Source organism: Hydrogenophaga sedimenti, from assembly GCF_051857515.1.
GTDB lineage: Bacteria > Pseudomonadota > Gammaproteobacteria > Burkholderiales > Burkholderiaceae_C > Hydrogenophaga.
This window is the reverse complement of sequence record NZ_JBPZHA010000009.1, coordinates 54,983-230,172: the sequence shown is the minus strand read 5'-3', so window position 1 is coordinate 230,172 and position 175,190 is coordinate 54,983. Positions and strand designations below refer to the sequence as shown.

Sequence of the window (175,190 nt, the reverse complement as noted above, 5' to 3'; positions counted from 1 at the left end):
CGCTTTGCGCGTGCGCCGCGTACTCAGATTCAGGCCAAGTTCTCGTTGGGTCATCACGCCATTGTTCCTGTCGTGCCTCGCTCATGCCATTCGGGCTTGACCGGGGGTTTTGAACACCATCCCAAGCACGGCCCCGGACTGATGTTCCACCAGAGCGGGGGCTGCTGCGACAACAGCGCCGCCAACTGCTACCTGCTGGGCGAGATCACCATGGGGCAGGGCGATGTGTTTCTGGGCGTCATCGGCGGCTGCGAGTTCTACATGAGCAAGACGCAGTACGCCACCTGGCGCCACACGCAGCTGATCATCGACGTGATCGAGGGCCACGGCGGCACCTTTTCGCTCGAAGGCCCCGAGGGCAAGGCCTTCCACACCCGCTCGCGGGTGTTCACTCCAGAAGAAATGGCGGAGATCGAGGCGGAAGACGCCCGGGCCGCCGCGTCCTGAGCGCCGGGCGCATCAGGCGGTCGTGTGTTCCATTCCTGAACACTCCGACCCACTGGCGCGTGGCATGGAACTTGTTGGAAGATCGGCATTGCCACAGGCCGGCGATGACCGGCATTTTCCGGAGACAAGACATGACACACCGCCCCACCTTCGCCCTGCGCCGGCTCAACGCCGCGTTGCTCATGGCCCTGGCCGGCACCGCCGGCGCCCAGACCTTGCAGGAGGTCGTGGTCAGCGCTTCCCGCCAGGAACAGAAATCCTTTGACGCCCCGGCCTCGGTGCAGGCCGTCGGTCAGGAGGCCATCGAGGCCGCCGGCCCGCGGGTCAACCTGTCCGAGGTGATGAACCGGGTGCCGGGCATCACGGTGCTCAACCGCCAGAACTACGCGCAGGATCTGCAGCTGTCGATCCGCGGCTCGGGCTCGCGCTCGCCCTTCGGCATCCGCGGCACGCGCCTGATCGTCGACGGCATTCCGGCCACCATGCCCGACGGCCAGGGCCAGGCCTCGACCATCAGCCTGCCGTCGGCCCAGCGCATCGAGGTGCTGCGGGGACCGCTGGCCCAGCTCTATGGCAACTCCGCGGGCGGTGTGGTGCAGGTCTTCACGGCGGACGGTCCCGAGAAGCCGGAAGTGCGCTTCAGTGTCGACGCCGGCTCGGACCGGTTGCGGCGCTACGGCCTGCAGGCCGCCGGGCAGAGCGGCTCGCTGAACTACGTGATCGACCACAGCGACTTTTCCACCGACGGCTGGCGCGTCAACAGCGCCGCCAAGCGCCAGCACACCAACGCCAAGCTGCGCTGGGCCGCGAACGAGCAGACGAAGTTCACCCTGGTCGCCAACGCCTTCGACCAGCCCGAGTCGGGCGACCCGCTGGGCCTGACGCGCGAGCAGTTCCAGGCCAACCCGCGCCAGGCGGTGGCGAACTCGACGCTCTACAAGGCCGGCAAGGACGTGTCGCAGAACCAGCTGGGCCTGGTCGCCGAACACAAGCTCGACGCCCAGAGCGAGCTGAGCGCCCGCGTCTATGCGGGGCAGCGCGACCTGGACAACCGGCTGTCGCTGCCGCTGGCGTCCCAGACCTCGGCGACCTCGGCCGGCGGCGCGGTGCAGCTCGACCGCCACTACGAAGGCACGGGCCTGCGCTACGCGCGCCGCATCCCGGCCGGCGAAGGGCAGGTGAACCTGAGTGCAGGGGTGGACGTCGAGCGCATGGGTGAGCACCGCCTGGGTTTCATCAACAACCTGGGTGTGCTGGGCGCGCTCAAGCGCGATGAAGACGGCAAGGTCAGCAGCACCGGTGTCTACACCCAGGCCGACTGGGCGATCAACGAAGGCTGGAGCGCGGTGGCCGGCCTGCGGGCCAACCGCGTGAAGTTCGAGGTCGATGACCACTTCATCCGCGCCGGCAACCCCGACGACAGCGGCCGCGTGAGCTTCAGCGCGACCAACCCGGTGATCGGCGTGACGCGCCATCTGGGCGACGACACCAATCTCTACGCCAACATCGGCCGCGGCTTCGAGACGCCGACCCTGACCGAGATCGCCTACACCGCCAACGGCAGCGGCCCGAACCTGGGCCTGAAGTCGGCCCGCAGCACACACACCGAAGTCGGCGTGAAGACCAAGCTGTCGGAGAACCAGCGGCTGGATGTCGCGCTGTTCCACATCGGGACCCGCGACGAGATCGTGGTCGCCTCCAGCAGCGGTGGCCGCACGGTCTACACCAATGCCGGCAAGACCCGCCGCACCGGCATCGAGCTCGCGCACAGTGCGCAATGGACGCCGGAATGGCGCAGCCACATCGCGCTGTCGACGCTCAACGCGCGCTTTGCCGAGACCTTCAGCAGCGGCGGCACCCGGGTGGCCTCGGGCAACCGCATCCCGGGCGTGATGGACCGTTCGCTGTTCGGCGAGATCGCGTGGCAGCCGCGCGCGCTGCCGGGCTTCACCGCGGCGCTGGAAGCGGTGCACCGGGGTTCGATGGTGGTGGACGATGTCAACAGCGACCGCACCGCGGCCGCGACGCTGTTCAACCTGCGCCTGGGCTGGGAGCAGAAGATCGGTGCCTGGAAGCTGCGCGAATACCTGCGCGTCGACAACCTGGCCGACAAGGCCTACATCGGCTCGGTGATCGCCAACGAAACCAACAAGCGCTTCTTCGAGCCGGCGCCGGGCCGGCAGTGGGGGCTGGGCGTGACCGTCGCCTACGCGTTCTGAACGAGAACAGGCCTGGGCTCAGAGCCCAGGCTTCTGCAGCGCCTTGAGCACCTCGGTCTGGAAGTCCGGGCCCTCGGCCGCGGCCATGAACGCGTCAATGTGACCGTCAAAACGCACCGTGCCCTGGTGCAGCAGCAGCAGGCGGTCGGCGGTCTTCACTTCCTCGATCAGGTGGGTCGCCCACAGCACCGCGAGGCCCTGATTGCGGCACAGGCCGCGCACAGTGTCGAGCAGTTGCTGGCGCGAGGCCGGGTCCAGGCCCACGGTGGCCTCGTCCATCAGCAGCACGCGCGGTTGGTGCAGCAGCGCGCGCACCAGCTCGACCTTGCGCCGCGTGCCGCCCGAGAGGCTGCGCACGACGGCCCTGGCCTGGTCCTGCAGACCGATGGCGCCGAGCTGCGTGTCGATGCGTTCGCGCGCCGTCTTGCGAGGGATTCCGTGCAGGTCGGTGTGGAACAGCAGGTTGGCCATCACCGACAGGTCCATGTCGAGTGCGCTCTGCTGGAACACCACGCCCAGGCCCGCGAGGGCGCGCGCCGGGTGCTGGCGCATGTCCTGCCCGAGCACCTCGATGCTGCCCTGATCGGGCGTGAACAGGCCGGTGAGCAACTGCAGCAGGGTCGACTTGCCGGCGCCGTTGGGGCCAAGCAGTGCCAGCATTTCGCCGGCCTGGACCTGCAGGCTCACGCCCTTGAGGGCCGGTTTGCCGTTGTAGGCCTTGTGCAGGCCGTCGGCCTTCAGGACGGTGTGGACCACGTTGGTGGTGGCTTGGGCGAGGGGTTCGGTCATGAGGCGGGTCTGGCCAGCAGGTTCATGCGGGCGAGCAGTTTCTTTTCGCGCTCGACGGTGACCAGCACCGACTGGCGGTAGTCGCGCGTGCCCAAGTATTCGAGCGTCTGATCGTAGCGGGCCAGTGCCGAAGTGTGGCGCTCGGCGTTCATCGCGCGGCGGAACACCTCGTGCAGTTTCTGGATCACCGCCTCGGGCGTGCCGGCCGGTGCGGCCAGTCCCCAGGGCGAGGTGTAGACCGCCTGCGGGTAGCCCAGCTCGCGCATGGTCGGTACCTCGGGCCAGCGGGTGTTGCGCGCGGCGTTGAAGGTGGCGAGCAGGCGCATCTGGCCCTTCTCGACCCAGGGCGCGAAGCCCGTGGAGTTGACGCCGGCCATGATCTGGTTGCTGGCGATGGCGAGCATCTGGTCGGCCGTGCCCTTGTACGGGACATGCACGTACTTCACGTTGTTCTGCAGCAGGATCTCTTCCATCGCCAGGTGCGCGGTGGTGCCGACGCCAGTGGAGCCCATGATGAGTTCGCCCGGTCGCTTGAGCGCCCACTCGATCATGTCGGCGACGTTGCGGAACGGGCTGTTGCCCGGCACCAGCAGGCCGAAGCTCACACCCGAAACCTGCAGGATGGGCGCGAGGTCGGTCACCGGGTCCCAGGGCACGTGGTTCATCAGCGCGTGTCGGTACACGGTCAGCGGCACCTGCCCGATCACGTGACCGTCCGGCTCGGCCGCCTTGAGCATCGGTGCCACCATGGTGCCGGCCGCGCCGGGCCTGTTGACCACGACGATGGGCTGCCCGAGCAGCGGCTCGGCTTCCTCGGCCAGGATGCGGATCGTCAGGTCGGTCTGCCCGCCCGCGGGCCAGGGCACGATGAGCTGGACCGGCTTGGACGGGAAGGGTGCCTGGGCCTGCGCCAGCGGGCTGGCGGCGCTCAGCGCGAGCGCACCGGCGGCACCCAGAAAGCCCCGGCGCGAAACGGCGGTGTTCGGGTCGGTGGACGAACTCAGGGTTATCCCTGTGTCATTTTTGAACGCTGTGAGCAGCGGTGTGTGTCTCATGCATGGCCTGATAGTCTCAAGTCCCTCGGAAAACCCCCGGGACGCGGCATGATCAGGCAAATTCCGTTCCTGTACCAGCCGATTTCTGCTGGCACCGATTTTGCAGAAAGATCGCGCGCGTCCGGCGCATCGCGCATCCGACGCGAAGGTTTCGAAAAACAGTAGGAGACCCATCCATGGCCCTGAGTGCCAAGCTTTCTTCGCGTTCCCTGCGCCCCCTGATCGCGGCCCTGTGCGCCGCAGGCGCTTCGTTGGCCCTGAGCCTACCGGCCCAGGCCGAGAGCAAGGTCTATGTGTCCAGCGAGAAGGACAACAAGGTCTACGTGTTCAGCGCCACCGGGGAGCGGCAGGCCGCGATCGAGGTCTGCAAGCGCCCTCGCCACATGATGTTCAGCGCCGACAAGAAATCGATCTACGTCTGCTGCGGCGACAGCAACGAACTGGGCATCGTCGACACCGCCGCCGGCAGGATGACCGGCTCGGTGCCGCTGGGCGACAGCCCGGAGATCTTCGACCTCAGTCCCGACGGCAAGACGGCCTATGTCTCGATCGAGGAAGAGAGCGTGATGGCGGCCTACGACCTGGCGACGAAGAAGGCGCTGTTCCAGGTCAAGACCGGTGGTGAGCCCGAGGGCGTGCTGGTCACGCCCGACGGCAAGACCGCCTACGTGACCTCCGAGGTCGCCAACGTGGTCCACGTGATCGACCTGGGCCAGAAAAAGGTGGTCAAGAACATCAAGGTCGGCAAGCGGCCGCGCCGCTTCGTGCTGGCCGCGGGCGGCGCCGAGCTGTGGGTGACCAACGAGCTGGACGCCAGTGTGTCGATCGTCGACACCAAGACCAACGAAACGAAGCAGTCGATCAAGTTCGCGCTCAAGGGCATGCGCGAGACCGACATCACCCCGGTGGGCATGACCATCAGCCCGGACGGCAAGAGCATGTGGGTCGGCCTGGGCCGCGCCAACCACGTGGCCCAGATCGACGTCGCGACGCGCGCGGTGAAGAACCAGGTGCTGGTCGGCAAGCGCGCCTGGGGCCTGACCTTCAGCCCGGACGGCAAGACCCTGTACGTGGCCAACGGCCTGTCGGACGACATGACGCTGGTCGACGTGGCCGCCGCCAAGGCGGTCAAGTCGGTGCCCGCGGGCCGTGTGCCGCACACCATTCTCGTCACCCCATGAAAGACCGTCTGACGTTTTCCCTCAAGGCGCTGGTGGCTGGTGCGGCTCTCGCCGTCGCTCTGCCGGCGCTGGCCGCCACCAAGGTCACGATTGCCGTGGTCTCGCTCGACGGCGATCCGCGCTTTGCGCCGCGCCGCATGGAGAAGGCCTATCCGGGTCATCCGACCGGGCGTGCGATCGACGGGGTGAAGCTGGCGGCCGAGGACTCGTCGTTCGAGCTCGACGCTGTGGGCATCGAGCTGGTGGTCAAGGACGTGGTGCTGCCCAACGCGGCGGCTCTGCCCAAGGTGCTGGCCGAGCTCAAGGCGGCCAAGGTGCAGCACCTGGTCGCCGACCTGCCGGTGCCGGAGCTGAATGCGCTGGTGCAGGCGGCGCCGGCCGCGCTGGGCGGCGCCATCGTCATCAACAGTGGTCAGGAAGACGATGCGCTGCGCGGTGCGCAATGCGCCGCGCACCTGCTGCACACCTACCCGAGCCGGGCGATGGCCAGCGACGCGCTGGCGCAGTACCTGGCGGCGCGCAACTGGCGCAAGGCGCTGGTGCTGCAGGGTGCCTTGCCCGAGGACGCGCTGGAGCTGGAGGCCTTCAACCGCTCGGCCAAGCGCTACGGCCTCAAGACGACGCAGCTCAAACCGTTCAAGCTGACCGGCGATCCGCGCGAGCGCGACCTGGCCAATGTGCGCCTGCTGACCGGCGAGCGCGAGCACGATGTGGTGGCGGTGCTCGACAGCGACGGTGAATTCGCGCGCACCGTGCCCTACGCGACGCAGTGGCCGCGGCCGGTGGTGGGTTCCAACGGTCTGGTGGCCGCGCCCTGGCACCCGCTGTGGGAGCGCAACGGCGGGCCGCAGCTCTCGCGGCGTTTCGCGAAGAAGGCCGGCCGGCCGATGAGCGGACACGACTGGGCCGCGTGGATGGCGGGGCGCGCCATCGCGACCGTGCTGGCCGAACAGCCCAAGGCCCCGATCGCGGCGCAACTCAAGGCGCTGCGTGGCGGCGCCGTGGGTGTCGACGGTTTCAAGGGGCCGCGCCTGTCGTTCCGCGCCTGGGACGGCCAGCTGCGCCAGCCGATCTTCCTGAGCCATGTCGACGGTGTCGCCGCGGTGGCGCCGGTCGACGGCGTGCTGCACCCCAAGGAAGTGATGGACACGCTGGGCGTGGACGAAGCGGAGAGCACATGCAAGCAACGACCCTGAGCCCCGTCAATCCCGCGCCCGCACTGCTGCCGCACCTGCTGCGCGCGCTGCGGGCGGTGGTGGGCCGCGAGATCGGGCGCTTCCTGCGCCAGCCTTCGCGCCTGGGCTCGGCCCTGGTGCGGCCGCTGCTGTGGTTCGTGGTGTTCTCGGCCGGTTTCCACAACGTGTTCGGCGTGGCCATCGTGCCGCCCTATGAGACCTACATCGAATACAAGGTCTACATGGTGCCGGGCCTGCTGGGCATGGTGGCGCTGTTCAACGGCATGCAGAGTTCGCTCTCGATGGTCTACGACCGCGAGATGGGCGTGATGCGCCTGCTGCTGACGGCGCCGCTGCCGCGCGGCTGGCTGCTGGCGTTCAAGCTGCTGGCGGGCACCAGCCTGTCGGTGCTGCAGATGGTGGTGTTCCTGCTGATCGCCTGGGCCTTCGGGGTCGAGGTGCCGCTGGAGCACCTGCCCTGGCTGGTCCTGTCCATGGTCTGCGCGGCGGTGATGCTGGCCTCGGTCGGCCTGGTGCTGTCGGTCTACGTCAAGCAGCTGGAGAACTTCGCCGGCACGATGAACTTCGTGATCTTCCCGATGTTCTTCATCAGTCCCGCGCTCTATCCGCTGTGGAAGCTCGAGGAGTCGGGCGCCTGGTGGCTGCTCAAGCTGGCCGAGTTCAACCCGTTCACCCACGCGGTCGAGGCCATGCGTTTTGCGATGTATGGCCTGTTCAACGGCACGGCCTGGGCGGTGGTGCTGGGCTGCACGGCCGTGTTCTTCCTGGCGGCGCTCTGGGGCTACGACCCGCAGCGCGGCTGGATCCGCCAGCGCGGCTGAAACTTCCGGAGCGATCCCATGCACCTGCCTGTGACCCGTCGCCATTTTTTTGCCGGTGCGGCCGGGCTGGCGTGCTGGCCGGTCGTCCGTGCGCAGGACGACCAGACCGGCGGCGACCCGCTGGGCTCGATGCAATACCCCAGCCTGCGCGAGCAGACGATTGGCAAGGCGGTCGCGAAGTTCAGCGACGCGGTGATCGTCAAGGGGCCGGACTTTGCCGACGACGCGATGAATGTGCCGCTGCTGGTGGATGCGCGCGGCCTGTCGGGCACGGGCGGCGGCGTGCAGCGCATCCGCGTGGCGGTCGACCGCAACCCGGTGCGCCAGGTGCTGGATTTCGAGCCGATGAAGGCCTTGCCGATGCTGGCGTTTCGCATCCGCATGGAACAGGCCTCGCCGGTGCGGGCCTTCGTGCAGACCAAGGACGGGCAGTGGCATGTGGGCAGCACCTGGGTGCAGGCCTCGGGCGGCGGCTGCACGGTGCCCGGCCTGACGCGGGCCGACGGCTCCTGGAGCAGGACGCTGGGGCAGGTGCAGGCGCGTTTCTTCCACAACGTCATCGAGGGCAGCCGCCGGCTGCGCCTGCGCGTGATGCACCCGATGGACACCGGGCTGGTCGCGGGCGTGCCGTCGTTCCACATCGAGAGCCTGCAGCTCGAAGACAGCGGCGGGCAGGTGTGGTGGCGGCTGGCCTTGCACGAGCCGGTGTCGGAGAACCCCTTGATCACCTTCGAGTTGCCCCCCCAGTTGCCGCCCAGCCTGCGCCTGGTGGGCCGCGACAACAACGGCAACCGCATCGACGCGGCGCTGACGACATGAAGCGCCTGGTCTTGTCCCTGCTGCTGTCCGGCCTGCTGTCGGCGCAGGCCGACACCCTGGCGGTGCCGCCGCCGGTCTCGGCGCCCGACCTGGTCCGGCTCGACTACGACCTCAGGCCGCGCCAGATCGCGGCAGACACCTGGGTGATCGAGGGCGAGGTGGCCGATTTCAGCCGCGCCAACGGCTGCAATATCATCAACACCGCCTTCATCGCCACCAGTGCGGGCGTGCTGGTGATCAACACCGGGCCGTCGCGCCTGTACGGCGAGCAGCAGCGGCGCGCGATCGAGCGGGTGACGAAGGCGCCGGTGCTGCGCGTGTTGCAGCTGAACCTGCACCCCGACTACTTCTTCGGCAACCAGGCCTGGTCGGGCACGCCGACGCAGGCACTGACCGGCAGCATCGCCGGCATGAAGGCCGAAGGCGGTGCCTATGCCGACAACCTGTACCGCCTGTGCGGCGACTGGATGAAAGGCAGCGAGTCGACGCCCTCGCAGCAGGCCATCGACCCCGGGACACTGCCGCGCACCGAGCAGATCGGCAACCACCGGCTGGAACTCTGGCGCCTCAACGGCCACACCGGCGACGACCTGGTGCTGCTGGACCACACGACCGGTGTGCTGTTCACCGGCGGGCTCGTGTTCGCCGAGCGGGTGCCGACCACACCACACGCCGACTTCGCCGCCTGGCAGGCCAGCCTGGACGCGCTGGAGCAGAAGATCGCCAGCGGCGCGGCGCGCACCGTGGTGCCCAGCCACGGCCCGGTGCACGAGGGCGCGGCGGGCCTGCGGCAGACGCGCGACTGGCTGCAGTGGCTGACGTCGACCATGCAGACGGCCGCCGAGCGTGGCCTGGACCTGGGCGAGGTGTTGCGCACGCCGGTGCCCGAGCGATTCGCGCGCTGGGCCGCACAGCCTGCGGAGTTGCACCGCAGCCTCACGCAGTGGTACCCGCACTACGAACAGAAGGTCCTGGCCGCGCCGGCCAAGTGACACATTTTTGAACAGTGTCACAAAGGTGTCCTGTCGCAGGGGCAGGCCTTTGGCGCAGTCGGGGTCGGCAGGAGGCCTTTCGACGGCATTTGGTGCGCTGCAACGTCCGTGTAAACCCTAGGAGTTCCGCTGGCACAGAAGTTGCCAACTTCAGGTTGCGTGCACGTCGAAGACCGGAGGGTCGGAGCCACGAGAGCGGTCAGACGTCACCAACCACCGAAAGCCATCAACCTACGAACGAGCAGGAGACCCACAGTGAAACGCACCCTATTGAGCCTTCTGGTCATGGCCGCCACCGCACAGGTGAGCGCGCAGGTGACCGACGCCATGATCGCGAAAGACGCGGCCAGCCCCGAAAACGTGCTGACCTGGGGCATGGGCACCCAGGGCCAGCGCCATTCGGACCTCAACGACGTCAACGCCAAGACCATCTCCAAGCTGGTTCCGGTGTGGTCGATGTCCTTCGGCGGCGAGAAGCAGCGCGGCCAGGAATCGCAGCCGCTGGTGAACAACGGCAAGATGTTCGTCACCGCCTCCTACTCGCGCATCTTTGCGCTGGACTCCAAGACCGGCAAGAAGCTCTGGAAGTACGAGCACCGTCTGCCCGAAGGCATCATGCCCTGCTGCGACGTGATCAACCGCGGCGCCGCCCTGTACGACAACCTGGTCATCTTCGGCACGCTGGACGCCCAGCTCGTCGCCCTGGACCAGGAAACCGGCAAGGTGGTGTGGCGCGAGAAGATCGACGACTACTCTGCGGGCTACAGCTACAGCGCCGCTCCCCTGATCGCTGACGGCCTGCTGCTGACCGGCGTGTCCGGCGGTGAGTTCGGTGTGGTCGGCCGCGTCGAGGCGCGCGATCCCAAGACCGGCAAGCTGGTCTGGTCGCGCCCGACCGTCGAAGGCCACATGGGCTACAAGGACGGCAAGGAAAACGGCATCTCCGGCACCACCAACGCCTCCTGGCCGGGTGAGACCTGGAAGACCGGCGGCGCAGCCACCTGGCTGGGCGGCACCTACGATCCGAAGACCGGCCTGGCCTACTTCGGCACCGGCAACCCCGGCCCCTGGAACAGCCACGTGCGTCAGGGCGACAACCTGTACTCGGCCTCCACCGTCGCCATCGACGTGAAGACCGGCCAGATCAAGTGGCACTACCAGACCACGCCGAACGACGGCTGGGACTACGACGGTGTGAACGAGTTCGTCACCTTCGACATGAACGGCAAGCGCATGGGCGCCAAGGCGGACCGCAACGGCTTCTTCTATGTGATCGACGCCGAAAACGGCAAGCTGCAGAACGCCTTCCCGTTCGTCAAGAAGGTGACCTGGGCCACCGGCATCGACCTCAAGACCGGCCGTCCGAACTTCGACCCGGCCAACCGTCCTGGCGACCCGACGGCCGCTGGTGGCGACGGTGCCAAGGGCAAGTCCGTGTTCTCCGCACCGGGCTTCCTGGGCGGCAAGAACCAGATGCCGATGGCCTACAGCCCGAAGACCGGCCTGTTCTACGTGCCTTCCAACGAATGGGGCATGGAGATCTGGAACGAACCCATCACCTACAAGAAGGGCGCTGCCTACCTGGGTGCTGGCTTCACCATCAAGCCGCTGAACGAGGACTACATCGGCGCGATGCGCGCGATCGACCCGAAGACCGGCAAGGTGGCCTGGGAAGTCAAGAACAGCGCTCCTCTGTGGGGTGGTGTGCTGACGACCGGCGACCTGGTCTTCTGGGGCACGCCTGAGGGTTACCTGCAGGCCGCCGACGCCAAGACCGGCAAGATCGTCTGGAAGTTCCAGACCGGTTCCGGCATCGTGGCGCCTCCCATCACCTGGAAGGAAGGTGGCGAGCAGTACATCTCCGTCGTCTCCGGCTGGGGTGGTGCCGTTCCGCTGTGGGGTGGTGAAGTGGCCAAGCGCGTGAACATGCTCGAACAGGGCGGTTCCGTCTGGACCTTCAAGCTCGCGAAGTAACTCCCCCCTGCGCCGCGTTGCGGCTTCCCCCCGGAGGGGGACCACACCAGAGGCCCGGCCAAGCCGGTTCCTCGGTGTGTGCTGGACGGGATCTCTTCTGCGGTTGGTGTTGGAGAGGTCCCGTCCTTTTTCTTTTTTCAGACTCTTTTCCCTTGCTGAGCCATGCGTACTTTCCTGATCCTCTCCTCCAGCCTGCTGCTTGCCGCGGGTTCCGCCCACGCCCTGGACGAAGCCGCCGCCCTGGAACTGGCCAAGGCCAACGGCTGCCTGTCCTGTCATTCGGCCAAGGAAAAGATCGTGGGCCCGGCTTACGCGTCGGTCGCTGAAAAATACAAGGACGACAAGGATGGCGTGGCCAACCTGGTTCAGTCGATCCAGTACGGCAGCAAGGGCAAATGGGGCCGCATTCCGATGCCGCCGCACCCCAGCCTGAGCGCCGCAGACCTGAAGACCCTGGCCCAATGGGTACTGTCCACCAAGCCCTGAGCGGGCTGTTTGTTTCCCTGATCGTTGGCGCAGCGGCCGCCCAGCCGGCGCTGCCCGACGGCGAAAAATCGATCATCGCCGTCACCCGCGACGGGCTCCGCACACGCATCGGTGCCGTCACCTTCCGCCCCATGGCTGGTGCCAGGGCCGGCATCCGCGTGCAGATGGATCACGCGGTGATGAAGGACCATTTCCTGTCGATGCGGGAGTTCAAGTGCCTGCCCGCCGCCCAGGAGGTCAGCTGCTTCGTTCCCTATCCCTACGCCAGCCCGGGCACGGTTTCAACCGGTGACTGGTCCTGGCTCGAACACCACCTGCTGTTCTTCTACAAGCTGCCGACCGATTTCGGCGCCCGGCTCTGGAACGGCATCATCTTCAAGTTCGTGCAGACCGAGACGGGGCTGGTCGGCAGGCCGCAGGCGGTGGACCTCAACCGCATCGGCTCACCGCCGGACGACACCAGCGTGCCACCCTACGGGCCGATGGAGCGCGACGACTTCGCGCCTGGTGCTCGCTGGATCCAGGAACTGCGCATCGAGTAATGAAAACGGGGCGCGAAGCCCCGTGCTGCGGGAGATGGGGCCGTGACTCAGTGCTTGCCGCTGGTCCTGTCGTCGTCGCAGTCGTCCGACTTGCTGCCGGTCGTGGAGGGGGTCGTTGCCGTGCAGCGGCTGTCGTCCCCGTCGTCGTCTTTGCCATCGTCCTTGCCGTCGTCGCAGCCGGACTTCGTGGTGGACGCGCAGTTGTGGTCGTCCTTGTCGTCGTCCGAGCCGGAGCCGGACGACCCGCTGCCTTCGGAGTGGCCTTCAATCTTCACGCTGCTGGCGACCATCACGCCGTTGCTCACCGTGCCGTGGATTTCGACATGGGCGCCGACGGTCAGGGTGATCGGCGCAGCACTGGCGTCGACCGGAATGCCGTCGACACTGAAGCTGGTCGGGCTGGTGTAGCTGGTCACGCGGCCATCGAGTTCGCTGGGGTCGGTCCGGCTGTCGTCGGTGGCGCTGTCGTCGTCGAACTCGACGCGGCGGGCCTGGATGGTGCCGTTGACCATCTCGCCCTGGATCTCCACCCGGCTGCCCGTCGTGACACCCTGCGCCGTGGCGCTGGCTCCGCTGGCGTCGACCGGGATGCCGTCCACACTGAAGCTGGACGGTCCGCTGACGCTGGTGACCGTGCCCTTGTAGGACTTGTCGGTGGTCGTCGAGCTGCTGCCGCTGCCGCCACCGCAGGCGGTCAGCGTGGCGATGACGATCGAGGCGGCCAGCAGGCGAAGCTGTGGGAGGGCGAGGGCGTTGCGGGTTTGTCTCATGCCGGTTCCTTGGAGGTGTTGTGAACGTCCGGCAGGTTTGCTTCCGATGCTTACAGTCACATTAAGGCCAAAGTCGGTTCACCGAACATTACCGCTGTGACGTCTGGATACCCGGCGAGACCCCCGGCCCGTTAGCATGAGGCGCCTTTTCATAGCGGAGAACCACCATGATTTCCTTGACCCGACCTCTTCGCCATGGCGCAGCCCTGATCATTGCCACGGGGCTGTCGCTGGGGACGGCGCTGGCCTGGGACGACGTCACCGGCGGCACATCGACTTCCCTGCGCCAGCAGTCCTTTGCGCTGCAACTGGCCAAGGCCGATCTCAAACAGCAGGGCATCACCACACCGACACCGGCCCAGCTCGCGCTGGCGACCAGCTCCGTGCAAGCGATGCGCGACAAAGGCATGGGCTGGGGCGAGATCGCCCACAGCCTCGGACTGCGGCTGGGTGCGGTGGTGAGTGCCGCCAACCGAGCGGACCGCGCCGAGGAAGAAGCCCGGCTGCACACCACGAAACCCCGGGATGTGGCGATCAACACGGCCCGGGATCCTGCCGCGACCGGCACCCCCGGTCTGGCCAAGGGGCGACAGTCCGACAGCAGCGGTGGCCACACCTCCGGCGCCGGCAACGGTTCCGGCGGTCATGGCAACGCCGGAGGGCAGGGCGGCGGCAGCGCCGGTGGCAACCATGGCGGGGGAAATGCCGGCGGCAACGGCGGTGGCAAAGGTGGCGGAAATGCCGGAGGCAATGGCGGCGGTAACGGGGGCGGCAACGGCGGCGGGAATGGTGGTGGCAACGGGGGCGGTCACGGCAAGCGCTGAGGCCTGCGCGCGGTCGGGCCCGGCTACCGGGTCCACTCGGCGGTCAGCTTGCCGCCGGTGATGAAACCGGCCGGCACCTTTTCCTCGCGCTCGAACTTCACCAGCCCTTCGCCCCGGCAATACCACTCCCGGCTGGTCAGCGGCACTTCATTGAACCCGTTGACCGGATCGGTGTAGAGGTTCAGGCGAGCCAGGCCGAGCACCCGCAGACAGGGGCTGTGCACGCTGCCGTCGGCCAGTGTGATGCTGTCGTCCACGGCTTCGATGCGCCAGCTCATCGGCACCTTGTGCGAGTACTTCAGCTCGCGCGGATATTCGTTCTTGCGTTGCAGCAGGTAGGGCACGGTGGGCGTGGTCCACTCGGTGCCGACCTTGTAGGGTGCCCTGAGCACCCACAGTGGTTCGGCATCGGGCGTGGGATCTCGGTCGATGTCGGTGCGCGTGGCCACGCGGCGCACCCCCTGTTCGTCGGCCACCAGGTAGTAGCTCACACCGGCAGAGTGGTGGCGCACGGCGACCGTCTGCTCCTTGAGCGTGGCCGGCGCCATGACATCCATGGTCCACCGCTCGGGCTCGTGCGGCTCGTCCATCGCATAGCGCACGTCCAGCGTCTGCGAAGCCCCTTCGCGCAGCGGAAACCACTCGTTGCCCAGATCGCGGCCGGAGCAGCCCGACAGCAGCGCCAGGGCCAACACGGCAGGCGCGACAGGCCAGTCGCACCGTGGAACCGGCTTTGCCGGGCCACAGGGGCGGTCCCCCCGCGGCACGAGGGGGAGAGGACGCGAAGCGGCGCAGGGGGGGCTCATCATTTCTCGGGCAGCTGCGCGCGCGGCAGGTCGCTGAGCTTGAGTTGCAGCTTGTCGTCGCCCGCTGGTCGCAGCCAGGCCAGGCCACCCTCGCCGCGGCGCGGTTCGGTCTCGCCCATCTGGGTGTTGCCGTCGCGTGCCTTCTTGACGCCGTCGCCGAGGATGCGGTGCAGGTCCTTCTCGTAGGGCAGCTTGAACTGGCGCGGCATCTCCAGCGGCTGGTTGTCCTTCATCGGATTCACCCAGAGATAGATCGCGCCCGGATGGCCGCGCCCGGGGCTGGGCTCGTCGAACACCGCCGACAGCAGGATGAACTTGCGCGGCAGTTCGTCGTCGGCCGGCCAGCCGGACATGCCGCGCAGCGACTGGTAGGAGAACAGGTAGAAGCCGCTGACCACCAGCACCAGCGCGACCTTGAGGCTCCAGCGCCAGCGCGTGCCCAGACACAGCACCAGCAGCAGAAAGGCCAGCAGCGCGTACACGATCGCGAGCAGCAGCAATTGGGAGGGAACGGCGGGAATCATGGCAACGTGTTCTTGGTGTGGTTCATAGTCCGGTGCGTTGCACGATGGTCTTCGGGTTGGTGCTCAGGTCCAGCACGCGCCCGCTGTCGTCGATCGTGAACCGCACCAGGGTGCGCTCGTCGCCCTTGCGCGGGATCTGCTGGGTGCCGGTGTAGATGATCTCGGCCTGCGGGTTCACTTTCACGACCGCGACCGACACGTCGACCGGTTGCTGGTCTTTGCTGTCGTAGTAATGGGCGTTGACCACGTACTCACCCGGCACGATGCCGCGCAGGGTCACGATTTCCTGCCGGATCGGGCTGGTCAGTTCGCGGCCATTGACGATCACGCTGTTGTTCTTGGCGCCGCGGTCGTCGCGGTCCAGATGCAGCAGGCCGGCGTCGCGCTGGCGGAACCAGAGCGTCTTGCCGCCGGGCTCCAGCACCCAAGTGTCGATGTCGTTGGGGTTGTTGTCGGGCCAGGACACGGTGACCATGAACTCGGCCTTGGCCGGCACGTCACCCGCCTTGCGGGCCCGCGGGTTGAAGGCCAGGATCGCGATCACGAAACAGAAGACGAACGCGATCAACATGTTGAACAACATGTCGTAGAACGGATCGGCCTCGGTGTCACGGACCGGCCGGCCGATCGCCATCGCCTGCTCCGTCGGTGCCCGTGGTGGGCGTGTTCGTGTGCCTGAGCGAGAGCGCCAATGCGTCGGCCACCAGCGCGTCGGCGAAGCGGTCCAGCCGCATCAGTTGCAGGCCCAGCAGGATGTTGCCGGTCAGGCCGGTGACGGTGGTCAGCAGGGCGATGCCCAGGCCGCCAGTCAGGCTCTTGAGCAGCTGCGCGCTCTGGCTGGGGTCGAAGCTGTCCATCTGGCCCAGCTGCAGGGCGAGGATGGAAAAGCCGATCACCTTGCCCAGCAGGCCGAGCTTGAGCTGGATGCCGTTGAGCCACCAGGCCATCTCGTGCGGGCCGTGCGCCTGCTCGCCCAGCACCTGCAGCCAGGCCGAGCGGTCGGCGCCGGGCTGCCGCGTGCCTTGCAGGAATTCGCCGCTCCAGCTGCCGTCACCGATGTGCCCTCCATCGAGCCGCTGGCGCTCCAGACCCAGCACCCAGGCACGCTGGCCGGTCCAGAGCGAGCAGCCGATGAACAGCAGCACGATGGCCACGGTGAGGTGGGTCGGATCGGCCGCGACCAGGCGGTGCCATGCGCCCGCTTTCCACAGCAGCCACGAGGCAAACACCAGCAGGCCCATGAAGGCCAGCCAGAGCAGGAACAGTCCCTGGTCGGCACGCTCCAAATTCATCGACGGCCGGTTCGCACCCGGCACACGGCGCGCCAGCAGGGCACCGAACATGCGGTGGCTGGGAGCGCTGCCGGCGTTCATGGGTGCAAGACGCGCGATTCGGCGTCGCTGCGGAACACGATCGGGATGTTCCTGCGTCTGGGCGCGTCGCGCACCACCGCGACCACCTTTTCGTGGTGGGCCGACTTGCTGCACACCGGGTCGGTCTCGGCCGCGTCGCCGGTGATCAGGAAGGCCTGGCAGCGGCAGCCGCCGAAGTCCTTGTGGCGCTCGTCGCAGCTGCGGCAGGTCGGCTTCATCCAGGCGTCGCCGCGGTAGGTGTTGAAGGCGTTGCTGCGCTGCCAGATGTCGGCGATGGACACGTCTTTCACATTGGGCAGTTGCAGCCCCGGCAGGTCGCGCGCGTTGTGGCAGGGCATGGCCAGGCCGTCGGGGGCGATCGAGAGGAACACCGCGCCCCAGCCATTCATGCAGGCCTTGGGCCGCTCCTCGAAGTAGTCGGGCACGACGAACAGCACGCGGGTCTTGGGGCCGGTCTGGCCTTCCTGCTCGGCGCGGAAGGCGTTGACCTCGGCTTCGGCCACCTTCAGTTCGTCCGCCGTGGGCATGAGGTGGTCGCGGTTGACCCAGGCCCAGCCGTAGTACTGCGTGTTGGCCAGTTCGAGGTACTCGGCCTCCAGCGCGACCGCCATGTCGATGATCTTGCGCACATGCGGCAGGTTGTGCCGGTGCAGCACGCAGTTCATCACCATCGGCCAGTCGTGCTCCTTGATCAGCCGCGCCACGCGCTGCTTGAGCTCGAAGGTCTTGGTGTGGCTCAGGAAGTCGTTCAGTTCCCTGGTCGAGTCCTGGAACGAGAGCTGCACATGGTCCAGCCCGGCGTCCTTGAGGCGCTGCGCCCGCGCCGGCGTGAGGCCCACGCCGGAGGTGATGAGGTTGGTGTAGTAGCCCAGCAGGTGGGCTTCCTGCACCAGCTCTTCGAGGTCGTCGCGCAGCAGCGGCTCGCCACCGGAGAAGCCCAGCTGGGCCGCGCCGAGCTTGCGCGCCTGCGCCATCACGTCGACCCACTGCGCGGTGCTCAGCTCCTCGGTGACCTTCGCGTGCTGCGTCGGGTTGTAGCAGAAGACGCAGTGCAGCGGACACTTGTAGGTCAGCTCCGCCAGCAGCCACAGGGGCGGACCGGCGGGGATGGGGGCGGCACTCAGCAACTCACTCGATCCAGCCACGGCGTTGACCTTCCTCCAGCAGCGATTTCACTTCCGGGCCGATGCCCTGTGCGTTGAACGTGGCTTCGAGCTCGCCCACGATGGCATCGACCGAACGCTCGCCATCGCAGCGCTTGAGGATCTCCGCCGCGCTCGGGTTGAGCTGCACCATGCCTTCGGGATAGAGCAGCACCCAGCGGTCCTGTGCCGGTTCGAACTGCAGGCGGAACTTGCGCGAGAGCTTGGGCTGGTCGGGCAGGGTGGTCGAGGTCATTGGCAGGCTTTTTCAATCGCGTCGAGCATGGTCCACAGAATATCCAGCTTGAACTGCAGGATGTCCAGTGCACGGTGCTGCTGCTCGCGGGTCCTGAAATGGTCCAGCGTCACGCGCAGGCCGTGCTCCACGTCGCGGCTGGCCAGCGGGATGCGGCTGCGGAAGTAGGTCAGGCCGTTGGCCTCGATCCAGGGGTAGTGCGTGGGCCAGGTCGCCAGGCGGTCCTTGTGGATCTGCGGGGCGAACATCTCGGTCAGCGAAGAGCACACGGCTTCCTGCCAGGGCGCCGTGGCCGCGAAGTGCACATAGGCGTCGCAGGCAAAGCGCACGGCCGGCACCACATGCTGCAGCGACCACAGCTCCTCGCGCGACATGCCCACCGCTTCGCCCAGGCGCGTCCAGGCCTCGATGCCGCCGGCGGCCGAGCCCTGGTGATCGCCGTGGCCGTCGTGGTCGAGGATGCGCTCGACCCACAGGCGGCGGTGTTCGCGGTCTGGCATGTTGGCCAGGATGGCCGCGTCCTTGCGCGGGATGCAGATCTGGTAGTAGAAGCGGTTGGCCACCCAGCAGCGGATCTCGTCGGGTGTGCATCCACCGGAATTCATGCGCACGTTGAACGGGTGGTGGATGTGGTAACTGCGGCCCTTGTCGCGCAGCTGGGCTTCGAACTCTTCGGGACCCCAGGCCGGCAGGCCGGTGTGGGGGCGGGGGTGGCGGGCGATCTCCATGGCGGGTCAGAAGGTGATGTCCATGCCGTCGTGGGCGACCTCGATGCCGTGCTGCGTCAGCAGGGCACGCTCGGGCGAGTCTTCCACCAGCATGGGGTTGGTGTTGTTGATGTGGATGAGGATCTTGCGCACGCCGGCGGGCAGGCGGTCGAGCTGTTCGACCATGCCGCCGGGGCCGCTCTGCGGCAGGTGGCCCATGTCGAGCGCGGCCTTGGCCGAGAGGCCCAGGCGCTGCATCTCGTCGTGGGTCCAGAAAGTGCCGTCGACCAGCACGACGGCACAGCCGCCCATGAGTTCGATCAGCGCGGGCGTGACTTCGGCCAGGCCGGGCGCGTAGAAGGCCTTGGCGCCGTTGGCCGGGTTGGTGACCAGCAGGCCGATGTTGTCGCCGGGGCGCGGGTTGCCGCGGAACGGCGAGTACGGCGGCGGCTTGGACGACAGCGAGACGGTCTGCAGCTGCAGGCCGGGCAGGGCGGGGATCGCGACCGCGCTGCCGTCGATCGGCAGTTCCTGCTTCGCGGTGCTGCAGTAGTGCGAAAGGATGCCCGTGATCGGGAAGCCGCTGCCGATGTCGGAGAAGACCTCGGGCGTGGCCAGCAGCGGCAGCGGCGTCTTGCGCTCGCGCAGCATCAGCAGGCCGGTCACGTGGTCGATCTGTGCGTCCATCAGCAGCACGGCGGCGATGCCGCTGTCGCGGATGGCGCGCGCGGGTTGCAGTTCCGGCGTCTCGCGGATCTGCTGCAGGATGTCGGGGGATGCGTTGACCAGCAGCCAGTCCTGGCGGTTGTCGCTGATGGCGATCGATGACTGGGTGCGGGCCCGCGCGGTCAGGGTGCCGCGGCGCAGGCCGTCGCAATTGGGGCAGTTGCAGTTCCACTGGGGAAAGCCGCCGCCGGCCGAGGAGCCGAGAACGCGAATGCGCATAGACTGGATTGGCACGCCGCGGGGGTACCGCCCGTGCAGGGGTCAGTGGAAAAGAAAAAGGCGCACGTGTGAAACACCCGTGCGCCTGAGTTCGCTATCGCTGGTGGTCAGCGGTTGGCGATGTACATCGTGATTTCGAAACCGAAGCGCAGGTCGGTGAAGGCGGGCGTGGTCCACTGCATGTTGTGTCTCCAAGATTGAGGTTGGCATGAATCATGACTGCTGACTTGCCTGCACCGTTGCAGTCCAAGCCGCACCCGATGAAAAGCAATATCGATGCCACCAAGTCCGGTCACTGGCGGCGCCAGCGCGACCTGGCGGTCGGTGCGCCGCACCACATGGCCTGGCACCTCGGGGGAAACCCTGAGGGGCCAGCCTGGCTGTTGCTGCACGGCGGGCCAGGCAGCGGTGCCAACCCGGGTCTGATGGCGCCGCTGGATCTGACGCGCCAATGGGCCATCGCGCCCGACCAGCGTGGCAGTGGCGCGAGCCGGCCGCGCGGCGCCACCCGCCGCAACCACACGGCGGCGCTGGTGGCCGACCTCGAGCGTCTGCGCATGCATCTGGGACTGGCGCGCTGGTCGGTGCTGGCCGGGTCGTGGGGCACGGTGCTCGCACTGGCCTATGCGCAGGCGCACCCGCAGCGGGTCGAGCGCCTGGTGTTGCGTGGCGCGTTCGCGGTGTCGCGGCGCGAGGTCGGAGGGCTGCTGCAGGCGCGCAGATTCGGGAAAACACCTAAGGTGCCAGAGTGGCTCTGGCCCTGTTCGCGCAGCCGTTCGCTGCCGGCCTTGCTGGTCCGTCTGCGCCAGGTGCTCCAAAGCGTGACACCCGGTGTTGCAGCGCTGGGCGTGGCGCGGCGCTGGGGACAGCTGGAGGCCCGTGCCGCGGCCCGCGGCATGTGGCGCGCCCTGCTGCACGCGCCGCGGCCGGCGCCCGCGCTGCGGGTCGCCTGGGCCACGCAGCGGCGGCGCGAACGCCGGGCCTGGGCAGACTTCCAGCGCCGGGGCTCGCGCGCCGACCGCAGCGACCGGGCGCTGTGCGCCAAGTTCCGCATCCAGGCGCACTACCTGCTGCACCGCGGCTTCGTGCGGCCCGGCCAGCTGGACCGTGCGGTGATGTCGCTGGCACAGACGGGAGTGCGGGTGGACTGGGTGCATGGCCGGTACGACATGGTCTGCCCGCCGCAGAACAGCCGGCGCTGGAGTGCCATCGGCCAGCGCATCGATGCCCCGCGGGTGTCGCTGACGCTGACCACGGCCGGTCACCTCGGTCACGAACCCGCCACGCTGGTGGCGCTGCGCGCGCGGGTGAGGCGCGCATGAGGCGCGGGTTCCGGTTGTCGTGGAGTCGGGCGGCCCTGTGGCTGACCGCCCTGCTGTGGTGGCCGTCGCTGCAGGCGGCGCAGGAATGCCGGACGCTGGAGCCCGTGCCCTGGCGCGCCGTGGTGCCGGGGGTCTGGGTCTGGCTGCCGCCGGAGCATGGCGATGTGACGCCGGCCAACGGCGGTCACGTCATGCCGGTGAGCGTGCTGATCGCCGGCCGTGCCGCGATGGTGATCGATCCGGGACCGAGCCAGGCGCACGGTCTGCGCCTGCGCCGCTCGCTGGCCTGCCGCTTCGGTGCCCGCGTGCGCTGGATCGTCAACACCCACGCGCACTCGGAGAACACGCTGGCCAATTCGGCCTTCGCCGAGGACATCGCCGCGCACCGGGTCGAGGTGCTGGCCAGCGGGCCGACGCGCGAAGGCATGTCGCTGCGCTGTCCGGACTGTCTCGTGAGCCTGGTCCACCGCGCCGGAGAGCGGGCCATGGCCGGGACTCAGATCGTGTTGCCCACGCGCACGCTGTCCGAAGGCGAGCTGTTGCGGGTGGGGCGCCTGCGGCTGCGGGTGATGCGTGTGGAACACGGCCACACCGAGGGCGATCTGGTGCTGTGGGAGTCGCGGACCAGGGTGCTGTGGGCCGGCGGGCTGGCGTACCAGGACCGTGTGCCCGAGCTGGCGCAGGGGCAGTTGCAGGGCTGGCTGCCCGCGCTGGACCGTCTGCAGGCGCTGGCGCCGCGCCATCTGATTTCCACCGTCTGGTCGAGTTCACCCGGGGACGGTGAACCGCCGCCGGCCCTGCCCGCGACACGCGCCTATCTGCAGGCGCTGCGCGAGGCCACGCTGCGGGCGATGGACGAGGGCGTGCAGCCGCAGGACACCGGGCGTGTGGCGCTGCCGGCCTTCAGCGACTGGGCCGGCTACGGGGCGCGCCACGGTTTCAACGTGCTGCGCGCCTGGCGCGAACTGGAGCCGGAGTGGATGGACCGGCTGCCCTCAACCCAGGACGTCGGGCGGTAGCAGGTTCTTCTTGCGGTAGATCGTGTTGCGCGAGACGCCCAGCGCCTTGGCCGCCGCCGACACATTGCCCTTGTGCTGGCGCAGCATCTGCGCCATCGCGCTCAGGGCCACGTCCTGCAGCTTCTGTCCGTCCACCGCCGGTTCGGGCATCGGCGGCGTGCTGGGAAACTCGGGCAGCGACGAGGGCTCGCTGACCTGGATCGGAGTGCTCAGCCGCTGGGCGATCGGGTGCGGCAGGCCGTGCTCGAGTTCTTCGAGGAAGTCGTCGGGCAGATGGACCATGTCGATCAGGCCGTCGTTGCCCACCATGACCACCGCCGTGCGCAGCAGGTTGTGCAACTGGCGGAAGTTGCCAGGCCAGTGGTAGCGCTTGAAGATGTCCATCACCGGCGGCGCAATGCCGATGTGCTGGCCGGTCTCGGCCAGCGACTTGACGATCTTCTGCACCACCAGGTCGAAGTCGGTGCGCTCGCGCAGCGCCGGCAGGCGCACCACCAGACCGTTGAGGCGGTAGTAGAGGTCTTCGCGGAAGTCGCCGCGCGCGATCATGTCCTTGAGGTTCTTGTGGGTCGCGCTGACGATGGCGACGTCGACATCGACCTCCTTGCCGGCGCCCAGCGGGCTGACCTTGCGTTCCTGCAGCACGCGCAGCAGGCGCGCCTGCAGGTGCTTGGGCATGTCGCCGATTTCGTCGAGGAACAGCGTGCCGCCGTTGGCCTGCAGGATCTTGCCGATCGAGCCCTTCTTGCGGGCGCCGGTGAAGGCACCTTCTTCGTAGCCGAACAGCTCGGACTCGATCAGGTTGTCGGGGATGGAGGCGCAGTTGACCGAGACGAAGGGCTGGCCCGAGCGGTTGGAGTCGCCGTGGATGGCCTGCGCCAGCAGGTCCTTGCCGGTGCCGGTCTCGCCCAGGATCATCACCGGGATGTCCTTGCCCGAGACCATGCGCAGCTTGTGGATCACGGCCGACACCTGCGGGTCCCCGGTGTCCAGGTACTGCAGCGTCGACAGGTGCGATTTGCGCGGCACCGGCCGGACCGCCGGGGCCGGGGTCGGCGCGGCGGCGGCCTGTTCTTCGGCCTGCTGCGGCGTGACCGGCGCGGAGCGATCGGCCGACCAGGGGTTGGCCGCCTTGACCTTGACCCGGCACCAGACCGCCACGCCGTTGTGCAGCACCAGTTGCTTGGGGGTGGGCAGGGTGCCGCTGAACAGGTCGATCAGCGACGAGATCGGGATGCCGAACAGCGACGAGAACGTGTGGGCCTTGAGCGCGGCGAACGGCAGGCCGATCTGGAACTGCGCGCTGCGGTTGGCGGAGATGAAGCGACCTTCGGGCGAGAACACCGCGATGCCCTCGACCAGCGTCCCGAGAAATTCCGAGCGGGTGTGGAAGTGCACCCGGATCGCCTTCGGGAAGATGTCGGCGAACATGTGGTTCTCGATCATCTGCGCCGACATGCGCACCAGCGCCAGCGTGTGCTGGTGGAAGCTGCGCTGGTCACCGGTCACGTCCAGCGCGCCGATCACCTGGCCATAGGGGTCGAAGATCGGCGAGCAGGAGCAGGTGAGGAACTTGTTGGCGTTGAGGTAGTGCTGGTTGCCGTGGACCGTCAGCGCTTCCTCTTCGGTCAGCGCGGTGCCGATCGCGTTGGTGCCCTTGGTGCTTTCGGACCAGTCCATGCCGGGCATCAGGGCCACGCGCGAGGCTTTTTCCAGGAAGTCCGAGTCGCCCAGGGAGTGCAGCACCATGCCCTTGGCCGAGGTCAGCAGCACCATGCTGTGGGTGTTGGCGATCTGGTCGTAGAGCGTTTCCATGACCGGCGCCGCGTGCTGGAACAGGAACCGGTTCTCGTCCAGTGCATTGGTCAGGTCGCCGCGCAGCGGGCTGGAAAAATCCGGTTCCGACTGTTCGGTGATGCCATAGGCGCGCGAACGCTGGTGCGACTGACCGATGGCGTCGCGACCGACCGGGTTTCCGACCGAAGGGGGCATGTCGACACGCTCCCCGCCGGAGGGCGTGTACGTGGCGGCACTCATGTTGTCTCCTGAGTCTGAAGGGAAACCCCCCCAGTAATCCATTGTCCACATCGGCTCTTGCGGGCCGGACTGAATGGGCTGATTGTCGTTGTCGTCTTGGGTCATGTGATTTTCTTCATATCTGTGCCACGAATCAACAGCGGGAATCCCCGAATGAAACAGGTCGTGGCAGATGCCTCCTTTCGGTACAAAGCAATTCCCCGGCCATCACCATCCGGTGGGCTTGTGGGGTGCGGGTGTCACATCCGACCCCTCTGGCACAGACGGGTGATTCAATTTGGAACACTTTTCCGGTGTCACCTGACCGGGGTCTGCGGCCAGACTTGGCTCCTGCGGTGGGTGCGGTCGTGGCCTGCTTATTGCTTTTCAGGGTCTCAGTGACCTTTTTTGATTCCGGAGACAACCCCATGAAGTCGATTTTTTCTTCCCTTTTCCAGCGTCGTGCAGCCCAGGCCCTGGTGCTGTCCGCCGCCGCCCTGGGCGCCGTTTCGGTGATGGCCCACGGTGACGTGACGCCCCAGGCGGTCGACACCCACACCCTGCCCCAGCTGGGCGAGAAGTGGCTCGAAGCCAACCCCTACAACGAACAGAGCCCGGCGCGCGCCGAAGCGCTGCGCATCGGCACCTCGGCGTTCAACCAGAACTGCGCGCGCTGCCATGGCCTGGAGGCCATCTCCGGCGGCATCGCGCCCGACCTGCGCAAGATCGACAGCGAATGCCTGGGTCTGGCCGATGCCGGCAAGAAGGCCGCCTGCTTCAAGGAAATGGACGACTACTTCCTCTCGACCGTGCGCCGTGGCCGCACCCGCGACGGCCGTGTCTACATGCCGCCGTTCGAGGCGACACTCTCGCAGGAAGCGATCTGGACGATCCGCACCTACATCGAGACCCGCCGCGTTCCCTGAACCCGGGATTCGGCCGGGCCGCAGCACCAGAACACACAGAGACAGAGACAAGACCCATGACCGATACCTCCAAGAAAGCACAACGCCAGGGGCTGCGCCGCCGCGAAGCCCTGGCCTTGCTGCCGCTGCTGGCCGCCCCCTGGCCGGCGCTGGCGCAGACCGACCTGACCGATCTGGAGCGCGTGCGCGCCACCGGCACGCTCAAGGTCGCCGTCTACAAGGACAACGCGCCGTTCTCCAGCGGCCCGGTCGCCGACATGAAGGGGCTGGACGTCTCGCTGGCCGAGGCGCTGGCCCGCAAGATGAATCTCAAGCTTTCGCTGCTGCCGTTCGACGCGGGCGAGAACATGGGAGACGACCTGCGCAACATGGTCTGGCGCGGCCACTACCTGGGTTACGGCCCGGCGGACGTGATGCTGCAGGTGCCGGCCGACCGGTACCTGGCCAACGCCAACCCGCAGGTCGCGATCATCTCGCCCTACATGCGCCAGTCCAACGTGCTGCTGCACGACACGCGGCGGCTGGCCGATGCGGCCTCGCCCGAAGACCTCAAGGGCCAGGCCCTGGCGGCCGAGAAGGGCTCCGGTGCCGCCAGCGTCCTGATGGGTTACGGCGGCGGTCTGCTGCGCAACCAGGTTGCGATCTTCAACTCCGGTGTCGAAGCGGCGCAGGCGGTGCTCGATGGCAAGGCCGTGGGCGCTTTCGTTTCGCGCGCGCAGGCCGAGTCGGTGCTGTCGCGCCAGCCGGCGGCCGCGGCCCAGTTCCGCATCAGCAAGATCACCTTCAACAACGGCATCGTCGACAACGGCTGGCCGGTGGGACTGGCGATCAAGTCGTCCAACAAGAACCTGGGCGAAGCGCTGGACACCGCGATGAAGGCGATCCGCGAGAGCGGCGAGATGCTGGCGATCTTCAAGCAGCATGGACTGACGCTGACCGCGCCTTGATCCCTCCGCGCCGCGCTGCGCGCGTCACCCCCCAGGGGGCGATGCCTGCAGCCCGGTGGAGCCGGTTCCGCGGCATCCTGGACCCCAAAAGCCTGATCGAAGCGATCAGGCTTTTTTTCTGGTGAGCTTGCGGTAGACGGTTGCTCGGCTGATGCCCAGGGCGCGGGCGGCTTCCATGACGTTGCCGCGGGCGTCTTCGACGGCGCGGCGGATCAGGGCGGCCTCGACGTCCTTGAGCGGCATGCTGTGGCTGGCCGGGCGGGCGGCGCCGGTGACGCGGCCCGGACCCTGGGCCAGCAGTTGCAGGCGCAGGCCGGACCAGAGCGGTACCTCGAAGGCCTGGCGCTGCGAGCGCGCGGCGTCAAACAGGCTGTCGGTCGGCACCGCAAACACTTCGCTGCAATGCATCGCTCCCTGCTGCGGCATCAGGCCCAGCATGTCGGTGGCGGCCCGGTTGGCGCCGGTGATCCGGCCTTCGTCGTCGACGCAGACCAGTCCGTCGTTGTCGTCGCCCAGCACCCGGCCCGGCCAGTTCAGGCGCAGCAGCAGGCGGTGCGGGCGCGAGGTGGTCAGCGCGTTTTCAATGCTGCGAGCCGACTGCGTCACCAGGTGCTTGAGCGCCGGCTGCTCGGCCACGTCGATGCCGGTCAGGTCGAGCATCCCGACACAGTGGCCATCCGGCCCCCAGATGGGGGCGCCGGCGCAGCTGAACACGCCGGTGTCGTTGAAGAAGTGTTCGCCCCGGTGCAGCCAGACCGGCTCCTGGTCGGTCAGCGTCGTGCCGATGGCGGTGGTGCCGACGGCCGACTCCGACAGGTCGACGCCGACCCGGGCGATCGCGGCCGACCGGGGATTGCTGCGGTCGACCGGTCCGTCGACATCGATCACCGTGCCGCGGGCGTCGGTCAGGATGGCGAAGTAGCGGGTGTGCACCATGGCGCGCGACAGCGAGCGGATCACTGGCGTCGCGGCCTGGATCAATGGCTTGGTGGCTTCCAGCGCCAGCCGCATGTCGCTGGTGTTCACCGGCTCGAACACCACCCGCTGCTGCGGCTGGTGTCCCATCGCCAGGCAGCGCCGCCAGGAGCGTTCGATCGAGGGCGCCAGCCAGGGCGTCGGTCCGTTCTCCCGGGCGTCCAGCACGGCATGCCGGGCGCGCTCGATGAGGGCCAGTCGCTGGTCGGGGGGCGTGGGAGTCTGTGCGTTAGGGGTCACGTCGGCCTCTGCGATCGGGGACAGTAGTGTTGCAGATTGCGACAGGGGTGAACACTTTGTCGACCCCTGCGCCTGCGCAGCACCTGTTCCGCAAATCACGTGCCACGCGTTCCCGTGAAACAGACCGGCGCATCGGGCTGGTCGTCCCGGGGCTGGATGCGGTCCTTGGCCGGACCGACCTGGGTATCGCGGGGCAGGGCGACGCCGTTCTTCACCGCCAGCACCTCGGCCATGATGCTGACCGCGATCTCCGAAGGCATCTTGCTGCCGATGTAGATGCCGATCGGCCCGCGCATCGTGGCCAGGCTCTCGTCGGTCTGGTCGAAGTGTTCGATCATGCGGGCGCGGCGCGCCTCGTTGTTGCGGCGCGAACCGATGGCGCCGACATAGAAGGCTTCGGTGTCCAGGGCTTCGAGCAGGGCGAGGTCGTCGAGCTTGGGATCGTGGGTCAGGGCAATCACACAGGTGCGCCGGTCGACCGCGAATTCGCGCACCACGTCGTCGGGCATGCCGGTGACCAGCTGCGCGGCCGGCACGTTCCAGCCGCCGCGGTATTCCTCGCGCGGGTCGCAGACGGTGACCGAGAAGCCGCAGAAGACCGCCATGGTCGACAGGTACTCGGCCAGCTGGCCGGCGCCGATCAGCAGCATGCGGTACTCGGGGCCGAAGGTGTTGCGCAGGATCTGGCCGTCGTCGCTCAGGGCTTCGGGCCGCTCGCAGGGCGCCACCGTCACCTGGCCGCTCGCCAGGTCGGTGCAGCGCAGCATCAGGCGACCTTCGCCCAGTGCCTGCACCAGCGCGGCCAGCACCGCCGGATCGGGGTTGAATTCGAGCATCAGCTCCAGCGTGCCGCCGCAGGGCAGGCCGAAGCGGTGGGCTTCGTCGGCGCTGACCCCGTACTTCACGCGCTCGGGCGGACCATCGGGAATGTCGTGCGTCGCCGTCGCGGCTTGCGCATCGGCGTGCCGGCGGTAGCGGTAGATCAGGTCGTCCTCGATGCAGCCGCCCGAGACCGAGCCGACGACCGCGCCGGTTTCGCACAGGGCCATGATCGAGCCGACCGGCCGGGGCGACGAGCCCCAGGTGCGGATCACCGTGGCCAGCAGCGCGCGGCGCCCTTGCCGCCGCCATTGCAGCAGCTGGCGCAGGACGGTGATGTCGAGGTTTTCCATGAAAGGTCTCCGGGGCGAGGCGGTCGTCGTCGGGGGGGGAGGCTCAACGATTGAACCACCACAGCGCCAGCAGCACGGCCGCGCCCGCGACCCAGACCCAGGTCGGAATGCCACCGCTCCGGGCCGCCGCAGCAGGCGCCGCCGGGGGAGCTCCAGCGTCGGCGGCAGGGGCCTCGGCCGCCGCCTGCGCCGCGTCGCGCGCCGCATAGGCCTCGGGATGGGCCTTCTGCATCGCCTCGTCGAAGCGCTTGAAGAAGTCCTCGGCCATCGACTTCGCGGTGCCGTCGATCAGTCGCTGGCCCAACTGGGCGACCTTGCCGCCGACGGTGGCGTGCACCTTGTAGTCCAGTTCGCAGCCCGTGCCGGCGGGCGTGAGCCTGACTTCGGCCGTGCCCTTGCCGAAGCCGGCCACGCCGCCCTGGCCCTCGAAGTTGATCTTGTAGGACTCGGGCGGGACGATGTCGGAGAGCAGGATCTTGCCGGCGAACTTGGCCGCGACCGGGCCGATCTTGAGCGCCATGCCGACCGCGTACTGGTGGTCGCCGCTGGCCTCGACCTTGTCGCAGCCAGGGATGCAGGCCTTGAGCACCTCGGGGTCGTTCAGCGCATCCCAGGCCTGTCGCTGGGAGATGGCGAGAGAGCGGTTGCCTTGCATGTCCATGGGATGGTTCCTCTTTGTTGTGGGTATGGGATGAAGGGGTCAGCGGCGCAGCACGGCCGCGATGCTGGCGGCCAGGTCTTCGAGCTTGCTGAGGTTGTGCACGGCCAGCATCCCGTGCGCGTGGGTGTGCAGCGCGGCGGCGCCGCGGGCGAGCGGGGCGTAGCCGTCGAAACGCAGCAGCGGGTTGAGCCAGAGCAGGCGGCCGCAGCGGCGGCGCATCCAGGCCAGCGCGTCGGACAGCACCTCGGGTTCCCCGGTGTCCAGGCCGTCGCTGACGACCAGCACCAGGGTGCGGCGCCCGACCAGGCGCCGGGCGTGATCGTGCCGCAGGGTTTGCAGCGCCGCGCCGAGCTGTGTGCCGCCGGCGAAGTCGGCGATGGCCTCGTTGGCGTGCGCCAGCATCTCGTCGGTGTCGGCCAGCTTGAACGCGGGCGTGAGGTCGGTGAGGTGCGTGCCGAAGGCGAACACGTCGCGCCGCCGGTGGTGCCGCGTCGCCGCGTGCAGGAAGGCCAGCAGCAACCGGGTGTAGCGCTCCATCGAGCCCGACACGTCGACCAGCACCATCAGCGGCAGCGGCTGCTCTCGGCGCGCCAGCCGGGGCAGCTCCATCAGCTCGCCGCCGTGCCGCACCGCGCGGTGCATGGCGCGTTGCCAGTGTGGCCGCGCGCCTTTCTCGCCGGGCTGTGTGCGGCGTGCGTCGTAGGTCGGCAGCGGCAGCCGGATGTCGCGCGCCAGCCGCTCCACCAGCCGGTACTCCTTGCCCGAGAGGGCGTTGAAGTCGGCGTGGCGCAGGCGCTGGATGTCGCTGGCCGTCATGGCCGCGTCGAACTCGACCTTCTGGTCTTCTTCCTTGGGCTTGGCTTGGTGGCCGTAGGCTTTCTGCGGCGATAGGGCTTCGCGCACGCGCGGACGGCGTTTGCTCGGCTCGGCCTTGCCCTCGGCGGAGGGCAGCAGTTGTGACAGCAATTTTTGAGCGATTTCTGGGTTGCGGAAGTAGGTGTCGAACAGTTCGCGGAACACCATGCGGTCCTGCTCGCGCGCGACCAGCACCGCCTCCATCGCGGCGCTCACGTCTTCCTTGCGCTCCAGGCCGACCGCCAGTGCGGCCGAGGCCGCGAGCGCGATGCGCGAGCTGTCGACCCGCACGCCGGCGCGGCGCAGGGCCCGCCCGAAGCCGGCGATGTTGTCGGCCAGCTTGCCGCTCCGTGCGTCACCGAGTTGCATGGCGAATCCGCGGGGCCATCAGGCGGGGGTGTCCGCGGGCCTGAGCAGTTCGGCGGCCATGTCGCGGGTGAGGGCTGCGACGTCTTCGCGCTGCTTGAACAGGATGCCGGCGGTGTCGGCCAGCACCTCGGGGTCGACCGCCAGCGTGTCCAGCGCGACCAGGGCCTTGGCCCATTCGACGCTTTCGGCGATGCCCGGCGAGCGCTGGAAGGCGTTGGCGAACGGCTGGCTGCGCAGCCGGCCAACGACCTCGGCAACCTGCGCCGAGAGTTCGGCCGAGGCCTGCGGCACCTGAGCGCGCACGATCTCCAGTTCGCGCTCGCGCTCGGGGTAGTCGAGCCAGTGGTAGAGGCAGCGGCGCTTGACCGCGTCGTTGAGTTCGCGGGTGCGGTTGCTGGTGAGGATGGTGACCGGCGCGAACGCTGCGCGCACCGTGCCCAGCTCGGGAATGCTGACCTGGTATTCGCCCAGGTATTCGAGCAGGAAGGCCTCGAAGGGTTCGTCGGCGCGGTCGACCTCGTCGATCAGCAGCATCGCGCCGGGAGCCGGTGTCTGCAGCGCTGCCAGCAGCGGACGCTTGATCAGGTAGCGCTCCTGGTAGACCTCGCGTTCGATCTGGGCGACGTCCTCGGCCGGTGCGTGTTCCAGCCGGCTCTGGGCTGCGCGCATGTGCAGCAGCTGGGCCGCGTAGTTCCATTCGTAGAGTGCTTCGCGCTGCTCCAGCCCGTCGTAACACTGCAGGCGCAGCAGCTCACGCTGCAGCGCCACCGCCAGCGCCTTGGCCAGCTCGGTCTTGCCCACGCCAGGTTCGCCTTCGAGCAGCAGCGGGCGCTGCAGCTTCAACGCGAGGAACACGGCGGTGGCCAGGCGCCGGTCCGCGTAGTACCCGGCACCCTGCAGGGCCTGCGTCAGCGCGTCGATGGAAGGGAAGGCGGTCATGGAAGGAGGAAGGTGTGGCGGAAAAAGGGCCCCGGGTCGTTCAACACGGGGCCCTGGCGGTGACAGCCGGAAATCAGGACAGCTGGGCGACGGCGCGCTGGGTCAGCACGTTGATCAGGTTGGCGCGGTAGGCGGCGCTGGCGTGGATGTCGGCGCCGCAGTCGTCGGCACTGACCTTCACGCCGGCGGCGGACTGGGCGGTGAAGCTGGCGTTGAGCGCGGCCTCCAGGCCGGCATGGCGGAACACGCCGTTGCCCGCACCGGTCACGGCCACCCGCACGCCGCTGTCGGTCTGCGCCACGAACACGCCGATCAGCGCGAAGCGCGAGGCCGGCTGGTTGAACTTCACGTAGGCCGCCTTCTTCGGCACCGGGTAGCTGATCGCGGTGATCAGCTCATCCTCTTCGAGGGCCGTGGTGAACATGCCCTGGAAGAAGTCGTCGGCTGCAATCTTGCGTTTCGTGGTGTGCACTGTGGCACCGAGGCCGAGCACGGCGCTGGGGTAGCAGGCCGAGGGGTCGTTGTTGGCGACCGATCCGCCCATGGTGCCCATGGCGCGCACCTGCTTGTCACCGATGTGGCCGGCCAGGTGGGTGAGGGCGGGAATGGTCGCGGCGACGTCGGCGCTGGTGGCCACATCGACGTGGCGCGTCATGGCGCCGATCACGAGCGCGTTGCCTTCCTTGCGGATGCCGGCGAGCTCCTTGACGCCGCCCAGGTCGACCAGGTTGCCCGGGTCGGACAGGCGCAGCTTCATCGAGGCCAGCAGGGTCTGGCCGCCGGCCAGGGGCTTGGCGCCGCCGGCGGCCGCCTTGGTGGCGTCGGCCAGGGTCGCGGGTTTGTCGAGGGTGAATGTGTACATGAGGTCCTCCTGCGGTCGGGCCTTGGCAGACTGGATGGCTTCCCAGACACGGCCGGGCGAAGCGGGCATGTCGAATTCCTTGACGCCCAGCGGATGCAGGGCGTCGAGCACGGCGTTGATCACTGCTGGTGGTGAGCCGATCGCGCCGGCCTCGCCGCAACCTTTGGTGCCCAGCGGGTTGTGGGTGCAGGGGGTGCAGATGGTGCCGATCTTGAACTCGGGGAAGTCGTCGGCGCGCGGCATGGCGTAGTCCATGAACGAGCCGGTGAGCAGCTGGCCGGTCTCCTTGTCGTAGACGCAGTTTTCGAGGATCGCCTGGCCGATGCCCTGCACGATGCCGCCGTGCACCTGGCCCTCGACGATCATCGGATTGATGATGGTGCCGAAGTCGTCGACCGCGGTGAACTTGTCGACGCGGGTCTTGCCGGTCGCCGGGTCGATCTCGACCTCGCAGATGTAGGTGCCGGCCGGGAAAGTGAAGTTGGTCGGGTCGTAGAACGCGGTTTCGTTCAGGCCCGGCTCCAGCTTGTCCAGCGGGTAGTTGTGCGGCACGTAGGCGGTCAGCGCGACCTGGCCGAAAGTGACCTTCTTGTCGGTGCCCTTGACGGTGAACTCGCCGTTGGCGAACTCGACGTCGGCGTCGCTGGCTTCCATCAGGTGGGCCGCGATCTTCTTGGCCTTGGTCTCGATCTTGTCCAGCGCCTTCATGATGGCCGCGCCGCCGACCGAGATCGAGCGCGAGCCGTAGGTGCCCATGCCGAAGGGCACGCGGCCGGTGTCGCCGTGCACCACGTCCACCGCGTCGACCGCGATGCCCAGGCGAGCCGCGACGACCTGCGCGAAGGTGGTTTCGTGGCCCTGGCCGTGACTGTGAGAGCCGGTGAACACGGTCACGCTGCCGGTCGGGTGCACGCGAACTTCGCCGCACTCGAACAGGCCGGCCCGCGCACCGAGCGCGCCCGCGATGTTCGACGGCGCGATGCCGCAGGCCTCGATGTACGAGCTGTAGCCGATGCCGCGCAGCAGTCCCTTGGCGGCGCTGGCGGCCTTGCGTTGCACGAAGCCGGCCACATCGGCCATGTCTTCGGCCTTGGTCAGCGCGCCCAGGTAGTCGCCCACGTCGTACTGCAGGGCGACCGGCGTCTGGTAGGGCCAGCTGCTGATGAAGTTGCGCTTGCGGATCTCGGCCTGCGACAGACCCAGCTCCCAGCCGCAACGGCTGACCAGGCGTTCGAGCAGGTAGGTCGCTTCGGGGCGGCCGGCGCCGCGGTAGGCATCGACCGGCGCGGTGTTGGTGAACCAGGCGTCGACCTCGACGTAGATCTGCGGGCAGGTGTACTGGCCGGCCAGCAGCGTGGCGTAGAGGATGGTCGGCACGGCCGACGCGAAGGTCGACAGGTAGGCGCCCATGTTGGCGTCGGTGTGCACCCGCATCGCGAGGAACTTGCCATTGGCGTCCATTGCCATTTCGGCGTGGCTGATGTGGTCGCGGCCGTGCGCGTCGGTCAGGAAGGACTCGCTGCGTTCGCAGGTCCACTTGATGCTGCGGTTGGTCTGCTTGGCGGCCCAGGTCAGGGCTACGTCTTCGGCGTACAGGAAGATCTTGGAGCCGAAGCCGCCGCCGACGTCGGGCGCGATCACGCGCACCTTGTGTTCGGGCAGGCCGAGCACGAAGGCGGTCATCAGCAGGCGCTCGACGTGCGGATTCTGGTTGGCGACGTAGAGGGTGTATTCCTCGGTCGCGCGGTTGTACATGCCGATGGCCGCGCGCGGCTCCATCGCGTTGGGCACCAGGCGGTTGTTGGTCAGGTCCAGCTTGGTCACGTGCGCTGCGTTGGCGAATGCGGCGTCGACCTGCGACTTGTCGCCGATGGCCCACTTGTAGCAGTGGTTGTCGGGCGCGGCATCGTGCACGGCCGGGCCTTGTGCGGCGGTGCGCATGTCGATCACGGCGGGCAGCACGTCGTAGTCGACCTCCACCGCCTCGGCCGCGTTCTTGGCCTGCTCCAGGGTCTCGGCGATCACCATCGCCACCTGGTCACCGACGTAGCGCGCCTTGCCGATCGCCAGGATCGGGTGCGGCGGCTCCTTCATCGGGGTGCCGTCGGTCGAGGTGATGAGCCAGCCGCAGGGCAGGCCGCCCATCTTGCCGTCGATGTCGGCGCCGGTGAAGATCGCCACGACCCCGGGCATCGCCTTGGCGCGCGCGGTGTCGATGCTCCTGATGCTGGCGTGTGCGTGCGGGCTGCGAACGAACACGGCGTAGCTCTGGGCCGCCTGCGTGATGTCGTCGGTGTACTGACCGGCGCCGGTCAGGAATCGGTAGTCCTCCTTGCGGCGGACAGCGGAGCCGATGTGCGGCAGGTTGCTGAAGTCGGATGCACCCATGTCTTGTCTCCTCAGGCCGAAGCCATGTCGGCCTTGCCCTTGAGCACGGCCTTGACGATGTTCTGGTAACCGGTGCAGCGGCACAGGTTGCCTTCGAGCAGCTCGCGGACTTCCGCTTCGCCGGCCTTGGGGTGGTGCTGGCACAGGTCGACCGCGCTCATGACCATGCCGGGGGTGCAGAAGCCGCATTGCAGGCCATGACACTCCTTGAACGCCGCCTGCATCGGGTGCATGGCGCCGTCGGCGCTGGCCAGGCCCTCGATCGTGGTGATCTCCGAGCCGCTGACCTGGGCGGCCAGCACATTGCACGACTTGATCGCCCGTCCGTCCCTGATCACGGTGCAGGCGCCGCACTGCGAGGTGTCGCAGCCGACGTGCGTGCCGGTGAGCTTGAGGTGCTCGCGCAGCAGCTGGACGAGGAGGGTGTTGGGAGGGACGTCGACGGACTTGGACTGGCCGTTGACCTTGAGCTGAACCTGCATCGTTGTCTCCTGATTTGTGGGGTCCACAAACAGTGAAACATCGAGGCTCGGCTGTCGAATTGCGTGTTAACCCTCAAACCCAAATTCCAGTCGGAAACATTCTCAAATTGAGACATCTTCTGAGAATGGAAAAGTTGTTGATTTGAAAGGAAAAATATGAATTGTTCGGGTGTGGTTTGGTTATGCTTTCTATTTCATAAGACGGGCCTGTGAAATGGATTAAATTGGATGAATTGGCAAATAAATTTCATTGAATTCAACCATCTTCCGAAAGATGGGTGGGATGTCTCAAACTGAGACTTTCTGAATCCAGAGACAGGTGTTCCGGGTTAACCCTGACGATTCCGAGGTGTTTGGCGACAACAATCGTATGAACACATGGTCATACGCCCGTCGGTGTCTGTGTGTGCCCCACCACCGGAGAAAAAATCATGCAGAAAACACTCCACATCAACCCGGACAAGTGCACCGGCTGCCTGCAGTGCGAAATGGCCTGCTCGTTCGAGAACTACGGCACCTACGCCACCTCGAAGTCGCGCATCAAGGTCTTCGACTTCCACCACACCGGCAAGAAAGTGCCCTACACCTGCACGCAGTGCGACGAGGCCTGGTGCCTGCACGCCTGCCCGGTCGAGGCGATCACGGTCGACAAGGACACCGGCGCCAAGGTGGTGAACGAAACCACCTGCGTGGGCTGCAAGGTCTGCACCATCAGCTGCCCCTTCGGCACCATCAACTACGTGCAGGAAACCGGCAAGGTCCAGAAGTGCGACCTCTGCGGTGGCGACCCGGCCTGTGCAGACGCCTGCCCGACCGGTGCAATCACCTTTGTCGACGCCAACTGGACCGGCATGGACAAGATGAAACAGTGGGCCGACAAGCTGGGCAACCAGCCCGCCGCCTGATCACGACGCAACAAGGAGAAGCAACATGTCCTGGGCTGGAAAAATCCTCCGCGTCAATCTGACCGCGGGCACCGTCACCTCCGAACCGCTGAACATGGAGTGGGCGCGTGCCTACCTCGGTTCGCGCGGCCTCGCCTCCAAGTACCTGATCAGCGAAATCGACCCCAAGGTCGACCCGCTGTCGCCAGAGAACAAGATCATCTGGGCCACCGGCCCGCTGACCGGCACCATGGCCTCCACCGGCGGCCGCTACACCGTCGTCACCAAGGGGCCGCTGACCGGCGCCATCGCCTGCTCCAACTCGGGCGGCTACTGGGGCGCCGAGCTCAAGATGGCCGGCTGGGACATGGTCATCTTCGAAGGCAAGTCGGCCAAGCCGGTCTACCTGTACATCAACGACGACGTGGCCGAACTGCGCGACGCTGGCCACCTCTGGGGCCAGAGCGTCTGGAAGACCGAAGAAGCCCTCAAGACCAGCCTGCAGGACCCGCTGCTGCGCGTCTCCAGCATCGGCAAGTCCGGTGAAGTCGGCGTGCTGTACGCGGCCGTGGTGAACGACCTGCACCGTGCGGCCGGCCGCTCGGGCGTGGGCACCGTCATGGGCTCCAAGAACCTCAAGGCCATCGCCGTGCGCGGCACCAAGGGTGTCGGCAACGTGCGCGACCCCAAGGCCTTCATGGCCGCCGCCAAGGCCGCCAAGAAGGTGCTGGCCGACAACGCCGTCACCGGCCAGGGCCTGCCCACCTACGGCACCCAGGTGCTGATGAACGTGATCAACGAAATCGGCGGTCTGCCCACGCGCAACCACCGCGACGTGCAGTTCGAAGGCGCCAAGGACATCTCGGCCGAAGCCATGGCCACGCCGCGCGCCACCGATGGCAAGAAGCACCTGGTGACCAACCAGGCCTGCTTCGGCTGCACCATCGCCTGCGGCCGCATCTCCAAGATCGACGAAGGCCACTTCTCGGTCGCCAACAAGCCCGAGTACTGGGGCGCGTCCGGCGGTCTGGAATACGAAGCGGCCTGGGCCCTGGGCGCCGCCAACGGCGTGAACGACCTCGAAGCGCTGCAGTTCGCCAACCTGATCTGCAACGAAGAGGGCATGGACCCGATCTCCTTCGGCGCCACCATCGGTGCGGTGATGGAGCTGTACGAAATGGGCGTGCTGACCAAGGAACAGATCGGCATCGAAGCGCCGTTCGGCTCGGCCAAGGCGCTGTGCGAACTGGCGGTGATGACCGCCCGCGGCGAAGGCTTTGGCAAAGAGATCGGCATGGGCTCCAAGCGCCTGACCGCCAAGTACGGCCACCCCGACCTGTCCATGAGCGTCAAGGGCCAGGAGTTCCCGGCCTACGACGGTCGCGTGATCCAGGGCATCGGCCTGGCCTACGCCACGTCCAACCGCGGTGCCTGCCACCTGCGCGGCTACACCATCGCCTCCGAAGTGCTGGGCATTCCGGTCAAGACCGAGCCGTCCGAGAGCGAGGGCAAGCCCGAGCTGGTCAAGGCCTTCCAGGACGCGACCGCCGCCTTCGATTCCGCCGGCGTCTGCATCTTCACCAGCTTCGCCTGGACCCTGGCCGACGTGGCACCGCAGGTGCAGGCCGCCTGTGGCGAGGAGTTCACGATGGAACACCTCAACCACATCGGCGAACGCATCTGGAACATGGAGCGCGAGTTCAACAACGCCGCGGGCTTCACCAAGGCCGACGACAACCTGCCCAAGCGCCTGATGACCGAAGCCGCCAAGACCGGCCCGGGCAAGGGCACGGTCAGCAAGCTCGGCGAGATGCTGCCCAAGTACTACACCGCCCGTGGCTGGGACAGCGAAGGCCGTCCGACCGCCGACACCAAGGCACGCCTGGGTCTCTGATCCTTGCGTCTGGGACTGAGTGCATGAAGAAGCGGTCCCCGTGACCGCTTCTTTTTTTTGGAGAACATCAACATGACCCACCACGTCATCCTCGGCGCCGGCCCCGCCGGCGTCATCGCGGCCGAAACCATCCGCAAGCACGCACCGCGCGACACCATCACCGTGATCGGCGACGAGAACGAAGCGCCGTACTCCCGCATGGCCATTCCCTACCTGCTGATCCGCAAGGTCGGCGAAGAGGGCACACACCTGCGCCACACGGCAGGCCACTTCGAGGCGCTGGGCATCACGGTCAAGCGCGGTGTGCGCGCCAAGGTGCTGGACTCCGCCAAGCGGACCATCGAACTGAGCGACGGCAACACCATCGGCTTCGACACGCTGCTGATCGCCACCGGCTCCTCGCCCGCGACGCCGCCGATTCCCGGCATCCAGGGCCCCGGCGTGCACAGCTGCTGGACCCTGGCCGACGCGCGCGCGATCGCCAACCTGGCCAAGCCGGGCGCCAAGGTGCTGCAGATGGGCGCTGGCTTCATCGGCTGCATCATCATGGAAGCGCTGCAGCAGCGCGGCGTGGAACTGTCGGTGGTCGAGATGGGCGACCGCATGGTGCCGCGCATGATGGGCCCGACGGCCGGCGGCATGATCAAGGACTGGTGCGAGACCAAGGGCGTGAAGGTCTACACCGGCGCCCGGGTCGAGGCCATCGAACGCGGTGCACAGGCCGAGCCCGGCCTGCTGGGCAAGATCGCGCAGGTCGTGGGTCTGGGCAGTTCGGCCATGCCCACGGGCAAGATGACGGTGCGTCTGTCCACCGGCCAGCAGCTCGAAGCCGACCTGGTCATCAGCGCCACCGGCGTCAAGCCCAACATCGGCTTCCTGGAAAACTCCGGCGTGCGCTGCCTGGTCGGCGTGCTGACCGACGAGCACCTGCAGACCAATGTGCCCGGCATCTACGCTGCGGGCGACTGCGCCGAGGCCTTCGACAAGGTCAGCGGCAAGACCATCGTCAGCGCGATCCAGCCCAATGCCGCCGAGCAGGCGCGCGTGGCGGCGCTCAACATGGTCGGCCAGAAGGCCGAGCTGATGGGCGTGACGCAGATCAACGTGCTCGACACCCTGGGCCTGATCTCCAGCAGCTTCGGCAACTGGGAAGGCCTGCCGGGCGGTGAGCATGTGGAACTGACCGACAAGGCCAACCACAAGCACCTGAGCCTGCAGTTCAAGGGCGACCAGATGGTTGGTTGCAACAGCGTGGGCTGGACCGAGCATGTGGGCGTGATGCGTGGCCTGGTCGAAGGCCAGGTCCGGCTCGGCGAGTGGAAAGACCGGCTGATCGCCGATCCCACGAAGCTGATGGATGCTTACCTCTCTGCGGCGCAGGGCCAAGGGCACTGGGCGGGCGCGGCCGACGACCGACGCCGGGCATGATCCGGGCATGAAGATCACCTTCAAGCTCTTTGCCACGCTCACCGACTACCTGCCCCCCGACGCCCGGCGCAGCAACCAGGTTGAACTGGAGGTGGCGCCGGATGCCCCGATCAGCCAGATCATCGAGCCCTTCGGCCTGCCGCCGAAGCTGGTGCATCTGGTGCTGGTCAACGGCAGGTACATCGCGCCCGAACTGCGCCTGACGGCCACGCTCGCCGAAGGCGATGTGCTGGCCATCTGGCCGCCGATCGCGGGCGGCTGAGACCGGCGGCGGACCAGAACCATGCAGTCGTCCTATCCGGAGCGCTTCGAGCGCGACATGGGCACCTCCGAGGCCGAATGGCTGGCGGCGCTGCCGCGCGCCATCGGGGCTGGTCACCCGTGGTCCATGGACGGCCACCATTGCGCCGTGGTGCAGATCGGTACCGGTACCCTGCGGATCGCCTGGCACACCTTGCCCGAGCGCCGCATCGCGCTGCTGGTGATGCGGCGGCTGGGCGTGTCGTTCGAGTTCCGCGGGCTGGACGCCGGGCAGCGGCTGGCCTTCATGAAGCCCTTCGATCTGGCGATGCAGCGCGGCGGCGGTTGAACTTTGGTGTTGTGCGCCACGGGCCGTTTAACACTTGGGTGTCCGTTGTAAAGCTTTGTTCGGGCGGTCAATTTCTCCCGTTTCCCGCCGATGTACTTCTCAGACCCCGGCCCTTGATCGGGGGCTGGCCACGAAGTCCAACGCTTGAAAGGGAACGACATGAAGCTCATCGCCACCGTCCTGTCTGCTGGCGCCATCCTGGCGCTGACGGCCTGTTCCACCGCACCGGTGTCCGTGCCCACGGCGGCTGCCAAACCGGTCTTCCAGGCACAGATCACCCAGTTCGGTGACCCCAAGGTCAATGAAGCCGCCAGCGCCTATGTCTCTCCCTACAAGCAGGCGATCGAAGCGAGCCTGCAGTCGGGCAAATACCAGCGCGAGCTGGCCTTCAAGCACCTGAACGCCGAGTCCTGCTTCGACAGCCGGGTCAGCCGCCTGCTGGACAAGTCCCTCACGCCCGAACAGAAAGTGAGCCTGGTGCAGCCGTATGTGGCGCCAGAGAAGCTCAAGGCCTACGAAACCCTGGCCCGCGGCCATCTGCTGCGCCCCAACGGTCTGGAGACCTTCTCCTGCGAAATCGCCGGCCTCTCGGTGGATCGCGCCAACGTCAAGTACTGACGTTCCTTCCGGGTCGATCGCCCGACCCGTCGGCCCGGGCAAAGGCCTGTGCCACGAAGTCGACAAAGCTGCGCACCCGCGCCGCCATCTGGTGGCGCTGCGGGTAGACCGCGTAGATGTCGGCGTCGGGCGTGAAGCACTGCGGCAGCACCTGCACCAGCCGCCCGCTCTTGAGGTAGCGCTCGATGTCCCACTCGGCGCGCATCAGGATGCCGTGCCCGTCGAGCGCCCAGTTCACCGCAATCTCCCCGTCGTTGGTGGTCAGGCTGCCGCGTGTCTTGACCGCTTCGGTCTGTGCCTGCCGGCCCTTGCCGTGCGTGAGGCGCCAGGTGCCGTAGGCCTCTTCCCCCTGCCGGATGCCGATGCAGTTGTGGCGCGTCAGCTCGTGCGGCGTGCGTGGCGTGCCGTGCTTCTTCAGGTAGGCCGGCGAGGCGCAGAGCAGTCGCCGGTTGGGCGCGATGTGGCGTGCGATCACGCGCGCATCCGGCGGTGCGCCAAAACGGATGCAGACATCGAACGCGTCGTCGGTCAGCGGCGGCGGATTGACCGAGAGCTGCAGCTGCACGTCCACGCTCGGGTGCAGCCGCACGAAGCGTGAGATCAGCGGCGCGATGTGGGTGCGGCCGAAGCCCAGCGTGGCGTTGACGCGCAGCAGGCCCTGCGGGCTGGACTTGGACGCGCCCAGCAGTTCGCCCAGGTCCTGGATCTCGCCCAGGATGCGGCGCGCATGTTCCAGGTACAGCTCACCCTCGGGCGTGAGACCCATGCGCCGCGTCGTGCGGTTGACCAGGCCGACGCCCAGCCGCGCCTCCATCTGCGCCAGGTGCCGGCTCACCGCCGGGGTGGTGATGCCCAGCTCGCGCGCCGCCGCGCTCAGGCTGCCGGCGCTCGCCAGCGTGGAGAAAAAGCCGAGATCGGCCGGCTGGATGCCTTCGCCCACTGCGTCTCCTGATTGTTGAGTTCAGGTTAATTATGGATTCAGTTTCCGGGTGATTGATCGGAGGCCCTGAAACCTACAGTCCGCTCCGTCAGACCACATTCCAACCCGACGGAGACAAGACATGACCCCACACCTCCCGCGCCGCGCACTGCTCGGCCTCGCTGGCACCCTGACCCTGGCCGCCACCTTCGGCGCTGGCGGTGCCTGGGCCCAGACCTTCCCGGCCAAGCCCATCAGCCTGATCGTGCCGTTCCCGCCGGGCGGCACCACCGACGTGCTGGCGCGCGCCCTGGGCGAGCGCCTGTCGACCGCGCTGTCGACGCCGGTGGTGGTGGAAAACAAGCCGGGTGCGGGCGCCACCATCGGCGCCGACTACGTGGCCAAGGCCAAGGCCGACGGCCATGTGCTGCTGGTCGGCGCGGTGCACCACACGATTGCCACCAGCGTCTATCCCAAGCTGCCCTACGACTTCCAGAAGGACCTGGCGCCCATCACCACGATCGCGATGGTGCCCAACGTGCTGGTGGTCAATGCCAGCACGCCGGTGAAGAACGTGGCCGAGCTGCAGAGCTTCCTCAAGGCCAAGCCCGACAAGGCCGTGTTCGGCTCCAACGGCAACGGCACGGCGCAGCACCTGATCGGCACGCAGTTCGAGAACCTCACCGCCATCAACCTCACGCACATTCCCTACAAGGGTTCGGGCCCGATGGCGACCGACCTGCTGGGCGGCCAGATCACGATGAGCTTCGACACCGTCACGCCGGTGCTGCCGCACATCAAGGCCGGCAAGCTGCGCGCCCTGGCCGTGACCACCGCCAGGCGCTCGGCCGCGCTGCCCGACGTGCCGACGCTCGAAGAAGCCGGCCTCAAGGGCTTCAACATCGGCACCTGGTTCGGCGTGCTCGCTCCCGCGGCGACGCCCAAGGACGTGGTGGCCCGCCTGAACGCCGAGATGGTCAAGATCATCCACTCGCCCGATTTCGTCAAACGCATGGACGAGATCGGCGCCCAGCCCATCGGCGACAAGCCCGAAGAGATGGCGCGCCAGATCAGGGACGAGACCGCCAAGTTCTCCACCCTCGTCAAGGCCGCCAAGGTCGTCATCGAGTGAACCCCTCCGCCCCCTTCACACCCACCCAGGAGCCCACCGTGGACAAAGCCACCGCCGTCGCCGATCTGACCGATCTGCTGGCGAAATTCACCTCCCACATCGGCAAGCGCCTGCCCACCGACGTGACCCAGAAGCTCGGCGAACTGCGCGAGAAGGAAGTCAACTTCCTCGCCAAAGAGGTCTACGAGTCGATGCGCCAGAACCAGGAAGCGGCCGACAAGCTCGACCGCCCGAGCTGCCAGGACACCGGCGTGATCCAGTACTTCCTGCAGGCCGGTGCGAAGTTCCCGCTGCTCGGCGAGCTGGAGGAAATCCTGCAGGGTGCCACCGCCGGCGCCACCCGCATGGGCCCGCTGCGCCACAACGCGGTGGAGACCTTCGAAGAGAAGAACACCGGCACCAACACCGGCAGCAAGATCCCCTGGCTGGACTGGGAGATCGTGCCCAACGACGACAGCGTGACCATCGACGTCTACATGGCCGGCGGCGGCTGCACGCTGCCGGGCAAGGCCACGGTGCTGATGCCGGGACAGGGCTACGAAGGCGTGGCCGAGTTCGTGTTCGACGTCATTACCTCGCGCGGTGTCAACGCCTGCCCGCCGCTGCTGGTGGGGGTGGGTGTGTCCACCTCGGCCGAGACCGCGGCGCGCCTGTCCAAGAAGGCGATTCTGCGGCCCGTCACCTCGCGCAACCCGAACGACAAAGCGGCGCTGATGGAAGAGCTGCTGGCCGACGGCCTGAACGAACTGGGCCTGGGCCCGCAAGGCCTGACCGGCAACAACAGCGTGATGGGCGTGAACATCGAATCGTCCGCGCGCCACCCGTCCACCATCGGTGTGGCGGTGTCCACCGGCTGCTGGGCGCACCGCCGCGGCCGCATCAAGATCAACGCCGATCTGACGCACGAAGTCATCTCGCACGAAGGCTTTCAAGCATGAAACACATCCCCCCACACTCCGCCGCTGCGCGGGTCGTTGCCCCCCAGGGGGTGCTTTTCATCTTGGGAGCGGCCCGGCGATGAAAAAAATCCTCACCACCCCCATCAGGGACGAAGACCTGGAGTCGCTGAACATCGGCGACGTGGTCTACCTCACCGGCACGCTGGTGACCTGCCGCGACGTGGCGCACCGCCGCCTGATCGAACAGGGCCGCGAACTGCCAGTGCAACTCAAGGGTGGCGCGATCTTCCACGCCGGGCCCATCGTGCGCCAGAAAGACGACGGCGAGTACGAGATGGTCTCCATCGGACCGACCACCAGCATGCGCATGGAGAAGTTTGAGAAGGCCTTCATCGAACAGACCGGCGTCAAGCTGATCGTGGGCAAGGGCGGCATGGGCCCCGAGACGCAGCAGGGCTGCCTGGAGAACAAGGCGGTGCACGCCATCTTCCCCGGCGGCTGCGCGGTGCTGGCCGCCACCCAGGTGGAAAAGATCGAGGCCGCCGAGTGGACCGACCTGGGCATGCCCGAGACCCTCTGGGTCAACCGCGTCAAGGAGTTCGGCCCGCTGATCATCTCGATCGACACCAAGGGCAAGAACCTGATCGAGGAGAACAAGGCGGTCTTCAACGAGAAGAAGAAGCCGATCCTGGAGAAGATCAACCAGCAGGTGCGCTTCATCAAATGATCGGTCGCCAGAGGCCCGGAAAATCGGGGTAGAGTGCAGATGCAGCTACCCCGGGCTGTATCCCGAGCAAGATGGCAATCCGATGCGACTGACCCAGTGGACCGACTACAGCCTGCGCGTCCTGATGTATTGCGCGGCCTGCGAAGGCCGCGCCCTGCCGCCCACCGTCAGCGAGATCGCTGAGGCGCACGGCATCTCGCGCAGCCACCTGACCAAGATCGTGATGATCCTTGCCGGCCACGGCTGGCTGGCCACCACGCGGGGGCGGGGCGGCGGTCTGCGCCTGCTGGCCGATCCACGCTCGCTGACCCTGGGCCAGATCGTCCGCGAGACCGAACCCGACCTGAACCTGGTCGAGTGCTTCGACGGGCAGAGCAACACCTGCCGTCTGGATGGTTACTGTCGGCTCAAGGGTGCGCTGGGCACGGCCATGCAGGCCTTCCTGACGGCGCTCGATGGTGTCACGCTGTCGGATCTGCTGGCGCCCACGGCGGCGTCCGCCGCGGTGGCCGGGCAGCTGCCGCACCTGATCCCGATCCAGATGGTGGCGCTGAGGCGCCCGGCGGCCAAGGTCGCGCCGGTGGCCAGTCCGCGCAGGGCCGTCAAAAGTCGATGAAATCGAACAACGAGAAGTCGATGTCGGGAAACTGCAGCCAGGACAGGTCGACGTCGAACCAGGAGGTGTCGCTGGCGGTGCTCACCGAGCTGAGCATGTCGCTCTTCATCGAAACGTAGTTGCAGGTCTCGCCGATTGACCGGTGGAAGTCATCAAAGTCCTGGTGCGAGTTGAAGCTGGCATGCGACCAGCACACGAAGTCGATGTCGATCTTCTGCCGCTGGTTGGCCCGTTTGACTTCGTCGACCGAGTAGTAGCGTTTCTTTCCGTAGTGTTTGATCAGATCGTTGCCGACGAGACGGACCTGGCGACGGCGGTCGGTGGGCGAGATGGTGCAGGCTGGCATGTGTTCGGCTCAGAAGTATCGGCTCAGGCTTTGAACTCGTTGAAGAACGAGTGCGCAACCTCAAAGGTCTTTACCGGTTTGAGACCGAGCTCCAGTGATTCCAGCATGTCAATGAGTTTCTCTCCATCGATCAGTTCGATAGGAGGTGCTCCGTCCCGCGTGGCCTCTCTCTTGGCTTCTGCAGTGAATGTGCCTGTCGTGATGATGATTCCCTTGTCGGCACGTCCAGACATTGCACCTCGGAAGTCACGCACTTGCGAGGGGGCAACCGACTTTGCGTACCGCTTGCACTGGAACAGCACCTTGAACGAAACCAATGGATTTACCTGAAGAATGCCGAAGCCGTCGATACCGCCGTCGCCACTCTGACCAGTGACCGCGACCTGTGTGAACCCCGCTTCACGTAAAAGGCGCTGTGACAGGCGCTCGAAACCTGCTGGAGGCAGGCTGAGCAATACGTCGAGTACTTCCTCTCGGTAGTCTTTTGACACCGCTCCTGTCCCCTCCGCAACTTGTTCCGCAACGGGCTCGTTCTGTTCCTTTTGCTTTCGCTGTTCCTGGAAAATCTTGACCCACTTCAGAAACAGGTTCCGGGACTGCTCTTGCGTGAGCGAAGACTTGAAGCCTTTTTCTGTAAGGCTCCAGACACCATGTTTGGATGAATCGATCAAACCTTCGCGAACGAGATAAAACCTTGCCCAAGCCACTTGGTTTCGGAACCGTGAGCCGCCCGATGGCAGCGTCTCATTGAGAACATCATCGGACACCTTCAAGTCCTGTGCGACTTGGTCCACCGCCTCGTCGGCTTTGGCAGATCCGCCAAGACTTCTGAGTGCATCCAGAAGCGGTCCGAAGTACCGAACAAACTGGGCGCCTTCATCTTTTTTTTCTTTCGTTGCCATTGATCATCCTCCTGATGTTGTTGTGTTTGAGCTTGCAGGGATCGCACCCGTTTAGGACGTTCCCCACCAGAAGTTCGCCATCTTCATGCCCAGGACCGTCAGCGCGAGCGAGCCCAGCACATGCAGGCCGGCCGTGCCCAGTGCCAGTGCGTAACGCGCGTGCTGCAGCATGGACACCACCTCGGCCGAGAAGGTCGAGAAGGTGGTCAGGCCACCGAGGAAGCCGGTGACGATGGCCAGGCGCCAGGCCGGGTCCAGCTGCGTCTGGCTCTGGAAGAACACCACGGCCACGCCCACCAGCCAGGCCCCGGCCCAGTTGGCCGCCAGCGTGCCCCAGGGCAGCACGGCGTGCCCCTGGTTGAGCCACAGGCTCAGCTGCCAGCGCGAGAGCGCGCCGACGCTGGCGCCCAGGCTGATGGCGATGACTTGCAGCATGGCTCAGGGGCGCGTTGAAGCGTTCAGAACGGCGGGTCGTCGTCGCCGACGGCGGTGACGGCTTCCTGCTTGGGCTTCGCGGGTGCGGTGGCCGGCGCATCCGATGTGCCGGGCAGTGCGGCACCCGGCTCGATCTCGCCGCCCAGCGCGGCGATCACCGCAGGGATCAGCTTGCTCAGCTCGCCCGTGGCCAGCGCGACATCGGTGTCGAAGCCGCTCTCGTCGTCGTTGGCACGGTCGTCGAACACGCCCTCGAGGAAGGCCAGCTTCTTGAGCTGCATGGACTCGGTGAGCGTGAAGCCGATGCGGCCTTCCCAGCTCAGCGCCAGCCGCGTGGGCAGCTTGCCTTCGGTGAGGTGCTTGCGCACCTCGTCGGTCAGCAGGTGGTGGCGCGTGAACTTGATGGACGACTTCTCTTCGTCGGCCGACTTGAGTTCGCACTCGCGTTCGACGTTGAAGCCCTCGGGCCAGTCGTTCTCGGGCTCAGTGGTCGCCAGCCACTGCGTCATCACGGTCTGCGGCGTCATGGCGGTCTGCAGCAGCGTGAGGGCCAGGCCGTCGAACACGCGCACCAGCTCGGTCACGACCTCGTCGTTCTTGCCCTGGCTGCCGGCGTCGGTGACCAGCAGACCGTTTTTCAGATCGAACCAGACCCAGACGCTGCCACGGCGCGGAAAGGCCTGCGGCAGCAGCGACTGCAGCGCGTCTTCGCGCAACTCCTTGGTTTCCTTCTTGCCGGGCTTGCGGCCGGTGGTGGCCTCGATGTGGTCGGCCGCTTCCTGGGCCTTTTCCTTCACCACGCTGCCCGGCACGGCCTTGGTCTCGATCACCAGCTTGAGGATGCGCTGGCCGGCCACGGATTCGACCAGCGGGCCATGTTCCTCGCCCCGCGGCTCGGCCCAGCCGACCGATTTGTCCTGCGAGGCGCTGCAGGGCACGAAACGCACCGCGTCCAGCGCGGCTTCCATCGACTCCAGCGTCGCGTCCCAGCCGGGCGCGATGCGGTAGATCGTCACATTCTTGAACACGGATTTCCTTCGAACGGGTGGTCACGCGGTATCGCGCACCTCGGGTTCGATGATACCCAGCCGGCCTCTCGCATCAGGGCAGGTCGGGCAGCGGCACGAGCCGGTAGCCGGCGCCCTGCAGTGCGATCTGGATCCGCCGCGCCGTCGCCACGGCGGCGGGGCCGTCGCCGTGCACGCAGATGCTGTCGATGGGGGTGTGCAGCAGCCGTCCGTCGGTGGAGACCACGCCGCCGGCTTCGAGCATGCGCAGCACCTGGTCCACGCAATCCTGCGCTTCGTGCAGCACCGAGCCCGGCACCGAACGTGGCGTGAGCTGGCCGTCGCCCTGGTAGGTCCGGTCGGCGAACACCTCGCGGCGCACCCGCAGGCCCGCCACCTCGCCCGCCCGCTCCAGCGCGGAGTGCGCCGGGGCCAGCAGGATCAGTTCGCGGTCCAGCGCCCGAACGGCACGGGCCACCGTGGCGGCCATCGCCTCGTCGGCGCAGGCCATGTTGTTGAGCGCGCCATGCGGCTTGACGTGCGTGACCCGGCCACCTTCGGCGGCGGCCATGGCCTGCAGCGCGCCGACCTGGTAGAGGATGGTGGCTTCCAGCTCCCGGGGCGACATCTGCATCGCGCGCCGGCCAAAGCCGGGCAGGTCGGGGAACGACGGGTGCGCACCCAGGCTCACGCCGTTGGCCAGCGCCAGGCGCACGGTCTCGCGCATCACGACCGGGTCGCCGGCGTGGAAGCCACAGGCGATGTTGGCGCTGCCGATCAGCGGCAGCAGGCTTTCGTCGTTGCCCATGTGCCAGGCGCCGAAGCTTTCGCCGAGGTCGGCGTTGAGGTTGACGGTGAGGGTCATGGGGTGTTTTCTTCGGGGTGAGTGGCCAGCATGCCGGATATCAGGTTCTCACGATACAGCGCAGCTTCGTCAATGTGGCCGGGAGGGAGAAAGGCCTCGATGCCGGTCAGCCAGGCTTGCCAGCGTTCTCGCTGCCCGCGCAGCGCGGCAAGTGCCTGCTCGTGCGTGACTGCTTCGAAACGCACGCCTGTGCCCGGCCGCAGGTGGGCCAGGCGCGGCAGGTCTGCCGTGATCACGGTCGCGATCTTGGGGTAGCCCCCCACGGTCTGTCCGTCGGCCAGCAGCACGATGGGCTGGCCGTTGGCGGGCACCTGGATGGCGCCGGGTGTCACCCCGTCGGAGACGATGTCGGCCGCGTCGGGGCGGATGTGGGTGAGCGCCTCTCCCTGCAGCCGCAGGCCCATGCGGTCCTGGGCGGGGGTGGACGCCCACTCCTGGCCGAAGAAGCGGGCCAAGGCTTCGGCCGTGAAATGGTCGTCCTGCGGCCCCTGGATCACGCGGATCGGACCGCCGTCGTGTTCCCAGGAGGAGCGGCTGCGCCATTCGCGTGGGTTGGCGTCGAGCCATTCGCCGCAGGGCAGGCGGTCGCCGGGCTGGAAGGCCCGGCCCAGCAAGCCAGTCAGGCCGGCGCGCCAGTAACTGGAGCGACTGCCAAACGCGGGCGCGAGATCGATGCCGCCCGAGACCGCGAGGTAGGCGCAGCCGCTGTCGGCGGCGCCGAGTTGCAGCAGATCACCCTCGCGCAGGGTTGCGCTCTGCCAGGCGGGCAGCGAGGCGCGGCCACCGCCCTCGCGCACGCACACCGCGCCGATGCGCCCGGCCAGAGCCACCCGCACCGGCCCTGCCAGCACACGCAGCACCGTACCGACGCCACGCAACTCCAGCACCGCGGCATCCAGTGGGTTGCCCAGCAGCGCATTGGCGGCGCGGGCCAGCGGTGCGTCCAGCCAGCCCGAGACTGGCAGGCCATGCTGGCGGTGGCCGGGCCGCCCGCCGTCCTGTACCGTGCAGCCGATGCCCGGTTGCAGGATGTCGAGCACACCGTTCATGCTGCTGAGGCCTTCAGAAAGGTCGCGCGCGGCAGGCCCCGCGCAATGTCGGCCGCGAGCCGGTCGTGGGTGGCCCGGTCCACCTCGACCCAGGCCACCTCGTCGCCCGCCGCCAGCATGGCTGGCTGTCCGGCCTGGTTCGGGTCGAACAGCACGACCGGCGTGCGTCCCAGCAGGTTCCAGCCGCCCGGGCTTTCCCAGGGGTAGACCGAACACATGTCCAGCGCGATCGCCACCGATTGCGCCGGCACCTTCTGGCGCGGGGAGGGCAGGCGCGGCGTGTTCAGCGCGGGCGGCAGGCCACCCATGTAGGGAAACCCTGGCTGGAAGCCGAGCATGTAGACGCGAAACGTGGCGCCGAGCAATTGCCCGATCAGCTGCGCACGCGACAACTGCCTGAGCTCGCACACGCGCGCCAGGTCGGGGGCGAAGTCTGCGTCGAAGCACACCGGCAGGCGCCACCGGTGGCCCGTGGTGGCCACCCGGGTATCTTGACGGGCCAGGTCGAGCAGCGCCCGGCCCAGCGCACCGGCGTCGGTCGTCCATGGGTCGAAATGCACCGTGAGGGAGCGGAACGTCGGCACCACGTCGGCGATGCAGGACAACCGCTGGTCGGTCTCGCGAGCCTGTGCAAGGCTCGCGGCCAGACCCATGACGCGCGCATTGGTGACCGCGTCGACCCCCTGGCCGAACTCCACGGTCCAGGCGCTGTCGCCCAGCGGCAGCAGACGGGGGGCGCAAGCGATGCTGTTCACAACGACGCCGCAGACCGGGCCGCCTGGTCGTACATGCCCGAGAGCACGCGCAGCAGCCGGGCCAGCTCGCCGATGTCCTTGTTCAGGCCGTCGTCGGCGTGCAGCGCCTGGATCAGGCATTGCTCGCGGATCTCGCGGTAGCGCTGCACCATGGCGCCGCCGGTCTCGGTGGCCGCGTAGGTGACCTCCTTGCCCGACTTGCTGGACACCACCATGCCCAAGCTCACCAGCTTCTTGAGCGAGTAGTTGACCAGGTGGGTGTCCTCGATGTTCATGATGAAGCAGATGTCGGACAGCCGCTTGTCGCGAGCACGGTGGGTGACGTGGTGCAGCACCAGCACGTCCAGCGGCATCAGGTCTTTCAGGCCGGCGGCCGACATGCAATGCACCACCCAGCGGTGGAAGGCGTTGCTGGCCACGATCAGGCCGAACTCGAACTCGCTCATCTCCGCGCTCTGGGGCGAGACCAGGTGCGCCGACGACACGATGTGCGCGCCCTGGCTGGTGGTGGGGACTGGCGTGGTGCTTGCTTTGGGGGATCTGGCCATGGTTGGACTCCGTCGTCGGCGGTCGAGTTTATGGATTTGACGACGATTTGCCAACGATTTGTTGACGATTAGGGAAAACACTGGTCACAATGAATCGCCCTGGCTTCTACAGTCCACGCACCCGTTTCCCGCAGTTCGTCTGCGTTCTGTTCAACCTTGCACCCGGAGCTCTCATGAAACGTCGCGCTTTTCAACTCTCCATGGCCGCTGCCGCCGTCGCGTTCTCGACCTCGGCGTTTGCGCAGGCCAAATGGGACCTGGCCACCGCCTACCCGGCCACCAACTTCCACACGGTGAACATCAGCCAGTTCGCCGCCGACGTGGACAAGGCCAGCGGGGGCAAGCTCAAGATCACGGTGCACGCCAACGCCTCGCTGTTCAAGGCGCCCGAGATCAAGCGCGCCGTGCAGGGCGGTCAGGCGCAGGCCGGCGAGATCCTGCTGGTGAACTACCAGAACGAGTGGCAGGTCTTCGGCGCCGACGGCCTGCCGTTCGTGGCCGACAGCTACGAGGAAGCCGCCAAGCTGTGGAAGGTGCAGCGCCCGGTGCTGGAGAAGAAGCTGGCCGAGCAGGGCATGATGGTCCTGTACGCGGTGCCGTGGCCGCCGCAGGGCGTCTACAGCAAGAAGCCGCTGAACAGCGCGGCCGATCTCAAGGGCATCAAGTGGCGCGCCTACAGTCCGGCCACCGCCCGCATCGCCGAACTGGTGGGTGCGCAGCCGGTGACGGTGCAGGCCGCCGAGGTCAGCCAGGCCTTTGCCACCGGCGTGACCGAAAGCATGATGTCCAGCGGCTCCACCGGTGCCGACGCCAAGCTGTATGAGCACGTGAAGTACTGGTACGACACCCAGGCCTGGTTGCCCAAGAACGCGCTGCTGGTCAACAAGAAGGCCTTTGACGCGCTGGACAAGCCCACGCAAGACGCGGTGATGAAGGCGGCCGCCGAGGCCGAGACGCGCGGCTGGGCGGAGAGCAAGAAAGCCAACACCGAAAGCCTGGACAAGCTCAAGGCCGGCGGCATGCAGATCCTGCCTGCACCGGCGGCGCTCAAGGCCGACATGAAGAAAGTCGGTGACACCATGCTCAAGGAATGGCTGGAGAAGGCCGGACCGGAGGGCCAGGCCCTGGTCGACGCGTTCCGCAAGTGAGCGGCAGCAGCACCATGCGGCGCACGCTGAATGCCCTGTACGACGGCTGCGCCTGGCTCGCGGCGGTGTTCATGATCGGCGTGCTGGTCATGGTGCTGCTGTCGGTACTGGGCCGGCAGTTCCATTTCCACGTGCCGGGCACCGACGCCTATGCGGGTTACACCATGGCGGCGGCCGGCTTCCTGGCGTTGGCGCACACGCTCAAGCGCAACGAGCACATCCGCGTGACGCTGGTGCTGGGCAAGCTCACCGGCGGCGCGCGCCACGGGCTGGAGTTGTGGTCGCTGAGTGCGGCGGTGCTGCTGTCCGGGCTGTTCGCCTGGTTTGCGCTGCGGCTGGTGCTGCAGTCGCACGAGTTCAACGACATCTCGACCGGCAACGACGCCACTCCGCTGTGGATTCCACAGTTGGCGATGGCGCTCGGGACGCTGGTGCTGTTCATCGCGTTTGTGGATGAGTGGGTGCTGGAGCTGCGTGGGCAGCGCCAGCACATCGGCGGATCGGAGACGCGCCATGAATGACATGCTCGTCACGGGCCTGCTGATCGTTTCGCTGTTCCTGCTGCTGGGCAGCGGGGTCTGGATCGGCCTCACGCTGGCCGGCGTGGCCTGGATCGGGATGGAGCTGTTTTCTTCGCGCAGCGCAGGGGATGCGATGGCGGTCACGATCTGGGGCTCCGCCAGCAGCTGGACGCTGACGGCGCTGCCGCTGTTCGTCTGGATGGGCGAGATCCTGTTCCGCACCAAGCTGTCCGAGAACATGTTCAAGGGTCTGGCGCCCTGGGTCAATGCATTGCCGGGCCGGTTGCTGCACACCAACATCCTGGGCAGCACCATCTTTGCCGCGGTGTCGGGCTCGTCGGCCGCCACCTGCGCGACGATTGGCAAGATGACCATCCCCGAGCTGACCGAGCGGGGCTACCCGCCCGAACGCGTGATCGGCTCTCTGGGCGGCGCCAGCACGCTGGGCCTGCTGATCCCGCCCTCGATCGTGATGATCGTCTACGGCGTGGCGGCCGAGGTGTCGATCGCTAAGCTGTTCGTCGCGGGCGTGATCCCGGGGCTGATGCTGGCCGGCCTGTTCAGCGGCTATCTGATGGTCTGGTCGCTGATGAACCCAGACAAGATTCCGAAGGCCGACGCGGGCATGAGCTTTGGCGAGAAGATGCGGGCGTCCAGCGAGCTGATTCCGGTGATCCTGTTGATTGGCGGCGTGATCGGGTCGATCTATGTTGGCGTGGCCACGGCGACCGAAGCCGCTGCCATCGGCGTGGTCGGCTCGCTGATGCTGTCGGCGTACCAGCGATCGCTCTCGTGGCAGAACTTCAGGGACGCGCTGCTGGGGGCGACACGGCTGTACTGCATGATGGCCCTGATCCTGGCGGGCGCCGCTTTCCTCACGCTGTCGATGGGCTACATCGGTCTGCCGCGTCACCTGGCCGAATGGGTGGGTTCGCTCGGACTCTCGCCGGGCCTGCTGCTGATTGCGCTGGCACTGTTCTACATCGTGCTCGGCTGCTTCCTCGACGGCATCTCGATGATCGTGCTGACCATGGGCGTGATCGTGCCAACGGTGCAGGCCGCCGGCATCGACCTGATCTGGTTCGGCATCTTCATCGTGATCGTGGTCGAGATGGCACAGATCACGCCACCGGTCGGCTTCAACCTGTTTGTGCTGCAAGGCATGACGCGGCGCGAGATCAACTGGATCGCGCGGGTCTGTCTGCCGTACTTCCTGCTGATGGTGCTGGCCGTCTGCCTGCTGTTCTGGTTCCCTCAGATCGTGATGTGGCTGCCGGGGAACATGTGACGTGCTGGTTCAGCCGCACAGGAAACGCTGCGGTCTGAACGGGTGCGGGTCGACGGCGGTCGGCTCGCCCAGCATCAGTTGCGCCAGCAGCTCACCGGTTCCCGGACCGGTGGAAAAGCCGATGTGCTGGTGGCCCACGGCCAGCCAGAGGCCGTCGCGACCAGGGCAGGCGCCGATCATCGGTCGGCAGTCGGGCAGGGTGGGGCGGCTGCCCAGCCAGTCTGCCTCTTCCGTGCGTTCACCCAGGGGCATTGCTTCGCGCGCCGCGCGCTCGGCCGCTTCCAGCTGCTCCCGATGGGGCGGCGCGTGCTGCGCGTTGAGTTCGACGCCCGTGGTCAACCGCAGGCCCTGGGCCATCGGCGCCATCACATAGCCACCCGCCGTGTCGTACACCGGCCGGTTCAGGCTCGCGCCATTGGCTGGGCGGAAGTGCCGGTGCTGGCCTCGTTCAAAGCCCATCGGCAGACGAAGATCCAGCTGCTCGCGCAGGAAATCGCGCGACCACGGGCCCAGCGCGATCACCAGATGCTCGGCAGCCAGTGCCATGCCGCTGGCGGTGTGGACGGTCCAGCCTGGGGCGTCGCGGGTCAGCCGTTGTGCCTTGTCGATCCGCAGGGTGCCGCCCAGCGTCTGCAGCCAGGCCGCATAACCGCGCACCACCTCGGCCGGACTGTCCACCGAACTGGCGTCCTGCACCCACAGTGCGCGGCGAAAGACGGGTTTGAGATGGGGCTCCAGCGCATGCAGCGCGTCGGCGTCGAGCGAGCGGGTCCGCACACCGAACCGTGCCAGCGTTTCGCGACCAGCCGCCGCGGCCTCGAACGTTGCCTCGCTGCGGTAGAGGAACAGCCAGCCATCGTCTCGGCGCCGGTGCGCCACGCCCGCTTCGGTCATCCAGCGATGGTGGACGTCGCCCGAGTGGCGGATCAGCGCGTCCAGGGCGGTGGTGGTTTCCAGAAAGACCGAAGACCGGGCATGGCCCAAAAACGACAGGCCCCAGCGCCACTGGTCCAGCATCCAACGCGGGGAGTACCGAAAGCCCGGATTCTTCCCGCGCAGCAGGCCCGGCAGCTGCGTCCACAGGCCGGGGTGATTGAACGGCAGCAGTGAACTGCGTGCGAGCACGCCAGCATTGCCGTGCGAGGTGGCTGCGCCAGGCCCCAACGGGTCGACCACGCTGACTGCCATCCCACGCTGCTGCAACGACAGCGCGCAGGCAATGCCCACCATGCCCGCGCCCAGCACCACCACCTTCTGACCTGGTCTTGCCTGCGTCATGCTTCAATCGCCTTCATGCGGATTCTTCCATCGACCCACAGCTTATCGCCATGACCAGTGTGCACACCGGAGCCGCAGGCTTTCTGGGCGTGATGGTGCTGGACACACGCTTTCCGCGGCCGCCGGGTGACATTGGCAGTCCGCAGACCTATGCCCGCGCCGGCATTCCTGCGCGATTGCTCACTGTGCCTGGCGCATCGGCGCGGCGCGTGGTGCAGCAGCAGGATCCAGCGCTGCTCGGGCCGTTCATCGATGCAGCGCGCACGCTGGAGAGGCAGGGGGCCTGTCTGGTCACCACCAGTTGCGGTTTTCTGGCCGCCTGGCAGACGGAGCTGCAGGCTGCGGTGTCTGTGCCGGTTATCACGTCCAGTCTGTTGCAGTGCGCCAACCTCCCCGGACCGGGCATCGTGACTTTTGATGCCGCCTCGATGCATGAGAGCTTGTTGCTGCGTGCCGGAGTGCCGGGCGGCACGCCCCTCGAAGGCCTCGCGCCAGGCTGCGAGCTGCAGTCGCGCATCCTCGCCGACGACACCGTGCTCGACCTTGCCCGCGCAGAACAGGATGTGGTGGCCGCCGCCGTGCGCCTGGTGTCGCGCCATCCGCAAGTGCAGAACGTGGTGCTGGAGTGCACCAACATGCCGCCCTACCGCGAGGCGGTGACACAGGCCACTGGCCGGCCGGTGCACGACATGGAAACCTTGATGCTGGCGGCCTGGCGCCGCGTTCAGAGTTCTTCGACGCGGCGGGCCGGGTAGCTGTCCCAGCTCTGGCAGCCCGGGCAGTGCCAGAAATGCTGCCGTGCCTCGAAGCCGCAGGCCGCGCAGCGGTAGCGCTTGAGCGGATTGCTGGCCTGTTCCAGCGCAGCCTGCACGCGCTTTTGCGCGACCGGGTCCGAGAAGGTTTCTCCGCTCAGCCACTGTGCGGCAATCACGAGCGAGGGTTCGCGCTCAAGGTGCTGGAGGTAGCGCGCGCGCGCAGCCTGGGGGTTGCCGCTGAGACCGGCCAGGGCTTCGGTGATGTCCAGCGACGGCGCGTGGGCCTGTGCTTCGTTGAGCAGCTCCACCGCCTCGGCCTGGCGACCGGTGGTCACCGACAGGTCGGCGATCGGGCGCGCCGCCAGTGGCAGGCCCTGCGGGGCCTGGCGGGCCAGCATCTTCAGGCTGTCGAACGCGCCCTGGGCATCCCCCTGCTGGGACCGCAGGGCCGACAGCGCCATCCAGCCGCGCGCCTGTTGCGGCGCACGCTCCACGGCCTTCTTGAGCAGGCGCAGCGCTTCGGCGCCGTCGCCCTTGCTCTGGGCCAGCTCGGCCTCTTCGCAAAGATAGTGCGCCAGCCGCGGGGCAAAGCTGCCCTGGTGGGTGTCTTCCAGCCGCTGCGCCAGTCCTTGCGCCTGTGGCCAGTCGCGCGAACGTTCGGCGATCGCCAGCAGGGCCATCAGGGCCTCGGCCTCGTAGGCGGAACCTTCGAGCTTGTGCAGCGCCGATTCGGCGCGGTCGAGTAGCCCGGCCTTGAGAAAGTCCATCGCCAGCGCATGCTGCGCGCGGTCGCGGTCCTTGCGGTCGAGGTCGGCGCGTGCCAGCAGGTGCTCATGCACGCGCACGGCGCGGTCGTAGTCGCCACGGCGGCGGAACAGGTTGCCCAGCGCAAAGTGCAGTTCGGCGGTGTCTGGGTCGCCTTGCACCGCTTCGATGAAGGCGTCGATGGCCTGGTCCTGCTGCTCGTTGAGCAGGTGGTTCAGGCCACGGAAATAGGCCTTGGGTGTCTGGCGGCTTTCCATGCGCCACTGGCGCAGGTCCAGCCGCGAGGCGACCCAGCCCAGCGCAAAGGCCAGCGGCAGGCCCCAGAGGAGCCAGGTCAGGTCAAGATCCATGCGTCAATGTCTGCGGTGGGGTGGCCACGGCGTCGGGCACCTGGGGTGGCAGCACCGGGGGAGCAGGGGAAAAGCGGGTTTTGCGGCGGGCGCGCAGCCACAGCGGCAGCATCACCACGACGCCCAGCACCACACCGAGCAGCAGGGCGCACAGCAGGATCAGCACCAGCGGCGCCTGCCAGCTGGCACCGAAGAACAGGTGCAGCGTCACGGCGTCCTGGTTGTTCAGCGCGAAGGCGAACAACACAAAAAAAATGGCTGCGTTGAGCAGCCACGTCAGGTACTTCAAATCATCCCCTCTGTGGTGGGACGATTGTAGCGATCAGTCCGGTTTTTTCGGCTCGCGTCCGAGGATCTCGGCCGTCTTGGCATCGACCTGCTCGCGCAGGGCTTTGCCCGGCTTGAAATGCGGCACGCGCTTTTCCGGAATCATCACGCTCTCGCCCGAACGCGGGTTGCGCCCGATGCGGGGGGAGCGGCGGTTGACGGAAAAGCTGCCGAAACCGCGGATCTCGATCCGGTGGCCTTTCACCAGGGCGTCGCCCATCGCATCAAGGATGGCCTTGACGGCAAACTCGGCATCGCGGTGGGTGAGCTGGCTGAAACGGCTGGCCAGGGCTTCGACAAGGTCGCTGCGGGTCATGACTGAAATCGGGCGAGGAATGGTCCGTTACAGCGTCTGGCGCCGCCAATGCCCGAAGGCATCGGCGGTGGGCCATCAGGCCGGATCTCAGTTGTTGCTGTCCAGCTTGGCCTTGAGCAGGGCGCCCAGGTTGGTCGTGCCGGCGTTGCCCGTGTTCTGGTTCAGGCTGGCCATGGCTTCGTTCTGGTCGGCCATGTCCTTGGCCTTGATCGACAGCTGGATGTTGCGGGTCTTGCGATCCACGTTCACCACCACGGCGTTGACTTCGTCGCCTTCCTTGAGCACGTTGCGGGCGTCTTCCACGCGGTCGCGGGAGATTTCCGAAGCGCGCAGGTAGCCGATGACGTCTTCGCCCAGGTCGATTTCAGCGCCCTTGGCGTCCACGGTCTTGACCTTGCCGGTCACCACGGAGCCCTTGTCGTTGACCGACACGAAGGTGCTGAACGGGTCGCCGTCGAGCTGCTTGATGCCCAGGGAGATGCGCTCGCGTTCCACGTCGATGGCCAACACGATGGCTTCGACTTCCTGGCCCTTCTTGAAGTTGCGCACGGCGGCTTCGCCGGCTTCGTTCCAGGACAGGTCGGACAGGTGCACCAGGCCGTCGATACCGGCAGCCAGACCCACGAACACGCCGAAGTCGGTGATCGACTTGATCGGGCCCTTGACGCGGTCACCGCGCTTGGTCTGCTCGGCGAACTCGTGCCAGGGGTTGGCGCGGCACTGCTTCATGCCCAGGGAGATGCGACGCTTGTCTTCGTCGATGTCCAGCACCATGACTTCGACTTCGTCACCCAGCGACACCAGCTTGGACGGGGCCACGTTCTTGTTGGTCCAGTCCATTTCGGAGACGTGCACCAGGCCTTCGATGCCGGGTTCGAGTTCCACGAACGCGCCGTAGTCGGCGATGTTGGTGATCTTGCCGAACATGCGGGTGCCTTGCGGGTAGCGGCGGCCAACGCCCATCCAGGGATCGTCGCCCATCTGCTTCAGACCCAGCGAGACGCGGTGCTTCTCGGTGTCGAACTTCAGGATCTTGGCGGTGATTTCCTGACCCGCCGTCACCACTTCGCTCGGGTGACGGACACGGCGCCAGGCCATGTCGGTGATGTGCAGCAGGCCGTCGATGCCGCCCAGGTCCACGAACGCACCGTATTCGGTGATGTTCTTGACCACGCCGTTGACGATGGCACCTTCCTTGAGGTTTTCCATCAGCTTGGCGCGCTCTTCGCCCATGGAGGCTTCCACCACGGCGCGGCGGCTCAGCACCACGTTGTTGCGCTTGCGGTCGAGCTTGATGACCTTGAATTCCAGGGTCTTGTTCTCGTACGGGGTCAGGTCCTTGGTCGGACGGCTGTCGACCAGAGAGCCCGGCAGGAAGGCGCTGATGCCGTTGACCATGACCTTGAGGCCGCCCTTGACCTTGCTGGAGGTCGTGCCGGTGACGAATTCGCCGGATTCCAGGGCCTTTTCCAGGGCCATCCACGACGCCAGGCGCTTGGCCTTGTCGCGCGACAGCAGGGTGTCGCCGAAGCCGTTTTCGACCGAGTCGATGGCGACGGAGACGAAGTCACCGACCTGGACTTCGAGTTCGCCTTGGTCGTTCTTGAATTCGGCCAGCGGAACATAGGCTTCCGACTTCAGGCCGGCGTTGACCACCACGTGGTTGTGCTCGATGCGCACGACCTCGGCGGTGATGACTTCGCCCGAGCGCATTTCAGCGCGTTTCAGGGACTCTTCGAACAGGGCGGCAAAAGATTCAGACATTGAATTTCCTATAGCCAGTTCAGCGTCGGGGCACAGCACCGCTTGCGCGGCTTGCACGGAAATCGACGGATGGACGGCGTTGACATTGCGGTGCGTGACACCGCGGGTTAAGTGAAAGAACCATCAGGCCTGCGGGTTGTGAACACCCGGCGGGGCCGTCTGGGCCATCGCGATGGCGGATCAGTTGCCCGAATCCACCGGTGTGCCTTGCCACCAGTCCAGAACCTGTTGCACCGAGGTTTCGATGCTCAGGTCGGAGTTGTCCAGCAGCTGGGCGTCTTCGGCGGGCTTCAAGGGGGCGTGAGCCCGGGACATGTCCCGGTGATCACGGGCCTTCAGGTCCGCCAAAAGGTCGTCGATGTTAGCAGGAATTCCCTTGGAAATCAATTGTTTATGGCGTCTCTGGGCCCGCTGTTCGGCGCTCGCGGTCAGGAATACCTTCAAGGCCGCACCCGGGAAGATGACGGTGCCCATGTCGCGCCCGTCGGCCACCAGGCCGGGCAGACGCTGGAAGCCCAGCTGGAGCCCATGCAAGGCTTGCCGGACGGACGGGTACTGCGACACGCGCGAGGCCATGCCGCCGGTGGATTCGAGCCGCAATGGGTCGGTGATGTCGCGACCGCCCAGGAACACTCGGTGGTCCTGGAAGCGCACCGGCAGCCGGGCGGCCAGGCGGGCCAGCGCGGCTTCGTCGTCCAGGTCGATGCCGGCGTCCTGTGCGGCCAGCGCGGCGGCCCGGTAGAGCGCACCCGAATCGAGCAGGTGGTAGCCCAGCCGCTTCGCGACTTCCGAGGCCAGCGTGCCCTTGCCGGACGCGGTGGGGCCGTCGATGCAGATCACGGGAATCCGTTCCACGGGTGTGACGCACAGTTCGAACAGCGCCTCGAAGTAGTCCGGGAAGGTCTTGGCGACGCATTTCGGATCTTCGATGCGCACCCGCACGCCAGCCGGGTTGAACGCGGCCAGCGAAAAACACATGGCGACCCGGTGGTCGTCGTAGGTGTGGATGCTCGCGAACGTCCAGCGGGCGGGGGGCGTGATCCGGATGAAGTCCTGGCCCTCTTCGACCGTGGCGCCGAGCTTTCGGCACTCCTTGGCCATGGCGGCGATGCGGTCGGTTTCCTTGACGCGCCAGCTGGCAATGTTGCGCAGCGTGGTCGTGCCGTCGGCGTACAGCGCCATCACGGCCAGCGTCATGGCAGCGTCGGGGATGTGGTTGCAGTCCAGGTCGATGGCCTTGAGCGGCCACCGTCCCCGGCGAATGTGCAGGCGGTTGGCCTCGCCCGAGATCTCGGCGCCCATGGCGCGAGCCGCCTCGACGAAGCGGATGTCGCCCTGGATCGATGCCAGGCCCACGCCTTCGATGGTCACCCCGTCCGTGCCTTCTCGGGCCGGTGCGATGGCACCCAGCGCAATGAAGTAGCTGGCCGAGGAGGCGTCGCCCTCGACATGCACCAGGCCGGGCGACACATAGCGGCTGCCGGCCGGGATGGTGAAGCGCGACCAGCCTTCGCGCTGCACGTGCACGCCAAAGCGCTGCAGCAGGTTGAGCGTGATCTCGATGTAGGGCTTGGAAATCAGTTCGCCGACGACATCGATCACCACGGGCTGCTCGCGCGCCACCAGCGGAAGGGCCAGCAGCAGGGCGGTCAGGAACTGGCTGGAGACGTCACCGCGCACGCGGATCGGCTGGCCGAGCTTCAGGTCGACCGGCGAGCCGTTGCCCAGCTGCAGCGGCGGGAAGCCTTCCTGCCCGAGGCATTCGACCGGGCAGCCCAGCTGGCGCAGCGCATCGACCAGATCGCCGATGGGGCGTTCGTGCATGCGCGGGATGCCGCTGAGTTCAAAACGGCCACCCTGTTCGGCGGCCAGCAGAGCCAGCGCCGCGGTGAGCGGGCGCATGGCCGTGCCGGCGTTGCCCAGGAACAGCTGGGCGTCCTTGACCGGCAGCTGTCCGCCGAGGCCCTGCACACGGATCACGCCGTCCGGGCGGTGTTCGATGCCGCAACCGAGCTTGGCCAGCGCCGCCAGCATGACGCGCGTGTCGTCCGAGTCGAGCAGGTCGGCGATGTCGGTGTGACCGAGGCTGAGGGCGGCTAGCAGCAGGACGCGGTTGGAAATGCTCTTGGAGCCGGGCAGGCGGACTGTGCCGCCCGCGCTCTGCAGAGCCGGGATGTCGAGATGGTCGATGGCGTACATGCGCGGGAAGGTCGTCAGCTCTGGGGCTTGTGGGCGTTCATGCGCCAGTTCGAACGTGCCTGGCTGGCCTTGTCGATCAGGGCTTCGAGGGCGTCGGGGTCGCTGGAGGCGACGGCGGCCTCGAATGCGTGCAGGGCCCGCTGGAACTGGCGCGATTGCGCGATCAGCTCTTCGCGGTTGGATGTGAGGATGTCGCGCCAGATGCTGGGATCGCTGGCCGCGATGCGGGTGAAGTCGCGAAATCCCGGGCCGGCCAGCGACAGGAACTGCTTGCCGTTCTCCTGGCCGGTGATGGCGTTCATCAGGGCAAAGGCGATCATGTGCGGCAGGTGGCTGACGGCGGCGTAGGCCGCGTCGTGCGATTCGGGCGACATGACCTGCACATGGCAACCCAGTGCGGTCCACAGCTGGGTGGCCTTGTCGACCTGGGGCGCGTCGGTGCGCTCGATCGGGGTCAGGATGACCTGGCGGCCGTGGTACAGCTCGGCGTCCGCGTGCTCCACGCCAGCCTGCTCCTTGCCGGCGATCGGGTGCGCAGGCACGAACACACCGACCTGGTCCTTGAGCACCCGGCGAGCGGCATCGATCACCTCGCGCTTGGTCGAGCCGACGTCCATCACCAGCGTGTCCTTGGACAGCAGGTGGCGGATCGCCTTGAAGGTCGCTTCGGTGGCCGAGACCGGCACCGCCAGCAGCACCAGGTCGGCGCCCGAGACGGCCAGCAGTGCCGATGGCGCCTCGATGTCGATCACGCCCATCTGGCGCGCACGCTCGGTGGTGGACGGCGACTTGCTGTAGCCGACCACGCGCTTGACCAGTCCGGCCTTCTTCAGGGCCAGTGCAAACGAGCCGCCCATCAGCCCGCAGCCGATCAGGCCCAGTTGTTCGAATTTCACAGGGGTCGCGGCCATGTCACTCGCTGACCGGGTAGGCACCCAGCACTTTGTAGAACGCGCACAGGCCCTGGAGTTCTTTCAGGGCCGCTGCGACGTGGGGTTGGGTAGGGTGTCCGGCAATGTCGATGTAGAAGTAGTACTCCCACTGGCCGGACTTGGCCGGGCGCGACTCGAACCGCGTCATCGACACGCCGTTGTTCTTCAGCGGCACCAGCAGGTCGTGCACCGCCCCCGGCCGGTTGGGCACCGACACCACCAGGCTGGTGCAGTCCTTGCCCGAGGCTGGCGGCATGGCCAGGGTCTGGGGCAGGGCGATCACGGCGAAACGCGTGCGGTTGTAGGCCTCGTCCTGGATCGCGTGGGCCACGATGTGCAGGCCGAACTGTGCGGCGGCGCGTTCGCTGGCCAGACCGGCCCAGGCCGGGTTGGTGGCGGCCAGCCTGGCACCTTCGGCGTTGCTGGACACCGCGCGGCGTTCGGCATTGGGCAGGTGCTGCGTGAGCCAGCCCTGGCACTGCGCCAGTGCCTGCGGATGGGCCATCACGACCTCGATGCCGTCGAGGTGGTTGACCTGGCGCAGCAGGTTGTGCCGCACCAGCAGGCTGACTTCGCCCACCACATGCACGGGGGAGCGCAGGAACAGGTCCAGCGAACGGGCGACCACACCTTCGGTGGAGTTCTCCATGCCGACCACGCCGTATTGCGCCGTGCCCGCCGCCGTGGCGTGGAACACCTCGTCGAAGTTGGCGCAATAGATCATGTTCGCGGCGCTGCCGAAGAACTCGATCGCCGCCTGTTCGCAGAAGGTGCCTTGCGGACCCAGCACTGCCACGCGCTGCGGCGCTTCCAGCGCCAGGCAGGCCGACATGATCTCGCGCCAGATCGACGCCACATGCTGGTTGAGCAGCGGCCCCTGGTTGGCGCCCTGGATCTTCTCGATCACCTGGGCCACGCGGTCCGGCCGGAAGAAAGGCGATCCTTCCGCGCGCTTGATCTCGCCCACCTTCTCGGCCACGTTGGCGCGCTGGTTGAGCAGCGAGAGCAGTTGCTGGTCGATGCTGTCGATCTGCACCCGCAGGGCGCCCAGCGCCTCGGATTGAACGGGTTTTGGGGTGGTCATGCGCTGGTCTTTTCGAAATCACGCAGATAGTCCACCAGCGCCTGCACGCCAGCCAGGGGCATGGCGTTGTAGATGCTGGCGCGCATGCCGCCGACCGACTTGTGGCCCTTGAGCTGCAGCAGGCCGCGCTCCTTGGCGCCCGCGAGGAAGGCCTCGTTGCGCGACTCGTCGCGCAGGAAGAAGGGCACGTTCATGCGCGAACGGCAATCCCTGGCAACCTTGTTCACGTAGAACTCGGAGCGGTCGATGAAGTTGTAGAGCAGGGTGGCCTTGGCGATGTTGCGCTCTTCCATGGCCGCGATGCCGGTGAAGGCGCCTTCCTTCTGGCGCTTGAGCCACTGGAACACCAGGCCCGCCATGTAGATGCTGTAGGTCGGGGGCGTGTTGTACATGGAGCCGTTGTCGGCCACGGTCTTGTAGTCGAATGCGCTCGGGCAGATCGACAGCGCCTGGCCCAGCAGGTCTTCGCGCACCACCACCAGCGTCACGCCGGCCGGGCCGAGATTCTTCTGCGCGCCACCGAAAGCCAGGCCGACACGGCTCCAGTCCACCGGGCGCGAAGCCACGTGTGACGAAAAATCGATCACCAGCGGGGCCTTGCTGCCCAGCGCCTTGAGGTCGGGCAGTTCGTGGAACTCCACGCCGTGGATGGTCTCGTTGCTGCAGAGGTGCACGTACTGTGCGTCCGCGCCCAGCTTCCAGCTGGCCGGCGCGGGCAGGCTGGTGTGGCCGTCGGCCTCGTTGCTGGCGATCACGGTCGGGGCAGCGTACTTGCGGGCTTCCTTGGCCGATTTCTGGCTCCAGCTGCCGGTGACCACGAAGTCCGCCGCGCCGCCACGCGAGAGGTTCAGCGGCACGATGGCGTTTTCCGCCAGTCCGCCGCCCTGCATGAACAGGATGCGGAAGTTCGCCGGCACCGCCAGCAGTTCACGCAGATCGGCTTCGGCCTGTGCGGCGATGGACATGAACTCCTTGCCGCGGTGGCTCATCTCCATCACGCCCATGCCGCTGCCGTTCCAGTCCAGCATTTCGGCCGCGGCCTGCTGCAGCACCTCTTCGGGCATGGCGGCCGGACCGGCCGAGAAGTTGTACGGGCGCTGCGTCATTCGGCGTCACCTGCCGTGTCGTCTGCGCCCTCGGCCGCATCGCCGGCGTTCGCGTCCACGTTGGCATCGTTCTCAACGATGCGCTGAAGACCGGACAGCTCGGCGCCTTCGTCCAGCGCGATCAGCGTCACGCCCTGCGTGGCGCGGCCCATCTCGCGGATCTCGCTCACACGGGTGCGCACCAGCACGCCCTTGTCGGTGATCAGCATGATCTCGTCTTCGCTGTGCACCAGGGTGGCCGCGACCACCTTGCCGTTGCGTTCGCTCTGCTGGATGGCGATCATGCCCTTGGTACCGCGGCCGTGGCGGGTGTATTCGCCGATCGGCGTGCGCTTGCCGTAGCCGTTGATGGTCGCGGTCAGCACGCTCTGCTGCTCGTCCTCGGCCACCAGCATGGCGATCACGCTCTGGCCGTCTTCGATGGTCATGCCACGCACGCCGCGCGCATTGCGACCGAGCGGTCGCACGTCGTTTTCGTCGAAGCGCACGGCCTTGCCTCCGTCGCTGAACAGCATCACGTCGTGCTGGCCATCGGTCAGCGCGGCGCCGATCAGGAAGTCGCCTTCATCGAGGTTGACCGCGATGATGCCGCCCTTGCGCGGGTTGCTGAATTCGTCCAGCGAGGTCTTCTTCACCGTGCCCATGCTGGTCGCCATGAACACGAAGCGGTTGTCCGGGAAGCTGCGGGCGTCGCCGGTCAGCGGCAGCACCACGTTGATCTTCTCGCCGTCCTGCAGCGGGAACATGTTGACGATGGGGCGGCCACGCGAGCCGCGCGAACCGGCGGGCACTTCCCAGACCTTGAGCCAGTACAGGCGGCCCCGGTTGGAGAAGCACAGGATGTAGTCGTGCGTGTTGGCGATGAAGAGCTGGTCGATCCAGTCGTCTTCCTTGGTCGCCGTGGCCTGCTTGCCGCGGCCGCCGCGCTTCTGGGCGCGGTATTCGGACAGCGGCTGGCTCTTGATGTAGCCACTGTGCGATAGCGTGACCACCATGTCGGTGGGCGTGATCAGGTCTTCGGTGCTCAGATCCTGCGCGCTGTGCTCGATCTCGCTGCGGCGGGCGCCCAGCTTGGTCTGGCCGAACTCGTTCTTCACCGCCACCAGTTCTTCCCCGATGATGGTCGAGACACGTTCCGGCTTGGCCAGGATGTCCAGCAGGTCGTCGATGACCGCCATCACATCTTTGTACTCGGCGACGATCTTGTCCTGCTCCAGGCCGGTCAGGCGCTGCAGGCGCATCTGCAGGATTTCCTGGGCCTGCGTTTCCGAGAGGCGGTACAGGCCATCGGCCTGCATGCCGAACTCGCGCTCCAGACCTTCGGGGCGGTAGTCGTCGGCGCTGACCGTGCCGCCGTCCTGCTTGGCCCGGGTCAGCATCTCGCGCACCAGCTGGCTGTCCCAGCTGCGGGTCATCAGCTCGGCCTTGGCCACCGGCGGGGTGGGGCTCTCGCGGATGATCTTGATGAACTCGTCGATGTTGGCCAGCGCGACCGCCAGACCTTCGAGCACGTGGCCGCGCTCGCGGGCCTTGCGCAGCTCGAACACCGTGCGGCGGGTCACCACCTCGCGGCGGTGCTCCAGGAACACCGTGATCAGGTCCTTGAGGTTGCACAACTTGGGCTGACCGTCGATCAGCGCCACCATGTTGATGCCGAAGGTGTCCTGCAGCTGCGTCTGCTTGTACAGGTTGTTGAGCACCACCTCGGGCACTTCGCCGCGCTTGAGTTCGATCACCAGGCGCATGCCGGACTTGTCGGACTCGTCCTGGATGTGGCTGATGCCTTCGAGCTTCTTCTCGTGCACCAGCTCGGCGATGCGCTCCTGCAGTGTCTTCTTGTTGACCTGGTAGGGGATCTCGTCAACGATGATCGCCTGGCGCTGGCCCTTGTCGATGTCTTCGAAATGGCACTTGGCGCGCATCACCACGCGGCCACGGCCGGTGCGGTAGCCGTCCTTGACGCCGTTGATGCCATAGATGATGCCGCCGGTGGGGAAGTCCGGCGCCGGGATGATTTCCATCAGCTCGTCGATGGAGCAGTCCGGGTTCTTGAGCGAATGCAGGCAGGCGTCCACCACCTCGTTCAGGTTGTGTGGCGGGATGTTGGTCGCCATGCCGACCGCGATGCCACCCGAGCCGTTGACCAGCAGGTTGGGCAGGCGGGTCGGCAGCACCAGCGGCTCTTTTTCCGAACCGTCGTAGTTGGGACCGAAATCCACCGTTTCCTTGTCGATGTCCGCGAGCATCTCGTGCGCGATCTTGGACATGCGGATTTCGGTGTAGCGCATGGCCGCTGCGTTGTCGCCGTCGACCGAGCCGAAGTTGCCCTGGCCGTCGACCAGCATGTGACGCAATGAAAAATCCTGCGCCATCCGAACGATGGTGTCGTACACCGCGCTGTCGCCGTGCGGGTGGTATTTACCGATCACGTCGCCCACGATACGGGCCGACTTCTTGTACGGCCGGTTCCAGTCGTTGTTGAGCTCGTGCATGGCGTACAGCACGCGGCGGTGCACCGGCTTGAGACCGTCGCGGGCATCCGGCAGGGCGCGCCCCACGATCACGCTCATGGCGTAGTCGAGGTAGCTGCGGCGCATTTCCTCTTCAAGGCTGATCGGCAGGGTTTCTTTGGCGAACTGGGTCATGAGCGTTGAAGAGGTCTGAAGTCGTCTGGGGAAAACCGATCAATTTTAGTGGACAGGGGGATGGGCACTTCGGGCGTGTCTGTGTTGTGTGTGGGCAACGAGTGGCCCGGCCAGGCCGTCGTGGTTGTCCCGGGGCCGACCCAGGCAAATTGAATGCTTGTGGCACAATGATTTGAGCGTTTCTGGTGGTGGTCACCTTGAGCGCGCTCATTCGAAATCAGCCGTCTGCGGCTTACTCCAAGAGGAAAACCATGAAAAAACTGAACTCAGTGGCAATGCTGTTCGCAACCGCCGCCATGGCATCGGCCGCTTTCGCTGCTCCCTCCAGCGGTACTGCGACGAACGACAACTGGCGCAGCGGCCATGGCAACCTCCAGTGGAAGAACGGTGACGGCACCCTGTGCTGGCGCGATGCCAACTGGACCCCCGCCACCGCTGCCAAGGGCTGCGACGGCGAAATCATTCCCGCACCGGCGCCTGCTCCCGCACCGGCTCCGGTCGCAGCTCCCGCACCGGCCCCGGCGCCTGCTCCCGCACCGGCTCCCGCTCCCGCCGCTCCGGCCGCCACCAAGGTGACCTACGCCGCTGACGCTTTCTTCGACTTCGACAAGGCTGTGCTCAAGCCCGAAGGCAAGGCCAAGCTGGACGACCTGGCCGACAAGGTCAAGGGCATCAACCTCGAAGTCGTGATCGCCGTGGGCCACACCGACTCCAAGGGCACCGACGCCTACAACCAGAAGCTGTCTGTCCGCCGCGCCGAAGCCGTCAAGGCCTATCTGGTGAGCAAGGGCATCGAAAGCAACCGTGTCTACACCGAAGGCAAGGGCGAAGGCCAGCCGGTGGCCGACAACGCCACCAAGGAAGGCCGCGCCAAGAACCGTCGCGTGGAAGTCGAAGTGGTCGGTACCCGCACCAACAAGTAAGACTTGCCCGGCTCGTCTTGCCAAGAAAACCCCAGGCGTGCAAACGCCCGGGGTTTTTTTTCGCCCTGTCGCATGGGAGGGGTGGTCGCGGCGGTGCTGGTCATCGGGGTGGCCCGTGCAGAGGCCTTGCCGCTGCCGGATGAGTGCCTGCAGGCCATGGAACTGCCGGCGGAACGGAGGGTCCTGCTGGGCGTGCTGTCGCCACGCATGGTCTACAGCATGACGGAGTGGCCGAGGATGCGGGCCACGGCCGAGGCCGAGGGCTTCGAGGTCATCGCCTGGCGTTCACCGCTGGTCCCGGAGGCGGAGTGGCGTTCTGCCGTGAGGCAGGCGGGATGGGCCCGAGATGCTTCGAGGCCGGTTCCCGCTGCCTGCATGGCCTGGCTGGGGCGTCCGAACCATTTCCCATACAGCCGCGTGATCGGAACGGAGGGCATGCATCCCTGGCCGATCTGGGGCGTTCTGCCGGAGGCTGCATGGGTCGAATCGCTGCGATGCCGGCGGGATGCCCTGGCTGCTGCCGGTCGGGGCTGCGCGCCATGAATGGCCGTGTCCTCATTCCAGTCGCCTTGCTGTTCGCGGGGCTGGCCACCTGGTCCAGTGGCGCCACCGGGCGCACAGAGGCGCTGGCGTGCATTCCGGCCGTCAGCTATCTGGCGCTGGATGGCCCCATGGTGGGGCTGGACAGCAATGGCGTGCCGGCTCTAGGGACCTATGAGCGCATCAGTCCGGACGGCCGGTTTGTCCTGCGTTCGTATTCGGGAGCGCTGCTCGGAGAGGTTTCTCTGATCGAACTGCCTGGCGACGGCTCGACGGTGGTCACGCGTGTGTTTCGCACGCCGCTGAGCAATGAGGCGTTTCCGGTGCAGGGGAGCTGGCGTTACCTTGTCGATGTCGATGGGCGGCATTTCCGGTTGCGCGATGTGCTGCGCCAGCAGCAGAAAGCCGTGCCCCTGTTCCAGGGCGGGATGCGGGGGTTCTATGCGGCCGCCTCCGAGCTGGATCTTGCTGCGGCGGCCGATCCCGCGCTGGTCTGGATCCGTTCGATGAGTTGGCCGCAGGGCGATCGCGCCGGCCAGGGGACCGGGCCTTTGCAGGTTCGGACGATCGGGGTGAGGGATACCGGCGACAAGGCGGAGGTGGTGGCCGACACCGGTCCGCAATTCATCTGCGGCTCCCGTCATGCGACCGACGGAGGTGTGTACACGCTGCCCATGATCTCGGTCGACGGCAAGGAGTTCTCGGCCATTCCCATCAACCCGCGGGCGGGCCAGCCCTCGATGCGTGTCTACGGGTTGGCAGCGACGGTCCCGGGCGAGCAGCACGCCTGCGATCTGCGCATGGACCTGAAGGCTTCGCCGGGCAAGGCGGTGTTCGCCTTCGCCGGGAGGGCTTCGGCCATGCTGGCCTACACCCACAACGCCAGCGTCTATTTCGTCGACCGGCGCGCCGAGCTGCAGGACCAGGTGTTCCGCATCGACGATGAACGGACCCAGGTGCTGGCCAGCGCCTTTCCAGGGTTCACGAAGGACGGGCGCATCGTGTTCGGGGCCAGCTGGAAGGATTGTTCCGCCCAGGGCGCCTGCGTGAACCGCTCGGGGTACGTGGTCGCCGACCCCTACCAGAACGCCGACTACCGCCAGCAGCTTCAACGCTTCGGGCTGCGCGCCGACAAGGCGTGTATCACCCAGGCCGATGTCCGCAGCGAGCGTCAGCGATTCGCCGATGCCTGGGGCCTGTCGCGCTGAGGCCATGGGAGAATCGGCGGCATGAGCACCGTCAACGCCGATCCGGCCGAACTGGCCAAATTCTCCGACCTGGCCCACCGCTGGTGGGACCCTGAGAGCGAATTCCGTCCCCTGCACCAGATCAACCCGTTGCGGTTGGGCTGGCTCGACGGTCTGGCGCCACTGGCGGGCCAGCGCGTGCTGGACATCGGTTGCGGTGGCGGCATTCTGTCCGATTCGATGGCCCGCAAGGGGGCTGACGTCACCGGCATCGACCTGTCGACCAAGGCCCTGAAGGTGGCTCAGTTGCATGCTCTGGAAGCCGGCACCACCGGGGTGAACTACCGCGAGATCAGTGCCGAGGCGATGGCGCTGGAGCAACCGGCGTCGTTCGACGTGGTGACCTGCATGGAAATGCTGGAGCACGTGCCCGATCCGTCCTCCGTGGTCCGCGCCTGCGCCTCGCTGGTGAAGCCGGGGGGGTGGGTGTTCTTCTCGACCATCAACCGCAACCCGAAGTCGTTCCTGTTTGCCATCGTCGGGGCGGAGTACCTGCTGCGCATGCTGCCCAAGGGCACGCACGAGTACGCCAAGATGATCCGGCCCAGTGAACTGGCGTCGTACTGCCGTGCGGCCGACCTGTCGCTGCAGCAGACGCGGGGCATGGAATACAACCCGCTGACCCAGCGCTACTGGCTCAGCGACGACACGAGCGTGAACTACCTGGTTGCCACCCGCCGGCCATGACGCCGTTTGCCGGCATCCGCTGTGTGCTGTTCGATCTGGACGGCACGTTGATCGACAGTGCCCCCGACCTGGCCGGTGCCGCGAATGCGATGCGCGAGTGCCGCGGGCTCGCGCCGCTGCCGCTGGAACGGTACCGGTCGCACTCGGGTTCCGGTGCGCGTGGCATGTTGAAGGTGGCCTTCGGGGTTGAACCCGGCCACGCCAGCTTCGATGCGCTCAAGCAAGCGTTCTTCGACGAGTACCAGCAGCGTCTGACGCTGAACACCCGCGCCTTCGATGGTGTGGACCGTTTGATCCGCGCCTTGTCCGGGGCAGGGTTGCCGTGGGGCGTGGTGACCAACAAGGGGCAGCGGTTCACCGTTCCGTTGTTGCAAGCCATGCCGCTGTTCCGCACGGCCGCCACCGTGATCAGCGGCGACACCACCCCGCACGCCAAGCCGCACCCGGCCCCGCTGCTGGAAGCTTCAAGGCAGGTCGGGCTGGCGCCGGCTTCCTGCCTGTATGTGGGCGACGATGTCCGTGATGTGCAAGCCGGACGGGCGGCGGGCATGAGCACCGTGGCGGCGCTGTACGGTTATCTGGGGCCGGACGCCGATGTGGCGGCCTGGGGGGCAGATCGCACGATTTCTGCACCCGAAGAGCTCTTGAAATGGCTGGAACTGCCTTAAACTGACGGGTTCAGGGGCTGCACTGGTTTCGACGTGGGTTCGGACACGCAGCAGGGCATGTCGAGGTTCTGTCACCTCGTTAAACCGCAGAAAAAAACTAACTGCAAACGACGAACGTTTCGCACTCGCCGCTTAATTGCCGGTGAGCTTTGCAACAGCAGGCCTATGGGCTGGGCAAGGGTCCGAACGGCGCAAGCCGCAAGGGTCCAGGCTGCAAAGATAATTTCATAGGCTGGTCGGTCGCCGGGCAACTTGGCGGCCGACGAGATCCAAGGTTGCTGGCGTCCCGCAAAGCGTGCTGCTGCGCGTTGCGGGAAGCGAGATCCAAAACAGACGGCTACACATGTAGAACTGCGCGAAGAAGGCTTGCGGACGGGGGTTCAAATCCCCCCAGCTCCACCACTCAACAGCCCCTCGGTCGACAACGACCGGGGGGCTTTGCTTTTGGCGTCTCATGCTGGCACTGGGCGAAGTATTGTTTTCACAGGGTTTTGGCACCCGGCGCGTCTGCAGCGGTCTGGTGCAGATGGGGCACGTCCAGCTGGGCGAGGAGCGCCTGGCTTGCGAGGATCCTGGTCTGGAGGTGGACACCGACGGCCTGGTGTTCTGGGTGCAGGGCGTGCGCTGGCAATACCAGGAGCGTGCCTATCTGATGCTGCACAAGCCGGCCGGTTACGAGTGCTCGCAGAAACCCAGCACCTATCCCAGCGTCTATACCCTGTTGCCGGGGCCTTTGCGGCAGCGTGGCGGTGGTGCCGCGGCAGGGGTGCAGGCCGTGGGCCGGCTCGATCAGGACACGACCGGTCTGCTGCTGATGACCGACGATGGAAAGTTCATCCATCGCCTGACCTCACCCCGTCACCACGTGCCCAAGGTCTATGAGGTCACGGTCAAACACCCGCTTGATGATCGGCAGGTGTCCAGGCTGCTGGAAGGGGTGGTGCTGGACGACGACCCGGCGCCGGTGCGCGCCGCAGAATGCCGGGCCGTTGGAACGCATGCCTTGGAGCTGACACTGACCGAGGGCAAATACCACCAGGTCAAACGCATGGTGGCGGCGGTGGGCAACCGGGTCGAGGCTCTGCACCGTTCGCGCATCGGTGAGCTCAGCCTGGCGGAGGATCTGCCCGCGGGCCAGTGGCGCTGGCTGACCGGTGACGAAGTGGATGCGCTGACCCGCAAGCGGGCGTAGGGCCGGTTTCAGAGCAGATCGCCCTTGCGGCTGTCCAGCGGGATGATGAACGAGTTGTCCTGCCACTGCGAGCCGAGATCGCTGACGCGGGAGTCGCCAGTCGTGCTGCCCGGCCAGGTCGACAGCGGGCTGAAGTCGCTGTGGCGGTTGTTGCGCTGGCGGGTGATGGCCGAGCGCAGGTTGGCTTGCGCCGCGATGATGGCCCGCTCTTCCTGCTCGCGTTCCCGCAGGGTCTGCGCCGTCGGCGTCTCACCCAGGAACTCGGCACGGATCTCGGAAACGGTCGGCAGGTTGGACGAGCGCACCACCCAGTAGGGCAGACCGCACTGGGTCAGCAGGGAGTGTTTGATCTGCCGGGTGCTTCTCGGAATGCCGGTGCGGCCCGGGACATCGACGCAGCCGACCACGCGGCCGTCGGTCTTGCAGATGGTGAACGTGCTGTAGACGCCGCCCAGCAGGCGGTACCACTCCATGCCTTCCTCCCGGTTGCGCGGCAGCGTGAAGCGCGTGACCGGCAGCTTGATCATCACGTGATGGTCGTAGAACGCGCGTCCCAGCCAGTGCCAGACCTGGAGTTCTTCGGTGTTGGCAATGGCGCGGGTGTCCAGGGGCCATTGCTTGGGAATCCGCCGCCGGGCCTTGGTCTTGCGCGCATCCCAGGCGCGGTACAGCAGCGCGCCGACACCCAGAAGGGCGGGCGCGAGCAGGGCCAGCAGCCAGGGATTGCTCAACAAGTTCATGGAAAAAGTCGGAAAGCCGAGTTACCAAATGTATTGAATCGGCCGGTAAGCAGGGGGTAAGTGTCGCAATCTGACACGGGAAGAACGTGAATTCCTTGGTGATGAAGGCGTACTTTCAGGCTGGCATGGGCCGGCCTGACCGCAGCGGATGTCCAAAACGGGGGATGAGGTTGGCGTACCGGCGGCGGATGTCCGCAGGACGGGGCAGTCACCCTGGAGGGCGAAGCCCTGAAAACCGGCGGCAATTGTGCCCAAACCGGGGCGAATGGCATATCCCGCGAATGTGGGAGGCGCCAGACTCAGGCCAGATCCCGCAAAAAGCCGCTCAGGCTGGTCGTCAGCAGGTCGGGCTGGTCGCGGTGGGGGCTGTGTCCGCAGTCGGGCAGCGCCAGCAGGGTGGCCCCGGGCACCGCGGCCTGGACGGATCTGAGCTGGTCCATGCTGCCGTACTCATCGTCCAGCCCCTGGATGGCCAGCAACGGAGCACGGATCGACTGGCAGTCGCTGCGGATGTCGAAGCTCCGGAAGGCGGGACTGAGCCAGACGTCGTTCCACTGCCAGAACGCGTTGTCGACATCCCGGTGATGGCGGGCCAGACGTTGCCGCAGGCCGCGCTCGCCGGGGTCGGCCAGGTAGGCCTGCCGCGCCTGTTCGATCGACCGGATTGACACCTCCTCGACAAACAGGTGCGGAGCCATCACCACGCAGGCAGAGACGGGATGGCGGCTGGCGTGCAGCAGGGCGATGGTGGCACCGTCCGAATGCCCGACGAGCACGGGTTGGCGGATGTCCAGCCGACACAGCAGTTCCGGCAGCACTTCCAGAGCCTCCCGGTGCATGTAGTCGGGTTCGTGGCGGCCGATGTGCCAGAAGCCGTCCATCCGGGATTCGCCCCGGACATCCCGGACCGGGTCGGATTGCCCATAGCCGCGGCGGGAGAACAGCCAGCCGGCCCGGCCCGTGGCCGCACACACTTCGCGCGGCCAGTCCCGGCCCCGTTGCGCCCACAGGGACACGCTGCCCAGACCTTCGTGCAGGAACAGCAGCGGGGCCACTTCGGGTGAGCCGGGGATGTGTGCCATTTCCAGTCGCACACCGTGAATGTCGACACTGTCCAATCGGTTCTCCTCGGGCGGGGCAGCGCCGGACCACAGCGAAAACCTGTATTCTGACCGGATGACTCAGCTCTTCGATTCGTTCTGGCGCGCGGTGGCCTATTGCATGCATCCGCGGGTCATCGGTCTTTCGTTCCTGCCGCTGGTGTTGATGGTGGCGCTGTCGTTTGGCCTGGGCTATTTCGGCTGGGACTTTGCCGTCCAGGCGGTGTCCGACTGGCTCCAGGCCTGGTCGCTGGTGCAGAGTTTCCTGGGCTGGCTCGATGGTGTCGGCCTGGGGTACCTGCGCACGGTGTTTGCGCCGCTGGTGGTGCTGGTGCTGGCGACGCCGGTGATCGTGCTGCTGAGCCTGCTGCTGGTCGCGTTTTTCATGACGCCGGCGATGGTGGATCTGGTCGGGCAGCGCCGCTTTGCATCACTGGACAAGAAGCGCGGCGGGTCCCTGTGGGTCAGCCTGGCCTGGTCGCTGGGGTCCACCGTGGTGGCGGCGGTGGCGCTGGTGCTGTCGATGCCGTTCTGGCTGGTGCCGCCGCTGGTCCTCATCCTGCCGCCGCTGATCTGGGGCTGGCTGACCTACCGTGTATTCGCCTTCGACGCGCTTTCGTTGCATGCCAGCACCGCCGAGCGCAAGACCATCCTGCGCGAGCACCGTGGCAGCCTGCTGCTGATGGGCGTGATCAGTGGCTACCTGGGCGCGGCGCCCAGTCTGCTGTGGGCGTCGGGTGCGATGTTTGTCGCCCTGGCGCCGTTGCTGGTGCCGGTGGCGATCTGGATCTACACGCTGGTGTTCGCTTTCTCGTCGCTCTGGTTTGCCCACTTCTGCCTTGCGGCCCTGCAGAAGCTGCGGGCACAGACCGCGGTGGAGGTGGTGGACGCCGTTCCCGGTCAGGCCAGTGGTACCGCGGTCCCTTTGCCGCCGTCTCCGGCCGGTGGAGGCGAACTGCTTCCGCCCCAGTCCTGACGCACACCATGGAAAACACACCGGTCTCCACGCCTGTCTTCGGCCTCATCATCGTTGGCGACGAAATCCTGTCGGGCAAGCGCGCCGACAAACACCTGCCCAAGGTGATCGAACTGCTGTCGGCGCGTGGGCTGTCGCTGTCGTGGGCGCGCTGCATTGGCGATGACCGCCAACGCATCACCGGGGCGCTGCGCGACGCGTTCGCCAGCAGCGACATCGTGTTCAGTTGCGGCGGCATTGGGGCGACGCCCGATGACCACACCCGGCAGTGCGCGGCGGCGGCCCTGGGGCTGGAATTGGTGCTGCATCCGCAGGCGCGCGACCTGATCGAGCAGCGGATGAAGGACCTGGCCTCCGAGCGGGGCGAGACCTACGACCCGGACCGGCCCGACAACGTGCACCGTTTCAACATGGGCGTGTTTCCAGACGGCGCGCGGATCATTCCCAACCCCTACAACAAGATCCCGGGCTTCAGCTGCGACGGGTCCGGCGGCGGGACGGTGCATTTCGTGCCCGGGTTTCCGGTCATGGCCTGGCCAATGATCGAATCGCTGCTGGACAGTCAATATGGGCATCTGCACCGGCGCGGCGAGTGGCTGGAGCGTTCGGTTGTGGTCAAGGGGGCGATGGAGGCGACGCTGACACCTCTGATGGAGGCCATTGAACGTGGGCATCCCGTCAAGGTCTTCAGCCTGCCCAGCGTCGATCACCCGGAGCATGGGCGCCACATTGAACTGGGGGTCAAGGGCACGCCCGACGCGGTGGCCGCGGCCTTCCCGGATCTGCTGGCCGGGTTGCGGCAGCATGGTGCCGACCTAGGCCCTGAATTGGTGCGAAATTGATTGCACCAAAATAGATCATCAAAAGACACCAATTTGGTGCGTTTATGACGAGGGGATGCGATGACCCCTCTTCAGAATTCCGGTGAGCCGGTCGCGCTGGTGGGCGCTTTCCGGGCCGGGGTGGCCCACGGACTGCATGGATAATGCGCGTTGGGCAAGCCAGCCGCTGTCGGTCCGGTTCAGATCGGAATCTGGTGGCACAGAAACTGCTTTTTCCCTTCGCGATTCCACCCACACAGCAACAGGAGCTTTTTGATGGCCAAGACCGTCGCAGACGTGATGCAACTGGTGAAAGACAACGAAGTCAAATTCGTCGACTTCCGTTTCACCGACACCCGTGGCAAGCAGCACCACACCACGGTGCCCGTTTCCCACTTTGACGAAGACAAGTTCATTTCCGGCCACGCCTTTGACGGCTCCTCCATCGCTGGCTGGAAGGGCATCGAAGCATCGGACATGCAGCTGATCCCCGATCCGAACACCGCCAACATCGATCCCTTCTTCGAAGAGACCACGCTGATCCTGTCCTGCGACGTGATCGAGCCGGCCGACGGCAAGTCCTACGATCGCGACCCCCGCTCCATCGCCAAGCGCGCTGAAGCCTACCTGAAGGCATCTGGCCTGGGCGACACCGCCTACTTCGGTCCGGAACCCGAATTCTTCCTGTTCGATGGCGTGCGCTGGAGCACCGAGCCGGGCCGCAGCTTCTACGAAATCGAAGAGTACGAAGCTCCCTGGAACACCGGTGCCAAGCTCGAAGGCGGCAACCGTGGCCACCGTCCGTCCGTCAAGGGCGGTTACTTCCCCGTGCCCCCGGTCGACAGCACGCAAGACATGCGCGCCGAGATGGCCCTGATCCTGGAAAGCCTGGGCATTCCCGTCGAAGTGTTCCACCACGAAGTGGCCGGCGCTGGTCAGAACGAAATCGGTACCCGTTTCTCGACCTTGGTCGAGCGCGCCGACTGGACCGTGCTGCAGAAGTACGTGATCCAGAACGTGGCGAACGCCTACGGCAAGACCGCCACCTTCATGCCCAAGCCCTACCACGGTGACAACGGTTCCGGCATGCACGTGCACCAGTCCGTGTGGAAAGACGGCAAGAACCTGTTCGCCGGCGACGGTTACGCCGGCCTGTCCGAGTTCGCGCTGTACTACATCGGCGGCATCATCAAGCACGCCCGTGCCCTGAACGCCATCACCAACCCGGGCACGAACTCGTACAAGCGTCTGGTGCCCCACTTCGAAGCCCCGGTGAAGCTGGCCTACTCGGCCAAGAACCGCTCGGCCTCGATCCGCATCCCGTACGTGGCCAACCCCAAGGGTCGTCGTGTGGAAGCCCGCTTCCCCGATCCCCTGATGAACCCGTACCTGGGCTTCGCGGCCCTGCTGATGGCCGGTCTGGACGGCGTGGAAAACAAGATCCATCCGGGCGAAGCCGCCACCAAGGATCTGTACCACCTGCCGCCGGAAGAGGACAAGCTGGTGCCGACCGTCTGCCACAGCCTGGACCAGGCGCTGGAGTATCTGGACAAGGACCGCGCCTTCCTGACCAAGGGCGGCGTGTTCACCGACTCCATGCTGGACGCCTACATCGACCTGAAGATGACCGAAGTCAACCGCAGCCGCATCGAAGTGGCGCCGGTCGAATTCGACATGTACTTCAGCCTGTGATTGGCCACCCGGGTTTTCCGGGTGTTCCAGGCAAAGAGGACGGCTTCGGCCGTCCTTTTTTTTGTGCCGTCCGCGGGCAAACCAGGGATTCCGGGTCGGGCTCTGGCAATATCGCGCCAATTTTTCGGCCATACTGAAAGATGCCGATGTTTGCGCCCCTGGCGCCAGGAGTGTCCGTGTTGTCCCTATCCGTTGCCGTGGATCCGTTGAAGGTGGTTGCCCTGCTGGCCGTTGCTGCCTGCCTGAGTCCTGTCATGGCGCAGGAGCGCATCTACCGCTGCGGCAACGAGTACACCAACAACGCCACGGTGGCCAAGGCCAAGGGCTGCAAGCCCATGGAGGGCGGCAACATCACGATCATCCAGGGCACGGCGCCCCAGGCGGCACCACGCGCTGCGCAGTCGTCCTCGGCGCCGAAGGCGGCGCCGCGCAACGATTCGTCCGAGCAGCGCGCACGCGACAGCGACGCCCGCCAGATTCTTGAAGCCGAACTGCGCAAGGCCGAGGACCGCCTGGCCCAGGCGCAGAAAGCCTATGCCAACGGACAGCCCGAGAAGGAAGGCATCGAATCGCGCAACCACCAGCGGTACCTCGACCGCGTGGCCGAACTGAAGACGGCGGTGACCCGGGCCGAGGGGGACGTCAATGGCTTGCGGCGCGAGCTCTCGCGCATGGGCGGCACACCGGCGCCGGCCGCACCAGCCGCCGCGGGTTCGCCGGCGGCACCGGAAAGTGCCGCAAAATAGGCCGCTTGATCAAGCACGCCATACCCCCATCCCCGCTTCCCGGCCACGACGCGACAGCGAACGTCCGGGACCCCCTCAGCCCTTCGTCGGCCCTCAGCCGGTTTCATTCGCTGGACCTGCTCGCCACCCTGGTGGCGGTGGTGGGGTCCGACGGTGTGGTGCTGTTTGCCAACGCCGCGCTCGAAGATGCCCTGGGCATTTCCCGCCGCAGCATCAGTGGCGCCCAGCTCCAGGACTGTTTCACAGAACCGCAGCTGCTGGAAAACGCGCTGTCGGGCGCCCGCGTCAACGAGTTCGCGGCCTTGCGTTACGACGCCTGGCTCAAGCGCACGACCCACGATCCGCTGCCGGTGCACGTGGTGGTGGCGCAGACCGAGGTGTCCGGTGAAGTGATTGTCGAGTTGCTGCCGCTGGAGCAGCAGACGCGGCAGGAGCGCGAGGAGCGCCTGATCGACCAGGCGCAGGCCAACAAGGAACTGATCCGCAACCTCGCGCACGAAATCAAGAACCCGCTGGGCGGCATCCGGGGTGCGGCGCAGTTGCTGGAACTCGAGCTCGACAACAAGCAGCTGACCGAATACACCCAGGTCATCATCCACGAGGCCGACCGCCTGCAGTCGCTGGTCGATCGCCTGCTCGCGCCGCACCGCCGACCGCATGTGGTCGGCGACGTCAACATCCACGAAGTCTGCGAGCGTGTGCGTGCGCTGATCGTGGCCGAGTTCCCGCGCGGGCTGAAGGTGATCCGTGACTACGACACCTCGATTCCCGAGTTCCGCGGCGACAAGGAGCAGCTGATCCAGGCGGTGCTCAACATCGCACACAACGCAGCGCAGGCGCTGGCCGAACGCATGGCGGCGGGCGACGCACAGATCACGCTGCGCACCCGCGTGGGCCGGCAGGTGACCTTCGGCAAACAGCGCTATCGGCTGGCACTGGAATTGCATGTGATCGACAACGGGCCGGGCGTGCCCGCGTCGATCAAGGACCGCATCTTTTTCCCGCTGGTGTCGGGGCGTGAAGGTGGTTCCGGGCTGGGGCTGACCCTGGCGCAGACTTTCGTGCAGCAGCACCACGGACTGATCGAATGTGAAAGCGCGCCAGGCCACACGGATTTCAAATTGCTGATTCCGTTGCCATGAAACCGAAACGCCTCGACTGAGGAAGGGAAGACGCACACATGAAGCCGATCTGGATAGTGGATGACGACCAATCGATCCGCTTCGTTCTGGAGAAGGCGCTGTTGCGCGAGAACCTGCCGACCCGCAGCTTCACCAATCCGCAGGAAGTGCTCAAGGCACTGAACGAAACGCCCGAGAGCGAAGGACCGCAGATCCTGGTCAGTGACATCCGCATGCCGGGTGGGTCGGGCCTGGACCTGCTGGAGAAGGTCAAGGAGAAGCTGCCCGGCCTGCCGGTCATCATCATGACCGCGTTCTCCGATCTGGACAGCGCCGTGTCGGCGTTCCAGGGCGGGGCCTTCGAATACCTGCCCAAGCCGTTCGACCTGCCCAAGGCGGTGGAGCTGATCCACCGCGCGGTCGAAGAGAGCCAGCGCGAGGAAGTGGCGCACGAGTCCGTCACCGGTGCGCCGGAAATGCTCGGCCAGGCGCCGGCGATGCAGGACGTGTTCCGTGCCATCGGTCGCCTCTCTCAGAGCCAGGTCACGGTGCTGATCACCGGCGAGTCGGGTTCGGGCAAGGAACTGGTCGCGCGCGCGCTGCACAAGCACTCGCCGCGCGCCGATGGCCCTTTTGTCGCCATCAACACGGCGGCGATTCCGAAAGACCTGCTGGAGTCCGAGCTGTTCGGCCATGAGCGTGGCGCGTTCACCGGTGCGCAGACCATGCGCCGCGGCCGCTTCGAGCAGGCCGAAGGCGGCACGCTGTTCCTCGACGAGATCGGCGACATGCCGTTCGATCTGCAGACGCGCCTGCTGCGCGTGCTGTCCGACGGCCATTTCTACCGCGTCGGCGGCCACAGCGCGGTCAAGGCCAATGTGCGCGTGATCGCTGCGACCCACCAGAACCTGGAGCAGCGGGTCAAGGAAGGTGGCTTCCGCGAAGACCTGTTCCACCGCCTGAACGTGATCCGCCTGCGTCTGCCGGCGCTGCGCGAGCGGCGCGAAGACGTGCCGATGCTCACGCGCTATTTCCTGCAGCAAAGCGCCAAGCAGCTGGGCGTGGAGCCCAAGCGCATCTCCGACCCGGCCCTGCGCCTGCTCAGCGGTTTCGATTTCCCCGGCAACGTGCGCCAGCTCGAAAACGTCTGCCACTGGCTGACCGTGATGGCGCCGGCGCAGGTGATCGAGGTGAAGGACCTGCCGCCGGAGGTGTTGTCCATGGTGGGCTCGGTGGCGGCCGCGCCGGAGCCATCGCTGGTCGGCGCCGAGCCGCAGGTGGTGCCCCCGTTGACGGCCACACCGCCGGCCATGGCGGAATGGGTGCCGGCGGCGGCGCCCGAGCTGGCAATGCCCCTCCAGGGCGGCGTGGTGGCGGCTGCTACGGCTCCGGCCGCAGCCTCTGCCTGGGAAGCCGGCCTGCAGGCCGAAGCGCGCGCACTGCTCGAAGCCGGGCGCACCGATGTCTGGGACGTGCTCACGCGGCGCTTCGAGACCGGCCTGATCCTCACTGCGCTGGCCAACACGCGCGGGCGCCGCATCGAGGCCGCCCACAAGCTGGGCATCGGCCGCAACACCATCACGCGCAAGATCCAGGAACTGGATCTTGAATGACCCCCTGCGGCGCTGACGCGCCTTCCCCCTGAGAGGGGGCAGCATCTGCGGCCCGGCGAAGCCGGTTCCGCGGTGCTTCTGGACGGTTCTCTCGTGGCGGTTCTTCAGTCCAGCGTCAGCACCACGGGTGCGTGGTCGCTGGGCTGCGGGTTCTTGCGCGGTACGCGGTCGACTTCGCAGGCGGTGGTGCGGGCCTTCAGGGCGTCGGTGACCAGGATGTGGTCGATGCGCAGGCCGCGGTTCTTCTGGAAGCCGAGCATGCGGTAGTCCCACCAGCTGAAGGTCTTGGGCGGGTGCTCGAACAGGCGGTGCGCGTCGTGCAGGCCCAGGCCGATCAGACCCTGCAGCTGGTGGCGTTCCTCGGTGGTGCAGTGGATGGTCTCGTGCAGGCCCACCGGGTCCCAGACGTCGGCATCGTCGAAGGTGATGTTGTAGTCGCCCATGAGCACCAGTTGCGGGTGCTGTTGCAGCTCGGCCCGCACCCATTCGCGCATCGCGTCGAGCCAGCGCATCTTGTAGGCGAACTTGTCGCTGCCCGGCTCCTGTCCGTTCGGGAAGTACGCGCCGATCACGCGCACGCCGTCGATGGTGGCGCACAGCACGCGCGACTGCTCGTCTTCAAACCCCGGGATGTTCTTGATGACATCGGCCGCGGGCGTCTTGCTCAGCAGGGCCACGCCGTTGTAGGTCTTCTGCCCGAACCACTGGGCGTGGTAGCCGGCCTCGGTGAAGGCCTGTACCGGGAACTTGTCGTCGGTGAGCTTGAGTTCCTGCAGGGCCAGCACGTCGACCGGGTTGGCGGCCAGCCAGGCCAGCACCTGCGGCAGGCGCACATTGAGGGAGTTGACGTTCCAAGTGGCGAGTTGCATGGGTTTCCTCAGGCGGAGCGGATGTAGGTGACAAAGGCGAAGGGCAGGCCGCTGGCGGCCACGTGCGCCTCGCGCGCGGTTTCGACCCATTCCGGGCCGAGCACCGGGGCGTGGGCGTCGCCCTCGAAGTCCTGCGCGATCTCGGTCACGACGATGCGCCGCGCCAGCGGCAGGGCCAGTGCGTAGACCTGTGCGCCACCGATGACCCAGGCGTCCTGGCCGGCCGGGCACCGCGCGAGTGCATCGGGCAGGCTGTGCACCACTTCGGCGCCTTCGGCGTGCCAGGCATGGTCGTTGGTGAGCACCAGATTCAGGCGCCCCGGCAGCGGCCGGAAGCGTGGCGGCAGCGAGTCCCAGGTCTTGCGGCCCATGATGACCGGGCAACCCATGGTCGTGCGTTTGAAGTGGGCCAGGTCCTCGGGCAGGTGCCAGGGCAGCCGGTTGTCCTTGCCGATCACGCCGTTGGCGGCGCGGGCGTAGATCAGATTGAGGGTGGGGGCGGTGGTCTCAGGCATCGGGCGATTGTGCCGCGCCTGTGCCGCGACGCAGTGCCCCGGTCGGCAGCAGCACGCTGGCGATCGCGACCATCACGAACACCATGGCCAGCCAGTCCTGCCAGTGCGGCATTTCGCCGGTGATGACGGTGGCACTGAGCGTGCCGACCAGCGGGATCGCCATCACGCTCATCGCGCTGGTGGCCGGCGGCAGGTTGCGCGCCAAGCCGAACCAGATCAGCTGCGCGAAGCCGTAGTTGATGAGCACCCCGTAGACCAGGCTGACCCACATGCGGGCGGAGAAGGTCGACGGGCTCGGCAGCGGCTCCAGCGACAGCGCCAGCACCCAGAGCACCGCGCTGCCCAGCAGCAGCATCCAGACCGTGACGACCAGCGGCGAGAGCGTGAGCTGCGCGCGGCGGAACATCAGCGTGCCCAGCGCCCAAGACGCAGCGGCGCCCAGCATCCAGGCCACACCGGCCGGACGGCCCGACAGGCGCTGCAACTCGTGCCACAGCAGCAGGCCGATCGCCAGGCTCACACAGGCCACCGCCAGCCGCACGCGCGGCGTGATGTGCTCGCCGAAGAACGCGGCGCCGAGCAGCACGGTGAAGATGGGCATGGTGAAACCCAGGATGGCGGCGCGGCCCGAGGCCAGTTCCTGCACGCCGAAGATCGACAGCGTGTGCCAGCCCAGCACATTGGGCAGACCCAGCGTGGCGATGGTCAGCCATTCGCGGCCGGCGGGCTTCATGCGTTCGCCCTGGGCCGCGACATAGACGAACAGCCAGCTCGCGCCCAGCAGCATGGTGCTGGCACGGAAGTACAGCGGCGAGAGCTGCTGCAGCGAGAGCTTCATCATGGGCCAGTTGACGCCCCACATGAGCGTGAGGGCCAGCAGCGCCCAGAGCTGGCGGCGGGTGATCAAACCGCCACCGGCGCCTTGATGGCTGGGTGGCATTCGTAGCCGAGCACTTCGAAGTCTTCGTATGCGTAGTCGAAGATCGAGGCCGGCTGGCGTTTGATGTTCAGTGTCGGGTAGGCAAAGGGCTGGCGGGAGAGCTGCAGTTCCACCTGTTCGTGGTGGTTGCTGTAGATGTGGCAGTCGCCGCCGGTCCAGATGAAGTCGCCCACATCGAGGTCGCACTGCTGCGCCAGCATGTGGGTCAGCAGCGCGTAGCTGGCGATGTTGAAGGGCACGCCCAGGAAAATGTCGGCGCTGCGCTGGTAGAGCTGGCAGCTGAGCTTGCCGCGGCCGCCGGGTTCGGTGGCGGGCGCCACGTAGAACTGGAAGAAGGCGTGGCAGGGCATCAGCGCCATCTGGTCCAGGTCGGCCACGTTCCAGGCGCTGACGATGATGCGGCGGCTGTCGGGGGTGCTCTTGAGCTGCTTGATCACCTCGCTGATCTGGTCCACATGCCCACCGCCGGGCTTGGGCCAGTTGCGCCACTGCACGCCGTACACCGGGCCCAGTTCGCCGTCTTCGCGCGCCCATTCGTCCCAGATGGTGCAGCCGCGTTCCTGCAGCCACTTCACATTGGAGTCGCCGCGCAGGAACCACAGCAGCTCGACGATGATGGCCTTCAGAAAGACCTTCTTGGTGGTGACCAGCGGGAAGCCTTCGTTGAGGTCGAAGCGCATCTGGTGGCCGAACACGCTGCGCGTGCCGGTGCCGGTGCGATCGCCCTTCTGCACGCCGTTTTCATAGACGTGGCGCATGAAGTCTTCGTACTGGGAGCGGACGGGGCGGGGGGAGGAAACGGCGGTCATCCCGCCATTTTGCCTGCTCGGTTGTCCCCCTTGCAGCCACCGGCTAGCATCGACCTTTCGCCACCGACCACACCGGAGGAATTCATGAGCGACCTGACCTTCTACACCAACCCCCAGTCCCGCGGCCGCATTGCGCACTGGATGATGGAAGAGCTGGGCCAGCCTTATGAGACCGTCTGGCTGGGATACGGTCCCGAGATGAAGTCGGCCGAATACCGGGCCGTGAACCCCATGGGCAAGGTGCCGGCGGTCCGCCATGGCGCGGTGGTGGTGACCGAGGCCGCCGCGATCTGTGCCTACCTGGCCGATGCGTTTCCGCAGGCCGGTCTGGCGCCGGCGCCGACCTCACCGCAGCGCGCGCCCTACCTGCGCTGGCTGTTTTTTGCCGCCGGTCCGCTGGAGCAGGCGGTGACCGCGAAGGCGATGGGCTGGGTCGTGCCCGAAGGGCGGGCGGCCATGGCCGGCTTCGGCAGCTACGCCGACACCCTGGATGCTCTGGAGACGGCGCTGCGGCCCGGTACCTACATCTGTGGGGAACAGTTCACGGCCGCCGACGTGTATGTCGGCTCCAGCCTGTCCTGGGGCCTGATGTTTGGCACCATCGAGAACCGCCCGGTGTTCGTGGACTACGTCACCCGCCTGAGGGCACGTCCGGCCTTGCAGCGCGCCGGCCAGATCAACGAAGAGCGCATCAAGGCGCAGACCGCCGGCTGAGTCGCCTGCCGACATTCTTTTTCCCCCGCCCATGTCCCGTCCCCCCGTCCCCGCGCCCGCCACCGCCCAGACCCGCTCCCGCGTCACGATCTCGGGCCAGCTGACCCGCACCGGTGCCCAGCCTTCAGCCGCACCCGTGGCACACGCCGCGCCGGCACCCACGCGGCCGGTGCAGACGGTGAGCCTGGCGCCCGGTGCCGATCCGTCGGCGCCGGCACTGGCCCAGGCGCGGCGGCTGGGCGGGCAGGGGCGTTACCACGAGGCCGAGCAGGTCTTGCTGCGCACCATGGCGGCCGACCCCGCTTCGGTGCCGGTTCGGCGCTACCTCGCCACCGTGTTTCTCGCGTTGTCGAAGAACCGCGAAGCCCACGCCATGCTCAAGGGCCTGGTGCAGCAACTGCCCGACGACGAACCGCTGCTGCTGAACTATTCGACCGCGCTGTTTCGGCTGGAGCTGATGCACGAGGCGCACATGGCGCTCGAAGACCTGGTGCGGCGCTTCCCGGCGAACACGCAGGCACGGGTGAACCTGGCCTCGATCCACCTGAACAACCTGCGCGACCCGCAAAAGGCGCTGGAGGTGCTGCAACCGGCCGCCGATGAGGCCCACGCCGGTCTGCAGTTCGCGCTCGGCTGCGTGACCGCCAGGCTGGGTGATTTCGCCGAATCGCTGGCGCACTACGAGCGCGCGCTGTCGATCCAGCCCGGCCACACCGAGACCCTGAGCAACTACCTGTTTTCGCTGCACTACCGCCATCCGGTGGACCTGGACCGGGTGCGCGAGCTGAGCGAGAAGCACGGCCGCGCGGTGCACGTCGAGGCCGTGCGCCGCGGCCTGGTCCTGGCACCCGCGCCGCCGCGCCCGGTCGGCCGGCGCCTGCGGGTCGGCGTCCTCTCGGCCGACCTGCGGCTGCATCCTGTGGGCCACTTCCTGGAGACGGTGCTGGACGCGCTGCGCCAGCGCGAGGTGGACCTGTTTGCCTACGCCAACCAGGCCAGGGGCGCTTTTGTGCCCGAGCGCATTCGCGGCGCCTTCGGCCAGTGGCGCGACATCCTGGACGAGACCGACCAGCGCGTGGCTGACACCATCGCGGCCGACGACCTCGACCTGCTGCTGGATCTCAGCGGCCACACTACCGGCAACCGCATCGGCGTGCTGATGCGCCGGCCGGCACGGCGGCAGGTGTCCTGGCTGGGCTACTTCGGCACCACCGGGCTGCCCTTCATCGACGCGGTGATCGCCGACCCGCATTGCGTGCCTGCGGGCGAGGAGCGCTTCTTCACCGAGCGCCTGCTGCAGATGCCGCACACCCGGCTGTGCCTCACGCCGCCGGCCAAGGCACCCGAGGTGGCGCTGGAGCCGCCGATGGCCACGCTGCCCTGGATCACCTTCGGCTGCTTCCAGAACGCCAGCAAGATCAACGACAGCGTGCTGGCGCTCTGGAAGCGCGTGCTGGACGCGGTGCCGGCCTCGGTGCTGCGGCTGCAGAACGGCCGCTTCGAGGAAGAGCAGCAGGTGTTGCGCATGCGCGCGCGGCTGCGCGCGGCGGGCATCGACCTGCGCCGGGTCTTCATTTCCACCAACCTGCCGCGCGAGCATTACCTCGGCCAGTACGCCGAGATCGACGTGCTGCTCGACACCTTCCCGTACCCCGGCGGCACGACGACCGCCGAAGCGATCTGGATGGGGGTGCCGACGCTGGCGCTGGCGACGCCCGGCATGCTGGGCCGCCAGGGTCAGGCGATGCTGGAGAACGTGGGGCTGGGCGACTGGGTCGCGCACAGCGAGGACGACTACGTGGCCAGGGCGGCCGCGCTGGCCGCAGACCGCCCGGCGGCGGTGGCCCGGCTGAGTCTGCTGCGCCGGACCCTGCGCGAGACCGCGGGCCGCAGCCCGCTGTTCGACGCGGTGACCTTCGCCGCCGATCTGGAGCGGCTGCTGCGTCGGTTCTGTGCGGATTGAAGGGAAGTCCAGTCCAGGATGCCGTGGAACCGGCTTTGCCGGGCCACTGGCATCGTCCCCCTCAGGGGAGTGACGCCGAAGGCGGCGCGGGGGGGAGCACTCTCCCCGGGTTCATCAGGTTTCGGGGATCGAGCGCGCGCTTGATCGACCGCATCAGCGCCAGCGCCACCGGGTCCTTGTAGACCGGCAGCTTGTCGACCTTGAGGCTGCCGACGCCGTGTTCGGCGCTGATCGAGCCGTCGAAGCGCCGGACCTGGTCGAACACCAGGTGGTTGATCCGCGCTTCCATGTCACGCAGGAAAGCCCCGGCGTCGCTGCCTTCGGGCGCCTGCACGTTGTAGTGCAGGTTGCCGTCGCCCAGGTGCCCGAAATTGACCAGGCGCACGCCCGGCACCTCGCGCGCCAGCAGCGCGTCGGTCTCGGCGCAGAAGGCCGGGATCTTCGAGACCGGGATGCTGATGTCGTGCTTGATGTTCAGGCCTTCCTCGGCCTGCGCCAGCGGAATGCTCTCGCGGATGTGCCACAGCGCATGCGCCTGCTGCAGGCTCTCGGCCACCACGGCGTCCTGCACCACGCCCTGTTCGAACGCGGTTTCGAGCAGACCTTCGAACTGGCTGCGCGCGTGCGCCTCCGACTCGCTGTCGCTGTTTTCGAGCAGGACGCAATACGGGTGCTCGGACCACAGCGGCACGCGCTGCTGCGGAAAGTGTTTGTCCACCAGCGAGAGCGCGAACTGGCCCATGACCTCGAAGCCGGTCAGGCCCGCGCCCAGGTGCCGGTGCGCCAGGCCCAGCAGCTGCACGGCCGCGTCCAGCGACGACACCGCGGCCCAGGCCGTGAGCTGCGCGGCCGGCAGCGGGTAGAGCTTCATGGTCGCGGCGGTGATGATGCCCAGCGTGCCTTCGCTGCCGACGAACAGGTCGCGCAGGTCGTAGCCGGTGTTGTCCTTGCGCAGGCCGGAGAGGCCGTGCCAGACCTCGCCCTGCGCCGTCACGACTTCCAGGCCCAGGCACAGCTCGCGCGCATTGCCGTAGCGCACGACCTGCGTGCCGCCGGCGTTGGTCGCGAGGTTGCCGCCGATGGTGCAGCTGCCTTCGGCCGCCAGCGAGAGCGGGAACAGGTAGCCGGCGCGTTCGGCCGCCTCCTGCACCGCCTGCAACACGCAGCCGGCGTCGACCGTGAGGGTCAGGTTGTCGCCGTCGATGGCACGCACGGTGTTCATGCGCGTCAGGCTGAGCACCACCTGCGTGCCCGAGTCGTCCGGCACGGAGCCGACCACCAGGCCGGTGTTGCCGCCCTGGGGCACGATGGACACGCCTGCGGCCACGCAGGCCTGGACCACGGCCGCCACCTCGGCGGTGCTGCCGGGGCGGACCACCGCGAGGGCCCGGCCGGTGGCGCGCTTGCGCCAGTCCTGTTCCCAGGCCGACAGGTCGGTCGCGGGGTCGTCGTGGGTCAGCACCTGGGCGTCGCCCACGATGCCGCGCAGGGTGGTGATCAGGGTGTTCATCGGGTCTTCGCGGGAGGGACCGGGTCGGCGGCATAGCCGGCCTCGGCGGCGCGCTGCGCGGCGTCGGCTGCAATCGCTTCCTTGCCGGCGGCGCGCAGGCGGGTGCGGATGTGCCAGGTGCAGGCCACGAACAGCACGATGCACAGCAGCAGCTCCAGCCCGGCCAGCCATGCCGAGAGGCTGCTGGTGTCGCTGGTCATGCGCACCGCGCCTTCGGCCGCGTAGAGCCAGACCATCAGGCTGAGCCAGCGGTAGGTGTACATGCGGTGCTTGAGCAGTCCGGCCAGCGGGATGGTCAGCGGCAGCACCTTGAGCGCCAGCCAGGAGCCTCCCGGTCGCAGCGGGGCCAGCCACAGCTCCCAGGCCAGGCACAGCGCGATCAGGGCCAGCAGGCTGCCGACGGCCAGCGCGCGGCTGCGGGCGATCGCGGGAAGCGGGGAGGATGGGGGGGCGAAAGGATGGGTCATGGGGCGGGTGGCATGATACCGGGATGACTTTTTCCGAGCGCCTGGACCGCGCACAGACCCTGCTGGCCGCCCTGTGGCAAGACCTGCTGCGCTTTCCCTGGCGCAACACGGCGCTGACGCTGCGCGAGCGCTTCCGCGAAGACCGGCTGGGCGTGACCGCGTCGAGCCTGACTTTCACCACCACGATCTCGCTGGTGCCGCTGTTCACGGTGGCGCTGGCGATCTTCAGCGCCTTCCCGATGTTCGCCCGCCTGCAGGCGACGCTGCAGCGCTGGCTGATCGAGAGCCTGGTGCCCGAGAACATCGCCAAGCAGGTGCTGGCCTATCTCAACCAGTTCGCCGCCAAGGCGGGGCAGATGGGCTGGGTGGGGGCGCTGTTCCTGCTGGGAACAGCGCTGGCACTGATATTGACCATCGACCGCAAGCTCAACGACATCTGGCGCGTGCGCACCGCGCGGCCGCTGACGCAGCGCATCCTGGTCTACTGGGCCGTGCTCACGCTGGGGCCGCTGCTGCTGGCGGCCAGCCTGGCCGGTACTTCGTACGCGCTCTCGGGCGCCGACGGGGTGGTGCGCTCGGGCACGGTGAAGCTGCTGCTGGACTCGCTGCAGTTCGCGCTGATGACCGCCGGCATGGCCGCGCTCTACCGCTTTGTGCCCAACACCCAGGTGCGCTGGGCCCACGCCCTGGTCGGCGGGCTGTTCACCGCCGGCGCGCTGGAAGTCGCCAAGGGCGTGCTGGCCTGGTACCTGGGCAAGGTGCCGACCTATTCGCTGGTCTACGGCACGTTCGCGACGGTGCCGATCCTGCTGGTCTGGTTCTACGTGGCCTGGGTGATCGTGCTGCTGGGTGCGGTGGTGGCGGCCTACCTGCCCAGCCTGCTCTCGGGCATCGCGCGCCGCGGCAACTACCCCGGCTGGCGCTTCCAGCTGGCGCTGGAGTCGCTGGCGCAGTTGCAGGCGGTGCGCGAAACACCGGCGCGCGGCCTGAGCCTGGAGGCGCTGGCGCAGACCCTGCGGGTCGATCCGCTGCACCTCGAAGACCCGATCGGCGCGATGGTGGCACTGGACTGGCTGGGACGGCTGGACGAAGCGGATGAGCGTTATGTGCTGCTGCAGGACCCGGCGCACATGCCGGTCGCGCCGCTGGCGCAGCGCCTGCTGCTGCCCGACTCGCCGAGCACGGCGGCGTTCTGGTCGGTCACGGGCCTTCGGGACAAGACGGTCGGCCAGGTGTTGGCCGTGCCTTCGGTGCCCTGATCAGGCGCTCCGGAACGGTGCCGACAGGAAACCGCGGAAGCGCGCACGGCCGCCGCGCACCGGCGCCGCGCTGAGTTCAAAGCGAGGGAAGCGGTCCAGGAAACGGCCGATGGCGATGCGGCCCTCCAGCCGCGCCAGGCTCAGGCCGGCACACTGGTGGATGCCGAAGCCGAAGGCCAGGTGTTTGTTCCCCTCCCGGCGCAGGTTCAGGGTCTCCGGGTTCTCGTACACCGCCGGGTCGCGGTTGGCCGCGCCGATGCCCAGCGTGACCAGCGTGCCTTCGTCCAGCGCCACACCGCCGACCCGCGACGGCGACAGCGCGCGCCGGTTGCCCAGCTGGTTGGACGACTCGAAGCGCAGGCACTCGTCGACCGCGAGCGTGAGCACCGCTTCTTTGGCCGCCGCATCTCCGGCAGTGCGCAGGTCGGCCAGCAGCTGTGCGCGCGCGGCGGGGAACTCCTGCATCAGGATCAGGCCGTTGCCGATCAGGTTGGTGGTGGTCTCGTGGCCCGCGTTGAGCAGGAAGATGCAGTTCTGCAGCAGCTCGACCTCGCTGAGGCGGTCGCCGCCGGCTTCGCCCTGGATCAGGCGCGTGAGCACGTCGCGCTCCGGGTCGCCGGGTGCCTGGCGCCGCTCGGCGACCAGGCCGCGCAAGTAGTCCAGCATCTCGGTCACGCTGCGGTTGCCCAGCGCATGCTGTTCGGGCGTCGGCACCGGTTCGAGTGCACCCAGGATGGCCAGCGACCAGTGGCGCAGCGGTCCGCGCTCGGCGTGCGGCACGCCCAGCAGGTTGCCGATGATCTCGACCGGAATCGCCGAGGCGAAGTCTTCGATCAGGTCACCGCCGCCCTGCGCCTCGAGGCGGTCCAGCAGGTGGTCGACCAGCGCGATCAGGCCGGGCTCCATGTCGGCGATGGCGCGGCGGGTGAGGGCGCCCATGATCAGCTTGCGCACCCGCGTGTGCAGCGGCGGGTCGTTGAACACCAGGCTGGTCGTGTGGTGCTCATAGAGCGGCGAGTCCACGCCGTACTTGGGCGCGAACTCGACGTGTTTGTCCGAACTGAACACCGCCGCATCGCGGTACACCGCCATCAGGTCGGCGTGGCGCGTGAGGAAGACCGATCCGTCGGGCATGCGCCGCACCGGATCGGTCTCGCGCAGCGCGGCGTAGACCGGAAACGGGTTCGCGAGGAAGTCGGCAGGCAGGGCGCGCAGGTCGAAGCGGGCGGCGATCTCGCGCGCGCGCTCGGCGCTCATCGGTGGGGTGATCAGGGATGGTTCGATCATGGCCGAACCATTGTGGCGGCGGAGCGTGGGGCCTACGCCCGTTTCCGCTCAGGGTTTTCCTGCAGGATCTCGCGGGCGATCTCGCCGATGCGCGCCAATGCCTGCATGTGCACCGTGTTCCAGGGCCCGGAGAAATTCAGCCGCAGGCAATGCCGGTAGCGGTCGGTGGCGGTGAAGAACTCGCCCAGGCCGAAGGTGATGCCCTCGGCGACACAGCGGCGGAACAGTTCCATGGCCGAAAAACCCGGTTCCAGCTCGACCCAGAGCGTGTCGCCCGAGGGCGGGTTGCTCACGCGGGTGCCGGCGGGGAAGTGGTGTGCGATCAGGCGCCGCGCCTCGTTGCGGCGCTGGTTCATGTAGGTCGTCAGGCGCCGCAGGTGGGCTTCGTAGCTGCCCTGGGTCAGCAGGTCGGCCAGGGCTTCTTCGAGCACGACCGGCGTGGCCGCGCCCTGCAGGCGTTTGTTGGACGCCACGTTGTCGCGCCAGCGCCCGGCCTCGACCCAGCCCAGACGGATGCCCGGCGTGAGCGTCTTGGCGAACGAGCCGCAGACCATCACGTGGCCGCCGGTGTCGAAGGACTTGGCGGCCTTGCGGCGCTCGTCGCCGGCCAGCAGGTCGTTGAACACCACGTCTTCGATCAGTGGCACGTTGCGCTGTGCCAGCAGCTTCACCAGCTTCTGCTTGGCCGCCAGCGGCATCACCGAGCCCAGCGGGTTGGAGAGCGTGGGCGCCGCCAGCACCGCCTTGACCGGTTGCGTGTCCAGCGCCAGTTCGAGCGCCGGCAGCGAGAGGCCGGTGGCGGGATGCGTGGGGATCTCCAGCACCCGCAGGCCCAGCGATTCGATCAGGTCGAGGTAACCGAAGAAGGTTGGCGACTCCAGCGCGACCACGTCGCCGGGCTGGGTGACTGCGCGCAGGCACAGGCTCACCGCCTGGGTGCAGCTGGCGGTGATGACGATGTCGGCCGCGTCGAGTGCGCAGCCCAGGTGCAGCGCGCGCCGCGCCACCGCCTGGCGCAGGGCCGGGCGGCCGGCGTCGGCCTTGTTGTATTCGGTCAGGCTGTGCCGGTGCACACGCGAGGCGCGGCCGATGGCCACCCGCAACCGCTCTTCGTCGAACAGCGCGCTCTGCTGCGGCGAGAAGCCGCCGAAGCTGGCGCGGTCGCCCGGCTGGTGCAGCATGGCGAAACTCTCGGAGCGGGTCTGGTGTTCGACCAGGAAGCTGCGCTGCGGCGGCGCGCTCAGGCCGGGCTGGGCGATGCGCTGCGGACGCCGCACGAAGTAGCCGGCCTTGGGCCGTGCCTGTGCCAGGCCCTGCTCTTCGAGCTGGCGGTAGGCCTGCATGGCGGTGGAGATCGAGACGCCGTGGGTCAGCGCCGTCTCGCGCACCGAGGGCAGGCGCTGCCCGGCCTTGAGGGTGCCGCCGTGGATCAGCTGTACCAGCGCCTGGGCGATCTGCTGGTACAGCGGCAGGTCGGTCTCGGAGGGCGGCGGGGCCGGAGGCACCGGGCGCAGCGTGGGCGTGGTGGGCAGCGCGGACATGGCATCCCCATGCTAACCGAGCCCTGTCTGGCCGTCTGGCCGAAAGGGGTGGGCGGACCAGTACAGATGGTCACCAAACCGGGCACACAGATGGGCACCTGTGTGCCGTTGAACGGCCGATCTGGTGCCGCTGTGTGTCTGTTGCGCGGGCGGGGAAATCCCGACAGTGGAGCCACTGTCTTCATTGGTCCGCACGAAAGGTTCGCCATGCACACCACCAAGCCCTCACCCACCCGCCTGTGGCCCCAGCAGACCCGCGTGATCAACGCCAGCCACGGCATGCGTCTGCGCGTGCTCAGTGGCCGGGTCTGGCTGACGCAACCCAACGTGGCGCAGGACCTGTTTCTCGGCCCGGGCTCGGTGGTCGACCTGCTGCAGGACTGGGTGGTGGTCGGCGCCGACGCCGAGCCGGCCGGCACCCGGTCCGATCTGTACAGCGAATTCCTGCTGACCCCGCTGGTCGAGCCGGCCCCCAGCTGGTTTCAGCGCCTGAGGAAGTCGCGGATTGCGAACAGGGTCAGGTCCGGGGTTTCGGTCATCTGGTGATGACCGACCGGCAGCGTGACCACCTGCACGGTCTGGTTCGCTGCCTGAGCCGCCTTGATCAGGCCTTGCGCGGCCCTGGGCTGGGTCATCTGGTCCTGGCCGCCGAGCAGGAACAGCACCGGGCAGGTGAGGGCGGCCATGGCCGCCTCGCCGCCCGCATAACGGTCGCAGGCCACGAAGCCACGGTGGAACACGTTGACCTTGGGGTTGCTGCGCAGCACGCGGCGGTTGAGGGCCAGGCTGCTGCCGAACACCCAGGTGCCAGGCCCCAGCGCCGAGGGCGGCGCGGCCAGGGTGCTGCGGCTGAACACGTTGATCATCTGCATGCCCTTTTCCGGCTCGTTGAGCGCCGCGTCGATCAGGGCCGGTGAGACCTTCATCGGAAACGCGGTGCCGACCAGCACCGCGTGGCTCACGCGGTCCTTCAGGCGGGCCGCGGCTTCCATCGCGATCAGCGAGCCCCAGCTGTGCCCGACCAGCGCGGCCCGCGGCACACCGGCAGCGTCGAGCAGGGCCGCGATGAAATCGGCCGCTTCTTCGACCGTGGACGGCGCCTCGCCGCCGCTCTTGCAGTGGCCTGGCAGGTCCACCGCCAGCACGTTCCAGCCATGGTTGGCGAGGTAGCGGCTCTGCAGGATCCAGACGCTGTGGTCGTGCAGCACGCCGTGGATGAAGACCACGGTGGGCTTGGCGGGATCGAAGGCCTTGCCGCCGGTATAGCAGTAGGTGCTGGCGCCGTTGACTTGCAGGTACATGGTCAGGCCCCTGCCTTTTCTGCGGCCTTCAGGGCGCGCTTCAGGTCGTCGATCAGGTCGTCGGGGTCTTCCAGCCCGATGGACAGCCGGATCGTCCCCGGCCCGATGCCGGCACCCGCCAGGGCCTCGTCGCTCATGCGGAAGTGGGTGGTCGAGGCGGGGTGGATCACCAGCGAGCGGCAGTCGCCCACGTTGGCCAGGTGGCTGAAAATCTTCAGCGCTTCGATGAAGGCCTTGCCCTGTTCGCGGCTGCCCCGGATGTCGAAGCTGAACACCGAACCCGCGCCTTTGGCACCGTGGCGCAGCAGCTTGTTGGCCAGCGCGTGGCTGGGGTGCGACTCGAGCAGCGGGTGGCCGACGCGACCCACCAGCGGATGGCTGGCGAGGAACTGCACGATCTTCTCGGTATTGCTCATGTGGCGTTCCATGCGCAGCGGCAGCGTCTCCAGCCCCTGCAGGATCAGCCAGGCGCTGTGCGGGCTCAGGCAGGCGCCGAAGTCGCGCAACCCTTCGCGGCGCGCGCGCAGCAGGAAGGCGCCGACGGTGCTCTCCTCGCTGAAGGTCATGCCGTGGAAGCCGTCGTAGGGCTCGGTCAGCTCGGGAAACTGGCCGGAGGCGTCCCAGTCGAAGCTGCCGCTGTCCACCACCACGCCGCCGATCACCGTGCCGTGGCCGCTGAGGAACTTGGTGGCCGAGTGGTACACGAGATCGGCGCCGTGCTCGAAGGGCTTGACCAGGTAGGGCGTGGTCAGGGTGGAGTCGACCAGCAGCGGCACCTTCGCCTCGTGCGCGATCTGTGCCACGGTCGGCATGTCCAGCACGTCCAGCCCCGGGTTGCCCACGGTTTCGCCGAAGAACAGCTTGGTGTTGGGCCGCACGGCGGCACGCCAGCCGTCGATGTCGCCGGGCTTGACGAAGGTGGTCTCGATGCCGAAGCGGCGCAGCGTGTAGTGCAGCAGGTTCTGGCTGCCGCCGTAGAGCGCCGTCGACGCCACGATGTGCGACCCGGCGCCCATGAGCGTGGCGATCGAGAGGTGCAGCGCGGCCTGGCCGCTGGCGACCGAAATCGCGCCGATGCCGCCTTCGAGCGCCGCCATGCGCTGTTCGAACACCGCATTGGTCGGGTTGCTGATGCGGCTGTAGACGTGGCCGGCACGTTCGAGGTTGAACAGCGCGGCGGCATGGTCGCTCGACTCGAAGACGAACGAGGTCGTCAGGTGGATCGGCACGGCGCGGGCGCCGGTGGTCGGGTCGGGGGCGGCGCCGGCGTGCAGGGCCAGGGTGTCGAAGCCGGGGTCGGAATATCCGGGCATGCGTGTGTCTCCGAAGTGGCGTCCGGGCGAACCCGGTGTGTTGTTCGCGCAGATTGTGGGCTATATTCGTTCCCACGCCTGCGCAGCGGGCGACAGCATCCATCCTGAGGAGAAGTGCCATGAAGGTCAGCGACATCCTGCGCGTCAAGGGCAATGCCCTGTACACCGTCACCCCCGAGGACAGCCTGGCCGATGCCATCAAGCTCATGGACGAAAAGGACATCGGTTCCCTCGTCGTGATGTCCAATGGTCTGGTGGTGGGCATGCTCACTTTCCGCGAAGTCATCAACGCCCTGGTCAAGAACGGCGGCGCCCTGGGCGGCACCACCGTCTACCGCGCGATGGACCCGGGTCCGCTGACCTGCACCATGGCGACCGAGATGGACGAAGTCCGCCGCATGATGCTCGACCGCCACGCGCGCTACATGCCGGTGATCGAAAACCGCATGCTCATGGGCGTGATCAGTTTCTACGACGTGGCCAAGGCCGTGGTCGATGCGCAGAATTTCGAGAACAAGATGCTCAAGGCCTACATCCGCGACTGGCCCGAAGACGAATCCGAAGGCAAGAGCGAGCCGAACTTCCCCTGATTGGCCGTCACCGAATGAAAAACGCCCCGCATGCGGGGCGTTTTGCTTGGAAGGATGGTTTTCGCGGGGTGACGCGCGCAGCGCGGCGCGGGGGGTTACAGCGTGCTGTGGATGTGGTCGCGCACCCGTGGATAGATCTGCTGGTTCCACTTGCGGCCGCTGAACACGCCGTAGTGGCCGACGCCGGTCTGGATGTGGTGCGTCTTCAGGTAGGGGCGCACGCTGGTGCACAGGTCCTGCGCGGCCACGGTCTGGCCGACCGAGCAGATGTCGTCGCGTTCGCCCTCGACCGTCATCAGCGCGGTGCGCCGGATGGCGGCCGGATTCACGGTGCGGCCCCGATAGCCCAGCACGCCGCGCGGCAGGTCGTAGGTCTGGAACACCTTCTCCACCGTCTCCAGGTAGAACTCGGCCGGCAGGTCGTTGACCGCCAGGTATTCCTCGTAGAAGTTCTGGATCGCCGCGGCTTCCTCGACCCGGCCGTGCTCCAGGTGGTCGTAGATGTTGCGGAACGACTGCTGGTGGCGCTCCGGGTTCATGCTCATGAAGGCGCTGAGCTGCACGAAACCGGGGTAGACGCGGCGCATGAAGCCCGCGTGCGGCAGCGGCACGTGGCTGATCAGGTTTTTCTCGAACCAGGCGATGGGTTTGCTGGTCGCGAGCTTGTTGACCTCGGTCGGGTTGACGCGGCAGTCCACCGGGCCGGCCATCAGCGTGAGGCTGCGCGGCTGGGCCGGGTGGTCGTCCTCGGCCATGAGGGCCGTCGCGGCCAGTGCGGCGACGCAGGGCTGGCACACCGCGACCATGTGCGAGCCCGGACCCACGGCTTCGGTGAAGCGGATCAGGTAGCCGATGTAGTCGTCGAGGCTGAAGCCGCCGTGGACCAGCGAGACGTCGCGGGCGTTGTGCCAGTCGGTGATGTAGACCTCGTGGTCTTGCAGCAGGGTGCGCGCGGTCTCGCGCAGCAGGGTCGCGAAGTGGCCCGACAGCGGCGCCGCCAGCAGCACCTTGGGCTGCTCGGGCAGGTCGGCACCGGTCTTGCGAAAGCGCAGCAGGGTGCCGAACGGCAGTTGGAGCACCTCTTCTTCGACCACGGGCACTTCCTGTTCGCCGATCGTCACCGAGTGGATGTTGTAGGGCGGGCGCGAATGCGTCAGCCGCAGGCGCGAAATCACGTCACAGGCGGCGGCCACCTTGCGCACCACCGTGCGTTCGGTTTTCTCCAGCCACAGCGATGCGCTCAGGTGCTGGGCGAAGAGCCGCATTGGAGAGGTCAGGTCGGACTGAAGTTGGTAGGCCTGGTACAGCATGTCGGTCTTTCCTGTGGGATGCAGCCCTGAGTTGCAAGGAACGGACCAGCGGATACCGCACCGGGGCGGTGCGCAGACCGCGCACAAAGGTGGCACAGGGATTGCTCTTTGCACTGCCTCCAGAGGAGCAAGCCATGGCCAGAGCGGTACTCACGATCAGCAGCAAGAACTACGGTGCCTGGGCCTTGCGCGGCTGGCTCATGTGCAAGCTTGCGAAGCTCGACTTCGACGAGCACGTGATCTCGCCCGACGACCCGGCGATGAAGGCCGAGATGCTGCTGCTGTCGGCTTCGATGCGCGTGCCCTCGCTGGACCACGACGGCGTGCATGTGTGGGACACGCTGGCCATCGGTGAATACCTCAACGAGATCAAGCCCAAGGCGGGACTGCTGCCCGCGGACCGCAAGGCGCGCGCGCACTGCAGGGCAATCTGCGGCGAGATGCACTCGGGCTTTTCGGCCCTGCGCAGTTCGCTGCCGATGAACATCAAGGCCCACTTCCCGGCCTTCAAAGTGTGGTCGCGCGCGCAGGCCGACATCGAGCGCATCGAGGCGATCTGGAACGAATGCCTGGACACCTATGGCGGGCCTTACCTGTTCGGCGAAAAGCCCTGCATCGCCGATGCGATGTTCGCGCCGGTGGTCACGCGTTTCATCACCTACGACGTGCCGCTGGATCTGCCATGTGTCGCCTACTGCGACACCGTCATGGCCTTGCCGGCCATGAAAGAGTGGGTCGCAGCCGCCGAAGCCGAGCCCGACGAGATCGACGAGCTCGACGCGGAGTTCTGACTCAGGGTTCGTTCCAGGGCGTCGGGGCCGGGATCTCGCAGACCGGGTCCACCGGCAGCGACTGGAAGTCGGCCGGGCCGACGATTTCCAGGTACTCCATGTCGGGCGAGTAGTCGAACAGGTAGTGGCGGATGCCGGGGCGCTGGTGCACCACGTCGCCGGCCTGGACCAGGGTGACCTGGTCTTCGTACATGAACTTGGCCCAGCCCTTGGTCATGATCACGATCTGGAAGTCGGCCACGTGGATGTGCCAGCCGGTGCCGCCGTCCGGCGGCAGGTTGGCCTTGACCAGGTGCGCGATCACCTTGCCGTGGGTGGCTGCGGCGATGCCCAGGTCGCGGTAGAGGAAGAAGTCGCGCAAGCCACCGCGCACAAACTCGGTTTCGCCGGGTTTGACATGGGAGAAAAGGGTGCCTGTTTTGTCCAGCATGGTGCGCTCCTTTGGGTTGGGGGCGGCGAAATCGCCGCCGGATGGGGGGTGATTGGTGCGTTGCACAAAGTGCGCCAATCCGTCCGGTGGGCTCGGGGATAATCCCCATCCATGAGCGGCAACACCTTCGGCACCCTGTTTTGCGTCACCAACTTCGGTGAATCCCACGGCCCGGCCATCGGCTGCGTGATCGACGGCTGCCCGCCCGGCATGTCGCTGACCGAAGCCGACATCCAGCACGACCTGGACCGCCGCCGGCCCGGCACCAGCAAGTTCGTGACCCAGCGCAACGAGCCCGATGCGGTCGAGATCCTGAGCGGCGTGTACGAGGGCCAGACCACCGGCACGCCGATTGCCCTGCTGATCCGCAACACCGACCAGCGCAGCAAGGACTACGGCAACATCCTGCAGACCTTCCGCCCCGGCCATGCCGACTACGCCTACTGGCAGAAGTACGGCGTGCGCGACCCGCGCGGCGGCGGCCGCAGCTCGGCCCGCCTGACCGCGCCCACGGTGGCGGCCGGCGCGGTGGCCAGGAAGTGGCTCAAGGAAAAGTTCGGCACCACCTTCCACGCCTGCATGACGCAGATCGGCGAGCTGCCGATCGGCTTCGAGAGCTGGGACCATGTGCCGAACAACCCGTTCTTCGCCCCGATGGCCGACGTCTCGGCGCTGGAGGCCTACATGAACGAGTTGCGCAAGAGCGGCGATTCGTGCGGCGCGCGCCTGCGCGTGGTGGCGCAGAACATGCCGGTCGGCCTGGGCCAGCCGCTGTACGACAAGCTGGACGCCGACATCGCCTACGCGATGATGGGTCTGAACGCGGTCAAGGGCGTCGAGATCGGTGCCGGTTTCGCCTCGGTGGCCGACAAGGGCAGCACCCACGGTGATTCGCTCACGCCGGGCGGCTTCGTCGGCAACAAGGCGGGTGGCGTGCTCGGCGGCATCAGCACCGGGCAGGACCTGGACGTGTCCATCGCCATCAAGCCCACCAGCTCGATCCTGGTGCCGCGCGATTCCATCGATGTGGCGGGTGCGCCCACGGAAGTCATCACCAAGGGCCGCCACGACCCCTGCGTCGGCATCCGCGCCGCGCCCATCATGGAAGCGCTGCTGGCCCTGGTGGTGATGGACCACGCGCTGCGCCACCGCGCGCAGTGCGGCGATGTGCACGTGGACACCCCGGACATCGCTGCGGCCTCGCGTGCCTAAGCAAAAAAAACAGCTCCTGCCTTTCGCGGCGCTTTCGGCCAGCTACTTCGCGCACATCGGCTTCTTCAATCCCTACCTGCCGCTCTGGCTGAAGGACCTGGGGTTCGGGCTGTTCGCGATCAGCGTGCTGACCTCCGTGCAGTCGGCCACGCGCCTGTTCGCACCCTACGCCTGGGGCACGCTCTCGGACCGCACCGGCGAGCGCGTCAAGCTGCTGCGTTATGGCGCCACCGCGGCGCTCATCTTCTCGCTCGCGCTGTGGTTCCCGCTCGGCCCGGTGGCCTTGTTCGTGGTGTTGCTGCTGATGTTCACCCACACCAGCGCCATGATGCCCATGAGCGAGGCCGCGCTGGCCCATCTGGTGAGCCAGGGTGGTGCCTTCGATGCGAAGCGTTATGGCCGCGTGCGGCTCTGGGGCTCGCTGGGTTTTCTGGTGACGGTGGTGGTGGCCGGCTGGTGGTTCGAGCGCTTCGGCATGGGGCACTTTCCGGCCTGGACCCTGGTCACGCTGATCGCGGTGGTGGTGAGTGTCTGGCGGCTGCCCGACTTCAAGGAAGCGGCCCACCGCGACGACGACCACCCGGCGGTCTGGCCGCTGCTGAAGCAACCGGCGGTGCGCTGGTTCTTCGCGGCGGTGTTTTTCCACGTGCTCTCGCACATCTTCATCTACGTCTTCTTCTCGCTCTATCTCGACAGCCTGGGCTACAGCAAGACCCTGATCGGTCTGCTCTGGGCGGTGTCGGTGCTGATCGAGATCGGCTGGTTCTTCACCCAGGGGCGCTGGCTGCCCAAGCTGAGCCTGACGGGCTGGCTGGTGCTGGCCTCGGTGCTGATGGTGTTGCGCATGGGCGTCACGGCGGGCCTGCCGACGGTGTGGCCGCTGCTGCTGGCGGCGCAGACCCTGCACGCGATCACCTTCGCCGCCCACCACACGGTCTGCATCGCGCTGCTCTCGCACCACTTTCCGGGCCGCCTGCGTGGTCGCGGCCAGGCGCTCTACACCGTGATCGGCTATGGGTTGCCGGGTGTGCTGGGTGGTCTGGGCGGCGGTGTGCTGTCCTCGGCGCTGGGCCTGTCGGCGGTGTTCTGGCTGGCCGGGGGGCTGGCCGCCGTGGCCAGCCTGTGCGCTGTGCGGTTGCGGCAACTGGACCACCGGTCGGGCTAGGGAGCGGGCCGCGGGCACAATGGCTTTGTTACCCGATGTATCTGCTGTCACACACGCCATGAGTCCGCACAACCAATCCACCAACTCCGCCCCACGAACCCGCGACCCCCGCTCCACCCCGAAGATTCCGCCGTTCTGGCACCGGCTCAACGCCTTCTTCCTGTTCCCGTTCCAGGTACGGCCGCTGATGTACGCGGTGTTCCTGTCGCTGTGTTCGCTGACCGTGATGGTCTCGCCGCTGATCGGCTTTTTTGCGGTCATCGGCATCCTGCTGGCCACCGCCCGGTACAGCTTCAAGGTCGCGGCGATGGCCTCGATGGGCATGCTCGACAGCACGGACTACGACAGCGCGCGCAGCGATCCGGCCTGGACCAACCTGCCCTGGAAGTTCATGGGCGTGCTGCTGGTGCACGGCTTCGTCATTTCCCTGCTGATGTCGGCCAGCGAGGGGCTGGGGGACATCGGCCGGCTGATCTCGTCGCTGCTGGTGCCCGCCACGCTGATGGTGCTGATCCAGACCACCAGCCTGCGCAGCGCGATCAACCCGGCGGAACTGATGCGGGCGGTGGCGGCGGTGGGCATGCCCTACCTGCTGCTGTGCGTGTTCATGCTGCTGCTCAGCACCGGCATGCCGGTGGCCTGGGGGCTGCTGCTGCCGCTGGCGCCCAAGGGCCTGATCGCTCCGGTGATGACCTTTGTGGCGGTGTATTTTTCGTGGGTCACCGCCAGCATGATCGGCTACGTGATGTTCCAGAACCACGAGAACCTGGACATCGACCTGGTGCAGGACCCGTCGAACGAGCTGATGGCGGCCGGGCAGGGCGCACGCCGCTCCGGTCCGGTGGTCGACCCGGTGGTGCGCGAACGCGATGCGCAGGTGGCCGCGCTGATCAAGGAGGGCAACCTCAATGAGGCCCACGAGCTGGCCTACGACTGGCAACGCACCAACCCCGAGTCGCTGCCTGACCAGCGCCGCTACCACCGTGTGCTGCTGCTGACCGACAAGAAGGACACGCTGGCCTGGTTCACGCAGAAGGTGATCCAGAGCCTGATGAAGGAGCAGAAGGGCCAGGAAGCGCTGCAGGTCCACGAGGCCACGCTGGCCAAGTGTCCCGAGCTGTCGCTGGAGTCGGCCGAGCTGACGCTCACGCTGGCGCAGCTGGCCTGGAAGGGCATGGACCACAAGCAGGCGCTGGCGCTGCTCAAGGGTTTCGACAAGCGCTACCCGCGCGACCCGGCTGTGCCCAAGGCCTACGAGCTGATCGCCCGCGTGCTGCACCAGGGCATGGGCCGCACCGAGCAGGCGCTGGCGGTCTACCGCGCCATGGTCAAGCATTTCCCGCAGCACCCCAGCACGCAGGAGGCGGCCTGGCTGCTGCGCGAACACACCGGGACCGCGGTGCCGGTGGCGGCCCGTCCCGCCGCCTGAAACGCCCCGGCGCCGCGGTTGCTCAGGGTGTTGCGGGTGGATCGCGCCGCGCCAGCATCCGGGTGACCGGGTCCTCGGGCGCGTGCTTCATGAGCGCGGGCAGCCAGCCCATGGCCGCTTCAAACTGCTTGTGGTGCACCAGCTGGTTCACCAGCAGGGTCAGCGTCGCCGGCCATTGCGGATGCACCGGCGAACTGCGGTGCAGCACCCGCGCGAGGTGCTGCGCATCGTCCCAGGCCTGCAGCTTCACGAACGCGGTGGTGAGATGGACCAGGGTGCCACCGCTCAGGCGCGCGCCGGGCTGGGCCAGCTTCAGGTACTCGTGGTAGCGGGTGTGCTGGCGCCGCCGTGCTGCCGAGTCGGCGGCGGGCAGGGTCAGCAGGCCCTTGGCCGCGGCGTGGAACTCGTCGCTGGCCGGGAAGTGTTTCGCCACCTCGAACCACGAGGCCAGCACCGCCTCGTCGCGTGGCCGCAGGCGGGCGGCGCGGTGCCAGGCCTGGCTGGCGGCGGCGAAGTTCAGCTCGTCGGTCAGCGCCTGCGCGCGGTCGATCGCGGCCTGCGCGGCGGTCTCGTCTTCGCTCGCGGGAGCGGCCTCGGCCGGCGCCAGGTTCGACGGCGCCTCGAACTTCTTCACGGCCATCAGCATCGCCATCAGCAGCGCACCGCAGGTCAGGCCGCCCAGGTGCGCCATGTAGTCCACCCCCTCGCCGCCCAGCCACTGCTGCAGCGCCTCATGCCCCATGTACACCGGCAGCATCACCAGCGCGGGCCAGCGCGCGTAGTTGAAATAGAACAGCAGCAGATAGAAGAAGTTGATCCGCCGCAGCCGGTACATCACCACGTACATCGCCATCAGGCCCGAGATCGCGCCCGAGGCGCCCAGCCCCATCCCGGGCGCACCGGCGTGTGACCAGAGGGACACCGCCGAGGCGCCGATGCCGCTGAGCAGGTACATCAGCAGGTAGGTGCCCGAGCCCAGCGCCATCTCCAGCGTGAAGCCGAACAGGAACAGGAACACCATGTTGCCCAGCAGGTGTTCGGTGCTGCCGTGCAGGAAGGTCGCGGTGAGCCAGTTCACGGAAGGGGCGGAGATGCCCTGGTCGAAATGCAGGGCCCAGCGCCAGGTGAAGGGCTGCGGCTCGTAGGGTGTGACCTGTGCCCGCAGGCTGCGCCATTGTCCGTACTGCGGATCGGTCGTTGGGATCACCTGGCCGGCCAGCAGGGCCTGGCGGAAGGTCTGCTCGTGCCACATGTCCACATAGAGCTGTTCGGCCAGCTGCTCCTCGTCCTTGTTCGCCCAGTGTTTTTCGATCGCCTCGGCGTGCTCCTTGTTGCGCGGGTCGGGCGAGGCCTTGTGCCGGAGGTGTTCGATGTAGCGTGGTACCTCGATCGCGGCCAGGCCGCTGGCCGCGTAACGTTCGGCGTTGCGCTCGACCTTCTGGTCTTCCGAGGCCTGCCAGCCCCAGTAGATGAGCATGTTGGCGACGATCAGCAGCACCGTCATCCAGGGTGGCGACTGCCAGGTGGGCTTGTTGGCCAGGGGAATGGCAAAAAACATCGTGCGGTTCCGGACAGCGGTTTCAGAGCAGGTTGCGCAGGCCGCGCGCCGCTTCCTGCAGCACCGGCAGCACGCGTTTGACGGCGTCTTCGCTGGTTTCCTGGTTGATCGGCATGGTGATGCTGATCGCGCCGTGCACCAGGTTGTTGCGGTCCAGCAGCGGCACCGAGATGCCGCGGAAGTTCAGCTCCATCTGCTGCTCCGACAGCGCCCAGCCCTGGCGCCGCACGCGCGCCAGTTCGCCACGCAGCGCCTCCTTGCTCGACAGCGTGAAGGGCGTGTAGGTGCCCAGCGTGCGTGCCGCCAGCCACTCGTCGGCCGCGGCCTCGCCCATGCTCGCCAGGATCGCCATGCCGGCCGCGGTCACCTGCGCCTGCACGCGCGAGCCCAGCATGTAGCCGGTGTTCATGTGGCGGTGCGCGCCGCTGCGCGCGATGTAGACCGTCTCGCCGCCGTCGAGCACGCCGAGGTACGCGACCTCCTGCGTGCCGCCGGCGATGCGCTGCAGGAAGGGCTGCACCAGCCGGGGCAGCCGCGCCGATTCGAGGTAGGCGTGGCCCAGCCGCAGGATGCGCGGCGTCAGCCAGAACAGCTTGCCGTCGGTGCCCACATACCCCAGGTGCGCCAGCGTCAGCAGGTAGCGGCGCGCGGCGGTGCGGGTGAGGCCGCAACGCGTGCCGGCCTGGCTGGCGGTCAGGCGCGGGTGCTGGTCGTCGAAGGCTTCGATCACCGCCAGGCCTTTTTCGAGGCCGGCGATCCAGTCGCGTTTCTCCAGCGGCGGTGTGTTCCAGGCGGTCAGGTTCTGTGTCATGAAAACCCTGATATCGTGCGATCAACGTGGGGTGGCGTTCGATTATCGAACGAATCGGCCACCCGGTCGGCCGGCGCATGGCGTGCCGGCGCCTACAGTGGTGGCTTGCACCAACACCGGCGCGCGGCGGGGCTGCGCGCGGCACCTGATGGAGACTGGAACATGAGTGATCTGCTGATCAACCCCGCCGCCGGCCGCGAGCCCCTGCAAGCCTCGTTCAGCGACGCCGCCAACCCGCTGGGTCTGGACGGCATCGAGTTCATCGAATACGCGACCACCAAGCCCCAGGCCCTGGGCCAGGTGCTGGAGATGATGGGCTTCAGGCCGGTGGCGCGCCACCGGTCGCGCGAAGTCCTGCTGTACCGCCAGGGCGAACTCAACATCGTGGTCAACGCGCACCCCAGCGATGCGCAGGGCGCCAGCCACGGCAGCGACGTGCCATCGATTTCCGCGATGGCGCTGCGCGTGCGCGATGCCCGCGCGGCCTACCACTACGTGCTCGAGCGCGGCGCCTGGTCGGTGCCGACCCACGCCGAGGTGATGGAGCTGAACATCCCGGCCATCCACGGCGCCGGTGGCAGCCGCATCTACTTCGTCGACCGCTACAAGGAGTTCTCGATCTACGACGTGGACTTCGTGCCGATCCCCACCGTCGAGCAGCGTCCGGTCCCGACCGCCGGCATCCACTTCTTCGGCATCGTGCAGTACATCGGCCCCGAGCGCAGCAACGACTGGATCGCCTTCTACGACGAGCTGTTCGGCACCGAGCTGATCCCCGACGACCAGCGCTTCGGCATCATGCCCAAGGGCACGCTGCTGCGCACCCCGGCGCTGGACCCGGCCAAGCGCTTCATGCTGCAGCTGGTCGAGCCGCCGGTGAACGTGCACGACGCCGACGAGAAGCTGCAGCGCATCGGCCTGGGCGTGCCCGACGTGCTGGCGGCCGTGAAGGCGCTGCGTGCGCTGGGCGTGGAGTTCGTCGAGACCGAGGCCGCCCACACCGAGCAGCGCGGCGCGATCACCAAGACCTACCTGGGCTCGGTGGTGTTCGAGCTGGTGCACAGCGAACAGCGCACCGGAGGCTGAGCCCATGAAACCGTCTCAAGCCGCCATCGTCGAAGCCATTGCCGGTTTCGGCATGGACACCATCACGCTCGCCGGTCCGCTCGAAGCCAAGCTCGCCGCCATGAAGGCCGCCGGTTTCTCGCAGGTCATGCTCAAGGCCAACGACATCAACGGCCACCCGGGCGGCATCGACGCGGGCGTCGCTGCGGTCAAGGCCAGCGGCCTGCGCGGCACGGGTTTTCAGGTGCTGCGCGATTTCGAAGGTCTCTCGGGCCACCTGCACAGCTACAAGATCGACATCGCCAAGGCGATGCTCGAGATGTGCGCTGCGCTGGACTGCAAGGTGCTGCTGGCCTGTTCGTCGACCTCGGCCCACGCGACCCAGGACCTGGACCACATCGCGCGCGACCTGCGCAAGCTGGCCATGCTGGCGTTGCCGCTGGGCATCAAGATCGCCTACGAAGGCCTGTCCTGGGGCCGCACGGTCAACGAGTTCACGGCCTCGTGGGACGTGGTCTGCCGAGCCGACTGTCCCAACCTGGGCATCGGTCTCGACTCGTTCCACATCTTCGCCGCCAAGACCGCGCTGGACGAGATCGACTACCTCGACCCGAGCAAGATCTTCCTGGTGCAGCTGTCCGACTTCATGTGGCAGGAGACCAAGACCTTCGAGGAGCGCATGGCGACCGCGCGCACCTTCCGCGTCTTCCCCGGCGAAGGCGTGCACAGCGAGCAGATCGTCGACCTGGTGCTGCGGCTGGACAAGCTGGGCTATGCGGGCGACTACAGCTTCGAGGTCTTCAACGACGACTACCAGCAGATGCCGCTGCCGATGGTGGCCGAGCGCGGCAAGCGCGCCGCGCTCTGGCTGGCCGAGGACGTGCTGCGCCGCTCGGTGCCGCTGCCCAACCAGATGCGGCTGAAGTCGCTGGGCTGAGCGCCGGCCGACCCAACAGAAAAACCCCGTCTGCATGGCGCAGACGGGGTTTTCTTTTTGGGGGTCACCCCTTGCCTCAGGCCTGTGCTTCTTCGCCCAGCCGCCCGTCGCGGAAATCGTTCAGCGCCTGGTAGATCTCGTCTTTCGTGTTCATCACGAACGGGCCGTACTGCGCGATGGGTTCGTTCAGCGGGTGGCCGGCGATCAGCAGGGCCTTGGCGTCGCCGCCGGCGTCGATCACCACGCCGTCGCTGCCCGCGCTGTTGGCCAGCAGGGCCATGCGGCCCGCCGGCACCCGCTGCCCGCCGATGGTGAGCTCGCCCCGGTAGACATAGACGAAGGCGTTGTGCGTGGCCGGCAGCGGCTGCGCGAAGGTCGATCCGGCCTGGAAATGCAGGTCGAGGTACAGCGGCGCGGTGGCGTCGCGGGTCACGGCGCCGCCGACGCCATGGCTTTCACCGGCGATCACGGTCACGGCCACACCTTCGGCCGTGGTGAACTGCGGCAGGTCCGCATTCTTGAAGTCGCGGTACCAGGGCGCGTTCATCTTGTCGCGGCCGGGCAGGTTCAGCCAGAGCTGGAAGCCTTCCATCACGCCTTCTTCCTGCTGCGGGATCTCGGAATGGATCACGCCCCGACCGGCCGTCATCCACTGCACGCCGCCGTTCTCCAGCAGACCTTCGTGGCCCGCGCTGTCGCGGTGCAGCATGCGGCCCGCGATCATGTAGGTGATGGTCTCGAAGCCGCGGTGCGGGTGGTCGGGAAAGCCGGCGATGTAGTCGTCGGGGTTGTCGCTGCCGAAGGCATCGAGCATCAGGAACGGGTCCAGCCGGCGCTGCAGGTCTTGCGTGAGCACGCGGGTGAGCTTGACGCCCGCGCCGTCGGACGTGGGCTGCCCCGCGATCAGCCGCTCCACGCGGCGTGCTTGCTGGACGCTGGGGGTGAGGATGGCGGTGGTCATGGCAGTCTCCTGGTGAAACGGGGCGGGAGGGTCAAGCTCAGGCGAGGGCGGCCTCGATGTCCTGCTCGGCCTGGGCAAAGCCCTTGGCGGCGGCTTCCGGGCCCATGGCCAGGCCTTCGGCATAGATGAAGCGCACGTCGGTCATGCCCAGGAAACCCAGCACGGCCTTCAGGTAAGGCACTTGCGAGTCGTTGGGCGTGTCGCGGTACAGGCCGCCACGGGCCAGCGCCACGTAGACGGTCTTTCCCGTGAGCAGGCCTTCGGGGCCGGTCGCGGTGTAGCGGAAGGTGGTGCCGGCGCGGGCGATGGCGTCAATCCAGGCCTTGAACTGCACCGGCACGCCGAAGTTGTACATCGGCACGCCCAGCACGAGGGTGTCGTGGGCCTGGATCTCGGCGATCAGCGCGTCGTCCAGCGCCACGCGGGCGGCCTGCTCGGGGCTGCGCTGGTCGGCCGGGGTGAACAAGGCGCCCAGGGCGGCTTCGTCCAGCACCGGGTGCGGCGTCACGGCCAGATCGCGCAGGGTGAGGGTGGCGCCGGGGTTGGCGGCCTTCAGGCGCTCCACCACGCTGTTGGCGACCTTGGTGGAATTGGCGCCTTCGCGGCGGGCACTGGCGTTGATCTGCAGGATGTTCATGGCGGGTTCCTTGAAAAGGGTGGGACGATGGAGAGAATGTAATTGGCACCAATCTCCTTGAAAATCCCTGAATCTGGATATGATTGTTTCCATGATGGAACAATCAGGCGCCAGCCACGGCATCGATCCCAACGACCTGCTGATCTTTGCCCGGGTGGCCGAGCTGGGGAGCTTCAGCCGCGCGGCCGAGCGCCTGGGCCTGCCCAAGTCCACCGTCTCGCGCCGGCTGGCGGCGCTGGAGCAGCGCATGGGCGAGCGCCTGCTGCTGCGCACCACGCGGCGCCAGACCCTGACCGAATTCGGCCTGCAACTGCTCGAACACGCGCGCCAGGTGGTGGCCGAGCTGGACGCCGTGGGCCTGCTGCGCGAGCAGCGCCAGGCCGCGCCGAGCGGTCGGCTGCGGGTGTCGATGCCGGGCGACTTCGCCAACATGGTGCTGGTGGACAGCCTGGCCGCCTTCATGGCGCTGCATCCGGCCATCACGCTGGAGCTGGACCTCTCGCCGCGCCGGGTCGATCTGCTGGGCGAGGGCTTCGACGTGGCGGTGCGCATGGGCGACCTGCCGGACGACGCGTTGCTGGTGGCCAGCAAGCTGGCGGTGTTCACCCACGGCCTGTACGCCTCGCCCGGCTACCTGGCCGACCACGGCGACCCGCAGTCGCCGGACGATCTGGCCCGCCACGTCGCCGTGCGGCTGCTGCGGGGCAATGGCGAGACCGCCGGCTGGACCCTGTCGCAGGGCGACCAGTCCTGGAGCGGCGTGCCGGCCGGGCGTGTCAGCGCCAACTCGCCCGAGATGTTGATCCGCCTGGCGCGCGCCGGCGCCGGCATCGCGGCGGTGCCGGACCATTACGCGGTGGCCGACGTGCGCGCCGGCGCGCTGCGCCGCGTGCTGCCCGGCTGGACCATGCCCACCAGCACGGCCTGGGCGGTGTACCCTGGCCGCAAGCTGATGCCGGCCAAGACGCGCGCCTTCGTGGACATGCTCCAGGTGGCGTTGCGCGGCTGCAGTGAACCTCCGGTGGTCTGAGCCACTCTGCCCTTCTCTGGAACCCACAGGACGAGGACCCGACCATGCCGCACAACGTATCGCTCATCAACACCATCGCGGCCGGCCTGGGCCTGGCGCTGATCCTGGGATTTCTGGCGTCGCGGCTGCGTCTGCCGGCCCTGGTCGGGTATCTCGTGGCGGGGGTGGTCATCGGCCCGTTCACGCCGGGCTTCGTGGCCGACGCGGAGATCGCGGCCCAGCTGGCCGAGATCGGCGTGATGCTGCTGATGTTCGGCGTCGGCCTGCATTTCTCGCTGGACGATCTGCTGTCGGTGCGCAAGATCGCATTGCCCGGGGCGGTGGTGCAGATGGTGGTCGCCACGCTGATGGGCATGGGGCTGGCGCTCTGGTGGGGCTGGGGCATGGGCCCGGCGCTGGTGTTCGGCATCTCGCTGTCGGTGGCGAGCACGGTGGTGCTGCTGCGCGCGCTGGAAAGCCTGGGCATCCTGGAGTCGTTCACCGGCCGCATCGCGGTGGGCTGGCTGGTGGTCGAGGACCTGGCGATGGTGCTGGTGCTGGTGCTGCTGCCGCCGCTGGCCGGTTTTCTCGGCGGCACGCAACCGGCCGGAGGAGGGGCGTCGGTCTGGCAGACCCTGGGCCTGACGCTGCTGCAGGTCGGCGGCTTCGTGGCGCTGATGCTGGTGGTGGGGCGGCGGCTGTTTCCCTGGGTGCTCTGGCAGGTCACGCGCACCGGCTCGCGCGAGCTGTTCACGCTGTGCGTGGTGGCGGCGGCGGTGAGCATCGCGTTCGCCTCGGCCGCGCTGTTCGGTGTGTCGTTCGCGCTCGGGGCCTTCTTTGCCGGCATGGTGCTGCGCGAGTCGGAGTTCAGCCACCGCGCGGCCGAGGAGTCGCTGCCGCTGCGAGATGCGTTCGCGGTGCTGTTCTTCGTCTCGGTGGGCATGCTGTTCAACCCGGCGGTGCTGGTCGAGCGGCCCCTGCAGGTGCTCGGCGTCGTGGCGATCATCCTGCTGGGCAAGTCGCTGGCGGCGGCGGTGCTGGTGATCGCGCTGCGCTACCCGCTCAACACCGCACTCACGGTCTCGGCCAGCCTGGCCCAGATCGGCGAGTTCTCGTTCATCCTGGTCGGCCTGGGCGCGGCGCTGGGCCTGATGCCGCCCGAGGGGCAGAGCCTGGTGCTGGCGGGCGCACTGATCTCGATCGCGGTCAATCCGCTGCTGTTCAAGGCGATTGCGCCGATCCAGGCCTTCCTGCGCGCGCGGTCCGCGTTCGTGCGCAAGCTGGAGGCCCGCGACGATCCGCTGGCCGAACTGCCGGGCTCGACCGACGAGCGCTTCCTGTCGCGGCAGGTGGTGCTGGTGGGTTATGGCCGCGTGGGGCGCCACATCGCACAGGCGCTGCGGGAGGCCCACCAGCCCTTCGTGGTGGCCGAGCAGAACCGGGAGATCGTGGAGCGCTTGCGCGAGCAGGGCATCCCGGCGGTGTTCGGCGATGCGGCCGATCCGGCGGTGCTGGTGCAGGCGCATGTGGCGCGGGCCCGCATGCTGGTCATCGCCACGCCGGACTCGATGGCGGCGCGGCCCATGATCGAAACGGCGCGCACGCTCAACCCGGGCATCGAGGTCGCGGTGCGCTCGCACAACGAGGAAGAGGCCCAGCGGTTGCGCGACGAAGGCGCCGGCCAGGTGTTCCTGGGGGAAGTCGAGCTGGCCGATGCCATGGTCCGCCATGTGATGGCGGGGCGCGGCGCATGAGCCAGGCGGGCGGGCGGGTCTGGTCCGTCAGTCGATCCACAGCACGGCAGCACCGGCGCTGCTGATGCCGCTGAGCGAGCCCAGCAGGGCGAGGTCGCGCCGCTCGGTGCGCTGCCACCAGGCCAGCAGGGTGGTGAGCAGGAGGATGGCCGCGACGGCGGTGGCGATCAGGAAGGCGGTGTCCATGGGTTTCTCCGGGGTTGTGACCGCCCAAGTCTCGGCGGAGTCCGCGCCCGGAGGCAGCAGGATTTCCGGAAAGGGTCTTCCGGTCGAAGCGGAACGGGCGCGCTGCCGATGCTGCGCCGGTGGGACCGACCAGCTCCTGCGACTTTACGCGCCAGACACAAAGCCTTCACCCAGGGCGGCATTCGCGGGAACGAGAATGCGGCGATGAACGCTCCAGCGATTGCCCTGAACCGCTTTGGCCTCGGCGCCCGGCCCGACGAGCCGCCACCCACCGACCCGCCGCGATGGTTGTTGTCGCAGTTCGATCGGTACGAGGCGCTGCCGCCGGCCTGGAAGGCTGCCGCGCGCACGCCGGTGCTGGTCGACGCCTGGCTGGCGCAGCAGCGCGCGGTGCGCCAGGCCCCGGAAGGGCAACGCAGCGGCATCCGGGAGGCCTACCTGCGCCAGGGGCGGGATGAATACGTGATCGCGGCGGGCGCGCGGACGGCCAGCGCGCTGCAGACGGACACGCCTTTTGTCGAGCGGCTGGTGCACTTCTGGTCCAACCACTTCGCGGTCTCGGTGGACAAGCTGCTGATGGTGGGGCTGGCGGGCGGGTTCGAGGCCGACGCGATCCGCCCGAACGTGCTGGGGCGCTTTGAAGACCTGTTGCTGGCGGTGGTGCGCCACCCGGCGATGCTGCTCTACCTGGACCAGGCCCAGTCCATCGGCCCGGGCAGTGCCGCCGGACAGCGGGCCCAGGAGCGGCAATCCAGGGGCCGCGGCCTCAACGAGAACCTGGCACGGGAGATTCTGGAGCTGCACACGCTGGGCGTGCGCAGCGGCTACTCGCAGGACGACGTGACCGAGCTGGCCCGGGCGCTGACCGGCTGGACCCTGCCCGGCGATGCGCCGCAGGACGGCGCCGGATCGACCTTCCGTTTCGTGGCCGCACTGCACGAACCGGGCGCGCGAACCGTGCTCGGCCGTGGCTATGCCGACGAGGGCGAGCAACAGGCCCGCGCCATCCTCCACGACCTGGCCACCGAGCCCGCGACCGCCCGGCACATCGCCACCAAGCTTGCACGCCACTTCGTCGCGGACGATCCCCCGCCCGCGCTGGTGCAGCGGCTGGCTGACAGCTTCCTGCGCACCGGCGGTGACCTGAGCAGCCTGTACCGCGAACTGCTGGCGGCGCCGCAAGCCTGGGCGCCTGCGCAGGCCAAGTTCAAGTCGCCCTGGGACTGGGGTGTGTCCAGCCTGCGCGCCCTCGGACGGAAGGAGTTGCCGCCCATGCAGGCCTCCAACCTGTGGAACCAGCTCGGCCAGCCGGTGTGGCGACCGGGGTCGCCGGCCGGCTACGGGGACCTGGCGGCGAACTGGGCGGCGCCCGACGCGCTGATCCGGCGGGTGGAGACCGCGCAGCGCCTGGCCCAGCAGGCCGGCAACACCGTCGATGCCCGGGCGCTGGCGCCGCGGGTGTTGCCCGGCGACGCACTGACCACGGCCACGGCGGGCGCGATTGCCCGCGCCGACAGCGCGGAGACGGCCCTGGCGCTGCTGCTGGTGGCGCCCGAATTCCTGAGGAGATAAGGCCATGGACCGACGCCGCTTTCTGGGCTCCGCCGCACTGCTGGCGGCCCCCCGCATCGTGTTCGCGAAGGCCGCCACCGAGCGGCGCTTCGTCTTCGTCATCCAGCGTGGTGCCGCCGACGGACTGAACACGCTGATTCCCTACGCCGACCCGGCCTATGCGAGCGCGCGCGGCGCACTGGCCATCGACCCGGCCAGTGCGCTGAAGCTGGACGGCAGCTTTGCCCTGCATCCCTCGCTGGAGCACCTGGGCCAGCTGTACGCCGCCAGGCAGGCGACCTTGTTCCATGCGGTCGCCTCACCGTACCGCGACCGCTCCCACTTCGACGGGCAGAACGTGCTGGAGTCCGGCGGCACGGCGCCGTACCAGGTCAAGGACGGCTGGCTGAACCGGCTGCTGGGCGTGTTGCCGCGCAACGGCAAGGAGGCCATTGCGTTCTCGCCCGCCGTGCCGCTGGCGTTTCAGGGCGTGGTCCCGGTGACTTCCTACGCGCCGTCCGCGCTGCCGCAGGCCCACGAGGAACTGCTGATGCGCGTGGAACAGCTGTACGCCCAAGACGGACAACTGCACGCGCTGTGGTCGTCCGCGCTGGAGGCGCGCAGCATGGCGGGCGGCATGGGCGGTGGCGCCAACCGCCAGGACGCGGGCGCGCTGGGCCGCATGGCGGCCGGCTTCCTGGGGCGTGCCGACGGACCCCGGGTGGCGATGATCGAGACCAGCGGCTGGGACACGCACAGCGGCCAGGCGGCGCGGCTGGCCACCCAGCTGCGGAACCTGGACAAGCTGCTGGCAGGCCTTCAGGAGGGACTGGGACCGGTGTGGGACCAGACCGTGGTGCTGGTGGCCACCGAGTTCGGGCGGACGGTGGCGGCCAACGGCACGGGGGGCACCGACCACGGCACCGGGGCCGTGGCGATGCTGGTCGGGGGCGCGGTGGACGGGGGACGGATCGTGGCCGACTGGCCGGGCCTGTCGGCCGCCAGCTTGCTGGACGGGCGTGACCTGAAGCCGACCCTGGCGCTGGACGCGCTGATCACCGCCGCGTGTGCAGAGAGCTTTGCGCTGGAGCCGGACCGGCTGGCGCCGGTGCTGTTTCCGTCCGGCGGGCCCAGGCCCCCGGTGCCGCGTCTCTTGCGCGCATAGAGACGCCGCGCGACGCGCGTGGCGTCGTCAGGCCTGCGAGTACGCCAGGCCGGATGCCACGCCGCCGAACAGGTCGCCCTCGACCAGCGGCACGCCCGGGAAGGCCGCGCGCAGCGTCTGCTGGAACGGTCGCAGGGCCGAGGAACCGCCGGTGAGATAGACCGCGTCGAGCTGGTCGTCGCGCAGGCCGGCGCGCTGCACACATTCGCGCGCGCAGGCCACGGTGCGCTCCAGCAGGCCGTCCAGGTGCTCATGCAGCGCGGCCGTGCCCATGGGGGCGGTGAGGGCGGCTTCGACGATGGAGAGGTCGACCTCTGTGTCGGCGTCGCTCATCGAACAGCGGATCTTGGCCTGCTCGACTTCGTGGGCGATGTGGTGGCCGTGGCGCTCGCGCAGCACGCGCATCAGCCGCTCGTGCAGGCGCACGTCGCGGTAGTTCACGCGCAGCGCCTGCGCCTGGCTGATCGCGCGCGGCAGGTAGAGCCACTGGATCAGGTGCCAGGTCGAGAGGTCGAAGAAGGTCCGGCTGGGCACCTCGCGGCCCTGCGGACCGAGGTGGCGGTAGCCGAGCAACGGCATGACCTGTTCCAGGCTGAGCCGCTGGTCGAAGTCGGTGCCGCCGATGTGCACACCGGTGGTCGCGAGCACGTCGCCCGAACGGTCCGCCTGCGCCATGCGCTGCGGCCCCAGGCGCACCACGGTGAAGTCGGAGGTGCCGCCGCCGATGTCGACGATCAGCACCAGCGATTCGCGGGTCAGCCGGCGCTCGTGGTCCAGCGCGGCGGCGATCGGTTCGAGCTGGAAGCTCACCTCGCGGAAGCCGGCGGCCTGCGCGGCGTCGAGCAGCGACTGCTGGGCCGCGGCGTCGCGCTGGGCATCGTCGTCGACGAAATGCACCGGCCGGCCCATGACCACGCGCTGCGGCGCACTGCCCAGCGACCGGGCCGCACGCTCGCGCAGCTCGGCCAGGAAGGTGGTCACGATTTCCAGAAAACTGATCGAGCGGTGGTGGATTTCCGTGCTTTCGTGGATCAGCGGGCTGCCCAGCAGGCTCTTGAGCGAGCGCATCAGGCGGCCTTCGGTGCCGGACAGGTACTGCGCCACCGCGTCGCGGCCGAAGTGTGTGCGCTGGTCTTCGGTGTTGAAGAAGACGGCGGTCGGCATGGAGACCGCCTCGCCTTCGAGCGGGATCAGGCGCGACAGGCCGCCGGGCGCGGCCCAGGACATGGCCGAGTTGGACGTGCCGAAGTCAATGCCGAGCGTGCCGGCAGGGTGTTTTTGCATGGGGGAACAGGGAAAGGAGGGCGGACGGGGCCAAGCCCGGGCGCACACGGGGGACCGGCATTCTGCCACTGCCCCGGCGGCGCTCTCAGCCTTTGCCCAGCGGCGGCCGCCCGAACAGGCTGTTGGTGTTGCAGATCGGGCCGAGTTCGGCGGCAGCCGCCAGCAGGTCCGGAGCCATCTCGTGCATGCGCGCCGGGGTCAGCCGCGTGCGCGGTCCGGCCACGCTGATGACGCCGATGGTCTCGCCGCGCCGCTGCACCGGCACGGCGATCGCGCTCATGCCGGGCGCGAACACCTCGTCGATCACCGCGTAGCCGCGCACCCGCGCCGCGTGCAGGAAGCCCAGCAGGGCCTTGACCGTGGTCGGCGCTTTGGGGCCGTAGTCCGAGGGCTCGCCGAAGCCCTGCTGCGAGACCAAGGCCAGCGCGCGTTCGTCGCTCAGGGTGAGCAGCCAGGCGTGGCCCGAGGCGGTGCAGGACAGGCGCGCGTCCTGCCCCATGTCGGGGTCGTAGCGCAGGCCCTTGCGCACGCCCTGCGCCTTGGCGATCCAGGTCAGGCGGTCGCCGTCGATGACCGACAGCCGCACCAGTTCGCCGGTGCGCTGCGCCAGCCGCTCCAGCAGCGGCTCGGCGATGTCCACGATGCCGGCGCCGCTGAGGTAGCCCAGCCCGATCGAGACCAGCTTGGTGGTCAGCAGGTAGTCGCCCTGGGCGCGCGCCTGGCGCACGTAGCCCCGCGCCTGCAGCGCGGCCAGCAGGCGGTGGCAGGCGCTCAGCGGCATGTCGAGTTCGGCCGCCAGCGAGGCCAGCGGCACGCCGTCGGGCTGGGCGGCCAGCTGTTCCAGCAGGGACAGGCCGCGGTCGAGGGCAAGGCTCATGATTTTCCGTATGAAGAAATCAGTTTCCAGTCGGGAAAGACTTTCCTGATGGATTTCAAGAATACGCCCAACGGCCCGCGGGGTGGGCCGGGTCAACCCAACGGAGACAACCATGCGGATTTTTCTCAAGCTTTCCCTGCTGACCGCGGCCCTGTGCCTCGGTGGTGGTGCACTGGCGCAGGACATCCAGGAACGCACCATCAAGTTCGGCCACCTCAACAACACCGACCACCCGGTGAGCCTGGGCGTGAAACGCTTTGCCGAGCTGGTGGCGGCCAAGAGCGGCGGCAAGCTCAAGGTGCAGGAGTTCCCCTCGTCCACGCTGGGCAATGAACTGCAGCAGCAGGCCGCGCTGCAGGGCGGGGTGCAGGAGATGAGCGCGCCGGCCACCACCTCGCTGGCGGGCATCGTCAAGGAGTTCGGCCTGATCGACTTCCCGTTCGCGGTGTCCAGCTTCGCGCAGGCCGACGCGCTGCTCGACGGCCCGTTCGGGCAGGCGCTGATCGCCAAGCTGCCCGAGAAAGGCCTGGTCGCGCTGGGCTACTGGGACCTGGGGTTCCGCAACGTCACCAACAGCAAGCGCGCGATCACCAAACCCGAAGACTTCGAGGGCCTGAAGCTGCGCGTGATCCCGAACCCGGTGTTCCTTGAGACCTTCAAGGCGCTCAAGGCCAACCCGGTGCCGATGCCGTTTGCCGAGCTCTACGGCGCGCTGGAGAGCAAGGCGGTGGACGGGCAGGAGAACCCGTTCTCGGTGATCCTGTCCAACAAGTTCCACGAGGTGCAGAAGCACGTGAGCGCCACCAACCACGTGTACGCCGCCAACATCCTGCTGGTGGGCAAGCGCTTCTGGGACCGACTCTCGCCGGTCGAGCAGCGCATCCTGACCGAGGCCGCCAACGAAAGCCGCGCCTACCAGCGCCAGACCAGCCGCGCCGCCGCGCAGAAGGCGGTGGGCGAACTGCAGGCCAAGGGCATGCAATACAACGAGGTGAGCCCCGCCGAGCAGCGGCGCATCGGCCAGATGGTCAAACCCGTGACCGACAAGATGGCGGCCGCCTACGACCCCGAACTGGTGAAGCTCTACCAGTCCGAACTGGCCCGCACCGCGCACTGAAGGCTGCTCACCATGAACATCCTCGTCCTGCACGGCCCGAACCTCAACCTGTTCGGGCGCCGCGAACCCCACATCTACGGCACCACCACGCTGGCCGAGATCAACGACAGCCTGCAGACACTCGCCGCCGAGCTGGGCGTGCGCCTGGAGATCCTGCAGTCCAACCACGAAGGCGTGCTGATCGACAAGCTGCACGAGCGCATCGACACCGCCCAGGGCGCGCTGATCAACCCCGCCGGGCTGACGCAGCACGGTGTGCCGCTGCACGACGCGATCAAGGCCATGCCGTTCCCCGTGATCGAGGTGCACCTGTCCAACATCGCGGCGCGCGAACCCTGGCGCGCGCACTCCATCATCTCGCCCGCCGTGCGCGGCACGGTGCAGGGACTGGGCTGGCGCTCCTACACCTGCGCCCTGCGCGGACTGGTGGACTTGCTGCGCTGAACCGAAACGGAACACTTTGTCCCCACAGCGACGTGGGACAAGGGTTTGCCCGGCCGACGCCGGGGGCCTGCGTCGCTACATTGGGGCACGACCCTGGCGCGCCGATCGCCGGGCGAACCCTAACGGAGACACACCCCATGTTGAAACTCAACGTCAACGGGAAGCCGGCGTCGCTCGACGCCGATCCCGAGATGCCCCTGCTGTGGGCCCTGCGCGAAGACCTCCGGCTCACCGGCACCAAGTTTGGCTGCGGCATGGCACTGTGCGGCGCCTGCACCGTGCACCTGGACGGCAAGCCGGTGCGCTCCTGCTCGACGCCGCTCTCGGCCGCGACCGGCAAGAAGGTGATCACCATCGAATCCGTCGGCAACAGCAAGGCCGGCAAGGCGATCCAGGCGGCCTGGGTCAAGCACGACGTGCCGCAGTGCGGCTACTGCCAGAGCGGGCAGATCATGAGCGCGACCGCGCTGCTGGCCGCCAACGCCAAGCCCAGCGACAAGGACATCGACGAAGCCATGAGCGGCAACATCTGCCGCTGCGGCACCTACAACCAGATCAAGGCGGCCATCAAGGACGCGGCGGTCTCTCTGCGCAAGGGGGCCTGACCATGAGCACCGTCGAACAGAACATCCCCGGTTTCGAGACCAGCCGCCGCGGCTTCATGACCGGCACCGGTGCCGCGCTGGTGGTCGGCTTCACGCTGCCCGCCTCGGGCCGTGCGCTGGCCGCCAAGGCCGCACCCGCCGCCTTCACCCCCAATGCCTGGCTGCGCATCACCGCCGACAACCGCGTCACCGTGATCTGCGGATCGTCGGAAATGGGGCAGGGCGTGCTGACCGCGATTCCGCAGCTGATGGCCGAAGAGCTGGACGCCGACTGGGCGCAGGTGTCGGTCGAGCAGGCGCCGGTCAGCCAGGCCTTTGCCAACCCCGCTTTCGGCATGCAGGCGACCGGTGGCTCGACCACGGTGCGCGGCCACTGGGACGTGATGCGCAACGCCGGCGCCACCGCGCGCGCCATGCTGGTCGCCGCCGCGGCCGAGCAGTGGAAGGTCTCGCCCGGTGACTGCCGCACCGAAGCCGGTCAGGTGATCCACGGCAGCAAGAAGCTGAGCTACGGCCAGCTCGCCGAAGCCGCCGCGAAGCAGAAGGCCCCGGAAAAGGTCGCGCTCAAGGATCCCAAGGACTTCAAGATCCTCGGCCAGCGCAAGCATCGCCTGGACACTTCGGGCAAGACCAACGGCCAGACCAAGTACGGCATCGACGTGGTGCTGCCCGGCATGCTGGTCGCGGTGATGTCGCGTTCGCCCGTGCCCGGCGCCAAGGCGGTCAAGGTCGACGACAGCGCGGCCAAGGCGGTCAAGGGTGTGAAGCAGGTGATCACGCTGCCGACCGGCGTGGCGGTGCTGGCCACCGGCTACTGGGCCGCGAAGAAGGGCCGTGACGCGCTCAAGATCGAGTGGGACGCTGGCGCGCTCAAGGGCCTGTCCTCGGCCGGCATCACGGCCCAGCTCACGGCCGCCGCCGACAAGGCCACCGCCGTGGCCAAGCAGGAGGGCGCGGTCGAGGTGCGTCCCGACAAGGTGGTGGAAGCGACCTACGAGGCGCCGTACCTCGCGCACGCCTGCATGGAGCCGATGAACTGCACCGCCTGGGTCAAGCCCGACGGTGTCGAGGTCTGGGCCGGCACGCAGAGCCAGGGGCCGGTGCAGGGCATCCTGTCGCAGGTCGCGGCGGTCGATCCGGGCAAGGTCAAGGTCAACACCATGATGCTCGGCGGTGGCTACGGCCGCCGCTTCGCGCCCGACTTCGTGATCGACGCGACCCTGCTCTCCAAGATCAGCGGTTCGCCGGTCAAGCTGGTCTACAGCCGCGAGGACGACATGGCGGCCGGGTTCTACCGCCCGGCCTCGGTGGCGAAGTTCACGGGCGCCGTGGGCGCCGACGGCCACGCGACGCTGCTCGAATCGGGGGTGGGTTCGCCCTCGATCATGGCGGCCTCGGGCTTCATGCAGATTCCCGAAGACGGCGTCGACACGTTCGCCATGGAGGGCATTGCCGACCACCCCTACGACATCCCGAACCAGCGCCTGGCCTACGGCCGCAGCGAGCCGGGGCCGCAGGTCTGGTTCTGGCGCTCGGTCGGCCACTCGCAGAACATCTTCTTCATGGAGAGCTTCATCGACGAGCTGGCCGCGGCGGCGGGCAAGGACCCGTTCGAGTTCCGCCGCGCCATGCTGGACAAGCAGCCGCGCTACAAGAAGGTGCTGGAAGTGGCGGCCGAGAAGGCCGGCTGGGGCAAGCCGCTGCCGGCCGGCGTGACGCGCGGCATTGCCGTGGCGCAGAGTTTCGGCAGCTTCGTGGCCGAGGTGGCCGAGGTCTCGCTGGGCGCCGACGGCACGCCGCGGGTGCACCGTGTCGTGGCGGCGGTCGACTGCGGCATGACGGTCAACCCGACCATCATCGAGCGGCAGATCGAAGGCGCCATCGTCTACGGTCTGAGTGCGGCGCTGTACGGCAAGATCAGCTACAAGGACGGCCGCGTCGAGCAGGGCAACTTCCACGAGTACCCGGTGCTGCGGCACAACGAGATGCCCAAGGTCGAGGTGCACATCGTGGCTAGCTCCGAGAAGCCCGGCGGGATCGGCGAACCCGGCACGCCACCGATCGCGCCGGCCGTGGCCAACGCGATCTTCGCGGCCACCGGCAAGCGCCTGCGCAGCCTGCCGTTCGACACCGAGAAACTGAAGAAGGCCTGAGCCGGTCTGGAGGCTGTGGACCGCTGGCGCTGCCGTCAGCGGTCCAGGTCTTCGATCAGCGCCTGCGCCTGCGGCCAGGGGCCGAAACCCGAGGCCGGGTTGAGGTGCCCGACCTCGCCGAGATCGATCGTGGCGCTCCCCCAGTCGCGTGCCAGGGCCCGCACGTGATCGATCCGGCCCAGCGGGTCGTTGTGGCTCAGGGCCACGAGCGAGGGAAACGGCAGCCGCGCGCGCGGCACCGGGAACCAGCCCGCGGCCTGCAGTGCCGCCGTGGGCGGGTAACCCTCGGGCATCGGCGTGTCGAAGTCCGGTGGCGTGGCCAGCAGGGCGCCGCGCACGCGCCAGCTGAGCGAGGAGAGCGCCGCCCAGTGCGCCACCGTGATGCAGCCGCCGCTGTGTGCGACCAGGACCACCGGTCCGGCGATGGCCGAAACGGCGGCCTCGACGGCGTCGATCCGGGCCTGGCAATCCAGGTTCTCGCGCCCCATCGGTGGCACCGAGACGCAACCGGGCCGCTGCGCCGCCAGCAAGGTCTGCCAGTGCAGTGCGACATGGTCGCGCAGGCCTGGAACGATCAGGACGGTGCTGCGCTCCACGTCTTGAGCCCCCGTCAGGCGACCTTGCGCAGGTAGCCCTGCTGGCGCCCGGGCGCGTTGGGCGCGAAGCCGTTGGCGGCCAGGGTTTCTTCCACGGTGTCGTAGAACACGCCGATCTTGAGGATCTCGCGCGCCTCCTTGCCGTTGGCCACGGGGCGGCCGAACTCCTTGGCGATGCGCACCAGTTGCTCGATCTGCTGCACCGTGCTCATCTTTGCGGTGCGGGCCTGGTTCCAGAGGTTGTCTTCGATGCCGCAGCGCACGTGCAGGCCCATGGCCATGCCCATCATGTTGATCGGCAGCGTGTTGCGCATGCTGCTCTCGACCGTGAGCATGGCGCCGTCGGGGATGGCGCGCAGGAAGTTGGACAGGTTGTAGACGTTGGGCGCGTCCATGCCGCCGCTGATGGCGACCCAGTTGCACACCAGCGGGCCCTTGTAGACGCCACGGCGGATCAGGCGCTCCACGGTCTCGAAGCTGTTGAGGTTGTAGAACTGGAAGGCGCTCTGGATGCCGGCGGCCGAGAGCCGGCGGATGTGCTCCTCGAACCAGGCCGGGTTGGAGGGCACGATCATTTCGCTGTAGGCGCGGCGGCCTTCGGGCGTGGCCATGGAGGTGCCGGCGATGTCGGCCTCTTCCATGTGCTCGGTCACGTTCATCTGGGTGGTGTTGATGGTGACCGTGACCTGGTCGGGCTTGGGCGTGAGCTCGGCCAGCATGTGGCGGGTGTCGTCGGACAGCCACTTGGCCACGGAACCGTCGGTCTCGGGCGCGAAGCTGATGGAGCCGCCGACCTGGATGATCATGTCGGGCGCGGCCTGGCGCACGCCGGCGATCAGTTCATTGAACTTGGACAGGCGCTTGGAGCCCTTGCCGTCGAGTTCGCGCACATGCAGGTGCAGCACGCTGGCGCCGGCGTTGTAGCAGTCCACCGCCTTCTGGATCTGCTCTTCCATGGTGACCGGAATGTCCTCGGGAAAGTCGGACGGAATCCATTCGGGGCCGTAGGGCGCGGCGGTGATGACCAGGGGCGGCTGGTTTTCGGGGAAGAGGTGGCCGTCGAGGAAGTACATGGTGGGTCTCCGGATGCAGTGGGAAGGGTTCAGAACGTGGGCGTGCCGACGATGCCGGCGCGTTCCATCTTTCGATGGCAGGGCGGGTAGTCCATGACCGCGTAGTGCTGGGTGGCGCGGTTGTCCCAGATGGCGACGCTGTTGGGCTGCCAGCGCCAGCGCACCTGGTATTCGGGGATCGCGGCCTGGCTGATCAGGTACTGCAGCAGGGCCGAGGTGCCCTGGGTGAAGTCCTGCCCGACGCGCACGTTGGCCGGCGTGTGGAAGTTGGTGAAGTGGGTGGTGAAGCCGTTGACGAACAGCACCTTCTCGCCGGTCTCGGGGTGGGTGCGCACGACCGGGTGCTCGGCGTCGGGGTACTGGGCCTTGAGCGCCAGGCGGCGCTCGACCGGCATGGCGGCGCCGAAAGTGCATTCGATGCTGTGGCGCGCGCGCAGGCCGGCGATCTGCTGCTTGAGTTGCTCGGGCAGGCGCTCGTAGGCCAGCGCCATGTTGGCCCACATGGTGTCGCCGCCCACCGGCGGGCATTCCACGCAGCGCAGCACACAGCCCATGGCGGGCGCCTCGCGCCAGGTGCCGTCGGTGTGCCAGGAGTTTTCGTAGCGGTCGTTGGGCGCGTCGGGCGTCTTGTAGATGCGCACCAGGCCCGGGTGGTCCGGGTCGCTGCCGGCGACCGGGTGGTCTTCGAGTTCGCCGAAGCGGCGCGCGAAGGCCACGTGGTCGGCGCGCGAGATGTCCTGGTTGCGCAGGAACAGCACCTTGTGCTGCAGCAGGGCGGCCTTGATGGCGGCGAACAGGTCGTCGTCGCGCGCCGCGTCGGCCAGGCTCACGCCGGTCAGCTCGGCGCCGATGGCGCAGGTCAGTTGTTCGACTTTCATGCGGTGTCTCCTCGGGAGGTCAGAGCACGAACACCGACGAGCCGGTGGTCTGGCGCGATTCGAGGTCGCGGTGCGCCTGCTGTGCTTCTTCGAGCGCGTAGCGCTGGTTGACTTCGATGCGGATGCGGCCGGCCGCGACGTGGCCGAACACCTCGGCCGCCAGCTCGGCCTTCTCGGCCGGGTCGGCGATGTAGTCGGCCAGGGCAGGGCGTGTCAGGTAGAGCGAGCCCTTCATCGCCAGCAGGTTGGGGTTGAAGCCCTCGATGGGGCCGCTGGCCGTGCCCACGCAGACCATCAGGCCGCGGCGCTTGAGCGAGTCCAGCGAGGCCATGAAGGTGCTCTTGCCCACGCTGTCGAACACCACGTCCACGCCCTTGCCGCCGGTGAGTTCCTTCACCCGCGCGGCCACGTCCTCGTGGCTGTAGTTGATGGTGTGGGCGCAGCCGTGGGCGCGGGCGACTTCGGCCTTGGCGTCGGTGGACACGGTGCCGATGACGGTGATGCCCAGCAGCCTGGCCCATTGCGACACGATCAGGCCCACGCCGCCGGCGGCGGCGTGCAGCAGCAGCGTGTCGCCGGCCTGGAACGGGTGGATGCGGCGCATCAGGTAGGCCGAGGTCAGGCCGCGCATGGTCATGGCGGCGGCGGTCTCGAAACCGATGGCCTCGGGCAACTGGATCAGAGGCGCGGCCGGGATCAGCCGCTCCGTGCTGTAGGCGCCCAGGGTGTTGAGGAAACCGGTGTAGGTGACGCGGTCGCCGACGGCGACGTTCGTGACGCCTTCGCCGATGGCCTCGACCACCCCGGCCGCCTCGACGCCCATGCCGGCGGGCAGGGGCATGGGGTAGGTGCCGTTGCGGAAGTAGGTGTCGGCGTAGTTCAGGCCGACGGCGGCGTGGCGCAGGCGGACCTGGCCCGGGCCGGGGTCGCCGACCTCGACCTGCTCGGTCTGCAGGACCTCGGGGCCGCCGGTGCGGTGCATGCGGATGGCTGTGGCCATGGGGGCGTCTCCTTCGTGCGTTCGTGGGGCCCGTGATCCGGACCGTGAAGCGCATCGTAGGAGCCGACCGCCGACCGTGCTTGTCGGATTGGGACACTGGCTTGCGAATGTGGGACAGTCAGGGTTGACCCTGACGCACCGCCGCTTTCGCTCTTTCCTGGGCCCGCCAGGCCGTCACGCTGCAGCCGAAGGTGCTGCGGAACCAGTGCGAGAACGCGGCCGGTGCCGCAAACCCCATCAGCTGCGCCACCTCGGCCAGTGGCAGGTCGCTGTCCTGCACCTGGCGCAGCACCAGCTCGGAGCGCACCGACTGCAGCAGCGTGGCGAAGCTCTCGCCCTCCTGCGCCAGGTGCCGGTGCACGGTGCGGCGGTCCACACCCAGGTGCTGCGCCACCTGCTGCGAGGTGCAGCGCCCGCCCGGCAGCAACGCGGCCACCAGCTGGCGCACCGTGGCCTTGGTGCTCTGGTGCTGGCCCGAGAGCGCGCGGTCGAGGTACTGGCGGGCGAAACGCGCCATCTCGGGGTTGTTGCCGGGCAGCCGGGCCTGCAGGTCGGCCGCGTTGCAGACGATGCCGTTGAACTCGGCGTTGAAGTCGACCGCGGTGCCGAAGAAGGCCTTGTGGGCCTTGGTGTCGCGCGGCGGCCGGTGGTTGAAGCAGACGCGCAGCGGCTTCCACGGCGCGCCCAGCAGCTCGCACAGGATGCGGTGCATCACGCCCACCGCCAGCTCCATCGACTGCCGCGTGCTGGCCGACTGTTCGACCAGGATCTCCTCGCGGATGATGACCATGGCACCGTGGTCCTCCACGCGGGTGAGCAGGGACGCGTTGAGCAGCCGCAGGTAGCGGCAGAGCGTGTCGAGCGCGGCGCGCGCGGTGGGCTCTTCCTTGAGCACCAGGCTGATCGGGCCGAGGTTGGCGAGCTGGCGGCGGCCGGCCATGCGCAAGCCGAAGTCCTCGACGCCGCTGGCCTGCGCGCTGTCTTCGAGCAGGGCGCGCACGGCGGTCGCGCTCAGCGGGGTTTCCGGATCTTCGAGGCTGCGCGGAGAGAGGCCGGCGCGGCGCAGCATGGCGCGCGCGTCCAGCCCGACCGACTGGGCCAGATCGAGGTAGCCGGCGAGGCTGGCGCTGCGCACCACGGGCAGGTAGGGGTAATCCATGAATGTCCCAATTTCGAAAACCGTTGTCCCAATTGGACAAGCGTTGCCAGGGGCGTGCACCTAGTATTTGTCCCACGGTCCGGCGTTCCGGCCGCGACAGGCCCGCCCGATGGCCTGCATCACTCCAGGAGACACACGATGCAATCCCGTTCCTTCTCGCCGCTGCGCCGCACCGTCTGCGCCGCCGCCCTTGCGCTGACCTTGCCGGCGGCCGCCTTCGCCTGGACCGACAAGCCGGTGCGCATGCTGGTGCCGGCGCCGGCCGGCGGCACCATGGATGTGGTCGCGCGCATCGTCGCCGACCAGCTGTCCGCCGACATCGGCCAGCCGGTGGTGGTGGAGAACAAGCCCGGCGCCGGTGGCGCGATCGCGGTGCAGGCCATGCTCTCTGCGCCGCCCGATGGCAACACCATCATGATGACGGCGAGCAACATCCTGACCGAGATCCCGCACGTCATGAAGACGGCCTTCGATCCGCTCAAGGACGTCAAGCCGGTGACCGCCATCGCCCGCGCCACCATGGTGATGGTCGGCGCACCCAACGTGCCGGCCAAGGACCTCAAGGGTGTGATCGCCTGGGTCAAGGCGAATCCGGGCAAGGTCAGCTTTGCCTCCTACAGCGCGGGCACCAGCTCGCAGTACGCGGGCATGATCCTCAACCACAAGGCCGGGCTGGACATGCAGCACGTGCCCTTCGCCGGCTCGCCGCCCGCGCTGACCCAGCTGATGGGCGGGCAGGTGCCGCTGATGTTCGACGGCATGGCGACCTCCAAGAAGATGATCGAGGCCGGCAAGATCCAGGTGTTCGGTGTGGCCGCCAAGAAGCGCTCGCCGCACCTGCCCAACGTGCCGACCCTGGCCGAGCAGGGCTACCCCGACCTCGACTTCAGCAACTGGGTCGGCATCATCGTCGCCAGCGGAGTCCAGACGCCCATGCTGCAGAAGATCAACGCGGCGGTCGACAAGGCCGCCGCCAACCCCAAGGTCCGGGACCGCCTGCTGGGTGCCGGCTTCGACCTGGGTGGCGACGAGACGCCCGAGCAGATGGCGCAGTCGCTGCGCGCCGACTTCGAGCGCAACGCCGCCATCGTCAAGAGCTTCGACATCAAGCTCAACCAGTAAGCCCCACTTCCGGTCCCGACCATGACAGCCCTTGCTTCACGCCTGGGCCTGGCGGAGGTGCGCGCACGCGCCTTCCTGCTGGGTCCCGGCATCACCCTCAGCGCCGTGGTGGCCGTGGCCGCGATGGCGCTGGGCGCCCACTACGGCGCGCCGGTCATGCTGTTTGCGCTGCTGCTGGGCATGGCGCTGAACTTCCTTTCGCAGGACGACAAGTCCGCCGCAGGCATCGAGTTCACCGCGCGCCAGGTGCTGCGCTTTGGCGTGGCGCTGCTGGGGCTGCGCATCACGGTCGCACAGGTTGCGGCGCTGGGCTGGGCGCCGGTGCTCATGGTGCTGGTGGCGGTGGCGGCGACGATCGTGGTGGGCATCGTGCTGGCCCGGCTGATGGGCTTTCGCATGTTCTTCGGCCTGCTGACCGGCGGCGCGGTGGCGATCTGCGGCGCCTCGGCGGCGCTGGCGCTGTCGGCGGCGATGCCCGCGCACCCGCTCAAGGAGAGGGCCACGCTGTTCACCGTGATCGGCGTGAGCACGCTCTCGACGCTGGCGATGGTGCTGTACCCGGTGCTGACCCAGGCGCTGGGCATGGCGCCGGTGCAGGCCGGCTTTTTCATCGGCGGCACCATCCACGACGTGGCCCAGGTGGTGGGCGCGGGCTACAGCCTCTCGCACGATGCCGGCGACGCGGCCACCCTGATCAAGCTGATGCGGGTGGCGATGCTGCTGCCGGTGATCGCGCTGGCCGCCGCGCTGGCCCGCCGCCACGAACGCGAGCAGGGCGGCGACCAGCCCAGCGGGCCGCGGCCGCCGCTGTTGCCCTGGTTCGCGGTGGCGTTTGCGCTGCTGGTGCTGCTCAACAGCACGGGCTGGCTGCCGGCCTGGCTGGTGCAGGGCGGGCAGGGCGCCTCGCAATTCTTCCTGGTCGCGGCGATGGCGGCGATCGGCATGAAGACCCATCTGCGCGACATCGTCACCGTGGGCTGGAAGCCGGTGGCGCTGATGGTGCTGGAGACGGTGTTCCTGGCGGCGCTGTTCTACGGCCTGCTGCAACTGCGCTGACCCGGGGTGGCGCGCAGCGGGGGCCACTAAACTCCCGGGATTCACACACAAGGAATCTCCATGGGCGCGCAGTGGAAAGCGAAACACAAGGATCTGGCGGCCAACGCCAAGGGCAAGCTGTTCGGCAAGCTGGTCAAGGACATCATGATTGCCGCGCGCAGCGGTGCCGATCCCTCGGCCAACGCCCGTCTGCGGCTGGTGGTCGAGCAGGCGCGCAAGGTGTCGATGCCCAAGGACACGCTGGACCGCGCGATCAAGAAGGGCGCCGGCCTGACCGGTGAGGCGATCCACTACGAACACGTGATGTACGAAGGCTTCGCGCCACACCAGGTGCCGGTGATGGTCGAGTGCCTGACCGACAACGTGAACCGCGCCGCCTCCGAGATGCGCGTGCTGTTCCGCAAGGGGCAGCTGGGCACCAGCGGTTCGGTCTCCTGGGACTTCGACCACGTCGGCATCATCGAGGCCGAGGCCGCCAGCAAGGACGCCGACGCCGAAGTCGCCGCGATCGAGGCCGGCGCGCAGGACTTCGAGCCGGCCGACGACGAAGGCGTCTGCGTTTTCCTCACCGACCCGACCGACCTCGACCTGGTCAGCCGCGCGCTGCCGGCGCAGGGCTTCACCGTGCTGTCGGCCAAGCTGGGCTACAAGCCCAAGAACCCGGTGGACCCGGCCAGCCTGAGCGCCGAGGCGCTCGAAGAGGTCGAGGCCTTCCTCGCGGCCATCGACGACAACGACGACGTGCAGAACATCTTCGCCGGGCTCGGCGGCTGATGGTCTGGCGTGTGGCCCGCTGGGCCGGCATCGGCCTGCTGGTGCTGCTGGTCGGGGTGCCGGTGGTGTTCGCGGTCGCTTTCCTGGGCATCCAGGAAGCGAGCGAGCGCCAGTGGCTGGGCAAGGCGCCACAACACGCCGCCATCGGCGTGCGTTCGCACCAGCCGCACACGGTCGCGCTGCTCGACGTCGGTTTCGATTCGCTGGCCACGCGCCTGCACATGATCGAGAGCGCGAAGCAGTCGATCGAGCTGGAATTCTTCATCTACGAGATCGACGAGGCCAGCCGCGTGATCACGCAGGCGCTGGCGCGCAAGGCGGCCGAGGGCGTGAAGGTGCGCATCCTGGTCGACTTCGCCCGGCCGGTCTTCAAGCTCGCGCCGCACTACGCCCGCACGCTGGAGGCGGCCGGGGTGCAGGTGCGCTACTACAACACCTCGGGCATCGCGCGCTTCTTCGCCGCGCAGCACCGCACGCACCGCAAGCTGCTGGTGGTCGACCGCCGGACCGCGATCATCGGCGGCCGCAACATCGGCGACGACTACTTCGATCTCTCCAAGCACTACAACTTCCTCGACAGCGACCTGAAGATCGAGGGCGAGGTGGCAGCGTCCATCGTCGACAGCTTCGAGCTGTACTGGAACTCCGACTGGGTCACGAAGTCGCAGGACATCGCGGCGGACGGCGACGCCGCCGGGCCAGACCTGCTGACGCCACCCAGCGCCGAGGAACAGGCGCTGGGCGCGGAACTGGCGCAGCACCAGCCATCGCCCGTCAGCTCGACCTGCAACGACATCGAGTTCGTCACCGACTACCCCGGCTCGGGCGTCGAGAAGCGCAAGGTCTTCACCGCGATCAGTGGTCTGGTGAAAGAAGCGAAGAGCCACATCACGGTGGAGAGCCCGTATCTCGTGCTGCGCGAAGACGGCATCGGTCTGCTCAGCAGCGTGGTGCAGCGCGGGGTGAAGCTCAAATTCCTGACCAACACGCTGCGCTCGACCGACGCCTTCTACGCCGTCGCCAGCCTGACCGACACGCTGCCGCGGCTGCAACTGCCCAATCTTGAAGTCTGGGGTTACGACGGCCGGCCGCTGAAACAGAACGAGCGCGCGCCCGCGTCGGCGCGTTGGGGCGTGCACGCCAAGCGCGCCGTGTTCGACGACCAAACCGTGGTGGTCGGCACCTACAACATGGACCCGCGCTCGGCCAACCTCAATTCCGAGCTGATCGTGATCTGCCGCAACAACCCGACGCTGGCCGCCACGATGACCCAGAGCCTGCAGGCCCGGCTGGCGCAGTCGCGGCCCATCGTGGGCACGCCGACCGCGGGGGGTTACGAGGCGCTGATCCAGGACGCCGACCGCGACACCATCTTCCAGATGCGCATGGTCCGGCCGTTCGCGAGCTTTCTGGATTTCCTGCTGTAGGCCGGTGCCGCGGCCTTACTTCGCCGGCGCCGACATCGTCAGCTGCAGCGGCCCGTACCAGGCGGTGATGGACGCGCCCGAGTTGTTCGAGTCGGTCATCAGGCCCAGGCCGATCATCGGCCCCGGCGCTTCACCGAAGGCCTGGCGGAAATCGGCCTCGACATCGCGGTCGAAGTCGACCCACTGATTCAGCCGCGCGGGGCCGGACTCGACCACGATCTGGCGGATGCGGCTGGTGTAGGGGTTGGGGATCACCGTGCCGGCCGGGTGGCGGTTGTCCCAGACATACATGATCGAGGCGTAGGGCAGGGGCTTGCCGGCGATCAGGCCCGACAGTTCGGACACGATGTGGTCGCGCGCCTGCCAGGTGCCGTTGTAGCGGTCGCCGTCGAAGCTCAGGATCAGCCGCGCCACCGCATCGTCCTCGCCCTTCTCGCTCAGGTTGAAGCTCGGGTTCAGCGCCGGCACGAAGAGCGAGAAATGCAGGCGCTTGGGCAGCACGCCGGGCGCGGGCTTCAGCAGCAGGTTCAGCGTGCTGTTGGAGCCGAGCGCCTCGGCCATCAGGGCCGGCCGGCCGTCCTTCTCCGTGGCCTGGTAGCGCGTTGCGCGGCGGTTCATGAAGACCTGGTGTTCCCAGGTCGTCGCCGTGGCCGCGCCGTCGATGTGGTTGGCTGACTGCCAGGCCGTGCCGTCCAGCACCACCGGGCGCTGCTTTTGCCGGACATCGGCGTCGGCCTCATCGTCGGCATCGTCGCCGGCGGGCGATGGGGCGCTGGCACAGGCGGCGAGCAGCAGGGCGAACAGCGGGGCTGCCCAGAGGCGGGAAGGGCGGTGGCAAGGCAGGGCTGGAGGCTGCATGTCGTCGGGCGGGCGCGTGAAGAAAAAACTGGCGCGTATTGTGCCGGTCCGCGCAGGCGGACGTCGGTTTCAAGTTGTTTTGAGTGGGAAGCGTCGGCTCAGGCGCTGTGAGCGACTGCGTGCCCAGGCGCTGACCGATCAAATCACCTGCATCCCGGCGCGAGGATGGCCAGATTTGCGACCTCGGTGTCGAGCCAACGGCCGTCTGATCTGGATAGAGTGCATCGAATGATCACCATCAGCGACCAGACCACCATTGGCGAGGCTTTTTTCGAGGCCTGCAAGCGCTACGCCAGCCATTGCCTGCTGGCCGTGCCTGCCAATCCCGTCAGAAACCACGATTCTGGCGGCCGCGAGGTCAGCTACCGTGAAGCGGCCACCGAGGTACGCACGTTGATGGGCACCTACCAATCGGCCGGCTATGGCCTGGGCCACCGCGTGGGCCTGTTCCTGGAGAGCCGGCCCGAGCACCTGCTGCACAAGCTCGCGCTCAACGCGCTGGGCGTGTGCACCGTGCCGATCAACCCGGACCACCGGCCGCGCGAGCTGGCCTATGTGGTGGACCACGCGCGGCTGGACCTGATCGTGGCGCTGGCCTCGCGGGCCGACGCGGTGCGGGACGCGCTGGCCCTGACCCGCCACCAGCCCGCCGTGGCCTGGCTGGAACGCCTGGCCACCCAGCCCCTGCCACCGACACTCACCGCGGCCCAGCCCGGTGAACCGGTGGGCGACACGCCCGCCAGCATCCTCTACACCTCGGGCACCACGGGCCAACCCAAGGGCTGCGTGCTCTCGCACACCTACGAGCTGGCCGCCGGCCACTGGTACGCCACACAGGGCGGCCTGGGGGCCGTGCGCGAAGGCGTTGAGCGCCTCTACAACCCGCTGCCGCTGTTCCATGTGAACGCGTCCATCCTGTCGTTCTACTGCATGCTGCTCAGTGGCGGCTGCCAGGTGCAGACCGACCGTTTCCAGCCAGGCCGCTGGTGGGCCGAGGTGGTGGAGAGCCGCGCCACCATCGTGCATTACCTCGGCGTGGTGGTGCCCATGCTGCTCAACCAGCCCGAGAGCGATCTGGAGCGTGCGCACCAGGTGCGCTTTGGCTACGGCGCCGGGGTCGAGCCCCAGCTGCACGCGAAATTCGAGGCACGCTACGGCTTCCCGCTGCTCGAACTCTGGGGCATGACCGAGATGGTGCGCCCGCTGTGCGACTGCCACGAGCCACGGCAGGTCGGCACGCGGGCCTTCGGCCGCGCACGCCCGGGCCTGGACGCCTGCGTGATGGACGAGGCCGGCCAGGTGCTGCCCGACGGCATTCCCGGCGAACTGGTGATCCGCCACTCCGAAGCCACGCCCCGCCGGCACTTCTTCAGCGGCTACCTGGACAACCCGCAGGCCACGGCCGAGGCCTGGCGCGGTGGCTGGTTCCACACCGGCGACATCGTGAGCCGGGGCGGCGACGGCATGTTCCATTTCATGGACCGCCGCAAGAACATCATCCGCCGCTCGGGCGAAAACATCGCCGCGGCCGAGGTCGAGGCCCTGCTGCTCACCCACCCGTCGGTCGCCAACGTGGCGGTGATGGCACTGCCCGACGAGGTGCGTGAAGAAGAAGTGCTGGCCTGCGTGGTGCTGAAAGACCGCGACGGCCACGAAACGCCGGAGGTGGCGCGCGCGCTGTTCGATTTCTGCCACCAGCAACTGGCCTACTACAAGGCGCCCGGCTGGCTCTGGTTTGCGGCCGAGATCCCCACCACCGGCACGCAGAAGATCCAGAAGCACCGCATCTTCCCCGAGGGCGCCGACCCGCGCACCCTGCCCGGCATGCACGACCTGCGGTCGCTCAAGAAACGCCACTGAACCCGGAACCCATTCATGATCGTTCTGCACCACTGCGTCAGCGCCCGCTCCCTGCGTCCCCTGTGGATGCTCGAAGAGCTGGGTCTGCCCTACGAGCTGCGCATGCTGCCCTTCCCGCCGCGCGTGCACGCCCGGCCCTACCTCGACCTGAACCCGCTGGGCACCGTGCCCCTGCTGGAAGACGGCGCCACCCGCATGACCGAGTCGGCCGCGATGTGCCAGTACCTCGCGGCGCGCCACAGCCCGGGCCGGCTCGACGTGCAGACCGGCGAGCCGGCCTTTGGTGCCTACCTGAACTGGCTGCACATGAGCGACGCCACGCTCACCTTTCCGCAGACGCTGGTGCTGCGGTACACCCACTTCGAGCCACCCGAGCGCCTGCAGCCGCAGGTGGCCGCCGACTACGCGCGCTGGTTCCTGGCCCGTCTGCGCGCGGTGGACGTGGCCCTGCAACACAACGAGCACCTGTGCGCCGGCCGCTTCACCGCCGCCGACGTGGCCGTGGGCTACGCCCTGGTGCTGGCGCAGCACCTGGGCCTGGACGCCCGGTTCCCCCCGGCGGTGGCCGCCTACTGGCAGCGGCTGAAAGACCGCCCGGCCTTCCAGCGCGCGCTGCGCGTGGAGCGTGAAGCGGCGCTGGATCAGCGGGTGGACCCCACGCCTTCGCCCGACATTCGGCTCTGAACTTTCAGCGGGCCGCACGAGGGCTGGGTGCCCGCACCACGAGGGACTTGTTCCGCGTTGCCCTAAGACTTGTGCCGACCGACGTACTCGATCAAGGCCTTCAGTTTCGAGGGCTGGTCGTGCCTGCTGGGGTAGTACAGGTAGAAGCCGGGAAAGGTCGGCGAGAACGCTGTCAAGACCCGCTTCAAGCGCTTGGCTTTGATGTAGGGCTGCGCCAGCTGCTCGAAGGTGTAGGCCAACCCGATGCCTTCAAGCGCCGCGTCCAGGCTGAAGGTCGTGTCGCTGATGACCAGGTTGCCACCGACCTCGTAGTCCACCAGGCGACCATCCATGTCGAATTCCCACTTGTAGATCGCGCCCGTGGCGGCAAACCGCATGCGCACACAGTTGTGGCGCGCCAGCTCATCTGGATGGCGCGGCGCCGGCACGCGGCTGAGGTATTCCGGCGAGGCCACCACGGCCACCTTGACAGGGCCGCCAATCGGAATCGCGACCATGTCACGGTCTATGCTTTCGCCGAAGCGGATGCCTGCGTCGAAGCCTTTCTCGACGATGTTGACGAATCCCTCGTCGTTGGTCAGTTCCAGCACCACATTCGGGTTCTCATGCAGAAACCCTTCCAGCAGCGGGCGCAGCACCAGCGCAATGGAAACCCGTGCGGCGTTCAGGCGCAAGGTGCCGGAAGGCCGCCCCTGAAGCACATTCAATTCGTCTCCCGCGTCGACGACTTGCCCGAGGGCAGGGCCGATGCGCGCGAGGTAGGCCTCACCGGCTTCTGTCAGGCTCACGCTGCGCGTGGTCCGGTTCAACAGGCGCACGCCCAAACGCGTCTCCAGTTGACGGATGGCCTGACTGAGCGCGGAGGGTGATACCGCCAGATCGGCCGCTGCTGCGGTGAACCCACGGTGTTCGGCGACCTTCCAGAACGCGATGAGTCCGTCCAGTTGATTCAGCTTCATGCTTTGAAGCTTAACTTAACAAGGCTTGCAGCATTACCCCGTTTTTCTTTCGATGGCTTGTTCATAGACTGGCCGCCACTGTCCATCAAAGGACGAAAGAAGAGATCAGCGCGACGGCGCCAAAAGCCTTGGCTGATTGCACAACAACCCACCGTTGCTGCCTCTCGGCGGTGATTCCACAGGAACAGAAATGAAGAACGTGTTGCTGATCAACGCCCACCAGCTCTATGAGGGGATCTCTCCCGGAGGCCTGAACAAGACCATGGCTGGCGTTGTCCGGGAGGTGGTGGAGACACGCGGCTTTGCATTCCAGCAAACCGACATCGAGAAGGGCTACACCATCGATGCCGAGGTTCAAAAGCACCTCTGGGCCGACCTCATCGTTCTGCAATCGCCCGTCTACTGGTTTGGCAGTCCGTGGATCTACAAAAAATACGTGGATGAAGTCTTCACCGCCGGCATGCTGCAGGGCAGCTTCATCACCGGCGACGGCCGAACACGCGAAGACCCCAGCAGACAGTACGGTTCGGGCGGCTTGCTGCAGGGCAGGCAATACATGGTTTCACTGACGTGGAACGCGCCCCGGGATGCATTCGGCGACCCACACCAAACTTTGTTCGGGGGCAAGTCCGTGGACGATGTGTTTGCCGCCAACACCGCCAACTACAAGTTCTGCGGAGTCGAGGTGCTGCCTTCCTTCTCCTGTCACGACATCTTCAAGGCGCCCGATGTGCAAGGCGACATCGACAGGTTGCGACGGCATCTGGCTGAGCTGATCTGAAGTTTGCGGCGGACCCGACGCCCGCTCCGGGTCGGATGCGGTCCGTCAGTCGATCACTACCGCGCCCGCACCCCCAGCACCCCGCACACCGCGATCAGCGCAATCCCCAGCACGGTCCACACATCGGGCGCGTGGCCGAAGACGAGCCAGCCGGCACCGGTGGCGAACGCGATCTGGGTGTACATGTAGGGCGTGACGCGCGAGGCGGGCGCCTTCTGGTAGCCCTTGATCATGAAATAGTGGCCCAGCGAGCCGAACACGCCGAGCAGGCCGACCAGCAGCCAGATCTTCAGTTCGTGCATCGGCGCCCAGCTCCAGGGCAGGGCCACCGTGCCGAACACCAGTCCGGTCAGGCCGGTGTAGAAGTGCATGGTGCCGGGGTCTTCGGTCCGCACCATCTTGCTGGTGACGATCTGGTAGCAGGCGTTGATCAGCACCAGCACCAGCGGCAGGAACATGCCCATGTTCAGGTCGCTGCCCTTGGGGCGCACGACGATCAGCGCACCGCTCAGTCCGCCGGCCACCAGCAGCCAGGTCAGGCCGCTGACGTGTTCGCGCAACAGCAGCGAGGCCATGAGAGTGATGACCAGCGGCACCAGCATCAGGATGGCGGTGAACTCGCCGACCGGCACGTGCTGCAGGCTGATGTAGGCCACCGACCCCGAGGCGACCATGAGCGCGCCACGCAGCAGCTGCCACCAGGGCGCGTGGGTGACGAAGAGCGACTTGCCCTGCTTGGGCAGCAGCAGCGCGGCCGTCATGCCGGTCTGCACCATGAAGCGCAGCCACACGGCCATCAGCACCGGCACCACGCCGCCCACGTACTGGGAGGTGGTGTCGAGCAGGGCGAAGCAGGCGGTGGCGAGGACGGCCAGGGCAATGCCGCGGCCGGGGTGGGGATAGTGCGGGTCGGACAAAAGCGGGGGGTTGCGCGGGGCGCGGGTCAGTGGTGCATCAGTAGCTGAGGCGGGCCACCGAACGCAGCACGTCGGCGGTCGTGGTCGGGAAGCCGAAGTATTCCAGATACGCGGGAATCATCTCGAACAGCATGTCGGAACCCACTTGCACCTTGCAGCCTCTGGCGGCAGCGGCGGTCAGGAAGGCGGTCATCTCGGTGCGCATGACGACCTCGCCGACGAAGGTCTTCGGGTCCAGGCGCGCCACGTCCAGCGGCAGCGGGTCGCCTTCGTTCATGCCCATCGGCGTGGCGTTGACCACGAGATCGAAACCGGCGGGGTCGTTGCTGCCGGTCTTCACCTCGATCGCCGGGTAGTTGTCGCGGATGCGCTGACCCAGGGCCTCGGCCGAGGCGGTGTTGACGTCAAAGAGGCTGATGGCGGCGATGCCCGCACCGGCCAGCGAGGCGGCAATGGCACAGCCGACGCCGCCGCTGCCGACCACCAGCACGCGCGCGCCGTCAAGCCTGAGCCCTTTGCGCATCACGCCGCGCACGAAGCCGGCGCCGTCGAACTGGTCGCCGACCAGGCGGCCGTCGGGCAGGCGCTTGACCGCGTTGCAGGCGCCGGCCACGCGCACAGTGGGCGTGACCTCATCGAGCAGGCCCACGGTGACGACCTTGTGCGGCATGGTGATCAGCGCGCCGCGGATGTTGGTCAGCGTGAAGACGCTCTTGAGGAAGACCGGGTAGTCCTCGGGCTTGCAGCCCATGGGCACGACGATCGCATTGATCCCTTCCTTCTCGAAGAAGGGGTTGTAGATCATCGGCGACTTGAACGAGTGTGTCGGGTAGCCGATGTGGGCGATGAGTTCGGTGTTGCCGTTGATCATGGTGGGCGGGACTGTAGGAGCGCGGGGCGGCAAACGGGCGGTCTGGCGGGTTTGCTTTGTTTATTCAGCGAACGATATCGTTCGTTAATCGCGCAAATTACGGGTAAACCCGCAGACGTCGCCGACGCCGCGGACAGGGAAATCAGGGCTTCTTGGTGGCGGCCGAGTTCACGGTTTTGCGCACCAGGCCGTCCATCGCGACCAGGTAGCCGTCGACCCCGAAGCCGACCACGATGCCGGCGGCGGCGGGCGACACCCAGGAGTGGTGGCGGAATTCTTCGCGCGCGTGCACGTTGGAGATGTGGCACTCGATCACCGGCAGCGGGTCCACGCCCTTGATGGCGTCGTGCAGGGCGATCGAGGTGTGGGTCAGCGCGCCGGGGTTGATCACCACGCCCAGCAGTTCACCGGCCTTGAACAGCCGGCCCGCTTCGTGGATCTTGTCGATCAGCGCACCTTCCCAGTTGCTCTGCAGACACTCGACCTCGTAGCCGATCTTCTCGCCGTGGGCCTTGCAGAACGCCTCGACATCGGCCAGCGTCGTGTAGCCGTACTGGGCGGGCTCGCGCGTGCCGAGCAGGTTGAGGTTGGGGCCGTTGAGGATCAGGATCTTTTTCATGGCGGGAGGGCGAGTAGGGTGACCGAGGAGCATAAACCGGGCGCCGCAGCGCCCGGTTGATGCATCACTTCCGTGCCTTGGCCAGTTCTGCGAGCAGGTCGGACACCGTGCCTTCACCCACGTTGGCGGCGTGCTTGGTGATCACGGGCTTCATCTTCTCGACCAGCTTGCTCAGCTCGGCCGGGGGCAGCTCGGACACGGTCATGCCGGCCTTCTTCAGGTTGTCCAGCGTGCTGGCGACCGAGGCGCGGGCCTGCTGGCGCTGGTACTTGGCGGACTCGTTGGCGGCGTCCTGCAGGATCTTCTTCTCGTCGGCCGAGAGGCTGTCCCAGAACTTCTTGCTGATCACCACCGACTGCGGGTTGTACTGGTGGTTGGTCAGGGTCATGTACTTCTGCACTTCCTGCAGCTTCGCCCCCCAGATCGTGGCGACCGGGTTTTCCTGGCCGTCGACGGCCTTCTGTTCCAGCGCGGCGTACAGCTCGGGGAAGGGCAGCGGCGTGGGGTTGGCGCCCAGGGCCTTGACCCAGTCGACGTTGATCGGGTTGGGGATCACGCGCAGCTTCAGGCCTTCGATGTCTTCCACCTTGGTGATGGCGCGCTTGCTGTTGGTGATGTTGCGGAAGCCCAGCTCGTAGTACGCCAGACCGACCATGCCCTTTTCTTCCAGCTTGGCGTGCAGCTTCTTGCCGAAGGGACCGTCGACCACGGCGTCGGCTTCCTTGCCATTGGAGAACATGAAAGGCAGATCGAAGACGGCGAAGTCCTTGACCTGGCTGGCGAAGATGCCCGAGTTCATCGAGGCCATCTCCAGCGTGCCGCCCTGCAGGGCCGACACGTTGGCCTGGTCGCTGCCCAGCTGGCCGCTGGGGAACACGGTGACCTTGAGCTTGCCGCCGGACTTGGCCGCGACCAGCTCGGCGAACTTCTCCATGCCCTGTACGATGGGGTGACCCGCCGCGTTCTGGTTGGCGAACTTGATGACCTTTTCCTGGGCGGCGGCGATGCCGACCGTGGCCAGGGCGGCCACGGCCACCAGAGTCTTGATGAACACACGCTTCATGAAATGTCTCCTGCAACGGGATGGGACGCGAGAAAGAAGGGCCCTTGCCTTGGCGTGCCCGTTCAGGGCAAGGGTGTCGAAACCTGCGGGATCAATAGAACCAGTGCAGCGGCACCAGCACGATCTGGGGAAACAGGACCATCAGGAACATCAGGCCGAACTGGGCGATCATGAAAGGCCAGACGCCCTTGGTCACTTCGTCCATGCTGATCTTGCCGACGCCGGCCACGGTGTTGAGCACCGTGCCCACCGGCGGCGTGATCAGGCCGATGGCGTTGTTCATCACGAACAGCACGCCGAAGTACACCGGGTCGATGCCGGCGGCCTTGACGATGGGCATCAGCACCGGGGTCAGGATCAGGATGGTCGGCGTCATGTCCATCGCGGTGCCGACCACGATCACCAGAATCATGATCGCGAACATCAGCAGCGTCGGGCTGCCCAGCAGCGGCTGCAGCAGTTCCACGATCAGGGTGGGCAGCTGGGCGACCGTGATCAGCCAGGCCGAGACCATGGCGCCGGCGACCAGGAACATGATCACGGCGGTGGTCTTGGCGGCGGCCAGGAACAGGCCGTAGAGCTGGCTGATCTTGAGTTCGCGGTAGACCAGCAGCGAGATCAGCAAAGCGTAGACGGCGGCGACCACGGCCGCTTCGGTCGGCGTGAACACACCGAACTTCAGACCGACGATGACGATGAAGGGCAGGCCCAGGGCGTAGGCGGCGTCGCGCAGCGCCTGGAACACCTCGGCGCGGGTCTTGCGGGTCGGCGGTTTGACGTTTTCCTTGCGGGCGACCCACCACCAGGTGAAGCACAGCGCCACGCCCAGCAGCACGCCGGGCACGATGCCGGCCATGAACAGCTTGGAGATCGAGACGTTGGCGGCGACGCCGAAGATCACGAAGCCGATCGAGGGCGGAATGATCGGGGCGATGATGGACGCGGCGGACAGCAGGCCGGCCGAGCGGGCCTTGTCGTGGCCGGCGGTGTGCATCATCGGCAGCAACAGCGCGGCCAGGGCGGCGGCGTCGGCCACGGCCGAGCCCGAGAGCGAGGCCATGATCACGGCGGCCATGATGGCCACGTAACCCAGGCCGCCACGCACGTGACCGACCAGCGACATGGCGAAGGCCACGATGCGCTTGGACAGTCCGCCAGCGTTCATGATTTCGCCGGCCAGCATGAAGAAGGGCACGGCCAGCAGCGGGAAGCTGTTCGAACCTTCGATCAGGTTCTGCGCCAGGATCTGCGCGTCGAACATGTTCAGGTGCCACATCAGCGCGGCACCGCACAGCAGCAGCGAGAAGGAGATGGGCACGCCGATCATCATCGCGGCGATGAGGGAGCCCAGGAAGATGGCAATGGTCATTTGGGGTGTCTCCGGGGCAGGTTCAGGCGTGCGGGTCGCCGTGGGGCATGTCGTCGGATTCGCGGATGCCGATCAGCTCGCTGTCGGCCATCTGGCCGGTCAGCAGGCGAAACAGGTTCAGCAGCAGGATGGGAGCGGCGAGCACGGCGAACGCCACGCCGCTGGCGTAGAAGTAGCCCATGGAGGTTTCCATCACGGCGCTGGTGGACTCCCAGTTGATCTTGGTCTGCTCCAGCGAACCCTTGAAGATCAGCCAGCAGACAAACAGCATCAGCAGCAGCGAGACGCCCAGACAGAGCTTCTGGCCGGCGACCGGCAGGCGGACGATCAGCGAGTCGGTGCCCAGGTGGCCGCGTTCGTTGAGCGCGATCACGGCGCCCAGGAAGGTCATCCAGACGAAGAGCCAGCGCGAGAGTTCTTCCGAGAGGGTGATGCCGGAGTTGAAGCCGTAGCGCATCACCACATTGCCGAACACCATGACGACCATGGCGAAGAGGGAGATCACCATGAGCGCACCCAGCAGGCGGCAGTAGGCGTTGATGATTTTCTGGACCAAGGGATGTCTCCGGAATCGTTGGAAGCTGTAATGTACGAACTGGTTAGTTTTTTGAGATTGGTGAAAACCCTAACCATGCGTGCCTTGGAACCGGCTTGGCCGGACCACAGGCGCGGTTCCCCTGGGGGATGCCGCGCAGCGGCGCAGGGGGATCTACTTCTTCACGAAGCGGACGACCATCTCGACGATGGAGGCGCGGCGCAGCGTCGCCACCGTGGGGCTGGCGAAATCGCGCTTGAAGATCAGGCCGAAGGTGTGCCGGTTGGAGACGTTGAAGAAGGACAGCGCCGAGATCGAGGCGTGGATGTCGATCGGGTCCAGGCCGGGGCGGAAGATGCCCATCTCGACACCGCGGGCGTAGAGCTTCTCGATGGCGGAGATGGCCTTGAGGTTCAGTGCCTGGATGCTCTTGCTCTGGGCCAGGAACTGGCCGCGGTTGATGTTTTCCGAGACCACCATGCGGATGTAGGGCTCGTTGCCGGCGTGGTGGTCGAAGGTGAATTCGACCAGCCGGCGCAGCGCGGCCTCGGGGTCGAGATCGTCGAGGTTGAGCTCGGCCTCGGTGGTGCGCACGCGGCGGTAAGCCTCTTCCAGCGCGGCCAGGTACAGGCCTTCCTTGCTCTGGAAGTAGTAGTAGATCATGCGCTTGGAGGTGTGCGTCTCGTCGGCGATCTGGTCGATGCGCGCACCCGCCAGACCCTTCTCCGCGAACTCCTTCATGGCCACCTCCAGGATGTTGGCCATGGTGCGCTCGGGGTCGTTGGTGCGGGTGGTGGACTTGGCTTCGTTGGCCTTGCCGCGAACCGCTTGTCTCTTGGAATGTACTGGTTCGTTCATTCCGCGAGTATAGGTTGCGACCATCCGCCGCGGTAGCCTGACGCAGGTCCGGCGGGCGCTCAGGCGCGCGGGGCGTGGTCCCCGGTGCGCGCCAGGAACGACCGGGTGCGTTCGAGCAGGCGCCGGGCCCGCTCCCCTGCGTCCAGCCGCCGGGCCAGCGACTGCATCGGCACCTCCAGGCTCAGCGCGATGCCCGGGGGCAGGCCGGCGAGCAGGCTTCGCAATGGCAGTCCGCCGTCGCCGGGGATCTGCCGCTCGGCGCGGGCCTGGAACAGCAGTGTGTCCATGTCGCCTGGCCGCTCGGCGGGGGCGTCGCACAGCTGCGCGTACCGGAAATACGCTGGATCGATCGCCGCCAGCGTCTGCGGGTTTTCGCCCGCGCGGTCGAAGTGGATCGCATCGACCACGATGCCGGCGTCCCTGGCGCCCGAGGCGCGGATGAGGGCGGCGGTGTCGGCCAGTGTGGACACCTCGTACCAGGGGGTCGGCTCCACATCCACGCCCAGTCCGTGGCGCGCGGCCAGTTCGCTGAAGGCGAAGAATCGTTCGCCCAGGCGGCCGGGGTCGCTGTCCTGGAAGGCCACCAGCGCATGGCGGGCGCCGAGTAGGGCGCCGGCTTCCAGCAGCGGTTCGTAGGCGCCCACGTCCGTCTCCGGCTTGAGGCGGAAGATCTCGATGTCCATCAGCCGCAGGCCGCTGTCGCGCAGCCGGGCGAGGGTCTCCCGCAGCAGCGCAGAGCCGGGCCGGCAGTCGTGCTGCGGCTCGGTGGGCGTGGCCGGCACCAGCCGCAGGCCCAGGAAGTCGTAGCCCGCGTCCCGCGCGTTGCCGACCATGTCGGCGGGCGACAGCTCCAGGTGCGTGAGCGGGGCGATGCCCAGTGCGTGCATGGACGTGGCCATCAGTAGTTGGCGCGGCCGCCCGAGAGGTCGAAGGTGAAGCCGGTGGTGAAGCTGCACTCCGGGCTGGCGACCCAGGCCACCATGGCGGCGATCTCGTCGATCTGCAGGAAGCGGCCCATCGGGATCTTGGCCTTGGAGGCCGCGATGTGCTCGGGCGTCATTTCCTTCATCAGGTCGGTCTCGGTCATCACCGGGGCGATGCAGTTGACCAGCACCCCCGACTCGGCGAGTTCGCGCGAGAGGCTCTTGGTGAAGCCGACGACGCCGTGCTTGGACGCGGCGTAGGCGGCGATGCCCGGCACGCCTTCCTTGCCGGCGGCCGAGGCCACGTTGACGATGCGCCCGTAGCCCGCCGCCTTCATGTGCGGCAGCGCGGCCTTGGTGCAGTAGAAGACGCCGTTGAGGTTGACCGCCAGCACGCGGCTCCAGGCGTCCAGCGGGTAGTCGGTCACCGGCAGCACCGGCCCGTTGATGCCGGCGTTGTTCACCAGAATCTGGAAGTCGCCCACCGTCGCATGCGTTTGCTCGTAGGCTGCCTGGACCGAGGCGGCGTCGCTCACATCCACCGGCTGCAGGTGGACCGGGGAAAACCCGGCCTGCATGGTGTCGAAGGCCGCGATGTCGCGGTCCCAGACCACCACCTTGCAGCCTTCCTGGGCGAGGCGCCGGGCGATGCCCAGGCCGATGCCGCGCACACCGCCGGTCACCACGGCGGTCTGCCCCTGAAGTCCCTGACCCGTCGGCTTCATGTTCGCGGATCTCGTCACTTGCGCAGCTTGCTGAGCTCGTTGGTGAGTTCGGTGACCACCTCGCCCAGTGCCGCGCCGTGTTTGGCGTAGACCGGGGCCATCTTGGCCGCGAACTTGGAAATCTCGGCGGGCGAGAACTCGGTCACCTGCATGCCGCCCTTCTTGAGCTTTTCCAGGGCCACACCCATCTGCTGGCGCGACTCCTGGCGCTGGTACTTCGAGGCCTCGTTGGTGGCGTCCTGCAGCAGCTTCTTCTCGTCGGCCGAGAGCGTGTCCCAGAACTTCTTGCTGATCACCACCGACTGCGGGTTGTACTGGTGGTTGGTGATGGCGAGGTACTTCTGCACCTCGTAGAGCTTGTTGGCCTCGATCACGGTGAAGGGGTTTTCCTGTCCGTCGATGGCCTTGTTCTCCAGCGCGGCGTAGACCTCGGGGAAGGGCAGCGGCGTGGGGTTGGCGTCCAGCGCCTTGACCCAGTCCACGTTGATGGGCGTGGGGATCACGCGCAGCTTCAGACCGGCGATGTCTTCGACCTTGTTCAGCGGGCGCTTGCCGTTGGTGATGTTGCGAAAGCCCAGCTCGAAGTAGCCCAGACCGACCATGCCTTTTTCTTCCAGCTTGGCGTGCAGCTTCTTGCCGAAGGCGCCGTCGACGATGGCGTCGGCTTCCTTGGTGGACGCAAACATGAACGGGAAGTCGTACACCGCCATTTCCTTGACGGTGCCGGCCATGATGCTGGAGTTCATCACGCCCATCTCCACGGTGCCGCCCTGCATCGCGGAGATCACCGCGAAGTCGCTGCCCAGCGTGCCGCCCGCATGGACCACCACCTTGAGCTTGCCCGCCGCCTTGGCGTTGACGATCTCGGCGAACTTGTCCACGCCCATCACGATCGGGTGGCCCTTGGGGTTCTGCACGGCGAACTTGATGACCTTCTCTTCGGCCTGTGCGGCGCCGAAGGCGGCCAGCGAGGCCATCGCCAGAATGGTCTTGAGCATCAGTCTTTTCATGGGTTGTCTCCTGTCTGAACGGGTACGCGGGGGTTGGTTTTCTTGAGAGCCGGAGGCAGTGTAGACACCGCATCTCAATAAATCTATGCTCTGACTTGAATGACCTGAATCAAGAATATTGATAGTGAAAACCAGCCACGATCCCTCGGTGCTGCTCGACGGCAGGCTGCTGCTGCTGTTCAGCCTGCTCTACCAGTTGCGCAGCGTGACCCGGGCGGCGGACGAGCTGGGACAGAGCCAGCCCAACATCAGCGTGGGCCTGACCAAGTTGCGGGAGCATTTCGGGGACCCGCTCTTCGTGCGCAGCGGCAACGCCATGCAACCGACCCCGAGGACCGAGGAACTGATCGGCCCGGTGACCGAAGCGCTGCAGAGCCTGCGCAAGGTCAGCACGCCGGCGCGGGCGTTCGTGCCGGCGCTGGCCCGCCAGAGCCTGCGGGTGTGCATGACCGACGCCAGCCACATCACGCTGCTGCCCCGCCTGCTGGCGCACCTGCGTCAGCACGCGCCGCACCTCCGGCTGGAAACCACGCCCATCGACGAGGGCATCGCCCGGCGCCTGGCCTCCGGGGAGGCCGACCTCGCCCTGGGCATCATCCCCGGGCTGGAGTCGGGCTTCTACCAACAGACCTTCTACGAGCAGGACTTCGTCTGCCTCGTCAATCCCGACCACCCGGACATCCAGGGGCGGCTTCCCCTGAAAACCTACCGCGAGGCGGTGCATGTGGAGGTGCTGTCCGGCTTCAGCCACAGCCTGCTGGAGGAGGCGCTGAAGAAGCAGCGGGTGCGGCGCGAGGTGCTGTTGCAGATTCCCGGCTTCCTGGGGCTGGCGACGGTGGTCCGGCAGACCGACTTGGTGGCGACCGTGCCGCGCCAGATCGGCGAAACGCTGGCTCGCAGCGGCGGGCTGGCGCTGTTCAAGTGCCCGGTGAAGGTGCCGACCTTCACCGTCAAGCAGTACTGGCACGCGCGGCTGCACCACGACCCCGCGCACCGCTGGTTGCGCGGAGTCTGTGCCGGCATCTTCATGAGCGGCTGAGGCGGCCCGGCGTGGCGGGCGGTCGGCCGGTGCGGATCAGCCTGCGCGGAAATGCGCCGCGTCCATCACCTGCAGGTCTTTCGCCACCAGCGGCGCGAAGTCCATCTGGTCGAGGATGTCGCGCTGCAGGTCAATGCCCGGCGCGATCTCGAACAGCTCGATGCCGTCGGGCGTGAGCCGGAAGCTGCCGCGCTCGGTGAGGTAGAGCACCTCCTGGCCACGCACCAGGCCCTGCGGCCCGCTGAAGGTGATCTGGTCGACCCGCTGCACCAGCTTCTTCACGCCGCCCTGCTGTAGCACGCGCATCTGGCCGTCGCCGGTCTGCAGCTTCACGCCCTTGGCCGCCAGCGTGCCGCAGAACACCACCTTCTTCGCGTTCTGCGCGATGTCGATGAAACCGCCGGGGCCGACGGTGACGCCGCCCAGGCGCGAGACGTTGACGCTGCCTTCCGCATCGAACTCGCCGAAGCCCAGGCAGGCCACGTCCAGCCCGCCGCCACCGTAGAAGTCGAACTGCGTCGCCGCGTCGAGCATGGCGGTGGCGTTGCGCGCGTAGCCGAACAGCACGCCGTCCATCAGCGTGCCGCCGTAGGTGCCATGTTCGATGGTCTGGTAGATGCGGTGCTGCTCGTTGCGCGCCGCGATCAGCTTGGCCACCGCGTCGGGCACGCCCACGCCGTAGTTGATCACCGGGCGGGCCTTGCCGGTGTTGAAGAGTTCGACGTGCGCGCGGCGCGCCACGGCCTGGCGTTCGCTGAAGGCTTCCTGTGATGCCGCGACTTCGCGTGCGTGGTCTTCAGCCTCGCTGGCTGCGCGTGCCTCGCCGGTCAGTTCGCCGCTGAAGGCCGGGTCGAAGGGGATGGCGTAGCTGGTCTGCTGGTTCGGATCGACCACGATGGCGTCCACCCAGGCCGAGGGGATGCGCACCTCGCGCGCCTTGAGCGCGCCCTTGGGCAGGCGCTCCTTCACCTGCACGATCACCGTGCCGCCGCTGTTGCGCGCGGCCAGCGCGAGCGACTGCGCGTCGAGGTTGGCGGCCTCGTGTTCGAAGCTGATGTTGCCGTCCTCGTCGGCGGCACTCGCGCGCACGATGGCGACGTGGATGGGGAAGGGCTTGTAGCGCAGCCACTCGCGGCCGTCGATGGCGATGACCTCGGCGAGGTCTTCTTTCGCCGCGCCGTTCATGCGGCCACCGCCGAAGCGCGGGTCGCAGACCGTGCCCAGGCCGACGTGGCTGATGAGGCCGGGCCGGCCGGCACCGATCTCGCGCATGAGCTGGCTGCTCACCCCACCGGGCAGGATGTAGGCCTGAATCTTGTTGTCCAGCGCCAGCTGCTGCATGGCGGGCGACCAGACCCAGTGGCCGCCGATGACCTTCTTGACCAGGCCTTCGTGCGCGAAGCAGTTCATGCCCTTGGTCTTCTTGTCGCCAATGCCCAGGGCGTGTATCAGCGTCAGGTTGCGCGGTTGCTGCGTGGCGAGGTAGCGTGCCTGCACCGCCTCGAACAGGTGGGTCGCTTCCATCAGGCCGCCACCGCCGCCCATCAGGCCCACGGTGTCGCCGTCCTGGATCAGGTTCGCTGCTTCTGCAGCGGTCATGAACTTGCTGCTGCTCATCGTGTGTCCCCGTTCAGCGGTTCACGTCGAAGAGCTGCGCGCCCTTCTTGAGCGCGCTCTTGGCGATCACGCCGCGGTGAATCTCCGATGTGCCATCGAAGATGCGGTAGATGCGCGCGTCGCGGTAGTAGCGCTCGATCGGCAGCTCCTTGCAGAAGCCCATGCCGCCGAACACCTGCACCGCGCGGTCCACCACGCGGCCCAGCGTCTCGGCCGCGTGCACCTTCACCATGGCGATCTGCTCGCGCGCGTCGAAGCCCTGGTCCAGCATCCAGGCGGCGTGGTAGACCATCCAGCGCGCGGCGTTGATCTCGATCACGCTGTCGGCCAGCATCTGCTGCACCATCTGGAAGTCGCCGATGCGGGTGTTGAACTGCTTGCGGTCGTTGGCGTACTCCAGCATCAGCTCGCACACGTGCGTGGCCTTGCCCACGGCGCGCGCGCCCACCTGCGCCAGGCGCACCACGTTGAGCGCGCCCATGGCCAGCTTGAAGCCCTGACCCTGTTCGCCCAGCAGGGCCGTGTCTTCCAGCACCACGTTGTCGAAGAACAGTTCCAGGTGCGGCGTGCCGCGGATGCCCATCATGGCCTGGTCCTTGCCGACGGTGAAGCCGGGCAGGCCCTTGTCCACCATGAACATGCTGATCTCTTTTTCACCCGTCTTGGCCGAGACCAAGAAGAAGTCGGACCAGATGCCGTCGCTGATGAAGTGCTTGCTGCCGTTGAGCACCCAGCGGCCTTCTGCGTTGCGTTTCGCGTGGGTCTTGATGCCGGCTGCGTCCGAACCCGCGCCCGATTCGGTGATGGTGATGGCGCAGGTGCGCGTGCCTTCGACGGTGGGCTTGAGCCAGCGCTCCACCTGCTCGCCCTTGCAGTGCAGCAGCGGCTCGTAGACGTTGCCGAAGGCGCGGCGGATCAGCATGTCGGTGGTGTGGCCGAACTGCTCTTCACAAATGATGCGGTCCAGGTTGGACAGGCCGCCACCGCCCAGCTCGGCCGGCATGTTGAGCGCGTACAGGCCCAGCTCCTTGGCTTTGGCGTGGATGCGGCGGGCGTCGGCGTCGGGCAGCGCGCCGGTGTTTTCCAGCGCATCTTCCAGTGGGCGCAGTTCTTCGGCGATGAAGCGACGGATGGTGTCGATCATCATTTTCTGTTCGTCGTTGAGGGCGAAGTCCATGGTCTTGTCTCTTGTCGGTTCGGCGGATGAAATCAGCGGGGGGCGGTGTAGGGCAGGCTGGCGGCCAGGCAGATGCCGGCCCATTGCGTGGGATCGGCGGTCTTCTCGCGCTCGAAGTTCACCACCTCGACGCTCACCGGCAGGTCGGCGGGCAGGGCGTCGAACAGGCCACGCACGTCGATGGTTCCGTCGCCCGGCAGCAGGCGCTCGCAGCGCGCGGTGTGGACCATTTCTTCGGTCGTGAAGCCGGTGCCAGCGACGGCGTCGCAGATCTGTGCGTAGTGCAGCAGGCTGCGCGGGATGGCGCGGATGTCGTCGAGCGTAGTGCTGGAGCGGCCGAAGTGCAGCGCGTCGACCAGGATGCCGGCGTTGGCCGGCGTGCCGGCGTTCTGCACGATGCGCAGCGCACTCTTCGCGTCTTTCACGGCCGTCCAGGGCATGAACTCCAGGTCGGCCGTGAGGCCGTAGGGCGCCATCACCTCGCAGAGGCGGGCGTAGTTCGCCGTCAGGCGCGCCTCGTCGGGATCGTCGCCGGCCACCAGGATGGCTTTGGCTTTGAGCGCCGCGCAGGCGTCGTACAGCGCGTCCCAGGTGTGCGGGTCGAAGGCTTCGCCGATGCGGATGATCTCGACGTCGAAGATGCCCACGCCCGTGTCGGCCATCGCTGCCTGGGTTTCTTTGAGCACATCGGGCCGGTCGATCAGGAACTGCTGCGGTGCGCCGGGCGCGTTGGGCCAGAGGCGCAGGCCGACGAACTGGTAGCCGTTGGCGGCTGCGATGCGAACCGCTTCTGGCGGCGTGCAGCGGTGGGAACTCAGGTACGCCAGGGAATAGACACGGGCCATGTTCAGCTCACTTCAAGGGAGAGACGGCCGTCGGCAGCGCGATGGTCGAGACCATGTTCGTCGTCAAGTGCGCCGGCCCGCCCTTGGGCGGCCAGATGCCCTGGGCCACCGCGTCGGCGCGGGCCTTGGAGCGGGCGTCCAGCGTGGGGTAGGCCCAGATGTTGGTGAAGCGCAGGGGGCCGTCGAGCGCGACCATGGCGACCACGCAGGGCGAGAGCTGTTCGCGCGGCGGCACGTACTGTTCCCACAGGTCGATGGTGGGCTGCACGCCACCCGGCTTGATGCCGTAGGTGCGGATCTCGTAGACCGGGCCGGTGATGCCGCTCTCGGCGCTGGGGCGCACCGGCTTCATCCACGGAAAGCCCTGGTAGCTGTGCTGCTCCAGGGTCTGGAAGATCTCGCCACAGCCAAACGGCGACGCGCTGTGCTGCGTGCGATTGCGCTCGGCCTGCAGGCTGGCCAGATCGGAAAAGCCGCGCAGCACGATCATCTGGTTGAGCTGGCCGATGTCGGTGAACCAGCAGGCGAGCAGCTCGCCCTTCGCCTCGGGCGCGGTGCAGAAGGCCTGCACGTTCTGGGCGGCCGCGGCGGCGGTGCCGAAGGGCAGGGTCATGGTGGCGAGTTCGTAGTGCATGGTGTGGACCGTGAAAGGTTGGAACGAAGGGGAGTTCAGTCGAGGGATACCGCAGAACCGGCTTCGCCGGGCTGCTGGTGTCGCCCCCCTGGGGGGGTAGCGGCGTCAGCCGATGCGGGGGGGATACCCGCTGCGTGAAACGCAGCGAGCCAGCCGAACGTCATGGCCGGGCCGAGCGTGATGCCGCCGCTGGGGTAGTGGCCGGCCATCATGGAATCCATGTCGTTGCCGCCGGCGTAGAGGCCGGGGATGGGCTGGCTGTTCGCGTCGAGCACCTGGGCGCTGGCGTTGACCTTGAGCCCCGCAAACGTGCCCAGGCTGCCGGCGACCACGCGCACGGCGTAGAACGGGCCGCGTTCGAGCGGCCCCATGCAGGGGTTGGGCCAGCCGCGTTCGGCGGCGAAGGCGGCGTCGCCCTGCATGCGGTTGTAGGGCGTTTCGCCCTTGGCGAAGTCGGCGTCTTTGCCCGCGCGGGCCATGGTGTTGTAGCGCTGCACGGTGGCCTGCAGCGCGTCGGCCGCGATGCCACAGGCCTGGGCCAGTTCGGCCAGCGTGCGGCCGCGCTTGAGGTAGCCGTTGGCCAGCATGGGGCCCAGCGGCATGGGGGCGGGCTTGGCAGCGCCCAGGCCGTAGTGGCGCATGAAGCCGTGATCACACACCAGCCAGGCCTGCACCGGCTGGCCGGGCGGCGTGGCCGCGATCAGCGACTGCATCACGTCGTGGTACGAGTCGGCTTCGTTGGCGAAGCGCTGGCCGTCGGCGCGCACCATGATCAGGCCGGGCTTGGCGCGCTCGATCAGGTGCGGGAAGTGGGCGAAGCTGCCGTCGGCGCGCGGCACCAGCGAGACCGGGGCCAGCGCCGCCGCCTGCTGCAGATCCGCGCCGACGCGGCCACCCGCGCTCTCGCCCAGGCGCAGGCCGTCGCCGGTGTTGCCGCGCGAGGCGGCGGAGTGGTGTTCCTTGCCGGTCGGCGCGTGCGGCAGCAGGGCGGCCTTGCGGGCGTCGTCGTGCGGGAAGCCGCCGCAGGCCAGCAAGACGCCGCGGCGGGCGTGTACCTCGACCGGGCCGTCGGGGGTGTTCAGCACCGCACCGGTGACACGTTCGCCATCGCGCAACAGGCGCCGCGCCGGGCTGGCGGTGCGGATCTCCACGCCGGCTTCCAGCGCCGAGGCGGCGAGGCCAGCGATCAGCGCATTGCCATTGACCAGGCGCATGCCGCGGCGGTGCACCAGCAGGTCTTTCCAGTGCGCCAGCACCCGTTTCGTCACGTACCAGAAGGACGCTGGCTGGCGCATGGCGTTGATGAAATGGCGCAGCTCGGCGCCCGAGGCGATGCCCATGCCCCAGAGCGTGGTTTCGGGCAGCGGTGGCTTGAGGTCGGCGATGCGCGGGCCGAGGCGGCGGCCGTCGAAGGGCGCGGCGCAGAGCGAGCGGCCGCCGGTGGTCGCGTGGGGCGTGCGGCCGTGGAAATCGGGGATGGCGTTGCCGTCGATGAACCGCAAGGCAGTCTTCGAGCGGAAGAACGCCACCATGCGCGGCGCGGCGTCGAGGAAGGTGCGGGCACGGGCTTCGTCGAAGCGATCACCGAGTTCGTGGCGCAGGTAGTTCAGCGGTTCTTCGACGGGTTCGACGATGCCGGCCTCGACGGCGAGCGGATTGCGCGGCAGCCACATCCAGCCGCCCGACCAGGCGGTGGTGCCGCCGAACTGCGGGTCTTTCTCCGCGACGATGACCTTGAGGCCCAGATGCGCGGCGGTCACGGCCGCAGCCAGCCCGCCGGCACCAGAGCCGATCACCAGCAAGTCGCAATGGAGAGAAGAGGCGGGTGACCGGTCGGGCATGAACAGGGGTGAACGCCTTCAGACGGCGTAGATCGGCTTGCGGCCTTTGACGTCGCCTGGGGCGATGGTCTCGGCCGTGAGGTTGAAGAAGGGCGAGGCCCCGCTGGCCGCGGCCAGCTGCGCCGCGATCGACAGCAGCTCGGGTGCCAGGGACTGCATGCGTTCGAGCGTGAAGCGCACCGTGGGGCCGGCGATGGTGATGACGCCGATGGCCGGCTGGCCCGCGAAGCGCACCGGGGCCGACATGGCCGACAGGCCCAGGCTGTAGGTGTCGACCGTCAGGCTGTACCCGCGCTCGCGCGTCTCGTGCACGGCGGCCAGCACCGCCTGCAGCGAGGTCGGCGCGTTGGGGCCGAACTGTTCGGGCGCACCGAGGCCCTGCTTGGCCACCAGGGCCAGCGCGGCGTCGTCGCTGAGCGTGGACATGAGCGCCCAGCCCGAGGACGAGCACGAAAGGCGCGCGTCCGAACCCATGTCGGGGTCGTAGCGCAGGCCCTGGCGCGCACCCTGTGCGCGGGCGACCCAGGTCAGGCGCTCACCGTCCACCACCGACAGGCGCACCAGCTCGCCCGAGATCTCGGCCAGCTGGTTGAGCAGGGGCTGCGCGATGTCGACGATGCCGGAGTTGCTGAGGTACGAGAGGCCCATGCTCACCAGCTTGGTGGTCAGCAGGTACTCGCCGTGGCCGCGGGCCTGGCGCACATAGCCCAGCCGCACCAGGTCGGCCAGCAGTCGGTGCACGCCGCTGCGCGGGATGTCGAGCCGGTCGGCGATGGCGGCCAGCTCCATGCCTTCGCCGTGTTGCGAGAGCAGTTCGAGGATGCCGAGGGTTCGTTCGAGGACGCCGTTCATGGTGGAGGTTCCGCTTCGTTCAGGAGGTCGAAACCGCGCATGTTACGGACTGGCCGCTGGCCGCCGCGTCGAGCAGGGCGCGCGTGGCCTGCAGGGTGCGCAGGCCGTCCAGCGCGCTGCACAGCGGCGCCTCTTCGCCACGGATCACGGCGGCGAAGTGCAGCAGCTGGCGGGTGTACGGGTCGGCCTTGAGGGCGGTGGTCTGCTCGCGCGTGAGCGGCCGGTGCCAGTGGCGCTCGCCTTCGTAGCGCCAGAGCGAGAGGTCGGGCAGCGAGAGCGAGCCGTGGGTGCCGGCGATGAAGAGGGCGTTGACGTCCTGGCGCGGGTACTGGTCCTGCTCGCCGGCGCAGAAGTCCCAGCACCAGGGCGCCACGGCGGTGTCCGACAGCAGCACTGTGCCCAGCGCGCCGCTTTCGAAACGCAGCAGCGCGGCGGCCGTGTCTTCCACCGCAAAGCCGCGCACCGCGTTGCTGGCCAGCGCCTGCACCTGCACGATCTCGCCGCAGAGGAAACGCAGCATGTCGATCTCGTGGATCAGGTTGATCAGCACCGGGCCGCCGCCCGGCTCGCGCCGCCAGGCCATGTCGAAATAGCCCTGCGGCTTGTAGAAGCAGGCCATGGCGTTGGCGCCGACCACGCGGCCGAGCTGGCCGCTGGCGATGGTCTCGCGCGCCTGGCGGTTGATCGGGTTGTGGCGGCGGTGGTGGCCGACCAGCACCGGCACGCCGCTGCGCGCCTGGGCGTCCACCAGTTGCTGCGCCTCGGCCACGCTGTCGGCCAGCGGTTTTTCCACCAGCGCGGCGACGCCACGCGCCAGGCAGTCCAGCGCCATCGGCACGTGGGCCGGGTTGGGCGTGGCGACGATGGCGCCCTGCGGCTGGAACTGTTCGAGCGCGCTCACATGGTCGGGTGCCCAGGGCACGTCCAGCGACTCGGCCAGCGCGCGGCCGGCGTCCGACGGGTCGGCGATGCCGGCCAGCGCCAGACCCGGCGTGCGCTGGATGCGGTCGATGTGGGTGCGGCCGATGGCGCCGGCACCGATGACCAGCAGAGAGCACCCCCTGCGCCGCTGCGCGTCTTCCCCCTCAAGGGGGACGGCACCAGCCGTCTGGCGAAGCCAGCCCGGCGGTGCCTCTGGTGGTGGGATTTGCTTTCGGGTCATGTGTTGTCTCCGGCCTGAAGTCTAGTCAAAAAAAGAACAACATTCAATACTTGAACACAATTCCACTTTTCAATATGATCCGACCCAACCACCCGATCCACAGACGATCCGAGCGAGACAGATGACACAGACCCTGAGTGGCGCCACGCGCCTGCACTACATCGTGGGCGACCCGATCGCCCAGGTGAAATCCCCCGCCGGCGTGAGCCAGGCCTTTGCCGACCACGGCCGCGACGCGGTGTGCGTGCCGGCCCATGTGTCGCCGGCCCATCTGGCCGACTGGGTGCGTGGCGTGTCGCTGGCGCAGAACGTCGACGGGATCATTGCCACCGTGCCGCACAAGTTCGCCTGCACGGCGCTGTGCGCCACCACCTCCGACCGCGCCGCCTTCCTGAACACGGTCAACACCATGCGCCGCAACGCCGACGGGACGTGGCACGGCGACATGTTCGACGGCCTGGGCTTCGTCACCGCGATGCAGGACAAGGGCTGCCAGCCCGCGGGCAAGAAGGCCCTGCTGGTCGGGGCGGGCGGCGCCGGTTCGGCGATTGCGCATGCGCTGGTGATGGCCGGTGTGAGCGAGCTCGCGGTCCACGACCCCGACGACCAGCGCCGCGGCGCGCTGGTGGACCGGCTGGCCGGTCTGGGCCAATGCCCGGTCACGCACGGCAGCGCCGACCCCAGCGGCTTCGACCTCGTGCTCAATGCCACACCGGTGGGCATGAAAGCCGGCGATCCGTACCCGCTGGACGTGACGAAGCTGAACGCCGCCATGTTCTGCGGCTGCGTCATCACGGCGCCGGCGGTCACGCCCTTCATCGCCGCTGCGCGCGAGAAGGGCTCCAACACCATGACCGGCGCCGACATGTTTGCGCGCGTCCGCGATTTGATGGTCGAGTTTCTGTTGGGCAAAGCATGACCATGCAAGTCCTGAACACGCTCAAAGACCTTCCGGTCGACGCCGTCTACGACCTGGTGGTGGTCGGTGCCGGTGGCGCCGGCATGGCCGCCGCGCTGTTCGCGGCGCTGGACGGCAAAAAAGTGCTGCTGGTCGAACGCACCGAATTCGTCGGCGGCACCACGGCGCTGTCGGCCGGCACGACCTGGGTGCCGGGCACGCACCACAGCGCCACCGTCAACCCGACCGACACCCTGTCCGAGGCCGCGCGTTACCTGAGCAACGCGATCGGCGAACGCACGCCGGCCGCGCTGCGTCAGGCCTTTCTGGACCACGGCGCCGAAGCCGTGACGCTGGCCGAAACGCGCACGGAGGTGAAATTCCGCCCCTACGCCAAGCACCCGGACTACATCTCCGATCTCGGCGGCTCGACGCTGAGCGGCCGCGCGCTGGAGCCGCAGCCCTTCGACGGCCGCCTGCTGGGCGATCTGTTCAAGCTGATCCGCCCGCCGATTCCCGAGTTCACCGTGCTGGGCGGGATGATGGTCGACCGCACCGACATCAACCACCTGCTGGCGCTCAGCAAGAACTTCGCGTCGTTCAAGCACTCGCTGAAGATCCTGCTGCGCCACGCCTCGGACCGGCTGTCGCACCCGCGCGGCACGCGGCTGGTGATGGGCAATGCGCTGATCGCGCGGCTGCTGTATTCGCTCTCGAAGCATCCGAACGTGACGCTCGCGCTGCAGACCCGCGTGGACACCTTCCGCCGCGATGCCGGCCGTGTCACCGGCCTCACGCTGAAGGCGGGCACCGAGCGCCTTGATGTCGCGGTGCGCGGCGGCGTGGTGCTGGCCTCGGGCGGCTTCAACCGCCACCCGGAACTGCGCGCCCAGCTGCTGCCGGGTGCGGACATGGCCTGGTGTCCGGCCGGCCCGGGCCACACGGCCGAGGCCCATGCGCTGGCCAAAGGCGCCGGCGCGGTCTACGGGCAGGGCGCCCTGAGCAACGCCTTCTGGGCGCCGGTGTCCCTGCGAAAGCGCGCCGACGGCAGCACCGCCGTGTTCCCGCATTTCGTGATGGACCGCGCCAAGCCCGGCATGCTGACCGTCAACCGGGCCGGCCAGCGCTTCGTCAACGAAAGCACGTCGTACCACCTGTTCGGCATGGCCATGCAGGCCACCGGCAGTGTTCCGGCGTACCTGGTCTGCGACGCGACCGCGCTGCAGAAGTACGGCATCGGCATGGTGCGCCCCGGCGCCTCGCCCAAGGACCTCGCCCCCTTCCTCGCCGACGGCTACCTCACGCAGGGCGCCTCGCTGGACGAACTGGCCGGCCAACTCGGCATCGACGCCGCCGGCCTGAAGGCGAGCGTGCAGAAGATCAACCGCTACGCAGAAACCGGTGTCGATCCCGACTTCCAGCGCGGCGTCACCGCCTACCAGCAGAACATCGGCGATGCCGCCGCCGGCACCCGCAACCCCAACCTCGGCGCGCTGACTGCCGCGCCGTATTACGCGCTGAAGCTCTACCCGGGCGACATCGGCGCCGCGACCGGCTTCGCCACCGACGGCAACGCCCGCGTGCTCGACGCCGCCGGCCAGCCGATCGCCGGCCTGTACGCCGTGGGCAACGACATGCACTCGATCATGGGCGGCGTCTACACCGCGCCCGGCATCACCATCGGCCCCGGCCTGGTGTTCGGCTACCTCGCGGCGCGGCACGCCTGCGCGCGCGCCAGCCCGACCTAGTGCTTACCCCGGTTGCGTTCGGTGATCGATCAATCATGTGCGTTTTTCGTGCGTTTCAAGTCGATTCACCGGGTGCGCTGCCGGGGGTGATCGCTACATTCGCTTCACGCTTTCCCTTCCCGCTTGCCCTCAACCTCTGGTTCCCAAGGAGACAAACATGCAGAAAAGATTCGCCCTCAAGTGCCTCGTGGCCGTCAGCCTGGCCGCCGCTTCCGGTCTGTCCATGGCGCAGAACGTCATCAAGATCGCCAACATCGTCGAGCTCTCGGGTGGCGGCGCGTCGGCCGGCACCAACTTCAAGAACGGCGTGGAACTGGCCGTCAAGGAAATCAACGCCGCCGGCGGCATCCTGGGCAAGAAGATCGAAACGGTGACCAGCGACACCCAGACCAACCCCGGCGTCGCCAAGGGCCTGACGCAGAAGGCGGTCGACGACGAGGTGTTCGCCATCTTCGGCCCGGTGTTCTCCGGCTCGATCATGGTGTCGATGGCCGAATCGCGCCGCGCCGAAGTGCCCAACTGGACCGGTGGCGAGGCCGCGGCCATCACCGCCCAGGGCAACCCTTATGTGTTCCGCACCGCCTTCGGCCAGAACTTCTCGTTCCCCAAGCTGGCCCGCTACATCGGCGCCAAGACCAAGACCCTGGCCGTGGTTTACGTGAACAACGACTTCGGCAAGGGCGGTCTGGACGCGATCAAGCGCGAACTGGGCAAGACCCAGACCAAGATCGTGGCCGAGATCTCCACCGACTCCGGTCAGGTCGACTTCTCGTCGGCCGTGCTCAAGGCCAAGCAGAGCAACGCCGATGCCGTGTTCGTCTACACCAACGAAGAAGAGTCGGCCCGTGCCCTGCGCGAACTGCGCAAGCAGGGCTGGACCAAGCCCATCATCGGCGAGACCACCCTGGTCGGCCAGAAGGTGATCGAGCTGGCCGGTGAAGCCGCCAACGGCGCCGTGGCCCACGTGGGTCTGACCGTCGACGCGCCCAAGCCCGAGATGCTGGCCTTCAAGGCCAAGTACTACCAGGCCTACAACGCCATCTCCGACCACAACGGCATCAAGGGCTACACCGGCGTGTACGTGCTCAAGGCCGCGATCGAGAAGGCCGGCAAGCTCGACCGCAAGGCGGTGGCCCAGGCCATGAAGGGCCTGACCATCAGCGCCAAGAAGTACCCCGGCGTGATCATGGACGTGTCCTTCGACCAGAACGGCGACCTGGACCGCGAGAGCTTCCTGGTCGAGGTCAAGAACGGCCGCCAGATCGTCGTCGAGACGCTGCCGCCGCTGAACCCGGTTGCCGCCGCCGCACCGGCCAAGAAGTAAACCTGCCCCAGTGGCCGGCGACCGCTCCGCGCGGGCGCCGGCCCCCGGCACACCCAGGACGGATCTTCGATGACCGACTTTCTCCAACTCTTTTTCAGTGGCCTGTCCACCGGTGCGATCTACGCGCTGGCGGCGCTGGGCTTCACGCTGCTCTGGCAGGCCAGCGGCACGATCAACTTCGCCCAGGGCGAGTTCGTGATGCTGCCGGCTTTCATGATGCTGGCGTTCTTCAGCGCCGGCATCCCGCTGCTGCCGGCCTTCCTGCTGGCCTGTCTGGTCGCGGTCTTCGTGCTGGGCTGGCTGTTCAAGCGTGGCGTCGTCGATCCGCTGTTCAAGTACGGAATGATGCCGATCGTGGTCGCCACCATCGGCCTGTCGATCGCTATGCGCAACGGCATCCGCGCCGGCTACAGCGCCGAGGCGCACCCGTTCCCCTCGCTGTTTGCCGACCAGATCTACAACATCGCCGGCGTCACCGTCACGCTGCAGGACATCGGCACCTTCGTGCTGGCCATGCTGCTGGTGGTGGGCACACAGGCCTTTCTCGCCAGGACCGTGACCGGTCGCGCGATGCAGGCCGTGGCGCAGAACACCGAGAGCGCCAGCGTGCTGGGCATCAACGTGCCGCGCATGATCTTCTACACCTTCGCGATCAACGCCGTGCTGGCCGTGGCCGCCGCGCTGCTGGTCACGCCGACGTACCTGGCCAAGTTCGACATGGGTGAAAGCCTGGGCAACAAGGCCTTCTTCGCCGCCATCATCGGCGGCTTCAACAACTCGCGCGGCGCGCTGCTGGGCGGCCTGATCGTGGGCGTGTGCGAGAACCTCGCCGCGGCCTACATCTCGCCGGCCTACAAGGACGCCGTCGCCCTGGTCATCTTCATGGTCGTGATCCTGTTCAAGCCGCAGGGCCTGCTGGGCAAGAAAGTGGAGCGCAAGGTATGAACAAGCTCACCCTTCCGCTGATCGTGGCCTCGGCGCTGCTGTTCCTGGTGGCACCGCAGTTCCTCAAGAGCTACGGCCTGTACCTGCTGACCTACTGGCTGGTCTACATCATCGCCACCATGGGCCTGAACCTGACGGTGGGCTACGCGGGCCAGAAATCCCTGGGCCACGCAGCGTTCTTCGGCATCGGCGCCTACACGGTGGCGATCCTGATGAAGGCCGGCCTGAGCTTCTGGATCGGCCTGCCCGCCGCCGCGCTGCTGTGCTTCGTGATCGGCATCATCCTGGGCTTCCCGGCCCTGCGGGTGCAGACCATCTACCTGGCCTTCGCGACGCTCGGTTTCAACACCGCCGTCTGGCTGGTGATGCGCAACGAAGAGTGGCTGACTGGCGGCACCTTCGGCATCAACAACATCGCGCGGCCTTCGCTGCTGGGCTTCAGCCTCGAAGGCAACCTGGCCTACTACCACTTCGTGCTGGCGGTGACGGTGCTGATGGCGCTGCTGCTCTGGGGCCTGCTGCGCAGCCCCTGGGGCAAGGCGTTCACGGCGCTGCGCGACAACCCGATCCGCGCCGAGAGCCTGGGCGTCGACATCCGCAGCTACACGCTGCTGAGCTTCGCCATCGGCGCGGTCTACGCCGGTGTGGCCGGGGCGCTGTTCGCCTCGCTGGTGCAGTTCATCGAGCCGGCACCGTTCACCGTCGGCGCGTCGATCATGATGTATCTGATGGTGGTGGTCGGTGGCCCCGGCTACTTCCTCGGCCCGGTGGTCGGCGCGGCCGTCGGCGTGATCCTGCCCGAGTGGCTGCGCTTCGCCCAGGCCTGGTACCTGTTTGTCTTCGGCACCGCCGTGGTGCTGCTGATGATCTGGCTGCCCGACGGCCTGCTGTCCATCCCCGACCGCCTGCGCGCCAAGCGCCAGTCCCGCGAGGCCTCGGCCGCGCGTGCCGCCGCCGCACAGGCCGCCAGCCAGGGAGCCAAGGCATGAACACGAGCACCGCTTCCACGGGCCAGCCCATGGCCCAGCATGCCCACCACCACGAGCGCCCGGCCGGTGCGCCGGTGCTCCAGGTGCACCACCTCAAGAAGGCCTATGGCGCGATCCAGGCCGTCGGCGGCGTGAGCTTCCAGGTGCAGCCGGGTGAAATCTTCGGCGTGATCGGGCCCAACGGTTCGGGCAAGACCACGCTGTTCAACTCGATGCTCGGCCAGATCACGCCCGACGAGGGCCGCATCGAGCTCAACGGCGAAGACGTCACCAAGCTCGGTCCGCTCGAACTGAACCGCCGTGGCGTCGGCCGCACCTTCCAGACCCTGCAGGTGTTCGGCAAGATGACCGTGCGCGACAACCTGATCGTGGCTGCGCAGGAGCACAAGGGCAGCATGTTCAGCCGCATGTTCGCGCCCGGCGACTCGGGCCTGGGCGCCAAGGCCGACGCGCTGATCGACCAGTTCCGCATCCGCCACGTGGCCGACAAGAAGGCCGGCGAGCTGTCGTATGGCCAGCAGAAGCTGGTCGACATCGCGATGGCCTTCATGAGCGAGCCCGACCTGGTGCTGCTCGACGAACCCTGCGCCGGCGTCAACCCCAGCCTGGTGGGCGGCATCAGCACCTTGCTGAAAGACCTGAACCGCAACCCGCGCTTCGGCAAGCGCAGCTCCTTCGTCGTGATCGAACACAACATGGACTTCGTGATGGACCTGTGCCACCGCATCATGGTGATGGTCGAGGGCCAGGTGATGGCCATCGGCACGCCCGATGAAATCCGTTCCAACAAGCAGGTGCTCGACGCCTACCTGGGCAGCTGAAAAGGACGACCCCATGTCAGACATCTGCATCGAATTCGACGACGTGGTCGCGGGGTACAAGGATTTCATGATCCTGAACAACCTCAGCTTCCAGGCCCACCGCGGCTCCATCACGCTGCTGCTCGGCCCCAACGGCGCGGGCAAGTCGACCGCGCTCAAGACGCTGTTCGGCCTGCTCAAGCCGCGCCAGGGCCGCATCCTGCTGGACGGCAAGGACATCGCGGGCTGGAGCCAGAAGGAACTGCTGGCCGCGGGCGTGGCCTTCGTGCCGCAGGGCCGCAACCTGTTCGGCCAGCTCTCGGTCTACGAGAACCTGGAGCTGGGTGGCATCACGCTGGGCATGAAGACCACGCACGAGCGCATTCCGGAAATCCTGGAGATGTTCCCGCGCGTCAAGGAGCGGTTGCACAGCGCCGCCGCCAGCCTCTCGGGCGGCGAGCAGAAGCAGCTGGAGATCGGCCGCGCGCTGCTGCTGCGGCCCAAGGTGATCCTGATCGACGAGCCCTCGATCGGCCTGTCGCCGCTGGTGGTGCAGGACGTGTTCCGCCTGCTGCGCCGCCTGGCCAACGAGCAGGGCGTGACGGTGCTGATGGTCGAGCAGAACGTCAAGAGCGCGCTCAAGATCTCCGACTACGCGATCGCGCTGGAGTCGGGCCGGCTGGTGCTGCACAAGCCCGCGGGCGAACTGCTGGCCGATCCGAACATCGAGCGCCTGTTCCTCGGTGGTGCCCACGCGGCGCCGGCCGCCGCACCCGCCACCGCCTGAGCGTGGCCCCGGCCGCCCCGCGGACCGGTCGGGCCCGCAGCCTCAGGGCGGCGGCTCGGCCGGCAGCGGGCGGCGCAGCGGGTTGAAGCCGGTCACCAGCGCGGTCGCCACCAGCACCAGCGCACCACCGGCAAAGATGCCCGACGACAGCGTCTCGCCCAGGAACAGGTGACCCCAGGTCACGCCGAACACCGGGATCAGGAACGCCGGGCTGGTCGCCGCCACCGGCGAGACGTGGCGGATGATGCGCAGGTTCAGCCAGTAGGCCAGGCCCGAGGTCACCACCCCCATCACCAGCAGTGCGCCCATGGCCGTGGGCGTGAAATGCGCCTGCGGCAGACCCCAGATCCCGGCCGGCAGCAGCATCACGAATGCCGCGGCGCTGATGCCGGTCGCGATCGCCAGCGGCTGCATGTGTTCGGTCGCCTTCTTCATCAGCGGCGTCGAGACGCCGTAACACGCCGCGGCCGCGATGCAGGCCAGGGCCGCCATGAGCGTCTCGGCCGTCGGTGCCACCGGGCCGAGCTGCAGGATCAGCCCGACACCCACGAAGCCGATGACGCAGCCGATCAGCTTGCGGGCCGTGAGCGTGTCCTGCCCGAACCAGGCAGAAGCCAGGGTGCCGAACAGCACCACCGTCGTGTTGAGCAGGGCGCTGTAGCCGGCGGGCAGCCGCAGCGCCGCCCAGGCGTAGAGCAGGAAGGGCGCGGCCAGCGCGAGCAGGCCGAGCCGGAACAGCTCGCGCCAGTGCCGCCAGGGCCAGGGTTCGCGCAGCAACCACATCAGCACCGCGAGCGTGGCCGTGGCCAGCAGCACGCGACTGGTCGCCATCACGGGCGGCCCCAGCAGGGGACTGGCAATGCGCAGGAAGAGAAAGGAAGCGCCCCAGAGGGCAGAGAGGCCCACGAGCTGGGCGAAATGACGGGTTTGCACCGGAGGATTGTCGGGCAATTGGTCACGATTGCGGAGTGCATGCGCGACACGTTCGTGCATGGCGGGGGCGCTGCTGCAGCTCTGGACTCCTTCGTTCTGGCGTCCCGGAGTTCGGCTGCCTTGCCTCACCGCTTGTTGGCATACTTCCTCAAATGAAACATTGGTTTGCGAAGCGGTGGGAATGCTGGCTGTTCATGATCTACCTAGTTCTGGGTTTGGCCATCTACCGCCAATATGGTGTTTCTTGGGACGAACCCCTGTCTCGCCTGAACGGGCTGGTCAACCTCCGTTACGTGATCGAGTTCTTTTCGGGAGCGCTGCGCAGCGAGTTGCTGCAGCAAGTCCCCACCTTGGCGGACTGGCCAGATCGTGACTACGGCGTTGCATTTGAACTGCCCATGGCAGCGATCGAGCACTGGCTTGGGCTCAATGAGCAGCAGGTCTTCCGTCTGCGCCACCTGAGCACCTTTCTTGTGTTTTCCGGCGCTGTTGCAGCGATATACCGCTCGGTCTTCTCCGTTACCGGCAGTCGGGCAATCGGCGTGATGGCCGCCGCGATGCTGGTTCTTTCTCCGCGGATGTTTGCAGAGTCCTTCTACAACTCGAAGGACATCGTTTTCATGTCGGCTTGTGCGATCTCGATCTGGTCGATGGAGCGTTTTCTGAGGAACCGCTCTCTGGGCGCAGCGGTCCTGCATGGCCTCGTGTGTGCGTTTGCCATCGATATCCGGGTAATGGGAATCATCCTGCCGGCCTTGACCATGGGCGCATGGGGCGTCTTGCTGGTGCATCGGGAAGTGCGCCCTATGTCCTGGTGGAGGCTGATGGCGGCTTATGGCTTGGTGACGGTTCTGATGGTTTACGCCATGTTCCCGTACCTATGGGTGGACCCGCTACACAACTTTGCCCAGGTTTTTGCCAACATGTCCCGGTTTCGCTGGAACGGCGAAGTCCTGTACATGGGTGAGTCGATTTCTGCGCAACAGCTCCCTTGGCACTACATCCCGGTCTGGATCGGGGTCACCACGCCGCTGCCGTTTCTGGCGTTGTTCTTGGTGGGGGTAGGCTTGACGGTAGCAGGCGTGTTCAGCAGCCGTCGGCGTCTCTGGAGCAGCCATGAACAGATGATGGACCTGCTGTGCCTGCTGCTGCTCGCGGGGCCGGTATTGGCCGTGATTGCTCTGAAATCCGTGCTGTACGACGGGTGGAGGCAGCTGTATTTCGTGTACCCGGCGCTGGTCTTTTTGGCTGCTAGGGGCCTTGAGTGGCTGGGTACCATGCTGGGTGCCAGAGACCGCAGGCGCCTGGTGCTCTCGGGCTGCCTTGGGACATTCATCGTCTACCAGGGGGCGTGGATGGTTCGAGCCCATCCGCTGCAAAACGTGTACTTCAATGAACTGGTACGCACACCATGGAAAGACCAGTTTGACCTTGACTACTGGGGGCTGGGCAATCGCGAAGCGCTGGAGCGCATCCTGAAGGCAGACCACGATCCGTTTATCACGGTGGGGGTCGGGTCCAGAACCGAACTGGAGACATCACTGCCTCTGATTCCTAAGGTCCATCGGGACAGACTCTTCTTGGTCGATCCGGACGCGCCACCCATGTACATCGTGAACAACTACCGGCTGGTGCGCGACCGCAGCGACGCCCGGTGGCTCCAGGACCACGCGCTGTTCTGGCAGAAGAAGATCGGCGACCAGGTGATCCTCTCGGTCTACCGGCTGCGGGACCCGTCCAGGGCCACGCCCATGTCGCGATCGGACCGGCCCTACACGCCCGAAGAGATCCTGCAGCTCAGGCTGGAACTGGGCGGGCGCCGGGAGGTGCAGGGACGCAGCGAGGTGGACGTGACCCTGGTCAACGACTCCGGCATCCGCTTCTCCGCGCTGTCCGCCACCGGCAACCAGCTGGCGCTGACCTGGCGTTTCCTCGACGCGCAGGGCCATCCGGTCACGCCCTGGGACGGGCGCATGGACCTGCCGGTCGACGTGATGCCGCATTCGCGCCAGCGGCTCGTCATTGCGTTCGACCCAGGCGCCTACCTCGAAGGCCACCCCCTGCAGGTCGACGTGTTCCAGACCGGCCGCTTCTGGGCGCACGAAGCCGGTGCGCCGCTGGCGATCCTGCCGCCGGACCGCAAGACGGCCTCGCCCTGACCGAGCTCAGGCCGGCAACAGCAGTTTCAGCGCCAGGCCGGCGAGCGCGCAGGCGGCGATCACCGGGATCACCGGCTTCTTGAAACGCAGCAGGGCGACGCCCGCCGCGACCGCGATCAGCGCCGCCGCGACATCCATCGGCTGCCCGCGCCCGGCCGGCCAGAGCACGTGCAGGCCGAAGAACAGCGCCAGGTTGACGATGACGCCGACCACCGCGGCCGTGATGGCGGTCAGCGGGGCGGTGAAGCCCAGCTTGCCGTGGGTGGACTCGATCAGCGGCCCGCCGGCCAGGATGAAGATGAACGAGGGCAGGAAGGTGAACCAGGTCACCAGCGTGGCGGCCAGTGCGCCGGCCGCGAACGTCAGGTCCGGCCCCAGCAGCGCGTGGCCATAGCCACCCACGAAGGCCACGAAGGCCACCACCATGATCAGCGGGCCGGGCGTGGTCTCGCCCAGCGCCAGTCCGTCCATCATCTGCGTGGCGCTGAGCCAGCCGTGCTGCACCACCGCGCCCTGGTACACGTAGGGCAGCACCGCGTAGGCGCCGCCGAAGGTCAGCAGCGCCGCCTTGGTGAAGAACCAGCCCATCTGCGTGAAGGTGTGCGCCCAGCCGAACACCGCGCCGAGCAGGCCCATGGGCAGCGCCCAGAGCAGGCCGCCGGCCAGCAGCACCGCCGCCAGCCGCGGCCAGGCGAACCGCGCGTGGGGCGGGGTGGGCGTGTGGTCGTCGATCAGGGCTGGTGCGTGCGCTGCGGCACCGGCCTTGGCGCCGCCTCCATGGCCGCCGCCGGTGGCAAACGCCTTCGGCAGCAGCCGGCCGCCGACCACGCCCAGCAATGCCGCACCGAGCACGATCAGGGGGAAGGGCGCGTTCAGCGCGAAGATCGCCACGAAAGACGCCGCCGCGATGCCCCAGAGCCAGCCGTTCTTCAGCGCCCGCGAGCCGATGCGCCAGGCCGCCTGCACCACGATGGCCGTCACGGCCGGCTTGATGCCGTAGAACAGGCCGGCCACCAGCGGCTGGTCGCCGTGCGCCATGTAGACCCACGACAGGCCGATCAGCAGCAGCAGCGAGGGCAGCACGAACAGCGCGCCCGCCAGCACGCCGCCCCAGGTGCGGTGCATCAGCCAGCCGATGTAGGTAGCCAGCTGCTGCGCCTCCGGGCCCGGCAGCAGCATGCAGTAGTTCAGCGCGTGCAGGAAGCGTGTTTCCGAGATCCAGCGCTTGTCGTCGACCAGGTCGCGGTGCATCAGCGCGATCTGGCCGGCCGGACCGCCGAAGCTGATGAAGCCGAGCCTGAGCCAGTAGCGCAGGGCCTGGCCCAGGCTGACCGGGGCGGGTGTCGGTATGGGGGGGGTCATGCCGGGAAGTATCGCCCGGCGGTGAAGACCTGTGGCTCAGATCGGCACGCGCGTGCCCAGCTCGACCACGGCGTTGCCCGGCAGCCGGAAGAACTCCACCACGCCGCCCGCGTTCTGGCTCATGGTGGCGAACAGCTTCTCGCGCCAGTGCGCCATGCCTCCACCGGGCGAAGGCACCACGGTCTCGCGGCTGAGGAAGTAGGTGGTCTCGAACAGCGGAATCTGCAGCCCGTGCGAACGGGCCTGCTCCAGCGCCCTGGGCACGTCGGGCGTGTCCATGAAACCGTAGTGGACGCGCACCCGCCAGAAGCCGTGCCCCAGCGGCTGCACCTGCAGGCGTTGCCCGGCCGGCACCCAGGGTTCGTCGCGGAACTGCACCGAGAGGATCACGTTGCGTTCGTGCAGCACCTGGTTGTGCTTGAGGTTGTGCAGCAGCGCCTGTGGCACGGTGTCGGGGTCGGCCACGGCGTACACGGCGGTGCGCTGCGCGCGCTGGATGCTGGCCGGGTCCAGCGCATCCACAAAGTCGGTCAGCGACAGGCCGTCGCGCCGGATGCTGTCCATCAGCAGGGCGCGGCCGCGCCACCAGGTGCTCATCATCGCGAACAGCGCCAGGCCGAGCAGGATCGGGAACCAGCCGCCGTCGAAGAACTTGATGGCGCAACCCGCCACCAGCAGCGCGTCGATGGCGAGAAAGAAGACCGTCGCGCCCCAGGCCAGCGGCGCCGGCAGGCGCCAGCCCAGCCGCACCACGAAGAAGGTCAGCACGGTGGTGATCATCATGGTCAGCGTCACGGCGATGCCGTAGGCGCTGGCCAGCGCCGACGAACTGCCGAAGTGCAGCACCACCGCCACCACGCCCGCCAGCAGCGCCCAGTTCACGGCCGGCATGTAGATCTGGCCGATCTCGCGTGCGCTGGTGTAGCGCACCCGCATGCGCGGCAGGAAGCCCAGCTGCATCGCCTGCTTGGTCATCGAGTAGGCGCCGGAGATGACGGCCTGCGACGCGATGATGGCCGCCAGGGTCGCCAGCACCACCACGGGCAGCACCCAGGCGTCGGGGAACAGGCGGTAGAACGGGTTCTCGATGGCGGCCGGGTCGCCCATCAGCAGGGCGCCCTGGCCCAGGTAGTTCAGCGCCAGCCCGGGCAGCACCAGGCCGGTCCAGGCGATCTGGATCGGCTTGCGGCCGAAGTGGCCCATGTCGGCGTACAGGGCTTCGGCGCCGGTCAGCGCGAGCACCACAGCGCCCAGGGCGGCGAACACCTGCCAGCCGCGGCCCGACAGGAACGCCCAGGCGTGCACGGGGTTGAGCGCCGCGAGGATGGCCGGCTGCTGCGCGATCTGCCACAGGCCGATGGCGCCCAGCACGGCGAACCAGACCACGATCACCGGCCCGAAGAAACGGCCCACCCGGGCCGTGCCAAAGCGCTGCAGCAGGAACAGGCCGACCAGCACGAGCAGGGTGAGCGGCACCACATAGGGCCTGAGCACCGGGGTCAGCAGCTCCAGCCCTTCCATCGCGCCGAGCACCGAGATCGCGGGCGTGATCACGCTGTCGCCGTAGAACAGCGTGGCGCCGAACACGCCCAGCAGCAGGAGCGCCCGGCGCAGCGCCGGCCGGCCTTCGACGGCCCTGGCTGCCAGCGCGGTCAGCGCCAGGCCGCCGCCTTCGCCGTGGTTGTCGGCGCGCAGGATCAGGACCACGTACTTGAGCGTGACCACCAGCATCAGCGCCCAGAAGATGGTCGAGATGGCGCCGATCAGGTGCGGCGCGTCCAGCTGCACGCCGGTGTGCGGCGCGAAGATTTCCTTGACGGTGTAGAGCGGGCTGGTGCCGATGTCGCCGTAGACGACGCCGATGGCCGCGAGGGTGAGGGCGGCCAGTCCCTGGCGGCGGGTGTCGGTGCTGTCGTCTGGCGCTGCGCCGCTGACCGTGGAGATGGAGGGAGTGTGGGTGGACATGGGGGCCCCGGAAATGTCGAGGACGCCACGATGCCCGGGGGCGGATCAGGAACGCATAAGGGTCGCCGGCCAGCGGTGTCTCATGTTCAGGCGTCGGCGTCCGGCTCGGCGATGCGGTAGCCCACGCCGGGCTCGGTCAGCAGGTGCAACGGGTCGGCGCTGTCGGCCTCCAGCTTGGCGCGCAGCTGGCCCATGTACAGGCGCAGGTAGTGTGTCTGCTCGGTGTGTTCGGGCCCCCAGACGTCGGCCAACAGCTGCCGGTGCGTCACCACCTGGCCGGCCTGCCGCACCAGCCGCGCCAGCAGTTCGAACTCCGTCGGGGTCAGGTGCACCTCGCCGCCGTCGCGCCGCACGCGCCGCGTGCGCAGGTCGATGTCCAGCCCGCCGTGCCGGTACGAGAGCACCGCCGGCTGGCTGCGGTGGCCACGGTGCCGCAGCGCCACGCGCAGGCGGGCCAGCAGTTCGCCGATGCCGAAGGGCTTGACCAGGTAGTCGTCCGCGCCTTCGTCGAGCAGGCGGATCTTCTGGCCCTCGGCTTCGCGGGCCGAGATCACGATCACGGGGCAGTTCGAACTGCGGCGCAGCTCGGCCAGCAGCGACTGGCCGTCGCCGTCGGGCAGGCCCAGGTCCAGCAGCACCAGGTCCATGCCGGACGAGGTGCCGGCCTGGCGCAGCAGCGCCCGCGCATCGGCCAGGCTGGCGGCCGGCTGCACTTCGTAGCCTTCGACGCCCAGGGCTTCGCGCAGGGTGGCGCGCAGCTCGCGGTCGTCTTCCACCAGCAGGATGCGCAGGCTCATGGGGACGTGGCCTCCGGCGGTGGTGGTGTTTCAGCGCCCGGCGCCGGCTCGTGCAGCGGCAGGCGGAAGTCGAACCGGCAGCCCCCGTGCGGCCGGGCGCTCAGGCGCAGTTCGCCGCCGTGCGCACGGGCAATGGCGCGGCACACCGCCAGGCCCACGCCCGCGCCCTGGCGCGCGGCTTCGACGCCGGCCTGTGCCTGCCCGGCCTTGTCGCCGCGCTGGAACACGTCGAACACCCGCTCGCGCCAGGCCAGCGCGATGCCCGGCCCGCGGTCGCTCACACTCAGGCTCACATGGCCCTCCAGCAGCCGGGCCTGCACTTCCACCGGCGCCTCGGCCGGGCTGTACTTCAGCGCGTTGTCGACCAGGTTGTCCAGCAGCTGAGACACCAGCAGCGTGTCGCACCAGAGCAGGGGCAGTCCGGGTTCGACCCAGGCCTTGAGCCGCGCGCCGTGGCCGCGCCGGCGCGCGCGGCCCAGCACCGCGCCGACGATCTCTTCGGCCGATTCCCAGTCGCGGCGCAGCACCACGCCGGGTGCGTCCAGCCGCGCCAGCTGCAGGGTGTTGTCGGTCAACCGGCTCAGGCGCGTGGTTTCTTCCACGATGCCGGCCGCCAGCCGCTGGCGCTGGGCCGCGTCCAGCTTGTCGGCCTGGTCGTGCAGCGACGAGGCAGCGCCCATGATGGTCGCCAGCGGCGTGCGGTAGTCGTGCGAGATCGCGGCCAGCAGGGCGTTGCGCGTGGCCTGCAGCTGCGCCTGCTCGCGCGAGGCGCGGGCCTGCCGCTCGGTCAGCGAGCGCTGCAGCGCCTGGCCCATCTGGTCGCACAGGGCCTGCAGGTGTGCGCGCAGCGACAGCGCGTCGGCGGTCTGGCCCTGCGCCGGCAGCACCGCGGCACCCAGCGTGGCACCACGGCCGCGCAGCGGCAGGTACCAGTCGCGCAGATCGCCATAGCGGGCCGTGCCTTCGCCCATGGGACGGCCGTCGCGCATGCACAGCGCCAGCCCTTCGCGCTGTTCGCCGTTGGCCTGGCCCACGTGCAGCGTGGTGTCGTCTTCCGGCCGGGCGTTCAGGTCCTGCAGCACGGCCAGGGCGACATCGGCGCCGGTGGCCTCGGTCAGGGCGGTGTGCAGGGCGCTGGCGTGGGCAGCGGGGTCGGGCGCATCGCGCAGCGTGTCGCTCCAGGCGCGCAGCCGCGCTTCGCGCTCGGCCACCAGCCGGGCGCCTTCTGCCGTCTGGCGCAGGCGCACCACCAGGCCGGCAATGATCCAGTTGACCACCAGCATCGCCAGCAACAGCAGCGCGTGCTGCTGCAGGTCCACGCTGAAGGTGTGGCGCGGCGGCACGAAAGACCAGTTGAAGGCCAGCACCGCCACCGTGCTGGCCAGGGCGCTGGCCCAGCCGGGCCACCAGAGCGAGGCCACCACCGAGGTCAGCATCAGCAGCATGGCCTCGTTGGACAGGTCGAAGCGTCCGTCCAGCAGCAGCATCGCCGACCAGCCGGCCAGCCAGGTCAGCCAGGGCCACCAGCGCCGGCCCTGGGTCAGCGGCCGGGCGGTCTGCGGGGTGGAAGAGGAGGGGGCGGCGGGCAAGGTGGTGTCCATGACGGGGCAGCGTAGGACCGCCCCCATCAGGAAAGCATATGCCCTGCGGGCCGGCCCCGTTTCAGGAGGGGGCGCGGGTGCCGCGCATGGCACTGGCAATGTCGTGCTGTCCCAGCGCGTCCAGCCCGGCTGCCGCGCCTTCCAGGTCGCGCGCCTCGCGGTTCTGGCCCAGCTTGAACTTGCCCACCAGGCGCGTGATCTGGATCTCGACGCCCACGATCACCTGCAGCAGGCCGTTGATGAACTCGGGCGCCGAATCGCCCATGCGCCAGGGCCGCTCCTGCTGCGCGCGTTGTTCGTGTTCGCGCGTCAGGCGGCCGACCAGGCCGCGCACGAAGCGTTCGTCGTCGCGCACCCGCAGCACGCCGTGCGCGTGCACCACCTGGTAGTTCCAGGTCGGCACATGGCGGTGGTGTTCGGGCTTGCTCGGGTACCAGTTGGGCGAGATGTAGCCGTCCGCCGCCTGGAAGATCACCAGCACCTCGGTGTCGCCGGCCTGCTGCCACACCGGGTTGGCGCGCGCGACGTGGGCGCGCAGCAGGCCGTGCGGGCCCACGGTGGCGTCCAGCTCGAAGGGCAGGGGGTTGGCGTCCAGACCGTCCGGGCCGTGGGTGACCAGCTGGCCCAGCGGGTGGGTGGTGATCAGCGCGTGCAGCACCTCGGTGCGGTTCTCTTCAAAGTGGGTGGGGCGGTACATGGTGGTTCAGGGGTGGGTGCGCAAGGCGCGTTCTACCAGATCGGCCATCGCGTGGTCGGCGCCGTTGCCTCGGGCGCGCAGGCCGTCCACGGAGCCCTGCCGGTCAGCGGGCGCTTCGTCCTGGCTGGCCTTGAGCCTGCCTTCGATCTGGTCGATGGGGATCTCGATGCCGACGATGCCGCGCACCAGCCGCTGGATGAAGCCGGCCGGCGCATCGGCCACCCGCCACGGCGCGGGGCGCCCGGCCTCCTGTGCCCGGGTGAGCCGGTCCAGCAGGTCGAGCAGGCGCTCACCGTCTTCGATCACCCGTGCCACGCCGTGCACATGGGCGGCGGCATAGTTCCAGGTGGGCACAACGCGACCATGTTCGGCCTTGCCCGGGTACCAGCCCGGCGTGATGTAGGCCTGTGGCCCGAGGAACGTGACCACCGAAGTGGCCGCCGCATCCCAGGTGTGCCAGACCGTGTTGGCCCGGGCCACGTGGCCCAGCAGTGTGCCGTTGGGTCCCGCTCCGCGGTCCAGCACAAAGGGGATGTGGTTGGCGATCAGGCCCTCTGCACTGCGACACACCCAGGTGCCCAGCGGGTGGGCGTCGATGAGGTCGAACAGCGCCGCGCGGTCGTCGAGGCGGTGGCAGGGCGGCAGATACATGCGGGAGCCTCAGACGCCTTGCAGCACGTGGCGCAGCAGCAGGGCGGCCATGACCCACATGGTCAGACCGATCAGGCCGTCCAGCACCTGCCAGGCGCGGGGCTTGCGGAACAGCGGCGCCAGCCAGCGCGCGCCAAACCCCAGGCCGCAGAACCAGACCAGGCTGGCCATGCTCGATCCGGCCACGAACCAGCCGCGCAGACCCGCCGGTTGCTGGGCGCCGATGCTGCCCATCAGCATCACCGTGTCCAGATACACGTGCGGGTTGAGAAGGGTGAACGCGGCGGCCTGCGCCAGCACCGCGCCCCGGCTGAGGCCATCACCGGCGGTTTCGGCCGACAGCTGGCTGGCGTGCCGCGCGCGCTGCAGGGCCTGCCAGCCGTACCAGGCCAGAAAACCCGCGCCCGCCAGCGCCAGCGCCTGGGCCAGACGCGGGCTTTCGCCCAGCGCCTGCGCCATGCCCAGCACGCCGGCGCTGATCAGCACCGCGTCCGCCAGCGCGCAGAACAGCACCACCGGCGCCACGTGCTCGCGCCGCAGGCCCTGGCGCAGCACGAAGGCGTTCTGCGCGCCGATGGCGACGATCAGGCCAAAACACAGCAGCAGGCCCTGGACAAAAGCGGGCACCACCTGGGCAAAAGAAAACGAAGTCATGCCCCGAGCTTGCCAGCGCCGGTGGATGAAGACAAACTGTCTTTCCTTCATCAGCTTTAGAAAAACTGAATCCATGCTCGACTACGCCGCCCTCAATGCCCTGGCCGCCGTGGTGCGCGAAGGCAGCTTCGACCGTGCGGCCCGCGCGCTGCACGTCACGCCCTCGGCGATCTCGCAGCGCATCCGCCTGCTGGAAGAGCGCGCGGGCTGCGCGCTGGTGGTGCGCGGCCAGCCCTGCACCCCCACCGACACCGGCCGCCGCATGTGCCAGCACATGGACCGCGTGCGCCTGCTGGAACAGGAGCTCAGCGACGCGCTGCCCACCATGGCGCCCGAGGGCGGCGTGCGGGTGCGGCTGCCGGTGGCGGTGAACGCCGACAGTCTGGCGAGCTGGTTCGCGCCCGCGCTGGCTGCGTTTGCGGCCGAGGCGCCGGTGCTGGTGGAGCTGAGCGTGGACGACCAGGACCACACCGCCGAGTGGCTGCGCACCGGCGCCGTGCTGGCGGCCGTGACCAGCGCCGCGCGGCCTGCCACGGGCTGCAACAGCCAGCCGCTGGGCGTGATGCGCTACCTGGCCGCGGCCAGCCCGGCGTATGTGGCGCGCCACTTCAGCGGCGGTGTGGGTGCGGGCAGCCTGGCGCAGGCGCCCAGCCTGCTGTTCAACACCAAGGACGAACTGCAGGCCGGCTGGGTGCGCCGCCTGTGCCACCGGCATGTGGAGCTGCCGCGGCACACGCTGCCCTCGCCGCAGGCCTTCGTCACCGCCGCGCTGGCCGGCATGGGCTGGGGCATGTTTCCACAGGGCATGGTCGAGGACCTCCTGGCCGACGGCCGCCTGGTCGAACTGGTGCCCGGCACGCCGCTGGACGTGCCGCTGCACTGGCAGACCGCGCGGGCGGCGTCGGGTGTGCTGGACGGCTTGACGCGGCAGATCGTGGCGGCGGCGCGGTCTGCGCTCTTGCCCTTGTGACCGGCTTCAGCCCAGCCAGGCCTTCACGCGGCCCGACAGCGCTTCGGTGCTGATGCCGTAGCGGTCGTGCAGCGTGGGCAGCGCACCCGCGTCGAGGTAGGCATCGGGCAGGCCGGCGAGGCGGAAGCGCGCGGGCGCCACGCCGTTCTGCAGCAGCGCGCTGGCCACGGCTTCACCCAGGCCGCCGACCACCGAATGGTTCTCGGCCACCACCACCAGGCGCGGCCTGGATTGCACCTCGGCCAGGATGGTCGCCACGTCCAGTGGCTTGATGGTCGGGCAGTGCAGCACGGCCACGCCTACCTTGTCGGCCTTGAGTGCCTGGGCCACTTCCAGTGCGCGCATGGTCATGAAGCCGCTGGAGATGATGAGCACCTCGTCCCCATCCACCAGCCGCTTGGCCTTGCCGAGTTCGAACGCGTAGTCGTATTCGTCCAGCACCAGCGGCACGTTGCCGCGCAGCAGGCGCATGTAGACCGGGCCGTTGTGCGCGGCGATCTGCGGCACGGCCTGTTCGATGTCGAGCGCGTCACACGGGTCGACGATGGTCAGGCCGGGGATGCCGCGCATCATGGCGATGTCTTCGGTGGCCTGGTGGCTGGGGCCGTAGCCGGTGGTCAGGCCCGGCAGGGCGCAGCACATCTTGACGTTGAGGTTTTCCTCGGCGATCACCTGGTGGATGAAGTCGTAGGCGCGGCGCGTGCCGAACACCGCGTAGGTGGTGGCGAAGGGGATCAGGCCTTCCTTGGCCATACCGCCGGCCGCGCCCATCAAGAGCTGCTCGGCCATGCCCATCTGGTAGTAGCGCTCGGGATAGGCCTGGGCGAACAGGTGCAGGTCGGTGTACTTGCCCAGGTCGGCGGTCATGCCGACGATCTCGGGGCGGTTCGCGGCCAGTTCGACCAGGGCCTTGCCAAACGGCGCGGCCTTCACGCGCTGCCCTTCGCCCGCGATGGAGGCGATCATGGCCGAGGTGGTCAGGCGCGGTTTCTTTTCAACAACGGTGTTCATGCTGCGGCTCCTGCGGGGGCGGATTGGTCGAGGACGGCGAGGGCCTGTTGCCACTCGGGTGGATCGACGCGGATGAAGTGGTTCTTGTCGCGGGTTTCGAGGAAGGGCACGCCCTTGCCCATCAGCGTGTTGAACAGGATCACGCGCGGCTTGGCTTCCTTCAGGTGGCGTGCCGTGTCAAAGGCAGCCAGCACGGCGGCCATGTCGTTGCCGTCGATGCGCTGCACGTGCCAGCCAAACGCCAGCCACTTGTCGGCCAGTGGCTCGAAGCCCAGCACCTTGCTGCTGGGGCCGTCGGCCTGCTGGTTGTTGATGTCCACCAGGCAGATCAGGTTGTCGAGTTGGTGGTGGGCGGCCGACATCGCGGCTTCCCAGGTCGAGCCCTCGTCCAATTCGCCGTCGCTCATGCTGTTGTAGACGAAGGCCGGGTTCTTCTTCTGCTTCAGCCCCAGCGCCATGCCGACGCCGATCACCAGGCCCTGGCCCAGCGAACCGCCCGAGATTTCCATGCCCGGCGTGTACGTGGCCATGCCGCTCATGGGCAGGCGGCTGTCGTCGCTGCCGTAGGTTTCCAGCTCTTCCTCGGCAATGATCTTCGCTTCGATCAGCGCGGCGTAGTGGGCAATCGCGTAGTGGCCGTGCGAGAGCAGGAAGCGGTCGCGGCCTTCCCATTCGGGTTCCTCGGGGCGCAGGTTCAGGGCATGGCCATAGGCCACGGCCAGCACATCGGCCCAGCCCAGGGCCTGGCCGATGTAGCCCTGGCCCTGGACCTCGCCCATGCGCAGGGCGTAGCGGCGGATGCGGTGCGCGCAGGCGCGCAATGAACTCAGATCGGACATTTGCGTTCTCCAGTAGTGGGTCAAGCGGACGCCGCGGGACCGGCTTGGCCGGGCCGCTGGCGGCGCCCCCTTGAGGGGGAGCGCCGCAGGCGCGCAGGGGTGGTCAGTGAATCGTGAGCCAGGGCAGGTAGGCGAAGCCCAGCAGCAACCCGATGGCGACGATGTAGAAGGGGATCAGCTCCTTCACCACGTCACCGATGCGCACCTTGGCGATGGTGCTGGTGATGAACAGCGTGGTACCGATGGGCGGGTGGTAAAGCCCGATCGAGAGGTTCACGATCATCATGATGCCGAGCTGCACGGTGTCCATGCCCACGGCCGAAGCCAGCGGCACGAACATCGGGGTCAGCAGCAGCACGGCGGCCGGCAGGTCGATGAACATGCCGGTGGCCAGCATGATCAGGTTCATCGCCAGGATGATCAGCCAGGGCGACTGCAGGGTCTCGGTGGCGAAGCGGGTGAACGCGGCGGGCAGCTGTTCGTAGGTGACGACCCAGCCCACGATGCTCGACGCCATGATGATCAGCAGCACCACACCGGTGGAGATGCCGGCTTCCACGGCGGCGTGCTTGAGCTTGGCCAGGGTCAGGTCGCGGTAGACCAGGCCCGACACCACCAGCGCATACAGGGTCGACATCACGCTCACTTCGGTCGGCGTGGCGATGCCGAAGCGCAGGAACACGATGATCAGCACCGGCATCAGCAGGGCAGGACCGGCCTGCAGGAACTGCTGGCCGAAGGCGTGCCACTCGAACGGCGTGGTGTCGCGCGGGAAGTTGCGGCGGCGGCCCTGGATGTAGCAGACCAGCATGAAGCCGCCGCACATCAGCAGGCCCGGCAGGATGCCGGCCACGAACAGCGCGCCGATGGACGCACCCGACACCAGGGCGTAGACGATCATCGGGATCGAGGGCGGGATCAGGATGTCGATGGTGGCGGCGGCGGCCAGCGTGCCGGCCGCGAACGGCGCCGGGTAGCCCAGCTTCTTCAGCCAGGGGATCAGCATGGAGCCGATCGCCGAGGCATCGGCCACGGCCGAGCCCGACACA

At 67.7% G+C, this 175,190-nt stretch carries 171 protein-coding genes, 1 other RNA gene and 2 pseudogenes (1 of these 174 cut by a window edge); 78 read left to right on the top strand and 96 right to left on the bottom strand.

The window, feature by feature from the left end:
- Positions 1-96 precede the first annotated feature (96 nt).
- On the top strand, positions 97-447 hold the full coding sequence (locus ACS5NL_RS16185) for a DUF779 domain-containing protein (RefSeq protein WP_439354952.1): 351 nt from the start codon (positions 97-99) through the stop codon (positions 445-447).
- Between the two features lie 131 nt (positions 448-578).
- A complete protein-coding gene (locus tag ACS5NL_RS16180) occupies positions 579-2,666 on the top strand; it encodes a TonB-dependent receptor family protein (protein WP_439354951.1) in 2,088 nt (695 codons plus the stop codon).
- A gap of 18 nt (positions 2,667-2,684) precedes the next feature.
- On the opposite strand, the gene ACS5NL_RS16175 is transcribed toward ACS5NL_RS16180, so the two are convergent.
- Together ACS5NL_RS16175 and ACS5NL_RS16170 are read right to left on the bottom strand one after the other, a co-directional pair.
- Positions 2,685-3,455 carry an ATP-binding cassette domain-containing protein gene (locus tag ACS5NL_RS16175; protein ID WP_439354949.1) on the bottom strand — a complete coding sequence of 257 codons (771 nt, stop codon included), beginning with the start codon at positions 3,453-3,455 and terminating at the stop codon, positions 2,685-2,687.
- Positions 3,452-4,510 carry a tripartite tricarboxylate transporter substrate binding protein gene (locus ACS5NL_RS16170; RefSeq protein ID WP_439354948.1) on the bottom strand — a complete coding sequence of 353 codons (1,059 nt, stop codon included), beginning with the start codon at positions 4,508-4,510 and terminating at the stop codon, positions 3,452-3,454. Before ACS5NL_RS16170 ends, ACS5NL_RS16175 begins: the two co-directional genes overlap by 4 nt.
- A 176-nt stretch (positions 4,511-4,686) precedes the next feature.
- On the opposite strand from ACS5NL_RS16170, the gene ACS5NL_RS16165 reads away from it, so the two are divergent.
- The 8 genes from ACS5NL_RS16165 to ACS5NL_RS16130 all read left to right on the top strand — a co-directional run bounded on the left by ACS5NL_RS16165 (position 4,687) and on the right by ACS5NL_RS16130 (position 12,521).
- On the top strand, positions 4,687-5,691 hold the full coding sequence (locus ACS5NL_RS16165) for a PQQ-dependent catabolism-associated beta-propeller protein (RefSeq protein ID WP_439354947.1): 1,005 nt from the start codon (positions 4,687-4,689) through the stop codon (positions 5,689-5,691).
- On the top strand, positions 5,688-6,887 hold the full coding sequence (locus tag ACS5NL_RS16160) for a type 1 periplasmic-binding domain-containing protein (protein ID WP_439354946.1): 1,200 nt from the start codon (positions 5,688-5,690) through the stop codon (positions 6,885-6,887). The genes ACS5NL_RS16165 and ACS5NL_RS16160 overlap by 4 nt, the downstream gene beginning before the upstream one ends.
- The gene (locus tag ACS5NL_RS16155) at positions 6,869-7,708 is read left to right on the top strand and encodes an ABC transporter permease (protein WP_439354945.1); all 840 of its coding nucleotides are present in this window, start codon (positions 6,869-6,871) and stop codon (positions 7,706-7,708) included. Before ACS5NL_RS16160 ends, ACS5NL_RS16155 begins: the two co-directional genes overlap by 19 nt.
- Before the next feature lie 18 nt (positions 7,709-7,726).
- On the top strand, positions 7,727-8,527 hold the full coding sequence (locus tag ACS5NL_RS16150) for a quinoprotein dehydrogenase-associated SoxYZ-like carrier (RefSeq protein WP_439354944.1): 801 nt from the start codon (positions 7,727-7,729) through the stop codon (positions 8,525-8,527).
- Positions 8,524-9,519, top strand: coding sequence for a quinoprotein relay system zinc metallohydrolase 1 (locus tag ACS5NL_RS16145; protein ID WP_439354943.1), 996 nt, complete (start codon positions 8,524-8,526; stop codon positions 9,517-9,519). The genes ACS5NL_RS16150 and ACS5NL_RS16145 overlap by 4 nt, the downstream gene beginning before the upstream one ends.
- Positions 9,520-9,804: 285 nt before the next feature.
- On the top strand, positions 9,805-11,493 hold the full coding sequence (locus ACS5NL_RS16140) for a PQQ-dependent methanol/ethanol family dehydrogenase (protein ID WP_439354942.1): 1,689 nt from the start codon (positions 9,805-9,807) through the stop codon (positions 11,491-11,493).
- Positions 11,494-11,655: 162 nt separating this feature from the next.
- Positions 11,656-11,979: a c-type cytochrome gene (locus ACS5NL_RS16135; RefSeq protein ID WP_439354941.1), complete on the top strand. Its 324-nt coding sequence runs from the start codon at positions 11,656-11,658 to the stop codon at positions 11,977-11,979.
- On the top strand, positions 11,955-12,521 hold the full coding sequence (locus ACS5NL_RS16130; protein ID WP_439354940.1) for a hypothetical protein: 567 nt from the start codon (positions 11,955-11,957) through the stop codon (positions 12,519-12,521). Before ACS5NL_RS16135 ends, ACS5NL_RS16130 begins: the two co-directional genes overlap by 25 nt.
- A gap of 47 nt (positions 12,522-12,568) precedes the next feature.
- Here the strand turns inward: ACS5NL_RS16130 and ACS5NL_RS16125 are convergent, their stop codons facing one another.
- Complete coding sequence (locus ACS5NL_RS16125; protein WP_439354938.1) at positions 12,569-13,291, bottom strand: DUF5666 domain-containing protein; 723 nt, start codon at positions 13,289-13,291, stop codon at positions 12,569-12,571.
- 167 nt (positions 13,292-13,458) lie between these two features.
- Between ACS5NL_RS16125 and ACS5NL_RS16120 the strand changes: the two genes are divergently transcribed.
- Entirely contained in the window at positions 13,459-14,115 is a 657-nt protein-coding gene (locus ACS5NL_RS16120; RefSeq protein WP_439354937.1) for a hypothetical protein, read from the top strand.
- Positions 14,116-14,138: 23 nt separating this feature from the next.
- On the opposite strand, the gene ACS5NL_RS16115 is transcribed toward ACS5NL_RS16120, so the two are convergent.
- From ACS5NL_RS16115 to pqqA, 9 genes are all read right to left on the bottom strand, one after another.
- Complete coding sequence (locus tag ACS5NL_RS16115; RefSeq protein ID WP_439354936.1) at positions 14,139-14,807, bottom strand: hypothetical protein; 669 nt, start codon at positions 14,805-14,807, stop codon at positions 14,139-14,141.
- 113 nt (positions 14,808-14,920) lie between these two features.
- Entirely contained in the window at positions 14,921-15,445 is a 525-nt protein-coding gene (locus ACS5NL_RS16110) for a hypothetical protein (RefSeq protein WP_439354935.1), read from the bottom strand.
- 22 nt (positions 15,446-15,467) lie between these two features.
- Positions 15,468-16,079, bottom strand: coding sequence for a DUF2135 domain-containing protein (locus ACS5NL_RS16105; RefSeq protein WP_439354934.1), 612 nt, complete (start codon positions 16,077-16,079; stop codon positions 15,468-15,470).
- The gene (locus ACS5NL_RS16100) at positions 16,054-16,818 is read right to left on the bottom strand and encodes a hypothetical protein (protein WP_439354933.1); all 765 of its coding nucleotides are present in this window, start codon (positions 16,816-16,818) and stop codon (positions 16,054-16,056) included. Before ACS5NL_RS16100 ends, ACS5NL_RS16105 begins: the two co-directional genes overlap by 26 nt.
- Positions 16,815-17,963, bottom strand: coding sequence for a pyrroloquinoline quinone biosynthesis protein PqqE (gene pqqE, locus ACS5NL_RS16095; protein WP_439354932.1), 1,149 nt, complete (start codon positions 17,961-17,963; stop codon positions 16,815-16,817). Before pqqE ends, ACS5NL_RS16100 begins: the two co-directional genes overlap by 4 nt.
- Complete coding sequence (gene pqqD, locus ACS5NL_RS16090) at positions 17,947-18,216, bottom strand: pyrroloquinoline quinone biosynthesis peptide chaperone PqqD (protein WP_439354931.1); 270 nt, start codon at positions 18,214-18,216, stop codon at positions 17,947-17,949. The genes pqqE and pqqD overlap by 17 nt, the downstream gene beginning before the upstream one ends.
- The gene (gene pqqC, locus ACS5NL_RS16085; RefSeq protein ID WP_439354930.1) at positions 18,213-18,944 is read right to left on the bottom strand and encodes a pyrroloquinoline-quinone synthase PqqC; all 732 of its coding nucleotides are present in this window, start codon (positions 18,942-18,944) and stop codon (positions 18,213-18,215) included. The genes pqqD and pqqC overlap by 4 nt, the downstream gene beginning before the upstream one ends.
- Before the next feature lie 6 nt (positions 18,945-18,950).
- Positions 18,951-19,868 carry a pyrroloquinoline quinone biosynthesis protein PqqB gene (pqqB, locus tag ACS5NL_RS16080; protein ID WP_439354929.1) on the bottom strand — a complete coding sequence of 306 codons (918 nt, stop codon included), beginning with the start codon at positions 19,866-19,868 and terminating at the stop codon, positions 18,951-18,953.
- A 107-nt stretch (positions 19,869-19,975) separates the two neighbouring features.
- Positions 19,976-20,050 (bottom strand): pyrroloquinoline quinone precursor peptide PqqA, encoded by a 75-nt coding sequence (gene pqqA, locus ACS5NL_RS16075; protein WP_068167214.1) that lies wholly within the window; start codon positions 20,048-20,050, stop codon positions 19,976-19,978.
- Positions 20,051-20,128: 78 nt separating this feature from the next.
- Between pqqA and ACS5NL_RS16070 the strand changes: the two genes are divergently transcribed.
- Together ACS5NL_RS16070 and ACS5NL_RS16065 are read left to right on the top strand one after the other, a co-directional pair.
- A complete protein-coding gene (locus ACS5NL_RS16070; RefSeq protein ID WP_439354927.1) occupies positions 20,129-21,190 on the top strand; it encodes an alpha/beta fold hydrolase in 1,062 nt (353 codons plus the stop codon).
- On the top strand, positions 21,187-22,209 hold the full coding sequence (locus tag ACS5NL_RS16065) for an MBL fold metallo-hydrolase (RefSeq protein ID WP_439354925.1): 1,023 nt from the start codon (positions 21,187-21,189) through the stop codon (positions 22,207-22,209). The genes ACS5NL_RS16070 and ACS5NL_RS16065 overlap by 4 nt, the downstream gene beginning before the upstream one ends.
- Here the strand turns inward: ACS5NL_RS16065 and ACS5NL_RS16060 are convergent.
- Positions 22,186-24,246 (bottom strand): sigma-54-dependent Fis family transcriptional regulator, encoded by a 2,061-nt coding sequence (locus tag ACS5NL_RS16060; protein WP_439354924.1) that lies wholly within the window; start codon positions 24,244-24,246, stop codon positions 22,186-22,188. The two genes, ACS5NL_RS16065 and ACS5NL_RS16060, sit on opposite strands and share 24 nt — an antisense overlap.
- 407 nt (positions 24,247-24,653) lie before the next feature.
- On the opposite strand from ACS5NL_RS16060, the gene pedF reads away from it, so the two are divergent.
- Together pedF and ACS5NL_RS16050 are read left to right on the top strand one after the other, a co-directional pair.
- A complete protein-coding gene (gene pedF / locus ACS5NL_RS16055; RefSeq protein WP_439354923.1) occupies positions 24,654-25,151 on the top strand; it encodes a cytochrome c-550 PedF in 498 nt (165 codons plus the stop codon).
- A 56-nt stretch (positions 25,152-25,207) separates the two neighbouring features.
- Complete coding sequence (locus ACS5NL_RS16050) at positions 25,208-26,098, top strand: substrate-binding periplasmic protein (RefSeq protein WP_439354922.1); 891 nt, start codon at positions 25,208-25,210, stop codon at positions 26,096-26,098.
- Between the two features lie 105 nt (positions 26,099-26,203).
- On the opposite strand, the gene ACS5NL_RS16045 is transcribed toward ACS5NL_RS16050, so the two are convergent.
- From ACS5NL_RS16045 to ACS5NL_RS16010, 8 genes and pseudogenes are all read right to left on the bottom strand, one after another.
- Entirely contained in the window at positions 26,204-27,313 is a 1,110-nt protein-coding gene (locus tag ACS5NL_RS16045; protein WP_439354921.1) for a helix-turn-helix domain-containing protein, read from the bottom strand.
- Positions 27,314-27,408: 95 nt separating this feature from the next.
- On the bottom strand, positions 27,409-28,485 hold the full coding sequence (locus ACS5NL_RS16040; protein WP_439354920.1) for an XdhC family protein: 1,077 nt from the start codon (positions 28,483-28,485) through the stop codon (positions 27,409-27,411).
- 43 nt (positions 28,486-28,528) lie between these two features.
- Positions 28,529-29,146: an SRPBCC family protein gene (locus ACS5NL_RS16035; protein WP_439354919.1), complete on the bottom strand. Its 618-nt coding sequence runs from the start codon at positions 29,144-29,146 to the stop codon at positions 28,529-28,531.
- Between the two features lie 39 nt (positions 29,147-29,185).
- Entirely contained in the window at positions 29,186-30,370 is a 1,185-nt protein-coding gene (locus ACS5NL_RS16030) for a vWA domain-containing protein (RefSeq protein WP_439354918.1), read from the bottom strand.
- 18 nt (positions 30,371-30,388) lie between these two features.
- Entirely contained in the window at positions 30,389-31,309 is a 921-nt protein-coding gene (locus ACS5NL_RS16025; RefSeq protein ID WP_439354917.1) for an AAA family ATPase, read from the bottom strand.
- A gap of 73 nt (positions 31,310-31,382) precedes the next feature.
- Positions 31,383-32,144: pseudogene (locus ACS5NL_RS16020) on the bottom strand (FAD binding domain-containing protein); the annotation flags it as partial.
- Between the two features lie 45 nt (positions 32,145-32,189).
- A pseudogene (locus tag ACS5NL_RS16015) lies at positions 32,190-34,559 on the bottom strand (xanthine dehydrogenase family protein molybdopterin-binding subunit); the annotation flags it as partial.
- 11 nt (positions 34,560-34,570) lie between these two features.
- A complete protein-coding gene (locus ACS5NL_RS16010) occupies positions 34,571-35,041 on the bottom strand; it encodes a (2Fe-2S)-binding protein (protein ID WP_439354916.1) in 471 nt (156 codons plus the stop codon).
- A gap of 431 nt (positions 35,042-35,472) precedes the next feature.
- On the opposite strand from ACS5NL_RS16010, the gene ACS5NL_RS16005 reads away from it, so the two are divergent.
- The 6 genes from ACS5NL_RS16005 (at position 35,473) to ACS5NL_RS15980 (ending at position 40,454) form a co-directional block, all read left to right on the top strand.
- On the top strand, positions 35,473-35,946 hold the full coding sequence (locus ACS5NL_RS16005) for a 4Fe-4S dicluster domain-containing protein (RefSeq protein WP_439354915.1): 474 nt from the start codon (positions 35,473-35,475) through the stop codon (positions 35,944-35,946).
- A gap of 25 nt (positions 35,947-35,971) precedes the next feature.
- Entirely contained in the window at positions 35,972-37,819 is a 1,848-nt protein-coding gene (locus ACS5NL_RS16000) for an aldehyde ferredoxin oxidoreductase family protein (RefSeq protein WP_439354914.1), read from the top strand.
- 72 nt (positions 37,820-37,891) lie between these two features.
- On the top strand, positions 37,892-39,247 hold the full coding sequence (locus ACS5NL_RS15995; protein WP_439354913.1) for an NAD(P)/FAD-dependent oxidoreductase: 1,356 nt from the start codon (positions 37,892-37,894) through the stop codon (positions 39,245-39,247).
- Between the two features lie 7 nt (positions 39,248-39,254).
- Positions 39,255-39,509, top strand: a complete 255-nt coding sequence (gene thiS, locus ACS5NL_RS15990) for a sulfur carrier protein ThiS (protein WP_439354912.1) — start codon at positions 39,255-39,257, stop codon at positions 39,507-39,509.
- Between the two features lie 21 nt (positions 39,510-39,530).
- The gene (locus ACS5NL_RS15985) at positions 39,531-39,836 is read left to right on the top strand and encodes a hypothetical protein (RefSeq protein WP_439354911.1); all 306 of its coding nucleotides are present in this window, start codon (positions 39,531-39,533) and stop codon (positions 39,834-39,836) included.
- Between the two features lie 159 nt (positions 39,837-39,995).
- Entirely contained in the window at positions 39,996-40,454 is a 459-nt protein-coding gene (locus ACS5NL_RS15980) for a hypothetical protein (RefSeq protein ID WP_439354910.1), read from the top strand.
- On the opposite strand, the gene ACS5NL_RS15975 is transcribed toward ACS5NL_RS15980, so the two are convergent.
- Positions 40,444-41,394, bottom strand: a complete 951-nt coding sequence (locus tag ACS5NL_RS15975; RefSeq protein WP_439354909.1) for a LysR family transcriptional regulator — start codon at positions 41,392-41,394, stop codon at positions 40,444-40,446. The genes ACS5NL_RS15980 and ACS5NL_RS15975 overlap by 11 nt on opposite strands.
- Positions 41,395-41,515: 121 nt before the next feature.
- Here ACS5NL_RS15975 and ACS5NL_RS15970 point away from each other — a divergent pair, with 121 nt between their 5' ends.
- The 4 genes from ACS5NL_RS15970 to ACS5NL_RS15955 all read left to right on the top strand — a co-directional run bounded on the left by ACS5NL_RS15970 (position 41,516) and on the right by ACS5NL_RS15955 (position 44,747).
- Entirely contained in the window at positions 41,516-42,505 is a 990-nt protein-coding gene (locus ACS5NL_RS15970) for a Bug family tripartite tricarboxylate transporter substrate binding protein (protein WP_439354908.1), read from the top strand.
- A 38-nt stretch (positions 42,506-42,543) separates the two neighbouring features.
- Entirely contained in the window at positions 42,544-43,443 is a 900-nt protein-coding gene (gene ttdA, locus ACS5NL_RS15965; RefSeq protein ID WP_439354907.1) for a L(+)-tartrate dehydratase subunit alpha, read from the top strand.
- 79 nt (positions 43,444-43,522) lie between these two features.
- On the top strand, positions 43,523-44,131 hold the full coding sequence (ttdB, locus tag ACS5NL_RS15960) for a L(+)-tartrate dehydratase subunit beta (protein ID WP_439354906.1): 609 nt from the start codon (positions 43,523-43,525) through the stop codon (positions 44,129-44,131).
- Between the two features lie 82 nt (positions 44,132-44,213).
- Positions 44,214-44,747, top strand: a complete 534-nt coding sequence (locus ACS5NL_RS15955) for an RrF2 family transcriptional regulator (protein WP_439354905.1) — start codon at positions 44,214-44,216, stop codon at positions 44,745-44,747.
- Here the strand turns inward: ACS5NL_RS15955 and ACS5NL_RS15950 are convergent.
- The 8 genes from ACS5NL_RS15950 to ACS5NL_RS15915 all read right to left on the bottom strand — a co-directional run bounded on the left by ACS5NL_RS15950 (position 44,734) and on the right by ACS5NL_RS15915 (position 50,654).
- Positions 44,734-45,093, bottom strand: coding sequence for a DUF6559 family protein (locus tag ACS5NL_RS15950; RefSeq protein ID WP_439354904.1), 360 nt, complete (start codon positions 45,091-45,093; stop codon positions 44,734-44,736). The two genes, ACS5NL_RS15955 and ACS5NL_RS15950, sit on opposite strands and share 14 nt — an antisense overlap.
- A 23-nt stretch (positions 45,094-45,116) precedes the next feature.
- Positions 45,117-45,995 carry a restriction endonuclease gene (locus tag ACS5NL_RS15945; RefSeq protein WP_439354903.1) on the bottom strand — a complete coding sequence of 293 codons (879 nt, stop codon included), beginning with the start codon at positions 45,993-45,995 and terminating at the stop codon, positions 45,117-45,119.
- 51 nt (positions 45,996-46,046) lie between these two features.
- Positions 46,047-46,430, bottom strand: a complete 384-nt coding sequence (gene crcB, locus ACS5NL_RS15940; RefSeq protein ID WP_439354902.1) for a fluoride efflux transporter CrcB — start codon at positions 46,428-46,430, stop codon at positions 46,047-46,049.
- Positions 46,431-46,453: 23 nt separating this feature from the next.
- Positions 46,454-47,458, bottom strand: a complete 1,005-nt coding sequence (locus tag ACS5NL_RS15935; protein WP_439354901.1) for a recombination-associated protein RdgC — start codon at positions 47,456-47,458, stop codon at positions 46,454-46,456.
- Positions 47,459-47,531: 73 nt separating this feature from the next.
- On the bottom strand, positions 47,532-48,302 hold the full coding sequence (locus tag ACS5NL_RS15930; RefSeq protein WP_439354900.1) for a LamB/YcsF family protein: 771 nt from the start codon (positions 48,300-48,302) through the stop codon (positions 47,532-47,534).
- The gene (locus ACS5NL_RS15925; protein WP_439354899.1) at positions 48,299-49,351 is read right to left on the bottom strand and encodes a 5-oxoprolinase subunit C family protein; all 1,053 of its coding nucleotides are present in this window, start codon (positions 49,349-49,351) and stop codon (positions 48,299-48,301) included. The genes ACS5NL_RS15930 and ACS5NL_RS15925 overlap by 4 nt, the downstream gene beginning before the upstream one ends.
- A complete protein-coding gene (gene pxpB / locus ACS5NL_RS15920) occupies positions 49,348-50,106 on the bottom strand; it encodes a 5-oxoprolinase subunit PxpB (protein ID WP_439354898.1) in 759 nt (252 codons plus the stop codon). The genes ACS5NL_RS15925 and pxpB overlap by 4 nt, the downstream gene beginning before the upstream one ends.
- Entirely contained in the window at positions 50,103-50,654 is a 552-nt protein-coding gene (locus tag ACS5NL_RS15915; protein ID WP_439354897.1) for a winged helix DNA-binding protein, read from the bottom strand. Before ACS5NL_RS15915 ends, pxpB begins: the two co-directional genes overlap by 4 nt.
- Before the next feature lie 173 nt (positions 50,655-50,827).
- Here ACS5NL_RS15915 and ACS5NL_RS15910 point away from each other — a divergent pair, with 173 nt between their 5' ends.
- The 3 genes from ACS5NL_RS15910 to ACS5NL_RS15900 are packed head-to-tail and all read left to right on the top strand — an operon-like array spanning position 50,828 to position 53,611.
- Positions 50,828-51,802 carry a TRAP transporter substrate-binding protein gene (locus ACS5NL_RS15910; RefSeq protein WP_439354896.1) on the top strand — a complete coding sequence of 325 codons (975 nt, stop codon included), beginning with the start codon at positions 50,828-50,830 and terminating at the stop codon, positions 51,800-51,802.
- A 14-nt stretch (positions 51,803-51,816) separates the two neighbouring features.
- On the top strand, positions 51,817-52,323 hold the full coding sequence (locus tag ACS5NL_RS15905) for a TRAP transporter small permease (protein WP_411367184.1): 507 nt from the start codon (positions 51,817-51,819) through the stop codon (positions 52,321-52,323).
- Positions 52,316-53,611 carry a TRAP transporter large permease gene (locus ACS5NL_RS15900; protein WP_439354895.1) on the top strand — a complete coding sequence of 432 codons (1,296 nt, stop codon included), beginning with the start codon at positions 52,316-52,318 and terminating at the stop codon, positions 53,609-53,611. Before ACS5NL_RS15905 ends, ACS5NL_RS15900 begins: the two co-directional genes overlap by 8 nt.
- A gap of 9 nt (positions 53,612-53,620) precedes the next feature.
- Here ACS5NL_RS15900 and ACS5NL_RS15895 read toward each other — a convergent pair whose 3' ends face one another.
- A complete protein-coding gene (locus ACS5NL_RS15895) occupies positions 53,621-54,889 on the bottom strand; it encodes an NAD(P)/FAD-dependent oxidoreductase (protein WP_439354894.1) in 1,269 nt (422 codons plus the stop codon).
- Between the two features lie 50 nt (positions 54,890-54,939).
- Here ACS5NL_RS15895 and ACS5NL_RS15890 point away from each other — a divergent pair, with 50 nt between their 5' ends.
- Positions 54,940-55,644, top strand: a complete 705-nt coding sequence (locus ACS5NL_RS15890) for an aspartate/glutamate racemase family protein (protein ID WP_439354893.1) — start codon at positions 54,940-54,942, stop codon at positions 55,642-55,644.
- On the opposite strand, the gene lapB is transcribed toward ACS5NL_RS15890, so the two are convergent.
- The 9 genes from lapB to gyrA form a co-directional block, all read right to left on the bottom strand.
- Positions 55,614-56,759, bottom strand: coding sequence for a lipopolysaccharide assembly protein LapB (lapB, locus tag ACS5NL_RS15885; RefSeq protein WP_439354892.1), 1,146 nt, complete (start codon positions 56,757-56,759; stop codon positions 55,614-55,616). The genes ACS5NL_RS15890 and lapB overlap by 31 nt on opposite strands.
- Positions 56,749-57,048, bottom strand: coding sequence for a lipopolysaccharide assembly protein LapA domain-containing protein (locus ACS5NL_RS15880; protein ID WP_439354891.1), 300 nt, complete (start codon positions 57,046-57,048; stop codon positions 56,749-56,751). Before ACS5NL_RS15880 ends, lapB begins: the two co-directional genes overlap by 11 nt.
- Positions 57,049-57,081: 33 nt before the next feature.
- Positions 57,082-57,402: an integration host factor subunit beta gene (locus ACS5NL_RS15875; protein ID WP_374407396.1), complete on the bottom strand. Its 321-nt coding sequence runs from the start codon at positions 57,400-57,402 to the stop codon at positions 57,082-57,084.
- Between the two features lie 87 nt (positions 57,403-57,489).
- Positions 57,490-59,166, bottom strand: a complete 1,677-nt coding sequence (gene rpsA, locus ACS5NL_RS15870) for a 30S ribosomal protein S1 (protein ID WP_439354890.1) — start codon at positions 59,164-59,166, stop codon at positions 57,490-57,492.
- A 180-nt stretch (positions 59,167-59,346) separates the two neighbouring features.
- Complete coding sequence (locus tag ACS5NL_RS15865) at positions 59,347-61,365, bottom strand: bifunctional 3-phosphoshikimate 1-carboxyvinyltransferase/cytidylate kinase (protein WP_439354889.1); 2,019 nt, start codon at positions 61,363-61,365, stop codon at positions 59,347-59,349.
- 14 nt (positions 61,366-61,379) lie between these two features.
- Complete coding sequence (locus tag ACS5NL_RS15860) at positions 61,380-62,276, bottom strand: prephenate dehydrogenase (RefSeq protein ID WP_439354888.1); 897 nt, start codon at positions 62,274-62,276, stop codon at positions 61,380-61,382.
- Position 62,277: 1 nt separating this feature from the next.
- Positions 62,278-63,381, bottom strand: a complete 1,104-nt coding sequence (gene pheA, locus ACS5NL_RS15855; protein ID WP_439354887.1) for a prephenate dehydratase — start codon at positions 63,379-63,381, stop codon at positions 62,278-62,280.
- Entirely contained in the window at positions 63,378-64,487 is a 1,110-nt protein-coding gene (gene serC / locus ACS5NL_RS15850) for a 3-phosphoserine/phosphohydroxythreonine transaminase (RefSeq protein WP_439354886.1), read from the bottom strand. The genes pheA and serC overlap by 4 nt, the downstream gene beginning before the upstream one ends.
- Positions 64,484-67,132 carry a DNA gyrase subunit A gene (gene gyrA, locus ACS5NL_RS15845; RefSeq protein WP_439354885.1) on the bottom strand — a complete coding sequence of 883 codons (2,649 nt, stop codon included), beginning with the start codon at positions 67,130-67,132 and terminating at the stop codon, positions 64,484-64,486. Before gyrA ends, serC begins: the two co-directional genes overlap by 4 nt.
- Positions 67,133-67,383: 251 nt before the next feature.
- Between gyrA and ompA the strand changes: the two genes are divergently transcribed.
- The 7 genes from ompA (at position 67,384) to ACS5NL_RS15810 (ending at position 72,389) form a co-directional block, all read left to right on the top strand.
- Positions 67,384-68,055 carry an outer membrane protein OmpA gene (ompA, locus tag ACS5NL_RS15840; protein WP_439354884.1) on the top strand — a complete coding sequence of 224 codons (672 nt, stop codon included), beginning with the start codon at positions 67,384-67,386 and terminating at the stop codon, positions 68,053-68,055.
- Between the two features lie 72 nt (positions 68,056-68,127).
- Complete coding sequence (locus ACS5NL_RS15835; protein WP_439354883.1) at positions 68,128-68,598, top strand: hypothetical protein; 471 nt, start codon at positions 68,128-68,130, stop codon at positions 68,596-68,598.
- Entirely contained in the window at positions 68,595-69,803 is a 1,209-nt protein-coding gene (locus ACS5NL_RS15830) for a hypothetical protein (RefSeq protein WP_439354882.1), read from the top strand. The genes ACS5NL_RS15835 and ACS5NL_RS15830 overlap by 4 nt, the downstream gene beginning before the upstream one ends.
- Positions 69,804-69,824: 21 nt before the next feature.
- Positions 69,825-70,529 carry a bifunctional 2-polyprenyl-6-hydroxyphenol methylase/3-demethylubiquinol 3-O-methyltransferase UbiG gene (gene ubiG, locus ACS5NL_RS15825; protein ID WP_439354881.1) on the top strand — a complete coding sequence of 235 codons (705 nt, stop codon included), beginning with the start codon at positions 69,825-69,827 and terminating at the stop codon, positions 70,527-70,529.
- A complete protein-coding gene (locus tag ACS5NL_RS15820; protein ID WP_439354880.1) occupies positions 70,526-71,197 on the top strand; it encodes an HAD-IA family hydrolase in 672 nt (223 codons plus the stop codon). Before ubiG ends, ACS5NL_RS15820 begins: the two co-directional genes overlap by 4 nt.
- 13 nt (positions 71,198-71,210) lie before the next feature.
- Positions 71,211-71,599: a transfer-messenger RNA gene (gene ssrA, locus ACS5NL_RS15815) on the top strand.
- Positions 71,600-71,654: 55 nt separating this feature from the next.
- A complete protein-coding gene (locus ACS5NL_RS15810; RefSeq protein ID WP_439354962.1) occupies positions 71,655-72,389 on the top strand; it encodes a 16S rRNA pseudouridine(516) synthase in 735 nt (244 codons plus the stop codon).
- Positions 72,390-72,397: 8 nt separating this feature from the next.
- Here the strand turns inward: ACS5NL_RS15810 and ACS5NL_RS15805 are convergent, their stop codons facing one another.
- Both ACS5NL_RS15805 and ACS5NL_RS15800 read right to left on the bottom strand, forming a co-directional pair.
- Positions 72,398-73,129 carry a hypothetical protein gene (locus ACS5NL_RS15805; RefSeq protein WP_439354879.1) on the bottom strand — a complete coding sequence of 244 codons (732 nt, stop codon included), beginning with the start codon at positions 73,127-73,129 and terminating at the stop codon, positions 72,398-72,400.
- 299 nt (positions 73,130-73,428) lie between these two features.
- Positions 73,429-74,211, bottom strand: coding sequence for an alpha/beta fold hydrolase (locus tag ACS5NL_RS15800; RefSeq protein WP_439354878.1), 783 nt, complete (start codon positions 74,209-74,211; stop codon positions 73,429-73,431).
- Between the two features lie 94 nt (positions 74,212-74,305).
- On the opposite strand from ACS5NL_RS15800, the gene ACS5NL_RS15795 reads away from it, so the two are divergent.
- From ACS5NL_RS15795 to ntrC, 6 genes are all read left to right on the top strand, one after another.
- Entirely contained in the window at positions 74,306-75,205 is a 900-nt protein-coding gene (locus tag ACS5NL_RS15795; RefSeq protein ID WP_439354877.1) for an EI24 domain-containing protein, read from the top strand.
- A gap of 8 nt (positions 75,206-75,213) precedes the next feature.
- Positions 75,214-76,047: a competence/damage-inducible protein A gene (locus ACS5NL_RS15790; RefSeq protein ID WP_439354876.1), complete on the top strand. Its 834-nt coding sequence runs from the start codon at positions 75,214-75,216 to the stop codon at positions 76,045-76,047.
- 255 nt (positions 76,048-76,302) lie between these two features.
- Positions 76,303-77,718, top strand: a complete 1,416-nt coding sequence (gene glnA / locus ACS5NL_RS15785; RefSeq protein WP_439354875.1) for a type I glutamate--ammonia ligase — start codon at positions 76,303-76,305, stop codon at positions 77,716-77,718.
- 254 nt (positions 77,719-77,972) lie between these two features.
- Complete coding sequence (locus tag ACS5NL_RS15780; protein WP_439354960.1) at positions 77,973-78,464, top strand: hypothetical protein; 492 nt, start codon at positions 77,973-77,975, stop codon at positions 78,462-78,464.
- A 110-nt stretch (positions 78,465-78,574) separates the two neighbouring features.
- The gene (gene glnL / locus ACS5NL_RS15775) at positions 78,575-79,606 is read left to right on the top strand and encodes a nitrogen regulation protein NR(II) (RefSeq protein WP_439354958.1); all 1,032 of its coding nucleotides are present in this window, start codon (positions 78,575-78,577) and stop codon (positions 79,604-79,606) included.
- Positions 79,607-79,644: 38 nt separating this feature from the next.
- Positions 79,645-81,198 (top strand): nitrogen regulation protein NR(I), encoded by a 1,554-nt coding sequence (gene ntrC / locus ACS5NL_RS15770; RefSeq protein WP_439354874.1) that lies wholly within the window; start codon positions 79,645-79,647, stop codon positions 81,196-81,198.
- A 104-nt stretch (positions 81,199-81,302) separates the two neighbouring features.
- Here the strand turns inward: ntrC and ACS5NL_RS15765 are convergent, their stop codons facing one another.
- From ACS5NL_RS15765 to ACS5NL_RS15750, 4 genes are read right to left on the bottom strand one after another with little or no spacing between them, the layout of a single operon-like run.
- Entirely contained in the window at positions 81,303-82,067 is a 765-nt protein-coding gene (locus ACS5NL_RS15765) for an exodeoxyribonuclease III (RefSeq protein WP_439354873.1), read from the bottom strand.
- Positions 82,068-82,075: 8 nt separating this feature from the next.
- Positions 82,076-82,582 (bottom strand): dihydrofolate reductase, encoded by a 507-nt coding sequence (locus tag ACS5NL_RS15760; protein ID WP_439354872.1) that lies wholly within the window; start codon positions 82,580-82,582, stop codon positions 82,076-82,078.
- Positions 82,575-83,489 (bottom strand): DMT family transporter, encoded by a 915-nt coding sequence (locus tag ACS5NL_RS15755; protein ID WP_439354871.1) that lies wholly within the window; start codon positions 83,487-83,489, stop codon positions 82,575-82,577. Before ACS5NL_RS15755 ends, ACS5NL_RS15760 begins: the two co-directional genes overlap by 8 nt.
- Complete coding sequence (locus ACS5NL_RS15750) at positions 83,486-84,331, bottom strand: thymidylate synthase (protein ID WP_439354870.1); 846 nt, start codon at positions 84,329-84,331, stop codon at positions 83,486-83,488. Before ACS5NL_RS15750 ends, ACS5NL_RS15755 begins: the two co-directional genes overlap by 4 nt.
- Positions 84,332-84,415: 84 nt before the next feature.
- Between ACS5NL_RS15750 and ACS5NL_RS15745 the strand changes: the two genes are divergently transcribed.
- On the top strand, positions 84,416-85,045 hold the full coding sequence (locus tag ACS5NL_RS15745; RefSeq protein ID WP_439354869.1) for a glutathione S-transferase family protein: 630 nt from the start codon (positions 84,416-84,418) through the stop codon (positions 85,043-85,045).
- A 31-nt stretch (positions 85,046-85,076) separates the two neighbouring features.
- Positions 85,077-87,008 carry an O-linked N-acetylglucosamine transferase, SPINDLY family protein gene (locus ACS5NL_RS15740; protein ID WP_439354868.1) on the top strand — a complete coding sequence of 644 codons (1,932 nt, stop codon included), beginning with the start codon at positions 85,077-85,079 and terminating at the stop codon, positions 87,006-87,008.
- Positions 87,009-87,069: 61 nt separating this feature from the next.
- Here ACS5NL_RS15740 and ACS5NL_RS15735 read toward each other — a convergent pair whose 3' ends face one another.
- Complete coding sequence (locus tag ACS5NL_RS15735) at positions 87,070-88,518, bottom strand: FAD-binding oxidoreductase (RefSeq protein ID WP_439354867.1); 1,449 nt, start codon at positions 88,516-88,518, stop codon at positions 87,070-87,072.
- Positions 88,515-88,985, bottom strand: a complete 471-nt coding sequence (locus ACS5NL_RS15730; RefSeq protein ID WP_439354866.1) for a DUF2069 domain-containing protein — start codon at positions 88,983-88,985, stop codon at positions 88,515-88,517. Before ACS5NL_RS15730 ends, ACS5NL_RS15735 begins: the two co-directional genes overlap by 4 nt.
- Positions 88,986-89,008: 23 nt before the next feature.
- On the opposite strand from ACS5NL_RS15730, the gene ACS5NL_RS15725 reads away from it, so the two are divergent.
- Positions 89,009-90,244, top strand: coding sequence for a YihY family inner membrane protein (locus ACS5NL_RS15725; RefSeq protein ID WP_439354865.1), 1,236 nt, complete (start codon positions 89,009-89,011; stop codon positions 90,242-90,244).
- Here ACS5NL_RS15725 and ACS5NL_RS15720 read toward each other — a convergent pair whose 3' ends face one another.
- Positions 90,245-91,531, bottom strand: coding sequence for a cytochrome P450 (locus tag ACS5NL_RS15720; protein ID WP_439354864.1), 1,287 nt, complete (start codon positions 91,529-91,531; stop codon positions 90,245-90,247).
- Positions 91,532-91,563: 32 nt separating this feature from the next.
- Positions 91,564-93,072 carry an aminotransferase-like domain-containing protein gene (locus ACS5NL_RS15715; protein WP_439354863.1) on the bottom strand — a complete coding sequence of 503 codons (1,509 nt, stop codon included), beginning with the start codon at positions 93,070-93,072 and terminating at the stop codon, positions 91,564-91,566.
- A 207-nt stretch (positions 93,073-93,279) separates the two neighbouring features.
- Between ACS5NL_RS15715 and ACS5NL_RS15710 the strand changes: the two genes are divergently transcribed.
- The gene (locus ACS5NL_RS15710) at positions 93,280-93,618 is read left to right on the top strand and encodes a DUF2917 domain-containing protein (protein ID WP_439354862.1); all 339 of its coding nucleotides are present in this window, start codon (positions 93,280-93,282) and stop codon (positions 93,616-93,618) included.
- Here the strand turns inward: ACS5NL_RS15710 and ACS5NL_RS15705 are convergent.
- Positions 93,555-94,373 carry an alpha/beta fold hydrolase gene (locus ACS5NL_RS15705; protein ID WP_439354861.1) on the bottom strand — a complete coding sequence of 273 codons (819 nt, stop codon included), beginning with the start codon at positions 94,371-94,373 and terminating at the stop codon, positions 93,555-93,557. The two genes, ACS5NL_RS15710 and ACS5NL_RS15705, sit on opposite strands and share 64 nt — an antisense overlap.
- A 2-nt stretch (positions 94,374-94,375) precedes the next feature.
- Positions 94,376-95,686, bottom strand: coding sequence for an O-acetylhomoserine aminocarboxypropyltransferase (locus ACS5NL_RS15700; protein WP_439354860.1), 1,311 nt, complete (start codon positions 95,684-95,686; stop codon positions 94,376-94,378).
- Positions 95,687-95,805: 119 nt separating this feature from the next.
- Here ACS5NL_RS15700 and ACS5NL_RS15695 point away from each other — a divergent pair, with 119 nt between their 5' ends.
- The gene (locus ACS5NL_RS15695; protein ID WP_439354859.1) at positions 95,806-96,276 is read left to right on the top strand and encodes a CBS domain-containing protein; all 471 of its coding nucleotides are present in this window, start codon (positions 95,806-95,808) and stop codon (positions 96,274-96,276) included.
- 95 nt (positions 96,277-96,371) lie between these two features.
- Here the strand turns inward: ACS5NL_RS15695 and ACS5NL_RS15690 are convergent, their stop codons facing one another.
- Positions 96,372-97,586: a polyhydroxyalkanoate depolymerase gene (locus ACS5NL_RS15690; RefSeq protein WP_439354858.1), complete on the bottom strand. Its 1,215-nt coding sequence runs from the start codon at positions 97,584-97,586 to the stop codon at positions 96,372-96,374.
- A 134-nt stretch (positions 97,587-97,720) separates the two neighbouring features.
- On the opposite strand from ACS5NL_RS15690, the gene ACS5NL_RS15685 reads away from it, so the two are divergent.
- Positions 97,721-98,377 (top strand): glutathione S-transferase, encoded by a 657-nt coding sequence (locus ACS5NL_RS15685; protein ID WP_439354857.1) that lies wholly within the window; start codon positions 97,721-97,723, stop codon positions 98,375-98,377.
- Position 98,378: 1 nt separating this feature from the next.
- Here ACS5NL_RS15685 and ACS5NL_RS15680 read toward each other — a convergent pair whose 3' ends face one another.
- On the bottom strand, positions 98,379-98,807 hold the full coding sequence (locus ACS5NL_RS15680; RefSeq protein ID WP_439354856.1) for a cupin domain-containing protein: 429 nt from the start codon (positions 98,805-98,807) through the stop codon (positions 98,379-98,381).
- A gap of 111 nt (positions 98,808-98,918) precedes the next feature.
- On the opposite strand from ACS5NL_RS15680, the gene aroC reads away from it, so the two are divergent.
- Genes aroC through ACS5NL_RS15665 form a run of 3 tightly spaced genes read left to right on the top strand, consistent with a single transcriptional unit; the run spans position 98,919 to position 102,613 of the window.
- Positions 98,919-100,019 carry a chorismate synthase gene (gene aroC, locus ACS5NL_RS15675; protein WP_439354855.1) on the top strand — a complete coding sequence of 367 codons (1,101 nt, stop codon included), beginning with the start codon at positions 98,919-98,921 and terminating at the stop codon, positions 100,017-100,019.
- Positions 99,973-101,184, top strand: a complete 1,212-nt coding sequence (locus tag ACS5NL_RS15670) for an MFS transporter (protein WP_439354854.1) — start codon at positions 99,973-99,975, stop codon at positions 101,182-101,184. The genes aroC and ACS5NL_RS15670 overlap by 47 nt, the downstream gene beginning before the upstream one ends.
- A gap of 58 nt (positions 101,185-101,242) precedes the next feature.
- Positions 101,243-102,613 carry a tetratricopeptide repeat protein gene (locus tag ACS5NL_RS15665; protein ID WP_439354853.1) on the top strand — a complete coding sequence of 457 codons (1,371 nt, stop codon included), beginning with the start codon at positions 101,243-101,245 and terminating at the stop codon, positions 102,611-102,613.
- A gap of 22 nt (positions 102,614-102,635) precedes the next feature.
- Here ACS5NL_RS15665 and ACS5NL_RS15660 read toward each other — a convergent pair whose 3' ends face one another.
- Both ACS5NL_RS15660 and ACS5NL_RS15655 read right to left on the bottom strand, forming a co-directional pair.
- Positions 102,636-104,171 (bottom strand): rhomboid family intramembrane serine protease, encoded by a 1,536-nt coding sequence (locus ACS5NL_RS15660; RefSeq protein WP_439354852.1) that lies wholly within the window; start codon positions 104,169-104,171, stop codon positions 102,636-102,638.
- Between the two features lie 22 nt (positions 104,172-104,193).
- Positions 104,194-104,982 carry an IclR family transcriptional regulator domain-containing protein gene (locus ACS5NL_RS15655; RefSeq protein WP_439354851.1) on the bottom strand — a complete coding sequence of 263 codons (789 nt, stop codon included), beginning with the start codon at positions 104,980-104,982 and terminating at the stop codon, positions 104,194-104,196.
- A gap of 162 nt (positions 104,983-105,144) precedes the next feature.
- On the opposite strand from ACS5NL_RS15655, the gene ACS5NL_RS15650 reads away from it, so the two are divergent.
- Together ACS5NL_RS15650 and ACS5NL_RS15645 are read left to right on the top strand one after the other, a co-directional pair.
- A complete protein-coding gene (locus ACS5NL_RS15650) occupies positions 105,145-106,068 on the top strand; it encodes a 4-hydroxyphenylpyruvate dioxygenase (RefSeq protein WP_439354850.1) in 924 nt (307 codons plus the stop codon).
- Positions 106,069-106,072: 4 nt separating this feature from the next.
- The gene (locus ACS5NL_RS15645) at positions 106,073-106,984 is read left to right on the top strand and encodes a sugar phosphate isomerase/epimerase family protein (protein WP_439354849.1); all 912 of its coding nucleotides are present in this window, start codon (positions 106,073-106,075) and stop codon (positions 106,982-106,984) included.
- 76 nt (positions 106,985-107,060) lie between these two features.
- Here the strand turns inward: ACS5NL_RS15645 and ACS5NL_RS15640 are convergent, their stop codons facing one another.
- Together ACS5NL_RS15640 and ACS5NL_RS15635 are read right to left on the bottom strand one after the other, a co-directional pair.
- Complete coding sequence (locus ACS5NL_RS15640; RefSeq protein WP_439354848.1) at positions 107,061-107,945, bottom strand: pirin family protein; 885 nt, start codon at positions 107,943-107,945, stop codon at positions 107,061-107,063.
- Positions 107,946-107,982: 37 nt separating this feature from the next.
- Positions 107,983-108,582, bottom strand: a complete 600-nt coding sequence (locus tag ACS5NL_RS15635) for an FMN-dependent NADH-azoreductase (RefSeq protein WP_439354847.1) — start codon at positions 108,580-108,582, stop codon at positions 107,983-107,985.
- A gap of 91 nt (positions 108,583-108,673) precedes the next feature.
- Between ACS5NL_RS15635 and ACS5NL_RS15630 the strand changes: the two genes are divergently transcribed.
- Positions 108,674-109,612 (top strand): LysR family transcriptional regulator, encoded by a 939-nt coding sequence (locus tag ACS5NL_RS15630; RefSeq protein WP_439354846.1) that lies wholly within the window; start codon positions 108,674-108,676, stop codon positions 109,610-109,612.
- Positions 109,613-109,656: 44 nt separating this feature from the next.
- A complete protein-coding gene (locus ACS5NL_RS15625; protein ID WP_439354845.1) occupies positions 109,657-111,345 on the top strand; it encodes a cation:proton antiporter domain-containing protein in 1,689 nt (562 codons plus the stop codon).
- Between the two features lie 27 nt (positions 111,346-111,372).
- Here ACS5NL_RS15625 and ACS5NL_RS15620 read toward each other — a convergent pair whose 3' ends face one another.
- The gene (locus tag ACS5NL_RS15620; protein ID WP_439354844.1) at positions 111,373-111,531 is read right to left on the bottom strand and encodes a hypothetical protein; all 159 of its coding nucleotides are present in this window, start codon (positions 111,529-111,531) and stop codon (positions 111,373-111,375) included.
- A gap of 204 nt (positions 111,532-111,735) precedes the next feature.
- Between ACS5NL_RS15620 and ACS5NL_RS15615 the strand changes: the two genes are divergently transcribed.
- Together ACS5NL_RS15615 and ACS5NL_RS15610 are read left to right on the top strand one after the other, a co-directional pair.
- Entirely contained in the window at positions 111,736-113,103 is a 1,368-nt protein-coding gene (locus ACS5NL_RS15615; RefSeq protein WP_439354843.1) for a DUF1800 domain-containing protein, read from the top strand.
- Positions 113,104-113,107: 4 nt separating this feature from the next.
- On the top strand, positions 113,108-114,247 hold the full coding sequence (locus ACS5NL_RS15610) for a DUF1501 domain-containing protein (protein WP_439354842.1): 1,140 nt from the start codon (positions 113,108-113,110) through the stop codon (positions 114,245-114,247).
- 27 nt (positions 114,248-114,274) lie between these two features.
- Here the strand turns inward: ACS5NL_RS15610 and ACS5NL_RS15605 are convergent, their stop codons facing one another.
- A complete protein-coding gene (locus ACS5NL_RS15605) occupies positions 114,275-115,531 on the bottom strand; it encodes an Hsp70 family protein (protein WP_439354841.1) in 1,257 nt (418 codons plus the stop codon).
- An 85-nt stretch (positions 115,532-115,616) separates the two neighbouring features.
- A complete protein-coding gene (locus ACS5NL_RS15600) occupies positions 115,617-116,408 on the bottom strand; it encodes an IclR family transcriptional regulator (RefSeq protein ID WP_439354840.1) in 792 nt (263 codons plus the stop codon).
- Positions 116,409-116,520: 112 nt separating this feature from the next.
- Here ACS5NL_RS15600 and ACS5NL_RS15595 point away from each other — a divergent pair, with 112 nt between their 5' ends.
- The 4 genes from ACS5NL_RS15595 (at position 116,521) to ACS5NL_RS15580 (ending at position 120,727) form a co-directional block, all read left to right on the top strand.
- Positions 116,521-117,525, top strand: coding sequence for a TRAP transporter substrate-binding protein (locus ACS5NL_RS15595; RefSeq protein WP_439354839.1), 1,005 nt, complete (start codon positions 116,521-116,523; stop codon positions 117,523-117,525).
- Between the two features lie 12 nt (positions 117,526-117,537).
- A complete protein-coding gene (locus ACS5NL_RS15590) occupies positions 117,538-117,969 on the top strand; it encodes a type II 3-dehydroquinate dehydratase (RefSeq protein WP_439354838.1) in 432 nt (143 codons plus the stop codon).
- 137 nt (positions 117,970-118,106) lie between these two features.
- Positions 118,107-118,574, top strand: a complete 468-nt coding sequence (locus ACS5NL_RS15585; protein ID WP_439354837.1) for a (2Fe-2S)-binding protein — start codon at positions 118,107-118,109, stop codon at positions 118,572-118,574.
- A 2-nt stretch (positions 118,575-118,576) separates the two neighbouring features.
- A complete protein-coding gene (locus ACS5NL_RS15580) occupies positions 118,577-120,727 on the top strand; it encodes a xanthine dehydrogenase family protein molybdopterin-binding subunit (protein WP_439354836.1) in 2,151 nt (716 codons plus the stop codon).
- A gap of 35 nt (positions 120,728-120,762) precedes the next feature.
- Here ACS5NL_RS15580 and ACS5NL_RS15575 read toward each other — a convergent pair whose 3' ends face one another.
- From ACS5NL_RS15575 to ACS5NL_RS15555, 5 genes are all read right to left on the bottom strand, one after another.
- Entirely contained in the window at positions 120,763-121,323 is a 561-nt protein-coding gene (locus ACS5NL_RS15575) for an RBBP9/YdeN family alpha/beta hydrolase (RefSeq protein ID WP_439354835.1), read from the bottom strand.
- A gap of 14 nt (positions 121,324-121,337) precedes the next feature.
- Positions 121,338-122,396 carry a beta-keto acid cleavage family enzyme gene (locus ACS5NL_RS15570; RefSeq protein WP_439354834.1) on the bottom strand — a complete coding sequence of 353 codons (1,059 nt, stop codon included), beginning with the start codon at positions 122,394-122,396 and terminating at the stop codon, positions 121,338-121,340.
- Between the two features lie 29 nt (positions 122,397-122,425).
- Positions 122,426-123,274, bottom strand: coding sequence for a TauD/TfdA dioxygenase family protein (locus ACS5NL_RS15565; protein ID WP_439354833.1), 849 nt, complete (start codon positions 123,272-123,274; stop codon positions 122,426-122,428).
- Between the two features lie 19 nt (positions 123,275-123,293).
- Positions 123,294-124,274 (bottom strand): quinone oxidoreductase family protein, encoded by a 981-nt coding sequence (locus ACS5NL_RS15560; protein ID WP_439354832.1) that lies wholly within the window; start codon positions 124,272-124,274, stop codon positions 123,294-123,296.
- Positions 124,275-124,392: 118 nt separating this feature from the next.
- Positions 124,393-125,433, bottom strand: coding sequence for an AraC family transcriptional regulator (locus tag ACS5NL_RS15555; protein ID WP_439354831.1), 1,041 nt, complete (start codon positions 125,431-125,433; stop codon positions 124,393-124,395).
- A 138-nt stretch (positions 125,434-125,571) separates the two neighbouring features.
- Between ACS5NL_RS15555 and ACS5NL_RS15550 the strand changes: the two genes are divergently transcribed.
- From ACS5NL_RS15550 to ACS5NL_RS15535, 4 genes are read left to right on the top strand one after another with little or no spacing between them, the layout of a single operon-like run.
- Positions 125,572-126,555, top strand: a complete 984-nt coding sequence (locus ACS5NL_RS15550) for a tripartite tricarboxylate transporter substrate binding protein (protein WP_439354830.1) — start codon at positions 125,572-125,574, stop codon at positions 126,553-126,555.
- A 21-nt stretch (positions 126,556-126,576) separates the two neighbouring features.
- Positions 126,577-127,611: a YeiH family protein gene (locus tag ACS5NL_RS15545; protein WP_439354829.1), complete on the top strand. Its 1,035-nt coding sequence runs from the start codon at positions 126,577-126,579 to the stop codon at positions 127,609-127,611.
- Between the two features lie 60 nt (positions 127,612-127,671).
- Entirely contained in the window at positions 127,672-128,385 is a 714-nt protein-coding gene (locus ACS5NL_RS15540) for a YebC/PmpR family DNA-binding transcriptional regulator (protein ID WP_439354828.1), read from the top strand.
- Complete coding sequence (locus ACS5NL_RS15535) at positions 128,385-129,812, top strand: phospholipase D-like domain-containing protein (RefSeq protein WP_439354827.1); 1,428 nt, start codon at positions 128,385-128,387, stop codon at positions 129,810-129,812. Before ACS5NL_RS15540 ends, ACS5NL_RS15535 begins: the two co-directional genes overlap by 1 nt.
- A gap of 15 nt (positions 129,813-129,827) precedes the next feature.
- Here the strand turns inward: ACS5NL_RS15535 and ACS5NL_RS15530 are convergent, their stop codons facing one another.
- Positions 129,828-130,670, bottom strand: a complete 843-nt coding sequence (locus ACS5NL_RS15530) for a DUF3047 domain-containing protein (RefSeq protein WP_439354826.1) — start codon at positions 130,668-130,670, stop codon at positions 129,828-129,830.
- A gap of 228 nt (positions 130,671-130,898) precedes the next feature.
- Here ACS5NL_RS15530 and ACS5NL_RS15525 point away from each other — a divergent pair, with 228 nt between their 5' ends.
- Positions 130,899-132,530, top strand: a complete 1,632-nt coding sequence (locus ACS5NL_RS15525; protein ID WP_439354825.1) for an AMP-binding protein — start codon at positions 130,899-130,901, stop codon at positions 132,528-132,530.
- A gap of 15 nt (positions 132,531-132,545) precedes the next feature.
- Positions 132,546-133,214: a glutathione S-transferase family protein gene (locus ACS5NL_RS15520; protein ID WP_439354824.1), complete on the top strand. Its 669-nt coding sequence runs from the start codon at positions 132,546-132,548 to the stop codon at positions 133,212-133,214.
- Positions 133,215-133,276: 62 nt separating this feature from the next.
- Here the strand turns inward: ACS5NL_RS15520 and ACS5NL_RS15515 are convergent, their stop codons facing one another.
- Entirely contained in the window at positions 133,277-134,173 is an 897-nt protein-coding gene (locus tag ACS5NL_RS15515) for a LysR family transcriptional regulator (protein WP_439354823.1), read from the bottom strand.
- A 190-nt stretch (positions 134,174-134,363) separates the two neighbouring features.
- On the opposite strand from ACS5NL_RS15515, the gene ACS5NL_RS15510 reads away from it, so the two are divergent.
- Positions 134,364-134,954, top strand: coding sequence for an NAD(P)H-dependent oxidoreductase (locus tag ACS5NL_RS15510; RefSeq protein WP_439354822.1), 591 nt, complete (start codon positions 134,364-134,366; stop codon positions 134,952-134,954).
- 56 nt (positions 134,955-135,010) lie between these two features.
- On the opposite strand, the gene ACS5NL_RS15505 is transcribed toward ACS5NL_RS15510, so the two are convergent.
- The 10 genes from ACS5NL_RS15505 to ACS5NL_RS15460 form a co-directional block, all read right to left on the bottom strand.
- Entirely contained in the window at positions 135,011-135,871 is an 861-nt protein-coding gene (locus ACS5NL_RS15505) for a DMT family transporter (RefSeq protein ID WP_439354821.1), read from the bottom strand.
- Between the two features lie 37 nt (positions 135,872-135,908).
- A complete protein-coding gene (locus ACS5NL_RS15500) occupies positions 135,909-136,742 on the bottom strand; it encodes a shikimate dehydrogenase family protein (protein ID WP_439354820.1) in 834 nt (277 codons plus the stop codon).
- A 142-nt stretch (positions 136,743-136,884) separates the two neighbouring features.
- On the bottom strand, positions 136,885-137,361 hold the full coding sequence (gene aroQ, locus ACS5NL_RS15495; RefSeq protein ID WP_439354819.1) for a type II 3-dehydroquinate dehydratase: 477 nt from the start codon (positions 137,359-137,361) through the stop codon (positions 136,885-136,887).
- A 64-nt stretch (positions 137,362-137,425) separates the two neighbouring features.
- Positions 137,426-138,424: a TRAP transporter substrate-binding protein gene (locus tag ACS5NL_RS15490; protein WP_439354818.1), complete on the bottom strand. Its 999-nt coding sequence runs from the start codon at positions 138,422-138,424 to the stop codon at positions 137,426-137,428.
- A 91-nt stretch (positions 138,425-138,515) separates the two neighbouring features.
- On the bottom strand, positions 138,516-139,793 hold the full coding sequence (locus ACS5NL_RS15485) for a TRAP transporter large permease subunit (RefSeq protein ID WP_439354817.1): 1,278 nt from the start codon (positions 139,791-139,793) through the stop codon (positions 138,516-138,518).
- Between the two features lie 22 nt (positions 139,794-139,815).
- A complete protein-coding gene (locus ACS5NL_RS15480; protein ID WP_439354816.1) occupies positions 139,816-140,349 on the bottom strand; it encodes a TRAP transporter small permease in 534 nt (177 codons plus the stop codon).
- Between the two features lie 153 nt (positions 140,350-140,502).
- A complete protein-coding gene (locus tag ACS5NL_RS15475; RefSeq protein ID WP_439354815.1) occupies positions 140,503-141,186 on the bottom strand; it encodes a TetR family transcriptional regulator in 684 nt (227 codons plus the stop codon).
- A gap of 59 nt (positions 141,187-141,245) precedes the next feature.
- Entirely contained in the window at positions 141,246-142,085 is an 840-nt protein-coding gene (locus tag ACS5NL_RS15470; protein ID WP_439354814.1) for a sugar phosphate isomerase/epimerase family protein, read from the bottom strand.
- Entirely contained in the window at positions 142,085-142,834 is a 750-nt protein-coding gene (locus ACS5NL_RS15465) for an SDR family NAD(P)-dependent oxidoreductase (RefSeq protein WP_439354813.1), read from the bottom strand. The genes ACS5NL_RS15470 and ACS5NL_RS15465 overlap by 1 nt, the downstream gene beginning before the upstream one ends.
- 14 nt (positions 142,835-142,848) lie before the next feature.
- Positions 142,849-143,844: a TRAP transporter substrate-binding protein gene (locus ACS5NL_RS15460; protein ID WP_439354812.1), complete on the bottom strand. Its 996-nt coding sequence runs from the start codon at positions 143,842-143,844 to the stop codon at positions 142,849-142,851.
- A 124-nt stretch (positions 143,845-143,968) separates the two neighbouring features.
- On the opposite strand from ACS5NL_RS15460, the gene ACS5NL_RS15455 reads away from it, so the two are divergent.
- On the top strand, positions 143,969-144,883 hold the full coding sequence (locus ACS5NL_RS15455) for a LysR family transcriptional regulator (protein WP_439354811.1): 915 nt from the start codon (positions 143,969-143,971) through the stop codon (positions 144,881-144,883).
- Between the two features lie 36 nt (positions 144,884-144,919).
- Here the strand turns inward: ACS5NL_RS15455 and ACS5NL_RS15450 are convergent, their stop codons facing one another.
- From ACS5NL_RS15450 to ACS5NL_RS15420, 7 genes are read right to left on the bottom strand one after another with little or no spacing between them, the layout of a single operon-like run.
- The gene (locus tag ACS5NL_RS15450) at positions 144,920-146,500 is read right to left on the bottom strand and encodes an acyl CoA:acetate/3-ketoacid CoA transferase (protein ID WP_439354810.1); all 1,581 of its coding nucleotides are present in this window, start codon (positions 146,498-146,500) and stop codon (positions 144,920-144,922) included.
- 13 nt (positions 146,501-146,513) lie between these two features.
- Complete coding sequence (locus tag ACS5NL_RS15445; protein WP_439354809.1) at positions 146,514-147,677, bottom strand: acyl-CoA dehydrogenase family protein; 1,164 nt, start codon at positions 147,675-147,677, stop codon at positions 146,514-146,516.
- Positions 147,678-147,709: 32 nt separating this feature from the next.
- Positions 147,710-148,522, bottom strand: coding sequence for a sugar phosphate isomerase/epimerase family protein (locus ACS5NL_RS15440; protein ID WP_439354808.1), 813 nt, complete (start codon positions 148,520-148,522; stop codon positions 147,710-147,712).
- Positions 148,523-148,529: 7 nt separating this feature from the next.
- A complete protein-coding gene (locus ACS5NL_RS15435) occupies positions 148,530-149,156 on the bottom strand; it encodes an NIPSNAP family protein (protein ID WP_439354807.1) in 627 nt (208 codons plus the stop codon).
- A 35-nt stretch (positions 149,157-149,191) separates the two neighbouring features.
- Positions 149,192-150,997, bottom strand: coding sequence for an FAD-dependent oxidoreductase (locus tag ACS5NL_RS15430; protein ID WP_439354806.1), 1,806 nt, complete (start codon positions 150,995-150,997; stop codon positions 149,192-149,194).
- An 18-nt stretch (positions 150,998-151,015) separates the two neighbouring features.
- Positions 151,016-151,849, bottom strand: a complete 834-nt coding sequence (locus tag ACS5NL_RS15425; protein ID WP_439354805.1) for an IclR family transcriptional regulator — start codon at positions 151,847-151,849, stop codon at positions 151,016-151,018.
- Positions 151,850-151,868: 19 nt separating this feature from the next.
- Positions 151,869-153,011 (bottom strand): Gfo/Idh/MocA family protein, encoded by a 1,143-nt coding sequence (locus ACS5NL_RS15420; RefSeq protein ID WP_439354804.1) that lies wholly within the window; start codon positions 153,009-153,011, stop codon positions 151,869-151,871.
- A gap of 121 nt (positions 153,012-153,132) precedes the next feature.
- On the opposite strand from ACS5NL_RS15420, the gene ACS5NL_RS15415 reads away from it, so the two are divergent.
- From ACS5NL_RS15415 to ACS5NL_RS15385, 7 genes are all read left to right on the top strand, one after another.
- Positions 153,133-153,930, top strand: coding sequence for a shikimate dehydrogenase family protein (locus ACS5NL_RS15415; RefSeq protein WP_439354803.1), 798 nt, complete (start codon positions 153,133-153,135; stop codon positions 153,928-153,930).
- A gap of 2 nt (positions 153,931-153,932) precedes the next feature.
- A complete protein-coding gene (locus ACS5NL_RS15410; RefSeq protein ID WP_439354957.1) occupies positions 153,933-155,657 on the top strand; it encodes an FAD-dependent oxidoreductase in 1,725 nt (574 codons plus the stop codon).
- A 157-nt stretch (positions 155,658-155,814) separates the two neighbouring features.
- Positions 155,815-156,981 (top strand): ABC transporter substrate-binding protein, encoded by a 1,167-nt coding sequence (locus ACS5NL_RS15405; RefSeq protein ID WP_439354802.1) that lies wholly within the window; start codon positions 155,815-155,817, stop codon positions 156,979-156,981.
- Positions 156,982-157,050: 69 nt separating this feature from the next.
- Positions 157,051-157,926 (top strand): branched-chain amino acid ABC transporter permease, encoded by an 876-nt coding sequence (locus tag ACS5NL_RS15400; protein ID WP_439354801.1) that lies wholly within the window; start codon positions 157,051-157,053, stop codon positions 157,924-157,926.
- A complete protein-coding gene (locus ACS5NL_RS15395; RefSeq protein ID WP_439354800.1) occupies positions 157,923-158,915 on the top strand; it encodes a branched-chain amino acid ABC transporter permease in 993 nt (330 codons plus the stop codon). The genes ACS5NL_RS15400 and ACS5NL_RS15395 overlap by 4 nt, the downstream gene beginning before the upstream one ends.
- Before the next feature lie 29 nt (positions 158,916-158,944).
- Positions 158,945-159,736: an ABC transporter ATP-binding protein gene (locus tag ACS5NL_RS15390; RefSeq protein WP_439354955.1), complete on the top strand. Its 792-nt coding sequence runs from the start codon at positions 158,945-158,947 to the stop codon at positions 159,734-159,736.
- A 13-nt stretch (positions 159,737-159,749) separates the two neighbouring features.
- Complete coding sequence (locus tag ACS5NL_RS15385) at positions 159,750-160,502, top strand: ABC transporter ATP-binding protein (protein WP_439354799.1); 753 nt, start codon at positions 159,750-159,752, stop codon at positions 160,500-160,502.
- Between the two features lie 42 nt (positions 160,503-160,544).
- Here the strand turns inward: ACS5NL_RS15385 and ACS5NL_RS15380 are convergent, their stop codons facing one another.
- Entirely contained in the window at positions 160,545-161,435 is an 891-nt protein-coding gene (locus tag ACS5NL_RS15380; RefSeq protein WP_439354798.1) for a DMT family transporter, read from the bottom strand.
- Between the two features lie 152 nt (positions 161,436-161,587).
- On the opposite strand from ACS5NL_RS15380, the gene ACS5NL_RS15375 reads away from it, so the two are divergent.
- Complete coding sequence (locus ACS5NL_RS15375; RefSeq protein ID WP_439354797.1) at positions 161,588-163,594, top strand: ArnT family glycosyltransferase; 2,007 nt, start codon at positions 161,588-161,590, stop codon at positions 163,592-163,594.
- Between the two features lie 6 nt (positions 163,595-163,600).
- On the opposite strand, the gene chrA is transcribed toward ACS5NL_RS15375, so the two are convergent.
- The 7 genes from chrA to ACS5NL_RS15340 all read right to left on the bottom strand — a co-directional run bounded on the left by chrA (position 163,601) and on the right by ACS5NL_RS15340 (position 171,321).
- Entirely contained in the window at positions 163,601-164,956 is a 1,356-nt protein-coding gene (gene chrA / locus ACS5NL_RS15370; RefSeq protein ID WP_439354796.1) for a chromate efflux transporter, read from the bottom strand.
- Positions 164,957-164,992: 36 nt separating this feature from the next.
- Complete coding sequence (locus ACS5NL_RS15365; RefSeq protein ID WP_439354795.1) at positions 164,993-166,921, bottom strand: potassium transporter Kup; 1,929 nt, start codon at positions 166,919-166,921, stop codon at positions 164,993-164,995.
- Positions 166,922-167,007: 86 nt separating this feature from the next.
- Positions 167,008-167,718, bottom strand: a complete 711-nt coding sequence (locus tag ACS5NL_RS15360) for a response regulator (protein ID WP_439354794.1) — start codon at positions 167,716-167,718, stop codon at positions 167,008-167,010.
- Positions 167,715-169,319, bottom strand: coding sequence for a sensor histidine kinase (locus ACS5NL_RS15355; protein ID WP_439354793.1), 1,605 nt, complete (start codon positions 169,317-169,319; stop codon positions 167,715-167,717). Before ACS5NL_RS15355 ends, ACS5NL_RS15360 begins: the two co-directional genes overlap by 4 nt.
- A gap of 61 nt (positions 169,320-169,380) precedes the next feature.
- Positions 169,381-170,016, bottom strand: coding sequence for an FMN-binding negative transcriptional regulator (locus ACS5NL_RS15350; protein ID WP_439354792.1), 636 nt, complete (start codon positions 170,014-170,016; stop codon positions 169,381-169,383).
- Positions 170,017-170,022: 6 nt separating this feature from the next.
- On the bottom strand, positions 170,023-170,667 hold the full coding sequence (locus ACS5NL_RS15345; RefSeq protein ID WP_439354791.1) for an FMN-binding negative transcriptional regulator: 645 nt from the start codon (positions 170,665-170,667) through the stop codon (positions 170,023-170,025).
- Between the two features lie 9 nt (positions 170,668-170,676).
- On the bottom strand, positions 170,677-171,321 hold the full coding sequence (locus ACS5NL_RS15340; RefSeq protein WP_439354790.1) for a LysE/ArgO family amino acid transporter: 645 nt from the start codon (positions 171,319-171,321) through the stop codon (positions 170,677-170,679).
- A 73-nt stretch (positions 171,322-171,394) separates the two neighbouring features.
- Between ACS5NL_RS15340 and ACS5NL_RS15335 the strand changes: the two genes are divergently transcribed.
- On the top strand, positions 171,395-172,291 hold the full coding sequence (locus ACS5NL_RS15335; protein WP_439354789.1) for a LysR family transcriptional regulator ArgP: 897 nt from the start codon (positions 171,395-171,397) through the stop codon (positions 172,289-172,291).
- A gap of 6 nt (positions 172,292-172,297) precedes the next feature.
- Here the strand turns inward: ACS5NL_RS15335 and ACS5NL_RS15330 are convergent, their stop codons facing one another.
- The 3 genes from ACS5NL_RS15330 to ACS5NL_RS15320 form a co-directional block, all read right to left on the bottom strand.
- A complete protein-coding gene (locus ACS5NL_RS15330) occupies positions 172,298-173,302 on the bottom strand; it encodes a transketolase family protein (protein WP_439354788.1) in 1,005 nt (334 codons plus the stop codon).
- Positions 173,299-174,141, bottom strand: coding sequence for a transketolase (locus tag ACS5NL_RS15325; protein ID WP_439354787.1), 843 nt, complete (start codon positions 174,139-174,141; stop codon positions 173,299-173,301). Before ACS5NL_RS15325 ends, ACS5NL_RS15330 begins: the two co-directional genes overlap by 4 nt.
- A 103-nt stretch (positions 174,142-174,244) precedes the next feature.
- Positions 174,245-175,190, bottom strand: partial view of a TRAP transporter large permease gene (locus ACS5NL_RS15320; RefSeq protein WP_439354786.1) — the 3' portion only. 314 nt of this gene lie beyond the right edge of the window; only the last 946 of its 1,260 coding nucleotides appear in the window; its start codon lies beyond the right edge, outside the window; the stop codon is at positions 174,245-174,247.

Bases quoted from the DNA above. Each gene is read 5' to 3' on its own strand.
- ACS5NL_RS16180 (WP_439354951.1), top strand. From the start codon at position 579: ATGACACACCGCCCCACCTTCGCCCTGCGCCGGCTCAACGCCGCGTTG.
- ACS5NL_RS16175 (WP_439354949.1), bottom strand. From the start codon at position 3,455: ATGACCGAACCCCTCGCCCAAGCCACCACCAACGTGGTCCACACCGTC.
- ACS5NL_RS16170 (WP_439354948.1), bottom strand. From the start codon at position 4,510: ATGAGACACACACCGCTGCTCACAGCGTTCAAAAATGACACAGGGATA.
- ACS5NL_RS16165 (WP_439354947.1), top strand. From the start codon at position 4,687: ATGGCCCTGAGTGCCAAGCTTTCTTCGCGTTCCCTGCGCCCCCTGATC.
- ACS5NL_RS16160 (WP_439354946.1), top strand. From the start codon at position 5,688: ATGAAAGACCGTCTGACGTTTTCCCTCAAGGCGCTGGTGGCTGGTGCG.
- ACS5NL_RS16155 (WP_439354945.1), top strand. From the start codon at position 6,869: ATGCAAGCAACGACCCTGAGCCCCGTCAATCCCGCGCCCGCACTGCTG.
- ACS5NL_RS16150 (WP_439354944.1), top strand. From the start codon at position 7,727: ATGCACCTGCCTGTGACCCGTCGCCATTTTTTTGCCGGTGCGGCCGGG.
- ACS5NL_RS16145 (WP_439354943.1), top strand. From the start codon at position 8,524: ATGAAGCGCCTGGTCTTGTCCCTGCTGCTGTCCGGCCTGCTGTCGGCG.
- ACS5NL_RS16140 (WP_439354942.1), top strand. From the start codon at position 9,805: ATGGCCGCCACCGCACAGGTGAGCGCGCAGGTGACCGACGCCATGATC.
- ACS5NL_RS16135 (WP_439354941.1), top strand. From the start codon at position 11,656: ATGCGTACTTTCCTGATCCTCTCCTCCAGCCTGCTGCTTGCCGCGGGT.
- ACS5NL_RS16130 (WP_439354940.1), top strand. From the start codon at position 11,955: ATGGGTACTGTCCACCAAGCCCTGAGCGGGCTGTTTGTTTCCCTGATC.
- ACS5NL_RS16125 (WP_439354938.1), bottom strand. From the start codon at position 13,291: ATGAGACAAACCCGCAACGCCCTCGCCCTCCCACAGCTTCGCCTGCTG.
- ACS5NL_RS16120 (WP_439354937.1), top strand. From the start codon at position 13,459: ATGATTTCCTTGACCCGACCTCTTCGCCATGGCGCAGCCCTGATCATT.
- ACS5NL_RS16110 (WP_439354935.1), bottom strand. From the start codon at position 15,445: ATGATTCCCGCCGTTCCCTCCCAATTGCTGCTGCTCGCGATCGTGTAC.
- ACS5NL_RS16105 (WP_439354934.1), bottom strand. From the start codon at position 16,079: ATGGCGATCGGCCGGCCGGTCCGTGACACCGAGGCCGATCCGTTCTAC.
- ACS5NL_RS16100 (WP_439354933.1), bottom strand. From the start codon at position 16,818: ATGAACGCCGGCAGCGCTCCCAGCCACCGCATGTTCGGTGCCCTGCTG.
- pqqD (WP_439354931.1), bottom strand. From the start codon at position 18,216: ATGACCTCGACCACCCTGCCCGACCAGCCCAAGCTCTCGCGCAAGTTC.
- pqqC (WP_439354930.1), bottom strand. From the start codon at position 18,944: ATGGAGATCGCCCGCCACCCCCGCCCCCACACCGGCCTGCCGGCCTGG.
- pqqB (WP_439354929.1), bottom strand. From the start codon at position 19,868: ATGCGCATTCGCGTTCTCGGCTCCTCGGCCGGCGGCGGCTTTCCCCAG.
- ACS5NL_RS16070 (WP_439354927.1), top strand. From the start codon at position 20,129: ATGAAAAGCAATATCGATGCCACCAAGTCCGGTCACTGGCGGCGCCAG.
- ACS5NL_RS16065 (WP_439354925.1), top strand. From the start codon at position 21,187: ATGAGGCGCGGGTTCCGGTTGTCGTGGAGTCGGGCGGCCCTGTGGCTG.
- ACS5NL_RS16060 (WP_439354924.1), bottom strand. From the start codon at position 24,246: ATGAGTGCCGCCACGTACACGCCCTCCGGCGGGGAGCGTGTCGACATG.
- pedF (WP_439354923.1), top strand. From the start codon at position 24,654: ATGAAGTCGATTTTTTCTTCCCTTTTCCAGCGTCGTGCAGCCCAGGCC.
- ACS5NL_RS16050 (WP_439354922.1), top strand. From the start codon at position 25,208: ATGACCGATACCTCCAAGAAAGCACAACGCCAGGGGCTGCGCCGCCGC.
- ACS5NL_RS16040 (WP_439354920.1), bottom strand. From the start codon at position 28,485: ATGGAAAACCTCGACATCACCGTCCTGCGCCAGCTGCTGCAATGGCGG.
- ACS5NL_RS16035 (WP_439354919.1), bottom strand. From the start codon at position 29,146: ATGGACATGCAAGGCAACCGCTCTCTCGCCATCTCCCAGCGACAGGCC.
- ACS5NL_RS16030 (WP_439354918.1), bottom strand. From the start codon at position 30,370: ATGCAACTCGGTGACGCACGGAGCGGCAAGCTGGCCGACAACATCGCC.
- ACS5NL_RS16025 (WP_439354917.1), bottom strand. From the start codon at position 31,309: ATGACCGCCTTCCCTTCCATCGACGCGCTGACGCAGGCCCTGCAGGGT.
- ACS5NL_RS16010 (WP_439354916.1), bottom strand. From the start codon at position 35,041: ATGCAGGTTCAGCTCAAGGTCAACGGCCAGTCCAAGTCCGTCGACGTC.
- ACS5NL_RS16005 (WP_439354915.1), top strand. From the start codon at position 35,473: ATGCAGAAAACACTCCACATCAACCCGGACAAGTGCACCGGCTGCCTG.
- ACS5NL_RS16000 (WP_439354914.1), top strand. From the start codon at position 35,972: ATGTCCTGGGCTGGAAAAATCCTCCGCGTCAATCTGACCGCGGGCACC.
- ACS5NL_RS15995 (WP_439354913.1), top strand. From the start codon at position 37,892: ATGACCCACCACGTCATCCTCGGCGCCGGCCCCGCCGGCGTCATCGCG.
- thiS (WP_439354912.1), top strand. From the start codon at position 39,255: ATGAAGATCACCTTCAAGCTCTTTGCCACGCTCACCGACTACCTGCCC.
- ACS5NL_RS15985 (WP_439354911.1), top strand. From the start codon at position 39,531: ATGCAGTCGTCCTATCCGGAGCGCTTCGAGCGCGACATGGGCACCTCC.
- ACS5NL_RS15980 (WP_439354910.1), top strand. From the start codon at position 39,996: ATGAAGCTCATCGCCACCGTCCTGTCTGCTGGCGCCATCCTGGCGCTG.
- ACS5NL_RS15970 (WP_439354908.1), top strand. From the start codon at position 41,516: ATGACCCCACACCTCCCGCGCCGCGCACTGCTCGGCCTCGCTGGCACC.
- ttdB (WP_439354906.1), top strand. From the start codon at position 43,523: ATGAAAAAAATCCTCACCACCCCCATCAGGGACGAAGACCTGGAGTCG.
- ACS5NL_RS15955 (WP_439354905.1), top strand. From the start codon at position 44,214: ATGCGACTGACCCAGTGGACCGACTACAGCCTGCGCGTCCTGATGTAT.
- ACS5NL_RS15950 (WP_439354904.1), bottom strand. From the start codon at position 45,093: ATGCCAGCCTGCACCATCTCGCCCACCGACCGCCGTCGCCAGGTCCGT.
- ACS5NL_RS15945 (WP_439354903.1), bottom strand. From the start codon at position 45,995: ATGGCAACGAAAGAAAAAAAAGATGAAGGCGCCCAGTTTGTTCGGTAC.
- crcB (WP_439354902.1), bottom strand. From the start codon at position 46,430: ATGCTGCAAGTCATCGCCATCAGCCTGGGCGCCAGCGTCGGCGCGCTC.
- ACS5NL_RS15930 (WP_439354900.1), bottom strand. From the start codon at position 48,302: ATGACCCTCACCGTCAACCTCAACGCCGACCTCGGCGAAAGCTTCGGC.
- ACS5NL_RS15925 (WP_439354899.1), bottom strand. From the start codon at position 49,351: ATGAACGGTGTGCTCGACATCCTGCAACCGGGCATCGGCTGCACGGTA.
- ACS5NL_RS15915 (WP_439354897.1), bottom strand. From the start codon at position 50,654: ATGGCCAGATCCCCCAAAGCAAGCACCACGCCAGTCCCCACCACCAGC.
- ACS5NL_RS15910 (WP_439354896.1), top strand. From the start codon at position 50,828: ATGAAACGTCGCGCTTTTCAACTCTCCATGGCCGCTGCCGCCGTCGCG.
- ACS5NL_RS15905 (WP_411367184.1), top strand. From the start codon at position 51,817: ATGCGGCGCACGCTGAATGCCCTGTACGACGGCTGCGCCTGGCTCGCG.
- ACS5NL_RS15900 (WP_439354895.1), top strand. From the start codon at position 52,316: ATGAATGACATGCTCGTCACGGGCCTGCTGATCGTTTCGCTGTTCCTG.
- ACS5NL_RS15895 (WP_439354894.1), bottom strand. From the start codon at position 54,889: ATGACGCAGGCAAGACCAGGTCAGAAGGTGGTGGTGCTGGGCGCGGGC.
- ACS5NL_RS15890 (WP_439354893.1), top strand. From the start codon at position 54,940: ATGACCAGTGTGCACACCGGAGCCGCAGGCTTTCTGGGCGTGATGGTG.
- lapB (WP_439354892.1), bottom strand. From the start codon at position 56,759: ATGGATCTTGACCTGACCTGGCTCCTCTGGGGCCTGCCGCTGGCCTTT.
- ACS5NL_RS15875 (WP_374407396.1), bottom strand. From the start codon at position 57,402: ATGACCCGCAGCGACCTTGTCGAAGCCCTGGCCAGCCGTTTCAGCCAG.
- rpsA (WP_439354890.1), bottom strand. From the start codon at position 59,166: ATGTCTGAATCTTTTGCCGCCCTGTTCGAAGAGTCCCTGAAACGCGCT.
- ACS5NL_RS15865 (WP_439354889.1), bottom strand. From the start codon at position 61,365: ATGTACGCCATCGACCATCTCGACATCCCGGCTCTGCAGAGCGCGGGC.
- ACS5NL_RS15860 (WP_439354888.1), bottom strand. From the start codon at position 62,276: ATGGCCGCGACCCCTGTGAAATTCGAACAACTGGGCCTGATCGGCTGC.
- pheA (WP_439354887.1), bottom strand. From the start codon at position 63,381: ATGACCACCCCAAAACCCGTTCAATCCGAGGCGCTGGGCGCCCTGCGG.
- serC (WP_439354886.1), bottom strand. From the start codon at position 64,487: ATGACGCAGCGCCCGTACAACTTCTCGGCCGGTCCGGCCGCCATGCCC.
- gyrA (WP_439354885.1), bottom strand. From the start codon at position 67,132: ATGACCCAGTTCGCCAAAGAAACCCTGCCGATCAGCCTTGAAGAGGAA.
- ompA (WP_439354884.1), top strand. From the start codon at position 67,384: ATGAAAAAACTGAACTCAGTGGCAATGCTGTTCGCAACCGCCGCCATG.
- ACS5NL_RS15835 (WP_439354883.1), top strand. From the start codon at position 68,128: ATGGGAGGGGTGGTCGCGGCGGTGCTGGTCATCGGGGTGGCCCGTGCA.
- ACS5NL_RS15830 (WP_439354882.1), top strand. From the start codon at position 68,595: ATGAATGGCCGTGTCCTCATTCCAGTCGCCTTGCTGTTCGCGGGGCTG.
- ubiG (WP_439354881.1), top strand. From the start codon at position 69,825: ATGAGCACCGTCAACGCCGATCCGGCCGAACTGGCCAAATTCTCCGAC.
- ACS5NL_RS15820 (WP_439354880.1), top strand. From the start codon at position 70,526: ATGACGCCGTTTGCCGGCATCCGCTGTGTGCTGTTCGATCTGGACGGC.
- ACS5NL_RS15805 (WP_439354879.1), bottom strand. From the start codon at position 73,129: ATGAACTTGTTGAGCAATCCCTGGCTGCTGGCCCTGCTCGCGCCCGCC.
- ACS5NL_RS15800 (WP_439354878.1), bottom strand. From the start codon at position 74,211: ATGGCACACATCCCCGGCTCACCCGAAGTGGCCCCGCTGCTGTTCCTG.
- ACS5NL_RS15795 (WP_439354877.1), top strand. From the start codon at position 74,306: ATGACTCAGCTCTTCGATTCGTTCTGGCGCGCGGTGGCCTATTGCATG.
- ACS5NL_RS15790 (WP_439354876.1), top strand. From the start codon at position 75,214: ATGGAAAACACACCGGTCTCCACGCCTGTCTTCGGCCTCATCATCGTT.
- glnA (WP_439354875.1), top strand. From the start codon at position 76,303: ATGGCCAAGACCGTCGCAGACGTGATGCAACTGGTGAAAGACAACGAA.
- ACS5NL_RS15780 (WP_439354960.1), top strand. From the start codon at position 77,973: ATGGCGCAGGAGCGCATCTACCGCTGCGGCAACGAGTACACCAACAAC.
- ntrC (WP_439354874.1), top strand. From the start codon at position 79,645: ATGAAGCCGATCTGGATAGTGGATGACGACCAATCGATCCGCTTCGTT.
- ACS5NL_RS15765 (WP_439354873.1), bottom strand. From the start codon at position 82,067: ATGCAACTCGCCACTTGGAACGTCAACTCCCTCAATGTGCGCCTGCCG.
- ACS5NL_RS15760 (WP_439354872.1), bottom strand. From the start codon at position 82,582: ATGCCTGAGACCACCGCCCCCACCCTCAATCTGATCTACGCCCGCGCC.
- ACS5NL_RS15750 (WP_439354870.1), bottom strand. From the start codon at position 84,331: ATGACCGCCGTTTCCTCCCCCCGCCCCGTCCGCTCCCAGTACGAAGAC.
- ACS5NL_RS15745 (WP_439354869.1), top strand. From the start codon at position 84,416: ATGAGCGACCTGACCTTCTACACCAACCCCCAGTCCCGCGGCCGCATT.
- ACS5NL_RS15740 (WP_439354868.1), top strand. From the start codon at position 85,077: ATGTCCCGTCCCCCCGTCCCCGCGCCCGCCACCGCCCAGACCCGCTCC.
- ACS5NL_RS15735 (WP_439354867.1), bottom strand. From the start codon at position 88,518: ATGAACACCCTGATCACCACCCTGCGCGGCATCGTGGGCGACGCCCAG.
- ACS5NL_RS15730 (WP_439354866.1), bottom strand. From the start codon at position 88,985: ATGACCCATCCTTTCGCCCCCCCATCCTCCCCGCTTCCCGCGATCGCC.
- ACS5NL_RS15725 (WP_439354865.1), top strand. From the start codon at position 89,009: ATGACTTTTTCCGAGCGCCTGGACCGCGCACAGACCCTGCTGGCCGCC.
- ACS5NL_RS15720 (WP_439354864.1), bottom strand. From the start codon at position 91,531: ATGATCGAACCATCCCTGATCACCCCACCGATGAGCGCCGAGCGCGCG.
- ACS5NL_RS15715 (WP_439354863.1), bottom strand. From the start codon at position 93,072: ATGTCCGCGCTGCCCACCACGCCCACGCTGCGCCCGGTGCCTCCGGCC.
- ACS5NL_RS15710 (WP_439354862.1), top strand. From the start codon at position 93,280: ATGCACACCACCAAGCCCTCACCCACCCGCCTGTGGCCCCAGCAGACC.
- ACS5NL_RS15705 (WP_439354861.1), bottom strand. From the start codon at position 94,373: ATGTACCTGCAAGTCAACGGCGCCAGCACCTACTGCTATACCGGCGGC.
- ACS5NL_RS15700 (WP_439354860.1), bottom strand. From the start codon at position 95,686: ATGCCCGGATATTCCGACCCCGGCTTCGACACCCTGGCCCTGCACGCC.
- ACS5NL_RS15695 (WP_439354859.1), top strand. From the start codon at position 95,806: ATGAAGGTCAGCGACATCCTGCGCGTCAAGGGCAATGCCCTGTACACC.
- ACS5NL_RS15690 (WP_439354858.1), bottom strand. From the start codon at position 97,586: ATGCTGTACCAGGCCTACCAACTTCAGTCCGACCTGACCTCTCCAATG.
- ACS5NL_RS15685 (WP_439354857.1), top strand. From the start codon at position 97,721: ATGGCCAGAGCGGTACTCACGATCAGCAGCAAGAACTACGGTGCCTGG.
- ACS5NL_RS15680 (WP_439354856.1), bottom strand. From the start codon at position 98,807: ATGCTGGACAAAACAGGCACCCTTTTCTCCCATGTCAAACCCGGCGAA.
- aroC (WP_439354855.1), top strand. From the start codon at position 98,919: ATGAGCGGCAACACCTTCGGCACCCTGTTTTGCGTCACCAACTTCGGT.
- ACS5NL_RS15670 (WP_439354854.1), top strand. From the start codon at position 99,973: ATGTGCACGTGGACACCCCGGACATCGCTGCGGCCTCGCGTGCCTAAG.
- ACS5NL_RS15665 (WP_439354853.1), top strand. From the start codon at position 101,243: ATGAGTCCGCACAACCAATCCACCAACTCCGCCCCACGAACCCGCGAC.
- ACS5NL_RS15660 (WP_439354852.1), bottom strand. From the start codon at position 104,171: ATGTTTTTTGCCATTCCCCTGGCCAACAAGCCCACCTGGCAGTCGCCA.
- ACS5NL_RS15655 (WP_439354851.1), bottom strand. From the start codon at position 104,982: ATGACACAGAACCTGACCGCCTGGAACACACCGCCGCTGGAGAAACGC.
- ACS5NL_RS15650 (WP_439354850.1), top strand. From the start codon at position 105,145: ATGAGTGATCTGCTGATCAACCCCGCCGCCGGCCGCGAGCCCCTGCAA.
- ACS5NL_RS15645 (WP_439354849.1), top strand. From the start codon at position 106,073: ATGAAACCGTCTCAAGCCGCCATCGTCGAAGCCATTGCCGGTTTCGGC.
- ACS5NL_RS15640 (WP_439354848.1), bottom strand. From the start codon at position 107,945: ATGACCACCGCCATCCTCACCCCCAGCGTCCAGCAAGCACGCCGCGTG.
- ACS5NL_RS15635 (WP_439354847.1), bottom strand. From the start codon at position 108,582: ATGAACATCCTGCAGATCAACGCCAGTGCCCGCCGCGAAGGCGCCAAT.
- ACS5NL_RS15630 (WP_439354846.1), top strand. From the start codon at position 108,674: ATGATGGAACAATCAGGCGCCAGCCACGGCATCGATCCCAACGACCTG.
- ACS5NL_RS15625 (WP_439354845.1), top strand. From the start codon at position 109,657: ATGCCGCACAACGTATCGCTCATCAACACCATCGCGGCCGGCCTGGGC.
- ACS5NL_RS15620 (WP_439354844.1), bottom strand. From the start codon at position 111,531: ATGGACACCGCCTTCCTGATCGCCACCGCCGTCGCGGCCATCCTCCTG.
- ACS5NL_RS15615 (WP_439354843.1), top strand. From the start codon at position 111,736: ATGAACGCTCCAGCGATTGCCCTGAACCGCTTTGGCCTCGGCGCCCGG.
- ACS5NL_RS15610 (WP_439354842.1), top strand. From the start codon at position 113,108: ATGGACCGACGCCGCTTTCTGGGCTCCGCCGCACTGCTGGCGGCCCCC.
- ACS5NL_RS15605 (WP_439354841.1), bottom strand. From the start codon at position 115,531: ATGCAAAAACACCCTGCCGGCACGCTCGGCATTGACTTCGGCACGTCC.
- ACS5NL_RS15600 (WP_439354840.1), bottom strand. From the start codon at position 116,408: ATGAGCCTTGCCCTCGACCGCGGCCTGTCCCTGCTGGAACAGCTGGCC.
- ACS5NL_RS15595 (WP_439354839.1), top strand. From the start codon at position 116,521: ATGCGGATTTTTCTCAAGCTTTCCCTGCTGACCGCGGCCCTGTGCCTC.
- ACS5NL_RS15590 (WP_439354838.1), top strand. From the start codon at position 117,538: ATGAACATCCTCGTCCTGCACGGCCCGAACCTCAACCTGTTCGGGCGC.
- ACS5NL_RS15585 (WP_439354837.1), top strand. From the start codon at position 118,107: ATGTTGAAACTCAACGTCAACGGGAAGCCGGCGTCGCTCGACGCCGAT.
- ACS5NL_RS15580 (WP_439354836.1), top strand. From the start codon at position 118,577: ATGAGCACCGTCGAACAGAACATCCCCGGTTTCGAGACCAGCCGCCGC.
- ACS5NL_RS15570 (WP_439354834.1), bottom strand. From the start codon at position 122,396: ATGTACTTCCTCGACGGCCACCTCTTCCCCGAAAACCAGCCGCCCCTG.
- ACS5NL_RS15565 (WP_439354833.1), bottom strand. From the start codon at position 123,274: ATGAAAGTCGAACAACTGACCTGCGCCATCGGCGCCGAGCTGACCGGC.
- ACS5NL_RS15560 (WP_439354832.1), bottom strand. From the start codon at position 124,274: ATGGCCACAGCCATCCGCATGCACCGCACCGGCGGCCCCGAGGTCCTG.
- ACS5NL_RS15555 (WP_439354831.1), bottom strand. From the start codon at position 125,433: ATGGATTACCCCTACCTGCCCGTGGTGCGCAGCGCCAGCCTCGCCGGC.
- ACS5NL_RS15550 (WP_439354830.1), top strand. From the start codon at position 125,572: ATGCAATCCCGTTCCTTCTCGCCGCTGCGCCGCACCGTCTGCGCCGCC.
- ACS5NL_RS15545 (WP_439354829.1), top strand. From the start codon at position 126,577: ATGACAGCCCTTGCTTCACGCCTGGGCCTGGCGGAGGTGCGCGCACGC.
- ACS5NL_RS15540 (WP_439354828.1), top strand. From the start codon at position 127,672: ATGGGCGCGCAGTGGAAAGCGAAACACAAGGATCTGGCGGCCAACGCC.
- ACS5NL_RS15535 (WP_439354827.1), top strand. From the start codon at position 128,385: ATGGTCTGGCGTGTGGCCCGCTGGGCCGGCATCGGCCTGCTGGTGCTG.
- ACS5NL_RS15530 (WP_439354826.1), bottom strand. From the start codon at position 130,670: ATGCAGCCTCCAGCCCTGCCTTGCCACCGCCCTTCCCGCCTCTGGGCA.
- ACS5NL_RS15525 (WP_439354825.1), top strand. From the start codon at position 130,899: ATGATCACCATCAGCGACCAGACCACCATTGGCGAGGCTTTTTTCGAG.
- ACS5NL_RS15520 (WP_439354824.1), top strand. From the start codon at position 132,546: ATGATCGTTCTGCACCACTGCGTCAGCGCCCGCTCCCTGCGTCCCCTG.
- ACS5NL_RS15515 (WP_439354823.1), bottom strand. From the start codon at position 134,173: ATGAAGCTGAATCAACTGGACGGACTCATCGCGTTCTGGAAGGTCGCC.
- ACS5NL_RS15510 (WP_439354822.1), top strand. From the start codon at position 134,364: ATGAAGAACGTGTTGCTGATCAACGCCCACCAGCTCTATGAGGGGATC.
- ACS5NL_RS15500 (WP_439354820.1), bottom strand. From the start codon at position 136,742: ATGATCAACGGCAACACCGAACTCATCGCCCACATCGGCTACCCGACA.
- aroQ (WP_439354819.1), bottom strand. From the start codon at position 137,361: ATGAAAAAGATCCTGATCCTCAACGGCCCCAACCTCAACCTGCTCGGC.
- ACS5NL_RS15490 (WP_439354818.1), bottom strand. From the start codon at position 138,424: ATGAAGCGTGTGTTCATCAAGACTCTGGTGGCCGTGGCCGCCCTGGCC.
- ACS5NL_RS15485 (WP_439354817.1), bottom strand. From the start codon at position 139,793: ATGACCATTGCCATCTTCCTGGGCTCCCTCATCGCCGCGATGATGATC.
- ACS5NL_RS15475 (WP_439354815.1), bottom strand. From the start codon at position 141,186: ATGAACGAACCAGTACATTCCAAGAGACAAGCGGTTCGCGGCAAGGCC.
- ACS5NL_RS15470 (WP_439354814.1), bottom strand. From the start codon at position 142,085: ATGGCCACGTCCATGCACGCACTGGGCATCGCCCCGCTCACGCACCTG.
- ACS5NL_RS15465 (WP_439354813.1), bottom strand. From the start codon at position 142,834: ATGAAGCCGACGGGTCAGGGACTTCAGGGGCAGACCGCCGTGGTGACC.
- ACS5NL_RS15460 (WP_439354812.1), bottom strand. From the start codon at position 143,844: ATGAAAAGACTGATGCTCAAGACCATTCTGGCGATGGCCTCGCTGGCC.
- ACS5NL_RS15450 (WP_439354810.1), bottom strand. From the start codon at position 146,500: ATGAGCAGCAGCAAGTTCATGACCGCTGCAGAAGCAGCGAACCTGATC.
- ACS5NL_RS15445 (WP_439354809.1), bottom strand. From the start codon at position 147,677: ATGGACTTCGCCCTCAACGACGAACAGAAAATGATGATCGACACCATC.
- ACS5NL_RS15440 (WP_439354808.1), bottom strand. From the start codon at position 148,522: ATGGCCCGTGTCTATTCCCTGGCGTACCTGAGTTCCCACCGCTGCACG.
- ACS5NL_RS15435 (WP_439354807.1), bottom strand. From the start codon at position 149,156: ATGCACTACGAACTCGCCACCATGACCCTGCCCTTCGGCACCGCCGCC.
- ACS5NL_RS15430 (WP_439354806.1), bottom strand. From the start codon at position 150,997: ATGCCCGACCGGTCACCCGCCTCTTCTCTCCATTGCGACTTGCTGGTG.
- ACS5NL_RS15425 (WP_439354805.1), bottom strand. From the start codon at position 151,849: ATGAACGGCGTCCTCGAACGAACCCTCGGCATCCTCGAACTGCTCTCG.
- ACS5NL_RS15420 (WP_439354804.1), bottom strand. From the start codon at position 153,011: ATGACCCGAAAGCAAATCCCACCACCAGAGGCACCGCCGGGCTGGCTT.
- ACS5NL_RS15415 (WP_439354803.1), top strand. From the start codon at position 153,133: ATGACACAGACCCTGAGTGGCGCCACGCGCCTGCACTACATCGTGGGC.
- ACS5NL_RS15410 (WP_439354957.1), top strand. From the start codon at position 153,933: ATGCAAGTCCTGAACACGCTCAAAGACCTTCCGGTCGACGCCGTCTAC.
- ACS5NL_RS15405 (WP_439354802.1), top strand. From the start codon at position 155,815: ATGCAGAAAAGATTCGCCCTCAAGTGCCTCGTGGCCGTCAGCCTGGCC.
- ACS5NL_RS15400 (WP_439354801.1), top strand. From the start codon at position 157,051: ATGACCGACTTTCTCCAACTCTTTTTCAGTGGCCTGTCCACCGGTGCG.
- ACS5NL_RS15395 (WP_439354800.1), top strand. From the start codon at position 157,923: ATGAACAAGCTCACCCTTCCGCTGATCGTGGCCTCGGCGCTGCTGTTC.
- ACS5NL_RS15390 (WP_439354955.1), top strand. From the start codon at position 158,945: ATGGCCCAGCATGCCCACCACCACGAGCGCCCGGCCGGTGCGCCGGTG.
- ACS5NL_RS15385 (WP_439354799.1), top strand. From the start codon at position 159,750: ATGTCAGACATCTGCATCGAATTCGACGACGTGGTCGCGGGGTACAAG.
- ACS5NL_RS15375 (WP_439354797.1), top strand. From the start codon at position 161,588: ATGAAACATTGGTTTGCGAAGCGGTGGGAATGCTGGCTGTTCATGATC.
- chrA (WP_439354796.1), bottom strand. From the start codon at position 164,956: ATGACCCCCCCCATACCGACACCCGCCCCGGTCAGCCTGGGCCAGGCC.
- ACS5NL_RS15365 (WP_439354795.1), bottom strand. From the start codon at position 166,921: ATGTCCACCCACACTCCCTCCATCTCCACGGTCAGCGGCGCAGCGCCA.
- ACS5NL_RS15360 (WP_439354794.1), bottom strand. From the start codon at position 167,718: ATGAGCCTGCGCATCCTGCTGGTGGAAGACGACCGCGAGCTGCGCGCC.
- ACS5NL_RS15355 (WP_439354793.1), bottom strand. From the start codon at position 169,319: ATGGACACCACCTTGCCCGCCGCCCCCTCCTCTTCCACCCCGCAGACC.
- ACS5NL_RS15350 (WP_439354792.1), bottom strand. From the start codon at position 170,016: ATGTACCGCCCCACCCACTTTGAAGAGAACCGCACCGAGGTGCTGCAC.
- ACS5NL_RS15345 (WP_439354791.1), bottom strand. From the start codon at position 170,667: ATGTATCTGCCGCCCTGCCACCGCCTCGACGACCGCGCGGCGCTGTTC.
- ACS5NL_RS15340 (WP_439354790.1), bottom strand. From the start codon at position 171,321: ATGACTTCGTTTTCTTTTGCCCAGGTGGTGCCCGCTTTTGTCCAGGGC.
- ACS5NL_RS15335 (WP_439354789.1), top strand. From the start codon at position 171,395: ATGCTCGACTACGCCGCCCTCAATGCCCTGGCCGCCGTGGTGCGCGAA.
- ACS5NL_RS15330 (WP_439354788.1), bottom strand. From the start codon at position 173,302: ATGAACACCGTTGTTGAAAAGAAACCGCGCCTGACCACCTCGGCCATG.
- ACS5NL_RS15325 (WP_439354787.1), bottom strand. From the start codon at position 174,141: ATGTCCGATCTGAGTTCATTGCGCGCCTGCGCGCACCGCATCCGCCGC.